The organism is Halorubrum sp. CGM4_25_10-8A, from assembly GCF_005435025.1.
In the GTDB taxonomy this organism is placed as follows: domain Archaea; phylum Halobacteriota; class Halobacteria; order Halobacteriales; family Haloferacaceae; genus Halorubrum; species Halorubrum ezzemoulense.
Genome location: NZ_SGTX01000001.1, coordinates 276,550 through 477,981, shown reverse-complemented (window position 1 = coordinate 477,981; position 201,432 = coordinate 276,550). Strand labels below are relative to the sequence as shown.

The 201,432-nt window shown below is 69.9% G+C and carries 194 protein-coding genes, 4 tRNA genes, 1 other RNA gene and 1 pseudogene (1 of these 200 only partly in view); 121 read left to right on the top strand and 79 right to left on the bottom strand.

Annotated elements, in window-relative coordinates:
* Positions 1–157: 157 nt before the first annotated feature.
* Positions 158–667, bottom strand: a complete 510-nt coding sequence (locus tag EXE52_RS02410) for a PUA domain-containing protein (protein WP_089307907.1) — start codon at positions 665–667, stop codon at positions 158–160.
* Positions 668–732: 65 nt separating this feature from the next.
* Positions 733–4,467, bottom strand: coding sequence for a MarR family transcriptional regulator (locus EXE52_RS02405; protein ID WP_089307906.1), 3,735 nt, complete (start codon positions 4,465–4,467; stop codon positions 733–735).
* A gap of 117 nt (positions 4,468–4,584) precedes the next feature.
* Between EXE52_RS02405 and EXE52_RS02400 the strand changes: the two genes are divergently transcribed.
* Positions 4,585–6,234 (top strand): aldehyde dehydrogenase family protein, encoded by a 1,650-nt coding sequence (locus tag EXE52_RS02400; RefSeq protein WP_241988189.1) that lies wholly within the window; start codon positions 4,585–4,587, stop codon positions 6,232–6,234.
* 77 nt (positions 6,235–6,311) lie between these two features.
* Here the strand turns inward: EXE52_RS02400 and EXE52_RS02395 are convergent, their stop codons facing one another.
* Positions 6,312–7,268: an HD domain-containing protein gene (locus EXE52_RS02395; protein ID WP_089307905.1), complete on the bottom strand. Its 957-nt coding sequence runs from the start codon at positions 7,266–7,268 to the stop codon at positions 6,312–6,314.
* 396 nt (positions 7,269–7,664) lie between these two features.
* Between EXE52_RS02395 and dapA the strand changes: the two genes are divergently transcribed.
* The 6 genes from dapA to EXE52_RS02365 are packed head-to-tail and all read left to right on the top strand — an operon-like array spanning position 7,665 to position 13,867.
* Positions 7,665–8,660: a 4-hydroxy-tetrahydrodipicolinate synthase gene (dapA, locus tag EXE52_RS02390; protein WP_086216650.1), complete on the top strand. Its 996-nt coding sequence runs from the start codon at positions 7,665–7,667 to the stop codon at positions 8,658–8,660.
* Positions 8,657–9,448, top strand: coding sequence for a 4-hydroxy-tetrahydrodipicolinate reductase (gene dapB / locus EXE52_RS02385; protein WP_086216649.1), 792 nt, complete (start codon positions 8,657–8,659; stop codon positions 9,446–9,448). Before dapA ends, dapB begins: the two co-directional genes overlap by 4 nt.
* A gap of 57 nt (positions 9,449–9,505) precedes the next feature.
* Positions 9,506–10,345, top strand: coding sequence for a 2,3,4,5-tetrahydropyridine-2,6-dicarboxylate N-succinyltransferase (locus EXE52_RS02380; protein WP_049931247.1), 840 nt, complete (start codon positions 9,506–9,508; stop codon positions 10,343–10,345).
* Positions 10,342–11,718: a diaminopimelate decarboxylase gene (lysA, locus tag EXE52_RS02375; RefSeq protein ID WP_089307904.1), complete on the top strand. Its 1,377-nt coding sequence runs from the start codon at positions 10,342–10,344 to the stop codon at positions 11,716–11,718. Before EXE52_RS02380 ends, lysA begins: the two co-directional genes overlap by 4 nt.
* Positions 11,715–12,629, top strand: coding sequence for a diaminopimelate epimerase (dapF, locus tag EXE52_RS02370; protein ID WP_089307903.1), 915 nt, complete (start codon positions 11,715–11,717; stop codon positions 12,627–12,629). Before lysA ends, dapF begins: the two co-directional genes overlap by 4 nt.
* Positions 12,626–13,867, top strand: a complete 1,242-nt coding sequence (locus tag EXE52_RS02365) for a M20/M25/M40 family metallo-hydrolase (RefSeq protein ID WP_089307902.1) — start codon at positions 12,626–12,628, stop codon at positions 13,865–13,867. Before dapF ends, EXE52_RS02365 begins: the two co-directional genes overlap by 4 nt.
* 15 nt (positions 13,868–13,882) lie before the next feature.
* Here the strand turns inward: EXE52_RS02365 and EXE52_RS02360 are convergent, their stop codons facing one another.
* The gene (locus tag EXE52_RS02360) at positions 13,883–14,380 is read right to left on the bottom strand and encodes an NYN domain-containing protein (RefSeq protein WP_049931242.1); all 498 of its coding nucleotides are present in this window, start codon (positions 14,378–14,380) and stop codon (positions 13,883–13,885) included.
* Between the two features lie 153 nt (positions 14,381–14,533).
* On the opposite strand from EXE52_RS02360, the gene EXE52_RS02355 reads away from it, so the two are divergent.
* The 18 genes from EXE52_RS02355 (at position 14,534) to EXE52_RS02270 (ending at position 31,702) form a co-directional block, all read left to right on the top strand.
* Complete coding sequence (locus tag EXE52_RS02355; RefSeq protein WP_049931240.1) at positions 14,534–15,637, top strand: AI-2E family transporter; 1,104 nt, start codon at positions 14,534–14,536, stop codon at positions 15,635–15,637.
* Positions 15,638–15,775: 138 nt separating this feature from the next.
* Positions 15,776–16,972 (top strand): cell division protein FtsZ, encoded by a 1,197-nt coding sequence (locus EXE52_RS02350; RefSeq protein ID WP_086220041.1) that lies wholly within the window; start codon positions 15,776–15,778, stop codon positions 16,970–16,972.
* Positions 16,973–17,068: 96 nt separating this feature from the next.
* Positions 17,069–17,803, top strand: coding sequence for a hypothetical protein (locus EXE52_RS02345; protein ID WP_049931235.1), 735 nt, complete (start codon positions 17,069–17,071; stop codon positions 17,801–17,803).
* 285 nt (positions 17,804–18,088) lie between these two features.
* Positions 18,089–19,255, top strand: a complete 1,167-nt coding sequence (locus EXE52_RS02340) for a 5-(carboxyamino)imidazole ribonucleotide synthase (RefSeq protein WP_049931233.1) — start codon at positions 18,089–18,091, stop codon at positions 19,253–19,255.
* A gap of 9 nt (positions 19,256–19,264) precedes the next feature.
* Complete coding sequence (locus EXE52_RS02335) at positions 19,265–19,768, top strand: NUDIX hydrolase (RefSeq protein WP_089307901.1); 504 nt, start codon at positions 19,265–19,267, stop codon at positions 19,766–19,768.
* 77 nt (positions 19,769–19,845) lie between these two features.
* Positions 19,846–20,454, top strand: coding sequence for a 5-(carboxyamino)imidazole ribonucleotide mutase (purE, locus tag EXE52_RS02330; protein WP_049931229.1), 609 nt, complete (start codon positions 19,846–19,848; stop codon positions 20,452–20,454).
* A gap of 393 nt (positions 20,455–20,847) precedes the next feature.
* Entirely contained in the window at positions 20,848–21,264 is a 417-nt protein-coding gene (locus EXE52_RS02325; RefSeq protein ID WP_004596397.1) for an NADH-quinone oxidoreductase subunit A, read from the top strand.
* Positions 21,264–21,962, top strand: a complete 699-nt coding sequence (locus EXE52_RS02320; RefSeq protein WP_006113007.1) for an NADH-quinone oxidoreductase subunit B — start codon at positions 21,264–21,266, stop codon at positions 21,960–21,962. Before EXE52_RS02325 ends, EXE52_RS02320 begins: the two co-directional genes overlap by 1 nt.
* Entirely contained in the window at positions 21,959–23,623 is a 1,665-nt protein-coding gene (locus EXE52_RS02315; RefSeq protein ID WP_049931227.1) for an NADH-quinone oxidoreductase subunit D, read from the top strand. Before EXE52_RS02320 ends, EXE52_RS02315 begins: the two co-directional genes overlap by 4 nt.
* Positions 23,623–24,696, top strand: a complete 1,074-nt coding sequence (locus EXE52_RS02310) for an NADH-quinone oxidoreductase subunit H (protein WP_049931226.1) — start codon at positions 23,623–23,625, stop codon at positions 24,694–24,696. Before EXE52_RS02315 ends, EXE52_RS02310 begins: the two co-directional genes overlap by 1 nt.
* 1 nt (position 24,697) lies before the next feature.
* The gene (locus EXE52_RS02305; protein ID WP_049931224.1) at positions 24,698–25,159 is read left to right on the top strand and encodes an NADH-quinone oxidoreductase subunit I; all 462 of its coding nucleotides are present in this window, start codon (positions 24,698–24,700) and stop codon (positions 25,157–25,159) included.
* Positions 25,160–25,208: 49 nt separating this feature from the next.
* Positions 25,209–25,475 carry an NADH-quinone oxidoreductase subunit J gene (locus tag EXE52_RS02300; RefSeq protein WP_049931222.1) on the top strand — a complete coding sequence of 89 codons (267 nt, stop codon included), beginning with the start codon at positions 25,209–25,211 and terminating at the stop codon, positions 25,473–25,475.
* Positions 25,472–25,831, top strand: coding sequence for a hypothetical protein (locus EXE52_RS02295; RefSeq protein WP_049931220.1), 360 nt, complete (start codon positions 25,472–25,474; stop codon positions 25,829–25,831). The genes EXE52_RS02300 and EXE52_RS02295 overlap by 4 nt, the downstream gene beginning before the upstream one ends.
* Entirely contained in the window at positions 25,828–26,148 is a 321-nt protein-coding gene (nuoK, locus tag EXE52_RS02290; protein ID WP_049931218.1) for an NADH-quinone oxidoreductase subunit NuoK, read from the top strand. The genes EXE52_RS02295 and nuoK overlap by 4 nt, the downstream gene beginning before the upstream one ends.
* 1 nt (position 26,149) lies before the next feature.
* The gene (nuoL, locus tag EXE52_RS02285) at positions 26,150–28,198 is read left to right on the top strand and encodes an NADH-quinone oxidoreductase subunit L (RefSeq protein WP_049931216.1); all 2,049 of its coding nucleotides are present in this window, start codon (positions 26,150–26,152) and stop codon (positions 28,196–28,198) included.
* A gap of 14 nt (positions 28,199–28,212) precedes the next feature.
* Positions 28,213–29,727: a NuoM family protein gene (locus EXE52_RS02280; protein ID WP_049931345.1), complete on the top strand. Its 1,515-nt coding sequence runs from the start codon at positions 28,213–28,215 to the stop codon at positions 29,725–29,727.
* Positions 29,720–31,222, top strand: a complete 1,503-nt coding sequence (locus tag EXE52_RS02275; protein WP_049931213.1) for an NADH-quinone oxidoreductase subunit N — start codon at positions 29,720–29,722, stop codon at positions 31,220–31,222. The genes EXE52_RS02280 and EXE52_RS02275 overlap by 8 nt, the downstream gene beginning before the upstream one ends.
* A 159-nt stretch (positions 31,223–31,381) precedes the next feature.
* Entirely contained in the window at positions 31,382–31,702 is a 321-nt protein-coding gene (locus EXE52_RS02270; RefSeq protein ID WP_089307900.1) for a hypothetical protein, read from the top strand.
* Here EXE52_RS02270 and EXE52_RS02265 read toward each other — a convergent pair whose 3' ends face one another.
* Genes EXE52_RS02265 through EXE52_RS02255 form a run of 3 tightly spaced genes read right to left on the bottom strand, consistent with a single transcriptional unit; the run spans position 31,703 to position 34,140 of the window.
* Positions 31,703–31,933 (bottom strand): H/ACA ribonucleoprotein complex subunit GAR1, encoded by a 231-nt coding sequence (locus EXE52_RS02265; protein ID WP_089307899.1) that lies wholly within the window; start codon positions 31,931–31,933, stop codon positions 31,703–31,705.
* A gap of 2 nt (positions 31,934–31,935) precedes the next feature.
* On the bottom strand, positions 31,936–32,214 hold the full coding sequence (gene srp19 / locus EXE52_RS02260; RefSeq protein WP_004596410.1) for a signal recognition particle subunit SRP19: 279 nt from the start codon (positions 32,212–32,214) through the stop codon (positions 31,936–31,938).
* A 54-nt stretch (positions 32,215–32,268) separates the two neighbouring features.
* Entirely contained in the window at positions 32,269–34,140 is a 1,872-nt protein-coding gene (locus EXE52_RS02255) for a PAS domain-containing sensor histidine kinase (RefSeq protein WP_089307898.1), read from the bottom strand.
* Positions 34,141–34,288: 148 nt separating this feature from the next.
* Here EXE52_RS02255 and alaS point away from each other — a divergent pair, with 148 nt between their 5' ends.
* From alaS to citZ, 5 genes are all read left to right on the top strand, one after another.
* Positions 34,289–37,069, top strand: coding sequence for an alanine--tRNA ligase (gene alaS / locus EXE52_RS02250; RefSeq protein WP_089307897.1), 2,781 nt, complete (start codon positions 34,289–34,291; stop codon positions 37,067–37,069).
* 19 nt (positions 37,070–37,088) lie between these two features.
* Positions 37,089–37,892: an alpha/beta fold hydrolase gene (locus tag EXE52_RS02245; protein ID WP_049931202.1), complete on the top strand. Its 804-nt coding sequence runs from the start codon at positions 37,089–37,091 to the stop codon at positions 37,890–37,892.
* Positions 37,893–37,990: 98 nt separating this feature from the next.
* Entirely contained in the window at positions 37,991–38,707 is a 717-nt protein-coding gene (locus EXE52_RS02240; protein ID WP_049931200.1) for a type 1 glutamine amidotransferase, read from the top strand.
* Between the two features lie 145 nt (positions 38,708–38,852).
* Complete coding sequence (locus tag EXE52_RS02235) at positions 38,853–40,739, top strand: PINc/VapC family ATPase (protein ID WP_089307896.1); 1,887 nt, start codon at positions 38,853–38,855, stop codon at positions 40,737–40,739.
* A 196-nt stretch (positions 40,740–40,935) separates the two neighbouring features.
* A complete protein-coding gene (gene citZ, locus EXE52_RS02230) occupies positions 40,936–42,078 on the top strand; it encodes a citrate synthase (RefSeq protein WP_089307895.1) in 1,143 nt (380 codons plus the stop codon).
* Positions 42,079–42,184: 106 nt separating this feature from the next.
* Here citZ and EXE52_RS02225 read toward each other — a convergent pair whose 3' ends face one another.
* The 3 genes from EXE52_RS02225 to EXE52_RS02215 form a co-directional block, all read right to left on the bottom strand.
* Positions 42,185–43,420 (bottom strand): digeranylgeranylglycerophospholipid reductase, encoded by a 1,236-nt coding sequence (locus EXE52_RS02225; protein ID WP_049931194.1) that lies wholly within the window; start codon positions 43,418–43,420, stop codon positions 42,185–42,187.
* Between the two features lie 193 nt (positions 43,421–43,613).
* Complete coding sequence (locus EXE52_RS02220) at positions 43,614–44,477, bottom strand: 2-oxoacid:ferredoxin oxidoreductase subunit beta (RefSeq protein ID WP_049931193.1); 864 nt, start codon at positions 44,475–44,477, stop codon at positions 43,614–43,616.
* Between the two features lie 3 nt (positions 44,478–44,480).
* Entirely contained in the window at positions 44,481–46,238 is a 1,758-nt protein-coding gene (locus tag EXE52_RS02215; protein ID WP_089307894.1) for a 2-oxoacid:acceptor oxidoreductase subunit alpha, read from the bottom strand.
* Positions 46,239–46,671: 433 nt separating this feature from the next.
* Here EXE52_RS02215 and EXE52_RS02210 point away from each other — a divergent pair, with 433 nt between their 5' ends.
* A complete protein-coding gene (locus EXE52_RS02210) occupies positions 46,672–47,316 on the top strand; it encodes an FAD-dependent oxidoreductase (RefSeq protein WP_089307893.1) in 645 nt (214 codons plus the stop codon).
* Positions 47,317–47,427: 111 nt separating this feature from the next.
* On the top strand, positions 47,428–48,453 hold the full coding sequence (locus EXE52_RS02205; RefSeq protein ID WP_089307892.1) for an aldo/keto reductase: 1,026 nt from the start codon (positions 47,428–47,430) through the stop codon (positions 48,451–48,453).
* A gap of 28 nt (positions 48,454–48,481) precedes the next feature.
* Here the strand turns inward: EXE52_RS02205 and EXE52_RS02200 are convergent, their stop codons facing one another.
* Complete coding sequence (locus tag EXE52_RS02200; protein WP_049931186.1) at positions 48,482–48,940, bottom strand: hypothetical protein; 459 nt, start codon at positions 48,938–48,940, stop codon at positions 48,482–48,484.
* A 118-nt stretch (positions 48,941–49,058) separates the two neighbouring features.
* Between EXE52_RS02200 and EXE52_RS02195 the strand changes: the two genes are divergently transcribed.
* A complete protein-coding gene (locus tag EXE52_RS02195) occupies positions 49,059–49,472 on the top strand; it encodes a hypothetical protein (RefSeq protein ID WP_086219636.1) in 414 nt (137 codons plus the stop codon).
* A gap of 107 nt (positions 49,473–49,579) precedes the next feature.
* An RNA gene (ffs, locus tag EXE52_RS02190) (signal recognition particle sRNA) lies at positions 49,580–49,891 on the top strand.
* Positions 49,892–50,282: 391 nt separating this feature from the next.
* Here ffs and EXE52_RS02185 read toward each other — a convergent pair.
* Positions 50,283–50,867, bottom strand: coding sequence for a GNAT family N-acetyltransferase (locus tag EXE52_RS02185; protein WP_049931183.1), 585 nt, complete (start codon positions 50,865–50,867; stop codon positions 50,283–50,285).
* A 98-nt stretch (positions 50,868–50,965) separates the two neighbouring features.
* Between EXE52_RS02185 and EXE52_RS02180 the strand changes: the two genes are divergently transcribed.
* The 7 genes from EXE52_RS02180 to EXE52_RS02150 all read left to right on the top strand — a co-directional run bounded on the left by EXE52_RS02180 (position 50,966) and on the right by EXE52_RS02150 (position 58,948).
* Positions 50,966–52,873 (top strand): RNA ligase family protein, encoded by a 1,908-nt coding sequence (locus tag EXE52_RS02180; RefSeq protein WP_089307891.1) that lies wholly within the window; start codon positions 50,966–50,968, stop codon positions 52,871–52,873.
* Between the two features lie 48 nt (positions 52,874–52,921).
* Positions 52,922–53,788, top strand: coding sequence for a hypothetical protein (locus EXE52_RS02175; protein WP_089307890.1), 867 nt, complete (start codon positions 52,922–52,924; stop codon positions 53,786–53,788).
* A 35-nt stretch (positions 53,789–53,823) separates the two neighbouring features.
* Positions 53,824–54,558 carry an MBL fold metallo-hydrolase gene (locus EXE52_RS02170; protein ID WP_089307889.1) on the top strand — a complete coding sequence of 245 codons (735 nt, stop codon included), beginning with the start codon at positions 53,824–53,826 and terminating at the stop codon, positions 54,556–54,558.
* Between the two features lie 109 nt (positions 54,559–54,667).
* A complete protein-coding gene (locus tag EXE52_RS02165; RefSeq protein ID WP_049931175.1) occupies positions 54,668–56,275 on the top strand; it encodes a hypothetical protein in 1,608 nt (535 codons plus the stop codon).
* Between the two features lie 87 nt (positions 56,276–56,362).
* Positions 56,363–56,767, top strand: coding sequence for a cytidine deaminase (gene cdd, locus EXE52_RS02160; RefSeq protein WP_049931171.1), 405 nt, complete (start codon positions 56,363–56,365; stop codon positions 56,765–56,767).
* Between the two features lie 97 nt (positions 56,768–56,864).
* A complete protein-coding gene (locus EXE52_RS02155; protein WP_089307888.1) occupies positions 56,865–57,683 on the top strand; it encodes a nucleoside phosphorylase in 819 nt (272 codons plus the stop codon).
* Positions 57,684–57,766: 83 nt separating this feature from the next.
* Positions 57,767–58,948 (top strand): NAD(P)/FAD-dependent oxidoreductase, encoded by a 1,182-nt coding sequence (locus EXE52_RS02150; protein WP_049931168.1) that lies wholly within the window; start codon positions 57,767–57,769, stop codon positions 58,946–58,948.
* Between the two features lie 125 nt (positions 58,949–59,073).
* Here EXE52_RS02150 and EXE52_RS02145 read toward each other — a convergent pair whose 3' ends face one another.
* Together EXE52_RS02145 and EXE52_RS02140 are read right to left on the bottom strand one after the other, a co-directional pair.
* Positions 59,074–59,607 (bottom strand): Rrf2 family transcriptional regulator, encoded by a 534-nt coding sequence (locus EXE52_RS02145; protein WP_049931162.1) that lies wholly within the window; start codon positions 59,605–59,607, stop codon positions 59,074–59,076.
* 107 nt (positions 59,608–59,714) lie between these two features.
* On the bottom strand, positions 59,715–59,933 hold the full coding sequence (locus EXE52_RS02140) for a hypothetical protein (protein ID WP_086220413.1): 219 nt from the start codon (positions 59,931–59,933) through the stop codon (positions 59,715–59,717).
* 146 nt (positions 59,934–60,079) lie between these two features.
* Between EXE52_RS02140 and rocF the strand changes: the two genes are divergently transcribed.
* Positions 60,080–60,988: an arginase gene (gene rocF / locus EXE52_RS02135; protein ID WP_049931159.1), complete on the top strand. Its 909-nt coding sequence runs from the start codon at positions 60,080–60,082 to the stop codon at positions 60,986–60,988.
* Between the two features lie 10 nt (positions 60,989–60,998).
* Here the strand turns inward: rocF and EXE52_RS02130 are convergent, their stop codons facing one another.
* A complete protein-coding gene (locus tag EXE52_RS02130) occupies positions 60,999–61,298 on the bottom strand; it encodes a hypothetical protein (RefSeq protein WP_049931157.1) in 300 nt (99 codons plus the stop codon).
* A 130-nt stretch (positions 61,299–61,428) separates the two neighbouring features.
* Between EXE52_RS02130 and EXE52_RS02125 the strand changes: the two genes are divergently transcribed.
* A complete protein-coding gene (locus tag EXE52_RS02125; protein WP_086216110.1) occupies positions 61,429–62,220 on the top strand; it encodes a PHP-associated domain-containing protein in 792 nt (263 codons plus the stop codon).
* A 49-nt stretch (positions 62,221–62,269) separates the two neighbouring features.
* On the opposite strand, the gene EXE52_RS02120 is transcribed toward EXE52_RS02125, so the two are convergent.
* On the bottom strand, positions 62,270–62,770 hold the full coding sequence (locus EXE52_RS02120) for a metal-dependent hydrolase (protein ID WP_049931154.1): 501 nt from the start codon (positions 62,768–62,770) through the stop codon (positions 62,270–62,272).
* A 153-nt stretch (positions 62,771–62,923) separates the two neighbouring features.
* On the opposite strand from EXE52_RS02120, the gene EXE52_RS02115 reads away from it, so the two are divergent.
* The 3 genes from EXE52_RS02115 (at position 62,924) to EXE52_RS02105 (ending at position 67,859) form a co-directional block, all read left to right on the top strand.
* Positions 62,924–64,045, top strand: a complete 1,122-nt coding sequence (locus EXE52_RS02115) for a pyridoxal phosphate-dependent aminotransferase (RefSeq protein WP_089308093.1) — start codon at positions 62,924–62,926, stop codon at positions 64,043–64,045.
* Between the two features lie 52 nt (positions 64,046–64,097).
* Entirely contained in the window at positions 64,098–67,250 is a 3,153-nt protein-coding gene (gene ileS / locus EXE52_RS02110; RefSeq protein WP_089307887.1) for an isoleucine--tRNA ligase, read from the top strand.
* Positions 67,251–67,385: 135 nt separating this feature from the next.
* Positions 67,386–67,859 carry an N-acetyltransferase gene (locus tag EXE52_RS02105; protein ID WP_089307886.1) on the top strand — a complete coding sequence of 158 codons (474 nt, stop codon included), beginning with the start codon at positions 67,386–67,388 and terminating at the stop codon, positions 67,857–67,859.
* Positions 67,860–67,898: 39 nt separating this feature from the next.
* Here the strand turns inward: EXE52_RS02105 and lrpA1 are convergent, their stop codons facing one another.
* The 3 genes from lrpA1 to EXE52_RS02090 form a co-directional block, all read right to left on the bottom strand.
* Positions 67,899–68,327, bottom strand: coding sequence for an HTH-type transcriptional regulator LrpA1 (lrpA1, locus tag EXE52_RS02100; RefSeq protein ID WP_049931146.1), 429 nt, complete (start codon positions 68,325–68,327; stop codon positions 67,899–67,901).
* An 82-nt stretch (positions 68,328–68,409) separates the two neighbouring features.
* Positions 68,410–69,348 (bottom strand): thiamine pyrophosphate-dependent enzyme, encoded by a 939-nt coding sequence (locus tag EXE52_RS02095; RefSeq protein WP_049931144.1) that lies wholly within the window; start codon positions 69,346–69,348, stop codon positions 68,410–68,412.
* A 3-nt stretch (positions 69,349–69,351) separates the two neighbouring features.
* Complete coding sequence (locus tag EXE52_RS02090) at positions 69,352–71,247, bottom strand: 2-oxoacid:acceptor oxidoreductase subunit alpha (RefSeq protein WP_049931142.1); 1,896 nt, start codon at positions 71,245–71,247, stop codon at positions 69,352–69,354.
* A 174-nt stretch (positions 71,248–71,421) separates the two neighbouring features.
* On the opposite strand from EXE52_RS02090, the gene dph5 reads away from it, so the two are divergent.
* The 3 genes from dph5 (at position 71,422) to EXE52_RS02075 (ending at position 73,171) form a co-directional block, all read left to right on the top strand.
* A complete protein-coding gene (dph5, locus tag EXE52_RS02085) occupies positions 71,422–72,219 on the top strand; it encodes a diphthine synthase (protein WP_089307885.1) in 798 nt (265 codons plus the stop codon).
* A 76-nt stretch (positions 72,220–72,295) separates the two neighbouring features.
* Complete coding sequence (locus EXE52_RS02080) at positions 72,296–72,682, top strand: CBS domain-containing protein (RefSeq protein ID WP_089307884.1); 387 nt, start codon at positions 72,296–72,298, stop codon at positions 72,680–72,682.
* Between the two features lie 114 nt (positions 72,683–72,796).
* Positions 72,797–73,171 (top strand): CBS domain-containing protein, encoded by a 375-nt coding sequence (locus EXE52_RS02075; RefSeq protein WP_086220484.1) that lies wholly within the window; start codon positions 72,797–72,799, stop codon positions 73,169–73,171.
* A gap of 53 nt (positions 73,172–73,224) precedes the next feature.
* Here the strand turns inward: EXE52_RS02075 and EXE52_RS02070 are convergent, their stop codons facing one another.
* The 9 genes from EXE52_RS02070 to EXE52_RS02030 all read right to left on the bottom strand — a co-directional run bounded on the left by EXE52_RS02070 (position 73,225) and on the right by EXE52_RS02030 (position 81,457).
* Complete coding sequence (locus tag EXE52_RS02070; protein ID WP_049931132.1) at positions 73,225–74,472, bottom strand: MgtC/SapB family protein; 1,248 nt, start codon at positions 74,470–74,472, stop codon at positions 73,225–73,227.
* 159 nt (positions 74,473–74,631) lie between these two features.
* Positions 74,632–75,594 (bottom strand): archaeosortase A, encoded by a 963-nt coding sequence (gene artA / locus EXE52_RS02065; RefSeq protein WP_089307883.1) that lies wholly within the window; start codon positions 75,592–75,594, stop codon positions 74,632–74,634.
* 121 nt (positions 75,595–75,715) lie between these two features.
* On the bottom strand, positions 75,716–76,168 hold the full coding sequence (locus EXE52_RS02060) for a transcription elongation factor Spt5 (protein WP_049931127.1): 453 nt from the start codon (positions 76,166–76,168) through the stop codon (positions 75,716–75,718).
* Positions 76,168–76,344 carry a protein translocase SEC61 complex subunit gamma gene (locus EXE52_RS02055; RefSeq protein WP_006628863.1) on the bottom strand — a complete coding sequence of 59 codons (177 nt, stop codon included), beginning with the start codon at positions 76,342–76,344 and terminating at the stop codon, positions 76,168–76,170. The genes EXE52_RS02060 and EXE52_RS02055 overlap by 1 nt, the downstream gene beginning before the upstream one ends.
* A gap of 61 nt (positions 76,345–76,405) precedes the next feature.
* Complete coding sequence (gene ftsZ, locus EXE52_RS02050; protein WP_004598343.1) at positions 76,406–77,566, bottom strand: cell division protein FtsZ; 1,161 nt, start codon at positions 77,564–77,566, stop codon at positions 76,406–76,408.
* A 145-nt stretch (positions 77,567–77,711) separates the two neighbouring features.
* Entirely contained in the window at positions 77,712–79,154 is a 1,443-nt protein-coding gene (locus EXE52_RS02045) for a D-aminoacyl-tRNA deacylase (protein WP_089307882.1), read from the bottom strand.
* 88 nt (positions 79,155–79,242) lie between these two features.
* A complete protein-coding gene (locus tag EXE52_RS02040; RefSeq protein ID WP_049931123.1) occupies positions 79,243–80,193 on the bottom strand; it encodes a calcium/sodium antiporter in 951 nt (316 codons plus the stop codon).
* Between the two features lie 110 nt (positions 80,194–80,303).
* Positions 80,304–80,498, bottom strand: a complete 195-nt coding sequence (locus EXE52_RS02035) for a hypothetical protein (RefSeq protein WP_049931121.1) — start codon at positions 80,496–80,498, stop codon at positions 80,304–80,306.
* 50 nt (positions 80,499–80,548) lie between these two features.
* Positions 80,549–81,457: a PhzF family phenazine biosynthesis protein gene (locus EXE52_RS02030; protein WP_089307881.1), complete on the bottom strand. Its 909-nt coding sequence runs from the start codon at positions 81,455–81,457 to the stop codon at positions 80,549–80,551.
* A gap of 247 nt (positions 81,458–81,704) precedes the next feature.
* Here EXE52_RS02030 and EXE52_RS02025 point away from each other — a divergent pair, with 247 nt between their 5' ends.
* Both EXE52_RS02025 and EXE52_RS02020 read left to right on the top strand, forming a co-directional pair.
* Complete coding sequence (locus EXE52_RS02025) at positions 81,705–83,051, top strand: alkaline phosphatase family protein (RefSeq protein ID WP_086216102.1); 1,347 nt, start codon at positions 81,705–81,707, stop codon at positions 83,049–83,051.
* Between the two features lie 108 nt (positions 83,052–83,159).
* Complete coding sequence (locus EXE52_RS02020; RefSeq protein ID WP_089307880.1) at positions 83,160–83,669, top strand: hypothetical protein; 510 nt, start codon at positions 83,160–83,162, stop codon at positions 83,667–83,669.
* A 59-nt stretch (positions 83,670–83,728) separates the two neighbouring features.
* Here the strand turns inward: EXE52_RS02020 and EXE52_RS02015 are convergent, their stop codons facing one another.
* Positions 83,729–84,469 (bottom strand): hypothetical protein, encoded by a 741-nt coding sequence (locus EXE52_RS02015; protein ID WP_049931344.1) that lies wholly within the window; start codon positions 84,467–84,469, stop codon positions 83,729–83,731.
* A gap of 140 nt (positions 84,470–84,609) precedes the next feature.
* On the opposite strand from EXE52_RS02015, the gene EXE52_RS02010 reads away from it, so the two are divergent.
* The 5 genes from EXE52_RS02010 (at position 84,610) to EXE52_RS18190 (ending at position 94,744) form a co-directional block, all read left to right on the top strand.
* Entirely contained in the window at positions 84,610–85,272 is a 663-nt protein-coding gene (locus tag EXE52_RS02010; RefSeq protein WP_089307879.1) for a DUF6517 family protein, read from the top strand.
* Between the two features lie 1,980 nt (positions 85,273–87,252).
* Positions 87,253–89,112 carry a hypothetical protein gene (locus EXE52_RS18385; protein ID WP_199239127.1) on the top strand — a complete coding sequence of 620 codons (1,860 nt, stop codon included), beginning with the start codon at positions 87,253–87,255 and terminating at the stop codon, positions 89,110–89,112.
* Positions 89,113–89,230: 118 nt separating this feature from the next.
* Entirely contained in the window at positions 89,231–89,398 is a 168-nt protein-coding gene (locus EXE52_RS18380) for an HEWD family protein (protein ID WP_167373064.1), read from the top strand.
* 231 nt (positions 89,399–89,629) lie between these two features.
* The gene (gene gltB, locus EXE52_RS02000) at positions 89,630–94,318 is read left to right on the top strand and encodes a glutamate synthase large subunit (RefSeq protein ID WP_089307878.1); all 4,689 of its coding nucleotides are present in this window, start codon (positions 89,630–89,632) and stop codon (positions 94,316–94,318) included.
* Between the two features lie 267 nt (positions 94,319–94,585).
* Positions 94,586–94,744, top strand: a complete 159-nt coding sequence (locus EXE52_RS18190; RefSeq protein WP_155120034.1) for a hypothetical protein — start codon at positions 94,586–94,588, stop codon at positions 94,742–94,744.
* A 105-nt stretch (positions 94,745–94,849) separates the two neighbouring features.
* Here the strand turns inward: EXE52_RS18190 and EXE52_RS01995 are convergent, their stop codons facing one another.
* The gene (locus EXE52_RS01995; RefSeq protein ID WP_137703404.1) at positions 94,850–96,937 is read right to left on the bottom strand and encodes an ABC transporter ATP-binding protein; all 2,088 of its coding nucleotides are present in this window, start codon (positions 96,935–96,937) and stop codon (positions 94,850–94,852) included.
* 429 nt (positions 96,938–97,366) lie between these two features.
* Between EXE52_RS01995 and EXE52_RS01990 the strand changes: the two genes are divergently transcribed.
* From EXE52_RS01990 to EXE52_RS18665, 4 genes and pseudogenes are all read left to right on the top strand, one after another.
* On the top strand, positions 97,367–97,915 hold the full coding sequence (locus EXE52_RS01990; protein ID WP_049931104.1) for an SRPBCC family protein: 549 nt from the start codon (positions 97,367–97,369) through the stop codon (positions 97,913–97,915).
* An 80-nt stretch (positions 97,916–97,995) separates the two neighbouring features.
* Positions 97,996–98,067 (top strand) — tRNA-Ala (locus tag EXE52_RS01985).
* 221 nt (positions 98,068–98,288) lie between these two features.
* A pseudogene (locus EXE52_RS18670) lies at positions 98,289–98,516 on the top strand (HNH endonuclease); the annotation flags it as partial.
* Positions 98,517–98,549: 33 nt separating this feature from the next.
* A complete protein-coding gene (locus tag EXE52_RS18665) occupies positions 98,550–98,987 on the top strand; it encodes a hypothetical protein (protein WP_241988192.1) in 438 nt (145 codons plus the stop codon).
* A 54-nt stretch (positions 98,988–99,041) separates the two neighbouring features.
* Here EXE52_RS18665 and EXE52_RS01975 read toward each other — a convergent pair whose 3' ends face one another.
* The 3 genes from EXE52_RS01975 to EXE52_RS01965 all read right to left on the bottom strand — a co-directional run bounded on the left by EXE52_RS01975 (position 99,042) and on the right by EXE52_RS01965 (position 101,418).
* Positions 99,042–99,317, bottom strand: coding sequence for a hypothetical protein (locus EXE52_RS01975; RefSeq protein WP_089307875.1), 276 nt, complete (start codon positions 99,315–99,317; stop codon positions 99,042–99,044).
* A complete protein-coding gene (locus EXE52_RS01970; RefSeq protein ID WP_089307874.1) occupies positions 99,314–99,505 on the bottom strand; it encodes a hypothetical protein in 192 nt (63 codons plus the stop codon). Before EXE52_RS01970 ends, EXE52_RS01975 begins: the two co-directional genes overlap by 4 nt.
* A gap of 392 nt (positions 99,506–99,897) precedes the next feature.
* Positions 99,898–101,418 carry a matrixin family metalloprotease gene (locus tag EXE52_RS01965; protein ID WP_089307873.1) on the bottom strand — a complete coding sequence of 507 codons (1,521 nt, stop codon included), beginning with the start codon at positions 101,416–101,418 and terminating at the stop codon, positions 99,898–99,900.
* 147 nt (positions 101,419–101,565) lie between these two features.
* Here EXE52_RS01965 and EXE52_RS01960 point away from each other — a divergent pair, with 147 nt between their 5' ends.
* Positions 101,566–102,099: a PAS domain-containing protein gene (locus tag EXE52_RS01960; RefSeq protein ID WP_089307872.1), complete on the top strand. Its 534-nt coding sequence runs from the start codon at positions 101,566–101,568 to the stop codon at positions 102,097–102,099.
* Positions 102,100–102,120: 21 nt separating this feature from the next.
* On the opposite strand, the gene EXE52_RS01955 is transcribed toward EXE52_RS01960, so the two are convergent.
* The 6 genes from EXE52_RS01955 to EXE52_RS01930 form a co-directional block, all read right to left on the bottom strand.
* A complete protein-coding gene (locus EXE52_RS01955; protein WP_089307871.1) occupies positions 102,121–103,719 on the bottom strand; it encodes an NAD(P)/FAD-dependent oxidoreductase in 1,599 nt (532 codons plus the stop codon).
* Between the two features lie 85 nt (positions 103,720–103,804).
* Positions 103,805–104,482, bottom strand: coding sequence for a metal-dependent hydrolase (locus tag EXE52_RS01950; protein WP_089307870.1), 678 nt, complete (start codon positions 104,480–104,482; stop codon positions 103,805–103,807).
* Positions 104,483–105,151 (bottom strand): hypothetical protein, encoded by a 669-nt coding sequence (locus EXE52_RS01945; RefSeq protein WP_089307869.1) that lies wholly within the window; start codon positions 105,149–105,151, stop codon positions 104,483–104,485.
* Between the two features lie 42 nt (positions 105,152–105,193).
* A complete protein-coding gene (locus EXE52_RS01940) occupies positions 105,194–105,490 on the bottom strand; it encodes a hypothetical protein (protein WP_089307868.1) in 297 nt (98 codons plus the stop codon).
* 29 nt (positions 105,491–105,519) lie between these two features.
* Entirely contained in the window at positions 105,520–105,699 is a 180-nt protein-coding gene (locus EXE52_RS01935) for a hypothetical protein (RefSeq protein WP_049931091.1), read from the bottom strand.
* 75 nt (positions 105,700–105,774) lie between these two features.
* Positions 105,775–106,128, bottom strand: coding sequence for a zinc ribbon domain-containing protein (locus EXE52_RS01930; RefSeq protein ID WP_049931089.1), 354 nt, complete (start codon positions 106,126–106,128; stop codon positions 105,775–105,777).
* A 90-nt stretch (positions 106,129–106,218) separates the two neighbouring features.
* Here EXE52_RS01930 and EXE52_RS01925 point away from each other — a divergent pair, with 90 nt between their 5' ends.
* Complete coding sequence (locus EXE52_RS01925) at positions 106,219–106,869, top strand: SDR family oxidoreductase (protein ID WP_086216223.1); 651 nt, start codon at positions 106,219–106,221, stop codon at positions 106,867–106,869.
* Positions 106,870–106,876: 7 nt separating this feature from the next.
* On the opposite strand, the gene purB is transcribed toward EXE52_RS01925, so the two are convergent.
* Positions 106,877–108,364: an adenylosuccinate lyase gene (gene purB / locus EXE52_RS01920; protein WP_049931086.1), complete on the bottom strand. Its 1,488-nt coding sequence runs from the start codon at positions 108,362–108,364 to the stop codon at positions 106,877–106,879.
* A gap of 167 nt (positions 108,365–108,531) precedes the next feature.
* Here purB and purH point away from each other — a divergent pair, with 167 nt between their 5' ends.
* Positions 108,532–110,136, top strand: a complete 1,605-nt coding sequence (purH, locus tag EXE52_RS01915; RefSeq protein ID WP_049931084.1) for a bifunctional phosphoribosylaminoimidazolecarboxamide formyltransferase/IMP cyclohydrolase — start codon at positions 108,532–108,534, stop codon at positions 110,134–110,136.
* Between the two features lie 3 nt (positions 110,137–110,139).
* On the opposite strand, the gene EXE52_RS01910 is transcribed toward purH, so the two are convergent.
* The gene (locus tag EXE52_RS01910; RefSeq protein WP_086220368.1) at positions 110,140–111,024 is read right to left on the bottom strand and encodes a substrate-binding domain-containing protein; all 885 of its coding nucleotides are present in this window, start codon (positions 111,022–111,024) and stop codon (positions 110,140–110,142) included.
* A 274-nt stretch (positions 111,025–111,298) separates the two neighbouring features.
* Between EXE52_RS01910 and EXE52_RS01905 the strand changes: the two genes are divergently transcribed.
* Positions 111,299–112,600, top strand: coding sequence for an MFS transporter (locus EXE52_RS01905; RefSeq protein WP_089307867.1), 1,302 nt, complete (start codon positions 111,299–111,301; stop codon positions 112,598–112,600).
* Between the two features lie 7 nt (positions 112,601–112,607).
* Here the strand turns inward: EXE52_RS01905 and EXE52_RS01900 are convergent, their stop codons facing one another.
* Positions 112,608–113,666, bottom strand: a complete 1,059-nt coding sequence (locus EXE52_RS01900; protein ID WP_089307866.1) for a M42 family metallopeptidase — start codon at positions 113,664–113,666, stop codon at positions 112,608–112,610.
* 174 nt (positions 113,667–113,840) lie between these two features.
* Between EXE52_RS01900 and EXE52_RS01895 the strand changes: the two genes are divergently transcribed.
* The 6 genes from EXE52_RS01895 to EXE52_RS01870 all read left to right on the top strand — a co-directional run bounded on the left by EXE52_RS01895 (position 113,841) and on the right by EXE52_RS01870 (position 118,841).
* Positions 113,841–114,098, top strand: coding sequence for an MTH865 family protein (locus EXE52_RS01895; protein WP_049931076.1), 258 nt, complete (start codon positions 113,841–113,843; stop codon positions 114,096–114,098).
* A gap of 115 nt (positions 114,099–114,213) precedes the next feature.
* The gene (locus EXE52_RS01890) at positions 114,214–114,993 is read left to right on the top strand and encodes a J domain-containing protein (protein ID WP_086220999.1); all 780 of its coding nucleotides are present in this window, start codon (positions 114,214–114,216) and stop codon (positions 114,991–114,993) included.
* Positions 114,990–115,772, top strand: coding sequence for a metallophosphoesterase (locus tag EXE52_RS01885; protein ID WP_089307865.1), 783 nt, complete (start codon positions 114,990–114,992; stop codon positions 115,770–115,772). Before EXE52_RS01890 ends, EXE52_RS01885 begins: the two co-directional genes overlap by 4 nt.
* 165 nt (positions 115,773–115,937) lie before the next feature.
* Positions 115,938–116,978: an NAD(P)-dependent alcohol dehydrogenase gene (locus tag EXE52_RS01880; RefSeq protein ID WP_049931071.1), complete on the top strand. Its 1,041-nt coding sequence runs from the start codon at positions 115,938–115,940 to the stop codon at positions 116,976–116,978.
* Between the two features lie 179 nt (positions 116,979–117,157).
* Positions 117,158–117,640, top strand: coding sequence for a hypothetical protein (locus tag EXE52_RS01875; RefSeq protein WP_089307864.1), 483 nt, complete (start codon positions 117,158–117,160; stop codon positions 117,638–117,640).
* 22 nt (positions 117,641–117,662) lie between these two features.
* Entirely contained in the window at positions 117,663–118,841 is a 1,179-nt protein-coding gene (locus EXE52_RS01870) for a thiamine pyrophosphate-dependent enzyme (protein WP_049931067.1), read from the top strand.
* 25 nt (positions 118,842–118,866) lie between these two features.
* Here the strand turns inward: EXE52_RS01870 and EXE52_RS01865 are convergent, their stop codons facing one another.
* On the bottom strand, positions 118,867–120,189 hold the full coding sequence (locus EXE52_RS01865; RefSeq protein ID WP_089307863.1) for an NAD(P)/FAD-dependent oxidoreductase: 1,323 nt from the start codon (positions 120,187–120,189) through the stop codon (positions 118,867–118,869).
* Between the two features lie 239 nt (positions 120,190–120,428).
* Between EXE52_RS01865 and EXE52_RS01860 the strand changes: the two genes are divergently transcribed.
* Complete coding sequence (locus tag EXE52_RS01860; protein ID WP_137703403.1) at positions 120,429–121,676, top strand: pyridoxal-phosphate dependent enzyme; 1,248 nt, start codon at positions 120,429–120,431, stop codon at positions 121,674–121,676.
* 32 nt (positions 121,677–121,708) lie between these two features.
* Here EXE52_RS01860 and EXE52_RS01855 read toward each other — a convergent pair whose 3' ends face one another.
* Positions 121,709–122,989, bottom strand: a complete 1,281-nt coding sequence (locus EXE52_RS01855; RefSeq protein ID WP_086216233.1) for a PGF-CTERM-anchored ABC transporter substrate-binding protein — start codon at positions 122,987–122,989, stop codon at positions 121,709–121,711.
* 62 nt (positions 122,990–123,051) lie between these two features.
* Here EXE52_RS01855 and btuC point away from each other — a divergent pair, with 62 nt between their 5' ends.
* The 6 genes from btuC (at position 123,052) to EXE52_RS01825 (ending at position 127,910) form a co-directional block, all read left to right on the top strand.
* Positions 123,052–124,218: a vitamin B12 ABC transporter permease BtuC gene (gene btuC, locus EXE52_RS01850; RefSeq protein WP_049932834.1), complete on the top strand. Its 1,167-nt coding sequence runs from the start codon at positions 123,052–123,054 to the stop codon at positions 124,216–124,218.
* A 122-nt stretch (positions 124,219–124,340) separates the two neighbouring features.
* Positions 124,341–125,513 carry an ATP-binding cassette domain-containing protein gene (locus EXE52_RS01845; protein WP_394338096.1) on the top strand — a complete coding sequence of 391 codons (1,173 nt, stop codon included), beginning with the start codon at positions 124,341–124,343 and terminating at the stop codon, positions 125,511–125,513.
* 75 nt (positions 125,514–125,588) lie between these two features.
* The gene (locus EXE52_RS01840) at positions 125,589–126,584 is read left to right on the top strand and encodes a class I SAM-dependent methyltransferase family protein (protein ID WP_089307860.1); all 996 of its coding nucleotides are present in this window, start codon (positions 125,589–125,591) and stop codon (positions 126,582–126,584) included.
* An 84-nt stretch (positions 126,585–126,668) separates the two neighbouring features.
* Positions 126,669–126,890: a hypothetical protein gene (locus tag EXE52_RS01835; protein ID WP_049932832.1), complete on the top strand. Its 222-nt coding sequence runs from the start codon at positions 126,669–126,671 to the stop codon at positions 126,888–126,890.
* Entirely contained in the window at positions 126,877–127,266 is a 390-nt protein-coding gene (locus EXE52_RS01830) for a peptide ABC transporter ATP-binding protein (RefSeq protein WP_086216236.1), read from the top strand. Before EXE52_RS01835 ends, EXE52_RS01830 begins: the two co-directional genes overlap by 14 nt.
* A 571-nt stretch (positions 127,267–127,837) precedes the next feature.
* A tRNA-Thr gene (locus EXE52_RS01825) sits at positions 127,838–127,910 on the top strand.
* 339 nt (positions 127,911–128,249) lie between these two features.
* Here the strand turns inward: EXE52_RS01825 and EXE52_RS01815 are convergent.
* The 3 genes from EXE52_RS01815 to proS all read right to left on the bottom strand — a co-directional run bounded on the left by EXE52_RS01815 (position 128,250) and on the right by proS (position 132,478).
* Complete coding sequence (locus tag EXE52_RS01815; RefSeq protein WP_089307859.1) at positions 128,250–129,473, bottom strand: hypothetical protein; 1,224 nt, start codon at positions 129,471–129,473, stop codon at positions 128,250–128,252.
* A gap of 108 nt (positions 129,474–129,581) precedes the next feature.
* Complete coding sequence (locus EXE52_RS01810; protein WP_089307858.1) at positions 129,582–130,850, bottom strand: hypothetical protein; 1,269 nt, start codon at positions 130,848–130,850, stop codon at positions 129,582–129,584.
* Positions 130,851–131,002: 152 nt separating this feature from the next.
* Positions 131,003–132,478, bottom strand: coding sequence for a proline--tRNA ligase (gene proS / locus EXE52_RS01805; protein ID WP_089307857.1), 1,476 nt, complete (start codon positions 132,476–132,478; stop codon positions 131,003–131,005).
* A 143-nt stretch (positions 132,479–132,621) separates the two neighbouring features.
* On the opposite strand from proS, the gene EXE52_RS01800 reads away from it, so the two are divergent.
* Positions 132,622–133,221, top strand: coding sequence for a CoA pyrophosphatase (locus EXE52_RS01800; protein ID WP_049932827.1), 600 nt, complete (start codon positions 132,622–132,624; stop codon positions 133,219–133,221).
* A gap of 31 nt (positions 133,222–133,252) precedes the next feature.
* Here EXE52_RS01800 and EXE52_RS01795 read toward each other — a convergent pair whose 3' ends face one another.
* Positions 133,253–133,768: a DUF371 domain-containing protein gene (locus EXE52_RS01795; RefSeq protein WP_049932826.1), complete on the bottom strand. Its 516-nt coding sequence runs from the start codon at positions 133,766–133,768 to the stop codon at positions 133,253–133,255.
* 72 nt (positions 133,769–133,840) lie between these two features.
* Complete coding sequence (locus tag EXE52_RS01790; protein ID WP_049932825.1) at positions 133,841–134,671, bottom strand: amidohydrolase family protein; 831 nt, start codon at positions 134,669–134,671, stop codon at positions 133,841–133,843.
* Between the two features lie 137 nt (positions 134,672–134,808).
* Between EXE52_RS01790 and EXE52_RS01785 the strand changes: the two genes are divergently transcribed.
* The gene (locus tag EXE52_RS01785; RefSeq protein WP_089307856.1) at positions 134,809–135,276 is read left to right on the top strand and encodes a GNAT family N-acetyltransferase; all 468 of its coding nucleotides are present in this window, start codon (positions 134,809–134,811) and stop codon (positions 135,274–135,276) included.
* 43 nt (positions 135,277–135,319) lie between these two features.
* On the opposite strand, the gene EXE52_RS01780 is transcribed toward EXE52_RS01785, so the two are convergent.
* Together EXE52_RS01780 and EXE52_RS01775 are read right to left on the bottom strand one after the other, a co-directional pair.
* Positions 135,320–136,507, bottom strand: a complete 1,188-nt coding sequence (locus EXE52_RS01780; RefSeq protein ID WP_089307855.1) for a redox-regulated ATPase YchF — start codon at positions 136,505–136,507, stop codon at positions 135,320–135,322.
* 315 nt (positions 136,508–136,822) lie between these two features.
* The gene (locus EXE52_RS01775; protein ID WP_049932822.1) at positions 136,823–137,932 is read right to left on the bottom strand and encodes a GTP-binding protein; all 1,110 of its coding nucleotides are present in this window, start codon (positions 137,930–137,932) and stop codon (positions 136,823–136,825) included.
* 190 nt (positions 137,933–138,122) lie between these two features.
* On the opposite strand from EXE52_RS01775, the gene EXE52_RS01770 reads away from it, so the two are divergent.
* From EXE52_RS01770 to EXE52_RS01760, 3 genes are all read left to right on the top strand, one after another.
* Positions 138,123–138,323, top strand: coding sequence for a hypothetical protein (locus EXE52_RS01770; protein ID WP_049932821.1), 201 nt, complete (start codon positions 138,123–138,125; stop codon positions 138,321–138,323).
* Between the two features lie 80 nt (positions 138,324–138,403).
* Entirely contained in the window at positions 138,404–139,564 is a 1,161-nt protein-coding gene (locus EXE52_RS01765) for a CapA family protein (protein ID WP_089307854.1), read from the top strand.
* Positions 139,565–139,695: 131 nt separating this feature from the next.
* Positions 139,696–140,718, top strand: coding sequence for an NADP-dependent oxidoreductase (locus EXE52_RS01760; protein ID WP_089307853.1), 1,023 nt, complete (start codon positions 139,696–139,698; stop codon positions 140,716–140,718).
* A 17-nt stretch (positions 140,719–140,735) separates the two neighbouring features.
* Here the strand turns inward: EXE52_RS01760 and EXE52_RS01755 are convergent, their stop codons facing one another.
* A complete protein-coding gene (locus EXE52_RS01755; protein ID WP_089307852.1) occupies positions 140,736–141,071 on the bottom strand; it encodes a hypothetical protein in 336 nt (111 codons plus the stop codon).
* Positions 141,072–141,186: 115 nt separating this feature from the next.
* Positions 141,187–141,981 carry a winged helix-turn-helix domain-containing protein gene (locus EXE52_RS01750; RefSeq protein ID WP_086216633.1) on the bottom strand — a complete coding sequence of 265 codons (795 nt, stop codon included), beginning with the start codon at positions 141,979–141,981 and terminating at the stop codon, positions 141,187–141,189.
* Between the two features lie 210 nt (positions 141,982–142,191).
* On the opposite strand from EXE52_RS01750, the gene EXE52_RS01745 reads away from it, so the two are divergent.
* Together EXE52_RS01745 and EXE52_RS01740 are read left to right on the top strand one after the other, a co-directional pair.
* On the top strand, positions 142,192–143,136 hold the full coding sequence (locus EXE52_RS01745; protein ID WP_089307851.1) for a DMT family transporter: 945 nt from the start codon (positions 142,192–142,194) through the stop codon (positions 143,134–143,136).
* Between the two features lie 83 nt (positions 143,137–143,219).
* Complete coding sequence (locus EXE52_RS01740; protein ID WP_094552747.1) at positions 143,220–144,110, top strand: hypothetical protein; 891 nt, start codon at positions 143,220–143,222, stop codon at positions 144,108–144,110.
* 173 nt (positions 144,111–144,283) lie between these two features.
* Here EXE52_RS01740 and EXE52_RS01735 read toward each other — a convergent pair.
* From EXE52_RS01735 to nth, 3 genes are all read right to left on the bottom strand, one after another.
* Positions 144,284–144,368, bottom strand: a tRNA-Leu gene (locus tag EXE52_RS01735).
* An 85-nt stretch (positions 144,369–144,453) separates the two neighbouring features.
* Positions 144,454–145,173, bottom strand: coding sequence for an SDR family NAD(P)-dependent oxidoreductase (locus EXE52_RS01730; RefSeq protein ID WP_089307849.1), 720 nt, complete (start codon positions 145,171–145,173; stop codon positions 144,454–144,456).
* A gap of 148 nt (positions 145,174–145,321) precedes the next feature.
* Positions 145,322–146,023: an endonuclease III gene (nth, locus tag EXE52_RS01725; protein ID WP_049932813.1), complete on the bottom strand. Its 702-nt coding sequence runs from the start codon at positions 146,021–146,023 to the stop codon at positions 145,322–145,324.
* Positions 146,024–146,182: 159 nt separating this feature from the next.
* On the opposite strand from nth, the gene EXE52_RS01720 reads away from it, so the two are divergent.
* The 3 genes from EXE52_RS01720 to EXE52_RS01710 all read left to right on the top strand — a co-directional run bounded on the left by EXE52_RS01720 (position 146,183) and on the right by EXE52_RS01710 (position 147,239).
* Positions 146,183–146,491, top strand: a complete 309-nt coding sequence (locus tag EXE52_RS01720; protein WP_049932812.1) for a cyclin — start codon at positions 146,183–146,185, stop codon at positions 146,489–146,491.
* A gap of 140 nt (positions 146,492–146,631) precedes the next feature.
* Positions 146,632–147,048, top strand: coding sequence for a DUF2178 domain-containing protein (locus EXE52_RS01715; protein ID WP_089307848.1), 417 nt, complete (start codon positions 146,632–146,634; stop codon positions 147,046–147,048).
* Positions 147,045–147,239, top strand: a complete 195-nt coding sequence (locus tag EXE52_RS01710) for a helix-turn-helix transcriptional regulator (protein WP_089307847.1) — start codon at positions 147,045–147,047, stop codon at positions 147,237–147,239. Before EXE52_RS01715 ends, EXE52_RS01710 begins: the two co-directional genes overlap by 4 nt.
* On the opposite strand, the gene EXE52_RS01705 is transcribed toward EXE52_RS01710, so the two are convergent.
* The 3 genes from EXE52_RS01705 to EXE52_RS01695 all read right to left on the bottom strand — a co-directional run bounded on the left by EXE52_RS01705 (position 147,240) and on the right by EXE52_RS01695 (position 149,121).
* Entirely contained in the window at positions 147,240–147,878 is a 639-nt protein-coding gene (locus EXE52_RS01705; RefSeq protein WP_049932809.1) for a fibrillarin-like rRNA/tRNA 2'-O-methyltransferase, read from the bottom strand.
* The gene (locus EXE52_RS01700) at positions 147,871–148,809 is read right to left on the bottom strand and encodes an NOP5/NOP56 family protein (RefSeq protein ID WP_089307846.1); all 939 of its coding nucleotides are present in this window, start codon (positions 148,807–148,809) and stop codon (positions 147,871–147,873) included. Before EXE52_RS01700 ends, EXE52_RS01705 begins: the two co-directional genes overlap by 8 nt.
* Before the next feature lie 87 nt (positions 148,810–148,896).
* The gene (locus EXE52_RS01695) at positions 148,897–149,121 is read right to left on the bottom strand and encodes a glycine zipper domain-containing protein (RefSeq protein WP_089307845.1); all 225 of its coding nucleotides are present in this window, start codon (positions 149,119–149,121) and stop codon (positions 148,897–148,899) included.
* A 188-nt stretch (positions 149,122–149,309) separates the two neighbouring features.
* Here EXE52_RS01695 and EXE52_RS01690 point away from each other — a divergent pair, with 188 nt between their 5' ends.
* Genes EXE52_RS01690 through EXE52_RS01680 form a run of 3 tightly spaced genes read left to right on the top strand, consistent with a single transcriptional unit; the run spans position 149,310 to position 152,352 of the window.
* The gene (locus tag EXE52_RS01690; protein ID WP_089307844.1) at positions 149,310–150,536 is read left to right on the top strand and encodes a PotD/PotF family extracellular solute-binding protein; all 1,227 of its coding nucleotides are present in this window, start codon (positions 149,310–149,312) and stop codon (positions 150,534–150,536) included.
* Positions 150,537–151,466 carry an ABC transporter permease gene (locus tag EXE52_RS01685; protein ID WP_049932805.1) on the top strand — a complete coding sequence of 310 codons (930 nt, stop codon included), beginning with the start codon at positions 150,537–150,539 and terminating at the stop codon, positions 151,464–151,466.
* 1 nt (position 151,467) lies between these two features.
* Entirely contained in the window at positions 151,468–152,352 is an 885-nt protein-coding gene (locus EXE52_RS01680) for an ABC transporter permease (RefSeq protein ID WP_089307843.1), read from the top strand.
* 88 nt (positions 152,353–152,440) lie between these two features.
* Here the strand turns inward: EXE52_RS01680 and EXE52_RS01675 are convergent, their stop codons facing one another.
* The 5 genes from EXE52_RS01675 to EXE52_RS01655 all read right to left on the bottom strand — a co-directional run bounded on the left by EXE52_RS01675 (position 152,441) and on the right by EXE52_RS01655 (position 156,777).
* Positions 152,441–153,493: an ABC transporter ATP-binding protein gene (locus tag EXE52_RS01675; protein WP_089307842.1), complete on the bottom strand. Its 1,053-nt coding sequence runs from the start codon at positions 153,491–153,493 to the stop codon at positions 152,441–152,443.
* A 97-nt stretch (positions 153,494–153,590) separates the two neighbouring features.
* Positions 153,591–154,373: a CBS domain-containing protein gene (locus EXE52_RS01670; RefSeq protein WP_049932802.1), complete on the bottom strand. Its 783-nt coding sequence runs from the start codon at positions 154,371–154,373 to the stop codon at positions 153,591–153,593.
* Between the two features lie 149 nt (positions 154,374–154,522).
* Entirely contained in the window at positions 154,523–154,888 is a 366-nt protein-coding gene (locus tag EXE52_RS01665; RefSeq protein ID WP_086216388.1) for a helix-turn-helix domain-containing protein, read from the bottom strand.
* A gap of 240 nt (positions 154,889–155,128) precedes the next feature.
* Entirely contained in the window at positions 155,129–156,061 is a 933-nt protein-coding gene (locus EXE52_RS01660; protein ID WP_137703402.1) for a sulfurtransferase, read from the bottom strand.
* A complete protein-coding gene (locus EXE52_RS01655) occupies positions 156,058–156,777 on the bottom strand; it encodes a helix-turn-helix domain-containing protein (RefSeq protein WP_049932800.1) in 720 nt (239 codons plus the stop codon). The genes EXE52_RS01660 and EXE52_RS01655 overlap by 4 nt, the downstream gene beginning before the upstream one ends.
* A 139-nt stretch (positions 156,778–156,916) precedes the next feature.
* Here EXE52_RS01655 and EXE52_RS01650 point away from each other — a divergent pair, with 139 nt between their 5' ends.
* Positions 156,917–157,156: a hypothetical protein gene (locus tag EXE52_RS01650; RefSeq protein ID WP_049932799.1), complete on the top strand. Its 240-nt coding sequence runs from the start codon at positions 156,917–156,919 to the stop codon at positions 157,154–157,156.
* Positions 157,157–157,178: 22 nt separating this feature from the next.
* Here EXE52_RS01650 and EXE52_RS01645 read toward each other — a convergent pair whose 3' ends face one another.
* Genes EXE52_RS01645 through EXE52_RS01635 form a run of 3 tightly spaced genes read right to left on the bottom strand, consistent with a single transcriptional unit; the run spans position 157,179 to position 159,847 of the window.
* Complete coding sequence (locus EXE52_RS01645) at positions 157,179–157,424, bottom strand: hypothetical protein (protein WP_049932798.1); 246 nt, start codon at positions 157,422–157,424, stop codon at positions 157,179–157,181.
* A gap of 1 nt (position 157,425) precedes the next feature.
* On the bottom strand, positions 157,426–158,430 hold the full coding sequence (locus EXE52_RS01640) for a cytochrome d ubiquinol oxidase subunit II (RefSeq protein WP_089307841.1): 1,005 nt from the start codon (positions 158,428–158,430) through the stop codon (positions 157,426–157,428).
* Positions 158,423–159,847 carry a cytochrome ubiquinol oxidase subunit I gene (locus tag EXE52_RS01635; protein WP_086216403.1) on the bottom strand — a complete coding sequence of 475 codons (1,425 nt, stop codon included), beginning with the start codon at positions 159,845–159,847 and terminating at the stop codon, positions 158,423–158,425. The genes EXE52_RS01640 and EXE52_RS01635 overlap by 8 nt, the downstream gene beginning before the upstream one ends.
* A 225-nt stretch (positions 159,848–160,072) precedes the next feature.
* Between EXE52_RS01635 and EXE52_RS01630 the strand changes: the two genes are divergently transcribed.
* Complete coding sequence (locus EXE52_RS01630; protein WP_049932795.1) at positions 160,073–160,252, top strand: hypothetical protein; 180 nt, start codon at positions 160,073–160,075, stop codon at positions 160,250–160,252.
* Positions 160,253–160,356: 104 nt separating this feature from the next.
* On the opposite strand, the gene EXE52_RS01625 is transcribed toward EXE52_RS01630, so the two are convergent.
* The 5 genes from EXE52_RS01625 to lonB all read right to left on the bottom strand — a co-directional run bounded on the left by EXE52_RS01625 (position 160,357) and on the right by lonB (position 166,347).
* Positions 160,357–160,575 carry a hypothetical protein gene (locus EXE52_RS01625; RefSeq protein ID WP_089307840.1) on the bottom strand — a complete coding sequence of 73 codons (219 nt, stop codon included), beginning with the start codon at positions 160,573–160,575 and terminating at the stop codon, positions 160,357–160,359.
* A complete protein-coding gene (gene feoB, locus EXE52_RS01620) occupies positions 160,572–162,473 on the bottom strand; it encodes a ferrous iron transport protein B (RefSeq protein ID WP_089307839.1) in 1,902 nt (633 codons plus the stop codon). Before feoB ends, EXE52_RS01625 begins: the two co-directional genes overlap by 4 nt.
* Complete coding sequence (locus EXE52_RS01615; RefSeq protein ID WP_049932791.1) at positions 162,470–162,712, bottom strand: FeoA domain-containing protein; 243 nt, start codon at positions 162,710–162,712, stop codon at positions 162,470–162,472. Before EXE52_RS01615 ends, feoB begins: the two co-directional genes overlap by 4 nt.
* Positions 162,713–162,845: 133 nt before the next feature.
* A complete protein-coding gene (locus tag EXE52_RS01610; protein WP_049932789.1) occupies positions 162,846–163,766 on the bottom strand; it encodes an NAD(P)/FAD-dependent oxidoreductase in 921 nt (306 codons plus the stop codon).
* 355 nt (positions 163,767–164,121) lie between these two features.
* Complete coding sequence (lonB, locus tag EXE52_RS01605; protein ID WP_049932787.1) at positions 164,122–166,347, bottom strand: ATP-dependent protease LonB; 2,226 nt, start codon at positions 166,345–166,347, stop codon at positions 164,122–164,124.
* A gap of 170 nt (positions 166,348–166,517) precedes the next feature.
* On the opposite strand from lonB, the gene EXE52_RS01600 reads away from it, so the two are divergent.
* Positions 166,518–167,048, top strand: a complete 531-nt coding sequence (locus EXE52_RS01600; RefSeq protein ID WP_086216397.1) for a nicotinamide-nucleotide adenylyltransferase — start codon at positions 166,518–166,520, stop codon at positions 167,046–167,048.
* A 162-nt stretch (positions 167,049–167,210) separates the two neighbouring features.
* Positions 167,211–168,104, top strand: a complete 894-nt coding sequence (locus EXE52_RS01595; RefSeq protein ID WP_049932785.1) for an S-adenosyl-l-methionine hydroxide adenosyltransferase family protein — start codon at positions 167,211–167,213, stop codon at positions 168,102–168,104.
* A 14-nt stretch (positions 168,105–168,118) separates the two neighbouring features.
* Here EXE52_RS01595 and EXE52_RS01590 read toward each other — a convergent pair whose 3' ends face one another.
* Positions 168,119–168,607: a DUF5793 family protein gene (locus EXE52_RS01590; RefSeq protein WP_049932784.1), complete on the bottom strand. Its 489-nt coding sequence runs from the start codon at positions 168,605–168,607 to the stop codon at positions 168,119–168,121.
* 194 nt (positions 168,608–168,801) lie between these two features.
* Here EXE52_RS01590 and EXE52_RS01585 point away from each other — a divergent pair, with 194 nt between their 5' ends.
* Genes EXE52_RS01585 through EXE52_RS01570 form a run of 4 tightly spaced genes read left to right on the top strand, consistent with a single transcriptional unit; the run spans position 168,802 to position 175,955 of the window.
* The gene (locus EXE52_RS01585) at positions 168,802–170,550 is read left to right on the top strand and encodes a type II/IV secretion system ATPase subunit (RefSeq protein ID WP_089307837.1); all 1,749 of its coding nucleotides are present in this window, start codon (positions 168,802–168,804) and stop codon (positions 170,548–170,550) included.
* A complete protein-coding gene (locus EXE52_RS01580) occupies positions 170,547–172,754 on the top strand; it encodes a type II secretion system F family protein (protein WP_049932780.1) in 2,208 nt (735 codons plus the stop codon). The genes EXE52_RS01585 and EXE52_RS01580 overlap by 4 nt, the downstream gene beginning before the upstream one ends.
* A 42-nt stretch (positions 172,755–172,796) precedes the next feature.
* The gene (locus EXE52_RS01575) at positions 172,797–173,447 is read left to right on the top strand and encodes a class I SAM-dependent methyltransferase (RefSeq protein WP_049932778.1); all 651 of its coding nucleotides are present in this window, start codon (positions 172,797–172,799) and stop codon (positions 173,445–173,447) included.
* 60 nt (positions 173,448–173,507) lie between these two features.
* Complete coding sequence (locus EXE52_RS01570) at positions 173,508–175,955, top strand: methyl-accepting chemotaxis protein (RefSeq protein ID WP_089307836.1); 2,448 nt, start codon at positions 173,508–173,510, stop codon at positions 175,953–175,955.
* A gap of 101 nt (positions 175,956–176,056) precedes the next feature.
* Here EXE52_RS01570 and EXE52_RS01565 read toward each other — a convergent pair whose 3' ends face one another.
* A complete protein-coding gene (locus EXE52_RS01565; protein ID WP_049897570.1) occupies positions 176,057–176,341 on the bottom strand; it encodes a hypothetical protein in 285 nt (94 codons plus the stop codon).
* A gap of 13 nt (positions 176,342–176,354) precedes the next feature.
* Positions 176,355–176,879, bottom strand: a complete 525-nt coding sequence (locus EXE52_RS01560; protein WP_049932775.1) for a DoxX family protein — start codon at positions 176,877–176,879, stop codon at positions 176,355–176,357.
* Positions 176,880–177,107: 228 nt separating this feature from the next.
* Between EXE52_RS01560 and EXE52_RS01555 the strand changes: the two genes are divergently transcribed.
* A tRNA-Gly gene (locus tag EXE52_RS01555) sits at positions 177,108–177,178 on the top strand.
* Positions 177,179–177,459: 281 nt separating this feature from the next.
* The gene (locus EXE52_RS01550) at positions 177,460–177,972 is read left to right on the top strand and encodes a GrpB family protein (protein WP_089307835.1); all 513 of its coding nucleotides are present in this window, start codon (positions 177,460–177,462) and stop codon (positions 177,970–177,972) included.
* 180 nt (positions 177,973–178,152) lie between these two features.
* Here the strand turns inward: EXE52_RS01550 and EXE52_RS01545 are convergent, their stop codons facing one another.
* A complete protein-coding gene (locus EXE52_RS01545) occupies positions 178,153–179,232 on the bottom strand; it encodes an NAD(P)/FAD-dependent oxidoreductase (RefSeq protein WP_049933490.1) in 1,080 nt (359 codons plus the stop codon).
* Between the two features lie 210 nt (positions 179,233–179,442).
* Here EXE52_RS01545 and EXE52_RS01540 point away from each other — a divergent pair, with 210 nt between their 5' ends.
* The gene (locus tag EXE52_RS01540; RefSeq protein ID WP_049933489.1) at positions 179,443–179,760 is read left to right on the top strand and encodes a hypothetical protein; all 318 of its coding nucleotides are present in this window, start codon (positions 179,443–179,445) and stop codon (positions 179,758–179,760) included.
* A gap of 143 nt (positions 179,761–179,903) precedes the next feature.
* Positions 179,904–182,123, top strand: a complete 2,220-nt coding sequence (locus EXE52_RS01535) for a prolyl oligopeptidase family protein (RefSeq protein WP_089307834.1) — start codon at positions 179,904–179,906, stop codon at positions 182,121–182,123.
* 1 nt (position 182,124) lies between these two features.
* Here EXE52_RS01535 and EXE52_RS01530 read toward each other — a convergent pair whose 3' ends face one another.
* A complete protein-coding gene (locus tag EXE52_RS01530) occupies positions 182,125–182,805 on the bottom strand; it encodes a metallophosphoesterase (protein WP_089307833.1) in 681 nt (226 codons plus the stop codon).
* A 637-nt stretch (positions 182,806–183,442) separates the two neighbouring features.
* On the opposite strand from EXE52_RS01530, the gene EXE52_RS01525 reads away from it, so the two are divergent.
* Positions 183,443–184,201, top strand: a complete 759-nt coding sequence (locus EXE52_RS01525) for a creatininase family protein (protein ID WP_086216466.1) — start codon at positions 183,443–183,445, stop codon at positions 184,199–184,201.
* Between the two features lie 208 nt (positions 184,202–184,409).
* Here the strand turns inward: EXE52_RS01525 and msrA are convergent, their stop codons facing one another.
* Positions 184,410–184,949, bottom strand: coding sequence for a peptide-methionine (S)-S-oxide reductase MsrA (gene msrA, locus EXE52_RS01520; protein WP_049930066.1), 540 nt, complete (start codon positions 184,947–184,949; stop codon positions 184,410–184,412).
* A 164-nt stretch (positions 184,950–185,113) separates the two neighbouring features.
* Here msrA and EXE52_RS01515 point away from each other — a divergent pair, with 164 nt between their 5' ends.
* The 17 genes from EXE52_RS01515 to EXE52_RS01435 all read left to right on the top strand — a co-directional run bounded on the left by EXE52_RS01515 (position 185,114) and on the right by EXE52_RS01435 (position 199,966).
* Positions 185,114–185,422, top strand: a complete 309-nt coding sequence (locus EXE52_RS01515; protein ID WP_089307832.1) for a hypothetical protein — start codon at positions 185,114–185,116, stop codon at positions 185,420–185,422.
* 108 nt (positions 185,423–185,530) lie between these two features.
* Positions 185,531–185,935, top strand: coding sequence for a 6,7-dimethyl-8-ribityllumazine synthase (ribH, locus tag EXE52_RS01510; RefSeq protein ID WP_049930063.1), 405 nt, complete (start codon positions 185,531–185,533; stop codon positions 185,933–185,935).
* A 27-nt stretch (positions 185,936–185,962) separates the two neighbouring features.
* Positions 185,963–187,117 (top strand): pyridoxal phosphate-dependent aminotransferase, encoded by a 1,155-nt coding sequence (locus EXE52_RS01505; protein WP_049930061.1) that lies wholly within the window; start codon positions 185,963–185,965, stop codon positions 187,115–187,117.
* Between the two features lie 198 nt (positions 187,118–187,315).
* Entirely contained in the window at positions 187,316–187,831 is a 516-nt protein-coding gene (locus tag EXE52_RS01500) for a universal stress protein (RefSeq protein WP_049930059.1), read from the top strand.
* 52 nt (positions 187,832–187,883) lie between these two features.
* Positions 187,884–188,327 (top strand): DUF5788 family protein, encoded by a 444-nt coding sequence (locus EXE52_RS01495; protein ID WP_089307831.1) that lies wholly within the window; start codon positions 187,884–187,886, stop codon positions 188,325–188,327.
* 70 nt (positions 188,328–188,397) lie between these two features.
* Positions 188,398–188,733: an Asp-tRNA(Asn)/Glu-tRNA(Gln) amidotransferase subunit GatC gene (gatC, locus tag EXE52_RS01490; RefSeq protein WP_089307830.1), complete on the top strand. Its 336-nt coding sequence runs from the start codon at positions 188,398–188,400 to the stop codon at positions 188,731–188,733.
* Positions 188,734–190,038 carry an Asp-tRNA(Asn)/Glu-tRNA(Gln) amidotransferase subunit GatA gene (gene gatA, locus EXE52_RS01485; RefSeq protein ID WP_089307829.1) on the top strand — a complete coding sequence of 435 codons (1,305 nt, stop codon included), beginning with the start codon at positions 188,734–188,736 and terminating at the stop codon, positions 190,036–190,038.
* A complete protein-coding gene (locus tag EXE52_RS01480) occupies positions 190,035–190,541 on the top strand; it encodes a DUF5797 family protein (RefSeq protein ID WP_089307828.1) in 507 nt (168 codons plus the stop codon). The genes gatA and EXE52_RS01480 overlap by 4 nt, the downstream gene beginning before the upstream one ends.
* 61 nt (positions 190,542–190,602) lie before the next feature.
* Positions 190,603–191,049 carry an SHOCT domain-containing protein gene (locus tag EXE52_RS01475; RefSeq protein ID WP_086216473.1) on the top strand — a complete coding sequence of 149 codons (447 nt, stop codon included), beginning with the start codon at positions 190,603–190,605 and terminating at the stop codon, positions 191,047–191,049.
* A gap of 79 nt (positions 191,050–191,128) precedes the next feature.
* Positions 191,129–191,374 (top strand): YhbY family RNA-binding protein, encoded by a 246-nt coding sequence (locus EXE52_RS01470; protein WP_049930052.1) that lies wholly within the window; start codon positions 191,129–191,131, stop codon positions 191,372–191,374.
* Entirely contained in the window at positions 191,374–192,267 is an 894-nt protein-coding gene (locus EXE52_RS01465; protein WP_049930051.1) for a mechanosensitive ion channel family protein, read from the top strand. The genes EXE52_RS01470 and EXE52_RS01465 overlap by 1 nt, the downstream gene beginning before the upstream one ends.
* Positions 192,268–192,426: 159 nt before the next feature.
* Positions 192,427–193,764 carry a Trk system potassium transporter TrkA gene (gene trkA, locus EXE52_RS01460; protein WP_049930049.1) on the top strand — a complete coding sequence of 446 codons (1,338 nt, stop codon included), beginning with the start codon at positions 192,427–192,429 and terminating at the stop codon, positions 193,762–193,764.
* 10 nt (positions 193,765–193,774) lie between these two features.
* Complete coding sequence (locus EXE52_RS01455; protein WP_089307827.1) at positions 193,775–195,277, top strand: TrkH family potassium uptake protein; 1,503 nt, start codon at positions 193,775–193,777, stop codon at positions 195,275–195,277.
* Between the two features lie 78 nt (positions 195,278–195,355).
* Positions 195,356–196,924, top strand: a complete 1,569-nt coding sequence (locus EXE52_RS01450) for a TrkH family potassium uptake protein (RefSeq protein WP_089307826.1) — start codon at positions 195,356–195,358, stop codon at positions 196,922–196,924.
* A gap of 114 nt (positions 196,925–197,038) precedes the next feature.
* Positions 197,039–197,479 carry a universal stress protein gene (locus EXE52_RS01445; RefSeq protein WP_049930046.1) on the top strand — a complete coding sequence of 147 codons (441 nt, stop codon included), beginning with the start codon at positions 197,039–197,041 and terminating at the stop codon, positions 197,477–197,479.
* Between the two features lie 92 nt (positions 197,480–197,571).
* A complete protein-coding gene (locus EXE52_RS01440) occupies positions 197,572–198,270 on the top strand; it encodes a TrkA family potassium uptake protein (RefSeq protein ID WP_342764947.1) in 699 nt (232 codons plus the stop codon).
* A 1-nt stretch (position 198,271) separates the two neighbouring features.
* Complete coding sequence (locus EXE52_RS01435) at positions 198,272–199,966, top strand: potassium transporter TrkG (RefSeq protein WP_089307825.1); 1,695 nt, start codon at positions 198,272–198,274, stop codon at positions 199,964–199,966.
* Between the two features lie 36 nt (positions 199,967–200,002).
* Here the strand turns inward: EXE52_RS01435 and EXE52_RS01430 are convergent, their stop codons facing one another.
* Positions 200,003–200,359 carry a hypothetical protein gene (locus EXE52_RS01430; protein ID WP_049930042.1) on the bottom strand — a complete coding sequence of 119 codons (357 nt, stop codon included), beginning with the start codon at positions 200,357–200,359 and terminating at the stop codon, positions 200,003–200,005.
* Positions 200,360–200,471: 112 nt separating this feature from the next.
* On the opposite strand from EXE52_RS01430, the gene EXE52_RS01425 reads away from it, so the two are divergent.
* Positions 200,472–201,432 carry the 5' portion of a methylmalonyl-CoA mutase gene (locus EXE52_RS01425; protein ID WP_089307824.1) on the top strand. 740 nt of this gene lie beyond the right edge of the window, so the window shows 961 of its 1,701 coding nt (coding positions 1–961); its start codon is at positions 200,472–200,474; its stop codon lies off the right edge, out of view.

Sequence of the window (201,432 nt, the reverse complement as noted above, 5' to 3'; positions counted from 1 at the left end):
CCCTTCGAGTCCCGCCCGACCGCGACCGCCCCGCACCTCGCGCCTCCCCAGCCTCGCGGTTCGCGCTCTCCGAGCGCTCACCGCGTCCCTCGCGCGTGCTGTCTCGCGGCCGCCGGTGGCGCGGCCGCTCGCAGGCACGCGCCGGCGTACACATCCGTCAGTCGCCGTCAGCGGGGTTCCCGTCGCGCGTCTTCACGGCGACGCCGGAGCCGAGCTGCTCGGCCTCCGCGCCGGAGAGTTCGGCGCGGCCGACCCCGAAGATCGCTCCGGTTTCGTCGACGACGAGCACCTCGTCGCCGGGGCGGATCCCGTCGTCGGCCGCGGTGACGAACTTCGCGAACGCGTTGCGCCCCTCGCGCACGAACGGCTCGCTCTCCTCGCCGACGACCATCCGGTGTCGCGGTTCGGGGAACGCGTCGGCGATCCGCTTCCCGCCGGCGAGCCCGAGCGTAAACCGGCCGTCGGTGCCGTACGAGACGAGTCGGTCGCCCTCGCTGCTGCCGGGGGTGTCGTCGACGTCGCCGTCGATCACCTGCCGCGGGCGGCCGCCGCTCGACCGGCGCACCGTGAGCGGGGCGTCCGGCGGGAACAGGGCCTCGCCCGCGTCGGCCCCGAACTGGTAGTCGGCCGCGGTCCGGAGGTCCGCGAGCGTGTCGGCGTCGGTCATGGCCGCCGTTCTCAGCGCGCGCTGAAAGCGGTTGCGACAGCGCCCGAAGCCGCCGGGCCGACCCCTCAGCCGAGCGCGGGGTACGACGCGGCGACCCCGTCGCCGTCGACGCGCCAGCGCTCGGCTATCTCCCGGTACGCCGCCGGGTCCGCGGCCGAATCCGGCGGGACCGCCTCCGGCGGCGCCTCGCGGAGCGCCGCCCGAAGCGCCTCGCGGTCGATCGGTTCCGGTCCGGCGTCGTTCCCCGCGAGCAGGTCGGCGAGCCGATCGCCCGCCGACGCGACCGCCCGCGCGTCCTCGACCCGCCGGCCGAGGTCGAGCGCCGCCGTCAGCCGACCCGCCGCCGCCTCGGCGTCGCCGCGCTCGGCCGCCGCCGCGCCCAGCGACGCGAGCGCCTTCGCCTCGGCCTGCGCGAACCCCCCCTCCCGGGCCGACTCGACCGCGGATTCAAGCGCCGTCGCCGCGGCGTCGGCGTCGCCGCGAGCCAGCGCCGCCCGCCCGCGGATCCGGTCCGTCTCGGCCAGCCGCTTGCGGCCCGCGTGGTCGTCGAGCAGCGCCGCGGCCCGTTCGACCCGCCGCTCGGCCGCGCCCGGATCGCCGCGGTCGACCGCCACCTCCGCGAGGATCGCGGTCACCATCGCGCGCCGGGCGTCGGCGTCGAGCGCGTCGAAGCGGTCCAAGGCAGTCCTCAGGAACCGCTCCGCCCGGTCGAAGTCGCGGGCGAGGTGCGCCGCGCTGCCGAGGTGGCTCAACGCGAGCGCCTCGCACATGTCGGAGCCGATCCGCTCGGCGATCGCCCGGGCCTCCGCCGCGCGAGCGACCGCCTCGCCGACGGTGCCGCGCTGCTCCGCGATCGCGGAGAGATTCAACTGCGAAATCGCCTCTCGATGTTCGTCCCCCGCCGTCCGGTAGCCGTCCAGCGCGCGGCGCGCGGTCCGCTCGGCGGCGTCGAGGTCCCCCCGCCGCCGCAGCGCGACCGCGAGGTTCGCCCGGACGTTCGCCTCGCCGTGGGTGTCGTCGTGGGCGCGGAACAGGTCGCCGGCGACCCGGTAGTGCTCGAGGACCGCGTCGGACCCGTCGAGGGCGTCGAGGGCGTTGCCGGCGTCCGTCATCGCCTTCGCCTTCGCGATCGGGTCGCCGGTCCGCGCGGCGATGGCGCACGCCCGCGACGCCGCCTCGTACGCGGCCTCGTAGTCGCCGTCGAAGTGCGCCGCCTGCGCCCGCCCGCGGACCGCCGACGCGAGCCCGGTCCGATCGCCCGCGGCGGCGAACAGCTCCTCGGCCCGCCGGAACCGCTCCCGCGCCGCGTCGTACTCGCCCCGCCGACGGGCGACGTCGCCGTACCCCCGCTGGCGCTCGGCCGCCCCCGCCTCGCCGGTCGGCCGCCACGCGTCCAGCGCCGCCGCGGCGCCGTCGAGGTCGCCGGCGTCGATGTACATCCGCGCGACCCACTCCGGCGGCCGGTCGCGCAGGTCGTCGGGGCACGCGTCCGGGAGGTCGATCCACGCGTAGCGGACGCGACCGTACAGCGCGGCGAGCCGCGGGTACCGCCGTCCGACGCCGTACACCGACCGGACGGTCGCCGCCGCCCACGCGCTCGGGTCGCGCTCGATCCGGTCTATTGCCGGCGCCTCCCCGCCGACGGCCCGCCGGACGCGGGACCGACGCGCCGGGTCGTCCGCGAGCGCGAGCAGCCGCGAGACGACCCGGCCCACGCGTCTGGCGACGACCGGCTCCGGCTCGCGGTCGACGAGCCGCTCCAAGAACAGCACCGACCACTCGTCGTGGACCGCGCGGTACTCCCCGTCGCCCGCCCGGACGAGGACCGTCCCCGCGAGGCGGTCGAGCGCCCGTCGGACCCCGTCGACGGTCGGCGACGGCTCGCCGTCGGTTCCGCCCCCGGTCGCCCCCTCGCGATCGTCGACGAGCGCGTACGCCAGCGTCCGGAGGTCGCTCGCGCCGGCGACGTTGAGGAGGTTCACCAGCACCGCGACGTCCGCGGTCGGCGGCGGGCGGTTCCTGACCTCGCGCACCGCCTCCGCGACCGCCCGCTCCAACCCCGACGCGGGCGCGGCGCCGCCCGCTTCATTCTCCGGCGACGCCTCGCCGGCGTTCCCGTCCGCCTCTTCCGACCGAACGGTCCCGCCTCGGACCGCGCGGACGAGGCGGTGGCCGAGCGCGAGCAGCTCCCCCACGCGCTCGTCGTCGTCGCCGCGCACGTCGTCAAGCAGCGAGCTCGGGTCGGCCGCCGGCGCGGTTCCGGTGCGGTCGGCGACGTGGCGGACGAACCGCTCCACCTCGCGCTCGTCGAGTCGGGGCATCCGAACGGTCTCGATCGCCCGCCGGTAGCGGAGGTCAGCGGGCGACAGCGGGAGCCCGTCGAGGTCGTCGTACGGCTCCTCGCGCGCGTCGAACAGGAACGACACGTCGCCGCAGTCGGCCAGTTGGCGGGCGACGGTGATCGCTTCCGCGGCCCCCGGGTCGACGGCGTCCTCGACGACGACGAGGTGGTGTCCGTCCCCCCCGGTGACGCGTTCGCGCAGGCGGTCCGTCGCGGTGAACGGGTCGCCCCCGTCGCTTGTCCGGTACGTCACCGGGCCGCGTCCCGACCGGTACCACTCGACCGCGACGCTCCGGCAGACGGTGCTCTTGCCGCTTCCCGGCGGCCCGACCAGGGCGTGGTCGGTCCCCCCGGCGAGCCCCTCGACGAGTGCCCCCGCGAGCTCGCGCCGCTCGCCGTCGCACGCGACGCTCCTCTCGAGGACGTGTCCCGCGTCGACCTCGGGGAACGACGCCGTGGCCCGCAGCGGGCCGCACGGGTTCGGATCGCCGGCGAGGCGGTCCTCGTCGACCGCGCGGAACCCCTGCGCCGAGAGCGATCCGGCCCCCTCGTCGTTCGGATACCCGCGCCCCAAGAGGCCGCCGTCGGACGAGCGGCGCGAGTCACGCGAGCCGTCGCCGCCGAGCCGGCCGCCTCCGGGCCGGTCGTCCTCGGACCGGCCGCCTCCGGTCCGCTTCCCCGCCGCGCGCCCGGTCGCCGCGAGCGCTTCGGTCGTGTCGCGGCCCCGCTCGATCAGCCCGCGCACCTCGGTCTCCGCCCACGCGACCGCCTCTGGCTCGGTCGACGCCGTCACGCCGTGGAGCGCGCCGTCGTCGAAGACGAGGAGCAGCGCGGTGTCGTCGGCCGCGACGACCCCCGCGTCGACGGCGTCGACGGCGGCGATCCGACAGTCGTCCCGGTTCGCGACGGTACCGAGGTCGTCCGCGAACCGCTCGGTCGCGTGGCGGTACACCCGATCCGCCAGCGCCAGATCGACGGAGCCGCCGCCGACGGCCGCGCGCCGGAGCCGCTCCGCCACCCGCGGGTAGGGGAACGCGGGCAGCGCGGCGGCGACCGAGTCGGCGTCGGCGAGCGCGTCGTCGAGGGCCTCCAGCGGTCGGTACGGGTCCGGCGCTGCGGCCCGGTGCGTCTCGGCCTTCCGGAGGACCGCGGGGTCGACGCCGACATCCGCGCCGAGGGGGTCGAGCACGTCGCCCGCGGCCGCGAGGTCGGCCGCGGCCGTCAGGAACTCGCGGTACTGTTCCGCGAGGAGGCGGCCCGAGAGCGTCGTCAGGTAGCCGTCGGTCTCGCCGGCGACGAGCCCGGCCGCCTCCAGCTCGTCTATCGCGCGGTTCACCGTCGACCGGGAGTGGCCGAGCGCGTCGACGAGCTCGTGCTTCCGCAGCGGCTCCGCGGCGAGCCGTTCGAGGAAGTCGAGGCGACGCTCGACGACGCCCGCGAGCTCCGACGGCTCGGTCATACGTCCCCCCGCACCGTCCCCACCGACATAACTGTTTCTTCGATGACGACTTGGCCCGCGCGGTGACACAGTGTTTCACGGGGTGAGAATAAGCCGGACACCGGCGCAGTGGTACCCATGAGTGGGGATCGGACGAGCGGGAGCGACGGCCCGGGCGTGGAGACGCCCGACGGGACGGAACCGACCGACCCCGCCGAGGCGTCGAAGGACGGGAGCGACGGCCCGGGCGCGGAGACGCCCGACGGGACGGAACCGACCGACCCCGCCGAGGCGTCGAAGGACGGGAGCGACGGACCGGCGACGCATGGACGCGACGGTCCGAGCGCGACCGGCCCGGAGGAAGCGAGGGCGGCGGCCGGCGGACCCGACGCGGCGGCCTCGGACTCGTCGCGGCGCGCAGAGCGAACCGTCGCCGCGGCGCGGACGGCGGCGAACGAACTGGCCGCGTGGGACCCCGACGACGCCGCCGCCCTCGTGCGGTCCGTCGGCGAGCGCTTGGCGGACGGAGAGACGATCAGCCGGCTCGCGCGGTCGGCGGCCAACGAGACGGGGCGGGGGCACCCGGGGACGAAGGCGGAGAAGGTCGCGACCGAGATCGACGCCGCCCGGCGGTCGGTCCGAGACGCGCCGACCGCCGGCGTGGTCGACCGCGACGGCGCGGCGGGGACGGTGACGGTCGCCGGGCCGCTCGGCGTCGTCGGCGCGGCGGTCCCCGCCACGCACCCGGTCGTGGTCCCCGCGGTCCTCTCGCTGTACGGGCTCGCCGCGCGGAACGCGGTCGTCCTCGCGCCGTCGCCGTCGGCGGTCGAGACGTGCGACGCGGTCGTCGAGACCGTCAGTCGCGCGCTCGCCGACGCCGGCGCGCCGACGGACGCGGTCTCGATGCTCCCGGCGCCGCCCTCGAAGCCCGAGACGGACGCGCTGTTCGAGCGCGCCGACTTCGTCGTCGCTGCCGGCTCCGAGACCACCGTCGCCGCGGGACAGCGCTGCGGGACGCCGAACGTCGCCGCGAGCGCCGACGGCGTCGTCGCCGTCGCCGACGGGTCGGTCCCGGCCCCGGCCGTGGCGGCGCGGGTCGCGGTCGGCGCGACGTACGACTTCGGGGCTCACCCCGCGGGCGACGCCGCGGTCGTCACCGTGTCGCCGGCGGTCGACCCGCTGTGCGCCGCCCTCGAAGACGAGGGGGGGTACGTCCTCGACGCGGCCGAGCGCGACCGCCTCCGCGCGCTCCTCGGCGACTCGGAGGGCGGCGAGAGCGAGGCACGCGCCGCAGGTTCGGACCCGCGCGGGAAGTCGCCGCGGCGGCTGGCGGCCGCGCTCGGCCTCCCGAACGCGGCGCGTCAGACCTCCTTCCTGATCGTGACGCCCGACAGCGCCGACGACCCGCTCGCGACGCTGCCCGGGATCCCCGCGATTGCGGTCCACGGCCGCGACGGGTTCGACGCCGCGCTCGGGCTCGCCGCCGACCTCGGGTCCCCTCACGCGGCGGCGGTCCACACCACTCAGCAGCGCCGCGCCCGCCGGGCCGCGGCGCGGCTCGCTCCCGGGCGCCTCGTCGTCAACCAGCCGGGGATCGCGGCGACGGGGGCGCGCTCGAACGGGTTCGAGGCGGCGCCCGTGCTGGGCGGCGGGGCCGCCGAGGGGAGCCAGCTGTGCGGCGGGCTCACGCCCGCCCGCCTCGCGCGGACGACGACCGTCGCGGCGACGAGCGTCGTCGACGGCGCGTCACACCGGAACGGCGCGGGCGACACGCTCCGCGGGCCCTGAAGCGGTCTCCGCACGGAGGATCTGAAGCGGTCTCCCCGCAGCCCGTGAAACGTTTCCCCGCGTGCTCCGCGGCCCCGTCAGAGCTCGATCTTGTCCACGATCGAGCCGTTGCCGTCCTGCCCGTCGCTGTGGGTGTTGATCGCAATCGTCTGGACCCGGTCTTCCAGCAGCGACCCCTCCATCTTCGCCTTCAGCAGCGAGTCGACCTGGTAGACGCCGGCGGCGTTGTTCATCCGGATCACGACCTGAACGGGCGTTTCGTCGCCCTGGCGCAGCGAGACGCGCTCGATCGCCTGCGAGGAGACGGTGTTGATCCCGCGGCCGCCCTCCTCGTAGGGGACACGCGAGCGCCCGCGTTCCATGTCGAGGCCGTCGGCGATCCGGACGACGCCCGCCTCCAGCGTGAGCGGCTGTTCCTCGGTGTGGTGACAGAGGATCGCGTGGAGCACCTCCGCCTTCACGCGGACCCGATCGGCGACGCCGTAGAAGGAGGGGAGGAGGTCGTCCAGCAGGTCCGCCGCCAGCGGGATCGAGTAGTAGGGGTGGTCGTGGCGGTGGACGACGTGGCCGATGTCATGGAGGGTCGCCGCGAGCGCGACGATCACCGGCTCGTCGGCCTCGTCGAGCCCCTGCTGGCGCGCGCCGTTGAACCCGACGCCGCCTGACTTGAGCAGGTCGTACAGCCGGAGGGCGCGGTCGCGCACGATCTCGACGTGTTTGGCGCCGTGGTCGTTGTACCCCTTCCGGGCGACCGGGTTGACGTTCTGCGCCTCCAGGTAGGTGAGGACCTCTTCGTCGGATTCGAGCCGGTCGAGGACCTCGTTGAGCCGCCCGTCCGGGAACGCGTGCTCGGCGTCCGGGTCGTACTCGTGACGCGTAGCGTCGGTGTCGGCGTCTATCTCCTCGCGCGCTGCGGGCGCGTCCTCCGCGGTCGGGTCGCGGGCGTCGTCGCCGTCGGTGGGCTCTGGGCCGTCGTCGGTGGGCTCTGGGCCGTCGTCGGTGGGCTCTGGGTCGTCGTCGGTGGGGTCGCTCATGCCTCTCTCAGAGTGTCCCGGCCGGGATAAATGTGCGAGACGCGCGGCCCCGCGGTGACGCTCGGCCCCGTAACGACGACCGGATCGGCCGTGTCCCCCGCCTCGCACGCTCCCGGACGCGGCGGCCGCCGAGGCGGGAACCGCGGAGAGCGGGCGGCCAACCGGCCGCGGCGGCAGTTTCGGCGCGAGGCACAACGTATAAGCGCGCGACCGGTCCATATACCGGTGTGACCCGATCCGCGTCCGCGTGCGGTCCGCAGTCGGCGTCAGCGACGCGGCTCTTCTCGAAAAAACGCGCGTGATCCGTCCGCCGGCGGGAGTGGCGACCCCGTCCCGGACGACCCCCGACCCGCGCGCACCGGCCCGCTTACCGATCCGGACCCACCGCAGCACCCCATGACAGACACGACCACCACGACACCCTACGCGACGCAGACGGACAGCCAGGCGACCGACGCGCCCTTCGAGGGCGTCTACCCGGCGATGACGACCCCGTTCACCGAGGACGACGCGGTCGACCACGACCAGCTCGCGGCGAACGCCCGGTACCTCGAACGCGCCGGCGTCGACGGCGTCGTCCCGGTCGGCTCGACGGGCGAGTCGGCGACGATGAGCCACGACGAACACGTCGCGGTGATCGAGACGGTCCGCGACGCGCTCGACGACATCCCCGTGATCGCGGGTACCGGCTCGAACAACACCGAGGAGGCGCTGTCGCTGTCGCGGCGCGCGGCCGACGCGGGCGCCGACGGCCTGCTGCTCATCTCGCCGTACTACAACATGCCCGAACCGCAGGGCTTCCTCGACCACTACCGGACCATCGCGGACGCGGTCGACCTCCCGCAGATCGTCTACAACGTCCCGAGCCGCACGGGCCGGTCGATCCCGGCCGATGTCACCGTCGAGCTGGCAGCACACCCGAACATCCGCGGCTACAAGGCGGCCTCCGGCGACCTCAACCTGATCAGCGAGGTGATCGAGCGGACCCGCGACGAGGCGTTCGCGGTGCTGTCGGGCGACGACGGGCTCACGCTCCCCGTCCTCTCGGTCGGCGGCACCGGGACGATCAGCGTGGTCGCCAACGTTGAACCCGAACGGACCTGCGCGATGGTCGGCGCCGCGCTCTCCGGCGACTACGACCGCGCGCGGACGCTCCACCACGAGCTGTCGCCGCTCGTCCGCGAGCTGTTCGCCGAGACGAACCCGATCCCGGTGAAGGAGGCGATGTACCTCCGCGGACGCGGCGCCCCCCGCGTCCGCTCGCCCCTCTCGCGGCTCTCCGAGGGACGCCGGGAGGCGCTCCGAGACCTGCTGGCCGCGTACGACGAGCGCGCGCCGGGGACGATCGACCCGACGGCCGTCGCTCCCGTCGGGACCGGGGGCGCCGAATGAGCGCCGACCCCCTGTCAATCGCCGTGACGGGCGCCGGCGGTCGCATGGGCCGCGAGGTGATCGAGGCCGCTGCCGCCCGGGAGGGCGTCACGGTCGCGGTCGCCGTCAACCGGACCGAGACCGACCCGGTCGCGGGCGTCGCGGTCGGGGACGCCGACCGCCTCGACGACCTGCTCGCGAGCGAGGCCCCGGACGCCCTCGTCGACTTCACCGGCCCCGACTCGGCGGTCGCGTACGCCGCGGCCTGCGCCGACGCCGGCGTCCCCCTCGTCACCGGGACGACCGGGTTCGGGGACGCGCAGATCGACGACATCCGCGCCGCGAGCGAAGCTGTGCCCGTCCTCAAGGCGTCGAACTTCGCGCGGGGCGTCGCGGCGCTCCGCCGGGCGGTCCGCGAGGCGGCCGCGGCGCTGCCGGGCTACGACGTCGAGCTGACCGAGACGCACCACAACGCGAAGCGCGACGCCCCCTCCGGCACCGCGAAGTCGATCCTCGACGACGTGGAGGGCGTTCGCGAGGACCTCGACGAGCGCGTCCACGGCCGCGAGGGCGACGCGCCGCGCGAGTCCGGAGAGATCGGCGTCCACGCCCGCCGTGCTGGGGACGTGACCGGCGAACACGAGGTCCTGCTGGCCGGGAACCGCGAGACGCTCGAACTCACGCACCGCGCCGGCGACCGCGGGGTGTTCGCCGAGGGCGCGCTCGACGCCGCCGAGTGGCTCGCCGAGCGCGACCCGGGCTGGTACGGGTTCGGCGACGTGCTGGACGCCGGGGCCGCCGATGAATAACGACGAGACATACTTACTTCGACGAGTAAATACCGCTACTCATCCATACACCATCCAATGAGCCTCGAAGCCGACGTTTCCGATCTGTGGGACCGCTATCAGGACGGGCTGACCGCTGCGGACGCGACCGACGAGGACGCGGCCGTCGTCGACGAGTTCCTCGCCGCCCTGGAGGCCGGCGAGGTCCGCGCCGCAGAGAAGAGCGGCGACGACGTGACCTCGTGGGAGGCCAACGAGTGGGTCAAGCGGGGGATCCTGCTCAACTTCGGCCTGCGCGAGACGGAGCCCCGCGAGTACGGCGGCGTCACCTACCACGACGTGCTCCCGCTGCGCGACACCGCCGACCTCGCCGAGCGGGGCACGCGGAACACGCCGGACGGGACCGCGATCCGCCGCGGGGCGTACCTCGGCAGCGACTGTATCATGATGAGCCCCTCGTTCGTCAACATGGGGGCGTACGTCGGCGACGGCACGCTCGTCGACTCCTGTGACACCGTCGGCTCCTGCGCGCAGCTCGGCGAGAACGTCAAGCTCGGCGCCAACACTCTGATCGGTGGCGTCCTCGAGCCCGTCGAGGACGCGCCCGTAATCATCGAGGACGGTGTCTCCCTCGGTGCGGGCTGTCGGGTCACCTCGGGGTTCCGCGTCGGCGAGAACACGGTCGTCGGCGAGAACACCCTGCTGACCCCCCGAATCCCCGTCTACGACCTCGTCGAGGAGGAGGTCATCTACGGGCACCTCCCGGCCGAGCGACGGGCGTTCACCCGGATGGTGGAGTCGTCCGTCGGCGACCATGACCTGTTCGAGGGCGGGGCGTACAAGCCCGCGGTCGTGGCGACGCACGTCGAGGAGGAGACGCTGGAGGCGACGCAGCGGGAGGACGCGCTCCGCGAATGAGCGACGCCGAGGCGGCCGCGGGAGCGACCGACGAGGCGGACGGCGACAACCCCCCGGTCCGCCGCGTGAGCGACTGGGACGCCGGGCGCCTCCGCGGACTAGCCGACGCCCACGGGACGGCCCTGTACGTCCAGGACCTCGACCGGGTCCGCGAGAACTGCGAGCGCCTGCTCGCGGCGTTCCCCGACGCGGACGTGCGGTACGCCGTCAAGGCGCACACGGGCCAGGCCGTCTTGGAGACCGTTCGCGACGCCGGCCTCGACGCCGAGTGCGCCTCGGCGGGCGAGGTCGACCGCGCGCTCGCGGCGGGCTTCGACGGCTCCCGGCTCCACTACACCGCGGTCAACCCCCCCGCTCGCGACCTCGACTACGTCGCCGGCGTCGCGGAGGCCGACCCGGACCTCACCGTCACGGTCGGCGCGGTCGACACCCTCGACCGACTCGCGGAGCGCGGGTACGACGGCCGGGTCTGCGTCCGCGTGAACCCCGGCGTCGGCGCGGGCCACCACGAGAAGGTCACCACCGGCGGGGCCGCGAAGTTCGGGGTCCCGTACGACCGCGCCGCAGAGGTGACGCGGGACGCGGCCGAGCGCTTCGACGCGGTCGGGGTCCACGCCCACGCGGGCTCCGGGATCGACCCGGACCAGCTCGACAGCCACCGCGAACTGGTCGCGCGCATGGGCGACCTGGCGCGCGAGCTGACCGACCCGGACGCCGAGGGGGCCGCTCCCCTCGACCTCGAGTACGTCGACGTCGGCGGCGGGTTCGGCGTCCCCTACGAGGAGGACGCCCCGGCGCTCGACCTGCGGGCCGTCGCCGACGCCACCCGGGAGGCGGTCGCGCCGCTCCCCGAGGGCCTCGACCTCGCGATAGAACCCGGGCGGTACGTCGTCGCCGACGCCGGCGTCCTCCTGGCGCGCGTGAACACGGTAAAGCCGACGCCGGACGAGACGGTCGTCGGCGTCGACGCGGGGATGACGGACCTGCTCCGTCCGGCGATGTACGACGCGTACCACCCGATCCGCAACTTGGGGAGCGGGCGGGGGCGCGAGGGAGGCGACGCGCCCCCCGTCGGAGAGCGGGAGGCAACCCCTGTCACGGTCGCCGGACCTATCTGTGAGACCGGCGATGCGTTCTGTGAGAACCGAGCGCTCGCCGAGCCGGTCCGCGGAGACCTCCTTGCGGTCGGCGTCGCGGGCGCCTACGGGTACGAGATGGCGAGCCAATACAACTCACGACCGCGGCCCGCGGAGGTCGCGCTCGACGACGGAACCGCGACGATCGCCCGCCGCAGGGAGACGCTCGGCGACCTGACGACGGTCGAACGCGAGATCCCGCGCGACCGAGCCGGCCGATCGGAGGGCGACCGATGAGCGCCCACGCCGTCCCGGTGGAGAAGTACCACGGCACCGGCAACGACTTCATCGTCGTCGACGCGGACGCCGAGGGCGTCGGCGACCGCGCGGCGTTCGCGCGCGCGCACTGCGACCGCGGGACGGGCGTCGAGGGAGACGGGGACCGCCGCGGCGCCGACGGCGTCCTCTTCCTTAGCGTCGCTGAGCGGTTCGACCCGACCCGCGTCGTGATGACGCTGGTCCAGCCGGACGGCTCCACGGCGACGATGTGCGGCAACGGCGCCCGCGTCGTCGCGCGGTGGGCCAACGACCGAACGGGTGACCGCGAGTTCATGATCGACACGCAGGCCGGGACCCGGCGGGCGACCGTGAACGCGGACGCGACCGCGGCCACCATCGAGATGGGCGAGCCGACGTTCGACCCGCGTCGCGTTCCGGCCGCCCGCGGGGGCGCCCTCGCGGACGAGCCCCTCGTCGACGAGCCGGTCGCGGGGCTGCCCGTCACCGCCGTCAACACCGGCGTGCCACACGCGGTCGCGTTCGTCGACGGCGGGCGCGACGACCCCGACGGCATCGACGCGGTCGACCTCGACGCGGTCGCGCCGCCGGTCCGTCACGCCGACGCCTTCCCCGAGGGCGCGAACGTGAACCTCGCGGCCGTCGTCGACGACGGGTCGGGCGACGGCCCCGCGGTGCTCGACCAGCGCACATTCGAGCGCGGCGTCGAGGGGGAGACGCGGTCCTGCGGCACCGGCGCGGTCGCGGTCGTCGCGGCCGCCCGCCGGCTCGGACTGATCGAGGGCGAGACCGCGGTGAGCCGCCCCCCGGGCGGCGAGCTGGAGATCGCGGTTCCGGACCGCGGCCACGCCACCCTGACCGGTCCGGTCGCCCACGAGTTCTCGGGGACGCTCCCCGCCGACCCGCGATGAGCGACCGGAGCGACGCCACCCCGGGCCGCGACGACGAGTTCGACCCGGTCTCGTTCCTCGAAGACGCGGTCCCGATCGCCTCCCACGAGTCGGTCGAAGCGATGCGCGAGCTCGTCGTCGAGACGCTCGCGGCTCGCGCGACCGACCCCGTCGTCGACGCCGACGGCTGCGTCCTCGCGGAGAAGCGATCCCCGGCGCCCGATTCGGGCCCGCACCTCGTGTTGAACACGCACCTCGACACGGTGACGCCGCACGTCCCGTTCGAGCGGGGCGAGGCGAGCGCGGACGAGCGTGGCGGCCCCGAGGCGAACGCCGCGGCCGGCGAAGCGGTGATCCGCGGGCGCGGCGCCTGCGACGCGAAGGGACCGCTTGCGGCGCTGTTGGCGGGCTTCCTCGCCGCCGACCCCGAGCGCGGCCGGATCACGCTGGCGCTCACGCCCGACGAGGAGGCGCTGTCACTCGGCGCGGCGGCGCTGACGGGCCGACTCCCGGGGACCGACGACCGACTCGACGGCGACCTGTTCCTCGTCGGCGAGCCGACCGGGCTCGACGCCTGTACCGCGGCCAAGGGCCGGTTTCAGGCGACCGTCGAGCTGTCCGGAACGGCTGCCCACGCCGCGGAGTTCGCGGGCGCGAACGCGGTCGCCGCCGCGGAGGACGCGCTCGCGGCGATCCGGACGTTCGACGCGGACGCAGCCGACCATCCGCAGCTCGGGTCGCCGAAGCTCACCCCGACCGTCATCGAGGGGGGTGCGGCGACGAACCAGGTGCCGGCGGACTGCGAGATCACGGTCGATCGGCGCAGCGTCCCGCCGGAGTCCGCCGAGGAGTTCCGTGAGTCGCTCGCGGCCGCGGTGCGGGCGTCGCTCGGCGACGGCGCTGGGGAGGACTCCAGCGACGTCGACACCGCGGTCGCGCTCACCGACCGCGAGTCGCCGTTCTTGGAGGCGTTCGCGACGGAACCAGACCACGAACTCGTCCGAACCGTCGCGGCCGCGGCGCGGGACGCGGGCGACGCCGTCGGTCTCCCGAGCGGGCGCGGCGGGGGCGTGCGCCCGTTCGGCGCGGCGACGGAGGCGTCGTACTTCGCGCCGGCGCCGACGGTCGTGTTCGGTCCGGGGGATCTTGCCGACGAAAGCGGGGCCGTCGCGCACGCCGAGCGGGAGTACGTCCGAGTGCGCGAGGTGGAGGCGGCGGCGGCGACGGTCGAGCGCGCGCTGTCGACGCTGCTCGGGTAGCCCTTCGGGTGGCTCCTACAACAGGAACTTCTCCTCGTCCTCCGCGAGGTCGACGAAGTCGTCGGCGGCCTCGATCAGCTCGTCGGCGGCGGAGTTGCCGAACCCCATCGCCTCCACCCGGACCCCCTCGTGACGGAGGTGCGAGCAGAGCCGGGCGAAGTCGCCGTCGCCGGTACAGAGGACGACGGTGTCGACGTGGCTCGCGAGCGAGACGGCGTCGAGGCTCATCCCGAGGTCCCAGTCGGCCTTCTTCGAGCCGTCCGCGAACGTCTTGATCTCCTTGATCTTCGTCTCGAAGCCGATGTCGCGGAGCGCCTCGAAGAAGCTCTCCTCCTCGGGGGAGTCGGCGCGGATCACGTACGCGATAGCGCGGACCAGCGACCGGTCCGCGACGGCCCCGTCGAGGAGGCCGGAGTAGTCGATGTTCCGCGAGTAGAAGCTCTGTGCCGAGTGATACAGGTTCTGTGAGTCCGCCAGCACCGCAACGCGCTGGTCCGGGTGAATGTCGGTCATGGGTCTCCATTCACCCCCCGCCGTTAGGGGTTTTGGGATCGGCGCGACCGCCACCCGCGGTCGGTCCCGTCGCGCACGACTCCCCGTGCGGTCCCGGCGGACGGGACCGTTACGACCACCATAGTTTATACCGAGCCCTGAAGACCGTGGCCCATGGACGAGAAGCGGTTCGTCGTCGCCCTCTTCGGCCTCGCGGTCGCGATCGTCGCCGGCTACGTGGCTTATCGGTTCGTCGCCCCGCTCACCGTCGCCGTCTTCCTCTACTACTCGACGCGGCGCTTCTACCACCGGCTCGAACGCTTCCGGCTCCCGTCTCGGGTGCGCGCGGTCGTGTCGCTGTCGCTCATCGGCGTCCCGCTCATCGGCCTGGTGAGCTACACGCTGGTGTTGCTAATCCTGGAGGCGCGGCGGTTCATCGAACAGTACCCCGTGGCGGACACCATCGGCGCGGAGAACTCGGTGATCGGGGACCTCGCGGAGCTGTCGAACCCGACGGCCGACGAACTGCTCACCGCGTACCGCTCCGGGCAGTTCGACCCGCTCATCGACCTCGTCTCCGAGCAGGCGTCGCTCCTAGCGAGCACGGTCTCCGGGCTCGCCCTGAACCTGCTCATCACCGTGGTCGTCACCTACTACCTGCTCATCGACGGCGACAAGTTCCACGACTGGCTGCTCAGCTTCGACGACGACGCGATCGTCCGCGAGTACCTCGAGACCGCCGACGCAGAACTGGAGGCGGTGCTGTACGGGAACCTCCTCAACGTGATCGCCATCGGGGTCATCGCGGTCGTCACCTACCTCGGGTACAACGCGGTCGCCCCCGCCGCGGTCGAGATCCCGTACCCGACGCTCGCGGGCGCGCTCACCGGCGTCGCCAGTCTGATCCCCGTGATCGGCATGAAGATCGTCTACATCCCGCTCGCGGCGGCGATGTCCGTCCCCGTCGCGCTCGACGGCGAGGTCTCGCTGCTCGTCTACGTCGCCGGGTTCCTCGCCGTCGCGGTCGTGGTCGTCGACACCGTCCCGGACATCGTCCTCCGACCGTACTTCAGCGGCGAGACGACGCACGTCGGGCTGCTCATGCTCGCGTACATCTTCGGCCCGGTCGTGTTCGGCTTCCACGGCCTGTTCCTCGCGCCGATCATCCTCGTGTTGGCGCTGACGTTCGCGGACACCGCGCTGTTGCGCCTGCTCGGCGTGGAGCCGGACCCGGGGTCCGAGGTCCCCGCCGGCCAGCGTCGGCTTGACGAATTCTGAGTCGTCGCGGGGCCCCGAATTCTGAGTCGTCGCGGGGCCCGGTGTGTCGAGCGCGCGGTCGTCGGACCACTCGGCCGTCTAACCCGTCGGCCGCGGCGAGCCGAAGTCATTTATCCCCGGTCGACGACCGGGGTACGTATGCGACTACACGTCATCGGCCTCGGCGGGGCCGGGGGGCGGATCGCCGACCGACTCGCCGCCGACCGCGGCGGCGATCCGTTCCTCGCGGGCGTTCACGCCTTCGACACGGACATCGACGCGCTCGGGGCGCTGGACGCCCTCGGCGAGGAGCGTCGGTACCGGTTCGGCGACGCCGCGGGCGGGGACGGGCTCGGCGGCGACCTCCACGCGGGCCGCCGGCTCGGCGACGCCCACGCGAGCGAACTCGGCAGGGCGCTGGACGACCAGCGGCCCTCCCTCGCGGAGGCGTTCCTGCTCGTCGTCGGCCTCGGCGGCGCGGCTGGCGCGGGCGCGGCCCCTGCGCTCGCCGAGGAGCTCTCCCGGCTCTACGACGCCCCCGTCTACGCCTTCGGATTCCTCCCGACGCCGGGCGAGACGGAGGAACCGGACGACGGCGGTCCCGCGAGCGCGTCGGACGGCCCCGCGGGCGCGCCCACCGACGGGGCCGTTGCTGCGGGACCGGGCGGCGACCCGGCGCCGCCGACGCTCCATCGGCCGCTGGCCGAGCGGAACGCCGCGCGGACGCTCGACGCGCTCTCGGACCGCTGCGCGGCGGTCTTCCCCTTCGACAACGCGGCGTGGATCCGATCTAGAGAGACGCTCGGGGACGCCCGCGGGCGACTGAACGAGGTCGCCGCCGAACGGATCGCGGCGCTGTTCGGCGCCGGCGAGACGCCGGACGGAACGGAGACGCCACAGCAGGTGCTCGACGCGAGCGACATCGCGCGCGCCGTGGGGAGCGACGGCGAGATCGCGGCGATCGGCCACGCGACGCAGGCGGTGGACCCGCCCGACTCGGGGTCCCGATTCGGGCTCGGGCTGTTCGGCTCCGATGAGCCCGCCGAGGTGGACACGAGCGCCGCGGTGTCGGCGATCGAGACGGTCATCCGGAAGGCGACCCGCGGGAAGAACACGATCGAGGTCGCCGGCGGGCGCGCCGACCGGACCCTCCTCGTAGTCGGCGGCCCGCCCGCGTGGCTCAACCGAGAGGCGATCGCCGACGGGCGGCGCTGGCTCGCCGACGAGACCGGCTCGGACGCGATACTGAGCGGCGACGCGCCGGTCGCCGACGGCGACGCCGTCTCGGCGGTCGTGATCCGCTCGGGGCTCGACGAGCCGGAGCGGATTCGAGCGATACGCGAGACGATCGAGTGACTGCGCCGCCGCTGATCGGCGGGGAAGCGTAGATAGACGACCGCGGACCGGACGCCGACCCGAACCGGTTAACCGAGTGGCGCGCCCAGTGAACCCGTGACGACGCAGGCAGACCTCGGAATCGACCTCGACGTGCGCGACGCCGCGGCCGTCGCGGAGCGCCGCGACGAGATAGTCGCCGCCGTGCGCGACCACGCGGGGCGGATCGCCTACCAGCTCGCGCGGCTCCAGGGCGGCGACTACGGGCGCGAAACGCTCTCGACGCCCGGCGGCGAGTGGACGGTGAAACACGAGGCTGGCGAGCTGGAGTTCCTCCTGTTCTCGCCGAAGTCGGGCTCGGACACGTACGTGATCTCGACGAAGCAGCCGCCGGAGCCGGCGGCGCTTTCGACCGCGCTCGACGACTACGCGGCGTTCGTTGCCGCGTGGAACGAGCACGTCGACTCGCTCTCGGGCGTCCTCGACGGCGTGAGCGCGGAGTTCCCAGAGCCGGCGACCACCGAGGGCGTGGTGGCCGAGCGCGACCGCGTCCTCGACGAGATCCGCGACACCTGCGCGGTGATCGCCGGGGAGATACACCGGTACGAGGGAGACGATTACGGGACGTTCACCGCGCGCGTCAAGGGCGACCGCTGGGAGCTGAAACACGACGAGGGGGCCGTCTCGTATCTCCGGATCGGGGGGTCCGGCGGGCTCTACCTCCTCTCGCAGTACGGCGCCCCCTCCGCGGCCGACGTCCGGGAGTACGCCGACCGGTTCCGCGGCTTCGTCGAGACGTACAACGAGTTCGTCGACGAACTCGAGAGCGACCTCGAACGGATCTCCGTCTGACTCGCCCTCCCAGCCCCTCGCTCGGCCTGTCGGTTCGTCCCGTCCGCCCCTCGTTCGGCTCGTCGGTTCGTCCCGTCCGCCCCTCGTTCGGCTCGTCGGTCCGTCCCGTCCGCCCCTCGTTCGGCTCGTCGGTCCGTCCCCTTCGGCCCCCGCTCAGCCTGTCGGTTCGTCCCGTCCGTCCTTCCGACGCACCGAGGCAGCTCTCTCGGCTTTGATCCGTATCTGTGTGTATTCGACGGGTCGATTGGCAATACTTATTCATCTCTGTTGGGTACCGACCCGCACATGTCGATCACTCTTCCGGGGCCGACGCTCGGCGTTGTCGGCGGCGGCCAGCTCGGCCGAATGCTGGCCGAGGCCGCCGCGCCGCTCGGCGTCGACCTCGTCGTGTTGGACCCGACGCCCGACTGTCCGGCGGCGCCCGTCGCGGCCGACCAGATCGTCGCGGACTTCGACGACGCGGACGCGATCGGCGAACTGGCGGCCCGCGTCGACGCCCTGACCTTCGAGATCGAGCTCACGGACCCGGCGGTCCTCGCGGCCGCGAGCGAGGACCACGACGTGCCGGTCCACCCCGACCCGGCCACGCTGGAGACGATTCAGGATAAGCTGGTCCAGAAGGAGGCGCTCGCCGACGCGGGGATCCCGGTCCCCGAGTTCGTCGCGGTCGCCACCGCCGAGGGGCTCGAACGCGTCGTCGAGGAGTTCGGCGGCGTCATGCTGAAGGCCCGCGAGGGCGGCTACGACGGCCGCGGGAACGTCCCGGTCGAGACGCCCGACGAGGCGGCCGCCGCGCTCGACCAGATTGGCGGCGCGGCGATGGCCGAGGAGTTTCTCGACTTCGAGCGTGAGATCGCCGTGATGGGCCTGAAAGGCGCCGACGGCGAGACGCGGACGTACCCGGTCACGGAGACGGTCCACCGCGAGGAGATCCTCCGCGAGAGCGTCAGTCCCGCCCGCGCCGACGACGCGGTCGTCGCCGAGGCGGAGTCGGTCGCCCGCGACGTACTGGCGGTCCTCGACGGCCGGGGCGTCTACGGGATCGAACTGTTCGAGACCCGCGAGGGGGAGGTGTTGGTCAACGAGATCGCGCCGCGCCCGCACAACTCCGGGCACTGGACGATCGAGGGCGCGCGCACCTCGCAGTTCGAGAACCACGTCCGCGCCGTGCTGGGGTGGCCGCTCGGCCCGACCGACCTCGTCGCGCCCGCGGTCACGGCGAACGTCCTCGGTGACGCAGAGGCGACCGGACCGGCGACGCTCCGGAACGTCGAGTCCGTCCTCTCCGCGCCCGACGCCGACCTCCACTGGTACGGCAAAGACGACGTGTACCCGCTCCGGAAGATGGGGCATCTGACCGTGACAGGCGGAAGCGACGACGGGGCCGACCGCGACGCGCTGCTCTCACACGCGCGAGAACTCCGGGACGGACTGACGTTCCGCGACGCGTAGCTCGCCCCGATGTCTGACAACGCTCCCGGCGGCGTCGCGCCAGGTGCCCCTCGCGAGTCGCAGTCGATCCGGCTCCCGGAAGAGCGGATCGAGGCCCTTCGGGAGTGGGCGGAGGCGGGAACCGGCTTGACCGCCGCCGCCCGCGTCCGCGACCCCGACGGTCGGATTGCGCTCGTGAAGACCTCGTGGTCGGACGGGTGGGTCCTTCCGGGCGGCGCGGTCGAACCCGACGAGTCGCCCCCGACCGCGGCGGCGCGGGAGGTCCGCGAGGAGACGGGACTCGACGCGGCGATCGACGACCCGGTCGTCGTCTTCGAGCAGTCGTACGTCGGCGCCGAGGGCGGTGCGGTCGCGTTCGAGGCCGAGTACGTCGTCTACGCGGCCCGCGCCGCGGGGCGTATTCCCGACGCCGCCGGTCTCGGTGTCTCTCCCGACGAGATCCGCGCCGCGCGGTGGTTCGAGGCTGTCCCGGCCGCCCTCCACGACGGCGCCCTGCTCCGCCCGTACCTCTGAACGCCGTCCGGGAGACGGAGCACACCGGCGTCGCCGCATCCGGGAGTTCCTTGTAGCCCTCCGCCGAACGTCCGATCATGACCATGGTAGACGACCTGATCGAGCGGCTCGAATCGGAGGCTGCGGCGGACGCCGACCCGTCGACCACCCCCGACGTGGGGATCATCATGGGCTCCGACTCGGACCTCCCCGTCATGGAGGGCGCCTACGAGGCGCTCGACGACCTCGGCTTCGCGGAGCAGACCGACTTCGGCGACGCGCCGGACGCGCGGTTCACCTACGAGAGCTACGTCGTCTCCGCGCACCGGACGCCGGAGCTGATGTACGCGTACGGGGAGACGGCGACGGCCCGCGGGCTGGACGTGATCGTCGCGGGCGCGGGCGGGAAGTCCGCGGACCTGCCGAACATGACCGCCTCGATCGCGTATCCGGTCCCCGTGATCGGCGTGCCGGTTCAAGAGAAGTCGGTCGACTCCGTGATCGGCATGCCGACCGGGGCCCCGATCGTCGCCGTCGACGCCGGGAAGTCGTACAACGCGGCGCTGTCGGCGGCGCAGGTGCTCGCGCGCGAACACGACGAGGTCGAAGAGCGACTGCTCGACCTCCACGACGGGCAGAAAGCGGGCGTCGCGGACGTTTCCGCTGACCTCCACGACCTCGGTATCGACGGGTTCCGCGACCGGTGAGGGGGCGTCCGTCCGCTCCGTGGCCGCCCACTCGCGTCTCCCTCGACCGCGACCGTGCCGTGCCTCACGCCTCCCCAGCCTCGCTGTTCGCGCTCTCCGAGCGCTCACCGCTCCCTCGCGCGTGCTGCCTCGCGGGCCTCCGTCCCGCTCGTAGGCACGCGCCACCGCGACCGCGCGTCGGTTTATAAAACCGGATGCCTCGTCTCCCACCGAATCGCCGTCCCCCTCCCCACTCGCACGCGGGTTCACGATCGAGGGGCGATCGAGGACTCTCGGTCGCTTCGGCGTCGCTTCGACCGCGAACGGCCGGTACCGGCCCGCACACGCGGGGACGCACAAGACTCAACGCTTATGAGGGGGCGGTCCAAACCCCAGCACGTTACGGAGACCTATATGAGCGATTGGATAGCGATTGGCGCCTTGGCGGTCGTCGGCCTGCTCATCCCGATAGCGATGATGACAGTGTCGGCGCTGCTCCGTCCGAGCGTGCCTGAGACCGGTAAAAGTACCACCTACGAGTCCGGCGAGACCCCGACGGGCGGAACCCGCATCCGGTTCAACATCCAGTACTACATGGTCGCGCTGTTGTTCGTCGTGTTCGACATCGAGACCGTGTTGCTGTTCCCGTGGGCTGTCATCTACCGCCCGGCCGTCCAGGCCGGCGTGCCGATGGCCGACCTACTGTGGCCGATGTTGGCCTTCGTCGGAATCCTCGCGGTCGGACTCGTCTGGGCGTGGCGGTCGGGGGCGATCAGCTGGGCCCGCAGCCCCCGCGCGACCAGCAGAAAAACGACGGAGGACATCAACTAATGAGCAGCGATCAACCGTTTATCACCGACGAATCGCAGGTCGTAACCGAGACGAGAGACGCCCGGATGACCGGGCAGGGGGACCGGTTCAACTCCCGGCTCCGCGAGGCGTTCGGCTCCTCGCCGTTCATCCTCACCAAGTTCGACAAGTTCCTGAACTGGTGTCGGGGCTCCTCGATGTTCATGCTGCAGTTCGGTATCGCCTGCTGTAGCATCGAGATGATGCACACCTACGCGGTGAAACACGACCTCGACCGCTTCGGGTCGGGCGTCCCCCGCGCCTCGCCGCGGCAGGCCGACGTGATGATCGTCCCCGGGACGATCGTCTCGAAGTTCGCTCCGCGGATGAAGCGCGTCTACGACCAGATGCCCGAGCCGAAGTTCGTCGTCGGCATGGGCTCGTGTACCATCTCCGGCGGCCCGTTCCAGGAGGGGTACAACGTGATCAAGGGCGCCGAGGAGGTCATCCCGATCGACATCCACGTCCCCGGCTGCCCGCCCCGCCCCGAGGCGCTCGTGTACGGCGTCGTGAAACTACAGGAGCGCGTCGCCAACGGCGAGGCCGCGCCCGTCACCGTCAAGCCGTACGAGCTGGAGGAGTTCTCGGACCTCGAACGCGACGAGCTCGTCGACAAGCTGGCCGACCAGATCGACGACGACGAACTCGTCATGCGGTACAACTTCGCTGATTCGCCATGAGCCTCGAACGACCAGACAGAGTCGACGACGACGCCGTCGAGCGCACCCCCGACGAGCTGGAGGCGCTGCTCGGCGACCTCGTCGTCGACCGCGACGACCATCTGAACGCGCCCGGGTTCGTCATCCGCCCGGACACCGTTCAGGAAACGCTTCGGACCCTGAAAGAGCAGGCGGGGTACGACCACCTCTCCGTGGTCTCCGCACAGGAGTACGAGAACCGCTACGAGTCCATCTACCACCTGAAGAAGTACGACGATCCGACCCAAGAGGTCAGCATCGTCGTGCCCGCCGACAAGGACGACCCCGTCTCCGAGTCGGCCGAGCCCGTCTTCCGCACGGCCGACTGGCACGAGCGGGAGGCGTACGACCTGATCGGGATCGAGTACGACGACCACCCCGACCTCCGTCGGATCCTGCTCCCCGAGACGTGGCAGGGCCACCCCCTGTCGATGGACTACGACAAGGACCGGCCGCAGATCGCCACGCTGCCGGAGCACGCGAACCCGCTGGAGGACCACCACAAGGACGCCGAGTCCGACACGATGTTCCTCAACATCGGGCCGCACCACCCCGCGACCCACGGCGTCCTCCACCTGAAGACGGTGCTCGACGGCGAGCAGGTCGCCGACGTTGAGCCAGACATCGGCTACCTCCACCGCAGCGAGGAGCAGATGGCGCAGTCCGGGACGTACCGCCACCAGATCATGCCGTACCCCGACCGCTGGGACTACATCTCGGCGGGCCTGCTCAACGAGTGGGCGTACGCCCGCGCGGCCGAGGACCTCGCGGACATCGAGGTGCCCGAGTACGCGCAGGTCATTCGGACGATGGGCGCGGAGATGTGCCGGATCGCCGCGCACATGCTCGCGCTCGCGACGTTCGCGCTCGACATCAACGGCGACTTCACGGCGACGTTCATGTACGCCATCAACGACCGCGAGCGCGTCCAGAACCTCCTGGAGGACCTGACGGGCCAGCGGCTGATGTTCAACTACTTCCGGCTCGGCGGGGTCGTCTGGGACCTGCCGGAACCGCGCGAGGAGTTCTTCTCGAAGACCCGGGACTTCCTCGACCAGCTCCCGGAGTCCGTCGAGGAGTACCACAACCTGATCACCTCGAACGAGGTGTTCCAGATGCGGACCATCGACACGGGCATCCTGCCGCCGGAGGTCGCGAAGAACTACGGCGCGACCGGCCCCGTCGCCCGCGGCTCGGGGGTCGACTACGACCTCCGCCGCGACGACCCGTACGGCTACTACGACGAGCTCGATTGGGACGTCGTCACCGAGGACGGCGGCGACAACTTCAGCCGCCTGCTCGTCCGGATGCGCGAGGTCGAGGAGTCCGCGAAGATCATCGAGCAGTGCGTCGACCTGCTCGAGGACTGGCCCGAAGACGAGCGCAACATCCAGGCGAACGTGCCGCGCACGCTGCGCCCGGACGACGACACGGAGATCTACCGCGCCGTCGAGGGCGCGAAGGGCGAACTCGGCATCTACATCCGCGCGGACGGCACGGACAAGCCGGCGCGGTTCAAGATCCGGTCGCCGTGCTTCTCGAACCTCCAGACGCTGCCGGAGATGGCGAACGGGGAGTACATCCCCGACGTGATCGCGGCCCTCGGTAGCCTCGACGTCGTTCTCGGGGAGGTGGACCGCTGATGGGTACGGCCCCCGCACAGCTGTTCCCCGAGTTCATCGTCGACACGCTCGGGCTCGACAGCGTCATCGGCGAGGTCGCGGCCTCGCTGGTCGCCGCCTTCGTCGTCGGGAACATCATTCTCGCGTTCACGGGCGTCGCGGGCCCGTGGGCGAAACGGAAGATCACGGCGGCGTTCACCGACCGGATCGCGGTCGACCGGATCGGCCCGTTCGGCCTGCTCATCATCCCGGCGGCCGCGATCCAGCTCCTCGCGAAGGAGCTGATCATCCCCGAGGGCGTCGACCGCCCTTCGTGGGACATCGCGCCGATCATCCTGCCGTCGTCGGCGCTGCTCGGCTTCTCCGTGATCCCGATGGGCCAGCTCGGTCCGATCAACCTCCACCTCGCGGACCCCGAGGTCGGGTTCGCGCTGGTGTTCGCGTTCGCGTCGATCGCCTCGGTCTCGCTGGTGATGGCCGGCTACGCGTCGAACAACAAGTACTCGCTCCTCGGCGGTCTCCGCGCCGTCGCGCAGAACCTCGCGTACGAGATCCCGCTCATCGTCACGGCGATGTCGGTCGTGATCTTCTCCGGCACGCTCCAGATGAGCGGCGTCGTCGGCGCGCAGACGGAGACGCTCGTGACGATCGCCGGCGTCTCGATCCCGTCGTGGTACGCCCTCGTGAACCCGTTCGCGTTCGTGCTGTTCCTCACGGCGAACATGGCGGAGATCGGGCGGAATCCGTTCGACATCCCCGAGGCGCCGACCGAGATCGTCGGCGGGTACCAGACGGAGTACTCCTCGGCGTACTTCGTCCTCTTCTACCTCGGCGAGTTCGTCCACATCTTCCTCGGCGGGGCGATCCTCGCCGTGACGTTCCTCGGCGGGGCCTCCGGGCCCGGTCCGGAGAGTATCAGCTTCATCTGGTTCGTGGTGAAGATCTGGGGCTTCTTCCTGTTCACGCAGTGGGCCCGCGCGGCGCTGCCCCGCGTCCGTATCGACCAGCTGATCGAAATCGGCTGGAAGGGAATGCTGGTGCTGTCGTTCGCGAACCTGGTGCTCACGGCCGTAATCGTGGGGGTGATCGCGTAACATGATTGGACTCATGAAATCCATGGCGACGACGATGAAGCACGCGCTGGACGGGAATACGTTCACGGTGGAATACCCGGAGGACGCGCCCGAAGTGAGCCCGCGGTTCCGCGGGGTCCACAAGTTCAGCCAGGAACGGTGTATCTGGTGTCGGCAGTGCGAGAACGTCTGTCCGAACGACACGATCCAGATCGTTCAGGACGACCAGCGCAACGGTGAGCAGTACAACCTCCACATCGGGCAGTGCATCTACTGCCGGCTCTGCGAGGAGGTCTGTCCCGTCGACGCGATCCTGTTGACGCAGAACTTCGAGTTCACCGCCGACACGAAAGACGACTTCGTGTTCAACAAAGAACAGCTCAAGAACGTCCCGTGGTACAAGGGGATCGACCCGCTGGAGTCCCGCAATCCCGATCGCGGCGCGTGGATCGGGGAGGGTGACGGCGAGGTCGACTACCAGTAGCGGGCACGTCTCGAAATCTTCAAAGGGGTTCTCATAGGAGACAAACACAATGGTTTATCCTACCATCGCGTTCGGGCTGTTCGCCGCGGTTACGCTGGCGTTCGCCCTCGGGGTCGTCCTGGCGCGCGACGTGTTCCACGCCGCGCTGCTGCTGGGCGGAGCCCTCACGAGCGTCGCGGTGCACTACGTGATGCTGCGGGCGGAGTTTATCGCCGCCATGCAGATCCTCGTCTACGTGGGCGGGGTTCTCATCTTGGTCACGTTCGCCGTGATGCTCACGCGATCTGATTCTGAAACGGAGGTGAGTAGCGCGTGAGCAACGACGAGAGCCGCGGGTCGCGGATCGCCCCCGCGGTCGCCGTGGGCGCCCTGTTCGCCGTGCTGGCCGCGACGATCAACGCGGCGACGTTCGGCTTCGAGGAGGTGGGCTTCCCGGCTGACGCTTCGATCGTCCACAACCTCGGGTACGCCCTGTTCAACCTCGGCGCGTACGACATCGCGACCATCCCCGCGGAGGGGTTCCTCGCGGCCTTCCTGATCGCCGCGGTCGCGCTCGACGTCGCGGTCGACGGCGCCGTCTACCTCGCGAAACGCGAGGAGGACGGGTCGGTTATCTCGGCGGTCGGACAGGCGTTCACGGACGGCGGACGCGACGGAGGTGACCGGCAGTGACCGCCGTCGCGTCCTCCATTCCGCCGTCGTGGTACCTGCTGCTGGCGGCGGCCGTCTTCTGCGTCGGTCTGTTCGGCGTGCTGACGCGCCGGAACGCGCTGTACTTCCTCATGAGCGTCGAGCTCATGATGAACGCGGCCAACATCAACTTCGTCGCGTTCGCGCTCTACTACGGCGACCTCACGGGGCAGGTGTTCGCGCTGTTCGTCATCGCGCTCGCCGCCGCCGAGGTCGCCATCGGCATCGGCATCATACTCGTGTTATACCGCAACTTCGGCACGACAGACGTGACTGTTCCCGCGGAGATGAGGTGGTAAGATGGTGAACGCATTCGCATACGTCCCGGCGATCGTGCTCCTCCCGTTCTTCTCGTTCCTGGTCGCGCTCGGCGCGGGCAGGTACCTCCCGAAGGGCGGCGCGTTCGGCGGTATCGCCGCGACCGCGGGCTCGTTCCTGCTGTCGATCTGGGTCGCGGCGACCGTCGCGGGCGGACGGGCGTACAACGAGACGCTGTACTACTGGGCGAGCGAGGGCGGTGCCGGCATCGGCCCGACGGACATCGAGCTCTCCTTCGGCGTCCTGATCGACCCGCTGTCGGCGCTCATGCTCGTCATCGTGACGCTCGTGGCGCTTCTCGTCCACGTGTTCTCGCTCGGCTACATGAACGACGAGGGCGAGACCGGCCTGCCGCGCTACTACGCCGGCCTCGGTCTGTTCACGGCCTCGATGCTCGGGTTCGTCGTCGCCGACAACCTCCTGATGGCGTTCATGTTCTTCGAGCTGGTCGGGCTCTGCTCGTACCTGCTCATCGGCTTCAACTTCCGGGAGCCGGGCCCGCCGTCGGCGGCGAAGAAGGCGTTCCTCGTCACCCGCTTCGGCGACTACTTCTTCCTCGTCGGCGTCGTCGCGGTGTTCGCCACCTTCGGCACGGCGCAGTTCGCCGGTCCGGAGTCGTTCCCGGCGCTCGCCGACGCGGCGCTCAACGGCTCCGGCTCGGTCGCGTGGACGCCCGGCGGCGTCGAACTCGGGACGTGGCTGACCGTCGTCGGCCTGCTCGTCTTGGGCGGCGTGGTCGGGAAGTCCGCGCAGTTCCCGCTTCACACGTGGCTCCCCGACGCGATGGAGGGCCCGACGCCCGTCTCGGCGCTGATCCACGCCGCGACGATGGTCGCGGCCGGCGTCTACCTCGTCGCGCGGATGTACGGGTTCTACGTGCTGACGCCGACGACGATGGCGGTCATCGCCTTCATCGGCGGCTTCACGGCGCTGTTCGCTGCGACGATGGGGCTCGTGAAAAACGAGCTGAAGCAGGTACTCGCGTACTCCACCATCTCCCAGTACGGGTACATGATGCTCGCGCTCGGCGCGGGCGGGTACGTGGCCGCGGTCTTCCATCTGACCACCCACGCGTTCTTCAAGGCGCTGCTGTTCCTCGGCGCCGGGTCGGTCATCATCGCGATGCACCACAACGAGGACATGTGGGACATGGGCGGGCTGAAGTCGAAGCTGCCCGTCACCTACTACACCTTCCTCGCCGGGTCGCTGGCGCTCGCGGGCATCTTCCCGTTCGCTGGCTTCTGGTCGAAAGACGAAATCCTCTACGAGGCGCTCGTCCACGGCCTCAACGACCCGCTGCTGCTCGGCGGCTACCTGATGGGGCTGCTCGCGGTGCCGGTCACCGCGTTCTACACCTTCCGGATGGTGTTCCTGACCTTCCACGGCGAGCCCCGCAGCGACACCGCGCGCGACCCCGTCCCGGTCCGCTGGAACGTGAAGGGGCCGCTGACGGTCCTCGGCTCGCTCGCGGTCGTCACCGGGTTCATCAACATGGTGCCGGTCCAGAAGGTCCTCGGCATCGAAGGGATCGACCTGCTTCACCTGTGGCTCGACAACCACTGGGGCGGCATCGAGGGCCTCTCCTCGCACCACTACGCCGACTTGGGTCCCTACAGCAGCGGCTACCTCGTCGGCGGTGAGACCGGGACCGTCCTCGTCGGCGCGGCCGTCTCGCTCGGCTTAGCGCTGCTCGGACTCGGACTCGCCTGGCGGCTCTACAACGTGCCGTCGCCCGCGGAACACACCGCCAAGCTCGGCGGCATCAAAGACGTGCTGTACAACAACTACTACCTCGACGAACTGCAGGTCTGGCTCGCGTATCGCACGGAAGACGTCGCGGGCGGCGCGAACGTCTTCGATCAGGGAATCATCGACGGCGTCGTGAACGGCGTCTCCTCGGTGAGCCTCACCGGCGGCGGTCGGATCCGTCAGCTCCAGTCGGGGATCGTCTCGCAGTACGCCGCCCTGCTCACCTTCGGACTCGTCGCGCTGTTGCTCGTGCTCGGCGCGACCGGGGGGTGGTTCCTGTGATACTCGAAGCGCTCATGGCGGCCGCCTTCGTCGGCGCGCTGACCGTGTTCCTCGCGCCCGACGAGTGGGCCGGCCGCTTGTCGTTCGCGATCAGCCTGATCCCGTTCGTCGGCAGCCTCTACCTGTGGTCCGGCTTCGAGGCCGGCGGCAACGCCCTGCTGGGCGGAGAGATAGCGTACGCGACGCAGATCGAGTGGCTCGAAGTCGGCGGCCGCAGCGTCTCGTGGTTCGTCGGCCTCGACGGGATCAGCCTCCCGCTGTTCGTGCTCACGACGTTCCTCGTCCCGCTGGCGATCGTCAGCGCGTGGACGCCCGTGGACTCGCGGCAGAGCCAGTTCTACGGGCTCATGCTGTTCATGGAGGCGAACCTGCTGGGCGTGTTCGCCGCGCTCGACTTCTTCCTGTGGTTCGTCTTCTGGGAGGCCGTGCTGGTCCCGATGTACTTCCTCATCGGGATCTGGGGCGGTCCGCGCCGCAAGTACGCCGCGATCAAGTTCTTCGTGTACACGAACGCGGCGTCGCTACTGATGTTCATCGGCTTCATGAGCCTCGTGTTCGCGCTCGGCGACTCGGTGTCGTCGTTCGCCTTACCCGAGATCGCGCAGGCGATCGCCGCGGGTGACTTGGGCACGTGGTTCGGCATCGCGCCGGACCGCCTCGCCCTGTTCGCGTTCCTCGCGATGTTCCTCGGGTTCGCGGTGAAGGTCCCGATCGTGCCGTTCCACACGTGGCTGCCGGACGCGCACGTTCAGGCGCCGACCCCCGCGTCGGTGCTGCTGGCGGGCGTCCTCCTGAAGATGGGGACGTACGCGCTGCTCCGGTTCAACTTCACGATGCTGCCCGACCAGGCGTCGATGCTCGCGGTTCCGATCGCGGCGATCGCCGTCATCAGCGTCATCTACGGCGCGATGCTGGCGCTCGCACAGAAGGACCTCAAGCGCATCGTCGCGTACTCGTCGGTCTCGTCGATGGGGTACGTCATCCTCGGGCTCATCGTGTTCACCGAGTACGGGGTCGGCGGCGCGACGTTCCAGATGGTCGCGCACGGCCTCATCTCGGGACTGATGTTCATGGCGGTCGGCGTCATCTACAACACGACCCACACGCGGATGATCGGCGACATGGGCGGCATGGCCGACCGGATGCCGGTCACCGTCGGGATCCTCGTCGCCGGCGCGTTCGGCTACATGGGGCTCCCGCTGATGGCCGGCTTCGCGGGCGAGTTCTTCATCTTCGTCGGCTCGCTGTCCGCCCCGTCGCTCCCGTACGCGCCGGTGTTCACGGCGCTCGCGATGTTCGGTATCGTCATCGTCGCCGGCTACCTGCTGTCGGCGATGCAGAGTACGCTGTTCGGTCCGTTCGAACTGGAGACCGACTACGACGTGGGGCCCGCGCCGTTCCACGACGTCGCCCCGCTCGCGGTGCTGCTGGTAGCGATCATCGTGCTCGGCGTTGCGCCCGACATCTTCTTCGAGATGATCCGCGACGCTGCCCTACCCGTGGTAGAGGGGGTGACGATCAATGGTTAACGGCCTGCCCGGCGTGACGGCGCTGCTGCCGGCGCTCCTGCTTGCCGTCACCGGTCTCGCGCTGCTCTTGGTCGACACGGTCCGGCCGGACGCGCGGTCGAACACGTCGATGGCGGTCGTCGGCGCGATCGGGTCCCTCGCCGCGCTCGCGGCGAGCGTCTGGCTCACCGCCAGCGGCGGTGTGAGCCCGGACGGCGGCGCGGTGTTGCTGTTCGCGGACGCGGTGAAGGTGGACACGCTGTCGCTGTTCTTCACCGCCATCTTCGCGTCGGTGACCGCGCTGGTGCTCGTCGCGGCCCACGACTACTTCCACGACCACGACAACCCAGCGGCGTTCTACTCGCTCGTGACGTTCGCCGCGACCGGCATGGCGCTTCTGGCGGTCGCGAACTCGCTCGCGGTCGTGTTCGTCGCCTTAGAGATGGTGTCGCTGCCCTCGTACGTGCTCGTCGCGTACCTCAAGCAGAACCGCGGGAGCGTCGAGGCGGGGCTGAAGTACTTCCTCGTCGGCGCGCTCTCGTCGGCTATCTTCCTGTTCGGCATCTCGCTCGTGTACGCCGCGACGGGCTCGCTGATCCTCGCCGACATCGCGTCGGCCTCGATCGACGGGCTGGCCGGCGTGCTCGGCGTCGGCGTCGTGATGATGATCGGCGGCGTCGCCTTCAAGACGGCCTCCGTCCCGTTCCACTTCTGGGCGCCGGAGGCGTACGAGGGCGCGCCCGCGCCGGTGAGCGCGTTCCTCTCGTCGGCCTCGAAGGCCGCCGGGTTCGTCGTCGCGTTCCGCGTGTTCACCGAGGCGTTCCCGCTGGAGATGGCGGCGTCGGCGAACGTCGACTGGATGCTCGCGTTCGCGATCCTCGCGGCCGTCACGATGACGCTCGGTAACTTCGCGGCCGCGGTCCAGGAGGAGGTCAAGCGGATGTTGGCCTACTCCTCGATCGGGCACGCCGGATACGCGCTCATCGGCGTCGCCGCGCTCACGGTCGACGGGCCCGCCAACGGCACCGTCATGGGCGCCGCGATGGCGCACCTGCTCGTCTACGGGTTCATGAACACCGGCGCGTTCCTCTTCGTCGCGATGGCGGAGCGGTGGGGCGTCGGCCGCACCTTCGCGGACTACGCGGGGCTCTGGCGGCGCGCGCCGGTCGCCTCCGTCGCGATGGCCGTGTTCATGTTCTCGCTGGCGGGGCTCCCGCCGTTCGCCGGGTTCTTCTCGAAGTACTTCCTGTTTCAGGCGGCCATCGACAACGGCTTCCTGTGGCTCGCCGGGCTCGGCGCGATAAACAGCGTCGTGTCGCTGTACTACTACAGCCGGGTCGTGAAGGCGCTGTTCCTGGACGACCCCGCGTCGCCGAGCGCGCTCGACGCGATCGACGTGCGGCCGACGGCGCTGTACGCCGCGGTCATCTTCGCGGCGGTCGCGACGGTGCTGCTCCTGCCCGGCTTCGGGCCCGTCATCGAGACGGCCGAAGCGGCGGCCTCCGCGCTGTTCTGACCGGCGGCTCCGCAGCGCTGAGCGGTCCGTTCCGCCGGTCGATTTCTGTTTCCGCTGTTCTCCGCGTCACCACTCACCGCGCCCCGGAGGGCGGTTTCGGTCGCCGAACCCCGCACCGCCGACCACAGATACTCATTCGTTCGCCCCGTTACTGTGTTCGTGTCCCGGAGCCACACCTATCGGTGTCTGAACTGCCTCGACGCCACCGTCACGCGCACCTTCGACACGTCGCACTTGTCCCGGACCTGTCCGGACTGCGGCTCGTTCGAGCGGTTCGCGAACGAGGCGGTGATCGAGCGGTTCGAGTCGCTGGAGGCGTCGCCGCCGGCGGAGTTCGACTGGGACCGACTGGAGCGGCGGGAGAAGCTGCTCGTCGCCGAGCGCCTCGCTCGCACGGACAAGACGCTCGCGGACTTCGACGTGACGGTCGACGAGGAGGCGGCGGAGGGACGAACGACACCCGAGCCGGGCGACGCGTAGCTACCGCGCGTACAACTTTTCGCCGAGGAGGTCGGCGAGTCCGACGCCGTCGCCGGGCGTGATCGCCACGTAGGGGCGGTCGATAGGACCGAACACGTCGACGACGCGGCCGACCGTCGAGAGCGACTCGTCGACGATGCTCGCGCCGATCCGGGGCGGATCGTTGCCGGCGTCGCCGCGGGCGATCGCGAGTCCGCCGGCCGTGCGGACGACGGTGCCGACGCGCCGCACGGTTACTCCCGGAGCACGCCGAGGTACGCGGCGATCGCCTGAACGAGGTCGTTTTTCGCGGTGTCTTCGGTGCCTTTGACGACGACGGAGCCCCGTGGCTCGAACTCCCGGGAATACGTCGCGTCGCGCTCGACGACCGCGTCGTAGCCCACCTGCTGGACGGCTTTCGCTATCTCGTCGACGGTCGGCGCTTCGACCGCCAGATCCGTCGGGACGCGGCGCCCCTCGGACCGCGACAGCTCGGCGTCGAAGTATGCGGGGTAGACGACGTTCTCGACCATACCGGATACCTTCGCGCGCGGCGTAAGGTCGTTTCGGACCGCCGCCGGGCGCGTTCAGGGGACCCGGAACTCGAAGCGCGCCCCGCCGTCCTCGGCGGCGAGCGCGTGCGCGCTCCAGCCGTGGGCCTCGGCGATGCGCTCGCTGATGGCGAGTCCCAGTCCCGTCCCCGACTCGTCGGTCGTGAACCCGCTCTCGAACACATTGTCGGCGTCGTCCGGGAGCCCGCTCCCGTCGTCTTCGACGTAGAAGCCGTCGGCCGCGGTCCCGTCGTCGCGACGCGTCAGCGCTCCGACGCGGACCGAGAGCGGCTCGTCGGGGGAGTCGCGGCCGTGGTCCGCGCTGTTCCGGTAGACGTTCTCAAGCAGCTCGCAGAGCCGCGTCCGGTTCGCGTCCAGCGTCGCGTCCGTCTCGACGTCGAGGGTCGCGTTCGCCATGTCGACGCACTCCCACGCCTCGCGCGCGACGTCCACCACCGAGACGGACTCGGTCTCTCCCACCGAGCGTCCCTCCCGGGCCAGCGACAGGAGGTCCGCGACGAGTTCGTCCATCCGCCCGAGCGCGTCCGCGGCCTTCTCTAGGGGCGCCGTGTCGTCCGTCTCGCGGGCGAGGTCGACGTACCCCTCCGCGACCGACAGCGGATTCCGGAGGTCGTGCGAGACGATGGACGCGAACTCGTCGAGTCGCTCGTTCTGCCGCCGGAGAGTCTCCTCGCGCTCCCGTCGGTCGGTGACGTCGGTGTAGATGGCGTATCCGGCCGCGTTGGCGGCGTCGAGGTGGATCGGAATGACGTGGAGGATGAAGTGACGCGGCCCCTCCGCGGTGGTCCGGGTCACCTCCCGGCGGACGTTCTCGCCGCACTGTAAGCGCTCGTTGAGGTCGTCGGCCTCCGACTCGGCGTCGGGGGGGACTATGTACTCGTCGATGGACTCGCCGAGCACGGTCTCGGCCTCGTAGCCGAACGTCGCCTCGAACGCGTCGTTCACCTGTCGGGCGATCGGCTCGCCGTCGACGTAGTCGTAGGCGACGGCGGGGTCCGGTACGTTCGTGAACAGCGCGAGCAGCCTGTCGCGTTCGGTCCGGAGCGCCTCCGTGACCCCGATCCGGTCGAGCGTCTCTTCGAGGTGGGAGGCGAGCAGCTCCGCCAGCCGGCGGTCGGCGTCGTCGAACGCGTCGCCGTCATCGACTCCGTCGGCAGCGAGCTGGAAGACGACATCGTCGCCCACGGGAACGGTGAGCAGCGTACCGAACTGGCCCTCTGGGTTCGGGTTCGGGGCGATCGACGCGTCGCCCGTCTGGACGGTCCTGCCGGCCACGCCGGCGCCGACGCGGACCCGGTTACAGTCCTCGACGGGCGTCCCGCTGGAGGCGACCACGGGCTCGACCCACTCGCCGTCCCGAACGGCGACGACGGCGTGATACTCCGGAAACACCTGCTCGGTGACGGCGATGGCCGCCCGGTACGCCTCGTCGACCGACCTGACGGCGGCGAGCTCCGCCATCCCGGCGTTGAGCTGTTCGATTCGCGACGGGGTCCGGGTCGGCTTCGCCCGGACGGTCGACCGTTGATCCCGGGCGAGCAGCCACGAGACCGTCTCCGAGAGCGCCTCGGGCGTTCCGGCGACCGCGTCGACGAGCGGGTCCGTCGCGGTCCGGCCCGTCGGATCGTCGACGTACGCGATCACGTACTCGACGGCCTCGGCCGAGCGGACCCGGTCGAGCCCCGCCTCGTCGGTGACGGCCGCCACGTCGACGTCCGCGAGGCGCTCCTCGTCGACGTCGGCGGGAGCTGTCGCGTGGGTCTCGACCGCGACCGGTCCGTCGTCGCCGCGGTTCTCTGGGTCGGCCCCCGACTCGACCTCGTCGGTGAGTCGGGGGTCGTCTGCGAGCACGAGAACGGACGCGCGCTCACCCAACGCAGGAGTCACAATTGTACGAATTAGTACACGCCGAGATCATAAAACTTCGTACCGATCTCCGCAGTCGGGCGGTTCCGGCCGTCCCGCGCTCCGCCCTCTTCGCCGGCGACGAGCGACCCCGGAACCCTTTTGGAGCAACACGGGCCACGTTCGTGTAATGAGCGATCTCGAAGCGGAGTACCGTCTCGACTACTTCGAGGAGGGGGGGTTCGAGCGCAAGGAGTGTCCCTCCTGTGGCGCGCACTTCTGGACCCGCGACGGCGACCGCGACCTGTGCGGCGAGCCGCCCTGCGAGGACTACAGCTTCATCGACGACCCGGGCTTCCCGGAGGCGCACTCGCTGTCGGAGATGCGCGAGGCGTTCCTCTCCTTCTTCGAAGACAACGGCCACGAGCGGATCGACCCGTACCCGGTCGCCGCGAACCGCTGGCGCGATGACGTGCTCCTGACGCAGGCGTCGATCTACGACTTCCAGCCGCTCGTCACCTCGGGACAGACGCCCCCGCCGGCGAACCCGCTGACCATCTCGCAGCCCTGTATCCGGATGCAGGACATCGACAACGTCGGCAAGACGGGCCGGCACACGATGGCGTTCGAGATGATGGCCCACCACGCGTTCAACACGCGCGAGGAGGTCGACGAGGACGAGTACGCCTACCACGGCGAGGTGTACTGGAAAGACGAGACGGTCCGGTACTGCGACGAGCTGTTCGAGAGCCTCGGCGCCGACCTCGAAGAGATCACTTACATCGAGGACCCGTGGGTCGGCGGCGGTAACGCCGGCCCCGCCATCGAGGTCATCTACAAGGGCGCCGAGCTGGCGACGCTCGTCTTCATGTGTATGGAGCGGGACCCCGACGGCGACTACGAGATGAAAGACGGGAACTCGTACTCGTTCATGGACACGTACATCGTCGACACCGGGTACGGGTTAGAGCGGTGGACGTGGATGAGCCAGGGGACCGCGACCGTGTACGAGGCCGTCTACCCCGACGCGATCGACTTCCTGAAAGACAACGCCGGTGTCGAGCACACCGAGGCCGAACGCGAGATCGTCCACCGCGCCGCCAAGCTCTCCGGCCGGCTCGACATCGACGACGTCGACGACGTGGAGGCCGCCCGCGGCGAGATCGCAGACCGGCTCAACGTGGACGTCGACCGACTGCGCGAGCTGGTGGAACCGCTCGAAGCGATCTACGCGATCGCCGACCACTCGCGGACGCTCGCGTACATGTTCGGCGACGAGATCGTCCCGTCGAACGTCGGCACGGGCTACCTTGCCCGGATGGTGCTCCGCCGGATGAAGCGCCTCGTCGACGAGGTCGGCGTCGACGCGCCGCTCGACGAGCTGGTCGACATGCAGGCCGAGCGGCTCGGCTACGAGAACCGCGACACGATCCGCGAGATCGTCCGCAGCGAGGAGCGGAAGTACGAGCGGACGCTGGAGCGCGGCGCCCGCAAGGTCGAACAGCTCGCCGACGAGTACGCCGGCACCGGTGAGCCGATCCCGACGGGGGAGCTACTGGAGCTGTACGACTCCCACGGGATCCAGCCCGACATGGTCGCCGACATCGCCGACGAGCGCGGCGCGACCGTCGACGTGCCCGACGACTTCTACGCGCTCGTCGCCGACCGACACGAGGAGGGCGACGCCGCGGGAGAGAGCGACGAGCGCGACGAGCGGCTCGCCGACCTCCCCGAGACGGAGAAGCTGTTCTACGACGACCAGGGACGCACGGAGTTCGAGGCGGTCGTCCTCGACGTGCTGGAGGCCGAGGGCGGGTACGACGTGGTGCTGGACCAGACGATGTTCTACCCCGAGGGCGGCGGTCAGCCGGCCGACCGCGGCCACCTCACGGTCGGAGAGACCACCGTCGACGTCGACGACGTTCAGGAGGTCGACGGGGTCGTGCTCCACCGCACGGACGCGGACCCCGGCAAAGGCGAGTTCGTCACGGGGCAGGTGGACGGCGACCGCCGCGACCGACTGCGCGCGCACCACACCGCGACGCACCTGATCGGTCACGCCGCCCGCGAGGTGCTCGGCGACCACGTCCGGCAGGCTGGCGCCCAGAAGGGAACCGACTCGGCGCGGCTCGACGTGCGCCACTTCGAGCGCATCGACCGCGAGGACGTGAAGGCGATCGAGCGCGTCGCGAACGAGTTGGTCCGCGACGACGTCCCCGTCCGCCAGGAGTGGCCCGACCGCAACGAGGCGGAGGCCGAGCACGGCTTCGACCTGTACCAGGGCGGCGTCCCGCCGGGAACGAACGTCCGGCTGATCCACGTCGGCGACGCCGACGTCCAGGCCTGCGCCGGCACGCACGTCGCCCGCACCGGCGAGATCGGCGCCGTGAAAGTGCTGAAGACGGAGCCGGTACAGGACGGCGTCGAGCGCATCGTCTTCGCGGCCGGGGCCGCGGCGGTGGAGGCGACCCAGCGCACCGAGGACGCGCTGTACGACGCGGCCGAGGTCCTGGACGTGGACCCGCTCGACGTGCCGGACACCGCCGAGCGCTTCTTCGAGGAGTGGAAGGCCCGCGGCAAGGAGATCGAGTCGCTCAAAGAGGAGCTCGCGGCCGCGCGGGCCGCCGGCGGCGCCGACGCCGAGGCGGTCGAGGTCGCCGGGACGACAGCGGTGATCCAGCGGCTCGACGGCGACGCCGACGAACTGCGCGCGACCGCGAACGCCCACGTCGACGACGGGAAAGTCGCGGTGATCGGCAGCGGCGCGGACGGCTCCGCGAGCTTCGTCGTCGGCGTCCCCGATTGCGTCGACGTGAACGCGGGGCAGGTCGTCTCGGAGCTCGCCGGGCGCGTCGGCGGCGGCGGCGGCGGGCCGCCGGACTTCGCGCAGGGCGGCGGCCCGGACGCGGACGCCTTAGACGACGCCCTCGACGCGGCGCCGGACGTGCTCCGCAGCCTTCAGGAGGCCTGAACGCGCCCAGTTCGCCACTATGCCGCACGCGACCAACGCCGGGACCGAGATCCGGTACGAGGTGGACGCCCCCGACACCGGCGACGGCGACGAGGCGGTGGTGTTCTGCGGCGACGTCGGGCTCGGCGCCTGGCAGTTCGGCTGGCAGCACGCGGCGCTCGCCGGTCCACACACCGTGATCACCCCGGAGACGCGCGGTGTCGGGCGGTCCGACGCCCCGCCCGGCCCGTACGCGGTCGGGGAGCTCGCGGCCGACGTGGACGCGGTGTGTGCCGCCGAGGGGATCCGAAACGCTCACCTCGTCGGCTACGGGCTCGGCGGGATGGTCGCGCTGACGGCCGCGGCGAGTTCCTCGCGGCCGGCGAGCGTCGCGCTCGTCGGGACGCCGCCCGCGGGGGACGCCTACAACCCCGACGGCGTCTGGGCCCCCCCGGCCGATCCGGCCGCGGTCGAGGGGTCGCTGAACGGCCTCCTCTCGCTCGACTTCCGTGAGGCCCACCCCGACGCGCTCTCGCGGATCGCGGAGTGGCGCCTCGCGGAGGACGCCGACCGCGAGACGTACGAGGCGCACCGCGCCGCGATCGAGGGGTTCGACCTCACCGGTCGCCTCCACGAGATCACCACGCCCGCGCTCGTCGTCCACGGCACCGACGACACGGTCTGTCCGGCCACGGCCGGGGAGACGCTCGCGGAGGGGCTCCCCCGCGGGGAGTTCCACGGGATCGACGGGGCGCGCCACCTCGTCGGAGTCGAGGCGTCGGCCGCGGTCAACGACCTCCTCGTCGGCTGGCTCGCCGAACACGCGGCCGGCCGGTTCGAGTAGGCGCGGCGTTCGGGGCCGCGCGACGCCCGCGTCCGCGTCGTCGGCCGGGGCGTCCGGCGTCGCAACCGTTTTGTGACTCTCGCCGAACCCTTCACCTGATGACTCGCCTCCGGTTCGCCCTGCTGAACGCCGCCCACGACGGTGCGAACACCCGGCGGAACTTCCGCAGAGAACTCGACGCCGACCTCGTCGAGTTCGACGCCGTCGCGGGAGACCTCCCCGATCACACCGAGTTCGACGGCGTCGTGGTGACCGGGTCGCGCTCGTCGGTCTACTGGGACGAGGCGTGGATCCCGCCGCTCGTCGACTACGTCGCCGAGGCCGCCGACGCCGGCGTCCCCGTCCTCGGCGTCTGTTACGGTCACCAGGTGCTCGCGGAGGCGCTCGGCGGCCGCGTCGCGGGCATGGACGGGTTCGAGATCGGCTACAACGAGATCCGCCGACCTCGCGACGACCCGCTGTTCGAGGGGATCGACGAGACGTTCACCGCCTTCACCACCCACGGCGACGCAGTCGTCGAACTCCCGCCGTCAGCGACGCTGCTCGCGGAGAACGACCGCGGCGTCCACGCGTTCCGCGACGGCCACTGCTGGGGGGTCCAGTTCCACCCGGAGTACGACATCGACACGGCCCGCGACGTGACCGACGGTAAGCGGGATCAGATCGGTGACGCCCGCGTGGACGGCGTCCTCGAGTCGATCACGCCCGACGCCTACGACGCCGCCTGCGAGGCGAAGCAACTGTTCGAGAACTTCACCGGTTACGCCGAGCGGTTGGCGGCCGAGCGGGCGGAGCGGGCGGCCGCGGACGACTGAGCGGGTCGACCGGTTCGACGGAGGCGCGACCGCCGCGCCGCTCGACCGGCACGACCGATGCGACGACTGACCGGCGCGATTCCACGCCGTCCGCCCGCGGCCCCCGGTCGAACACCCTTATACGGTTCCCGTCCCGAACTCGGGTATGAACGTAGTACCGGACACGAGCGCGGTCGTCGACGGCCGCGTGTCCGAACGCGTCGCGGACGGGACCTACGAGTCGGTCACCGTGTTCGTCCCGGAGGCGGTCGTCGGCGAGTTGGAGTCGCAGGCGAACGACGGGCTCGAATCCGGCTGGGACGGGCTCAGCGAACTCAAGCGGCTCGCGGACTACGCCGACGACGGGACGATCGAGCTGCGGTACGTCGGCGAGCGCGCGAGCGGCGACGCCCGCTCGAACGCACACGAGGGCGACGTGGACGCGCTGATCCGCGACCTCGCCGCCGACCACGACGCGACGCTCCTCTCCAGCGACGTGGTTCAGGCCGAGGTGGCCCGCGCGAAGGGGCTCGACGTCGAGTACGTCGAGCCCGTCGCCCGCGGCGTCGTCGACGAGCTGCCGATACAGGACTTTTTCACCGACGAGACGATGTCAGTCCACCTCAAGACGGGGACCGTCCCGAAGGCGAAACGCGGGGCGCTCGGCGAGATGCGCTACGTCGAGATCGCGGACGACCCCACCGACGAGGCGCAGCTGCGGGAGTGGGCGAACTCGATCGTCGACCTGGCCCGCCAGTCGAGCGAGGGGTTCATCGAGCTCTCTGACGACGGGATGAACATCGTCCAGTTCCGCAACTACCGGATCGCGGTGGCGCGCCCGCCGTTCGCCGACGGCGTCGAGATCACCGCCGTCCGCCCCATCGCGAAGACGGACCTCGACGACTACGAGTTCGCCGACGAGCTCCGCGACCGGTTCGCGGAGCGGAAACGCGGGGTCCTCATCTCGGGCTCGCCCGGCGCCGGGAAGTCGACGTTCGCGCAGGCGGTCGCGGAGTTCCTAAACGACAGCGACTACGCGGTGAAGACGATGGAGAAGCCCCGGGACCTCCAAGTCGGTCCCGAGATCACGCAGTACGGCGCGCTCGGCGGCGAGATGGAGAACACCGCCGACTCTCTCCTCCTCGTCCGGCCGGACTACACCATCTACGACGAGGTCCGGAAGACGAACGACTTCGAGGTGTTCTCCGACATGCGTATGGCTGGCGTCGGCATGGTCGGCGTCGTCCACGCCTCCCGCGCCATCGACGCGCTCCAGCGGCTCGTCGGCCGCGTCGAACTCGGGATGATCCCGCAGATCGTCGACACCGTCGTCTACATCGAGGCCGGTGAGGTCCACACGGTCTACGACGTGACGACGGAAGTGAAGGTGCCGGCGGGGCTCACCGCCGAGGACCTTGCCCGTCCGGTCATTCAGGTGTCGAACTTCGAGACCGGTCGGCCGGAGTACGAGATATACACGTTCAACCGGCAGGTCGTCACCGTCCCGCTCGACGAGGACGGCGGCGAGGCGGGGAGCGAGACGGGCGTCGGCCGCATCGCGAAAAAGGAGATCGAACGCGAGATCCGCTCGGTCGCGCACGGCCACGTCGAGGTGGAGCTGAACGGCGACGACGAGGCGGTCGTCTACGTCACCGAGGGCGACATCGGCACGGTGATCGGGAAGGGCGGCGGCCGCATCGCCGACATCGAGAACCGCCTCGGGATCGACATCGACGTCCGCACGCACGACGAGAAGCCCGGCGGGTCCGGCGGCGGTCCCGCCGGCGGCCCCGAGAACGGGCACGGCGACGGGCAGGTCGGCGCCGAGCGCGGGACGGTGGTCGCGCCGGAGATCACCTCGCGTCACGTCGTCATCGATGTCGACGACGAGGTCGGCGAGACGGTCGAAGTGCGCGCGGACGGCGAGTACCTCTTCACCGCCACGGTCGGGCGCGGCGGTGAGGTTCAGGTCTCGCGCGGCTCGGCCATCGCCGAGGAACTGGAGGACGCGATCGACCGGAACCGGACCGTGACGGTCGTCCCGGCGCGGTGAATCCCGCAACCGGCCGTTCGGGTCGGACGTAGCCGCCCGACGGCCGTCCGATCGCCCCGCTGGCTGGCGATCGCATCCACGCCAGACGTTTTCGCTCGCTGTCACGTCGTCGTTCGACGCGGCCACATACCACGATTGTCGTAACGTATCCCTCCTGAAAGATAACGCTTTTTTGACGGCCTAGATAACTCGGGGTATGGCTGATGAGTTAAAACGCGGGCTCGAGGGCGTCCTCGTCGCGGAGTCAGATCTGAGCTACGTCGACGGCGAGGTCGGGAAGCTCGTGTATCGCGGGTACGACATCGAAGACCTGGCGCGGGGCGCGAGCTACGAGGAGGTGCTGTACCTCCTGTGGCACGGCTCGCTCCCCACCGCCGCGGAGCTCGACGCGTTCGCCGCCGACCTCGCGGCGGAGCGCGAGGTTGACGACGACGTCATCGAGACGGTCCGCGCGCTCGCGGACGCCGGCGAGCGTCCGATGGCCGCGCTCCGGACCGCGACGTCGATGCTGTCGGCGTACGACCCGGACGACGAGGCCGACCCCGGTGAGGCCACGCTTCGTCAGGGACGACGGATCACGGCGAAGATCCCGACGGTCCTCGCCGCGTTCGAGCGCGTCCGTCAGGGCGAGGAGCCGGTCGCCCCCGACCCGGACCTCTCGCACGCCGGGAACTTCCTCTACATGCTGACCGGGACCGAGCCGGACAACGTGAGCGAGGAGACGTTCGACATGGCGCTCACGCTCCACGCCGACCACGGGCTCAACGCCTCCACGTTCACCGCGATGGTGATCGGGTCGACGATGGCGGACGTTTACTCCGGCGTCACCGGGGGTATCGGCGCGCTCTCCGGCCCGCTCCACGGCGGCGCGAACCAAGACGTGATGGAGGTGCTCCACGAGGTGGACGCCTCCTCGAAAGACCCCGTCCAGTGGGTGAAAGACGCCCGGGACGACGGACGGCGCGTCCCCGGCTTCGGGCACCGCGTCTACAAGGTGAAAGACCCCCGCGCGAACATCCTCGAGGAGAAGCTCCGCGACCTCGCCGAGTCGTCGGGCGACACCAAGTGGCTGGACTACACCACCGCCATCGAGGAGTACCTCACCGAACAGGGGCTCGTCGAGGAGGGGATCGCCCCGAACGTCGACTTCTACTCCGGCTCCGTCTACGACTCGCTCGGCATCCCCGTCGACATGTACACGCCCATCTTCGCGATGAGCCGCGTCGGCGGCTGGATCGCGCACGTCGCCGAGTATCAAGAGGACAACCGCCTCATCCGTCCGCGCGCCCGGTACACCGGTCCGGAAGACAGCAAGTTCGTTCCCCTCGACGAACGGTAACGGTCGCGCCCGCCGCCCACCCGCCTTCTCCGAACGGCTCTTCAAACGTCGCGGCGCGTCACCCGCTCGCAGAATATGTGCGTCCGCGACCGATCGGCCCGGCTCCTCAGATTCCGAACCGCTCGCGGGCGTACTTCGCGAGCAGCGGGACATCGTCGAGGTGAAGCAGCCGCGCCATCCCCGCCTTCTCGCCGCGGTTCGCCTTCGCCAAGATGTCGTCGTCCGTCTCTTGGAGATCGCGCATCAACCGGTCGTACCGCTCGTTGGGTGCGAGGTACAGCAACTCCGTGAGCGTCAGTCGCGACTCCGCGCGCGGCGCCACGTCTCGGTGCCAGAGCGTCTCGTACACCGCGAGGCTCTCCGCGTCGATGCGCCGCTCCGAGTCGGTGAGACAGCGGTCGACGGTCGCCGCGGCGGCGCGGGCCGACTTCATGCCCTTGTGGATCCCTTCTCCCCACAGCGGGTCGATGCTCGGCACGGTGTCGCCGACGGCGAGGAACCGGTCGGTGTACATCTGCTCCGGGCGCTGAATGTGCGCGGAGCCGCGGTGGACCGTCTCGTCGATCTGTTCCGCCTCGGCGAACCGCGGGTCGCGGTCGATCCAGTCGTCGAGGTACCCGTCGACGGTCTTCCCCGCCTCGGCGAACTCGCGGTGGCGGTCGTTCTGGATGTAACAGATGCCGACCTTCGCGGTGTCCTCGCCGGTCGCGAAGATCCACGAGTAGCCGCCGGGCGCGATGTTGTGGTCCAAGCGGAGCATCATCGCCCGCCGGAGGTCCGCGTAGTCCGGGTGGTTCATCTCGACGCCCTCCATCTCGTACTCGATACCGATGGCTTGGTTCTCGCGTTCGAGGTCGACCACGTCGAGCGCGCTGGCGATCGGTGCGGCCGGACCGGTAGCGTCGATCACGATGTCGGCGTACACCGCTTCGTCGCCGTTGTACCGCACCCCCTCGATGACGCCGTCGTCGTCGAGGATCGGCCGCGAGACCCGCGCGTCGAAGCGGTACTCCGCGCCGTTGTCGCGACCGTCGGCGACGAGGAACTGCTTGAACTCCGCGAACTCCAACACCGCGCCCGGCTGGTAGCTCTCATAGTACTCGTTGGGCGACTCCAGCACGACGTCGTCGGTGTACGACATCACGACGTCGTCGGGGATTCCGAAAGAGGACATCATCGACGGGAACGTGCCCGCCGTCGACTTGTTGCTCTGTCGCGGGAACTCGTCTTCCGACTCCGTCTCTAAGACGACGACGTCGTAGTCGCGCGTCGCCAGGTCACGGGCGCACTGCGCGCCCGCCGGACCGGCGCCGGCGATGGCGACGTCGTAGCGGTCAACCATACACGACGGTTACGGACCCACCTAATTAGGCTTGCTGAAACCCACCGGAAAATACGCGCGAACCCCCTCGTTCGCCCGGTTTTGGCCGTCGAGAGAGGTCGGAATTACCGGGGTCTCATCCGGCGGTCGGACGCAGACCCGGCCCCCGAAACGGGCGTCGGATCGGGTCCGCCCGCCGGGACCGCGGCGCGGTTCAGTAGAACTCGCGGACGAGGTCGGTCGCGCCCTCGGGGGCGCCGTCCGGAAGCACCGACATGTCCTCGTCGACGCCGTGCTGCTCGTGGTACGGCACCGACGACTCGTCCTTGTAGATGACGCCCTGGTGTTCCTTCTCGTTGTCGAGGATCACGTCCTTCGCCGCCTCGCGGTCGGTCGGGTCGTGGTCCGCCTCCTTCAGGTCAACCAGCGAGTCGCGGAAGTAGTCGTACGTGTCGACGTCGTTGAAGGTGACGCAGGGGGAGTAGACGTTGACGAAGCCGAACCCGTCGTGCTCGATGGCCTCCTGGATGATCTCTTGGTGGCGGAGCGCGTCCGAGGAGAACGACTGCGCGATGAACGTCGCGCCGGAGGCGAGCGCCAGCGCGTGGGGGTTCACCGGCGGCTGTTTGGGCCCGTCGGGGCTCGTCGACGTCTCGAAGTCCTCGCGGGAGGTCGGCGACGCTTGGCCCTTCGTCAGCCCGTAGATGCGGTTGTCCATCACGACGTACGTCATGTCGACGTTGCGCCGGACGGCGTGGACGAAGTGGCCCGCGCCGATGGAGTAGCCGTCGCCGTCGCCGCCGGCCACCATCACCTCGATGTCGGGCCGCGCCATCTTGACGCCGGTGCCGACGGGGAGCGCGCGCCCGTGAACCCCGTGGAGCGCGTAGCTGTGCATGTACGTGCCGATCTTGCCGGAACAGCCGATGCCGGCGACGACGAAGGTGTTGTCGGGGTCGTTGCCCGTCTCCGCGAGGGCCTTCATCATCCCGTTCATCGTCCCGAAGTCGCCGCACCCCGGGCACCACGTCGGCTGCTTGTCGGACTTGAAATCGGTGAATCGAATGTCTGAGCTCATTGGTTACGCCTCCACCCCCGCTTCGAGGGTCGACTTGATCTCCGCTGCGAGTTCGTCGGCCTTGAACCGCACGCCGTTGTACTTGTTCACGCGGTCGACGCGTTCGAGCACGTCGTGTTCGACGAGGTCCGCGAACTGGCCCTGCTCGTTACACTCGACGACGACCGTCGTCTCGGCGGCCGCCACGTCCTCCGCGAGGTCCGGCCGCGGGAAGATGTACGGGACCGAGAGGACCCGCACGTCCAGTCCGTCCTCGTCGAGGAACTCCACTGCCTCGGCGAGCGCGCCCTCGTTCGACCCCCACGTGATGACGAGGGTGTCCGCGTCCTCGTCACCGAACTCGCGCGGGCTCCAGTCCTCGCGCTCGCGGGCGGTCTCGACCTTGCGGTTGCGCTTGTCGACCTGCTCGACGCGCATCTCCGTGTCCTCTGTCCGGCGGCCCTGCTCGTCGTGTTCGAGGCCGGTGGACATGTGCGCGCCGTCGGCCGTACCGGGGAACGCCCGCGGCGAGACCCCGTCGTCGGTGATCTCGTGGGGCTGGAAGCCGCCCGACTCGCTCATGTGGTCGTCGATCGCCGTCTCGTCGACGACCTTGCCGCGGTCGATCTCCACCTCGTCCATGTCGAACGTCTCCGGGGAGAACGTCTGCTCGGTGACCGCCATCGAGAGGTCGGCGGTGAGGTAGACAGGGAGCTGGTACTTCTCGGCGAGGTTGAACGCCTCGACGGTCTTCCAGAAGCACTCCGAGATGGTGGTCGGCGCGAGGACGAACCGCGGCACCTCGCCGTGGCCGCCGTACAACATCTGGTTCAGGTCGCCCTGCTCCTGTTTCGTCGGCATCCCCGTCGAGGGGCCCGAGCGCATCACGTTACAGATGACGAGCGGCGTCTCCGAGGTGGCGATGAGCCCGAACGTCTCGGTCATCAGGTCGATCCCCGGCCCGGAGGTCGCGGTCATCGCGCGGGCGCCGCCGCGGGCCGCGCCCAGCGCCATGTTGATCGCGGAGAGTTCGTCTTCCGCCTGGACGACGTGGCCGCCGTACCGCTCGATGCGGCCAGTGAGGTACGTCATCACGTCGGTCGCGGGCGTGATCGGGTAGCCGGCGTAGAAGCGGCAGCCGGCCGCGATGGCGCCCATGCCGATCGCTTCGTCGCCGTTGAGGAGGACGTAGTCCTCGTCGGTGGTCTCCAGCGAGTAGTCGAACTCGTGGTCGTACTCGTCGGCGACGTACGACTGGCCCGCGCGGGCCGCCTCCTTGTTGTTGTCGACGAGCTTCTGGCCCTTGTCCTTGAACCGCTTCTCCAGCGCCGAGTCGAGGTTCTCGATGGGGAACTCGGCCACCTCGCAGGCCGCGCCGAGCGCGACGACGTTCCGCATAATCGCGCCGCCGGCCTCCTCGGCCAGGCTCTTCAGCGGCACGTCGAGGCCGATCATCCCCTCGGGGATCTCGACGTCCTGCATCGTCGTCCGTTCGCCGTCGTAGATGATCACCGACCCCTCGTGGAGCTCGTCGAGGTTCTCCTCGATCGTCCGGGGGGTCAACGCGATGAGCACGTCGAGTCGGTCAACGACGCTCTGTACCTTGTCGACGGAGGTTCGCACCTTGTAGGCGGTGTAGCCGCCTCGTATCCGAGATGCGAAGTCCTTCGACGTGAACACGTGTCGACCCGCGCGGGAAAGCGCCTGTGCGAAGATCTTCCCCGTCGAGTCGATGCCGTCGCCGGCCTCTCCGCCGACAGCCCAGTTGAAATCCGCAGCCATGTGCTATGGGCAAGGTTCCGGCGGACTCATCAAAAGGCTTCTGGAAGGAGCCACCGAGGTGTATCTGGACGTACGTCTTCGATATCGCGAATATTGTCAGCTTTGAGCCCTATATACCTTGTAATAACGCACATAATTGGACGTTCGTTCACCAAAATCATCACGATCGACCCTTCGCGTCGGACCCGTTTTCGACGTTTGACGAACTGCGTCGGCCCCGTGCGCGGCGGACTTGTTTACGACGAGGTAGGCCAAGGCGTCGGGTATCCTCGCATCTGGCGTCTATGTGTCGGGTCGTCCCCATGCCGAGGCGGTCGGCCCTGCGGGCCGGTCACCCCAGCGGCGGTCTGGGCCTCCCGTCCGAACCGGTTTCGACATGGGCAGGACCGACGGCGACGGGAAGGCGTTTGTGTCTGCCCCGCCGATCCGACGTATGGACACGACAGCGACGGTCGAGTCGGTGGAGCCGGTCGGCTCCGACACGTACGCCCTCCGCTTCCGCGCCCCCGAGGGGTTCGCGGCCGAACCCGGACAGTTCGTGAAGCTCGGCACCGAGATCGGCGGCGAGTCGGTCGCGCGGTTCTACACCCTCTCGTCGCCCCGCGTCGGCGAGACGTTCGAGGTCACGGTCGGTATCGACCCCGACGAGGGCGGCGAGTTCTCGGCGTTCCTCTCCGGCGCCGAGGCGGGCACCGAGATGACGCTCTCCGGCCCCTTCGGCGACCAGCACTACGACGGCGAGCCACGCGCGGTCGTGATCGCGGGCGGCCCCGGGGTCGGCCCCGCGGTCGCCATCGCTGAGCGCGCGCTCGACGAGGACGCCGAGGCCGCCGTCGTCTACCGCGACGACGACGTGGCCCACGCCGATCGGATCGACGCCCTCCGCGAGCGCGGCGCCGCGGTCAGGCTGCTCGACGGCGATGCCCCCCTGACCGACGCCGTCGCCGACGTCCTCACCGGCGCCGACGGCGGGACCGTGTTCGTCTACGGGTTCGCCGACCTCGTCGCCGACGCGGAGGCCGCCATCGAGGCGGCGGGCGGCGACGCGGACGCCGCGAAGGTCGAGAACTTCGGGTAGGCGCGGCCGCAGGCCGGGCCGTCCGCGCTCGCGTCGGCGCCTCGGCCGATCTTCGCGGCGTCGCCGGCCGGCGCCGCCACGCTTTACACACCTCCCCCGCGAGGACCGGGTATGGACTACCGACGGCTCGGGAACACCGGGCTCAGCGTCTCGGAGCTCTGCTTCGGCACGTGGCGGTTCGGGCGCGAGACGAACGGCGTCGTGGAGACGGGTCGCGAGGAGTCACACGAGCTCCTCGACGCGGCCGCGGACCGCGGGATCAACTTCATCGACACGGCCAACGTCTACGGGACGCCGAACGGGAAAAGCGAGACGTACATCGGCGAGTGGCTCGCGGAGCGGGACCGCGAGGACTACGTGATCGCCTCGAAGGTGTACTTCCCATTCGACGGGCGCGGCGAGCCCGGACCCAACGACTCCGGGCTCGGCCGGAAACACATCCGCGCGCAGATCGAGGGGACCCTCGACCGGCTCGGCACGGACTACCTCGATATCTACTACATCCACCGCTGGGACGAGGACACCCCCATCGAGGAGACGATGCGCGCGCTCGACGAGCTGGTCGCCGAGGGAAAGGTCCACCACCTCGGCGCGTCGACGATGGCGGCGTGGCAACTGACGAAGGCGCAGTGGACCGCCGACGCCAACGGGTACGCGGGCTTCGACGTGGTCCAGCCACTCCACCACGCGGGCTACTACGAGGACGTGAAGGAGTACCTCGACGTCTGTATCGACCAAGACCTTGCGGTCTGCCCGTACTCTCCGCTCGCGGGCGGGTTCCTCACCGGGAAGTACGAGCGCGCCGACCCGGACGACCCCGAGCAGGTGATCGCGCCCGACGGCTCCCGGGCGAGCTTCGACGACCGGTTCGAGCGCTTCTATCTCTCCGAGCGCGGCTGGAAGGTGCTCGACGCGGTCCGCGATGTGGCCGACGAGTGCGACGCGACGCCCGCGCAGGTCGCGCTTGCGTGGCTCTCCGGCTGGGACGAGTTTACCTGCGTCCCCATCGTCGGCGCGCGGACAGTCGATCAGCTCGACGAGAACGTCGCGGCGGCCGACCTCCACCTCTCCGACGAGCAGTGGGACCGGATCATGGACGCGCGCTACGACCCGGACGGGAACCGCTGGGGCCACTGAGCAGTCGCCTCCCGGCCACAAGCGGCCGCTACTCGTCGAAGTCCGGCAGGTCGTCCGGCGCCTCGAAGTCGGCCTCCCAGTCGATGTACTCCTCCTTGAGCGTCTCGCAGACGATCTGCCCGAGCTCCGTGAGCCCCGCGTTGATCGCGGAGACGGTCCCCCACGAGTCGAGGTCCGGGTGGAGGTCGCGCTCCTTCCAGTCCTCTGGCAGCCCCGGCGCGTGGTAGCCGACCCGGTCGGCGAAGTCGTCCCAGAAGAAGTCGAACCGGGAGACTAACTCGAGGTCGAGCGCGATCTGCCAGTCCGCCGCGTCCATGTCGCTGCCCGCGGCCCACTGGTCGAACGCCTCCTCCCACGCGCCCTCGCGGAGGAGCGCTTCGAGGTCGTCGCGGCGGTACTCGCCGCCAGCCACCTCGGCGTCCTCGTACTCGTTCGGGTCGACGGCGGCGAGTTCGGGAGGCTCCGGCAGGTCGACGTCGAGTGACATGGTCCGTAGTGGGTGCCGACGGGCCAAAACGCTACGGGAACGGAGCGCGGCGAGGCGGTCGCCCCCCGCGTCCGCTCCGATCCGGTCCTTTTACCGCGGTTCCGTTCCGAGGTCGGGTATGAACCTCCGCGCCGTCTCGCGTCGGGTCGGGATCGCCGCCGCGGTCGTCACCGTCGTCGCGCTCGTCGCGCCGTACGCGATCATCACGGGGCCGGAGTACGCGTCGCAGCTCGCGTCCTACTACGCCTCCGGGGCCGTCGGCTGGAGCGGGATCGCGCTGTTCGCGCTGCTCGCCGCGGTCGTTATCGCCTCGGTCGAGCAGGGGAACGTCGACCCGGGGACGCTCGCGGGCGTGGCAATCGTCCTCGGGCTCGCGACGACCGCGAGCGCGGCGACGTGGGCGCTCGCGGTCCAACCGACCGCCGTGTTCCGCGACCACCTCTGGCTGGTGTGGCACGCGCCCGCCGTCGTCGCGCTCTCCGTCCCGCTGCCGCTCTCCGCGGCGGTGTACGCCCGAGCGGTGTTATCGTAGCCGAGACGCCGGAACGCGCGGGACGCCTCTTTTCCGACGCGCGCTCGCCGCCCGCGTCGCCGTCGGCCGGCGAACGAAAGGCCCTTATGCCGCACCCGAATATCGTCGAACGGACTAGGTCGGGCGGTTAGGCCCCGCTCGTTACCCGTGAGGCAGTCTTCAGCGGGGACCGAACAGCGGGCACGTCCGGTCAGACCGGCACGGGCCCCGAGAGCCAACGTGGAAGCCTCGTCCGCCGGGGACAGCGGTCCGTGGCGCCCGCTCGCAGGAGCGGTCCGTCGCGGTTCGTCGGCGATATTGGGTCAGGCGCGGAAGCGAGCAGCCCACCGCCGGACGCCAGTCGCTCGTCGGGTCGCGGGGTGGAGGAGGCAATCGGGATACCCCGTGACGGAACGCCGGGCTACCCCGCCTGTCCGCCATTCATACGCTGCTTCCTTCGACGAGTGGTGATGCTGTGACGCTACGGTCGCCGGTGTGAGCGTCGACGCCGCGAGCGTTTACTTATACGTAAAATCACCCTCATCCGGGCTCCAGTTATACGCAACTGACGCCGCCACGCTGAGCAACCTCGAACACCCAGCCGCTCGGCTGTCTGACGATACCATTTATGAATTATCGATCGAAACGACCACCACCGAAGCCCCAGCCGCGAGCCCCGCCCCGCACAGCGACCGCGCCTCACACCTCCCCAGCCTCGTCGGTGGTCCTCCGCTCCGCTCCGGACCACCGACTCCCTCGCGCGTGCTCCTCGCGTCCGAAGGACGCTCGGAGGCACGCGCCACAGCGGCCACAAAAAACCAGTCTCGCGGCTCAGCGACCGGTGTCGTACTTGTACGTCGCCGAGTCGGGGTCGATCCCGAAGTCCTCCGCCGACTCCTCCGGCTCGTCGTCGCCCGTCGGCTCGGCGTCCTTGAACGCCCGCCGGAACCGGTCCGCCATCTCGAACGCGTCGACGGTCAGTTCGAGGCCGACGACCCCGCCGCCGAGGAACTCGCGCTTCTCGGTGAGGCGGTCCGAGAGGGCCGGCGGGAGGTCGTCGGTGTCGACGCGCTCGAAGCCGAACTGCGTCAGGTACTCCGGCTGGTCGGTGAGCACGTACACCGTCTCGAACCCGTCCGCGGCCGCGGTGTCGACGAGGCGCTCCACGACGTGCGCCCCGACGCCGCGGTCGCGCCACTCGGGGAGGACGCCGATGCCGGTGAGCTCGATCCGGTTTTCCTCGTCCTCGTCGCCGCGGTGGAGCCGGAGCCGACCGAACCCGGCCCGGTCGCCCGACTCCTCGTCGACCGCGATCACGTAGTCCCGCGACCGGAAGGCGACGTCGTCGAGCCCCAGCTGCTCGATCGCGTCCAACAACCACGCCTCGTCACGGTTTTTGGCGTCGCGGACGTACATAGACGGCTGTACGAGGGCGGAGGTGAAAAGCGGTTCCCCGGCCCGATCGTCCGCCGTCATCGCGTCGCTTTTGCCCGCCGGCCGCCGACCCGACGCGTATGGAATTCGCCGCGCTGGCTGAGCGGGCGGAACGGGTGGCCGCGCACGACGGCGACATCGAGACGACCCTCGCGGTCGCCGACCTGCTCGCGGACGCCGGCGACGGCGGCGCGAACCACGGGTCGACCGACGACCTCCCGGTCGTCGTCCGGTTCCTCCTCGGTCGTGTCTTCCCCGCCCACGACACCCGTACGCTCGACGTCGGGCCCGCGCTCTGCCGTGAGGCGATCGCCCGCGCCGCGGGCCCGAACGTCGACGCCGCCGACGTCGAGGACCGCCTCGCCGAGCGGGGCGAGATCGGTGCGGTCGCGGCCGCGTACGACTTCGGCGGCCAGCGGGGCCTCGCCGCGTTCGGCTCCGGTCGCGACGCGCTCACGGTGGCCGCGCTCGACGAGGAACTCCGCAACCTCGCGGCCGCGAGCGGCGACGGCAGCGAGTCGCGCAAACGCGACGCCCTGTTCGGGCTGTTCACCCGCTGTTCGCCGAGCGAGGCGGCTTTCCTCGCCCGCCTTGTCCTCGGCGAGATGCGGCTCGGCGTCGGCGAGGGAACCGTCCGGGACGCGATCGCGGAGGCGTTCCTGACCTCCGAGACGGCCCACGACGGCGACGAGTCCGGGGACGACGATGACGGCCCCGCCGACGGCGACGGTCCCGAACTCACCGCGCCCGACGACGCGGTCGCGGCCGTCGAGCGCGCGCTTCAGGTGACGAACGACTACGGGCGGGTCGCCGTCCGCGCCCGCGACGAGGGAATCGCGGGGCTCCGCGAGGAGTCGCTGCGCGTCGGCCGCCCGGTCCAGGCGATGCTCGCGCAGGCGGGCACCGCGACCGACGCGCTCGACGCGTTCGGCGAGGTCGCCGTCGAGACGAAGTTCGACGGGGCTCGCGTTCAGGTTCACTACGCGCCGCACGGAGCCGAGGCGGACGACGGCGTGCCGGACGGCGACGCGCCGGGCGGCGAGGGCACCGCGCTTGGTCCACGGCTCTACTCGCGGAACATGGACGACGTGACGGACGCGCTCCCCGAGATCGTCGAGTTCGTCGCCGACCGCGTCGACGCGCCCGTCATCCTCGACGGCGAGGTCGTCGCGGTCGACGACGACGGCGACCCGCTCCCGTTTCAGGAGGTGCTGCGGCGGTTCCGGCGAAAACACGACATCGACCGGATGCGCGAGGCGGTCTCCCTGCGGCTCCACGCGTTCGACTGCCTCCACGCCGACGGTGACGACTTACTCGAGGAACCCCTCACCGCGCGCCACGAGCGGCTCCACGAGTTCCTCCCGGACGCAGCCGCGGATCTCACCGTCGCCGCGGACACGGATTCGATCGCGGCCGAGGAGCGGGCCGCGCTCGACGCGGGCCACGAGGGCGTCATGCTGAAGAACCCCGACGCGGCGTACACTCCTGGCGACCGCGGGCGCGACTGGCTGAAGCGAAAGCCCGACGTGGAGACGCTCGACGCCGTCGTCGTCGGGGCCGAGTGGGGCGAGGGGCGCCGTGCGGAGCTGTTCGGCACGTTCCTGCTCGCGGTCCGCGAGGGGGACGAGTCCGCGGCGCAGAACGCCGGGAACGACGCGGCCGACCGCGACGCCGGCGGCCGCGACGCCGACGACCCCGCGCCACCGGGGTACGCCACGGTCGGCAAGGTGGCGACGGGGATCACCGACGAGGGGCTCGCGGACCTCACGGAGCGGTTGGAGCCGCACGTCGTCGACGAGACGGGGACGACGGTCTCGTTCGACCCCGAACTCGTGGTCGAGGTCGGCTACGAGGAGATCCAGACCTCGCCGACGTACTCCGCAGGCTACGCGCTCCGGTTCCCCCGCTTCGTCGGCGTCCGCGAAGACAAGGGGGTCGACGACGCCGACTCGCTCGCCCGCGTCCGTCGGTTCGCCGGCGACGGCTGACGTTCCGACACGCGAAACTCCTTGACGGTCCGGTTCGTAGTGTAACACATGCCAGGCCCGCTCGGCGACGCGACGCGGCGAGACCTCACCGACGCGGCCGTCGAGCGACTCGCGGCGGCGGGGTTCGAGGTCGACCGCCCGGAGACGGGCGCCGAGCCGCCGGCGGTCGCGACCCGCGGCGACGACCGGTTGGCGGTGGAGCCGCTCGCAGCGGACGACGCGACGCCGATCGTGATCGCCTCGCGGCTCGGCCACGCGCTCGACCGGGGCCGCCGCGCGCTGTTCGTCGCCCGCGACGCCGACACCGCGGCGGCCGTGCGCGACCTCCTCGCCGACCCGCCGCTGCTCGCCGAGCGGACCGACGGTCGACGAACCTTCCACCTCGGCCCGGACCGGGTCCCGGTCTCGGGCGGCGGCTACGCCTGCGTCCGCGCCGACGGCCTCGGCCATCCGACGTTCGGCTGGCGCGAGACGGACACGCCCCTCGGCCCGGTGACGGCCCGCTCGGACGTCGACGCCGCCGCGGTCGACGACGAAGGGCGACCCGTCGTCCCCCGGCTCCTCTGCGAGGTCGACGGCGAGGCGGTCGCCGTCCTCGCCGGCGTCGATAGCCTCCAGACCCCGCCGGACGAGGCGTTCCCGTTCGCGTACCGCCGCGATCCGGACGACAAGCGGTTCCGCGTCCGGCGGGGAGGCGACGGGACGGTCGTCGAGACGGTCAGCGGGTTCGCGGCGCTGCGCGAGGCCGGATACGTTCCGATTCCGATGCCGCTCGTTCCCGAGCACGCGCTGGGGCGGTCGATCGACGACGAGACGCTCACGGCGGCGTGGGACCTGCTCGTGATCGGTGAGGGCGAATCGGTCGACGACGGGGCGATCGGCGACACGGCCCTCGACGCCGACCGCGACCGATAGCCACCCTCAAGACGAGCGCGCCCGCAGACGGTAACATGACGGTCCGCTACGAGGAGTTCTCGGTGGAGTGGCTCGGCTACGCGACGGCGCGGCTGGAGACGGACGGGGGGCCGGTGGCCTACACCGACCCCGGCCGGTACGGCGTCCTCGACGACTACTGGGCGCGCGACGGCGACCTCGTCGTCGTCACCCACGACCACCACTACGACAGCGACGGGATCCGGTCTGTCGCGAGCGAGGACGCGACGCTCGTGATCTACGACGGGGTCGACCCCGCCGGCATCGACCGCGACGTGGAGCCGATCGACGCGCTCGCGGAAGAGTACGAGGTCGTCCGCGTCGGCGAGGAAGACCGCGTCGACGTCGAGACGCCCGCCGGCGAGGTACGGGTCTGGCCCGTCCCGGCACACAACGATCCGGAGGGGCCGAACGCGGACGCCGACGGCTCGGTCGCGCACCCGCCCGGGTTCGGCTGCGGCTTCCTCCTGTCGCTCGGCGGGCGCACCGTCTTCTGGCCCGGCGACTCGGACGCGCTCGACGGGTTCGCCGAGCTCGACGTCTCCGTCTTCCTCGCGAACATCGGCGGGGGCGGCATCGTCTCGGACCCCCGCGAGGCGGCGGACCTGGCCGAGGCGATGGACCCCGACCTCGTCGTCCCGATCCACTACGACACGTTCGACCTGCTGGAAGCCGACGGCGAGGCGTTCGCCGGGGACGTGGCGAGCCGGTCGATACCGGTCGCGCTCGACGCGCGCTCGGCGAACCAGTAGTCGGACCGGGCGGACGGAGACCCGAATCTGACGGACTGATTGCCGAACCGGACGGCGCGAACCTCTCGGCCGGTGGCCTTTTTACTCCGCCGCGTCCTTCCCCGGTCGCATGACCACCGAGTCCGCGCTGGCCGACGGGGTCCGGGAGGCGCTTTCGGTCGACGCCGAGGCGTTCGCCGAGCGCGCGGCCGAGGAGGCCGAGATCGTCAAACAGGAGCTACGCGACGGCTCCTTCGACAACCACCAGTCGATCGTCGGCTTCGAGTACGAGTTCTACGCGGTCGGCGACGGCCGGTGGAGCGAGGAGTCCCGGGCCGGCGAGTACGCGCTGATGCGCGTGCCGCGCCGCCTCTTGGAGCTGATGGGCTTCGAGAAGGAGCTGGGGCTCCACAACGCCGAGATGTCCACGAGCCCGCAGCCCCTCTCCGACCACGGGCTCCGCGCCCAGCTCGCCGAGGTCCGCGCCCGACTGGAGGCCGCAGAGAACACCGCGGGCGTCGAGGGGATGCGCCTCGTCTCCGACGGCCTCTGGACTATCCCGCCGGCGGGCGAGACCGCGGAGGGATACCTCACCGACAGCGTCGCTGTCGACGGCGTGGTGGTCGCGGTCAACATGAGCGACGCGGTCCGGTACCACGCGATGGCGAACTCGCGCCGAGACGACCTGAACGCCACCGACGCGAACGGGGGCGCCGCGACCGACGCCGAGGAAGAGCCGGTCGTCACCCTCGACGCGCCGGGCGTGTCGCTGGCGGCGGAGACGGTGATGCCCGAGAGCCTCATCACGTCGATCCAGCCCCACTATCAGGTGGCGCACGCCGAGACGCTGCCGCGGCACTTCCGGTACGCGCTTCGGATCGCCGGTCCCCTGCTGGCGCTCGGCGTCAACTCGCCGTTCTTCCCGCCGGCGCTGTACGACGACGGCTGGGACGGCGAGCGTGTCCTCGCCGAGGGGGCGACGGAGAACCGGGTCCACGTCTTCGAGTCCGTCCTCAACGCGCGGACCGACGCCGACAAGGTCCGGTTCCCCCGGGAGTTCCGCGACGTCGAGACAGCGGTCGACCGCATCGCGGCCGACGAGACGCTCATCCCGATGCCGGACCCGGGCGGCAGCGATCGCTTCGACGACGACTTCGCGACGTTCCGGACGAAACACGGCAGCTACTGGCGTTGGGTTCGCCCCGTCTTCGAGGGGGCGAGCCGCTCGGCCGCGAACGCCCGGATCGAGTTCCGGCCGATCCCCGGCCAGCCCACGGTCCGCGACTCCATCGCGTTTCAGGCGGCCTTCGCCGGGCTGATGCAGGCGCTCGCCCAGCACGAACACCCCGTCATCGGCCTCGAGTGGGAGACCGCGCGCGACAACTTCTACGCCGCCGTCGCCGACGGGCTCGACGCCGACATGGAGTGGATCGACCGCGACGGCCACCGGACGACCGACTCGGACGCGATGTACGCGGACCTCCTCGATCACGCGGAGGCCGGGCTCCGGACCGCCGGCTGCGCGGACGACGAGGCCGCGAAATGGATCGCGCCACTGCGGTGGCGCGTCGCGAACCGCACGACACCGGCGAGCTGGAAGCGGGACCGCGTCCGCGCCCGACTCGACGACGGCGACGACTTCGCGACCGCGGTGGTCGACACCCAGCGCGAGTACATCCGCCAGCAGGCCGACGCCCTCATCGACGGCGGCTTCTCGGCGTGGACGGACGGGGAGTGACCGCCCCGTGGACGCCCGGCGACGCGGGAGCCGGACGGCGCGACCGCGACACAGTACAGTTATCGGTCCGCCGCGTCACGCGGCCGTATGGACGAGCTGATCGCCGCGGCGCGCGAAGCCCTCGACGCCGCCCACGTCCCCTACTCCGAGTACCGCGTCGGCGCCGCGCTCCGGACCGCCGACGGCACCGTCTACACCGGCTGTAACATCGAGAACGCGAACTACTCCAACAGCCTCCACGCCGAGGAGGTTGCGCTCGCGGAGGCGGTGAAGAACGGGCACCGCGAGTTCGACCGGATCGCGGTCTCGTCGGGCGTCCGCGACGGGGTCACCCCCTGCGGGATGTGCCGGCAGACGCTCGCGGAGTTCGCGGCCGACGACCTCGTCGTCGCCTGCGACGAGGGCGACGACGCGGTCACGGAGTACACGCTCGGGGAACTGCTCCCGAACACGATCAACGAGGGCACGCTCGACGACGCGAGAGAGGACTGACGCGAGGGAGGACCGACGCGAGAGAGGACTAGATCGGCGGGAGACCCGTCCGGCCGAGACGGAACTACTTTTAAACGGCTCGCCGAAGGGCGGAGACATGACCGACGACAGCGAGGACCCCAACGACGAGGCCGGATACCACGTCGAGGCCGCGCCCGACGACGTCGCGGACGCGGTCCTCCTTCCCGGTAACCCCGAGCGCGTCGACAAGATCACCGCGCTGTGGGGCGACCACAAGGAGGTCGCGCGCCACCGCGAGTACCGCACCGCGACCGGCAGCTACGACGGCGCCCCGATCTCGGTCACCTCAACCGGGATCGGCTCCCCCTCGGCCGCCATCGCCGTCGAGGAGCTCGCGCGCGTCGGCGTCGACACGTTCATCCGCGTCGGCTCCTGCGGCGCGATCCAGCCGGAGATGGACGTCGGCGACCTCGTCATCACCACCGGCGGCGTCCGGCAGGAGGGGACGAGCGACGAGTACGTGCGCGAGGACTACCCGGCGAGCGCCGACGGCGAGGTGGTCTCCGCCCTGGTCGCGGCCGCCGAGCGGCTCGGTCACGACTACCACACGGGCGTCACGATGAGCGCCGACTCCTTCTACGCCGGACAGGGGCGACCCGGGTTCGAGGGGTTCGAGGCCGCCGGCTCCGACGAGCTCGTCGCGGAGCTTCAGGACGCGAACGTGAAGAACATCGAGATGGAGGCGTCGGCCATCCTCACGGTCGCGAACGTGTACGGGCTCCGCGCCGGCGCGGTCTGCTCGGTGTACGCCAACCGCGTGACCGGCGAGTTCCGGACCGAGGGCGAGTCGCGCGCGGCCGAGACCGCGAGCCTCGCGGTGAAGCTCCTCACGCGGATGGACGAGGTGAAACGCGAGGCGGGCGCGGACCGCTGGCACGCCGGCCTCTCGCTGTAGCGGGCGCTCCGGCCGTCACGCTGCTCGCTGCCGAGCGCGGGCGTTCCAAAGCGACTTTACCCACGGACCGCGGAGCGGCAGGCATGAGTACACAGGTCGTGGTCGTCGGCTCCGGGTACGCCGGCGCAGGGGCGGTGAAGGCGTTCGAAGACGAGGTCGGCGAGGGCGAGGCCGAGCTCACGTGGATCTCGGAACACGACTACCACCTCGTTCTCCACGAGGCCCACCGCGCGATCCGGAACCCCGCGGTCGAAGACAAGATCACGATCCCCGTCGACGAGATCAAATCCCCCGAGTCCGACTTCGTCCAGGGCCGGGTCGTCGACGTCGACACCGACGAGCGCGCCGTCGAGACCGACGACGGCACGACCGTCGACTACGACTACCTCCTCCTCGCGGTCGGCTCCACGACCGCCTTCTTCGGCATCGAGGGGCTGAAGGAGAACGCCCACCAGCTGAAGGGGCTCGACGACGCGAAGGCGATCCACGAGGACGTCCGCGAGGCGGCCGCCGACGCGACCCGCTCGGACCCGGCGCAGGTCGTCGTCGGCGGCGCCGGCCTCTCCGGCATCCAGACGGCCGGTGAGATCGCCGAGTACCGCGATAAGCACCGCGCCCCGCTCGAGATCAAACTGGTCGAGGGGCTCGACGAGGTGTTCCCCGGCAACGACCCGCAGATCCAGGGGGCGCTCCGCCAGCGGCTGGAGGACGCCGACATCGAGATCCTCACCGGCGACTTCATCTCGGAGGCCGACGAGGGGGCTGTCTACCTCGGTGGCGGCGAGGACGAGGAGCCGGAAGAGCTCGGCTACGACGTGCTGATCTGGACCGGCGGCATCACGGGCCAGCCCGAACTGGGCAACGTCGAGGTCGAGAAGGACGACCGCTCGAACCGCGTCCACGCCGGCTCCGACTTCAGCACCAGCGACGACCGCGTGTTCGCCATCGGCGACACCGCCCTCGTCGAGCAGGGCGACGACGACGTGGCCCCGCCGACCGCGCAGGCCGCCTGGCAGGCCGCGGAGGTCGCGGGCGCGAACCTCGCCCGCGCCGCCCGCGGCGCGCCGCTCCGCTCGTGGACCCACGAGGACAAGGGGACGGTCATCTCGGTCGGTGAGGAGGCCGTCGCTCACGACGTGATGGGGATGCCGATCAAGACGTTCGGCGGCACGCCCGCGAAGCTGCTGAAGAAGGGCATCGCCACGCGCTGGATCGCCAAGGTCTCCTCCGCGAGCCGCGGCGTCAGCGCGTTCGGCGACATGTGAGATCGGCCGACGCGCGGTAGCGACGCGACTCTCGGCTTTCGATCCTCGGCTCGGGTCGGCGACGACTCAAACGCTGTTCTCCGTCGAACGACCTCCACGGCGCAACGAAACAGCGGCTCTCGCAGTCAGTGTTCGGCCGGCTCGTCGGGGGCTCGCATATCGTCGATCCGCAAGATGAGAATGTTCGCGGTGTCGTCTTTCCCGTCGACCGTCCCGTCGATGACGAGCTTGGAGAGCGGCGTCGGCCCCACGGCGACGCTGTCGCCCTCGTGGAAGTCGCGGACCGAACCCTGAACGTGGATCTCGGCGCGGCACAGCTCGGGGTGGTGGACGCTGGAGAGGTCGATCCCGTCGACGTTGACCCCCTCGACCTCCTCGCTCTCGTGGTAGATCGGGACGTTCGCGGGCTCGTCCATGCGCTGGATGTCGAGCGCCTCGTACGCGTTCGAGGTGGGTTTGTAGCCGCCCTTCGGGCCGGGTACCCCCTCGACCAACTGGAGGGCCTTGAGGCTCTGCATCTGGTTCCGGATCGTCCCGGGGTTGCGGTCGACTTCCTCGGCGATCGCCTCGCCTTTCACGGCGTCCTCTCGTTCCCCGTACAGGTTGATGAGGGCCGAGAGGATGCTTTTCTGGCTCGAAGTGAGCTCGATCGATGACATGGTGCGGAATACACCGCGCCCCCGCTTAAATGCGGTGGAACCCATTTATAAACGATCGTGTGGAATCGTCTCGGCGGCCGGAGACCGTCGGTTCGGGCCGGTTCGGCTCACCCGCCGCGTAGCCGCTTCATCCGCACGTACGCGAGCGGGCTCGACAGCGCGACGACGACACCGACGCCGATCAGCGCGACGCCGAAGTCGACGGCGACGAACGAGACCGCGGCGCCGACGAGCCCGATCGCCGCGCCGGTGAACGCGACCGCGATGGTCGCGCCGATCGGCTCGATGTCGCCGGGGTCGACCGAGCGGGGATCGGGACTGCTCATGGGCGTCCGTGGCGGCCCGGGCGCAAAACGCTGTCCGATCCGGTCGGTCGGATTCGCTCGGACCGCGGTCGGGCGGATCCCGCCCCGTCGGCTCGACCCGGCCGCCGATCCCCACCATTCAAGCGCCGCGGCGTCGCGTAGCCGGTATGACCACGGTCAGGATCATCGGCGCGCCGACAGACTACGGGGCGAACCGACGCGGAGTCGACATGGGACCGTCGGCGATCCGGTACGGCGGGCTCGCCGACCAGCTCGCCGGCGCCGGCGTCGAGACCGTCGACGCGGGCGACCTCCACGTCCCCCGGGCCGAGGAGCGCGACCCGGACGCGGACGCGCCGAGCGAGGGGGAAGCGAAGTTCATCCGCGAGACGGAAGCGGTCTGCCGGCGGCTCGGCGACGAGGTCGCCGCGACGCTCGCCGACGGCGAGGTGCCGCTGGCGCTCGGCGGCGACCACTCCATCGCCATCGGGAGCCTCTCCGGGTCCGCGCGCGACGCGGACGTCGGCGCCGTGTGGTTCGACGCGCACGCGGACCTCAACACGCCCGCGACGACGCCCTCTGGCAACGTCCACGGGATGCCCCTGGCGGCGGCGCTCGGGATCGGCGAGTTCGCGGACACCGAGTGGGCGAACGCGCCGGGGCTCTCGCCGGAGAACGTCGCCTTGGTCGGGCTCCGCTCGGTCGACGGGGCGGAGGCGGAGCTGATCCGCGACCGCGGCTTCGCGGCGTACACGATGTCGGACATCGACGAGCGGGGGATCACGGCGGTCACGGAGGAGGCGCTCGAGGTCGCGTCCGCGGGCGTCGACGGGATCCACGTCAGCCTCGATCTGGACTGGCTCGACCCCAACGCCGCGCCCGGCGTCGGGACGCCCGTCCGCGGCGGCGTCACCTACCGCGAGGCGCACAGCGCGATGGAGATCGTCGACGAGACTGACGCGCTCCGGTCGATGGAGATCGTCGAGGTGAACCCGACCTTGGACCAGCACAACGAGACGGCTGAGCTCGCGACTGAGCTGGCGGCGAGCGCGTTCGGGAAGCGCGTCTTGTACTGAGAGGCCGGGGTCAGACGCCTCGGTCGAGCTGTTCGACGACCTGCTGGAGGTCCGCCTCGGACTCGACCTCGCCTTTGATCTCCTCGCGGCGGCGCACCGCGGCCGAGTCGGCGTCGTACGCGCGGACGAACTCGGCGCGGGTGTGCTCGTCGAACGCGTGCCGGATCGCGAAGTAGCCGTCGGGGACGATCGTGCCGCACACCTTACACTCGTGGCGCTGGTGGTCGTTCGTCTGGTGGACGATCGCCGCCTCCACGTCGTCGAAGGCGGCGTCGCAGTCGCCGATGCCGCACGTCCAGCGAGGGGCCATACCCGGACTCTCGCCCGAGGGGGATTAACGGTTTCCCAACTCGGCGCGGGCGCGCCGGGGGGTCGACGGGGGTCGGCACCGCGGGTTCACCCCCGCGGTCGCGGCACCGTCGTCGTCGAACGATACCCATTTGCGCGGGCGCGACGACCGTGCGACCGTGACCCGATCGAGAACGCGCGTCGACGCCCACGTCAAGATACTCGACGACGAGGTCGTCGCCCGGGCGAAGGCGCGCGACATCGACGCGCTCGTGTACGCGCCGCACTTCACGCGCCTCCCGACGATCAGCGAGCGTGCGGCCCGGTACACCGACGACGAGCTGACCGTCGTCCCCGCCCGCGAGGTGTTCACCGGCGACTGGGGGAACCGGCGGCACCTCCTCGTCCTCGGACTCTCCGATCCCGTCCCCGACTACATCACCTTCGAGGGAGCGATGGCCGAGTTCGAGCGGCAGGACGCGGCCGTCCTCGTCCCGCACCCCGGGTTCGCCACTATCTCGCTCACGCGACCCGAAGTCGACGCGCACGCCGCCCGGATCGACGCGGTCGAGACGTACAACACCAAGCTGCTCCCCCACCAGAACGCGCGCGCCCGCCGGACCGCGACGGAGACCGGCTGCGCCGGGTTCGGATCCTCGTACGCCCACCTCCCCGGCACGGTCGGCGAGGCGTGGACGGCCTTCGAGGGCGACCTCGACGACGCCGAGGCGGTCGCCGACGCCTTCCGCGAGCGACGCCCCCGAACGGTGATCCACCGCGGCGGACTGGGCCACCGGCTCCGCGGGCTCGTGGAGTTCGCGCACCTCGGCTACGAGAACACGTGGACGAAGCTCGACCGAATGTTCCTCTCCGGCAACGAGCCGACCCTCCCGTCGAACGTCGCATACGAGGGGCGATTCGACGACGTGAGCGTCTACGAATAGCGGCCGTGCGAGCGTCTCGGGGCGGCCCGGATCCCGATCGGCTTCCCGGTCAGAGCCCGAAGCCCGCCGCGGCCTCCGACGCCGCGGACAGGTCCAGGTCAAGGCTGACGACGTAGGTGTGAATCGCCCAGAACGCCGTCAGCTCGACCCCGGTGATGACCACCGTGACGAGGTCGGCGTACTTGCTGCTCGTCGTCACGCCGCTCGGCATTCCGAACTCACGGTCCGAGAACGGGTGGAACAGCGCGATGCCGCGTCGGCTGCCGACCACGTCGAGGACGTAGTGGGTCAACACGCCGATCCACACGTACTGGAGGTTGCCGAAGACGATCGGATACGCGAGGAACACCGCGAGCACGGGGAGGCTGTGGAGCGTCTTCCGGTGACGGCCGAAGGCGGTGTCCACGTCGGGGAACAGCGCCCCCAACACGACGGGGACGGTGATCTCGGCGACGGTCGTCGCGGTCGCCGCGTCGAGACCCGGTTCGACGATGAAGCCGAGCCCCAGGGCGAGCAGCAGGCCGTTGAGGACGTGGCCGCGTTTGTTCATGTCTCTGCGTGTGCGGGTCGGCAGGTCAAACCACCGGATCCGGGCGGCGTGCCCGGAGAGGATCGCACCGCCTCGCCGTCGACCGGGGTCCACTCACGGGCCGAAACGCTCCCGGGCCGAAAGAGCCACGACGGGCGCGTCCGACCCGACCGTATGGAGTACGAGGAGCCGAAGTTCTTCCACGTGATGCAGTACGCCACGGCCGCCGACGGCGACGTCATCGACATGGTGAGCGGCAACCCCGACTGGGAGCCGCCCGCCGCGCTCCGAGAGGCCCTCCGCGAGTACGCCGACCTCCCGCCCGCCGACTTCCAGTACCCGCCGAGCGACGGGCTCCGAGAGCTCCGCGGGGCGATCGCCGAGCGCCGGGGCGTCGACCCCGAGCGCGTGGTCGTCACCAACGGCACCGGCGAGGCGAACTACCTCGCGATGGCCCGGGCGCTGGACCGCGACGCTGGTGACGAGGCGCTCCTGATGGACCCGGTGTACCCGTACTACCCCGGGAAGACGCACCTGCTCGGCGGGGAGCCGACGCTCGTGCCCACGGCGCGCGACGGCGGGCTCGACGTCGACGCGATCCGCGAGGCGGCGAGCGAGGACACGGCACTCGTCGTCCTCAACACGCCGAACAACCCGACCGGCGCCGTCTACGACCTCGACGCGGTCCGCGAGGTCGTCGAAATCGCGGCGGCCGTCGACGCGCTCGTCGTCGTCGACGAGGTGTACGACCGGTTCGATCTCACCGGCTCGTTCGAGTCGGCGCTGACGCTGGACTCCGAGCGCGTCATCGTCACGAGCGGCTTCTCGAAGTCGATGGCCATCACGGGCTTCCGCGTCGGGTACGGGGTGTTCCCCGAGGCGCACGTCGGCGACGCGAAGACCCGACACATGCTCGTCAACGTCACCGGGGCGCGCCCCTCTCAGTACGCGGTGTACCACGCGCTCGAAGAGACGCCGTCCGACTACTACGCCGCGTCGCGCGACCTGCTCGCTGACCGCGTCGACGCGTTCGCCGCCGCCCTCGACGCGGCGGGCGCGGAGTACGGCCGCCCGGAGGGCGCCTTCTACGTCCTCGCGCGCTTTGACGGGTTCCCCGGCACGATGGCGAACGTCAAGCGCCTGATCGACGAGGCCGGCGTCGCCGGGATGCCGGGCGAGGCGTTCGGCACCGCCCGCGACGAGTGGATCCGGTTCGCGCTGGTGACGCCCCGAGCGACCGAGGCGGCCGAGCGGCTCGCGGACTACTTCGACGGCGGCCCCGCCGACGCGGGCTGAACCGTTCCCACGACTCCGCCGTATTCAAATACGCGCGCGCAGACCAACGCGTATGGAGCAGATCGACGACCAGTACGCGCCCGCGGACGTCGAGACCGCGGTCGACGAGTACTGGGACGACCACGACGCCTACGAGGCGGCGAAGGAGGCGCACGCCGACGATCCGCCGTTCTTCTTCGTGGACGGCCCGCCGTACACCTCCGGGCAGATGCACCTCGGGACCGCCTGGAACAAGACGCTGAAAGACGCCGTCATCCGGTACAAGCGGATGACCGGCCACCGCGTCACCGACCGCCCGGGATACGACATGCACGGGCTCCCGATCGAGGTGAAAGTCGAGGAGGAGCTCGGCTTCGAGAACAAGCGGGACATCGAGGAGTACGGCATGGAGCCGTTCATCGAGAAGTGTAAGGAGTTCGCCCTGGAGAACCGGGCGGCGATGGACGAGGACTTCAAATCCATCGGCGCGTGGATGGACTGGGACGACCCGTACGAGACCATCTCGCCGGAGTACATGGAGGCCGCCTGGTGGGCGTTCTCCGAGGTCGCCGACAACGGGCTCGTCGAGCAGGGGAAGCGGTCCATCTCGCAGTGCCCGCGCTGCGAGACCGGGCTCGCCAACAACGAGGTCGAGTACGAGGACGTCGAGGACCCCTCCATCTACGTGAAGTTCCCGCTCGCCGACCGCGAGGGGAGCCTCGTCATCTGGACGACGACGCCGTGGACCATCCCCGCGAACACCTTCGTCGCCGTCGACGAGGACCTCACCTACAACGCGGTCCGCGCGGAGAAGGACGGCGAGGAGGAGCTCCTCTACGTCGCCGCCGAGTGCGTCGAGGACGTGCTCGGGGAGGGCCGCTACGAGGAGTACGCGGTCGAGGCGGAGCTGACCGGCGACGAACTCGTCGGCTGGGCGTACGACCACCCGCTCGCCGACCACGTTGCCGACTACCCCGACTTCGAGGGCGCCGGACAGGTGTACGCGGCCGACTACGTGGAGGCCGACCGCACCGGCCTGGTCCACTCCGCGCCGGGCCACGGTGAAGAGGACTTCCACCGCGGCACCGAACTCGGGCTCGACATCCACTGTCCCGTCGGTCCGAACGGCGAGTTCGAGGCGGCGGCGGGCGAGTACGCCGGCCAGTTCGTGCGCGACGCGAACGACGACATCATCGAGGACCTCGTCGCCGACGGCCACATGCTCGCGCACGGCACCGTCGACCACAGCTACGGCCACTGCTGGCGCTGTGACACCGGGATCATCCAGCTGGTCACCGACCAGTGGTTCATCTCGATCACGGACGTGAAAGACGACCTCCTCGACAACATGGAGGAGTCGGAGTGGCACCCCGACTGGGCCCGGGACAACCGGTTCCGCGACTTCATCGAGGACGCGCCCGACTGGAACGTCTCGCGCCAGCGCTACTGGGGCGTCCCGATCCCGATCTGGGTCCCGGAGGACGCCGAGCCGGGGAACCTCGACGAGGACATGATCGTGGTCGGCACCCGCGAGGAGCTCGCCGACCGCGTCGAGGAGGATATCGATCCCGACTCGATCGACCTCCACCGCCCCGCCGTCGACGGCCTCACGATCGTCGAGGACGGGACGACCTACCGCCGCGTCGAAGACGTGTTCGACGTGTGGCTCGACTCCTCGGTCGCCTCGTGGGGCACGCTCGGCTACCCGAGCGACGAGACCGCCCACGAGGAGCTGTGGCCCGCTGACCTCATCATCGAGGCGCACGACCAGACCCGCGGCTGGTTCTGGTCGCAGCTCGGTATGGGGACGGCCGCGGTCGATCAGATCCCCTACGAGGAGGTGCTGATGCACGGCTTCGCCAACGACGAGGACGGCCGAAAGATGTCGAAGTCGGTCGGCAACATCGTCACGCCGGAGGAGGCCATCGAGCGCGCCGGCCGCGACCCGCTCCGCACCTACCTGCTCAGCCACGACCAGCAGGGCGTCGACCTCGCGTTCGAGTGGGACGGGCTCGGCGAGATCCAGGGCAAGCTCAACATCCTCTGGAACGTGTTCCGGTTCCCCCTCGAGTACATGGAGCTCGACGGCTACGACCCGGCCGACGCCGACCTCTCGGACGGCGACCTCGAACTCGTCGACGAGTGGGTGCTCTCCCGGCTCCAGTCCGTGGAGACGGAGGTCGCCGACGCGTGGGACGACTACCGCGTCAGCGACGCCGTCAACGCCGTCATCGAGTTCGTCACGCAGGACGTCTCGCGGTTCTACGTGAAGGCCGTCCGCGACCGCATGTGGGAGGAGACCGACTCCCCCTCGAAGCGCGGCGCGTACGCCACGCTCGCGACGGTCCTCGACGAGGTGATCCGGCTGCTCGCGCCGATCGCCCCGTACCTCACCGAGCGGATGTACCAGCGGCTCGACGGCGAGGCGACGACGGTCCACGCGCTGTCGTACCCCGAGCCGGACGCGGACCTGCGCGACGACGACCTCGAACGCGACGTGGCGGCCTTCCGCGACATCGAGGAGGCGGCCGCGAACGCGCGCCAGCAGGCTGGCCGCAAGCTCCGCTGGCCCGTGCCGCGCGTCGTCGTCGAGACCGACGACGAGACGGTTGCGGCCGCGGTCGACCGCCTCAAAGCGCTGATCGCTGACCGCGTCAACGCCCGCGACGTGGTCGTCACCGACGCCTTCGACGAACTGGTCGAGACCGCCGAGCCCCAGATGGCCGCCATCGGGCCGGCGTTCGGCGGGGACGCCCAGAAGGTGATGGAGGCGGTTCAGGGCGCGACCCGCGCCGAGGTCGAGGGCGGCGAGGTCGCGGTCGACGGCGAGCCCGTCGACCTCGACGACGAGATGGTCGAATACGTCGCGGAGCCGCCGGAGCACGTCTCCGGGGCCGACTTCGATGGCGGCACCGTCTACGTCGACACCTCGCTGACGCCCGACATCGAGTCCGAGGGGTACGCCCGCGACGTGATCCGCCGGGTCCAGGAGATGCGCAAGGAACTGGACCTCGACGTTGAGGCGCGGATTCGCGTCGGCGTCGCGGTCGACGACGACCGGGTCGCCGGCTTCGTGGACGAGCACGCCGACCTGATCGCCGGCGAGGTGCGCGCCGACGCGTGGCTCGACGACGCGAGCGACGCCGCCGACGCCGACGGCGGACTCGTCGAAGAGTGGGAGGTCGAAGGCGTCGCGGTCACGATCGGGGTCGAACCGGTCGCGTAACGGCCCCGACGGGCCGCGGCTTTCGCTTAACGCGTCGCGATCCTCGCCCGACGAGTCGGAGCTTTCGTCGACCGATACTGTGGGAACAATTCGCATCCCGAAACCTATAGGTGCGTTCTTTACTCACGGTCGAACATGGATGTCCGGGCGGCTCGCCCCGACGACGCGGAGGACCTGCGAACGGCGGTCTCACGAGCCCGCGAGGAGACGGTGTTCGACGACATCGGCGCGCCACTGCTCGACGTGTCCGCCGCCGGCGTCCGCGAGGCCGCCGCCGAGGCGGAGTGGTCGTTCCTGATGGAACACGACGAGGAGGGGCCCGTCGGGCTCGCCATCGCGCACCCGGATCCCGACGGGACGGAGGCCGAGCTACTGGCGCTGTGGGTTCACCCGAACCGCGCGGGCGAGGGCGTCGCGGCCGAGCTGCTCGCCCGCGTGGGGAGCGCGCTCGCCGACCGCGGGGTAAAAACGCTCCGCGCGACCGTCCCCTCGGACCGCCCCAGCGCCGAGGAGTTCTTCAGCGCGCACGGGTTCGCGGCTCGCGGGACCCGGCGGAGCCCGGCGGGCGACGAATCGATCGTCGTTGCGGACCCCGACGCGCTCACCTGAGAGGCGTCGACAGTCAAAACGAGCCGCTTCTCGGCCGACTCACTTCAGCCGCTCCTGGAGGAACGAGGGGTGGGCCGCGGTGACGCCGTCGACGCCGAGCAGCTTTTCCGAGATGACGTCGCCGAGCTCGTCGCCGTCGCCGGCGCGGACCTCCGCCATCAGCATGTGATCGCCCGAGGAGGTGTACAGCGCCTGAACCTCGTCGAGCGACTTCAGATCCCGCGTGGCCTCCACGTACCGCCCCGAGTCGACATCCATGCCGACCATGGCGATCGACTGCGAAGAGAGCTTCTTCGGGTCGACCTCCGCGGAGTAGCCGACGATCACGCCGCGCTCCTCGAGGCGGTCGATGTACTTCCGCACCGTCGGTTTCGAGACGTCGGCTCGCTCGGCGATCTCCCCGCAGGACGCCTGTGCGTCCTCTTCTAACACGGAAAGGATCCGTTCCTCTGTCGATACAGTACTCATATGAGTACGTTTGTCACCAATGAAAAAAGACCTTGCGAATCAAAAAACGAACTCGCCGCGTCGTGAACGGCCGCCGGTCGGCTCAGGCGTGTTTGTCGAGGAACATGTCGTGGGAGCGTTCCCACTCGTAGTCGTCGTCCCAGTAGCGCTCGGCGAGCGGCTCCTCGGGCATCTCGCCGATCGAGCGCTTCTCCTCTCCGTAGGAGGGGCGGTCCTCGTCGACGTAGAAGCGGCCGGTGAGCACCTCGCCCTCGTAGAGGGCTTCCTCGGTCGTCCGCATCATCTCCTGGGCCTCGACGCGGTCCGTCATGTCGAACTCGTAGTCGTCGGAGTCGTTAACGTCGATGTACGGGACGTACTGGCGCGCGTCCTTGTTCCACGTCGGGCACTGCGTGAGGAAGTCGACGTGCGCGAACCCGTCGTGTTCGATCGCCTCGGCGATGATCTCCTTCGCCTGGTTCGGGTTCACTGCCGCCGTGCGGGCGACGTAGGAGGCGCCGGCGTTCAGCGACATCGAGAGCGGTTTGATCGGCTCCTTGGCGCTCCCGTGAGGCTGCGTTTTCGACTTGTGGCCCTTCGGGCTCGTCGGGGAGGTCTGCCCCTTCGTGAGCCCGAAGATCTCGTTGTTGAACACGATGTACGTCATGTCGTGGTTCTCCCGGGCCGTGTGGATGAAGTGGTTCCCGCCGATCCCGTAGCCGTCGCCGTCGCCGCCGGCGGCGATCACTTCGAGGTCGGGGTTCGCGAGCTTCGCGGCGCGGGCCACGGGCAGCGAGCGCCCGTGGATCGTGTGGAACCCGTACGTGTCGAGGTAGCTGTTCAGCTTGCCCGAACAGCCGATCCCGGTACACAGCAGGGTCTCCTCGGGCGTGCGCCCGACCTCCGGCAGCGCCTGCTTGAGCGCCTTCAGGACGCTGAAGTCACCGCAGCCCGGACACCAAGTCGGCTGCGGCTCGACGCCGGGGGTGTACTCGTCGCGGTCGATCTCTCGCTCCTCTCCGATTGCTGAAAACGTGCTCATTGCTTAGTCACCTGCGGCTGGGACGAAGGTGGTCTGATGGCCGGGCGCGTCGCCGTCGCCCTCGACGATCGCGGTCTCGAACCCGTCGACGATCTCCGCCGGCTCGAACGGGTTCCCGTTGTACTTCAGCAGGCTCGACAGCTTCTCGCCGTACTGGCCCAGGTTCTTCTGGACGAGCCCGCGGAACTGTCCCGAGGCGGTCATCTCCACGACCAGCACCTCGTCGACGCTCTCGATGAACGCCCGGACCTGCTCGGTCGGGAACGGCAGCATGTCCGAGACGCCGTACGACTTCACCGAGACGCCGGCGTCGTTGAGGCGACCGACGGCTTCCTCGACGGTTCCCTGCTGGCTGCCGAACGTGAGGATGCCGTACTCGGCGTCCTCCGGGCCGGCGTACGACCCGGTGTCGACCGTGTCGAGGTCGTCGCGGATCGCCGCCAGCTTCTCGGCCCGCCGGTCGATCTGCGCGACCCGGTTGTCCGGGGACTCGCTGATGTGGCCGGTCGGGTCGTGCTCGTTGCCGGTCGCGAGGAAGCGACCGCCCTTCTGGCCGGGGATCGACCGCGGGGAGACGCCGTCGTCGACCTCGTGCTGGAAGCGGTGGAACTTCCCGTCGTCGCTGTGGGGCTGCTCCGACAGCGCGTCCTCCGAGAGCGTCTTCCCGAGGTCCGGGTTCGCCTCCCGGTCGAAGTGGCTCTTCGGGACGTTCGTCATCTCACCGCCGAGCTTCTGGTCGTACAGCAGGATCGTCGGGATCTGGTACCCGTAGGCGAGCCGGAAGGCGAGCCGGGACTGCTCGTACGCCTCCTCGACGGTGCCGGGCGCCAGCACGACGCGCTGTGAGTCCCCCTGCGAGGTGTAGAGGACGTGTTCGAGGTCGGACTGCTCCGGCTTCGTCGGCATCCCGGTCGAGGGACCGGCGCGCATGGCCTCGACGAGGACGACGGGTGTCTCCGTCATCTCCGCGAGCCCGAGCGGCTCGGACATCAGCGCGAACCCGCCACCGGAGGAGCCGGACATCGCCTTGACGCCGGCGTGGGACGCGCCGACCGCGAGCGCGGCCGCGGCGATCTCGTCTTCCACCTGCTCGGAGATCCCGCCGAGCTTCGGCAGGTTCTTCGTCATGATGGTGAACACCTCGGTCCACGGCGTCATCGGGTAGCCGGAGATGAACCGGCAGCCCTCGTCGATGGCGCCGTAGGAGATGGCGTCCGACCCGGACATGAGCAGTTGGGTCTCGTCGTGTTCGCCGGTCGGGACCGACACGTCCGGCGCGTCGACGTCGTACTCCTCTTGGACCTGTTCGTAGGCGGTCTCGAGGATCTCGAGGTTCGGGTCGAGGATCTTCTCCGGCATCGCGTCGCGCATCAGGTCCTCGACGTGGTCGAGTTCCATGCCGGTGATCGCGCAGGTCGCGCCGACGCCGGCGGTGTTGCGCATGACCTCGCGACCCATATCGCGGGCGAGTCCGCGGAGGTCGAGGGGGAATACGTGCCAGTCGTTCTCCTCGGCGCGCTCCTCGAAGTTCGGGATCTCGGAGGCGTCGAGCAGCCCCTCGTCGTAGATGATGACCCCGCCTTCGCGGAGCTCATCCAGGTTCTCCGAGAGGGGCTTGATCTCCTCGTTGCCGTAGACGGCGCCCTCGGACGGGTTCCGAGCGAACGAGTCGCCGAGCGCTAAGAGGAAGTTGTAGCCGTCGCCCCGGGAGTTCACGGGGTCCGCCGACGCGCGGACCTCCGTGTAGGTGTGGCCGCCGCGGATTCGCGACGGGTAGTGCCGATGCGTGAAGACGTTGAGCCCCGATCGCATCAAGGCCTTCGCGAAGTTCTGGCTGGTGGAAGCGATCCCGTCACCGGATCCCCCCGATATCCGCCAGATGAGTTCGTCGTCAGTCATAATGGTATGTGAGCCCGAGTGGGCCTCGTGGCCTGAACTTGTGTTGGTTCCCTCTTATGGCTTGCTATGGAATCCCAAGGGACAATCATGAAGGTCTATTAGGGTGTCAAATGTTCTCGCGCTGCCGAGCCGATTTTCCGCGTTCTTTTCATTCGCCGCGCGCCGACTCCGGGTATGCTCACGTTCATCGGGCTCGGTCTCTACGACGAGCGCTCCGTCACCGTCGAGGGGCGGGAGGCGCTCCGCGCGGCCGACAGGGTCTTCGCGGAGTTCTACACCAGCCGACTGGTCGGCGCCGACGTCGCTGACCTCGAGGCGCACCACGGCGTCGACGTCGAGGTGCGCGACCGCGCCGGCGTCGAGCAGGACCCGGAGCCGATACTCGCGGCGGCCGAGTCCGGCGACGCCGCGTTCTGTACCGCCGGCGACACGATGATCTCGACCACCCACACCGACCTCCGCCTCCGCGCCGAGGAGCGCGGGATCGACACGCGCGTGATCCACGGCGTGACCGCCCAGTCCGCGGCGTCGAGTCTCACCGGGCTCCAGAACTACCGGTTCGGCAAGGCGACGACGCTCCCGTTCCCGTACGCTCACGGCGGCGACGACGTCCCCGGGAGCGTGGTCGAGACGATCGAGGCGAACCGGGAGCGCGGGCTCCACACCGTCGTCTACCTCGACATCAAGGTGGGAACGGGCCCCGCCGGTCCGGACCCCGACCACGAGGAGTACATGACCGCGGACGTCGCCGCCGGACTGCTGGCCGAGGAGTGGGCGGACGAGCTCGCGGTCGTCGTCGCCCGCGCCGGCTCGCCGGACGCGGTCGTCGCGGCCGACCGTCTGAGCGCGCTCGCCGACCGCGAGTTCGGTGACCCGCTCCACCTGCTCGTGATCCCGGGTGACCTCCATCACGTCGAGGCGGACGCCCTCGTCGGTCTCGCCGGCGCCCCCGAGTCGCTCGTCGACGAGTGAGGCGTCCGCGGTCGCGAGGCGAACGCCCCCGAACCGACCGCACGTTTGATTATTATGTGGAGCGTTGGCACGCACCATGAATGACGTGCCGGTAGATCGACTCATGTCGACCGACCTGACGACTATCGAACGCGGGGCCGCGGCGGCCGACGCGGCGGAGCAGATGCGCGAGTCCGGGGGTAGCTCTCTCCTCGTCCTCGACTCCGACGGGGCCCTCGCCGGGCTGATCACCGCGACGGACTTCGTCGCCCTCGTCCGGGACAACGACCCGAAAGACCGGACGCCGGTCGAGGCGTTCATGACGGCCGACGTGGTCACGGTCGGCCGCGAAGACACCGTCGCGGAGCTGGCGGAGCCGACCGCGCACGGCTACACCCACCTCCCGGTGACCGACGGCGACGACAGACCGATCGGCATGGTCTCCACGACGGACCTCACGGCGTACCTCTCGCGGCGAGGCTGACGGGTCGGGCGCCGGGACGGCCCGAGGCCGCGTGACGGCGCCGCATCCGAGTCGAGATCGCGTCGCGTTGTGCGTTCCGGAAGAGTAATGAAACATGGTAACACACAGCGCGGTATGGATCTCGACGACAGGACCCGCGTCGCGGACGTGATGTCGACGCCCTTGGAGACGATCGGGGCGGACGCGCCGCTCCGGGAGGCCGCCCGGCGGATGCGCGACGAGAACATCAGTGCGCTCGTCGTGACGACGGGCGGAGGATGTATCCTCACGCAGAGCGACGTCGTCGGAGCGGTCGCCGACGGGAGCGACCCGGAGGCGACGACGGTCCGCGACGTGATGACCGAAGACGTCGAGACGGTGACGCCGGACCTCATGCTGGAGGAGGTCGCCGCGATGATGACCATGTACGGCGTGAAACACCTCCCGGTCGTCGACGACGACTACGTCGGGATGATGTCGTCGACGGACATCGCCGCACACATCTCCTGAGGCCGGTCCGACGGGCTGCCTGACCCACTTCGCCCACCGGACTCAGCGGGCCCTCACAACAGCAACAGCGGCGCCCCCGCGACCACGCCCACGGCGATCAACAGGAGGTTCCACAGGAACACCGGCCTGACCAGCTCGCGCGCGATGCTCGCCGCGAACGCCGTCTTCACCAGGATGCTGGCGGCCGTCCCGGCGACCACGCCCGCGACCGCGGTGTCGACGCCGATCTGTCCGGTCCCGAGCAGCGAGACCGCCGTGGTCGTCGAGGTCCCCGACGACACCAGCCCCGCGAGGAAGGAGGTGGCGACGAACCCGCCAGCGCCGAACGTCCGCTCGGCGACCGCGGAGGCGAGCAGCACGAGCAGGAAGAGCGCGCCGAACGTGAGCGCGTTCCCGAGGCTGAACGGCGAGGTGAGCTCCGCCTCCATCGTCGTCCGCCAGTCGCTCCGCCACACGGCGACGCCGATCCCCGCGACCGTGATCGCGCCGAGCGGCGCGCCGACGACGAGCGCCGCCTCGGGGACGAAGACGGCCACGACCGCGGCGTTCCGGAACGCCATGGCGGCGTTGGCGAGCAGGATCGACCCCACCGCGATCTCGCCGAGGTCGGCGCGCCCCTTCGCGCGCTTCGCCATCTCGGCGACGACCGCCGTCGAGTTGACGAGCCCGCCGAAGAACCCGGTCACCGCGTAGCCGCGCCCCTGATACCGCTTCACCAGCACGTAGTTGACGAAGCCGATGGCGCTGACCGCGACCACGAGCGACCAGACGAGCCGCGGCTGGACCGCGTTCCACGGGTCGATCGTCTCGGCGGGGAGGAGGGGGAAGACGACGAACGCGAGGATGGTGAACTCCACCGCGCTGCGCACCTCCTCGCGCGAGAGCCCCCACGCGAACTGGTGGAGCTCCCGTTTCAACACCAAGAGCAGCGACGAGAGCACCGCCACCGTCACCGACTCGATGAACAACTCCTCGGCGACGAGCACCCCGACCCCGTACGTGACGAGCAGCGACGCCGACGTGGTCAGCGAGAGCCCGTCGACCTCGGCCTCGACGAAGCTCCGGACCGCCAGTAACACCGCGCTGGCGACCACCAGCACGCCGCCGACGACGAGCAGCCCGGGCTCGTCGACGAGCGAGAACACCGCCGCCGCGAGGCTGACGAGCGCGAACGTCCGGATCCCCGCCGACTTCTGCGACCACTCGCGCTCCAGCCCGAGGAACATGCCGAGCGCGGTCGCTAACGCCAGCTTCGCGACGTTCGTCTCGAGGTAGACGAACGGGTCGACCCCGCCTATCACCGCCGCCCACCTCCGCGCGACCGCGCTCTCGGACCGGCGCCCGACGGTCCGTCTCGCGCCCTCGTAGTCATGACCGACCGTTCCGGCCCGCTACGTCTATAGCTTGCTATATAGTAATCTATAGTATCTCCAAAGCGGGGCCGTCGCGGACCCGCCGCCCTATCGGTTCGTCGGTTCGCGCGGCAGGTCGAGCGCCTCGGTCAGGTCGTGCTCCTCGCCGGTGATGAGGTAGAGCACGTCCTCCAAGATGACCGCGAGCTCGGGTAGCTCGCGCACCGCGAGGAAGGTGATCGCGATGAGCGCCACGACCGCCAGCAGCTGGCTCATGATCCGGTCGGAGATGAGGAACGACACCCGGTACGGGTCGGTCGCGCCGAACATCGTCATCACCAGGTCCGGGTACCAGTGCATGTACTGGTTGCCAGACACCACCGAAATGAACGTCGTCCGGAAGATGTTCAGGACGTAAATGAGCGGGATCGACACCGCGAGCGCGCGGAGCTTCCGCGCGAGCGGCGCCTCGACGGCGGCGACGAGGCCGCCGAAGATGGCCATACTCCCCAGCCCCGTACACGCCAGTACGATGTGGATGATGACGGTGTGGCCGTCGTCCAGCGTCCACGAGTACGCCGCCTCGTACCCCTCCCTGCTCGTCACCGCCTCCGGCGCGTACCCGATCAGGTCGATGAGCGCACCGGTCTGCGTCGCCACGACCTCGATGAGGATCCGGCGGGGCTCCGGGACCGCGACCCCGCCGACGGTGAACGCCGGGATCGTCTCGAACGGGAGGTAGATGAAGAGCATGATCGCGATGGCCCGCGTGAGCGTGAAAAGCGACGCGCGCCCGTCGTAGAGGAGATACCCCGCGTACACGCTGGCGGGGAAGCCGACGAGCGCAAGGATCGACTCGACGTAGCTCTGGTGTTCGAACGCGAAGTACGGCACCGTCGACAGCCAGAAGAGCCCGAACAGCGCCCACGTCCCGGCCGCGAGCGCGCGACCGGCGGCCAGCCCGCGCTCGTCGAGCAGCCACGCCGTCGCGAAGAGGATCGCGACGATCCACGCGAACGTGAACGTGTCGGGAATCACGCTCAACACCGCCGGCGCGCCGTGGCCGAACATATCGCTACGGTCCGTCGTCGTCGAATAAAGCCCTTGTCGTTGCGTGCGATCCCGGCGTCAGACGGTCGGGTCGGCTCGCGCTTCCTCGTCCGCCGCCGCGCCGATCGGCCGGCCGGAGGCCTTACCGTTCCTCGCTGTCGAGGACGCGGATCTGGTCGCCGCGGACCGTCACCGGAATCGGGACGGTCGCCTCGTACAGCTCGACGGTCACCTGGTCTTTCCCCTCGTCGATCCGCTGGACGCGCGCCTTCTCGCCCTTGAACGGACCGGCGATCAGCTCGACGATGTCGCCCTCGGCGATCCCCTCCACGTCCGGGGTCGGCGAGAGGAAGTGCTCGACCTCGGAGAAGGGGCTCTCGGCCGGGCCGTCGCCGCCCTGAATGACGCCGCGGGCGTGCGGGATCTCGTCGAGAATCCGGCCGAACGCGGCCCCGTCGGTCGCCTCGACCATCACGTAGCTCGTGAGCTGGTCGGGGGCGATGACGGCCTGGATCTCGGGCGTCTCCTTCTCGGCGAGCATGTCGGCGACGGTGCGTTCCTGGCTCGCCGTCGTCTTGACCGAGTAGATCGGCATTACGCGCCGACCCCCGGGAGGAGGCTCATGATCGCGAACATCAGGAAGCCGATGAACCCGATGAGCAGGATCCCGGCGCCGGCGATCTTCGACACCTGGAGGAACTCGTCGGTGCTCGGCGTGCTCGCCAGCTTCAGCACCCGAATGTAGCTGTTGAGGTCGTACGGAACGTCCATGTTACCAGCAAATTCGAGACGAGACGGTTTTTACCTTTTGATGCGGCTCGGGACGGGGCGACTACTCCACGTAGTCGATGTCCTCGACGTCGGCGGAAGCGGCGCCGCCCTCCGGCGGTTCGCCGTTGCTCCCGTAGATCTGCGGCGACTCGACGCCGGTGACGACGATCATGGTTCGCATCTCGCCTTCGAGCTCGTCGTCGACGGAGGTCCCCCAGATGATCCGGGCGTCGGGGTCGATCCGGTCGTATATCTCCTCGACGACGCCCTCCGCCTCCTCGATGGACATGTCGGTGCCGCCGGTGACGTTCACCAGCGCGGAGTTCGCGCCCGAGATGTCGACGTCGAGCAGCGGCGAGCGCAGCGCGGACTTCACCGAGTCTTGCGCCTTCGAGTCGGAGTCCGACTCGCCGAGGCCGATCATCGCGACGCCGCCCTTCTCCATGACCGTGCGAACGTCGGCGAAGTCGAGGTTGACGAGCCCGGGCATCGTGATGAGCTCCGTGATCCCCTTCACCGAGCGCATCAGCACCTCGTCGGACACCTTGAACGCCTGCCGGACGGGGAGCTTCCCGACCGCGTCGAGCAGGCGGTCGTTGGGGACGACGATGACCGTGTCGCTCACGTCGCGGAGGCGTTCGAGGCCGGCCTCGGCGTTCGTGCGTCGGACCTCGCCCTCGGCCGTGAACGGGGTCGTGACGATGGCGATGGTGAGCGCGCCAGACTCGCGGGCCGCCTTCGCGACCACCGGCGCCGAGCCGGTCCCGGTGCCGCCGCCGAGCCCGGCGGTGACGAACACCATGTCGGAGCCGTCGATGGCGTCTTGGATCTCCTCTTGGGACTCGATGGCGGCCTCCTCGCCCACCTGCGGGAGGGAGCCCGCGCCGCGCCCCTGCGTCTTCTGTTGGCCCATGAGGATCTTCGTGTCGGCCTCGATGTTGACGAGGTGCTGGACGTCTGTGTTGGCGGCGACCAGCTTCGCGCCGTGGATCCCCTCCTCAGTCATGCGGTTGACCGTGTTGCCGCCGGCGCCCCCGCAGCCGACGACCGTGATGTTCGTCTGGAGGTCTTGGAGGACGTCCTGCAGCTCGTCGTCGGTCATCGTCCCGGTCTGTGGCGGCGCGCCGGCGCTCCCTCCGGCGGCGCTCTCGCCGGCTCCCCCGGCGTCCTCTGCGGGGGCCTCTTCGGCTTCGTCGATGGCGTCCTCAACGATGGAGTCCATTATGTGGTGTCGTTGCGACCCGGACGTATTTATTTTTGCCCGATCGTCTGACGCAGGTCGGACGCCGAAATCTCCGGCGTTCGCGGCCGACCCGAGCGAGTACGGCTGACGCGGTCGATCCGCCGGCCGCACGGGCTTTTATAAATTATTTGAGGGCGTCGCCGTCGATCGGGAACCGCTCCGTCCGCGCTCGCGACACGTCGTCTGGTTCGACGGTCGCGCCGTCGACCTCGACCGCCTCCCCGTCGGCGAGCCGGCCGAACGCCGGCCCCTCCGGTACGCCTCGTTCGGCCGCCAGCGACGGGTCGAACGCGGTCTCGCGGGCGACCACCGCGTTCCGGTCGGCCGCCACCTCGACCGCGTCGTACCCGGTCTCCAACACCGCCGCCAACCCGTCCACGAGGTCCGCGTACCCCGGCGTCTCCGGAGTCGTCGCGAACGCGACCCGCCCCGCCGCGCGGGTGCCGCCCTGTTCCGTGTCGAACGCGACGGCGACGCGCTCGACCGCCTCCCGCGTCGCGGCGGCGTCGAGCCCCTGCGCCCGCGAGCATAGGTCCGCCGGAAGGTCGCGGACCCGGACCGCTGCCCCGTCGCCGCCGGTGTCGTCCGCCTCGGTCCCCGTCGTTTCGGGGACTTCGTCGGCGACCGCGCCGAACCGCAACCCCTCGTCGACCGGTCCGATCGCCGCCTCCAGCCGCTCGACGAGCGGGATCGGAGCATCGCCGACCTCGCGGACCCACGTCTCGCTCACGACCCGGTGACCGAGGTCCTCGACCACCGCGGCGAGGTCGGGGCGGTCACCGTCGATCACGGCCCGGTCGGCGCGGCTCCGCTCGAAGGCGGCGTCGATCACGTCGCAGTTCGCCTCGGGCGCGCCGAGGTCGGCGAGCGCCCAGTCGGCGCCGACGTGCCCAACCGCCCACTCGGTCTCGCGGACGATACGGGTGAACCGCGGCGCGTAGTGGCCGCCGCCGAAGCCGACGACGTGACGGGGGCGCGGCGCGGTCGCGGCGTCGGCGACGCCCTCGCCGACTACGTCCGCGCCGGTCCCGCGCAGGTCGAGGACTGCCCGCGCGACCGCCGCGGCCGCCTCGGGGTCCTCCCACTGCGGCTCGTCGGAGCCGAGTTCGACGAACAGCGACGGCACGGAGACGCCCGTCGGCCCGTGGTGGGTACACTCGATGCCGACCTCGTACCCCTCCGGGGCATGTCGCGCGAGCGCCTCGACGGCGCGCTTCTCCGCGCCCGGCGCGGCCCGTGCCAGCGACTCGGGGTCGCCCCCGTACTTCGCCTCGCCGAAGTTCCCGGTGACGTGCGCGGTCAGGAGTTCGCCCGTCTCCCCCGAGTGTCTGGAGACGAACGCGAGGAACTCGGGGTCGCAGTCGAACGCAGCGGCCGGGTCCGACAGGCGGATGTGGAGGTCGTCGAACTCGCGGAGCTCGAACCCCGCCGCCCGGTAGTACGTTGCGCCCCCGTCGGCGTCGGGGCGCGACTCGTCCTCGCGCGCCTCCCAGTCGCCGACCTCGAGCAGCCGCTCGCCGATGTGCGCCGAGGCGCTGTCGGCCCGGCTGACGACGATCGCTATCACGACGCCGACTCGGTCGCCCGCGACGGAATAGCCGTCGGTTCTGCTCCGACTCCGCGGGGGCGCGTCGACCGGGGTCCGGCCGTCCGCGCTACGGGAGCAACAGATAGACGAAGGCCCCGTATCCGACGGTGAGGACCGCGCCGTCGACGCGGGTGATCCGCTCGCTGTACGCCATGATGCCGACGATGACGGCCGTGAACGCGAGCAGCGCGGGGAACTCGAAGCCGCGAACGCCCGGGGCGACGCCGATGGGCGTCACGACGGCCACGATGCCGATGACGGCGAGGATGTTGTAGATGTTCGAGCCGACGACGTTGCCGACGCTGAACTCCGCCTCGCCGCGCACCGCGGCCACGACGCTGGCCGCCAGCTCCGGCAGCGACGTGCCGAGCGCCAGCACGGTGAGTCCGATGAAGATGTCCGAGAAGCCGGCGGCCGCCAGCAGCGACTCGCTGCCGTCGATCAGCCACCGCGAGCCGAGGACGAGCGCCGCGATCCCGGCGACGACCATCGCGATGTCGCGGGCCTTCGCGTCCGGCATCTCGTCCCGCTCGCTGTCGGTGATCGCCGACTGGTTCTCCCGGACGCGTCGCAGCACCGCGGCGGTGAACGCCACGAGCGTCCCGAGCAGCACGACGCCGTCGAGGAACCCGATCCGCCCGTCCCAACCGAGGCCGACCAACAGCAGCGCGGCCAGCACCATGAACGGGACGTCACGGCGAAACACCGTGTCGGAGACGTTGAGCGGGCGGATCAGCGCCGACACCCCCAACACGAGCCCGATGTTCGCGATGTTCGAGCCCACGATCGCGCCGAGTCCGATGTCCGTTGACACCGTGACGGCGCCGAGCAGGGAGACGAAAAGCTCCGGGGCCGTCGTCGCGAACGCCACGACGGTGACGCCGACCGTCGACGCCTTCAGCCCCACGGCGAGCGCGAGGTCCCTCGCCCCCGCGACGAGCAGTTCGGCGCCGGCGTACAGGAGGGCGACGCCGACGGCGATCAACAGCAGTTCGAGGAGTGGCGACCCGGGCAGCACGGCTCCCGGTTCGCAACGGCGTTTCAAAAGGGTCGTGATCCGCGACCGCCCGAGGTGGCGGCCGTTACCGTTTCGCTATGAGGCGGGTCTCGGCCGCCCCTTCGATCGGTTCAGGCGTGTCCCGCCCGGAACTCGCCGTGTTTCACGCCGATCGCGAACGCGAGCCCGCCGAAGACGAGCATCGACGGGACGACCATCATCAGGGTCGTCTGGAGGGGCATCATCTCCGCGCCGATGAGGCCGCCGGCGCCGACCGCGACGATCAGTACGAGGATCGCTGCCGCGCGTGGAAGGTCGAATTCCATGGTTTCGGTACGTCGCGAGCGATGCTAAACGTTCGGTCTCCGCGACGGGATCACGCCTCGATGATCTCGTCGTCCTCGCCGCCGGGGATCCGGATCTCACCGTCGAGCGCGACCGTCGCCCGACCGCCGACGCGGACGCCGTCCGCCTCTACTCGCACGCGCACGCGGCCCGGTCGGTCGAGGAAGTGGCCCTGCTCGAAGCGGAGCTCGTCCGGCTCGTCCCCGTCGAAGGCGTCGACGTGACGGAGGTATCCGCCGACCGCTCCGCTCGCGGTGCCCGTGACCGGGTCTTCGGAGATCCCCAGTGAGGGCACGAACGCCCGACCGTGGGCCGTCGAGTCGGCGTCGAGCGCGTCGAAGGAAAACGCGTACACGCCGGCGACGTCGAACTCCTCGGAGAGGCGCTCGACGGCCGCGTCGTCCGGGTCGGCCTCGCCGAGCCGCTCCAAGAAGTTCACTGGGACGACAAGGAACGGGAGGCCCGTGGACGCGACCGCGGCGGGGAGGTCCGCGCCGATGTCGCGCAGCGCGGCGGGGTCGACGCCGAGCGCGGCCGCGACCCGGTCGAGATCGACGTCGACGACCTCGACGCTCGGCGCCTGCTGTCGCATCCAGACGGTGCCGTCGTCGTCGACCGCGACGCTGAGGTCGCCGACGTTCGTGCGGAGCGTGCGCTCGCCGCCGTCGATCGCTCCCTCGGCGAACAGGGCGCCGTAGATCGCGATCGTGGCGTGCCCGCAGAGGTCGACCTCCGTGGTCGGCGAGAAGTACCGGAGCCGGTCGTCGGCCGCGCCGTCGGCCCCGGTCAGGAAGGCCGTCTCCGAGGCGCCGAGCTCGGCGGCGACGGCGGCCAGCTGTTCGTCGCTCAGCCCCTCTGCGTCGGGGACGACGCCGGCGGCGTTCCCGGCCAGCGGCTCCGCGGCGAACGCGTCGACGAGCAGCGCGCGTCGGGTCTCCATGTCGAACCCCTCCGAGGTCGCGAACAAAAAGCCTCCCGAGGCGCTCCGAGGCGGACGGGGTCCTTCCCGAGCGGAGCGGCGACGCCAGTGCGCGGTCGTCGCGGGTCCGGGGCCGTCGCGGACGCCCCGGTCGTTACCGACATGACGAACTCGACCCAACAAGCGCTTCGACTCCGAGGCCCGTCGGACCGCACTCCCCGGAGCGTCCGATGTCAATCCTTTTGCCCTCGACCGCAGATGAGTGTGTATGGGCCTCTTCGACCGGCTGCGAGGGAGCGACACGCCGCGCGTGGCGTTCATCGGGATCGACGGCCTCTCGTACCGGCTCGTCGCCGACAACCCGGAGACGTTCCCGACGCTGTCGGCGATCGCGGACGACGGTGAGGGGGGACAGATCGACAGCATCGTCCCGGCGGAGTCGAGCGCCTGCTGGCCGAGCCTCACGACGGGGACGAACCCCGGCGAGACCGGCGTGTACGGCTTTCAGGACCGAGAAGTCGGCTCCTACGACACGTACGTGCCGATGGGACGCGACGTGCAGCGCCCCCGGGTCTGGGACCGCGCGACCGACGCGGGACTCGACGCGACCGTCATGAACGTCCCCGTCACGTTCCCGCCGCAGCGGACCGTCCAGCGGATGGTCTCAGGCTACCTCTCCCCCGACCTCGACGCGGCCGCGCATCCTGACGAGTTCCGCGAGTACCTTGCCGACAGCGACTACCGCCTGTCCGTCAACGCGAAACTCGGACACAAGGCGGACAAGACCGCGTTCCTGGACCACGCCCGCGAGACACTCGACGCCCGCGCCGAGGCCTTCGAGCGGTACGTCGAGCGCGACGACTGGGACCTCTTCGTCGGCGTCTTCACCGCCCCCGACCGGGTCAACCACTTCCTGTGGGGCGACTACGAGGATGGCGGCCAGTACCGCGAGGACCTGCTCTCGTTCCACGCCGCCATGGACGAACACGTCGGCTCGATCCGCGAGGCGCTCCCCAGCGACGTCACGCTCGTTGTCGGCTCGACGCACGGGTTCAGGCGCCTGCGGTACGACGTGTACTGTAACGAGTGGCTCGAACGCGAGGGGTGGATCTCCTACGCGGACGACGACCCCGACTCGCTGGCCGACGTCGACGACGACGCCCGCGCGTACTCGCTCGTCCCCGGCCGCTTCTACCTCAACGTGGAGGGCCGCGAGCCGAACGGCGTCGTCCCCGAAGGCGAGTACGAGGCGACGCGCGCGGAGCTACGCGAGGCGCTGGAGTCGTGGACCGGCCCCGACGGGAATCCCGTCGCAGACCGCGTCGTCGACCGCGAGACGGTGTTCCGCGGCGACCATGCCGCCATCGCTCCCGACCTCGTCGTCCTCCCGAACGACGGGTTCGACCTCAAGTCCGGGTTCCGTCCCCACGACGGCGTCTTCGACCCCGACGGACCGCGGACGGGAATGCACGCCTTCGACGACGCCGCGCTGTTCGTCGACCACCCTGACGCGACGGTCGACGACGCCGACCTCCTCGACGTCGCCCCCACCCTCCTCCGACTGCTCGACATCGACTACGGCCGCACGGACTTCGACGGTGCCAGCCTCGTCTGAACGGCCCCGATGTCTTCCGCAGTCTCGTCTGAACGGCCCCGACGCCTTCCGCGACGGCCGCACGCCGTGGCCGACCGAATTGAAGTGACTCCACCCCCACCGACGGGTATGGAACGCACCCCCGACGGGACGCCCGTCGGCGTCGACGACCCCTACGCGGTCGCCGGCGTCTGCGACCACCTCACCGACGACGGCCGGTGCCGCTTCGCGCTGACCCGGGCGGGCGACGATCCCGAGTTCGCGGCCGCCCGACGCGCCGACAGCTACGACTGCCACGTCGGTGCCGACGGCGAGTGGCGCGCGTGCCCCCACTATCGGTCGACGACCGACGCGAAGACGTGTGTCCGGTGCGGGCTCGAAAACGTGCGCCTGGCTCACGACGACTCCCGCCCGCTCGTCGAGGAACACCACCTCTCGTACGGCAGCGACGACTCCCACGAGATCACGGTCGGCCTGTGCCGCTGGTGTCACGCCAAAGTCCACGAGTCGATCGCCCGCATCGACGACGACGCGAGCCCGGATCCAGAAGCGATCGCCGAACGCGAGCGGCGGCGAGAACGAGAGCGCTCGGCGTCGGCGTTCGAAACGGCCAGCGAGACGTACGATTTCGACGAGTGAGGAAGCCGCACGGCCGTAGAAACGGGGCTCCCACCTCGACCGCCCGTCCGAGACTCCAGTCAGGCGTCTTCGGCCGGTCGGATCAGATTCGCCAGCGCGACGAGCAGTCCGAGGAACCACCCGAGCGGAACTGAGATGCCGATCCACATCAGGACGTATCCCAGTCCCGGTAGCCCCCACTGCTCGCCGAAGGTCTCCAAGTCGAACGCGCCGCGGAGCGTCTCGTTGATCCCGCCCACCGAGAGGAACGTGTCGAGGATCCACCGCGCGAGCTCGTAGCTCGGCGGGAGGATCAGCTCCTCTAACGTCGGCGTGACGAGCGCCGCGACAACCGGCGGTAAGAACAGCGCCGTCATCGCGAACGGGTACGCGAGCAACACGCTGACGAACCGCCCGCCGAGCTTCGAGAAGCCGGCGGCGAAGGCGGCCGAGACGACGGCGACCGCGCTGGCGGCGCCGACCGCGATCACGGCGTCAAAGGGTAATTGAAGGTGCGTGATTACCGTGAGCGTCCCCCAGACGACGGCGGCGACGACGACCGCGCCGGCGACGCCGATCCGGGTGACCGCCGAGTCGAGCTTCGCCGCGTAGTAGCGCGTGGCGAACCCGACGAGCAGCAGTGGGTACGCGACCGCGACGAGCGGCGCACCTAGCACGGCCCAGAGGTAGTAGCCGACCGACTGCACGGCCGTCTCGGGCTTCCACTTCCCCAGGACCGCGCTCGGGTCGAGCTGTCGCGGGAAGACGACTTCCATCCACGTCTCGTGGAGGCGGACCACGTCCAAGAAGAGCGCTTCCACCAGCCCGGTTTGTCCTCGGCGTTCCATTTGCCTCACGTCGCGCGCGGCCCGACGTGAACTTTGTGCCTTCGGTTGCGGGGTTCTCGCGACCGATACCCGCGCCGATAGGCTTAAAGAACTGCGTAGACCTACCCGAACGCATGAAACGACGTGGGCTGCTCGCGGCGCTCGCAGCGTCGACTTCGGTCGCAATCGCCGGGTGCGCCGGCGAGGACGGGAGCTACGAGTTCGACGCCGAACCGGCGCGCATCCCGGAGAGCGCGTACGCCGAGGGGTTCTCCGGTGAGGATCCGGAGTCGTTCACCGTCGATCAGGAGTTCAACGCCGCGGGCGTGAACGCGGACGTGTCCGCGACGACGTGGATCGCCCGCTACACCAACCAGACGGTGGGATCAGCGCTGTTCGTGGCGAGTACCCCCAACGCTTCGATCGGCGGGCAGTCGGTCAATCCGCTCGTCCGGGCCGACGACGCGGAGCTCATCCGGCGGCTCCTCAGTCAGGTCGACCAGCAAGGGATCGGCGGCAACGGCACCGACATCCAAGCCGACGACATCGAGAAGCGCGGTGAGGAGACTCGGACGATCCTCGACGAGGAAACCTCCGTCTCGATCCTCGAAACCACCGTCAGCGCGGAGGTCAGTGGCGACGGCGGTCAGAGCGGCTCTGTCGAAGACATTCCCGTCCTCGTCTACATCGGCACCGTCCAGCACGACGACGACGTGATCGCGCTGGTGGGCGTCCATCCCGTCGAGATCGACCAGTCTGACCAACTCCTCTCGATGATGGAAGCGGTCGAGCACTGACCGCTTCTAACGACCGCTTCGCCTTCCCACCCACGTTCCACCCGTTTTCGAAACTCATCTCCGCACTCGTGGCGCCGCAGTCATGCGATTATTTTCTCGAGCGGAAGCTTTCACCTCCGTAAGTCATTTATAAACGATCGGCCGGAGTGAGAGATCCCGCGGGTACAAGACGCGCCTCGCGGTCGCCGGGTCGACTGTCGACCTCGGCCGTTCCGAGAGCTATCGCTTGGCATCCGCGGCCCGTTCGCCATGATCCGAACGCGATCGCTTCGATGGGTGTCGGTCGGAATTGTTGCCTGTCTGGTAATTGTTACTGTTGCGCTACTGTTCGGCGCAAATACCGTTACAGCCCAAAATTCTGATCAGGGCGTCTATTTAAATAAATCTGGCAGTCCAGATAGTCTTCGGGTAGGCAAATCCAGTCAAAACATTAGTAATATAAGCATTATATTAAATCAAGCAGACAGTGTTCAAAGTATCAAATTGTTTGTGAACCTGACTAGCGTTAAATCAAAAGGTGTTCGCACCTCTTCTGCTTCAATATCAATTAATAGCATTCAAAATGGATCTGTAACTAACACTTCCTACCTGAATTCTGACAATAGGTCATTTTTAACAGCAACTATTCGTCCCAATAAAACGGCTCACTCAATACAAATTGACTCTGCTCAAATATCTGGAATTGCCACAAATAACGCAAGTAAATCAGAGAAGCTAACATATAGTGTCGGCGTCACTAATAGTTCTACACATCCTTCTAGAGAAAAACGAAATGTGTCAAATACAAGTCCGTTCAAAATCATTGACGGTACTATTAACGTCCCAGATCAGGCGACTGGCTCACCACAGTTACATCGAAATACACCCACAACAATTGGAATAACAGTTGACAATCTTAGTGGGAATACAAATTCTACATTATTCATCACACGTGACGATGAGAATGAAGTGATTGGACAACGAGGTGTCTCTATAAATACTTTCAATCAGAAAGAATCGATTTCTGTGGATACAACACACCCTGGAGGTGATGTCAAGGCTTTTCTTGTTGCTAACTCCACTCTTGGTGATTCTGATTATAGCACTTTAGAACAATTACCCCCCAATATGACCTCTTCGGCATTGTCCACTGATAGTGGGCGCATTGTTACCGCAGATGTATATTTCCATAATCGATCATATAGCAGTCCACAGAGAAATAAAATTGTAGTTTCTTTCGCCAGAGTTTCTGATACAATTGATGAAAAGACCCCATTCTTTGTATCACTTCATCCAGTCAATTCAACTGGATATATTCTAAAAGATAATATAATAGCTAATTCGAAAGTCCTGACAGGATGGAATGACAATGTATCTCTCTATTTCAACACTACAACTTACAAGCGTGGTATTTTCCGCAGTAATCGTTATGCTGTTGCTATTCAACTAGCACGTGACTATAGTGGTGGTGACTGGATTTCTCCGAGGGATTCCGAGCTGCTTCGTAACTCTGATCTTAATGAGCAGTTTGTTTCCGACGGTGTTGCAGATGGCGGTGTTATTTCAATAACCACTGTTAGTACAAACGTCTCCTGCTCAGAAGGTATCCACATTAAACGTAACGAGTCGCTAAATAAACCAGTATATTCTGGCCAACCCATTTGTTATAGAAGTCCTTCAGACCCAAAAAGTGTCGAATTACACAAAATTAGTAAGGACAACACAACTCGTGTCGTTTCAGTAGGCACGCGGGTGAATAATTCATCCTACATTCAGTATAACACTTCACTGCTATCTTCAGGTACATATTATATTCACACGAATACTGGAAACACAAGAAAATTTGACATCATTGGGCGAGAGAAAAAAGACATCAGTTTGAATGATTCCCCCAGCCGAGTTGCTTATGCGGACTCTATCAAGACTTCTTTGTCTCATAGTGTCCCAGATTTAGAACTTGTTCTTGCCAATACGACAGGTAACAGTACAACAGCACTCGAAATGACAACTACTGATACGGGACCCACTCCCGTATCGGTCAACACGTATGCGTCGCCGAACTCTTCAGCGTTCGTCACGACGGGGTCCGGAGTTGACATCGAGTCGGTCACGGGCCATACTGACCCGCTCTCACCCGGAACGTATAATCTCACGCTGCGGTCGGAACACGGCACCGAGACCGCCACAGATACCGCCACGGTCACGGTCGGACCCCGCTCGACTGGCAACCTGACCGCGTACACGACGCGGGCGGCCTCGCCGGGCGACTTCGCGAACGCGACCGAGATACGCGAGGCGATCGCCGACGGAACGCTCGCACCCGCCGCGACTGCGACCGCGAACGACACGGTCGTGTACGGGGTGAATGCGTCCGGACTCACCGGCCTTCCTGCGGCCGCGAACGCGTCGCTGGAACGCGGGGAGGACCTTGCTCGTCTCGACGGCCTGTCGTTCGGAGTGGCACCGGCAGACGCGGACGACGCGAACGGTTCGACCGAGGGCGAGGCAGTGGGCCGGATGCCGAACGAATCCGCGGTCCACCTCGACCGAGACGGCCTGTTCCTCGTCGCCGACGGCGAGCACGCGTTCGGCACCGAGACACCGCCCGATCCGGGCGAGACGTTCGAGGGCACGTTCCGAGCCGACGACGATCGGTTGCGCGAGACCGCGGCGAACGACCGTCACCGCGTGACGACCAACCTGACCTACGGTGCTCTCGATCCGGCCGACTCCCTCGCGGAGAACGCGACGCCCGAGGGAACGGCCGGAACGAATCAATCGCTCAGTAGCAACGAGACGGCCGGAACGAATCAATCGATTAGTGGTAACGAAACGGCTGGAACGAACCGATCGCTCAGTGGTAACGAAACGGCTGGAACGAACCAATCGATTAGTGGTAACGAAACGGCTGGAACGAACCAATCGATTAGAGGCAACGAAACGGCTGGAACAAACCGATCGCTCAGTGGCAACGACACGGCCGGAACAAATCAATCGATTAGTGGCAACGAGACGGCCGGAACGAACCGATCGCCCAGTGGTAACGTAACGGTCGGAACGAACCAATCGCTCAGCGACAACGAGACCGCCGGAACAGATCAATCGCGTAGTGCCAACGCAACTGTCGAGACGGACCGAGCGTTCGGCGGCAACGGATCGACGGCCGTGAGCGCGCCGGGCGGCCCGACGGCGGCGAACCCGTCCGGGGCGACGGCGGGCACTAGCGCGTCTGGCGGCGGGCCGGCCAGCGGCGGCGGGTCGGCGGCCCCCGGTGGCGGGCCGGTCGCCGGGGGTGGTTCGACAGGTAGGGAGTCGGACGGGAGCGACGGTCCGGGTAGTGCCCCCGCTAACGCCGGAAGTGGTGCTGATCCCGCCGTTTCGTCGGACACTACTACTCCACCAGACTCCGCCGACGCCGCTGCCAGCAACCGTTCGGACCCCACGGGAGGGCCGACCGGCGTGGACGCGAATCGCTCGACGCGTCCCCCCGACGTAGGGACCTCGGTCGCTCCGGGTCGCACCGATATCCCGTCGTCTGCGGGGCCGTCCGAGGCCTTCGGTACCGGCGGCCTCACCGGAGGTGACGGACCCGGCCCTGCGGACCCCTCGGGCGGTGAGCAGTCGACCGCGAACCGCGCCGACGAGCGCGTGGATGCGCAGTCGACCGATTCGGCCGAGTCGTCGACGTCGTCCGAGGCGAGCGGTTCATCTTCCGACGCGGTCGCCCCGAGCGACCTCGGATACGACGACGCACCGATACGCTCGACCGCGTACGACCTCCCCGGGTTCGGTGCTGTCGCGTCGGCCGCGGCGATCGCGGGCGCGTCGCTGCTCGCTCGGCGCCGCGGCCGCAACTCGTGAACTGCGACGGGGCGGTCGCCACCTCGGAGTGGCCTCTTCACCCGCGCGGTTCACCGCTGGTCCTCGGCCGCCACCCATCGTCGATATGCTTTTGCTCGGCGGTGCCGTTCTCTCGCGCATGAGCGTGACCATCACACCGCCGGAGGAGCGCACCTGCGAACTGTGCGGGCGCGAAGAGCGGTGGGACGATGAGGCCGACGGGTGGCGGATCGCGGCGGAGCCCGGAAACGTCTACTGTATCCACGAGTGGGACATCAACGGCTCGTTCGTTCCCCTCGAAGAGTAGCTTCCGACTGGACGATCTGCCACTTCTGTCGCCCTAGCAAAGTCGCACGTATCATATAAATAGATATAATATTATTCCGGGAGCTAGCAACCGAGATACTTGATCGATTCTGGTCCGTGTTAATTGTTCACCACCCGTGATGAATAATTACCTTATATTCCCTAATGTGTGTACGATGGATCCTACCCCTATCAGGGTCATGCCTTTACCTGTTCATTCGAAGCGAGACGTATGACCAAGTCACGTAGTACCACCCGGGGCGTACGCGACTCGGAGCCCTCGGGTCAGGAGGGGGGACTCGCGGATCCGACGGACGACCGGTCGAACTGCGGGATCGGCGGCGTCGTCGACCTTGACGGCGCGCCCACGCACGAGACCGTCACGGACGCGGTCTCTCTGCTCGAAAACCTCGAACACCGCGGGACGACGGGTGCCGAGGAAAACACCGGCGACGGCGCGGGGATCATGGTCGCACGGCCGGACGCGTTATTCCGCGACGTCGTCGAGGCGGACCTCCCCGAAGAGTACGCGGTCGGCTCCGTGTTCATGCCCCCGGAGCCGAGCGTTCAGGCGGAGATCCACGACGTCATCGCCGAGGTGTGCGCCGTCTACGGGCTGGAGGTGCTCGCGTGGCGGTCGGTTCCGACTGACAACTCCGACCTCGGCGCGACGGCCCTCGACTCGGAGCCCGAGGTGTCGCAGGTGTTCGTCGCCCCCGTCGAGGGCGCGGGGCTCGCCCAGCGGTTCACCAGCGAGGAGGACCGGGCCGACGACGCCGATCCCGACCTGCTCGGCTTCGACCGCGCGCTGTACGCCGCCCGGCGCGAGATCGAGAACGCGGTGTCCGAGGTCGACGGCGCCGGCCGCTTCTACGTCTGCTCGCTCGACCGGCAACGCGTCGTCTACAAGGGGCTGTTGAAGGGGTCGCAGCTCGCCGACTACTACCCGGACCTGACCGACGAGCGGTTCGCGAGCCACGTCGCCTTAGTCCACGCGCGGTTCTCGACGAACACGCTGGGCGCGTGGCACCTTGCGCACCCGTACCGCAACATCGTCCACAACGGCGAGTTCAACACGATCCGCGGGAACGTCAACTGGATGCGGGCCCGCGAGACCGACCTCGACCACCCGGCGTTCGGGGCCGAGCTAGACACGATCAAGCCGGTGATCGACGACCCGAACCAGTCCGACACTGCGAGCGTCGACAACGCGCTCGAACTCCTCCTCCAGACCGACCGCGACCTCCCGCACGCGCTGCGGATGCTGATCCCCGAGGCGTTCCGCGACGACGACCTGATGAACGACGACCGCGCCGACTTCTACGACTACCACGCGTCGCTCGTCGAGCCGTGGGACGGGCCGGCTCTCGTCATCGGCTTCGACGGCGAGCAGGTCGCCGGCGTCCTAGACCGCAACGGTCTCCGCCCGTGCCGCTACGAGGTGACGACTGACGACCGCCTCGTCGTCGGCAGCGAGGTGGGCGCGCTCCCGACCGAGCCCGCCGACGTGCGCCGCCGCGGGCGGCTCCGGCCGGGTGAGATCTTCGTCGCCGACCCCGAGGCGGGCCGGATCGTCCCCGACGACGAGGTGTTCGAAGAGCTCACCGACGAGAAGTACGGCGAGTGGGTCGCGGACGGGCAGGTCGACCTCGACGCGCTTACCGACGAGGACGGCGCCGCGGCGGGGATCGACGCCGACTCCACCACCGAGGGCGACGGGGAAGAGTCGAGGCCGACCGTCCGCGCCCACCAGGCCGCGTTCGGCTACACGACCGACTCGCTGAACCACCTCGTCGAACCGATGGCGACCGAGGGGAAGGACCCGGTCGGCTCGATGGGCGACGACACGCCGCTGTCCGTGCTGGCAGATGTCGACCGCCCCCTGTTCACCTACTTCAAGCAGCTGTTTGCGCAGGTGTCGAACCCCCCGATCGACTACATCCGCGAGGAGCTCGTCACCTCGCTGGAGACCCGGATCGGGAACCAGCGCAACCTCCTCGCCGAGACGCCGGCCCACGCCGAGCAGATCGTCGCCGACACGCCGGTTCTGACGGACGCCGAGACCGCAGCGCTTCGCGACCTGCCCGGACCGGGCGAACGGACCCCCGGGGACGAGGGCGCGTCCGACGGCCCCGCGTTCGCCTCCGTCACCGTCGACGTCACCTACGACCGCGACGGCTCGCTCGTCGACGCCGTGAGCCGCGTCCGCGAGGACGCCGCGGCTGCCATCGAGGACGGGGCCGACGTGGTCGTCCTCTCCGACCGCGCCGTCGGGCCGGACCGGCTCGCGGTGCCGAGCCTGCTCGCGACCGGCGCGGTCCACCACCACCTCGTGCGCAAGGGGCTTCGCAACCGCGCGGGCGTCGTCGTCGAGTCCGGCGAGCCGCACGAGGTCCACCACCTCGCGACGCTCGTCGGCTACGGCGCCGACGCGGTTGACCCGTATCTCGCGTACGCCTCGATCGCCGACGTGGTCGCCGGCCCGGACGGCGCGGACGAGGACGAGGCGCTCGGGGCGTACCGGCACGCGCTGGAGGACGGGCTCCTCAAGACGATGGCGAAAATGGGCATCTCGACGATGGAGTCGTACCAGGGGGCCCAGATCTTCGAGGCGGTCGGGCTCGACTCCGACTTCGTCGCCGAGTACTTCGAGGGGACCGAGATCCGCACCGAGGGGATCGGGATCGAGCAGATCGAAGACGACCTCCGCACGCGCCACGCGATGGCTTTCGGCGCTGACCCCGAGCTGGAGACCGTCGGCGAGTACGAACACCGCTCCTCGGGCGTGAAACACGGCTGGAACCCCCAGACGGTCGGCACGCTCCAGCAGGCGGTCCGCGGGGGCGACTACGAGCAGTATCAGGAGTTCGCCGAACTGGTGAACGACCAGACTGAGGAGCTCCAGTCGCTGCGCGGCCTCCTTGAGTTCGACTCCGACCGCGACCCCGTGCCGGTCGAGCAGGTCGAGCCGGTCGAGTCGATCGTCGAGCGCTTCTCGACGGCCGCGATGAGCCTCGGGAGCCTCTCGCCGGAGGCCCACGAGAACAACGCCATCGCGATGAACCGCCTGGGCGCGAAATCAAACACGGGCGAGGGCGGCGAACCGCCGGAGCGGTTCGACACCGAGAAGGAGTGTACGGTCAAGCAGGTCGCCTCCGGTCGGTTCGGCGTCACCTCGGAGTACCTCGCGAACGCCGAGGAGCTCCAGATCAAGATGGCGCAGGGGTCGAAGCCGGGCGAGGGCGGCCACCTCCCCGGCGAGAAGGTGAACGAGATGATCGCACACGTCCGGTGTTCCACCCCCGGCGTCGGGCTCATCTCGCCGCCGCCCCAACACGACATCTACTCGATCGAGGACCTCAAGCAGCTCATCTTCGACCTGAAGGCCGCCAGTCCCGAGGCCGACGTCAACGTCAAGCTGGTCTCGGAGGCCGGCATCGGCACCATCGCGGCCGGCGTCGCGAAGGCGAACGCGGATGTCGTCCACGTCTCCGGCCACGACGGCGGGACGGGGGCGTCGCCGAAGACCTCGATCAAGAACGCCGGGCTCCCGTGGGAGCTCGGGCTCGCGGAGGCGAACCAGATGCTGCGCGCCACCGGCCTGCGCGACCGCATTCGCGTCTCGGCCGACGGCGGACTGCGGACCGGCCGCGACGTGGCGGTCGCGGCCGCCCTCGGCGCGGAGGAGTACATCTTCGGCACCGCCTCGCTCGTCACGTCGGGCTGCGTGATGGCCCGGCAGTGCCACGAGAACACCTGTCCGGTCGGCGTCGCGACCCAGCGCGAGGACCTCCGCCAGCGGTTCCCCGGCCAGCCGGACCACGTCATCAACTACATGACGTTCATCGCGCAGGAGCTGCGCGAGATCATGGCCGAGCAGGGGTACACCGAGCTGGCGGAGTTCATCGGTCGGCCCGGGCTGCTCGCCCAACGCGACACCGACCACGAGAAGGCGAAGCACCTCGACCTGTCGGCGGTCATCGCCGAGCCCGCCGGCGAGTCCCGCACGAAGGTCCGAGAGCAGGCGCACGGCGGCATCGACGACCTGCTCGACTGGGACCTCATCGACGAGGCCGCGCCCGCCATCGATGACGGTGCGCCGGTCGCGCTCACCCGCGACATCCGCAACGTCGACCGCGCGGTCGGCGCGACGCTCTCGAACCGCATCGTCTCCGAACACGGCGGCGAGGGGCTCCCGGACGACACGGTCTCGTGCCGCTTCGACGGCGAGGCGGGCCAGAGCTTCGGCGCGTTCCTCGCGCCGGGGATCACGCTGGAGCTGTCCGGCGCCGCCAACGACTACGTCGGCAAGGGGCTCTCCGGCGGCCGGATCGTGATCGACACGCCCGCGGAGGCGTCGTACGATCCGACCGAGAACGTCGTCGCGGGGAACGTCTGTCTGTACGGCGCCACGTCGGGCGAGATGTACGTCAACGGCGTCGCCGGCGAGCGGTTCGGGGTCCGCAACTCCGGCGTCAGAGCCGTCGTCGAGGGCGTCGGCGACCACGGCTGCGAGTACATGACCGGCGGCGTCGTCGCCGTCCTCGGCGACACCGGCCGCAACTTCGCGGCCGGGATGTCCGGCGGCATCGCGTACGTGTACGACCCCGACGACCGGTTCGCCGACCGGGTGAACCGCGGGATGGTGTCGGTCTCCGAGACGCTGGAGGGGTCCGACGAGCGGATGCTCCGCCGCCTCGTCGAGAACCACCGCGAGTACACCGACAGCGAGCGCGCGGCCGAACTGCTCGACGACTGGGAGGCCGCGCTCGACGACTTCGTCCGCGTCTTCCCCGACGCGTACGCCGAGGTCATCGCGGAGGGCAAGGGCGCCGACGTGCGCGAGGAGCCGCCCGCGCCCGCCGCCGCGGTGCCGGACGCCGACGCCGACGCGGCCGGGCAAATCTCCGGCGACGACTGATTCGCACCGCCTCTCACGGCATCGTCGAAGCCCGGGGTCGGCGATGGATTTCGACAGCTTGGAGGCGTACGGAACGCGTCTCTCGCACCGAGCGATTCCCAGGTCAGTCGCCACAGGATTATTATCGCCTTCGTTACTGGTCGGACCTGTGTCCGTGGACGAACACGGTCGCAACAGCACCGAGCCCTCACCGTCTCTCGATCCCGTCTCCCACCGGTTCAGCGTATGACCTCAAAATCGCGGGACCGGCCGGCCGGACTCGTACCGGTGGCCCTTCTCATCGCGCTCGCAGGTGAACTCCTCGGCGTGCTCCTCCTCGTCAAGACCGCCGTACCTACTCTCTTCCTCGCTGCGGCGAGTCTGCTCGCGCTCATAGCCGTTAATACGATCCGATCATCCGAACCGGACACGCACGAGCCGATCTGAAGCGACGAGACGAAGTGATCGACGGCGCCGGTTCAGGCCACTCGCCCGTCTCGACGGGACGCCGGTGAATATTTCACCGGCCACCGAGGCCGACCGGTCTCCCGATCAGTCGTCGAGCGACTCCGCGTCGACCTCGCTCTCCGTCGCCCGCTCGACCGCGCGGTCGACGTGGCGCTCGCGGGCGCGCTCGACGAACTCCTCCGGAAGCTCGTCTATCTCGCCGGCCTGAACGCCCCAGAGCTTCGCGTAGAGGCCGTCCGCGGCGAGCAGTTCGTCGTGGCTCCCCCGCTCGACGACCTCGCCGTCCTCCAACACCAGGGCGGTGTCGGCGTCGGTCACAGTCGAGAGCCGGTGCGCGATGACGAACGTGGTGCGGTCGGCCGCGAGGCGGTCGAGCGAGCGCTGGATCAGCATCTCCGTCTCGGTGTCGACTGCCGAGGTCGCCTCGTCGAGAATCAAGATCGCGGGGTCCTGAAGCACGACTCGGGCGATCGCGAGTCGCTGGCGCTGGCCGCCCGAGAGCTTCACGCCGCGCTCGCCGATCCGCGTCTCGTAGCCGTTCGGGAGTGAGGCGATGAACTCGTGGGCCTCCGCGGCCTTCGCGGCCTCGACGACCCGCTCTCGCACCTCGCTCTCCTCGGCGTCCGCTTCATCGATCCGCGTGAACCGCCCGTAGCGGATGTTCTCGGCGATGGTGCCGTCGAACAGCGTGGTGTCCTGCGCGACGTAGCCGACCGACGAGCGGAGGCTCTCGACGGTCACGTCGTACAGCCGGAGGAGGAGCTTGAGCAGCGTCGACTTCCCCGCGCCGGTCGGTCCGACCAGCGCGACGGTGTCGCCCGGATCGGCCGAGAAGGAAACGCCGCTGAGAACCTCCTCGTCGGCGTCCTCGGGGTCGACGAGGGCGTTCCCGGGGTACGCGAAGGAGACCTCGTCGTACTCGACGGCGCCCGCCACGCCGCCGTGGTCGGCCGCGGCGTCGGCCGCGTCGCCGGTCGCGTCGTCAACTGCGTCCTCCGTCGCGTCGTCGACCGTGCCGTCGACGCCGCGGCCGCGCTTACTTCCGCCGTCGCTCCGGGTCTGGCCGCCGAGTTCGATCGCGTCGTCGTCGTTCTCGATGCGGACCGGGATGTCGCGCAGGCCGAACACGCGCTCGCAGGAGGCCTTCGCGTTCTCGTACTGGTCGATGATGTTCGACACCTCCGCGAGCGGGGCGACGAACTGCTGGGTGAGGAGGACGAACGTGACGAACGTCCCGACGGTCAGCTCCGTCGAGAAGGGGCCCGGCGGGCCGTTCGCGAGCCAGAAGCCGCCGACCGCGAAGGTGGCGGCGAACGCCAGCCCGGCGAGCAGCTCCATCCCGGGGCGGTAGACGTAGTTGAGCCGGAGGATCGACATCGTGCGCCGGAAGTACGAGAAGGAGGCGTCCTCGACGCGCTCGCTCTCGTGGGCCTCCGTGTTGGAGGTCTTCACCAGCTCGACGCCCGAGAGCGCGTTCTCGAGGGCGGTGTTGAGGTCGCCGACGACCGAGCGCTGCGCGACGTACCGGGGTTCGACGGCGCGCATGAACCACAGCGTGAAGAGGAACATCAGCGGGATGGCGGCGAGGGTGATCACGGCCAGCTCGTAGTTGTAGTAGACGAGGACGGTCGCGATCCCGACCACCATCACGCCGAGGCGCGCGGAGTTCTGGAGGGCGTTGTCTAAGAACACCTCCAGGTTCGAGGCGTCATTGTTGAGGACGGACATGACCTCGCCGGTCTGCTTGTCGTCGAAGAAGGTCATGTCGAGCCGCTGCATCTGGTCGAAGGAGTCGGTGCGGACCGCGTGCATCACGCGGTGCGCGAAGTTGTTCGCCGCGATGCCGTAGACGTACGTGAACACGCCCGTCACGATGAACGACCCGAAGATGAGGATCACTGAGAGGCGGAACTGGGCGGCCTCCGCGGTCGGCAGCCACGCGTCGGGAACGATCGGGAGCGTGTAGGGGCCGGAGCCGGTGAAGACGGCGTCGATGGCGACGCCCAGCACCACCGGCGGGATCAGCCCCGCGACCCGGGCGACGACGTTGGCGACCATCCCGATCACGAGCCAGTGCGCCTCGGACGCCCCGTACTCGCGGAACAACCGCCCGAGCGGTCGGTCCACCCGGTCGCGGTACACTTCGAAGGCGTTGCGCTCGTCGGCAGCCATAGCCGTATGAGCGCCGGAAGCCCCATGTATCCGGCGGCTTCGGCGGCCCGTTCCGGGTTCCGACGACGCAAATCCTGGCCCCCGAGGAGGCGAACAAACCCGCGTGAATACAGCGGCGCGCACCTCCGAGCGCCCGAGGGGGGTGCGAGGAGCGCGACGAGGCCGGGGAGGTGTGTGGAGCGGTGCCGTGCGGGGCGGGGCTCGAAGGGGCAGCCGCGAGGACGAAGCACGGCGACGCAAGCACTGGAAGGGGCGAGCGAAGCGAGCGACTGAAGCGCACAGCGAGCCGCGCGAGTCCTCGCGGCTGGGGCTTCGACGGTGTTCGCCGTCACTCCGCAATCGGCCGCGACTGTGACGGGAATCACCCCAGAGCCGTCGGTCGGGTTCGGTCGCCGGACCGTTTAATAAGCGTCACGCGAACCCACGTACGTGGACGAACTCGTCGTGAGCACGGAGGTGTACGCCGACCCCGAAGACGTGTACGCGTTCCTGCTCGACTTCCCGCAGTACGCGAACTACTCCGAGTACCTCCGAGAGGTCGAAACGGTCACCGGCGACGGCGGCCCCGGCACCCGGTACGCGCTCACGTTCGCGTGGTGGAAGATCTCCTACACCGCCCGCTCCGAGGTGACCGGCGTCGAGCCGCCCGAGCGGATCGACTGGGAGATAACGAAGGATATCGACGCCGGTGGCTGCTGGCGGGTGACGCCGACGTCGACCGACGGGGGCGGAGCGGCCGCCGAGGAGACTGACGACGCGCCCTGCGAGGTCGCGCTCGAAGTCGAGTTCGACCCCGGCTCCGCCAGTCCGGACGCACTCGACCTGCCGCGGCTCGTCTCGTTCGACTGGGTGTTGAAGAAGGCGATCCCGCTGATCCGAAGCGAGGCCGAGCGCGTCGTCGAGCGCGCCGTCCGCGACTTGGAGGGATCGCGACGCGACGTGGACCTCGACGTGTACGTCGACTCCGACCGGATCTGAGCGTGGGCGGCGCGCGGTCCGGTCGGTCCGCGATTCGAAGCCCTTAAGATATTCACCGCGGAACGAACGAATGCGTTCGAGGGCTCGTAGATCAGTGGTAGATCATCCCCCTGGCACGGGGAAGGCCCGGGGTTCAAATCCCCGCGAGTCCATCCTTTTCCTCACTTCGTTCGCTTAGTCATTCCCTCGTGTGGTCCCACTCGCTCGCTGTGCTCGCTCGCGGGACCCCCGCGAGTCCGTATTTTTGCCCCGCGAGAAACGCTGCGAGCGACGTAGACCTGTAACGAGCGGTGACGTTTCCTGATTTGCCATTCTAAATATCAGCAAGTTTGAATAACATTCATACGGCGGATCAGAAAGATAAAACCGCTATATGGCGGCTTCGAGCTACCCTGATGATTGGGACGAGAGGCGCAGAAAAGTTTATTCACGTGACAATTATACCTGCCAACAATGTGGTGCCCGGGGTGGGTCCTCCGGAGATACTGAACTCCACGCGCATCACCTTACGCCACGATCTGAGGGTGGTTCTGATTCGTTAGATAATCTTCAGACGCTCTGCGTTAACTGTCATAATAGTCAACACAAGCACGACATCACACGGGATACAACTCAGAACGACCAACAGGATATAGTGAATAACTACTTGTCTCGTGTATACACAATTTTACCGTTTTTCTTCTTCGTTGTAATTAAGCACCTGATAGCTCCGCTCGCTGCTGGCTATGGTTATTTCTACATTTTGAGTGAAGCATCATCCATTGCGGGAAGTATACACTGGCTTCTCACACCTATTGTGCTGCTCGTACTCGGAACTACTGGTGGGATCCTCGGCCTTCGTTTCCAATCTATTGTCTTCAAGTCGTATCTCCTTGTGTTCGGGATCCTCGCTTGGTACGTTTCCGGCCAAGATCCGACATTCATTGAGAGATTAGGTAGGATTATGACAGACGCTCACTGGTTTGAAGCTCTTATCGCAATTCCCACGGTTCTGTTTGGTCTGTTCGGACCTTTGCTAATTACTCTCGGCACACGGATAACGGGGACTACAGAAAGCAATCGGATTAATTGAAAGCCGTGAGGACGGCGACGGTCTCCCGGACGGAGAAGTTTCGCGGCAGGTCGCTCATCGCTTGAACCACGAGGCGTCCGGTTCGGGCGCGTCGATGTCCGGCTCGCGGGCCTCTTTGGCCCGCCGCCAGCGAGTAGGCTTCAGCAGTTGGCCGCGGGCGACGACCCCGCGGCAGCACGCGCCGATTCGGTCGGGCCGCCGCACCGCGCTCGGCGGCCGGACGTGGAGGCACACCGTCATCGCGAGCGGGAGCCAGAGGAGCGCCGCGACCGCCGCGCCGAGCGCGACGCCGACGACGCCGAGCGCCGCCAACGCCGCCGTCCCCGTCACGAGTTCGGTGACCGCGTCGACGCCCTCCCGTACCCTTTCCGACCGCCCTCGGGCGGAACGTCGACGCCGAAGGCGGGCACGCGGTCGCCGTCGAGGTTCGCGTCCAAGAGCGCGCCGTACTGCGCCTGCCGCCGGCGGTCGTCGAGCAGCAGGCTCTCGTAGCGCGTTCCCGCCTCCTCGACGACCACGCCGTTGACGGGGCCGAGCGCGCGGTCCGGCAGCGTCGTCGCCTCGCCGTGGTACCCCGGCGCGAGGTGGCAGGGCCGCCCGCGGTCCGCGCGGTCAGGAGCCCGGGATAGGTCGCGGACTCGGACCGCTGGCCGTCGGGATCGGCGGCCGCGTCGGTCGCGTTCGAGGATCGCTCCGCCCCGATGTATCTCGTCGTGAGCCGTGCCGCGCGCTCCGGTACGGAAACGGGGTGGAAAGACGTTATCCCCGGTTCCCGTCCCTACTCCGCGACCGCCGCCTCCACGGCCCTGCTCTCCTCGTTCGTCAGGTCGTAGCAGTCGCAGAGGATCTGGTCGATGAGGCGGTCGGTCTCCTCGATCCCCGCGTCGAGAGCACACTCGCTCGCCCGACCCTACTCCGGCCACGCCTCCCGCTCCCGCCGGTCCGTCTCGCGAGAAAGCTCCGGCGGCACCTCCTCCAGCAGGGCCGGCGCGAACGACCACCCGACGTGCCACGCGACGACCTCCTCGTCTAGCTCCTCCAGCCGCACGTCCTGTTGCCCGTAGTACTCGCCGTCGACCGTACAGGAGCCGCCTCCGTCCGTGATACAGACCCCCCCGCGCTCGTCGTAGGTGATCTGGACGTGGGCGTCGCGCGCGCTGTCGACGAACTCCCACGCGAACCGGTCGCTCCCGACGATATCCTCGCGGCCCGCGAAGTAGTCGAGCGCCGCGGCCACCTCGTCCTCGACGGGCCCCGTGACCGCGCCGTCGTCGGCGCGCAAGTGGATCTTCAAGGGCCGATGCGTCGCAAGCGTGCTCGTCGCGTTCATCAGCCCGGCCGGCTCCTCGCCGTGTTCGAGCCCCTGAACGTGGCCGAGCTCGTGGATGATCGTCGCGTTCATGTCCGCGTCGGAGACTCGGGGATCGACGGTCGCGGTCATCGGCGTCCGCGGCTCGTCGACGAGCAGGTCCGCGCAGCCGAAGTACCGCGTGTCGTTGCCCTCGACGCCGCAGCGCTCCACGCGGTCGAACCGGAGAACGACGTCCGCCCGCGACTCGTCGCTCACCCGCTCGTAGGCGACGGGATAGCCGAGGTAGCGCTCGTCGTTCCGCTCCCAGTACCCCGTCGCGGCCGCCGCGACGCCGGAGACGTTCCGGTCGACCGCCGCGTCGTCGGCGTAGAGGCCCAGCGTCGTCTCCCCGTACGGGCTCGGGTGCGACAACGCGACCGCGCGCTCCCGCGTCCGGTTCGCGGTGGTCACGACCAGCGGGTGGGCGCCGCCGTCGCGTCGCACGTCCGCGAACGTGACAGACACTCGGCGCTCCGCGCCGCCGTCGAGCGCGACCGTCCGGTTCGCGCTCGCTCCCGCGCCGTACCGGATCCGGACCGTCTGGGTCCCGGCCCGGTCGCCGACGTTCCTCACCGTCGCCGCCACCGAGAGGTCTCCGCCGTACTCGACGCTGTCGGGGGCGTCGATCGCGGAGACCGCGAACGTCGCCGCGCGGGCCTCTCCGACGACGATCGAGCGGGTCGCCGTCGCCCCGCCGACGGTCACCGTCAGGTCGTACTCGCCCGGGTCGAGCGCCGCGGCGTCGACGCCGGCCGTCACCGTCAGCGTCCCGGTCGCCGGGACGGACCGGTTCTCGGCGACCAACGTCGCGTCACCGACCCGGACCGTCACCCGAACCGGGTCGAGTCCCGCGGCCGAACCCCCCTCGCCCGCGGATCCGCCGTCGCCCGCGAGCCCCTCCCACCGCGCGGTCGCCGCGACCGTCGCCCGCTCGTCGTGGCCGAGCGACTCCGGGGCGGAGACGGACTCGATCGACGGTGACGGGTCTCCGGGGGGGCCGGCCAGCTCCCCGCCGAGCCCGCCGCAGCCGGCGAGCGCGACGAGCAGCGCGACCGCGAGGACGGCGGTGGTCTCACGCATCAGTGATCACAGCCTCCGACCCGGACGCACATAACGTTCGTTCCACTCACCCGCCCCGCTCGGCGGTCGCGACCGGCGTCCGGTCGGTTCCGTGCTCCCCATCTCACGGAACGACACGCGCTTGTCCGTCCGCGCCTAACCGCACACGTGACGCTTCGAAGCGACGTGCTCGCGGCGATCGGCGCCGACCGCGGGGCCTTCCAGACACGCCTCTCTGCGCTGACCGACGAGTACGACCTCGACGGCGTGACGCTCCCGACGCACTCGGACGCCCCCGCCGAGCGGGAGCGCGAGGCGCTGTTCGTCGACCGCGTCCGCGCGCTCGACGACCTCCCCCTCGGCCTCACGCTCACCGGCCCGGCGTACCGCGACACGCCGATCGTCTACGTCAACCGCTGGTTCCGCGAGTGGACCGGCTACGGGCTCGACGAGCTCCGCGGTCGGAACCCCCGGCTGTTTCAGGATCCGGACGCCGCCGCCGACCCCCGCGCGGACTTCCGCGAGGCGCTGTCGACGTGGTCCGCGGTCACCGTCGAACTCCGCAACCGTCGCCGGGACGGTACTCCCTTCGCGAACCGCGTCACGCTGCGGCCGCTGTTCGGGGACGCGGGGACCGTCACGCACTGGGTCGCGGTCCAAGAGCCGGAGCCGATCGACGGGCCGGACGCGGGCGTCGAGTAAAATCGCCCCCGAACGCGCCCCTCACCGCAGCGTCGACGTGGGGACGACGGACGGGAGCACGCCCCCGCCGGTCGCGTCCTCGACGACCGCCTCGGCGGCGTGTTCGCCGCTGAGCAGGCACATCGGCATCCCGATGCCGGGGTTGGTGTACGCGCCGACGTAGTAGAGGCCGTCGACGCCGGGGGCGCGGTGGGCGGGGCGGAGCGGCCCCGTCTGTTCGAGGGTGTGCGACAGCGCCAGCGCCGTGCCACGGGGCGCGTTGAACCGCTGCCGGAAGTCGGAGACGCAGGCGGTCTCCTCGAAGACGATCCGGTCGCGGAAGTCGACGCCAGCGTGTTCGGCGAGGTCGTCGAACACCAGGTCGCGGAACCGCTCGCGCGTCTCGGGGTCGTCCTCCAACCCGGCCGCCAGCGGGACGAGCAGGAAGACGGCCTCGTGCCCGTCGGGCGCCGCCTCGGGGTCCGTCTTCGACGGGACGTGGACGTAGTATGCGGGGTCGTCGGGCCACGCCGGCTCGTCGAAGATGTCGTCGAAGTGCGGCCGCCAGTCGGTCGGGAACACCAGCGTGTGGTGGTCGAGGTCAACGTCGCCCTCGACGCCGATGTACGAGAGGTACGCGGAAGGCGCGTACGTCCGCGACTCCCAGTACGACTCGCGGTCGACCGTCCCGCTCGGGAGGAGGTCGCGCTCGACGTGCGGCGGCGGCGCGTTCGCCACGACGCGGTCGAAGCGCGCCGACCGCGCCGCCGCGGTGGACTCGCCCATCGCGCGTCGCTCCGTCTCCACGGTGAACGTCGGCGTCGCCGCCGGCACCGACGGCTCGATCGCGGTCACCGGCTCGTTCGTCCGGATCGTGACCCCGAGGTCGCGCGCGAGGTCGGCCATCGCGTCGACGACGCTCGCGATCCCGCCGGTCGGATGGTAGACGCCGAGGTTCATGTCGACGTGGCTCATCAGCGTGTAGATCGCGGGCGTGTTGTACGGCGACCCCCCGAGGAACACCAGCTTGTACTCCGCGATCTGGCGGAGCTTCTCGCTGTCGAAGTAGTCGCCGACGTAGTCGTCCATCTCGCGGAGCTTCGGCAGCGCCCGCCCGGACCGGAGCACGTCGGCGTCGACCATGTCGCGCAGCCGCGACCGGCTCGGGTAGACGAACCGGTCCATCCCGAGCTCGTACGCCTCCGCGGCGTCGGCGAGGTAGTCGTCGAGCACGTCGCCCGCGCCGGACTCGTACGACTCGAACAGCGCCTTCTGTCCCTCGCGGTCGGCCGGCATCGACGCGCGGTCGCCGTCCTTCCAGATCACCTCGTACAGCGGGTCGAGCTCGACCAGGTCGTAGTAGTCGTCCGTCGATCGCCCGAAGTGTTCGAAGAACCGGTCGAACACCTCCGGCATGAGGTACCACGACGGGCCGGTGTCGATACGGAACCCGTCGCGCTCGATCCGCCCGGCGTACCCGCCGGGGTGCTCGTTGCGCTCGAACACCGTCACATCCGCCCCGGCGTCGGCGAGGTACGAGGCCGTCGAGAGCCCGCCGAAGCCCGCGCCGACGACGGCGATCGACTCCCCGGCCAGCGGCTCGGTCGCCTCCGATAGGTCCGCGTCCGGTTGGGGTGTCATTACGTCTCGCTACGCGTCCGGGACCGTTTACCCTGCGGTCATACCATGTTAGGGGCGCCGCAGTCCCGCGGATCTCGCGGGGCCGTCAGGCGTCGTCCGCGACGCCGTCGCCTTGGAACCGCCGGGCGACGAGCGCGAACAGCCCGAGCCCGATCAGGTAGAGCCGCCACCCGCTGTTCGCGATCGGGAAGCGCCGGTCGACAGGCTCCTCGACGTCGACGTCCGGGTCGCGCGGCTGGACTGGGTTGTTGACGTGGACGGACTCGCTGGTGCCGCCCGCGCCCGCGTCGACGGTCCGCGACCCGCTTTCGGGGTCGACCCGCACGTCGACGAACGTCTGGACGAACCCGTCGGCCGTCGAGTAGACCGCCTTGCCGTCCAGCTGGAAGAACCGGTCGCGGAGCGGCCAAAACGCGTTCACCCCGTCGAGGTGGGTCCAGTCGATCGCGACGTGCGCGAACGCGTGGACGCACAGCGCGACCCACGCGACCGCGATCCACCGCGGCGAGAGCCGGTCCCGGAGCCACGACCGCTCCCGGACCCGCGTGTCGACGTACAGCGCCAGCGCCGCGACCGCGGGGAAGACGAAGTTGTGCCCGACCGTGCGGTGCGCGCCGGGCATGATCGGCCCGAGGAAGCTGTCCGCCTCCGGCAGGACAAGTACGACGAGCAGGACCGCGAGCGCACGCCGGTCGTAGTAGGCCCCGAGCAGTCCCGCCGCGAGCAGCAGCGCGAACCCGGCGTGGACGACTGTCGAGGGCATTCAGCGGCTCACCCCCGCGCCTTCGCCGCGGAACCGGAACCGGACGGCGAGCGTCGCGGCCGCGGCGGCGACGACGACTAACTGCCACCCCGCCTCGACGAACCGGAACTCGCGGTCGGCACCCGGATCGAACCCCGGTCGCCCGTCGGGGTTGATCCACGAGGAGACCGGGTCGGCGACCGCCCCGCCGACGCGCTCGATCGGCAGGATCCCCGCCCCCGTCGCGCCCGGGGTCAGGAACGTCTGGACGACCCCCTCCTGAGTCGAGAACACCAATCGACCGCGGACGAGGTAGCGCGCGTCCTCCAGCGGGTAGAGGAGCGCCGCGCCCTCGCCCGCGAACAGCGCCGCGCCGACCCCGGCGACGACGAACGACGCGAGCGCGACCCACGCGACCCGAACCGCTCGGGGGCCGCCCTGCTCGCGGAGGGTCGACGCCGAGCGCAGTTCCCCGTCCCAGTAGAGCAGTCCGCCGGCGAGAAGCGGCGCCCAGACGGCGTGGAGGAGGGCGTTCGTCGCGCCGGGGACGGCGAGGCTCGCGGCGGCGTCGAGGCCGGGGAGGACCGCGGCGACGACGACGACCGCGACCGCGCGCCGATCGAACGCGTCGCCCAGCAGCGCGGCCGCGAGCAGCGCCCCCACGGCCGCGCTCACGAGCGTCGGAGCCATGTCCGTCCTGACGCTCGGAGGCGAATAAGCGCTCCGGGCGGGTCAGTCGCGCCCGTCCCGACGGCCGTCGGCGTCGCCTCCCGTATCGCCCGCGTGCGGATCGGCGAGGTCATCGCCGAACTCGAAGTCGTCGGCGTCCGGCCCGTCCGCCTCGCTGTTCGCTCCCGCGTCGGCGGTCTCGCCCGCGTCGGCCTGTTCCCTGGCGTCGCGCACCGGGACATCGCGCTCGCGGTCGGCGGCGCCGCGCGTCTCCGTTCCCCGGTCGACCGTGACGCGGTCGCCGTCGCTCGCGGCGCCGGCGTCCGTCCCGGCCTCGACGCCGAGCAGCGCGACGGCCACCAGCCGGGCGCCGTCCGCGATCAGGTTCGTCAGGTGGAGACCGCGAGCAGGCCGACGATCCCGAGCGCGGTCGCGAGGGCGGCCTCGGGCGCGGCGTCGATCGTCCAGAGCACCGGGTCACCGTTCACCTCGCCGAACCGCCGGGCGTACGGGTACCGGGCGGGGGCGGCGACGACCGGGAGGGACGCGAGCGGTCGGACGGAGACCATACCGCGGCTGGTTGCGCTCCCGAGAAAAGTCGATCGCTCGGCGGGGGTTCGGGCCGTCCGTCGTCACCCCGCGGCCTACCCGAGGAAGAAGTCGATCGCGTTGCCCGACGACTGGCCCTTGTACAGCTCGGAGTAGCCGCAGTTCGCACAGGAGACGACCACGAAGCTCCGGTTCTGGACGTCGAACATCTTGGTGAGTCCCGTCCCGCTGGTGGCGATCTCGTCGGTCTCCGTCTCTGTGCCGCCGCACTTCGGGCAGCCGTCCTCGCCGCTCCCGCCGAGCGAGTCGCGGCGGTCGTCGGGCCCGGACCCGTCGCCGCGGCCGCCGGAGTCGTTTCGCCGGTTTTCGCGCTCGTCATCGGCCTCGTTCTCGATCAGTTCGTCGTCGCCGAATATCGAGTACGTCTCGTCGTCGGTTTCGGAGGGCATCGGGCCCGGATCCGCGAGCGAGCGGTAAACGCCTTGTGCCCTCACCCGCCGCAACCCAACGTATATGATTGCCGGCCGCCCCGATCAGGTATGACGCGAGTCGCCGTGATCGCGGGCGTCGGCCCGACAATCGGGGCCGCCGTCGCGCGGCGCTTCCACGACGACGGGTTCGCGGTCGCGCTGCTGGCGCGCTCCGAGGAGTACGTGCGCACGCTCGCTGCGGACCTCGGCGGGGACGCCGTCGCGATCCCGACCGACGTGACCGACGACGCTGCCGTTGAGGCGGCGCTCGAACGCGTTCGCGACGAGCTCGGTCCCGCGGAGGTGCTCGTCTTGAACGCGTCGGGCGGCGGCGGGAACCCGGTCGACGACGCGAGCGCCGACCGGCTCCGCGAACTCTTCGACGTGCGCGTCGCCGGGTCGATGGCGTGCGTCCGCGCGGCGCTGCCGGACCTCCGCGAGACCGAGGGGACCGTTCTCTTCAGCGGGACGACGTTCGCGGAGCCGCCCGTGACGGCGCAAGTCGAGTGGGGAGCGGTCGCGCCGGCCGCCCGGGGGCTCGCGCTCTCGCTGGACGCGGCCCTCGACGACGTGTCCGTCACGTACGTCCGGATCGGCTCCCCCGTCCGTCCCGACGCCGGACCGACAGCGATCGACGCGACAGCCCTCGCCGCGGAGTATCGCCGCCTCGTCGACCACGAGGGGATCGCGACGCGAGAGATCGACGTTCGCAAGCGCTGAAGCGTCGCTACTCGTTCGTCGACCCGCCCGCGTCGCCGACCCCGTCGACGAGCTCGTCGGCGAGCCCGGTGTAGCCGGCGGGCGTCAGCGCCGCCAGTTCCGCGCGGACCTCGTCGTCGACGTCGAGGTCCGCGAACAGCTCCCGGAAGTCGTCGAGCGTCACCGACCGGCCGCGCGAGAGCGCCTTCACGCGCTCGTAGGCCTCGGTGTCGCCCTCGCGGCGCAGGATCGTCTGGACGGCCTCGCCGATCACCTCGGGGGTCGCGTCGAGCTCCTCGCGCATGACGGTCTCGTTCGGCACGACCGTCGCGAGCCCGTCCGCGGCCTTCGAGTAGCCGATCAGGCAGTGCGCCAGCGCGGCGCCGACGTTGCGTTTGACCGTCGAGTCGGAGAGGTCGCGCTGAAGCCGCGAGCTCGTCACGTAGTCGGCGAGGAACGTCAGGTCCGAGTTCGCCACCGAGAGGTTCCCCTCGCTGTTCTCGAAGTCGATCGGGTTCACCTTGTGAGGCATCGTCGACGACCCCGTCTCGCCCTCGACGGCCTCCTGCCCGAGGTATCGGTCGGAGACGTAGAGCCACGCGTCGAGGTCCAGATCGAGGAGGACGTTGTTGACGCCCCGCAGCGCGTCGAACAGCGCAGCGAGGTCGTCGCAGGGGTTCACCTGCGTCGCGAGCGCGGTGTGTTCGAGGTCGAGGCCGCGCACGAACGACGCGGAGAACGCCCGCCAGTCAACCTCGGGGTAGGCGGCGCGGTGGGCCGCGTAGGTGCCCGAGGCGCCCGCGAGCTTCCCGGAGAGGTCCTCGTTCGCGACGACGATCCGGCCGAGCGCGCGGCCGAGCCGCGCGGCGTACACCGCCATCTCCTTGCCGAACGTGGTCGGCGTCGCCGGCTGGCCGTGGGTGCGCGCCAGCATCGGCGCGTCGCGGTACTCGTGTGCCAGCTCGACTAAGGCGTCGCGAACCTCGCGGACCGCGGGGACGATCACCTCGCTCACCGCGGGCTTGAGCAGGAGGCGCTGCGCGAGGTTGTTCACGTCCTCGCTGGTGAGCCCGAAGTGGATCCACGGGTACAGCGACTCCGCGTCGTCGAGCGGCGCGTCGGGGCCTTCCGCGATGTCCGCCAGCCGGACGCGGAGGAAGTACTCGACCGCCTTCACGTCGTGGTTGGTCGCGTCGTACCCCGCGGCCCCCTCGGTCTCGAGGGCCTTGACCAGCCGCGCGTCCTCGGCGTCGAACGCCCCGTACACCTCGCGGAGCGCCGCCGCGGTCGCCTCGTCGAAGGCGATCGGCGTCGCGTCGAGCGCGCCCAGCCCGAGCAGGTACTCGACCTCGACGCGGGTCCGGGCGCGCATCAGCGCGGCCTCGCTCGCGTACGGGGACAGCGGCGCCGTCCGGTCTGCGTAGCGGCCGTCGAGCGGCGAGACGGCCGCGAGCGGGTCCGCCCGGGACAGCCCCGCGATGGCGTCGTCCGCCGTCGGTTCGGAGTCGTCGGTCATGTCCGCGACTGCCCGCGGCGCCAGCAAAAGCGTGTCGATAGGGTGACGCACAGACGTGGATCCGAACCGCCGTCGGGTCGCACGAGACGCCCGTTCCGATCCGCAGATGTGGATACAACAGCGGTGCGGACCGCAATCGATATACCCCATCGGTCGGACGTTCGCGTATGAAGATCGCGGGACTCGCGAGCAACCGGGGACGGAACCTCAGACACATCGCCGACGCCGCGCCCGGCGGCGCGGAGCTGTCGGTCGTCCTGACGAACCGCGAGCAGGCGCCGGTGCTGGAGGCCGCGACCGAGCGCCGGATCCCGACCGAGGTCGTCGAACGCGAGGAAGGCGAATCGCGCGAGTCGCACGAGCGTCGGGTCGTCGAGCGCCTCTCCGACTACGACGTCGACCTCGTCTGCCTGGACGGCTACATGCGCGTGCTCACCGACGAGTTCCTCGACGCCGTCCCGACGACGCTGAACGTCCACCCCTCGCTGCTACCGTCGTTCCCCGGCACCGACGCCCACGAGCAGGTGTTGGACGCGGGCGTTCGGACGACCGGCTGTACGGTCCACGTCGTCACCGAGGAAGTCGACGCCGGGCCGGTCGTCACCCAGGAACCGATCCCGGTGTACGAGGACGACGACGCCGACTCGCTGAAGGCGCGCGTCCTCCGCGAGGCCGAGTTCGCGGCGTACCCGCGGGCGGTCCGCTGGTTCGCCGAGGACCGCGTGACCGTTGAGCGGGACGACGAGGGGAGCCCGGAGCGCGTCACGGTTGCGGGCGACGTGGGCGGCGACTTCCCGGAGCGACGCTTCGTCTCCGAGGAGCGCACCGCCACGCTGCGGTACGGCGAGAACCCCCACCAGGACGCCGCGCTGTACGTCGACGACGGCTGCGAGGAGGCGAGCGTCGTCGACGCCGCCCAGCTGAACCCCGGCGCGAAGGGAATGGGGTACAACAACTACAACGACGCCGACGCCGCGCTGAACCTCGTCAAGGAGTTCGACGAGCCCGCGGCCGCGGTGATCAAACACACCAACCCCGCGGGCTGCGCGGTCGGGTCGGACCTCGCGGACGCGTACGATCGCGCGCTTCGCACGGACGCGAAGTCCGCGTTCGGCGGCATCGTCGCGCTGAACCGCGAGTGCGACGCCGACACCGCCACGGCGGTCGCCGACTCGTTCAAGGAGGTCGTCGTCGCGCCCGGCTACACCGACAGCGCGCTCGACGTGCTCCGGGAGAAGAAGAACCTCCGCGTCCTCGACGTGGGTCCGCTCGGCGCGGGCGACGACCGCTTCTCGGAGCGGTTCACGGAGAAGCCGGTCGTCGGCGGCCGCCTCGTCCAGGAGCGCGACCGGCAGTCGCCGACCGCCGCCGACCTGGAGGTCGTCACCGAGCGCGAGCCGACCGACGAGCAGGTCGAGACGATGCTGTTCGCCTGGAAGACGCTGAAGCACGTGAAATCGAACGGGATCCTCTTCGCGACGGGCACCGAGACGGTGGGCGTCGGCATGGGGCAGGTGTCCCGAGTCGACGCCGTGACGCTCGCCGCGATGAAGGCCGAGAAGGACGCGGAGGGGAAGTCCGCCGATGGCGCCGTGATGGCCTCGGACGCGTTCTTCCCGTTCCCGGACGCGGTCGAGGAGGCGGCCGACGCGGGCATCGAGGCCGTCATCCAGCCCGGCGGCTCCGTCAACGACGAGGACGTGATCGCCGCCGCCGACGAGCGCGACATGGCGATGGCGTTCACCGGGTCGCGCTGCTTCCGGCACGATTAGGGGTCACCCCTCCCAGTCGCTCGGGACGTACTGCTCGAACTCGGGCTCGGGCGAGCGGGCGAGCGGACGGAACGCCCGCTCCCCGTCGACCCGGAACTCCTCGATCCGCGACTGTCCGGGGCCGGTGAGGTAGCCGACGTAGGACATGGCCCGCGCGTACGCCACGTCGTGCCGAGCGGGGTTGACCGGGATGACGGCGTACTCGTTCCGCAGCAGCGGCGGCGGGTCGTCGATTCCGGACTCGACGTGCCGCGCCAGGACGCCGTCGTCGCCGACGGCGAGGAAGGTGCCGCGGTCGACGAGGGTGTACGCGCCCGACTGCCGGGCGGTGGTCAGCGTCTCGCCCATCCCTTGACCGGTCTCGCGGTACCACTCGCCGCCGGGACTGAGCCCCGCCTCGTCCCAGATCCGGAGCTCGCGGATGTGCGTCCCCGACCGGTCGCCCCGCGACAGGAACGTCGCCTCCGTCTCGGCGATCGCCCGAAACGCCGCCAGCGGGTCGCTTCCGGCGGCACCCGCCGGGTCGTCGGGCGGGCCGACGAGCAGGAAGTCGTTGACCATCACCCTGCGCCGGTTGATCCCGTGTCCCTCGGCGATGAACTCGTCCTCCAGCGGCCGGGCGTGGACGAGCACCACGTCGCAGTCCCCGTCGCGGGCGGTGCGGAGCGACGCGCCGGTCCCGCGCACGACCGCTTCCACGGACGCTCCGAACCGGTCCGCGTACCCGCGGTTCAGCACGGGGAGCAGCCCGCTGTCGTACGCCGTGGTGGCGGTGGCGAGCGTCACCGAGCCGCGGCGGGCGGCGGGCTCCTCGGTCTGCTCCGCACAGCCCGCCAGCGAGGCGACACCGCCGAGACCGAGCGCCCGCACGTACTGTCGACGACGCATACGAATGTAGTCGAATTCGTCTACGCTTTCGTATTAAGCAACCGGACGTTGTTACGGTCTGAGAGCCTGCGCGCCCCGGGTCGGCACCGCGCGACCCCGTCGTTGTACCGTGTGCGACCCGCGATGCCGATCGGGTCGGGCGGGTGTCCCGGCGGAGAGGACACCCGCCGCGCCCGCCTTTCGTATCGAAGTGTTGAAACGATAACCCCACGCGGACCGCCGGATCTGCGCCGCTTTTCTCTCCCAGTCTCGTTATCTCCGGACGGAGACCACCGTGGCGCAGTTCGGCAACTCGGTACGGCTGCTCGGAGACCGCGAGTTCGCGGCGCTCGCCGGGACCGCGTTCGCCCGCAGTCAGGCGTACTCGACGATCCTCATCGCCCTCGCGCTGTACGCCGACCTGTTCGGGACCACGGGGTTCATCGAGGGCCTGTTCGGCACCGCGTTCGCCGTCGTCCAGCTCGTCATCGTCCTCCCCTTGGGCCGGTGGGTGGACACCGGCAACGCGAAGGGGTGGCTGCTCGGCGGCTTCCTAATCAACGTCGGCGTCTTCGTCGGCTTCGCGCTGGTCGACAGCTCCGTTCACATCATCCTCGTGCGGATGGTCCAGGGGCTCGGCGCGAGCGTCCTCTGGATCACGGGCGCGACGGTGATCGGCGAGATCAGCCCTGACGACGAGCAGGGTCGCTGGCTCGGCTCGTACAACCAGTTCGCCTCTTTCTCGTCGCTCGCGGGCGACCTGGTCGGCGGCTACCTCCTGTACGCCTACGGCTTCTCCGAGACGTACGTCGTGTTGACCGCCGTCACGCTCGCCGCGTTCGTGCTGGTGTTCGCGTTCCTGCGCGACAACCCCGGCGGCCGGAAGGACCCTGAGGACGCCGGCGGGGTCGAGACGTTCCGGTCGCTGCTCGGCCTCCCGATGCTGCGCGCGCTCGTCTTCTTCCGGTTCACGTTCAGCGTCGGCAAGATGGCGGTGATCATCTTCCTCCCGATCTACGCCCGGACGACGTTCGGCATCTCCGCGTTCGCCATCGGCTGGATCATGGCGGGCGGGAAGGCGACGAAGGCGCTCACGCAGGGGTTCGTCGGGGACCTCACCGACCGCTACGACCGCACCTACCTGTTCGTCGCGGTCGGCGCGCTCCTGTACGGGGTCGGCACGGCGATCATCCCCCTCGCGGCGTACTTCGACGGGACCGTCGCGCCGGTCACCGTCTCGTACCTCGGCGACTCCCAGACGCTCGGCGGGGCCTTCTTCGCGCTGTTCGCCGCCTACTCGCTGCTCGGGGTCGCCGACTCGATCCGGCTGCCGGCGAGCATGTCGCTGTTCGTCGACGAGGGCGAGGCGTACGACTCCGTCGCGAGCGCGATGAGCCTCCGTTCCGTCTCGTGGAAGGTCGGACAGGTCGTCGGGCCGGTGCTCGTCGGGACCACGATGGACTGGACGACCACCGAGACCGGGTTCCTGCTCGCGGCCGGCTTCATCGCGTTCGCGACCACCGGGTTCGCGTGGCAGGCGCGCGGGGCGCACCGCGCGGCCCGAGATCCGGGTCCGGCCGCGCCCGGCGACGACTAACTTCGCCTCAGAGCGTGTAGTCGTGATCGCCCGTCTCGGACTCCAAGAAGGCCGTCAGCAGGTCGACCGTCGCCTCCACGTCGCCGCCGTCGGCCGTCTCGGTGACGGTGTGGAGGTACCGCGTCGGGATCGATATCGCGCCCACGGGCTTCGCGCCCGCCGTGTTCTGGAACCCCGCGGTGTCGGTGCCGCCCGCGGGCAACACCTCGTGCTGGTGGTCGATCCCCTCGTCCTCGGCGACCTCCGTGAGTCGGCTGTGGACCTTCGGGCTGGCGATCACCGAGGAGTCTTTCAGCTTCACCGCTGTCCCCTCGCCGAGGTCGGTGACGGCGTCGGCCGGGTCGCCCACCTGCGGCACGTCGTTGGCGACGGTGACGTCGAGAGCGACGGCGAGGTCCGGGTCAATGTCGACGCCGAGCGCCTTCGCACCCCGGAGCCCGACCTCCTCCTGGACGGTCGCCGCGAAGTGGATCGTCACGGCCGGGTCGTCGATCCGGCGGGCGGCCTCCAGCATCGCGAACACGCAGATCCGGTCGTCGAGCGCCTTCCCGGTGACTCGGTCGCCCATACGCGTCGTGGTCTGGTCGAGGGTGACGAGGTCGCCGACGCTCACCGACTCCTCGACCGCCTCCGCGTCGCGACCGAGGTCGATGAACACGTCCTTCACCTCGTCGTCCTTCTCCCGCTGCTCCTCCGTGAGCGTGTGCGGCGGGACGGAGCCGATGACGCCCGTCAGGTCCTCGTCGCCGTGGACGGTGACGCGCTGTGCGCGCAGGACGCGGGCGTCGAACCCGCCGAGGGGGTCGACTTGGACGAACCCCTCGTCGGTGACGTGCCGGACCATGAAGCCGATCTCGTCCATGTGGGCCGCGACCGCGACCGAGTAATCCGAGTCGCCTTCGATCGTCCCGACGACGTTTCCCATCGCGTCGGTCCGGACGCGGTCGGCGCTGTCGGCGAACTCGCGGCGGACGATGTCGCGCACGTCGTCCTCGTAGCCCGGGACGCCGCGGGCCTCGGTCAGCTCTCGGAGCAGGTCGAAGTCGAAGTCGAACTCGCGCGCCATGCGCCCACCTGACGCGCCAGCGACAAAGGTCCGCAGGATCCGGCACGACCGTCGGCCTTCGGGACCGCTCCACCGGTCGACCCCGCCGCGTCGGCGAGCGCGCATCCGACAACCCTAAATACGTTTATCGTTGTTCCGCAACCCTTTTGCGGTCGCTCTCGGGATGTCGTGTGTATGAGCGACGTGAAAGCGGAACTCCGCGAACAGTTCATGGACGCCTTCGGCGGCGCAGACTTCCCCGTCGAGAACCAGATGGACCTCGTCCCGGCCCTCCCGGACGGTCCGGCGACGAAGTTCGAGGCCGGCGACGTGAGCTTCACCGCGATGGAGATGGCGGCGAAGCTCGGCAGCGAACAGGAGTTCCCCTACGACGACGCCGAGTCGCTCGTCGACGACATCATCGACGGGCTCGACGCGAAAGGGATGCTCTGAGTCGGTCGACCGCCTCACCGCGTTTCTCCTCGCGATCCGCCGCCGACTGTCACCGCCGAGCGTCGCCGCCGACCGGCGGCGGGAGGTTGATTACCGCGGAGCCGCTACGGCGGGTGTGTTCGCCGAGTTCACGAGCCTGGTGCCGCGGTGGGTCCTCTGGGGAGTCGGTCTCGGCGGGGTCGCCACCGCCGTGGTCGCCTTCGCGTTCTACCTCGGGGACCGGTTCGTCCCGGCACCCGCCGCGTCGACCGGCGGCCGCGGCGCCGCCGGCGACGACCGCCGCCGCCGCGAGATCCGGACGTACCTGAACGCCGCCGGCGAGCGCTTCGACGAGGACCACGCGTTCGACGGCGTGTCGGTCCCCTTCTACCTCCCGGACCGCGGGGTCGCGATCACCTTCGACGCGCACGACTACTTCCGGCTGGAGGGCGAGGGCGTCTACACCGTCCTCTGTGAACACGAGATGCCCGGCCGCGGGCTCGGTCGCCGGCTCCCGTTCGACGTGGACGAGCCCGACTGGGCGACCGACGACTCGTCCGGTTCGGACGGCGGCCGGTCCGGCGCCGGCGGCTTCGGCGGGCGATTCGGCGCCGACCGGGCCGCCGGGCGCTCGACCGCTCGCGGCCGCGCCGGCCGCGCGGACCCCGTCGGCGACGCGTTCGACGAGCTCGGCCTCGACCGCGACGCCGACGTCGACGCGGTGAAGGGCGCGTACCGCGAGCGCGTCAAGGAGACGCACCCGGACCAGGGCGGTGACGAGGAGTCGTTCCGCCGTGTCCGCGAGGCGTACGCGACCGCCCGCAACCACGCGGACGGCGGACCGAGCCCGGGCGGCGGCGACGCGGACCGCGACGCGGGCCGTCGCCGCGAGCGCTCGTCCGGGTACGGGCGGTGAGCGACCGCGCTCACGGGTCGGGGCCGACGTTCGCGGACCGCGCTGTCTACCTCCCGGGAGCCGACGCCCTCGTCGTCGCCGACCTCCACGTTGGCCGCGGCGAGGCGTCCGCCGTCTCGCTCCCGCTCGGCGAGCGCGCGGACCTCACCGACCGGCTCGGCACCCTCCTCGACCGGTTCGATCCCGGAACCGTGGCCGTCGCCGGCGACGTGGTCCACACCTTCGACCGAGTCACGGACAGGACCCTCGGCACACTGAACGCCCTCCGCGACGCATGCGAGACGCGCGGCGCCGCCCTCGAACTCGTCGCCGGCAACCACGACACCGCCCTGCCGAGCCGCTGGGACGGGCGGGCCCGCGAGGAGCTCGTTCTGAGCGAGAGCGGCGACCGGGACGCCGACGCCACGCACGTCGCGAGAACGGTCGTCTGTCACGGGCACGAGTCGCCCTCGACCGACGCCGACCGCTACGTGATCGGCCACGTCCACCCGACGATCGAGATCGAGGGCGACCGCCGGCCCTGCTTCCTCCGCGGCCCCGGAACGTACCGCGGGGGCGACCTCCTCGTGTTGCCCGCGTTCACCCGCCTCGCGCCGGGCGTGGCGGTCAACGACATGCGGACCGACGCGTTCGACTCCCCGCTCGTGACTGACGCGGACCGCCTCGCGCCGGTCGTGGTCGACTCCCCGTCGGAGGGCTCGGGCCGCGGTGCGGATGCGGGCGACGCGGGAGAGGCCCTCCGGTTCCCGCCGCTCGGCGAGTTCCGCCGGCTGTTGTGAGCGCTTCTGCCCCGCCGTGCGTACAGCACCGGACAAACACGGGAGCGCCTCGCCGAGGGTGTCACGGGTGAACCCCACCGCCGGCGACGTGGATCTCCTCGCTCTCTCGTCGGGCGAGAGACTATAACGAACGTTTATGATTCACGCGGTGCGAACCGTTCCCACATGGAAGCAGCCAGACTCCACGAGTACACCGACGACATGCGCGAGGGGCTCACCATCGACGAGGTCGACCGGCCGACGGCGACGGGGCCGGACGACGTCGTCGTCGAGGTCGAGGGCGCGGGCTGGTGCCAGACGGACAACCACATCATCGAGGGGATGTGGGCCGAGTACGTCCCGCAGGAACTGCCGCTGACGCTGGGCCACGAGAACGCGGGGACGGTCGTCGAAACGGGCGAGGACGTCGAGATCGTCTCCGCCGGCGACCCGGTGATCTGCCACCCGGTACAGACCTGCGGGACCTGTCGCCCCTGCCGGCTCGGCGAGACGATGCACTGCGAGAACAGCGCGTTCAACGGGCTGACTCACGACGGCGGCTTCGCCGAGTATCTCCACACCAGCGAACGAGCGGTCATCCCGCTGCCGAGCGGGGTCGAACCGATCGACATCGCGCCGCACGCGGACGCCGGCATCACCGCGTACCACGCGGCCAAGAAGGCGGTCGCGGAGCTGAACCCCGGCGACCACGCCGTCGTCATCGGCGTCGGCGGGCTCGGTCACATCGGGCTCCAGTGCCTGAACGCGATGAGCGCGGCAAAGATCACCGCCGTCGACCTGAAGGAGTCGGCGCTGAACCTGGCGAACAGTTACGGCGCGGACCACCTGGTGAACCCGAGCGAGGCCGACGTGGCGGCCGAGATAGCGGGGATCACCGACGGCACGGGCGCCGCGCAGGTGCTCGACTTCGTCGGCGAGGACGTGACGACCGCCTACGCGCCGGACATCACCGCCGGCGGCGGCGACCACCACGTCATCGGCTACGGCGGGCACGTCCACGAGCCGTCGCAGGCGCTGGTGAACGGCGAGTTCTCCTTCGTCGGCAACATCGTCGGGCGGTACGCGGAGCTTCAGGAGCTCGTCGCGCTCGTCGAGCAGGGAGATGTCGACCTCCACACCAGCCGGTACGACCTCGGCGAGATCAACGCGGTCGCCGAGAAGCTCGAACACCGCGAGATCGACGGCCGTGCCGTGATCACGCCCTGAAACCGGCTCCGACAGCCGGACCGCGTCGCGGCCCGCGGCCTGTTCTTCGTCCCGTGGGACGTCTCGGGACAGGCCCCGAGCGAAAGCGGGGCGTACCCGTTCGAGGTGACGACCACGGTCCGATGACCGGCGACCGGACAACGGGAAGACATTTAGCCCGGCGCCCGGGGAAATACGACATGAAAACTGCCCTCCCCGCCGATTCCCGCTTCACCGCCGCTCGGCGGTGGTCGCTCTACGCCGGCGTGTACGCGCTCGGCTGCGCCGCCCTCACTGCGTCGCTGCTCGCCGACGTGCTCGGCCTGTTCGCCGACGTGGTCGGTCTCCCGCCCGCGGCCGGGATGCCGCTCCTCGCGACCCCGGCGCTCGTCGTCGGGACGCTCGTCTGGTGGGCCCTCGTCGAGCGGCCGGACGCGCCCACGTATCTCCGTGGGGCCGCCTTCGGGCTGCTCACCGCGCTCCTCACCGGCGCGCTCTGGACGGCGTGGTTCGTGGTCATCTGGGGACTCGAGATGCTCGCCGCCGGGCCCGTGCGGCTGCTGGTCGGGTTCGTACTCGGCGCGGTCGCCGTCGCCGGCGTCCTCGTCGGGCTCCCGATCACGTACCTCCGGCGACGGAGCCGGCGGGCGTCGGAGGCCGCCGCGACCGCTAACTCCTTGTGACTGCGGCGCACACTCGTTGCGCATGGACGAGAACGGCGTCGACGACGCCGGCGACGGCGCGACCGATCCGCTCGCCGACGAAGACGTCTATCGCGTGCTCGGGCCGGACGGGAGTCCCCTGCCCGACGCGACGGTGCCGGACCTCTCTGACGAGCGGTTCCGCGCTATCTACCGCGATCTGGTCGTCACGCGTCGGTTCGACGAGCGCGCCGTCAGCCTCCAGCGACAGGGCCGGATCGGGACGTACGCGCCCTGCGCGGGCCAAGAGGGGTCGGCCGTCGGGTCGACGCACGCGCTCGCGGACCGCGACCTGATAAGCTACCAGTACCGGGAGCACGGCGCGGCCGTCGTCCGCGACCTCCTCTCCGAGTACCTCCCCTACTGGATGGGCCACGAGGCCGGGACGGAAGCGATCGCCGACGGCAACGTCTTCCCGCTGAACATCGGCATCGCGGCCCACCTCCCGCACGCGGTCGGGGCCGCGTGGGCGTTCGCCCACCGCGACGAGGACCGCGTCGTCGCCTGCCACTTCGGCGACGGCGCGACCAGCGAGGGCGACTTCCACGAGGCGATGAACTTCGCCGGCGTCTTCGACACGCCGACGGTATTCTGCTGTCACAACAACGGGTGGGCGATCTCGGTCCCGAGGGGGAGACAGACCGCGAGCGACACTTTCGCCGGGAAGGCGACCGCGTACGGTTTCGACGGCGTCCGCGCCGACGGCATGGACCCGCTCGCCAGCTACGCGGTCACGCGGGAGGCTGCCGAGCGTGCCCGACGCGGCGGTGACGGCGACGGCGGCGACGAGGTGGGCGGCAACGGCACCGCGGACGACCCGCGTCCGGTCCTCATCGAGTTCGTCGAGTACCGGTTCGGCGCCCACACGACCGCCGACGACCCGACGGCCTATCGCGACGCCGACGACGTTGACCCGTGGCGCGCGCTCGACCCGCTCGGCCGCATGGAGGCGTTCCTCCGCGAGACGGATCGCATCGACGACGAGGGCGTCGCGGCGATCCGCGAGGAGGCGGACGATGTCGTCGCCGCGGCGATCGACGCGGCGGAGTCGGTTGAGGCCGACCCCGCCGCGATGTTCGACCACGCGTTCGCCGGGCTCTCGCCCGAGACCCGCCGTCAGCGCGACGACCTGCTCGCGGCCGTCGCGGAACGCGGCGAGGAGGCGTTCCTGCGAGAGGAGTGAGGGGGCCGCGAGGCGACCGGGCCGGCTACAGGTGCCCGCCCGCCGCGTTCGCCGCCTTCCGGCCGCTCTCTAGGGCGCCTTGGATCGACGACCACTCCGTGTAGTCGCCGGCGAGGACGACCGGGCCCTCGGGGTCGTCCGGCCTCGGGAGGTCGGCGTGGACGCCCGGCGGCTGCGCGAACTGCGCGAACCGGATCCGGTGGACGTCGAGGGTCTCCAAGCCGCCAAAGTCGCGGTCGGGGAACCACGCGTCCAGCGCGTCCCGAACGTCGTCGCGGAGGTCGCGCTCGTCGCGGTCGAGCGACTCCTGCCCGAGGAACGTCGCCGCGAGGAGCGCGCGGTCGCCGGGCGCGTACTCGGGCGCGACCTCCGACATCGGGACCACCGCGTTCGGCGACTCGTCGGCTGCGTTGAGGAGGATCCGGCCGCCCGTCTCGAACGACTCGCCCGCGGGGAGCGCGAACCACCCGGTCACGTTCGGCACGCCCTCGGTCGGGACCGACTCGACGCCGGTGAGCCGCCGGGCCTCCGGCGGCGAGGTCGCGACGACGACCGCGTCCGTCTCGCGCGTCGTACCGTCCGCGAGTTCCACGGTCGCACCGTCCGCGTCGGCCGCTCCGGTTCGGAAGGGAATCCGGCCCCCTCCGGCGATCCGGACCGCCTCCACATCCCTGCCGGTCTCGATATCGACGCCCGCCTCGCGGGCGCGGTCGGCGAGCGCGGCGGGGAGCGCGGCCATCCCCTCGGCGGGGACACCGATCGACCCACGGCCCATCGCGCGGAACGTGTACTCGAAGACGTGCTTCGAGGTCGAGAGGCTCCGGTCTAAGGTGATCCCGCCGTAGAACGGCTCGACGAAGTTCTCGACGTAGTCGTCGGCGAACCCCCAGTCGCGGAGGTACTCGCGGATCGGGGCGTCGCGCCCGGCGAAGAACTCGCCCTCGTCGCGGTTTCCGAGGTCGTACCGCAGCGCGAGCGTCCGGAGCTTGTCGGAGAAGGAGACCTCGTCGTTCAAAAGCGAGGGAATCGCGGACAGCGGGTCGCGGAGGGGGTCGCCGAGCGTCGAGCGCGAGCCCGGCCGGCAGATCGTCGCACCGGGCGCGAACGTCCGCAGGTCGAGGTCGTCGAGCCCGTCGGCACCCAGTTCGCGCTCGACGGCGGGGTAGCTCGAGAAGAGGACTTGGAAGCCGTGGTCGACGGTGAACCCGTCGACCGTCTCCGTCCGCACGCGCCCACCGACCTCGGGGCGTCGCTCGTACAGCGTCACGTCCGCGCCCGCCTCCGCGAGTCGGGTCGCCGCGACGAGCCCCGCGAGCCCGCCGCCGACGACCGTGGCGTTTCCGTTCATATGTGCTGTATCGGGTCGCGGGTTTATAAGCGGCGGCGGGTCGAGGCGATTCGATTGGCGAAGCCACAGCCGCTCGGCCGCGTTGCTTCTGATAAATCGCTGATCGACACAGTCCACTCCGAAGCCCCGCCCGACGGCGACCGCACAGCGCCTCGCGCCACCGCGGTTCGGGGTCTCGTCGAGACGGTCATCCGCACCCGAGTGCGAAGCGATTAGTCGCCGCCGCCGCAAGGTTCGGTATGGCAGACTTCGAGACCACGCCGGCGTTTCGCGGGCTGGAGAGTCGGGCGTCGGGACGCGTCCACGAGACCGCCGACGCGGCGGCCATCGACGACGACGAGCGGGCGCGCGGACTCGACCCGGTCTACGACTACGACGCCGTCGACCCCGACGACCTCTTCGACCCGGCGGCCCGCGGCGCGAGCGGCGACGCGCGGACCGCGCCCGCGACCTCGCGCGGCCACTGGCGCTTCGACGCCCTGCTCCCGTTCCCGGCCGACGGCGCGCTCACCGCGGGGGAGGGCGGGACGCCGCTCGTGGCCACCGACCGGCTCGCGGACGAGCTCGACGTCGACGCGGTGTACGTCAAAGACGAGGGGCGCAACCCGACGGGGACCGTCCTCGACCGCGGCCTCTCGCTCGCGACGACCGCGGTGGCGGCCCGGGCCGCCGGCGGCGGCGACGTGGAGCCGCTCGTCTGCGCGAGCCCGGGGAACGCCGGGCAATCGATGGCGGCGTACGCGGGCCGGGCGGACCTGCGGTCGTACGCGTTCGTCCCCTCGCGGTGCGCCTTCTCGAACAAGTCGATGACGAACGTCCACGGCGGCGAGATGCGTGTCGTCGGCGGGCGCTTCCCCGACGCGGCCGACGCGGTCGACGAGCAGCTCGCGACCGACTACACCGACCTCAGCGAGTTCGCCACGCCGTACCGCCACGAGGGCGCGAAGACGATCGCGTTCGAGCTCGTCGCCGATCTCGGTGACACCCCCGACGTGGTCGTCGTCCCGACCGGATCCGGCGAGGTCGTCGCCGGCGTCAAGAAGGGGTTCGCCGAGCTGGCCCGGATCGGCGCGGTCGATGACACCCCGAAGGTCGTCGCCGCGCAGGCGTCCGGCTGCGCGCCGATCGCGGCCGCCGTCGAGCGCGGCCTCGACGAGCCCGAACCGTGGTCGACGCCCGACACAATCTGCGGCGAACTGGAGATTCCGGACCCCGCGGGCGGCGCCGCGGCAGTCGAGGCGGTCACCGAGAGCGGCGGGACCGCGGTCGGCGTCGACGACGACGACATCCTCGCGAGCGCGGTCGCCGTGGCGCAGAACGAGGTCGTCGAGATGGGCGCGACGGGCGGCGCGGCCCCCGCCGGCGCGTGGGCGCTCGCCGAGGAGGGCTTCTTCGACGGCGACGAGACCGTCGTGCTCCTCAACAGCGACGCCGGGCTGAAGACGCCCGACGTCCTCCGCAGCCACCTGATGGGACAAGGGATTTAGAAACGGAACCGGCGGTCAGCGACCGATTCGATTCAATCGCGCCGCGCGAGCAGGCCAGTGGCGAGCAGCGCGATCGCGGCCGCGACGACACCAAATCCGGGGACCTCCGCGCCCGTGTCGCCGTCGCTGCCGCCCGCGTCCGTCTCGTTTCCGTCCATGCCGTCGGTCGAGGAGTCGCCGCCGTCCGACGTATCATCGCTCCCGGACGAGTCGCCGTCGGAGGAGCCGTCGTCCGACGACTCGCCGCTCTCGGTGCCGTCCGTCGACTCGCTGCCCTCCTCCTGTAGCTCGACCACCGCGTTCGACAGCGTCGTCGTCGACCGGATCACGCTGCGCGGCGCGGGCTGGTTGAGGTAGTCCACGTTCATCACGACGTAGTTCTCCTCGACGCCAGCGGTCGTGCTGGCGTACGGCTCCTCCGCCAAGATCGCGGCCTCGGGGTCGGTGACCAGGATTAGCTCGGGGTCCGTCTGGAGGATCACCTCGTCGGAGAGCTGCGGGTACGCCTCGTACTCCGCGGCGACGTTGTCGGCGCCCCCGACGTTCATGATCGCGTCGATGAAGGTGTTGTTCGCGGCGACGTAGCCGCCGCCGAGCGGGTAGAGCGCGGCCGGGCGGTCGACGCCGGCGGTCCGGTTCTCCGCGGCGTCGACCGCGTCGTACATCTCCTCGTTCGTCTCGCTCGCGGCGTCGCACGCGCCGACGAGCCGACCGATCGTCTCCGTCTTCTCGGCGATGTCGTCGATCGAGGTCGCGGCCGGGAAGTGGTACACTTTGAGCCCCTGCTCGCGGAGCGGCCCCACGTCGGCGGCCGAGGAGTTCGGCGCCAGCACGAGGTCGGGCTCGGTGTCGACGACGCGCTCGACGCTCGCGCCGAACTCGGCCGAGACGTTCGCACGCTCCTCGGCGCCGTCGAGGTAGAGCGCGAACCGGCTCACGCCGACGACGCGGTCCTGTTCGCCGAGCTCCCACAGCGTCTGCGCGGCCGACGGGTTGAGCGTCGTGATCCGCTCGGGACGCTCCTCCAGCGTTATCGTGGTCCCGGTCGCGTCGGTCGCATTGAGCGGGAAGCCGCAGGCGCCGTCGGTCTGTGCGGGGGCGGCCCCCGCCCCGGCCGCGGACCCGACCGCCGGCTGTGTGCCCGCAGCCGATTGCGCGCCCGCAGCCGGTTGCGCGCCCCCGGTCAACTGCGCGCTCGCGCTCGGTCTGTCCGTCGCTATTGTCGGCTGTGCGCCCGCGGCGGTCCCGGCGACGCCGCCGATCAGGGCGGTCGCCACCAACGCGGCCATCGCAATTGCGAAGCTATTTCGCATCGAATTGAGGACCGGACTCGTCCAATAAGTATTTATCTACTACAAGTTGTGTTGGAGAACGCATGCGACCCTGGGCCCGCTCGGCGGCGTGGTCGGCGGCGATAGCCGCGCTGCTGGCAGTCGTCGTCGTCGTCAGCGCCGCGATCGGTCCCGTCCGTATCCCGCCTGAGACGGTGGTGAAGTCGGTGTTGAACGCGCTCGCGGTGCCCTCCGGAATCGAAGCGAGCGCGAGCGGTGTCGGCCCGTTGCCGGTCCCCGGCGTCGGTCCCCTCACGCTCCCCGGCGTCGACCTCGCGTTCGCGTCGCCGTTCGCGTTCCCCGTCGACTCCGTCCACCAGCGGATCGTCGTGGGCGTGCGGCTCCCGCGGATCCTGCTCGCCGCGCTCGTCGGCTTCGCGCTCGCGGCCGCCGGCACGGTGATGCAGGGGTTCTTCCGAAACCCGATGGCCGACCCGTCGATCATCGGCGTCTCGTCGGGCGCGGCGGTCGGCGCGGTGGCGTTCATCGTCTTCCCCGCCGCGCTCTCCGCGACCGTCGCGCTCCCGCTCGTCGGACCCGTCGAGGTCGCGCTCTCGCGGGGCGCGGGGACGAGCCTCTTCGCGTTCGTCGGCGCGCTGGTCGCCGCCTTCGGCGTGTACGCCATCGCGACCCGGAACGGCCGGACTCCCGTCGCTACCCTCCTGCTCGCCGGCGTCGCGGTCCAGACGTTCCTCGGCGCGGTCGTCTCCTACCTCCAGCTCCAAGCGGGGGAGTCGCTCCGGCAGATCGTCGCGTGGCTGATGGGCCACCTCTCGGGCGCGGCGTGGAGCGAGGTGGCCGTCACCGCCGCCGTCGTGCCGCCGCTGTTCCTCCTGCTGCTCGCGTACGCCCGCGACCTCAACGTCCTCCTGCTCGGCGAGGAGGAGGCACGGGGGCTGGGGATCGCGGTTGAGCGCACGAAGCGGGTGTTGCTCGCTGCCTCGGCGCTCGTCACGGCCGCCGGGGTCGCGTTCGCCGGCGTGATCGGGTTCGTCGGTCTCATCGTCCCCCACATGCTCCGGCTCGTCGTCGGGCCCGACCACCGGACGCTGCTCCCGACCGCGGCACTCGCGGGCGGCACGTTCCTCGTCGCGGCCGACACCGTCGCGCGCTCCGCGGCCGCGGAGTACCCGGTCGGGATCATCACCGCCGCGGTCGGCGCGCCATTCTTCGTCTACCTGCTCGTGACCCGGGAGGTGACGGAGCTGTGAGTGCGGATCCCACCGTCGACGCCGAGACGACGGGCGCGGCCGACGCGGCGGAGTCGGCCGCGGGCGGCGGCGACGGTTCCGAGGCCCTCCCCGACACGGCGCTCTCGTTCGGCGACGCGCCGCTGCTGTCGGCCGCGGACGTGGCCGTCTCGTTCGGCGACCTCGACGTCGTCTCCGGCGTCGACCTCCGGGTCGAGCCCGGCTCGCTCGTCGGCCTCGTCGGGCCCAACGGCGCCGGGAAGACCACCGTGCTGCGCGCGGTGACCGGCGCGGTCGAGCCGGACGCCGGGACCGTGCGCCTCGGCGGCGACCCGGCGTCGTCGCTGTCGGCCCGTGAGGTCGGTCGGCGCGTCGCGAGCGTCCCGCAGACGACGAACCTCTCGTTCGACTTCCGGGTGCGCCACGTCGTCGAGATGGGTCGGACGCCCCACCTCGGGCGCTTCGACGCGCACGGGACCGAGGACGACGCCGCGGTCGACGCCGCGATGGCGGCCGCCGACGTCGAGCGCTTCGCCGACCGGTCGATCACCGAGGTCTCGGGCGGCGAGCGCCAGCGCGTGCTGCTCGCGCGGGCGCTGGCGCAGGCGGCGCCGCTCCTCCTCCTCGACGAGCCGACCGCCAGCCTCGACGTACACCACGCGGTCGAGACGCTCGAACTGGTCCGCGAGTTCGTCGACGGCGGCGACCGGGGAGCGATCGCCGCGATCCACGACCTCGACGCCGCGGCCCGCTACTGCGACGAGGTGGTCGTCATCGCGAACGGCGGGGTTCAGGCCGCCGGGCCGCCGGAGTCGGTGCTATCGGCGTCCGCCGTCGGCGCGGCCTTCGACGCCGAGGCGTTCGTCGGTCGCAACCCGGCCACCGGGACGCCCGCGGTCACTGCGTTCCCGGAGAGCGACGCCGACCCGCGCAGCGTCCACGTGATCGGCTCGGGGCGGTCGGGCGCGCGCGTCGTCGCCCGGCTGGCCGCCGCGGGCCACGAGCCCTCCGTCGGCGTAGTCCCCGAGGGAGACACGGCCGCCGGCGCCGCCGCGGACGCGGGCGCGACAGCGGTGACGGCGCCCCCATTCGAGGACCCTTCCCCGGAGGCGCTCGCTGCGGCGCGCGACCTCGCGGCCGACGCCGACGCGACGCTCGTGGTCGCGGCGGACGGCGACGTCGCCCCGACAGCGAACGGCCCGAACGCCGAGGTCGCGGCGGCCGCGGACCGCGTCGTCGACGTCGCCGACGACGTCGACGACGCGGAGCTGCTCGACGCCGTCGCGGCCGCGAGCGGTGCCGAGCCGGCGGAGTGACTCCGGCCGCTCGGGTCCCCGCCGTCCGGCCCGCGAAGCGTCACCGTTTATTCGCTCGACCGCGTCCCTCCGACGATGAGCGTCCCCTGCGTCGCCGTCGCCCGCGAGCGCGGCGAGACCGTCCGGAGCCGGCTCGCCGACGCCGACGCCCTCGACGGCGACCACCAGATCGCCGTCGACGGCGAGACGATCTACATCCCCGTCGCGGACCGCGAACTAGTGCCCGCTGCGTTCGCCGACCGGATCGTCGAGCGCGACGCCGAGCGACGGGACCGCCCCACGACGCCCGCCGACATCCTGGGATACGAGCCCTCTATCGAGCGGCTCGGTGACATCGTCATCGTCGACGAGGACGACGACGAGCGCGCCCGCGAGATCGCCGACGCCGTCGCGGCCTCCGACGTGCCCTGCGAGACGGTCCTCAACCGCGCGTCGCCGATCGAGGGCGAGTTGCGGGTCCGCTCTTGGGACGTGCTGGTCGGCGACGACACGGAGACGGTCCACCGCGAGTACGGCCACGAGTTCGCGCTCGACGTCGCCGCGGTGTACTTCTCCCCGCGGCTCGCGACCGAGCGTCACCGCGTGGCCGAGCAGGTCGACCCCGGAGAGTCGGCGATCGATATGTTCGCCGGCGTGGGCCCGTACGCGGTCCCTATGGCGTCCCGCGGCGCCGACGTGGTCGCCTGCGATCTCAACGAGCGCGCGGTCGAGTACCTCCGCGAGAACGCCGCGCGCAACGGGGTCACCGACCGGGTGACCGCGATCAGCGGCGACGTGCGCGACCTCGCCGACTCCCACGCGGACACCGCCGAACGCCTCGTGATGAACCTCCCCCACTCCGCGGACGAGTTCTTGGACACCGCCGTCGCGCTCGCCGGCGACGACTGCGTGATCCACTACTACGACATCCAACACGAGGACGACCCGTTCGGCCAGGGGCGGCGCGCGATCGAGGCGGCCGCGGGCGACGACTACGCGGTCACCGTCGAGACCGAGCGGGTCGTCCGGTCGTACGCCCCCCACGAGCACAACGTCTGTCTCGACGCTCGCCTGACGCGCGACGCCGACTGATCCGGCCGCTCCGCGCGCCCGACGAACCGAGGCAGACACGTCAGGGAATATACTTATGAGTGTAACTATCTAACATGTCTTCGTATGAGCGACGCCGCAGACCCCGAAGAGCGAATCGACGAGACGACCACGTGGCCGGAGCTGGCGATGGGGCTCTACGACCGCTTGACCGGTCGAAACGCCGAGATACACTACCAGTTCGAGGACATGACCGTCGAGGTGCCGAGCGGGACGGGAGACGACGTCGAACACGCCGAGTGGCGCGTCGACGGCGGCGTCCGCGTCACGACCCGTGAGCGGGACTGAGTCTCACGCCGCCCTCGCAGTCGAGACCGACGACCTGACGCTCTCCGTCGACGGGGTCGATGTGTCGGTCCACGCTACCGAGCGGCGCCTGTTCCTCGAAGTAGAGAGCGTCGGTGACGCCCTCCGCGTCGCCCGCCGCCTCCCGGGCGACGCTGCCTCGGACCTCGCGGTCAGGGAACTGCGACTGGGGGACCTCACCGCCGAGGTCAGGGTCCGCGGACGAACGGTCGCGATCGCGGGCGCCGACGCGCGCCCCGGTCCGGTCTCACACCGCCTCGGCGTCGCGCCCGCCGAGGTGCGCCTCGCGGGGGTCGTCGGCGCCGGATACGGCGGCCTTTCCGCCGCGGTGCGCCGCGCGCGGCGGCTGTTCGCGTAGCGTCGAACGGGACGGAGAGCGGCGGCGCCGCTCGCGATCCGTCGTCGAGACAGCGAAAACGCCGCGCCGCCCCGAGGGGGGTCGGGGCGGAGCGGCCGGGGCCCGTCACATGACAAGCGGCCGCGGCGACGGTCGGCGGACCAGAGGCGATTTTGCGCTTGGCGCGTCGGTGACGCGTTTCACACGGTAGCCGCGGCGGAACGCTACTGGGGATGACGGCCGCGCCGAGTCGCGGTTGGGGAGACGACCGACGAGACCCTTGCCGCCCGGTACGGGCTCCGACCGGGCACGCACCGCCGAGGGATTCGATCCCCGCCGTCTCGGCACGCGGACGGTGTCAGCACATTCAAATTGAAGTCCGAACGAGTATTTAGTCTTTTTCCTTATACAATTGTATTGTGTTCTGGTTTCCTGTGTGTTTATAGATGTAATATGGGAACGATTGTGACGTTCGTCTTATTCGTATCGGGCGCGCGCGTCGCTTCCAGCGCGCGGCTCGGCTCCCGCCGCGTCCCCGTTGCGTCCCCGTTTCGGAACCCTTATTTTTCCGTCCGGGAATTGTGTGATGAGCGCCGGGGTAGCTCAGCTGGCAGAGCGATTCCTTCGTAAGGAATAGGTCGAGGGTTCAAATCCCTCCTCCGGCTCTTCTACCGAATCGTCTTCCGACCGAGAGCCGCGGCCGTGCGCGCCGTCGTCCTCCGTGATCGGCCTCTTTCTGATCGTTCCGTCACCGCTGTGCGATATCAGATTTATATTATCAAAAGAATATTAGGTGTGTGCCTATGTACCATGGAGCCGTATGCGCAGATATGCGACCAGAATACGAGCATCACGGCGAAGAAGTGTACGAGTGTTTCAAATGCGGTCGGCGAACGGACTCGCCGGGCGAGTGCGAGTGTGGCGGTGAACTGTGTCATATCGGCCGTTCCCGGGATCTGTAGCCGGATCTGTCACCGCCCGGTCTCGGCCCGTCGTCGATCCGATCAGTCGCTCCCGGCGGCGTCGTTCCCGTCGCCTCCGTCGGCGTCGCTTCCCCCGGCGTCGTCGCCAACCTCGCTCTCCGCGTCCTCGCCGCTCGCATCCCCGTCCGGCTCGAACTCCGGCAGCGAGAGGACGTTCTCCCGCCCCAGCCGGAAGCCGTCGAGGTCGCCCTCGTCGCGGAGCCCCGTCACCACCTGACTCGTCTTCGCGGCGGTCCAGTCCAGCTCCTCGGCCACCTGCTTCTGTTTCATCCGACCGCCCTGTGACTCGATGAGGCGAAGCACCTGCTCCTCGTTGCTCAACAGGTCGCTGTCGACGGTCGGCGCCGCGTCCGCCTCGTCGTCGCTCTCACCGGAGGTGTCCGCGTCGCCGTCTCCGCCGAGTCCCGACTTGCCGCTTGCGGCAGTCCCGTCACTCGCGGCAGTCTCGCTCCCGGCGGTCTCGCTTCCGACCGCCGTGTCGGTCGCGACGACTCCCTCTCCGCCGTCGTCCCCGGCGTTGCGCCGCCGATAGGCGGTTGTTCCGGCGACGACGAGCACGGCGAAGAGAGCGACGAGCCCGGCGGTCGGCACCCCCGAGAGCGGCCCGGCGGGTGCGACCGCGATCCGCGGTTGGCCGGCCGAGAAGTCGACCGGACCGTTCCAGACGACGGACTCCTCCCGGACCTCGCTCGGCTCCGGCGTCGTCTCTCCGAGGCGATACCCGTCCGGCCACGAGACGATGAGCGACGAGGAGCCGTCGAGGAACAGCCCGTCGACCGCGTCGCCGACGCGCAGCCGGTCGCCGTCGACGGCGGCGAAGTTCGTCCACTCGAACCGGTAGGTCAACACGCCGTACGCCTGCGGGAGTTCGCGCCGCTCGGCGGTGACGGTCGCGTTCGACACGGTCATGTTGCGCCCTGTCGCCGACTCGGCGGTCGCCGCGGTCGAGGCCATCCGGTCGCGGAACCGGGCCGTGTACGCGTCCGTGTCGTTCTCCACGTCGGCGCGAAGCTGCTCGAACGCCCGCTCCTCCTCGTCGGTGCCGAGCCGGATCCGGTACTCGACGGTCCATTGCGCGTCGCCGTCCGGTTGGACGGCGACCGCCATCGACACGTCGTCCGGTTCGACGTCCATCTGTGCGAAGCCGCCCTCGAACGGGACCGCGCCCGCGCCGCCGGCGGCGAGGGCGAGACCGACGGCCCCGAGGAGTGCGACGACGGCGAGGAGGACCGGCGCTCGCTTCACGTCCTACGCCACACGGAGAGCCGGTAAATTCCTTCCCATGCGGAACGGTTACGCGGTGCCGCCGCCAGCGGGGCGGCGGGTGTGTGCGGGTTCACGGCGCCACCGACTTCACGCATCGAGGCGAGACGGACTGCTGACGGTCGTCGGCGGGGCGCCCGCGCCGCCGCTCGAACTGTTTCCGTCGGGGCCGCCGCTCGGACCGTTTCCGTCGGAGGCGCCGCTCGAACTGCCTCCGTCAGAGCTATGCTTGCTCGAACTGCCTCCGTCAGGGGAGCCATCGCTTGAACTGTCTCCGTCGGAGGCGTCATCGCTTGAACCGTTTCCGTCGGAGGCGCCATCGCTTGAACCGTTTCCGTCGGAGGCGTCATCGCTCGGCCCGCTTTCACTCCCGGGTTCGCTCCCCGGGTCAGTCGGACCGCCGGTCGACGCGTTGCCGGCTCCGCCGCCGGTCGCGGTGCCGGATCCCGGGGGGTCGGACCGGTTCGGGCCGTCCGCGGCGACGGCTCCGGTCCCGTTCGCGCTCCCCGACGCCGGCGGTCCGACGGACCCGTTACCGGGCTCACCGCCCGGACCTTTCCCCGAACCGGCCCCGGGCGCTCCCATCGATCCGTTCCCCGAGCTCGCTCCCGGCGACCCGGCCGATCGATTTCCCGAATCCCCTCCGGGCCGCCCCATCCCGGGTGAGCCGGCGTCGACGGGCGGGCCGCGTGCGGTCCCGTTGCCCGGCGGGCCGCGCCGCCCGGGGGCGACCGGTCCGCCGACGTCTTTGCCCGCCACGCCGCGGGCGATGGCGGCGACCTCGGGGCCGCTGAGTTCGTTCGCGCGCTCGCGCAGCGTCGCCAGCCGCTCGTTGTCGACGCCCGTCTCGTTCCGGACGGCGGCGGGGAGTTCGGCGGCCGCGCTCGCGCTCCGGTTCAGCCCCCGCGAGAGCGTCTCGATCCGCGCGGTCGTCGTCGCCATCCGCGCGGCGTACGCGCCCTGACTCAGCTCCCCGGCCTCGCGGCGCTCGCGGAGCTCGTCCTGTCGCTGTTCCAGCTCCGCGAGGCGCTCCGCGGTCCGGTTCAGCCGCTCCGCGACGACGGCGGCGCGGCTCTCGTTGGTCTCGGACTCCCGGAGCGCGACCTCGAACGCTCGCGATTCGACCTCGCCCTCGATCTCCGCGCCCTGAACGCCGACGACGCCGGCGAGCCGCTCGCCGGGACTGAGGTCGCCCGTCGCGTTCGCGCCGCTCGCGCTCTCGGCGCCCGAGTCCGCACCGCTCCCGTTCCCCGGGTCGGTCTGTGCGGTCACCATGCCCGCCGGCGCGGCGGCGGCGGCTCCGACGATCAGGGCCGCGGCGACGGCCGCGACGACGAGACTCGCAATCCAGCGGTTCATTACCAGCGTCTACGCCCTCCGATCGTATATATCCGGAACTCCGTTAAGCCGGATCAACGCGGATTAATCGCCCGACGAGACCGGGACGGCTCGATTCCTCAAAAACGAGTGACAACTGCGGGTCGCCTCCGCGGAGGACGCGCCGTCGCGACTCAGTACGTCTTCGCGAAGTACGCCGTCCGCTCGGCGGCGTCGTCGCACATCGCGCACGTCTCCTCGTGGTCCCCGTCGGCGAGGGGGTCCTCGTCGTCGAACGGGACCATCACGATCTCGGCGGCCATCGGTTCCTTGATCGGCTCCTCGCAGGCCTCGTCGCCGCACCACGGCGCCTTCACGTAGCCGCCGTGCTGGCCGAGCGTGCCGAGGATCTCGGCGCGGTCGTCGGCCTCGCGCACGCCGTTGTCGAGGGTCTCCTCCGCGGTCGCGTACAGCTTGGCGTATATCTCGTCGAACTGGTCGCGGACGGTCTCGGCGACGGCCTCGCGGTCGACCTCGACGCTCTCGCCGTCGGGCCGGTGGACCAGCGTGAGCTCCTCGTCGTCGACCTCGTGGGGACCGATCTCGATCCGGAGAGGGATCCCGTTGAGCTCGTGTTCGTTGAACTTGAACCCGGGGTTGCGCTCGTCGCGGTCGTCGAGCTCGACCCGGATCCCGGCATCGTCGAGGTCGTCGGCCACGCCCTCGGCGTAGTCGAGGACGTCTTCTTTCGTGTCCTCCTGCCAGATGGGGACGACGACGACCTGCGTGGGCGCGACCGTGTGAGGCAAGACGAGCCCCTGCTCGTCGGAGTGGGTCATGATCAGCGCGCCCAGCGCGCGCCACGAGAGCCCCCACGAGGTGGTGTGGGCGACGCGCTCCTCCTCGTCCTCGTCCGAGTAGGTGATGTCGAACGCCTCGGCGAACGACTGCCCGAGGTGGTGGGAGGTGCCCGCCTGGACCGACTTCCCGTCGGGCATCAGCGCCTCGACGGTCGTCGTCGTGTCCGCGCCGGGGAACTTGTCGTGGTCCGGCTTCTGCCCCTTCAGGACGGGCATCGCCAGCAGGTCGTCGTAGACGGACTCGTACTGGTCGAGCCGGGTCATCGTCTCCGCCCACGCGTCCTCGCGGGTCGCGTGCGCCGTGTGGCCCTCCTGCCACAGGAACTCCTTCGTCCGGAAGAAGGGCTTCGTCTCTGTCGCCTCCCAGCGCACGACCGAGCACCACTGGTTCACGCGCAGCGGGAGGTCGCGGTGGCTCCGCACCCACTGGCTGATGTACGGCGTGATGATCGATTCGGAGGTGGGCCGGACCGCGAGCCGCTCCTCGAGCTCCTTGTTGCCCGCCTCGTCGACCCACGCCACCTCGGGATCGAACCCCTCGACGATGTCCTTCTCCCGTTCGAGGTACGACTCGGGGATGAACATCGGGAAGTAGGCGTTCTGGACGCCGGTGTCCTTGAACTTCGCGTCGAGGAACCCCTGGAGCCGCTCCCAGACCGCGTACGCCCGCGGACGGGTGACGATGAAGCCGCTCATCCCCTCCGGCCCGTAGTCGGCGAGGCCGGCCTTTCGTACGACCTCGGCGTACCACTCGCCCGTGTTGTGCGTCTTGGACTCGGTGATCCCGAGCTCTTGGTCGTCGTCGCTCATTACTCTCGAAAGCGGGTGTCGCGGGCTTAAAAGGTCCGAACCCGACCGCAGCGCCGCGTCCGCCCCGAACGTGTACCCCGGTCACGTCCCGCACAGATGGAATCCGGGGAAACGTTAACCGCCTCGCGTCGCCTACGTCGCCCATGGACCTGTCGGGGGTGCGCCGCCACGCGCCGCAGTCGCTCGCCGGGCGGCGCGAGGCGGCCGTGTTGGCGCCGGTGATCGCGCGCGACGGCGACGCCCACCTGCTGTTCACCAAGCGCGCCGCGCACCTCGGCGAGCACCCCGGACAGATGAGCTTCCCCGGGGGCGGCCGCGAGCCGATCGACCGGACGCTGACGGACACCGCGCTGCGCGAGGCCGACGAGGAGGTCGGGATGCGGTCGTCGGAGGTCGACGTGATCGGCCGGCTCGACGACACGCGCACCTCGTCGCAGTACGCGGTCCGGCCGTTCGTCGGCGTCGCACCCGACCGCGAGTACGTCCCGGATGAGTCGGAGGTCGCGGAGGTGGCGGTCCTCCCGGTCGACGCGCTCACCGACCCCGCGAACTACGAGTCGGAACGCCGCGTCGACCACCCGGAGTACGGCGACCACCGCGTCCACTACTTCCACGTCGGCGGCTACACCGTCTGGGGCGTGACGGGCCGGATGGTGGTACAGCTACTGGAGCGGACGACCGACTGGCGCGCGCCCGCCGAGCCCGACCGCGTGGTCGGGGCGGACGCCGAGCTCCCGATTTAGCCATTCGTGGACGACGGCGTGGCCGGCCGCGTCACTCGGCGGGCTCGACTTCGAGCCGCAGCGTGAGGTCGGCCCCGTCGGCCAGCGCGGCGACGAGGTCGCGGTCGAGGTCGGCGGCGGCGCCGTCGCCGTCGACGAGGATCGTCCGCTCGTCGTCCGTGTAGTCGCTCGTCCGACCGACCATCGAGCGGTCGTCGAGCAGCGCGAGGTCCGGGTCGCCTCGGCCGGTGATCGTCTGCTCGAACGTCTCGTCGCCCGCGTCGACGACGAGCGTCGCCTCGATCGTCGCGTCCGCGTCCCGACACGCCTCGCGGAACTCGGCCGAAAAGTCTCGGGGGGTCCGGTCGGCCTCGACGCCGACGATACAGTCGCCGGCGGGCGTGAGCCAGTCGTCGGTCGTGAGTTCGAACGTGCTCGCGTGCTCGGCGGAGACGTGCTCGTGGCCCGTCGCGCGGACGACTTCGACGCGGGTGTCGTCGACGTCGCGCTCGCCGTCGTCGAGGGCGTCGCCCGCGGCGGGCTCGCTCGGGGCGTCTGCGTCGCTCATGCTCGCCGGTCGGCCGCGGCGCGACAAGTGGCCGTCGCTTCGGCGGCGAAGGCGGAGCCCGGGACTCCCGCCTCAGACGTCGGCGCCCTCGGCGAGCGCCGGGACGAGCCGGGCGGGGTTCTTCGCCAGCACGCGACGCATCAGGTCCTCGGAGACGTCGAGCGTGAGCACCTCCATCACGCCGACGTTCGGGTGGACGTCGGGCGCCCCGGAGCCGAAGAGGACGCGGTCGGGGTGTTCTAAGACGCCGCGTTCGAGCACCTCTCGGTAGCGCACGGCGCTCGTGTCGACGTACACCCGGTCGTACTCGTCGAGCAGGTCCAGCGTCTCGTTCATCAGGTCGGCGTCCAGCGGGTAGCCGCCGAAGCTCCCCAGCACGACCGGCAGGTCGTAGTCCAGCAGCTCCGTCTCGACCGCCTCGGGCGGGAATTTCCGGCCGGCGTGGACGAAGAGTGGGAGGTCGGCGTCCTCCAGCCGCGTCAGCACGTCCTCGTTCGGCAGCCCGTCGACGTGGGGGGCCAGCGTGAAGCCGTGGAAGCGGTCGTCGTAGGAGTACTGCTCGACGTCGTCCGGCCGGGCGTGGTGGTCGCCGCGCTCGGCGCGGAGGTTCCGGACCACCGACACGGGCCCGGTCCCCGGGTCGCGGGGGCCGTTGAGCCGGGCGAACGCGACGAACGGGCGGTCGATCGACAGGCGCGCGACCGCGTTGTTCGCGCGGAGGTAGCTCCGCCCGGCGGCGCGCTGGCCGGGGCTCGCGACCGCGCGGACGATCCCGGCCTGGAGCATTTCCCGTTCCAGTCGCTCCGGCGAGATGTCCCGCCCGTGGGTGGCGACCGACGACTCGTCGGGGTCGAGGGTCGCGCGGGTGTCGACGATCCGGAAGTCGTGTTCGAGCCCGAGCATGGCCGCTCTCTACCCGTCCGTCTCGGGCGATCCGGATGTGCCTGTCGGTCGCACGGCGGCGGGCGACGGGGGCCGAGGCACGCGACGCCGTCGCACGCGGAGCCAAGGCTGAAGACTCCTCGCCACGCCGAGCCGACATGGAACTCGTCGAAGCCGACGAGGGTGACCTCGGCGCGCTCGCCGACAGGTGGTACGACCTCGCGACGGCGATGGAGGCGTACTCGTCGCTGAACGAGATACGCCACGAGGACGCCGGGGCGGTCGCGGACGACGGCTTCCGCGCGCACCTCGACGACCCGTCGGTGACCGACTACCTCGTCGCCGTCGACGGCGAGACGGTCGGGTTCACCACCCTCGAAACGGGCACCCGGCCCGCCCGAGAGCGGGGCCGGTACCTCGATATCGTGAACCTCGAAATCGACGCGGAACACCGGAACGAGGGGTACGGCACCGCGGTCGTCGAGCGGGTCGAGGAGTTGGCCCGCGAGGCGGACCGCGACTACCTCACCGTCTCCTGCGAGTGGGGCAACGACGGCGCGCGGCGCTTCTACCGGGACGCGGGCTTCGAGCCCAAGCAGGTGACGTACGCGCGGTCGGTGGAGTGAAGCGAGGGGGCGATGCGCCCACCGACGCCCGCCGCGGTCCCGATTAGGGTCCGGCGGTCGAGACGATCTTCACCACGTCGCCCTCGGTCAGCTCGTGGTCCTCGCCGATCCGGCGCGAAGCGCGCGCGTCGACCGCGTGGAGGTACCCTTCGCCGATGTCCGAGTGGACCGCGTACGCGAGGTCCCGCGGGGTCGACCCCGCGGGCAGGAGGAACGCGTCCGGGAGGACGTTGCCCGTGCCGTCCGTCCACTTGCCGGCGTCCTGGACTGGGTAGGCCGTGATCCGGTCGAGCAGGTCGTAGACGGCCGCGTTCAGCGCCGACTGAACGCCCGTTCCGTCGTGGGCCGTCATCGACTCGCGGAGGGCGTCGAGGCCGGCGCGCTGGTCGTCGGAGACGCCGCCGACGATCTCGAACGACTCGTCGCCCGGGTCGTAGTCGACGACGCCGGCGTCGACGGCGCGGCGCAGTGCCAGTTCTCCGTCGGCGGTCGCCGGGACCACGGGCTTGTCCGTCCCCTCGCGGATCCGCTCGACCGCGTCGTCGGGGGCCGCGTCGACCTTGTTCGCGACGACGACGATGGGCTTGGTGCGCCGGCGGACCGCCCGCGCGAGCGCCTCGCGGTCGTCGTCGGTCCACGCCTTCGGATCGTCGGGGTACTCCAAGCCGCGCAGCACCGCGGTCACGTCCCGCTCGGTCGCGCCGAAGCCGGTGAGCATGTCCGAGAGCGCGGCTTCGAGGTCGAAGTCCGGCGAGCGCGACTTCCGCTCGACGCTCTCCCAGTTGCGGTCGACGATGCCGGCGAGCCACAGGTCCATCTCCTCCTCGACGAAGTCCACGTCGTCGAGGGGGTCGTGGCTCCCGACCTCGACCGGTTCGCCTTCGGCGTTCGTGGCCCCCGAGGCGTCGACGACGTTCAGGACGACGTCCGCGTTCGTCAGTTCGTCGAGGAACTGGTTGCCGAGGCCCTTCCCCTCGTGCGCGCCGGGGACCAGTCCCGCCACGTCGAGCAGTTCGATCGGGACGTAGCGCTTCCCGTCGCGACAGTTCTCGTTCTCGCAGCGCTCGTCGCGGTCGAGACACGGGCAGCGCGTCCGGACGTGGGTCACCCCGCGGTTGGCGTCGATGGTCGTGAACGGGTAGTTCGCGACGTCGACGTCGGCCATCGTGGCGGCGGTGTAGAAGGTGGACTTGCCGGCGTTCGGCTTGCCCGCGAGCGCGACCGTGAGCATACCCGACGGTCGCGGCCCCGCGAAAAGCGCCTTTCGGTCGGGCGCGGAGACGTATCGAATATGAGCCGGTCCGATGGTGCGGTGGCGCGCGCCTCCGAGCGCCAATGGGGCGCGAGGAGCGCGTGCGAGGTCGCCGGCGCTACGCGCCGGCTGCCAGAGGGACCGACGGTCCCTCGCTGGTGTCGGGCGGCCGGAGCGAAGCGGCGGCCGGCCGACGCGGCTGGGGCTTTGGCGGCAGTCCCCGTCGACTCGCTGGCCGTGTCTCACGAAGGATAGAATTTCAAGCGGCTTTACTGCTGCCGTCAGGTCGAAAATCTACTTCCGCGCGACTATCCGCAGCACGTCCTCGTCCGCCAGCTCGTGGCTCTTCCCGACCTGCTGGTCGTCGTGCTTGGCGCTCTCGCCTGAGACGCGCGCGAACTTGAACCGCTCGTCGAGTTCGCCGCCCAGCTTCGTACAGGCGTCGCCGACAGTGTCGCCCTCGAAGAGGATGAGCGGCTCCTCGTAGTCCACGCCGCGCCCCGGCTTGTCCATATAAATCCGAATAACCCCGAGTTCCTCCCAGAGCCGCTCTTTGAGCCCGTCGAGGCCGAGCTCCTTCTCGGCCGAGATGAAGAGCACGTCGTCGGGGTCGAGGTCGCGGTCGCGGAGTTCCTCCTTCACGGTCGGCAGGTAGCTCTTTTCGATGAGGTCCGCCTTGTTGACGGTGACCATCGAGGGGAGGTACTCGCGGTTGTCCATCACGGCGTCGACGAGCTCGTCGATCGTGAGGTCGTGGGGGATGGTGACCTTCGCGTTGACGTAGCCGTACTCGCGGAGGACCTGCTTGATCGTCTCCTCGTCGAGGCTCACGTCGTCGCTCATCGTCACGCCGAGCCCGTCCTTGTGGGTCTTCCGGATGTTGATGTTCGGCGGGTCGGTGTCGAGGCGGATGTTCGTCGCGTACAGCTCCTCGCGCAGGCGGTCGTACTGCTCGATCTCGAAGACCGAGAGCATGAACACGACCAGGTCCGCGGTCCGGACGACCGAGAGGACCTCCTTCCCGCCGCCGCGGCCGCCCGCCGCGCCCTCGATCAGCCCCGGCACGTCGAGGATCTGGATGTTCGCGCCGCGGTACTGTAGCATGCCCGGATTGACGTCGAGGGTCGTGAACTCGTAGGAGCCGACCTCGCTGTCGGCGTTGGTGAGGGCGTTGATGAGGGTCGACTTGCCGACGCTCGGGAACCCGACCAAGGCCACCGTGGCGTCACCGTGCTTCTCGACCGCGTAGCCGTGGCCGCCGCCGGCGGAGGACTGGTTCTCCAGCTTCTCCTTTTTCTCCGCGAGCTTCGCCTTCAGGCGCCCGATGTGGGCCTCCGTGGCCTTGTTGTAGGGCGTGTTGGCGATCTCCTCGCGGAGGTCTTCGATTTCCTCCTCCAGTCCCATTACCCGTCTCTCGGCCGCTCGGCTCGTTAAAGGTGTTCCTTCGGATCGCCGGGCCGTCGTCGGGTCGCCGCCGCGAATCGAATCCCCCGACAGCGGTCCGCGAACGGGGGCGTCGCCGCCGAACGAGTGGTTGGCGCGCCGATACTTCGACACGGTTATATCGACGACGAATAATCACTCGGCACGCCGAATGCCAGATCCGTCGAGCCTCCGCGACAGTACGCAGATCGTCCTCCCGCGCCACGCGCTCGACGGCCACCGGGAGTGCCTCGAAGACCGGTTCACGGTCACCGTCGTCGAGACGGCGGAACGGTACCGGATCATCGGCAGCCCGGTCGAAATCAAGGCCGCGAGCGACTACCTCACGCGCAACGGCGTCGCCGTCGCGTGACGCGCTCCCGACGACGCCCCTCTCCCCTCCTTCTGCCCCGTCCGGAGCGTTGAAGTCGCCGCTCTCCGAGACCCCGGACGATGGTCACCCGTCGGACGGTCCTCGCCTCCGGCGTCGCCGGAATCAGCGCGGTCGCCGGCTGTGCGGGGGGCTCCTCCCCCGCGAACGCTGACGACCGCGGCGGAGCCGACGCGGGCGGCACCGACGGCGACGCCGGAAACGGAACCGCCGCCCGAATCGGCCTCGTCGGCGACCTGATGCTCGGACGGAGCGTCGCCAACCGCTGGGCGGATGCCGACGATCCGACGGCGGTTTGGGGGTCGACGCTCCCGCGACTCCGCGACCTCGACGCGCTCGTCGGCAACTTGGAGTGTTGCGTCTCCGACCGCGGCGGCCGCTGGCCGGACAAGACGTACTACTTCCGGTCGCCGCCGTCGTTCGCGGTGCCCGCGCTGGAGGCGGCGGGGGTGTCGTTCGTCTCGCTCGCCAACAACCACGTCCTCGACTACCGGGAGCCGGCCCTCCGCGACACTCGGCGGCACCTCGCCGACGCCGGAATCGCCCGTGCGGGCGCCGGCGAAAACGCCGCCGGGGCGCTCGCCCCAGCGACGTTCGAGGCGGGCGACCTCACCGTGGCCGCGTTCGGCCTCACCGACCAGTCCGCGGCGTTCGCGGCGACCGACGCCGACCCGGGTACGGCGTTCGCGCGGCTCGACCCCGGCGTGCGCGAGACGCGCGCTCTCGTCGGCGACGCACTCGACCGCGTCGCCGAGGCGGACCCGGACCTCGTCGTTGCCTCGCTCCACTGGGGCGCGAACTGGGAGACCGAACCGCGCGCGGTCCACGAGCGATTCGGGCGCTGGCTCGTCGAACTCGGCGTCGACGTCGTCCACGGCCACAGCGCGCACGTCCTCCAGGGCGTCGAGGTACACGATGGGTCTCCGATCGTCTACGACGCCGGCGACTTCGTCGACGACTACGTCAGCTATCGCGACCGGGAGGGGGTGTACAACAAGCGGAGCGCGCTCTTCGAACTCGTCGTCCGCGACGGGGACCTCGTCGCCCTCGACGTCGTCCCGACCAAAATCGCTGACGAGGCCGCGGCGCTGGCGGACGACGAGGTCGCCGAGTGGGTCCGAGAGACGGTCGCCGAGCGCTCCACGGCGTTCGGGACCGCGGTCGAGGGGCTCGGCGGCGAACTGCCCGACGGCCGCCTGCGGATCCCGCTGGGCGACGGGTAGCCGGCCCCTCTCCGGACCGCTGGACCGCTACATCACCGGACCGCCAATCGCCGCGCCTCCGACGGCTTCCGGATCCCCACGACGGCTGCTGGGGTCCAAACCCTATTCGGTCCGATACCCCAATGGGAGCCGTGACGAACACCAACCGCGAGTGGCTTCTCGCCGAGCGGCCGACCGGCGAGCCCGATCAGGACAGCTTCGAACTGCGCGAGACGGACGTTCCCTCGCCCGCACCGGGCGAACTGCTCGTCCGCGTCCGGTACCTCTCGGTCGACCCGTACATGCGCGGCCGGATGCGCGACGCCGAGTCGTATGCCGAGCCGTGGGACGTGGGCGACGCGCTCAGAGGCGGCGTCGTCGGCGAGGTGGTCGAGAGCGAGAGCGACGCGTACGAGGCGGGCGACCTCGTGACGGGCGAGGGGCGCTGGGCCGACTACGCGACGCTCGACGCCGACGACGTCGCCCCGGTCGACCCGGCGATCGCCGACCCCGAGGCGTACCTCGGCGTCCTCGGCATGCCCGGGCGGACCGCCTACTTCGGCCTCCTCGAAGTCGGCGAGCCGAAGCCCGGCGACACGGTCGTCGTCTCCGGGGCGGCGGGCGCGGTCGGCTCGGTCGTCGGACAGATCGCGAAGCGCAACGGCTGCCGCGTGGTCGGGTTCGCCGGCAGCAACGAGAAGACCGCGTGGCTCACCGACGACTTGGACTTCGACGCCGCGATCAACTATAAGACGACGGACGACTACCGCGCCGCGCTCGACGAGGCTGCGCCCGACGGGGTCGACGTCTACTTCGACAACGTCGGCGGACCGATCACCGACGCGGTGTTCACGAGACTGAACATCGACGCGCGGGTCGCGGTCTGCGGGCAGATCGCCCATTACAACGACGAGTCGGTCCCGACCGGACCACGGAAGCTCCCGCAGCTGATCCCGGTGCGAGCGAAGGTCGAGGGCCTGCTCGTCGGCGACTTCGCGACGCGGTTCGGCGAGGCGAGCGAGCGACTCGCCCGCTGGGTCGCGAGCGGCGACCTCGAACACCGCGAGAGCGTCGTGGACGGGCTGGGGAACGCCCCGGACGCGTTCCTCGGACTGTTCTCCGGCGACAACATCGGCAAGCAGGTCGTGCGGGTGTCGTCCCCGGACGACGAGTAGCGACCGCACCGAGGCCGTCAGAGCCGGTCGAGGGCCTCGTCCAGGTCGAACTGCTCCGTCGATTCGCTGAACTCCTTCTGTTCTCCGTCGCTCTCCGACGCCGGCGTCACGAGGCGCACGAGGTCGTGGTCTATCGAGTCCGCGGTCACGGTCGCGTCGAAGCGCTCGCGCTCGGTTGCCGGTCCCGAGAACGGTTCGACGCGCTCGACGCCGTCGACCGAACACGCCACGGCGCGACACACCGCCTCGCGGAGGCGGTCGGTCGTCCCCCACCCCGACGGCGGCACGCGCGGCAGCGCTCGGTCCCGGAACCGCCACGTCTCGATCGCCAACTCCGCGTCGTGAGGGGTCATTACCGCTGGTACGCGTACCGCGGACAAGTGGGTTTTGCCGGGTCGGACCGACGGTGTCGACGCGTGACCCGTCTCCCAAACCGCGACGGGGCCGCGGCCGTCCGGATCCGTGGACTCACTCCTCGAACGCCGTCGGGTCGAAGGGGTCGGACGCCTTCCAGTACCCCGAGAAAGCCTGGTCCGCCCACTCGCGCACCGCCGGATCGTCGGTGTGGAGCGACGCCCGGAGGATGCCCCCGTCGTCGCGGACGAGCAGGTACACGGTGTCATCGGCGACGGTGACCGCGACGGGGACCTCCTCGCGACGGACGCGGATCTCCGCGTCGTCGCTCTCCGCCAGCGTTCGAAGCCGCCTCCAGAGGACGTCGTCTGCCGCGAGCGCCTCGATGGCGCCGGCCGAGAGCACCGCCTCGAACGTCTGCTCGCCCGCGGCCACCCGGTCCCGGGCCGTCGCGAGGCTCTGTTCGTTGAGCGTGTGTGAGAACGCGCGCAGCGTCGTCGCCCCCGCCATCGCGTCGAGGACGCGCTGGAGCGGCGCGCTCGGTCGCGTCCGCGTCGGAACGGTCACGGTCGCGTCGGCGAGACGGCGGAGGTCGAACCCGAGTTCGGCCGTCGGCAGGTACGCGACCACGTCCCGCAGTTTGGCCTCCGTCTCGAGGAGGGCGACGAGCTCTTCGACGCCCTCGGCCACCAACTCCCCGGTCGCGGTGGCGACGTACTCTTCACCGTCGCGGCTGACCCACGACCGGTCGGCGAAGTCCTCGAGGATCCGACCGAGGGTCGCTTGCGACGCCCCCGTGGCGGTCGCGAGGTCCGCCCGCGTCTGCGGCGCCGACGCCAACAGCTGTAACACCTCGACGCGGTTCGTCGAGCGGGCGAGGAACTCGATCTCCTCGAGCGGGGCCTCCATACGCGATCAAGCGTCCACCGGAATAAACCGGCTTCGCTCACCGTTGAGATTTCACGCCGTGAGCGATCGGCACGACGTGTTGCGCGTTTCCCGTCGTGGAATATTTTCCGGATTTCGTTATAGGTCTCCGACTGTTACATCTGTTTGTGCCGAGAAGCTCGTTCCAATCCGATCGTTCGTTCGACAATTTAACCCGGGTGTCGCAGTAACGTGTTCACCAGACGCACCGGCGCCCTGCTCTTCGTCTCGGCCCTCCTCTTCGGTGGCACCTTCGTCGCGGCGAAGGCCGGGTTGGCACACCTCCCGCCGCTGTTCTTCGTCGCCGTCCGGTTCGACATCGGCGCAGTCGTCCTCGCGGCGTTCGCAGCGACGCGACTCTCGCGGGCGGAACTGCGCCCCCGAACCGTCGGCGACGTCGCCGGTATCGTCGCGACGGGCGTGCTTGTCATCGGGCTGACGAACGCCCTGCTGTTCGTCGGACAACAGTACGTGACGAGCGGCGTGGCCGCCGTCGTCTTCAGCCTGAATCCGATCCTGACGCCGGTGTTCGCCGCGGTCCTGCTCGGCGAGGACGGCCTCTCGGTCCGCGGGTTCGTCGGGATGGGCCTCGGACTGTTCGGCGTCGCCCTCGTCGCCGATCCCGACCCTTCGGCGCTGCTCGCCGGCGGCCTCGGCGTCCCGCTGCTCTTCGCGGCCGCCGTGACGAGCGCGCTCGGCGCCGTGCTGATCCGCCGGGCCGACGCGACGCTGTCAAGCACTGCCCGCACCGTCTGGGGAGTCCCTCTGGCGGCCGCCCTCTCGCACGCGCTAAGCATCGGCGCCGGGGAGTCCGTCTCCGGGCTGTCGGTGCCGCCCGTCGCGATCGCGGCGCTGCTGTACGTCGGCGTCTTCTCCGGGGCGATCGCGTACCTCGCGTACTTCGCGCTGATCGACGAGACCGACGCGACGCGCGCGAACCTCCTGTTCTACTTCGTCCCCGTCGTCTCCGCGGTGGGTGGCTGGGCGCTGCTCGGCGAGACGCTCTCGGTGCGGTCGCTCGTCGGATTCGGCGTCATCTTCGCCGGCTTCCTCCTCGTTAGCGGGCTCTCCGCGGGCCCGTCGCGGCTCCTCCGTCAGCTGGTCCCGGCGCGATTCGTCGACGACGGCCCGCTGTGAGCGGCGGCGGACCGTTGTAAACGGCGATAGCGGTTCACCGGAAACGACGGTACAGCTATCTCCTCGCGGAACGTATCAGTAGTGTGAACAAATTGCGACCGGTCGCCGTCGCCGTCGTCGCGGTCGCCGCCGCGTACGCGGTCTTCGCCGGGGTGCTGGTCGGGTCCGACGTGGCGTCGTACACCTCGGACGGCGTGACCGTCCCCGACCTCGCTTACGAGGATACGCTGGAGCGAGCCGACGCGGCCGGCTACGCGGTCGAACGCGTTGGATCGAGCGGGTTCCACCCGACCGGGATCGACGACCTCGACGCCGACCTCGGCCCGGAGTACGAGGCGTTCAGAGTCACGTACGACCACGCGTCGGCGGCCCGACTGTGGGCGACGTTCCACGCCGAGGAGGGGATCACCGTCGTGACGCTGTTCCCGGACGACGCCGACGGCGACCTCACCGTCGACGACCTGCCGCCCGAGGAGTGGCTCGTCGACCGGCTCGCGCTGCTGTTCGAGATGGACGAGGCGACCGCCGCGGCGTACGTCGAGGAGATCGAAACGGCGGTCAGCACGGGCGACCCGACCGAGCCCGGCGCGAGCACGCCGAGCGTCGAGGTCGACGAGCCGGTCGCCTTCCGGGCCGCCTACGACGACCTGACGGCGCGCGCGACGACCGTCAATGCGACCTCCACGCCCGGGTCGGGCTGGCACGAGCGCGTCTATCACGCTGGCGACGAGCGGCTCGGCAGCGCCGAGTTCGTCCTCTCCCGCGCGACCGTGACGCGCGAGGTCGACGGCTACACCTACCGCGTTCACGTCGACTACCACGGCGGCGTGGCGGTCGACGCGCAGACGCGCGCAACCCGGACGTTCGAGGAAGACGCCGTCCGCGCCGCCTTCCGAGAAATGTTCGTTGAGATGGGGGTCCCGCCCGAGACGGCCGACCACCTCCAGTTCTTGTATCGGGGAAGCGTGTGGTGAGCGCCGCCGCTTCGCTCGGTATCAAGTAAAAGTACGTCGGACTGCTCTCCTCGCGAAGTGCTCGGAGACGAATGCGCGGGACCGGATTCGAACCTCAGTCACTCCGCTTCTCTTCGTTCCCTGCTTCGAATTTTCGGAGCGATACGTCTCCTCGCGAAGTGCTCGGAGACGAATGCGCGGGACCGGATTCGAACCGGCGGACCCCTACGGGATAGCGTCCTAAGCGCTACGCCTTTGGCCTGGCTCGGCAACCCGCGCGCGGTAACTCGTAGACCGGCTACGTCAAAAATACCTGTCGTTACGGGTTCGAGGGATGCGACCGCCGCGGGAAGACGGCGACCGGTCAGAACGACGGCTCGTCCCGCGGGTGTCGCAGGTCGATCTCGTTCGCGTGAACCGTCCCCGGCGTCGTCGCAATATCGTGGATTCGCTCGGCGATCTGATTGGGGTCCATCCAACGGTCGTGGTCCGGATACCGATCGCGGAGCGACGGCTTGTCGATCCAGCCGTCGACGATCAGGTGAACCGCCTGTACGTCGGCCTCTCCGAGCCGCGGGTCGGCGGCGAGAGAGCGAACGAGCCCGCGGGTCCCGTGGCGCGCCGCCGCGTAGGCGACGTCCTCGGACGGGCGCCGAGACTGGCCGGAGCTGGTCACGACGACGGTTCCACCGCCTTCGTCGACCATGTCGTCGACCGCCTCGCGAAGGCACCGGAACGCGCCGCGCAGACGCGTGTCGATCACGTTGCGGAACCCGGCCGGATCCACGTCTACGATCCCGCCGCCGACGGACGGGGACCCGCTAGTGAACACCAAGCGGTCGACCGGCGAGAAGGCGTCTCGAACGGTTTCGAATGCCGACGCGACCGCCGTCGGGTCGGCGATGTCCGTCTCGACCGGGAGGGTACTGCCGGGCGTCTCCGCCTGAATCTCGTCGGCGGTCGACGAGAGGTAGTCGCTCGACCTAGCGAACAGCGCGACATCGTCGCCGTCGGCGGCGAACCGGCGGGCCACGGAGGATCCCAGCCCCGGACCGACTCCCGCGACGACGGTCGTGGGTGTCATACACACGCTTCGTCCGGGAGCCGCTAATGGTTTGTCTCGCGCACCGCGAGCAGCGTCCCGCGTCCGCGGGACGCCGCGGGGGCCAGCTATCGCGTCGACGCGGCTACCGACGCGACGCGGCCAAGCGACGGCGGGGCGGACCGCGGCCTCACTCGCAGAACTCGCAGTCGCAGTACGCCTCGCAGACGGGGTTGTCGCAGTCGGCGTTGCGGGCCGAGCAGTGTGCCCGGCCGTGCCGGATCAGGAGGACGTGGAGCGGGTAGATCAGCTCGTCGGGAACGCGTTCGTCCAACACGTCGTGGGCGCGCTCGTTCGACGCCGACTCCGGGACGAGCCCGAACCGCTTCGAGACGCGCTCGACGTGGGTGTCGACCGCCATCGTCGGCTTCCCGAAGTGGAAGTTCAACACGACGCTGGCGGTCTTCGGCCCGACGCCCTTGATCTCGGTGAGCCACGCCTTCGCCTCCTCGGTCGGCAGCGCGTCGAGGAACGCCAGCGAGTACGCCCCGCCTGTCTCCTCGCGGATCGCGGTCAGCGCGCGCTGGATGCGCGCGGCCTTCTGGTCCGGGAGGCCCGCGACGCGGATCGTTTCCCGCAGCTCCTCGTGGTCGGCGGCCTCGATCGCCGCGAAGTCGTCGTACCGGTCGAACAGCGCCTCCGACGCGCGCCGCGTGTTCTCGTCGGCGACGTTCTGCGAGAGGATCGTCGTCACCAGCTGGCGGACGCCCTCGCCCGGCTCGGCGGTGGGGTCCGCGCCGTGTTCGGCGACTCGGTCGACCGGCTCGTACAGCGCCACGAGGTCGTCGTGGAGCGCTCGGACCCGCATCTCGTCCCACGTCTGCGTCGACATACGCGCGCTACGTGTGCGGGCGACTTCAGGGCGGCGGCCGCGCTCGGGAGTGGCCGCCCCCGGTCCGGGGCACGCGATCGCCGTCGGCTCCGCGGAGCGGCGCCGGTACCGGTGCGGCGACCGCGGCCGTTTATGTTCCTCGCTCGACTACCCCGGGGCGTGTACCGGGCGAGCGACCGAGTCGACAACGAAGCGTGGATCGAACTGGTCGAGGAGGCGTGCGACTCGCTCGATTTGGACGCGGAGACGCGCTCGACCGCGGTCGACCTCTTCCTCTCGCGAGCGCCCGACGACGACCGGGGGAAGCGCGTCGCGGCCGCCGCCAGCCTCTACGCCGCCAGTCTGATCCGCGGCGAGGAGCGCTCGCAGTCCGCCGTCGCCGACGCGATGGACGTCTCGCGGCTCTCGGTTCAAAAGCGGTGGAAGCCGATCCTCGAAGACGCCGGCTTCTCGCCGCCGTCGTGGTGACCCCTCAAAAAGTACTCCTGACGTCGCTGTCGCGGAATGTCTGCGGACTGATCGCCAGCGACAGATTTATTTTCTAACGTAAAGTCCCCGTTACTGTAAAGCGAGCTTTACACTGACGCCCGCTCGCTTTACTTCCACCCATGAGCGAACACACGACCTCCGCGGCGACTCGGCCCTCCTCACGGAAACGCTACAAACGCATCGCGTACGGTCTGCTCGGCGCCAGTATCCTCGCCCTGTGGATCGGTATCGCGGTCGACCGCTTCGTCCTCGGCGTGGCCCTGTATTGGGCCGGCGGCCTCGGCATGGGGCTCGTCCAGCGGTTCAGCCCCGTCGAACTGTACGACGAGCGCGACGGCACCATCAGCCGCAAGGCCAGCCAGACAACGATGAACGTCTTCGCATACGTCTTCGTCCTCGGGACGCCCGGCGGACTCGCATTACAGGAGAGCGGCCTCGTCACGCTCCCGGGCGAGTTCTACGGCGCGACCTGGACCCTCTTCGGGGTCTTCGTCGTGTTCGGCGCGTCCCACCTCTACTACAAGCAGCGCACATGAGAAACGACATCCCTGACAAACGCGCCGAGACCGACGAGAGCCAGGCCGACCTCGCCGCCGCCGTCGGGGTCACCCGCCAGACGATCAACGCGATCGAACGCGAGCGCTACGACCCGTCGCTGGAGCTGGCGTTCGCGCTCGCGGATCACTTCGACTGCCGGATCGAGGACGTCTTCGAGCCGGACGACTGATCACTTCGGCGTCGCCACGACGCCGAGGTGGTCCTCGTGGAACCGGTCGAGCCGCCGCGTCTCGACGATCTCGTACGCCTCCCGGAGCCGGTCGAGCGCCCCCTCGAACACCGCCTCCGGCGCCGCGGTCACGTCCTCGCTGCGCGCCTTGATCGCGAGCAGCAGCCGCCCGTCGTCGGCGAGGAACCGAGCGTTGCGGGCGGCCACCTCGGCCTGCCCGCGCGTGGCCACGTCCTGAACGACGGCGTCGACGTCGCGCTCGACGACGTGCGCGTACGTCTCCGGCTTCCGCGCGTCCTTGAGCAGCGGGAACAGTCGGTCGCGCGGCGCGGCGGCGTCGAGCAGGTCCCGCGCCGGGCGCGGCGCGAACTCGACCGCGTAGGTGGGGCCCGCGAAGTCGGCGACGTGGCTCACCGTGGTGCCGCTCGCGGCGCCGAGGTAGAGGACGGTCTCGCCGCCAGTCAGGCCGGTCTCCAGCCCGAGTTCGAGCATCCCCCCGAGCTTCGACCGTTCTGGGTCCCACGCGCGCCAGCCGTCGGCGGTCGGCTCGCCGTACACCGGCTCGCCGCGGGTCGCCAACCGCTCCTCGCCGGCTATCTCACGCCGTTCGACGCCGTCGGGGAGGGTCGGCTCACTCATCGCCGGCCTCCGCGGCATCCGGCTCGTCGGTGTCCGCCCGCGCTCGGATCGTCGCCATCCGCTCGCGGAGGTCGGCGTGGAGCTGCGACCGCCGCTCTCCGGCGTAGTGGTCGGCGCGCGCCGCGAGCGTCAGCTTCCCGGCGAGTGCCCGCGCGGCCGAGCCGCGGTCAGCGGGTCGGGTGCCGCGGACGTACTCGTGCGTGTAGATGATCCCGTGCTTCGGGGACGGCGCCCGCCCCGAGAGGTGCGCGAACAGCGCGTCCTCGGCGCCGAGGACCTGGACCGTGCCGGACGGCTTCTTCGCGAGCGACTCTAACCCGCCGGCGAGCGCGATCAGCCGCGCGGCCAGCTCCGGGCCGGCCATCTCGGAGAGGTTTGGGGCGACGGCGGGCGCAGTCCGACCGATCGTCTCCGCGAGCTCGGCCCGCTCGTCGTCGAGTTCGGCGGCGCGCGCCGCGAGCGAGACGGCCCGCCGCTCGACTTCGCTCTCGGGTTCTCGCGCCGCGACCGCTCGCGCTCCCTCGATCCCCGGCTCGACCTCGTCGAAGAGGCTCCCCGCCCACTCGACGGCGCGCTCGGCGAGCTCGTTCGCGGTGCGCTCGGCGTCGTCCATGGCCCGGACCGCGTGGATCAGCTGCGCGTCGTCGGCGCGCTCCCGCTCGCGGACCGCCTCGCGGGTCGCGCGCGTCGCCGCGGCCTTGAGCCGGTCGTAGTACTCGTCGGCGCCGGCCGCGAACCCGGACTCGACGGCGCGTACGGCCCAGTCGGCGGGCGACGCGGCCGTCCCCTCGCGAACCCGCGCCGCGGCTCTCGGCGCGGCGTCGCTCTCGGTATCGGTATCTTCGGTCGCGCCCGACGGTAGCGCTTCGAACCAGCCCTCCGCGCCGTCGGACGCCGCGCTCGCGTCCGGTCCGGCGTCGGTATCGCTCATTGCCGGCGGCTACTCGCCCCGACGGTATAGACGTTCCCGATGCGACCCGCGGCCGCTCGCCCTACGGACCGCGCCACAGGGCCTCGCTCACGCCGCCGCGTCGGCCTCGTCGTCCTCGTCGGGGCGGAGCGCGCCGAAGACACCCTCCGAGTCTGACCGGAAGTCGGCGAGCGTCGCGCCCGCGAGCGCGCCGAGCGCGCCGCCGCTGGACGCCGCCTGTCTACTGATCAGTCCGCCGACCGCGGCGCCGACGGCCGCGCCGACCGCGGCGAGCGTCGCCCGTGAGAGTGCGCGTCGAATCCGTGATCCCATGCGCGGAACGTCTACATCAACTTACAAAAGCCTACGGACGAGTCTCCCACGCCCCCGGCGAGTCCGAGAGAAGACTCCGTTCGGACCCGGCTCGACCTCTGATCGACCGGTTCGAAACAGCAAAATCGCGGGTTAGCGAGGGGTTAACGGCGTAACACTTATTAACTGCCGATATATGTCATCGGAACATGACGTCAGAGCGTGACAACAGGTCTCACAGCACAAGCAACGGATCGACCTCGACCGGCCGGCGCGTGAGTCGGCGGGCCTACATCGCCGGCGCGGGCGCCGCCGGCGTGGCGGCCCTCGCCGGATGTAGCGGCGGCGACGGCGGCGACGGCGGCGACGGCGGCGACGGCGGCGACGGCGGCGACGGCGGGAGCATGGGCGGCGGCGGCACGACCACGATCAACATCATCACGTGGGAGGAGTACGCCGAGATGCAGGAGAACATCGAGTCCACGCTCGACGGGGTGGAGCTGAACATCACGCCCTCGACGTCGTCGACGGAGATGTTCTCGCAGTGGAGCGCGGGCCAGGACGAGCAGTTCGACATCGCCGTTCCGAACAACAACCTCGTCCCGCGGTTCATGGACGCCGACCTCGTCGCGCCGGTGAACAACGACGTGGTGAACAACTTCGGCTCGATGTACGACCGGTTCCAGTCGTTTGTCGACGACCAGTTCACGGAGAGCGGGAACGCGTATGGCGTGCCGATCCGCTTCGGCTGGTACGGCTACTCCTACGACTCCCGGAGCGTGCCGGACCACGAGCCGAGCTACGACATCTTGTTCGAGCCGGATTACGTCGACGCCGACCTCGACGGCGAGATCATCATGTACGACGAGGCGGCGAAGTCGATCCCGGCCGCGGCGCTGTACCTCGGCATGGACGACGCCATGTCCGGGGCGCGGATGACGTTTACCGAAGAGCAGCTCACGGAGATCCAGGAACTGCTCATCGAGCAGAAGCCGCGGCTCCAGGGGTACATCGCCCCCGACCCGACGTTCATCCAGGAGTTCCGCCAGGGCAACTTCCTCGTCGGGCACAGCGGGCGGAACGAGACCGTCCAGATGCGCAGCGAGGGCGACGACTGGGTCGAGTTCGTCGCCCCGAGAGAGGGCGCGCTGGCGTGGTACGAGACCGCGGTCGTCTCCGCCGCCTCCGACAACCAGGAGACCGCCTGGGAGGTCATCAACGAGTTCATCACGCCCCAGAACGGCGCGGCGCTCGCGGAGGCCGGCTTCTCGCCCAGCACGAACCCCAACGTGGCCGACGAGCTGACCGAGGAGCAGAACGAGCTGTACGGGCGGATCGACCCCTCGCGCCTCGAGGGGATGTACTCGCTCAAGGACATCGACTCGGACGTCGAGGAGGCGTACGTCTCCGCGTGGGAAGAGGTCAAGGCGGCATAGATGGCCGCAGACGAGCCGGACGAGAGCGCGCGGGCGAGGGCGGTGAGGCTGCTGAGCGGACCACGCAGTCGGCTCGGCGTCACGGTCGGTCCCAGCGCAGCGTGGATACTCACCCTGCTCGTCGCGCCGCTGGCGTTCATGGTCGCCGTGAGCTTCTTCGAGGTCAGCTCGTTGACGTACCAGATCGTCTACGAGCCGACGCTGAACAACTACCGCTCCCTGTTCGACGGCGGCGGCGCGATCTGGAACACCCCGTTCGTCACGGCGCTGTGGCTCTCGTACGTCATCGCCACCGTGACGACGCTTTTGTGTCTCACGCTCGCGTTCCCGCTGGCGTACCTGCTGGCACGGAGCGGCGGGCGGCTGTTCAAAGTCGTCATCTTCTTCGTCCTCCTGCCGTTCTTCACGATGTACCTCGTCCGGGCGTACTCGTGGGTCCTGATGTTCGGTCCGGGCGGCGTGATCAACAGCACGCTCATGAGCTGGGGGCTGATCGACGCCCCGCTCGGGATATTCAACTACGGTGTCCCGGCGATCATCGTCGGGCTCACCCACGCGTACTTCCCGTACATGCTTCTGACGCTGTACGCGAGCCTCGACGGCCTCGACTTCTCGATCATCGAGGCCGCCCGCGACCTTGGCGCGTCGCGGGTCGAGGTGCTCCGCGACCACGTGATCCCGCTCACGCTTCCGGGGATCATCGGCGGGAGCCTCTTCGTCTTCGTCCCGAGCGTCGGCGCGTTCATTACGCCGACGTTCCTCGGGCAGGGCAAGGTCCAGATGATCGGCATGCTCATCGAGAGCCGGGTCGCCGGGACCTACTCGATCGGGTACGCAAGCGCGGCGTCGATGTTCGTGCTCGTCTCGATCGTGGGCGCGATGATCCTCGCGTTCCGGTACGTGAGCATCGAGGAACTGGGGGGTGCCTGAGATGGCGACCGAGATGTCCGAGTCGACAGAGACGGCGGGGGCGACCGAGCGGCTTGTCGGGCACCAGACGGTCGAACGGCTCCTCGGCACCTCGCTGTACGTCGTCTCCGGCCTGTTGCTCCTCTTTTTGTGGGTGCCGCTCGCGATCATCATCTTCCTCGCGTTCGCGGAGAACGCCGTGACGATCTTCCCGTTCGAGGGCCTGACGCTCGACAACTTTCGGCTGGCGCTCCGTAGCGACTCAATGCGCGCCTCGCTCGCGGGCAGTTTCACCATCGCGACGGTGGCGGCATCGGTCGCGACGGTGCTCGGCGTGCTGGCCAGCTTCGCGCTGACCCGCTACCGGTTCCGCCTCCGAGAGGTGTACCGGACCTTCGGGATCATCCCGATGGTGATCCCCGGCATCATCCTCGGCGTGGCCCTCCGGATCTACTTCCAGAACCTCCTCGGTATCCTACCGGGGTTCGCCACGGTGGTGCTGGCCCACTCGCTGTACGGCCTCCCGTTCGTGCTCCTCATCGTCTCCGCCCGGCTGTACACCTTCGACGAGTCGCTAGAGGAGGCGGCCCGAGACCTCGGCGCGGACCCGCTGACCGTGTTCCGGGACGTGACGCTCCCGGTGATTGCCCCGGCCGTCGGAGCGGGGTTCCTGTTCGCGTGGATCCGGTCGTTCGAGGACTACATCCGCGCGCTGTTCCTCACCGGGCCCAACACGGACGTGCTGACGATCTGGATGTTCAGCCGGATCCGACAGCTCGACGCGCCGGAGCTCAACGCCGTCTCCGCGCTCATCGTCTTCGGGATCGCGATCGCGCTGGCGGTCGCGATGAACGTCGGCAACGTGACCGGTTACGTCGCCGGCACGGTCACGGAAGAGGAGGGGTGAGGCCCCGGGCGAGCGGACCCGGTTTCTCCCCCGCCTCGTCGACCTGCGTTCACACTGAAGCGGGGAATCGACGGTGTGAGTGGCCAGATCAAAACACCGTTGGCGCGCCGTCGACCACGTCGAGCCCGACGTCGGCGCCGGTGTCGACCGCCGACTCGCGGCCCTGGATCACCACCTGAAGCTCGCCCACGTCCCCGTGGGGGTCGACGAGGTAGTTCGTCTGGTCGCCCTGGAAGTACCGCTCGACGACGGTGCCGTGTAGGGCGCCGTCCCCGTTCGCGATGGTGAAGTCCTCCGGGCGGATCGAGACGGTGACCTCACCGGTCCGGTTCGGGGCCGGCACGCCGAACCCGCCCTCGCCGCCGATCTCCGCGACGGTCGTTCCGTCCCGCTCCGCGGTCCGCGCGTCGATGAGGTTCGTGTCGCCGATGAAGTCCGCGACGAACTCCGAGGCGGGCTCGCGGTAGATCTCCTCCGGCGGACCGATCTGCTCGATGTGGCCGTCGTTCATCACAGCGATCCGGTCGCTGAGCGTCATCGCGACCTCCTGGTCGTGGGTCACGTAGAAGAAGCCGCCCTGCGTCTGCTTGTGGATCCGGCGGAGTTCGACCTGCATCTGCTTCCGGAGCTTCCGGTCGAGGCTGGAGAGCGGCTCGTCGAGCAGCAGCACCGCTGGCTCGTTGACCAGCGCCCGGGCGAGCGCGACGCGCTGCTGTTGGCCGCCCGAGAGCTCTGTCGGGTTGCGGTCCTCGAACCCGTCGAGGTCGACGAGCCCGAGGTACTCAGAGACGCGCTCCGACCGCTCGCCGGCGTCGACGCCCGCCTTTGCGAGCCCGTAGCCCACGTTCTCTCCCACGCTCATGTGCGGGAAAAGCGAGAGCTGTTGGAACACGAGGTTCGTGTCGCGCGCCTCCGGGGGAACCGATCCCATCGACCGACCGTCGATCCGGACCTCGCCCTCGGTCGGGTGCTCGAAGCCGCAGATCATCCGGAGCGTCGTCGTCTTCCCGCAGCCCGACGGGCCGACGAGCGTGAAGAACTCGCCCTTTCGAACGGAGAAGTCGATGCCGCCGACCGCGGTGAGGTCGCCGAACCGCTTCGTCACCTCGTCGAGCTCGACCAATGTGTTCCCCGTTGTCATGTGCCACTCGTCCCGACAGCAGCTATATCAATCTATCGCCGGACGGGACCGCGAACGCCCTCGGAGCGGGGAACCCGAAGACATCCGGGTCGGCACCTCACTGAAGCCGCTTCGTCGTCTCCACGAGAGGGTGGCGCGCGTAGTCGACGATCTCGATGTCGTCGACGACGCGGAGGCCCTCCTTCTCGGCGGTCTTCGCCATCCCCAGGTCGACCGGCGTTCGCGGCACGATCACGTACGCGTCCATCGACTCGATGCCCGCTTCACGGGCGGCCATGGCCCGGTGATGCCCGTCGGCGAGGTAGAGCGTCCCGTCGTTGTCGATGACGACGAGCGGCTCCGCGAGCCCGTGTTCGAGCTCGTACTGCCGGCCCTCCAGCTCGTCGGCGTACACGCGGGCCTGCGTCGGCGTCAGGTCCGCGATCGCCACCTCGCGGCGCTCCTCGTCGAGGTCGACGCCGTGGATCTGCGAGAGGGTGCGCATCAGCTTCCCGACCTTGCCGGGCGTCGCGCGCTCGATCTGCGAGCGGACCACGTCCGTGTTCGAGATGATCCCGACGAGGTTGTCCGCGTCGTCGACGACCGGGAGCCGCTGGATCCCCGAGCGCAAGATCACGCGGGCGGCGTCGGTCACCTTCATATCGGGGTGCGCGACGATCAGGTCCTCCGTCATCACCGTGAACACGGGTGCGTCGTCCTCGGCGAGCAGCAGGTCCCCCGCCGCGACGAACCCCTCGACGGTGCGGCCCTGCGTGACGGGGAACCCGTTGTGCCCGTCGCTGTCGGCCATGCGGCGCGCGACGGTTGCCACCGTCTCGTCCGGGCTGACCGTCTCCACCTCCCGGGTCATGTACTCGCCGACCGTCGGTTTCCCGCTCATCGTCCGCCGTACACGCTCGCGGAATAAAAGAGGGCGGGGGTGACGGCGTCCCGAGCGGCTATCACTCTTCGCCCGACCGGCACTCGCCGTTCGGCCGTCCCTCCCCGCCCGATCGTCTCTCTGCCCGCCCGGCACTACCAGCCCGACCGTCACTCGCCGTCCGGCCGCCACGTCACCGTCTCGTCGGGGTTCCCGGCCGGGCGCTCGACTCGGGTCCCGAGCCGCCCGTCCTCGTCGACGGTGATCGTGACGCGGCGCACGTTGCGCTCGTACAGCCGATACCGACCCCTCTCGGCGTCGACCGCGACGTGTTCCGTCACCAGGTCCATGTCCTCGAGCGTGTCCAAGCGCCGGTACACCGTCGACATCGGGATGTCGCACTCCTCGACGAGCTCGGCGACCGAGGTTGGTTCGTCGAGCTCCGACAGGATCGTCCGGTTCGTTTCCTCGCTCAGCGCGTCGAGGAGCCGCCGGACGGAGCCGGACTCGCCCCGCTTCGACCCGGCGTCACTCATCGCCACCGACCGGCGATGCGGGTTCGCTTCGCCGGTCTCCGCCCCGGCCTCCTGTACGCTTCGCCCTCCGCTCGGCGTGAGAACCGCTCATTACCGACGTTTGCGCGCACAGCGGCTAATGTAACCGTTTGGCGCAGGACAACGACCGGTCTCGACGGCCGAGAGCGGCGGCTACCCCCGATTCGAAGGCAGTACCCAGCCGCCGCCGAGACAACAGCGGGCCGTCGTCGTCGGGAGTAGCTAGCCGCCGTCGGGCTCGCCCACTTCGATCGGGACGCCGATCATGTTCCCCCACTCGGTCCAGGAGCCGTCGTAGTGCCGCACGTGTTCGTAGCCGAGCAGCTCCTCGAGGACGAACCACGTCACCGACGACCGCTCCCCGATCCGGCAGTAGATGATGATGTCGTCCTCGGGGGTGATCCCCCGAGACTCGTACACGGCCGCCAGCTCCTCGGGCGACTTGAACAGGCCGTCGGGCCGGACGTTCTCCGCCCAGAACACGTTCGTCGCCCCGGGGATGTGGCCGCCCCGCATCGCCCCCTCGTTGCTGCCGGGGGGCTTCGTGATCTCCCCGCGGAACTCCTCGGGCAGGCGCACGTCGACGAACTTCGTGTCCGTGTCGAGCGCCGCCCGCACGTCCGTGCGCGCGGCCCGCACCGCCGGTCTGGCCGGCGCGTCGGGCGCGTCGCCGTACGCTACGGCTGGCGGGTCGACCGGGTCCGTCGTGGTTGGGTAGTCGTGTTCCGTCCAGTACTCTCGGCCGCCGTCCATGATCCGGACGTCCGGGTGGCCGTAGTAGGAGAGCTGCCAGTACAGGTGGGCCGCGAACCAGTTCCGGTTGTCGCCGTAGATGACGACGGTCGTCTCCTCGGTGATCCCGCTCGATTCGAGGAAGGCGGTCATCTCTTCCGGAGAGAGGATGTCGTGTACCTCCGTCGACCGGAGTTCGGTGCGCCAGTCGACGCCGACGGCGCCGGGCGCGTGTCCCTCCTCGTAGAACGAGGCGTTGACGTCGACCTCGAGCAGGCGCAGGTCGGGGTCGGCGGCGTCGAACCGGTCGAGGCGGGCGTCGACCCAGTCGGGGCTGACGAGCACGTCCGTCGGGTACCGCCCCGCTAGCGACGCGCTTGTGGGCTTCCGCTGATCGTCGTCGGGTGGGGTTTCTGCGGTCATGACTGTTGGTCGGCGAACCGTTTCGCCAGCTCCGCGGTCGCGCGTCGAAGCCGGTACGACACCGTCGAGCGCGGCTCGTCGAGCTCCGCCGCGAGCTCGTCGAGCGTCACGTCTCGCGGCGTCTCGAAGTACCCGCGTTCGACGGCGAGCAACAGGGTCTCGCGCTGCTCGGCCGGCACGTCGGGCCGGGAGAGCAGCTCGCTCTCCCAGTGGTCGACCTCGGTCAGGTGTTCGAAGGAGAACGACAGCCCGTCGCCGAGCTTCGCGGACAGCGTGTCGTACAACATTCCGATCTTCGAGTCGTCCTGGACCAGCACGCGCCAGCGGACCGTGTCGCCGGACAGCGTCTGCTCGAAGAGGACGCCCCCGTCGACGTACTTCGCCGTGATGAGCGGGACGGACTCGCAGTAGTCCACGTCAGAGACGTACGTGTACGCCACCCGCCGCCGCTGCTCTTCGGTCAACAGGCTCGTCGCGCGGGCCGAGCGACACGCCCGGCCGCTGATCGACTCGCGGTCGACCGACTCGTCTAAGAGCAGCTCGTCCACGGCGTCGAGGTCGGCCGCGTCGCCGGTCACCGACTCGAGCTTCCACAGCTCCGTGGGGTCCAGACACGAGTAGGTCGCCTCCGACTGGAGGGAGCCGCGGTCGATGAACAGGTCGACGTACTCGTCGGCGCCGGGCTCGTACGTTATCTCGAAGCTGAAGTCGTACATCTGGCGGTGACTGGTCCGGTCATGCGGTCTCGGTTCGCGGCGGTGACGGTGACCTCGCCGGCGTCGGGCCGCGTCCCGGCGGGAAGTTGTCCCTTGACAACGCGTGTGATATGGGCCCGACGCACTTACGTTGTCTCGTATGGAGCTTTCACCCTCGGGTCGCGAGACGCCGACCGCGCTCCGGAGCCGTCTCCTCATCCCGGCCCTCCTCGCGCTCGCCGCCGGGATCGGGGGATTCGCCCTCGGACTGACCCACGACGACACCGTCACCGCGCTGGGCGCGCTGCTCTTCCTCCCCAGCGCCGCGCTGCTGTTCGGCATCGTCGCCAAGCGCCACGGCGTCGGTCCGTTCAGGCGGTCGAGCCGTCGGTCGGACTGACGCTCGGCGCGGCGCACTCCGGTCACGTCGCCTCTCGCATGCGGGCGGCGACGAGCCGGTCGACGTTGAACATGAACACGGCGACCGCGGCGAGGACCGTCGCGAAGTAGACGACGAGCTGCGGCGGGCCGGACGCGGCGCCGCCCGCGACCGCCCCGCCGAACCCGACGACGAGGAGCTCCGCCCACGTGATGAGCACGCGCGAGAGCAGCAGCGTTCCGACCGACGACCGCCGGGTCGGCGCGTGCGCCTCCGAGCCGTCGCTCATCTCAGTACGCCTCCTCGGCCGTGATCGGGCCGCTGAACGCCGAGTACAGGACGGCGAAGTACACGGCGACCAGCGGTAACAGCAGGGCCGCGCCGATCGACATGAGGTTCAGCGGCAGCGTCGAGACGACGGCCTCCCCGACCGTCGCCCCGGTCGCCGGGTCGATGCGCGGGTACATGAGGACCGCGACGACCGCGGTCAGCCCGTACGTCAGTCCCGCGGCCGCCGCGAGCGCGGCGAGGTCCGCCCCGCGTCGAAGCGCGACGCCGTAGCCGACACCGAGCCCGACGGAGGCGGCGACCAGCGCGAGCACCGGGGGCGATAGCAGCGTGTCGACGCCGGCGGGGAGCCGAGTCGCCAGGGCGCCGAGGGTCGCGACGACCGCGAAGAGGTACGCCGCGACGGCCCCGACGCCGATCTCAGTCACCGTCTCGGGGAGCGCGTCTCGGGCCTTCAAGCGGAGGAACGCGGCGCCGGAAACGACGGTCAGCGCCGTGACGGCGACCCCGGTGACGACGCCGACGAACGTGAGCGACCGGGGGCTCCCGGCGAGCCAGTTCCCCGCGAACGCGCCGAGGAGGAACGGCGCGAGGACGCTGCCGGCGACGAACGACCGCCCCCACCACCGCTGCCACCGCGCGTCGTGGCGCTGTTCGTACATCTCCGGCGCCAGTCCCCGGAGAATGAGGGCGCCGAGGATGCCGAACATCAGCAGGTAGTGTCTGCTGAACAGCCCCGCGTACACCGACGGGAAGGCGGCGAACAGCGCGCCGCCGAAGACGACGAGCCACACCTCGTTCCCGTCCCAGAACGGCCCGATCGCCGACAGCACCGCCTCGCGCGCCTCGTCTTCGCGAAGCGTCGCGAAGATCGCGCCGGCGCCGAAGTCGAAGCCGTCGAGGAACAGGAACGTTCCGAGGATCGCGAACACGAGCGCGAACCACAGCTCCGGGAGCGGCAGGCCGAGCACCGGGCCCGCCGCGAGCGCGTCGACGGCGCTAGTCATCGCCGGGCACCTCCCCCGGCGCGGCGTCGCGCTCGGCGGTGGACCGCAGCTCGCGCACGCTCGGGGGCCCATCACGGATCACCCGCGCGACGACGTACGTGTACAGCGCGAGGATGCCGGCGTAGACGCCGACGAACCCGGCGAGCGTGACCATCGCTTCCGTCCCGGTGAGACCGGGAGAGACCCCCTCGCTCGTCTTCAACACGCCCTGGATCACCCAGGGCTGACGGCCGACCTCGGTGACGACCCACCCGAGTTCGACCGCGACGATGCCGAGCAGGCTGGACGCCATCAGCGCCTTGTGGAGCAGCCCGTCCTCGAACAGCTCGCCCGTGTACCACCGGTAGCCGCCCCAGAACGCGAGCAGGATGAACCAGAAGCCCATCCCGACCATCGCGCGGAACGACCAGAACACGACGGCGACCGGCGGCGCCTCCGTCTCGAACGTGTTCAGTCCGCGGATCTCCGCGGTCGCGTCGCCCCCGCTGGCGAGCCACGACGCCCCGCCCGGGATGCCGAGACCGAACAGCTCCTTCGCGCGGGGGTCCGTGAACTGGCTCAGGTCCGTCGGGATCGCGAAGATGTACTCCGGGACGTACGCCTCGGTGTCCCAGACCGCCTCCATGGCGGCGAACTTCTGCGGCTGCGTCTCGTAGACGTGCCGCGCGTACAGGTCGCCCTGAAGCACCTGTAGCGGGGCCGTGATCAGCAGCGCGACCAGCGCGATCTTGAGCGTCTTCTGCCAGAAGGCGATGTTCTCCGTCTGGTGTCCCCAGACGTGGTGTCGGTAGACGAAGTACGCGGAGACGCCCGCCATGAACAGCGCCACCGACTCGACGGCGGCGTTTTGCATGTGGACGTACATGTAGCCGAACCGGGGGGTCAGGTACGCCGCGAGCGGGTCGACGAGGTGGACTACCTCCTGCCCGTTCTCGGTCACGAGCTCGTAGCCGCGCGGCATCTGCATCCACGAGTTCGCGATGAGGATCCAGACGGCGGACAGCCACGTGCCGACCCCGACGGCGAGGCTGGACACCAGGTACAACCGGTCGGAGACGCGCTCGCGACCGAACACGAAGACGCCGAGGAACGTCGCCTCCAGCATGAACGCCATCATCCCCTCGACGGCGAGCGGGCCGCCGAACAGCTCGCCGGCGGTCGTCGAGAACGCCGCGAAGTTGGTCCCGAACTCGAACTCTAAGACGATCCCGGTGACCGTCCCGACGACGAACGAGACGGCGAATATCTTCGTCCAGAAGCGACGCAGCTGTTCGTACACCGGGTCGCCGCCCCGCACGTCCTTCCAGGTGAAGTATATCAGGAACGGGGCTAGTCCCATGCTCATCACTGGGAAGATGATGTGGACGATCGTCGTCAGGGCGAACTGGAATCGGCTTGCGAGTACTGGATCGATCATGTCGTGGTGGGTCCGGGTTGGAAAGTTCACTCCGGCGCGCGACGCGGCGGTCTCCTCGCGTAACACTGCGCATTCCTCGTCCATAACCCCGGAGTTGGCACAGGACAACCGGCCGCGGAGCGCCCGCCGCCGCCCTCTCGGCGGCGACGCGGCGGCTCGCCCGCTGGTCCGACGTTGTCCTGTGCCAAGCCATCGTTTTGGGTGGCGAGGCGACTGCGTTCACGCATGGAAACACGGCACGCCGTGCTGGCGCTCGTCGCGCTCGTCACGGTGGTGATGACCGTCAGAGCGGTCGTCGCCGGCCTCGACGGCGACTTCGGGACGGTCGGCCGGCAGGTCGGGGTCGGCGGGATCGTCCTCGCGTTCGGCGTGGCGCTGTACCGGAACTGGGAGTCGGTCGGCTGACCCGGACGCCCGCTCCGCGACGGCCCGGCCGAGCGTCCGGCGCGAGCGACGGGAACTTCTCAGAGCGCCCGACCGCGACCCGCGCCGTCTCGCACCGGCGTTCGTCAAGACTCGCTCGCGGGGTCGTCCCCGGAGGAGTCCCGGTCGCGATGGGGCTCGCCGGCGAGTCGCTCCGCGAGCCGTCGGCGGAGTCGCTCGAAGGGCGACGAACACGCGCCGCACTCGGCGCAGGAGACGCCCGAACATGACGCGGGCGCGCCGCAGCGCGGACACGAGAGCCCGTTCGCCGGATCGAACTCGTACTCGCAGCGGGGACAGATCACGCGATCACCTCCAAGGCGGCCGCGACGCCGCCGCCGACGGCGAACGCCGTAACCCAAGAGCCGACCCACACGAGGAGCGCGCTCCGCGCGTCGCGCTCCCTGAGGATCATCGCCATCGTGAGGATACACGGGACGAACAGGGTGACGACGACCAGTCCGACGAAGGTCTGTGACGCCGACAGCGTCAGGCCCGTCATCCCTGCGGCGGCGAAGTCGCGGCGGATCAGTCCCAACACGAGCACCTCGCCGAACGACGCGGGTAAGCCCAGCGCCGCGGTCAGCGGCCGGAACGCGCCGACTATCGCGTCGAGCGCGCCGAGGTACTCGAGCGTCGACACCGCCGCCGCGGTGACCCCGAACAGCGGGGCCGCCTCCCCGAGGAACGCGGCGGTCCGGTTCGCCGTCTTCCGGGCGACGTTCGTCGGGCGGGGGAGGCGTAGCCGCGGGAGCTGCTCGATCAGCGCGTCCTGTCGGCCGGGGAGCGTCCGGTCGAGAACGACGCCGGCGGCCCCGAGGACCCCGAGTAGTACCGCCACGTAGCCGCCCCACCAGACGACCCCGAGTTCCGCGAGCAACCCCGCGACGACGCCGATCTGCGCCGAGCAGGGGATCGCGAGGCCCAGCAGCGCCGTCGTGATGAGCCGCTCCCGGCGCGACCCGACCATTCGGGTGGAGACGACCGCCATCGTCACGCATCCCACGCCGACGATCAGCGGGACGACCGCGCGGCCGTTGAGCCCGATCCTGTCGAGCCCTCTGTCCGTCACCACGGCGAGTCGCGGCAGGACGCCGGCGTCTTCGAGCGTCCCGATCACGAGGTAGAACGCGACCACGAGCGGGAGCAGGACCCCGAGGGTGTACCGAACGGTGACCGTCAGCAGCCCTAGGTTATCGTTGACGAGCAGGAACTCGACGGGCGCGGCCCACCCGCGCGCCGGGAGCAGGTCCGCGACGGCCGCCTCGACCGCCGGCGTGTAGTATCGCCCGAAGACCACGGTCTCCGCGTAGCCGACGACGCGCTGCGCGACGAGCACCCCCATGACGTAGAACACCGCGAGGAGGAGCGCGAGCGCGATCGGGATCCCCGTCACCGGCCGCAGCAACAGGTCTCCGAGCCGTCCCCCGCGACTCCGTCCGGGAGCGGGACCCCGTTCGACCGCCTCGACGACCGACCGGACGCGCGTCCGGCGCTCGCGATACACCGCCTCCCGCTCTCCGAGGCCGGCGAGCGGCGCGTCGCCCCCGTCGGCCGCGAGGCCGCCGGCACCGACGCGGCGAGCCGTCGGTTCGTCGCCCTCGACGAGGAGTGTCTTCTCCGCCCGCCCGGCCTCGATCCCGTCGGGGAGCGCGTCGTAGTACGCGTCGACGGGCGTCGACTCGGGGGCGGTCGCTTCCGGGAGCCGATCGCGCAACTCGTCGACGCCGGCGCCGGTGACGGCGACGGTCGGGACGACGGGGACGCCGAGGGTCGCCTCCAGCGCGCCGACGTCGATCTCGACGCCGTCGGCCTCGACCTCGTCCATCATGTTCAGCGCGACGACGGTCGGCACGCCCATGTCCAACAGCTGTAGCGTCACGAACAGGTCACGGTCGAGCCGCGTGGCGTCAACGACGTTCACGACCGCGTCCGCCTCCAAGACGACCGCCCTCGTGGCCCGCTCCTCCTCAGAGAACGACGATATCCCGTGGACCCCGGGCGTATCGATCAGGCGGGTCGACCTGAGGGTCGCCGCGGTCGTTTCGACCGTGGTTCCGGGGTAGTTCGAGACGTCGGCGTACTCGGCCGTGAGCCGTCCGAACAGCACGCTCTTGCCCGCGTTGGGCGCGCCGACCAGCGCCGCGGACGCCTCGGCGTCGCCGGATGTGGGCCCGCGGTCCGCGTCCCCGCTCGCGGTCATCGCGGTGCGTCGTCGGGGGCCGATCGCTCGACGGTTATCTCCCGGGCCAGCGACCGCCCGAGCGCCACCTCCGTCCCGCGACGCCTGACGACGACCGGACCGTTGCGGATCCGGCGGCGACACTCGACGCGGCCGTCCAGCAGGCCGAGTCGCAGTAACCGAGCGCGGCGCTCGCCGTCCGGCACGTCGACCAGTTCCACCCACTCGCCCGACGGGATGTCGGCCAGCGCGACCACCATTTAGGCCTACCTAAAACGACGGGCGTGTTGTGCGGCACGGCACATTATGGAGTCTTATATAAACCGCTCTGGACCCGCGAGCCCGGACCCGCGCGCCGCCTTCGCGCTTCGCGCGCGTCAGCGGTCGGGCCGGTCAGGCCGGCTGCGAGTCCAGCTTCTTGTAATCGATGTAGTCCGCCCCGCGGAGCTCCTCGAGCAGGTTGATGGCCGCTCGGGCTCCCTCTCCGACGGAGGTCGCGATCTGTTGGTGGCCGCCGGTAACGTCGCCCGCGGCGTACACCCGGTCCACCGGCGTCGACTGCGCCTCGTCGGTGACGATGTCGTCTCCCTCGACGGGGACGCCGAGCATCTCCGCGAGGTCGGTGCCGCCGGCGGTGCCCAGCGCGACGAACAGCCCGTCGACCGGGATCTCGTCGCCCTCTCGGGTGACGACGGCTTCGAGGACCTCCTCGCCGGCGAGCCGATCGAGGTCGTCGGTGACCACCGGGATCCCCGCGTCGGCGACCCGGTCCCGCAAGCCGTCGTCCGCCTCGAACGCCGACCCGTTGGTGAGGATCCGGACGTCGTCGGTGTAGTCGAGCAGCATCAACGCCTCGGTCGCGGCGTAGTTGTCGTCGCCGACGACAGCGACGGGACTGTCGCGGTAAAAGTACGCGTCGCATTCGACGCAGTAGGAGACGCCGTGGCCCTCGTACGCCTCGACGCCCGCGATGGCCGGCCGTTCGTAGTCCGCGCCCGTCGCGATGATAACCCCGTCGACGACGTACTCGTCGACGGTCGTCTCGACGCGGTACCGGTCGCCGTCCGGCTCGATCCGAACGACCTCCTCCTCGACGATCTCGGCGTCGTACTTCCGCGCGTGCTCTCGCCCCAGATCGACGAGCTCCGGGCCCGTGACCCCGTCCGGGAACCCGTAGACGTTCTCCATCGTGTCCACGTCACGGGTGGTCCCGCCCCCGTCGTCGAACACGAGCGTTCGCCTGTCCGCCCGAGCGGTGTAGATGGCGGCGTTCAGTCCGGTCGGTCCCCCGCCGACGATCGCGATCCCTGACATCTGTATTGCGTAGTATGTACTATACTAACTTATTAATTCCGCCCGCTGATTCACTCGGAGTGGTCGGCGTCCCCTCCAAGATATCGACCGAAACGCGCTCCTGTGGCTATAGCCGGGTTGGAAGCGTATCGATCGCCGCGAAATACGTCTTGTCCCCGTCGGTGAATCGTTTGTTTGGCGCATCAGTATTGTGTATATTCTACAAAATACTGGCGGCGGAGACAACCTCGCTCGATAAGCAACCGAGACCGGACTCGGCGGGCGGCACTCGAACCGCGGGCGAAGACCGCGGTGCGGCGGCTCGCCGGAACGAAAGCGAGGACAGAAGAAATCGGACCGCGAGGCGTGGAGCCGCCTACTGCGGGCTCGGGTTGGACGGGCCGGAGACGTTGCCGTCCTTCAGCGCGGATCCCGTGATCGACTTCAGCCGGGAGACGAGCGAATCCTTCTCGGCCTCGCCTTCGAGGGCGATGTCGAGGACCTCGCTGATGTGCGAGACCGGGATGACCTCGATCATCTCCTCGTACTCGTCTTCGATCATCACGTCCTGCTCGTTGGCTGCGGGGATGATCACCCGGTCGCAGCCGGCTTTCGCGGCCGCCTCGATCTTGTGGGTGACCCCGCCGACGGGGAGCACGTCGCCGCGGACCGACAGCGAGCCGGTCATCGCGAGGCTCTGGTCCACGCCGACGTTCTCCAGCGCGGAGATGACAGCGGTCGCGACCGTGATGGACGCGGAGTCGCCGTCGACCCCCTGCTGGCCCGTCTGGATGAACTGGATGTGGATGTCCTTCTCCGAGATGTTCTCGTCGGAGAACTTCTTGATGATCGCCGAGACGTTCTGGACCGACTCCTCGGCCATCTCCTTTAGCTGGCCGGTGGCGATCACCTGCCCGCCGCCCTGGGTCGGCGTCACCTCGGCCATCACCGGGAGCATGATCCCGGAGTCTTCGCCCATCACCGCGAGGCCGTTGACGCGGCCGGCGACGTAGCCGTCGGAGACCTGGAGCTCGTAGTCCTTGCGGCGCTCGATGTAGTCGTCGGCGAGCTGCTGCTCGATGGAGCGCGAGCGCCCCTTCGCCTGAAGGACGTGTTCGCGGGTGGTCATCTCGGCGTCCTCGCCCCGGGCGATGTCGCCCGCGACGCGGACCATCCCGCCGAGGTTCCGCATCTTCAGCGTGAGGTGGCCCTTGCGGCCGGAACGGCGCTTGGCCTCGAGGATGATCTCCTCGACGGCCTCCGCCGAGAACTCGGGCAGGCGGCCGTCCTTCGCGACCTCCTGGGCGATGAACCGGACGTACTTCCGGCGCATCTCCGGGGTGTCCTCGATGGTGTCCTCCATGTACACCTCGTAACCGTACCCCTTGATCCGGGAGCGCAGCGCCGGGTGCATGTTCTCCATCGCGTCGAGGTTCCCGGCCGCGATCATGACGAAGTCGGTCGGGACGGGCTCGGTCTGGACCATCGCGCCCGAGGAGCGCTCGGACTGGCCCGTGATCGAGAACTCGCCCTCCTGGATCGCCGTCATGAGGTGCTGCTGGCTGCGGATGTCGAGCGTGTTGATCTCGTCGATGAACAGCACACCCTTGTTCGCCTTGTGGATGGCGCCCGCCTCGACGCGGTCGTGGCTGGGCGTCTCCATCCCGCCGGACTGGAACGGGTCGTGTCGCACGTCGCCGAGCAGCGCGCCGGCGTGCGCGCCGGTCGCGTCGCGGAACGGCGCGGTCTTCGTGTCGCCGTTGTTCACCAGCAGGTTCGGGATCATCGCATCCGAACCGCGGTTGAGGTAGCGGAAGACGAGGTACACCACGCCGGCCGCGATGATGCCGACGAGGATCTGGCCGACGATGATGAGCGCGTAGCCCAGCACGACGGCGATGATGATCCACATCAGGAGCGACCGCATCTGGTTGCGCTTGCGCGCCTCCTCGCGGTGCGCCTCGACGATCTGGTCGCCCTTACCGGCCGGCACCGTCCGGACCTTCGGCTTGTTGCCGTCCTCGGGGTTGTGGTACACCAGCACGTCCTGAAGCTCCTCTTTGGGGAGGAGCTCGGACATCGCCTTCGCGAGCATCGACTTCCCCGTCCCGGGGGAGCCGATCATCATCACGTGGCGCCGCTGCTTCGCCGCCTTGATGATCACGTCGCGGGCGTGTTCCTGCCCGATGACCTGGTCGACGAGCCGGTCCGGGATCTCCAGTTCGGCCGTCGTGTCTATCTTGAGCCCGCCGAGGAGGTCGTCCTCGTCGGGGTCCTCTTCGATCTCGGCGCCCTCGACCTCGACGGTGCTGCCGAGCTCGTCGATCCCGCCGTCGTCGGCCGGATCGGCGGCGTCGCCGTTCCGACCCTCGTCGAACCCGTCGTCGTCCACGATGACCCCGTCGTCCCAGGGGTCGTCGTCGGAGTCCGCGGCCGGGTCCTCGTCGACGCCGGACTCGTTCGCCGGGCCGTCGTCGGGCTCGGGGTCGCCGGGCGTGGCGTCCTCGCCGTTCCCCGCCGGACTCGAGTCGTCGACGCCGCCGTGGGGCGGTTCGTCGGGGTCGTCGGCCGTCGGGTCGTTCGTGTCCTTCTCGTTGCTCATAGAATCGGGTGTCGCTATCGAAAAGGACGGGTCGGTTACTGATATACTTTCTCCCCCCGGAGGGGTAGCCCCGGGGGCAGTAAACACCGCTTTCAAGCCGTATATCGACCGATCACGCCCCGCGAGCGTTCCCACGGGGTTTATAAATGACGCCGACGGTACGTAGACTCATGCGGGGGTTCTACATCGGCCGGTATCAGCCGTTCCACCACGGCCACCGGCACATGGTGGAAGAGATCGCGGCGGAGGTCGACGAGCTCGTCTTGGGGATCGGCTCCGCCGGCGACTCTCACACCACGCGGAACCCATTCACCGCCGGCGAGCGCGTGATGATGGTGACGAAGGCGGTCGAGGAGCTCGACGCCACCACCTACGTCGTCCCGATCGAGGACCTCGACCGGAACTCCGTGTGGGTGAGCCACGTCCAGAGCATGACCCCGCGCTTCGACGTGGCCTACTCGAACAACCCGCTCGTGGTCCGCCTGTTCGAGGAGGCGGGCGTCGAGGTGCGCCAGTCGCCGATGTTCCGCCGCGACGTGCTGGAGGGGACCGAACTCCGCGAGCGCATGATCCGCGGCCGGGAGTGGGCCGACCTCGTCCCCGACCCCGTCGTCGACGTGATCCGCGAAGTCGACGGCGTCGAGCGCATCCGCCGGATCGCGGAGACGGACTCGAACGGCGGCGAGCCGTCCGACCTGTAGCGCGGCGATCCGTGTAAAGAGGGCTGATCGCCTCGGACCGCCGATCGCTTCGAAGCCCCGACGCCGGCTCCGACGCTCCGGCCGCCTGCTCGTGGACAGATACGGAGACCGGCGACGACGACGCCCGTTCCATTTAACCCCGCGCCGCACGCGGGTTCCGGTATGATCACGCTCACCTCGGACTTTGGGTCGCCGTACCCCGCCGCGATGAAGGGAGTGATTCGCCGGCACACTGACGCCGAGCTGATCGATGTTGCGCACGATCTGCCGCGCGGGGACCCCCGGGCCGCCGCGTTCTGGCTCCGGTTCGTCCTCCCGGAGTTCCCGCCGGCGGTCCACTGCGCCGTCGTCGACCCCGGCGTCGGCACCGACCGGGACGCCCTCGTCGTCCGGGCCGGCGCGCACGTCATCGTCGCGCCCGACAACGGGCTCGCGATGCCGCCGGCCCGCGCGCTGGCGGCCGGCGAGTCGGATGTCGAGGTCTGGTCCATCGCGGTCGACGACCCCGCGAGCGAGACGTTCCACGGCCGCGACGTGTTCGCGCCGACCGCGGCCCGCGTCCGGACGGCGCTCGACGACGAACTGACGGCGTCGGACGGGGAGCCCGCGGTCGACGCGGTCGCCGAAGCGCTCGCGGGGATCGACGACCTCGCGCCCGCGAACGACCCCGTGGACGTCCGCTTTCCCGAGCCGTCGGTCGAACGCGACGCGGGCGAGGCCGAGAAGGACACCGACGCCGAGGACGGTACCGACGACGAGGCCGACACCGGCGACGTGGTCGCCGTTGACGGCGAAGTGCTCGCGATCGACCGGTTCGGCAACGTGATCACCAACGTCCCCGGCGAGCTTGTCCGCGGCCGGGACTGGGTCCGCGTGAACGGCGACCTCACGCCGGTCGCGGAGACGTTCGGCGCCGTTGACCCCGGCGAGCGCCTCGTCACGGTCGGGAGCCACGGCTACGCGGAGTGTGACGTGAACGACGGCCGGGGCGACGGCGCGTTCGACCTCCGACCGGGCGACGCGGTCCGGTTCGTTCCCGACAGCGTCAGCCTCTGAGTCCGAAAAACCGGTTACAGCTCGACGCCGGAGGGAATCAGGCTCTCGCTGCGGAGCAGGTTCCCCTCCTGGTCGTACACGAGGAAGGTGTCCTTGTCGTAGGCGACGAGGCGCTCGCCGTCGACGTCGATCTCGACGCGGTACCGCGCGTCGCCGTCGTCGGTCGCGTCGCGCGCGGCGTGGATGAACGGGAGTACGTCCGTCGCCGTCTCGTTGAGTTCGAGGATGAAGTCGCCCGTGTATCGGTTGGTGACGCCGACGACGCCCTCCGGCTCGTCCGCCTCGTCCAGCGGCTCGCGGAGCCGGAAGGCGACGTCGATCTGGTCGGCCGCGAGCAGGTCGTCGTCCGTCTCGACGATGATGTCCTCGCTTTCGCCCCCCGAGAGTCGCTCGCGGAGGAGATCCTCCGGACCGTGGAAGTCGATCCGCACCAGCGGGGGCGACTGGGAGCCGGCGTCGTTTCCGACGCCCTCGACGGTCAACTCGAAGTAGTCACGCCGCATTTCCTATCGGATGCTTTGCGGTCCGGCCGTATCAACGTAACGGGCGGAGCGGCGGCGCGGAACCGACGATGCTCGGGCGTCCGCGCCGGGACCGGATCGGCACTCGGTCGGGACCGCGGCGGCGGACCTCGATGTCGGTCCTGATAATCGTCGGGGGTAGTTTAACTTCCCCCCGCCTCTAGGGCACCGTATCCATGGCGAGCGAGGCCAGCGGGAGCGACCTCGGCGACCGGATCGAGGCCCTCCAGCGGCGGCTCTCCCGGACGTGGGAGCTGCTTCAGGGGTCGACGCTCGACGTCCGGCCGTTTCGCCCGGGCGAGGACGGCCCGCTCGCGTCGTTCGTCGTTCCGGAAGACGAGACCGAAGTCGACCGGTACTGGGTGAACGCGCCGTACGCGTACGTCGTGATCACCTACGACGACGCCGAGAGCGAACACCGCTACTACGCGGTCGAGCCCGAGCTCGACGCGTTCGAGCGCGAGCTCCTCGACCGCGTCGTCGACGACATCCGCGATCCGCTCCTCTACCGCGAGGGGAGCGGCAAGACCGACGAGGAGACGCTCAGGACCGAACTCGAGACGCTGCTGGAGGGGTACGGCGTCGAGGCCGAGATGGACACGTTCCACGCGCTGGTGTACTACCTCTACCGCGACTTCCGCGGCTTCGGGAAGGTCGACCCCCTGCTGAACGACCGCCACATCGAGGATGTCTCCTGTGACGGCTACGACCTCCCGATCTTCGTCTACCACGACGAGTACACCGACATCGAGACGAACGTCTCCTTCGGACAGGAGGCGCTCGACAGCTACGTGATCCGGCTCGCGCAGCAGTCCGGCCGCCACGTCTCGGTCGGCGACCCCATCGTCGAGACGACGCTCCCCGACGGCTCACGCGCGGAGCTGGCGCTCGGCGAGGAGGTGACCCCGCGCGGCTCGGCGTTCACGATCCGCCAGTACGCCGAGGACCCGTTCACCCCCGTCGACCTCGTGGAGTACGGCACGTTCTCCGTCGAGCAGATGGCGTACTTCTGGCTCTGTATCGAGCACAACAAGAGCCTCATCTTCGCGGGCGGCACCGCGTCCGGGAAGACCACCTCGATGAACGCGGTGTCGATGTTCGTCCCGCCGCGGGCGAAGGTGCTCACCATCGAGGACACCCGCGAGCTCTCGCTGTACCACGACAACTGGCTCTCGGCGGTCACCCGCGAGCGCCGGTACGAGGGGACCGACATCGACATGTACGACCTTCTGCGGTCGGCGCTGCGCCACCGCCCCGAGTACATCGTCGTCGGCGAGGTGCGCGGCGAGGAGGCGATCACGCTCTTCCAGGCGATGAACACCGGTCACACCACGTTCTCGACGATGCACGCCGACTCGATCGAGACCGTGATCAACCGGCTGGAGAACGAGCCGATCAACGTGCCGCGCGCGATGGTTCAGTCGCTCGACATGCTGTCGGTCCAGACGCTCACCCGCGCCGACGACGAGCGCGTCCGCCGCGCGAAGACGATCGGCGAGATCGGCGGTATCGACCAGCGCACCGGGGAGCTCGACTACTCCTCGGCGTTCGAGTGGCGGCCGGACTCCGACACGTTCCGGCGCAACGACTCGTCGCTGCTGGAGGAGATCGCCGACGACCGCGGCTGGTCCCGGTCGGAGCTGCTCCGCGAGGTCCGGCGCCGCGAGCGATTCCTCGAACTCCTCTCCGCGCTCGGCATCGACGACTACCGCACGTTCACCGCCCTCGTCAACGAGTACTACGCCGACGCCGACCGCGTGATGGAGAAGCTCGATGAGCGCGCCGCCGCGGCCGACGGCGTCGACCCCGACGAGTTCGCGGCCGAAGACGCCTCGCCGGGCGGCGGCACCGACCGCGGCCCCGACGCCTCCGACGGCGACGGCGCGCGCGCCGGAGACGCGGGATCCGACGCCACGGACCGATGATCGAGTACCTCCCCCTCGTCGCCGCGGTCGCGGTCTGTCTCGCGCTCGCGCTGCCGCTCGTCGACGACCGGGCCGACCTGTTCGTCACCCGCGTCGCCCTGTCGGCGTTCGGCGACTACGTCGGCGAGAACGAGGCGCGGCGGCAGGCTCAGCGCGACCGGATGCGCGCGGCCCACGTCGCCGGCACGACGCACCGCGTGTACGCCTCCCGGACCCTGTTGTACGCCGCGGTCCTCGGGGTCGCCGGCAGCGTCATCGGCGTGTACGCGGCCGGCGCGCTGCTCGCCGCGCTTGACGTCGGCGAGGCCGCGATCCGCGCGGCGCTCCCGGGGTCGGTCGAGTTCGTCGCGGTCGTCGCGCGGCTCGCCGACCTCGGGCTCGGTCGGCTGTTCGTCCTGCTCGCGGTCGTCTCCGCGACGGTTGGCTCCGGCCTCGCGCTCGGCGCCTACCTCGCTCGGTGGCAGTTGCTCGACCAGCGCGCCGCCGCGCGGGCGGCGGAGATCGACGCCACGCTGCCGCGGACGGTCGCGTTCATGTACGCGCTCTCGCGCTCCGGGATGGCGTTTCCCCGGGTGATGGACACGCTCGCGGAGAACGAGGAGGTGTACGGCGAGGCCGCCGCCGAGCTGTCGGTCGCGGTCCGCGACATGAACGCCTTCGGAACCGACGCGCTCACCGCGCTCCAGCGCATCTCCCGGCGGACGCCGAGCGACGACCTGGCCGACTTCTCGGAGAACCTCGCGTCCGTCCTCGGCACCGGGCAGTCGGTGTCGGAGTTCCTCAACGACCAGTACGAGCGCTATCAGGCGGAGGCGGAGGCGAAACAGGAGCAGTACCTCGAACTGCTCTCGACGTTCGCCGAGGCGTACGTGACGGCGCTGGTCGCGGGCCCGCTGTTTTTCATCACCATCCTCGTCGTCATCGGGCTCGTCTTACAGGACACCCTCCCGCTCCTCCGCGTCGTCGTCTACCTCGGCGTGCCGCTCGCCACCTTCGGCTTCGTCGTCTACGTCGACAGCGTGACGCAGGGCGTCGGCGGCACCGAGACCGTCGCGGAGTCGTCGCTCGCGGACCCGGACACCCCCTCGGTCACGGGCGTGCGCCACGCCACGGACGAGCCCGGCGACCGGGGCGACTCGCCGCGGTTCGACGGGGGAGCGGCCGCCGAGAGCGGCGCGGGCGGTTCCGGGGCGGACGGCGCCGGCGCGGGCGGTACCGGAGCGGACCGCTGGGCGGCGAGCCGGGAGCGGCTCCGCGTGTACGACCGCCTCCGGAGCGTGCGGCGGCTGGTCGCGTCGCCGGTCGAGACGGTGCTCGCCTCGCCGCGAACGGTGCTCCTCGCCGTCGTCCCGGCCGCGGTCGTCGGGCTGCTCGTCTTCGCGTTCCCGGTCACGCTCGGGACGCCCATGGAGATGATCGACCAAGTCGACGGCCCGCTCGTCGTCGCGACCGCCCTCGTCCTCGCGGCGTACGCGGTCGCCTACGAGTTCGGCAAGCGCCGCGTCCGCCGCGTCGAGTCCGCGGTGCCGGACTTCCTCGACCGGCTCGCCAGCGTCAACGAGGCGGGCACCGACGTGGTCGGCAGCGTCCGCCGCGTCGCCGACTCGAACCTGGAAGCCCTGACGGAGGACCTCCGCCGGACGCGCCGAGACATCGACTGGGGGGCGGACGTCTCCACGGCGCTGCGCCGGCTGGAGCGACGGGTCCGGTCGCCGATGACCTCCCGGGCGGTCGCGCTCGTCACCAACGCGATTCAGGCGAGCGGGGACGTGGGTCCCGTCCTCCGGATCGCGGCCGACGAATCGCGCGCGACGTGGGCGCTCCGGCGCGAACGCCGACAAGTGATGTTAACGTATCTCATCGTCATCTACATCTCCTTCCTCGTCTTCCTCGGGATCATCGCGGCGCTGTCGGTGTCGTTCATCCCGGCCATCGAGGCGGCGGGCGTCCCGGGGACGGGCGGCGGACTCCCCGACACCGGGAGCGGGGTCTCCGGCGGACCCGGCGGGATCACGGACGGGATCGGCGACATCGACGTGGCGGTCTACGAGCAGCTGTTCTTCCACGCCGCGTCGATCCAGGCGGTCTGCTCCGGGCTCGTCGCCGGACAGCTCGGAGAGGGGTCGGTCCGCGACGGCGTGAAACACGTCGTGGTGTTGCTCGCGCTCACGCTCGTCGCGTTCGCCGCGATCGGGGCGGTGTGAGGCGTCCGGTCGACATATCCCCGTCGCGGCCGAGAAGCCGGTATGGACCCGCAGCCGACCGGCGATCCGCAGTCGACGTACGACCGCATCGCGACCCACTTCTCGAAGACGCGACAGTACGCGTGGCCCGAGGTGGAGTCGTTCTTAGAGGGTCGGTCGGGGGGGCTCGCGCTCGACGTCGGCTGCGGCAACGGCCGCCACACGGAGGCGCTCGCGGCGCGCACCGAGACCGCGGTCGGCCTCGACCTCAGCCGCGGGCTGCTCGCCGAGGCGACGGCCCGCGCCCGCGACCGGGGGTTCGCCGACGCGACCGCGTTCGTCCACGGCGACGCGACGGCGCTCCCGGTCCGCGACGGCGCGGTCGACCTCGCCGTCTACGTCGCCACGCTCCACCACCTCTCGCCGCGGAGCGCCCGCGTCGAGAGCCTGAACGAGCTGGCGCGCGTCCTCGCGCCCGGCGGCGTCGCGCTCGTCAGCGCGTGGAGCACGGCCCACGACCGGTTCGACCGCGACGAGGGGTTCGACACGACCGTCGACTGGACGCTGCCGGGCGGCGAGACGGTGCCTCGGTACTATCACATCTACTCGCCCGCGGAGTTCGAGACGGATCTCGGCGAGAGCGCTCTCGAAACGCGTCGAACGGAGCTATCCAGCGGGAACTGTTACGCGGAAGTCGAGCCGGAACGCCCCTGATTATCACAGACAATATCGACGGGGGTGGATTAAAGGGTCCCTGCCGACCGCCTGCTGGTAATGGCCGACACCTTCCTCGAACGGGTCCTGCGTCGGGTCGCGCCCGACGCGGTGGCCCGGAGTTACCTCGCGAAGTTCCTCGTCGCCCTCGTCGTCGTCGTCCTCGCGATCGGCGCCGTCGGGGCCGTCACGTACGCGGAGACGACCGAGCAGCTCGAGTCGAGCGCCCAGAGCGACTACACGGCCGTCGCGGAGCTGAGCGCCACCGAAGCCGGCAGCTGGACCGCCGACCGGCGCGGGACCGTCGCGGAGGCCGCTGACAACGACATCTACAGCGAGGACTCGGCCGCCGTCGCGGCGTATCTCTCCTCGCATCTGTCTCGGGCGAGCGACGGCGTGCTTGCGTTCCACTACATCGACCCCGAGGACGGCGCGGTACTCGCGTCGACCGACGAGGCGGGCGGGAACGGTGACCGAGCGGAGACGCTCACGAGCCAGCAGTGGTTCGACGACGGGCTCCTACTCGGCGACACCGTCACCACGACGGCGACGTACGAGGTCGACGGCGAGCGCCGGGTCGCCTACGTGGCCGGGACGCCGAAACGAAAATACGTGGTCATGGAGGTCTCGCTCGGCTCGCTCGTCGGCGACTTCCGGCAACCGACGGACGGCACGTTCACCTCGATCGTCGAGACCGACGGCGAGATCGGCGCGAGCGATCGCGACGGCGTCGCGGGCGAGCGGTACGACGAACCGGTCCGGTCGCAGCTCTTCGACCGACAGAACCCGATCGGGTCCGTCCCGTCGGCGACGCTCGAACTCGCCGACGGCGAGCGGTACTTCGTCGCCTACGCCCCGGTTCCAACCGAGGCCTGGTACGTCGCGGTCCACGTCCCCCTCTCAGAGGCGTACGCGCTCTCGGGGATGATCGGGCGGAACCTGCTCCTCATCGTCGGCGTCGCGGTCGTCGGGCTCGGGCTCATCGGCGTGACGCTCGGCCGGGGGACCGTCGTCGAGCTGAACCAGCTCCGGGCCCGGGCGTCGGCGCTGGCCGACGGCGACCTCGACGTCGACTTCGACACGGCGCGGCGCGACGAGTTCGGCGACCTCGCCGGGGCGTTCGCGACCATGCGGGACTCCCTGCGCGAGCAGATCGAGTCGGCGGAGACGCAGCGCGAGCGCGCCGAGGCGGCGAAGGCGGAGAGCGAGGCGTTCGCCGACCGCCTGGAGTCGCGGGCGGGCGACTTCGGCGAGACATTGGCCTCCTGCGCCGACGGCGACCTCACGGCTCGGCTCGACGCAGAGCCGGACGACCCCGAGGCGCTCCGCGCGATCGCCGCGGAGTTCAACGACGCGATGGACGAGCTGGAGGCCGCGATCGCGGAGGTCGACGCGTTCGCGGTCGAAGTGGCCGACCGGAGCGACGCGGTCACCGACGGCACCGACGAGGCCGCCGCCGCCGGCCGGGAGACGAGCGACGCGGTCGACGAGATATCGGCCGGGGCGGAGCGGCAGAGCCGTCAGCTGGCCGAGGTCGCCGGCGAGATGGAGGACATGTCGGCGACCGTCGAGGAGGTCGCCGCCTCCGCGGACGAGGTCGCGACCACCTCCCGGCAGGCCGACGCGCTCACCGAGGAGGGGCGCGAGGCGGCCGCCGACGCCGTCGACGAGCTCCACGCGATCGAGTCCCGCTCGGAGTCCGCCGCGGAGACGGTCGAGCGGCTCGAGGCCGAGATGGCGGAGGTCGACGCGATCGTCGAGACGATCTCGGAGATCGCCGACCAGACGAACCTGCTCGCGCTCAACGCCTCGATCGAGGCCGCCCGCGCGGGCGAGGCCGGCTCCGGCTTCGCGGTCGTGGCCGAGGAGGTCAAGTCGCTCGCCGAGGAGACCCAGGCGTCCGCCGCGGAGGTGGAGTCGCTGATCGAGAGCCTCCGCGAGCGTACCGACGAGAGCGTCGACGAGATGGCCGCGATCCGCGAGGGCGTCGACGACGGGGTCGACGTCGTGGAAGACGCGGAGGACGCGCTCGCCGAGGTCGCCGACCGCGTGAGCGAGGCCGACAACGGCGTTCAGGAGATCTCCGGCGCGATGGACGCGCAGGCGCAGTCGGTCAACGAGGTGACCGGCGCGGTCGACGACCTTGCGGGCGTGAGCGAACAGACCACCGCCGAGGCGACCACCGTCGCCTCTGCCGCCGAGGAGCAGGCCGCCACGCTCGGCGAGGTGTCCGAACAGGCGCACGACCTCCACGAGCGCGCCAGCGACCTGCGGGAGATGACAGAGGGCTTCGAGGTCGACGCCGAGGCCGGGGACGACGTTGTCGGGGGCGCGGACGGCGATTCGGTCGGCGAACCCGCCGCCGGCAGATCGGGTGAGACGGGCGAGACGGCGTTCACGTTCGGCGCGGACGAGGAGCCGTCCGACGCCGCCCCCGCCAGCACCGACGGCGGCACCGCTCACGGAACTGGAGAGCTAGGCGAGCCGCACGCCGACGACTCGGCGTAGCCGGAGACGGCTCTCAGCGAACGTTAGAACGAAGGAAAGTGGTCGTCGTCGCCCGCGGCGACGAGCACTACCGGTGATGTCGCGGCCGGGTGCCTCGCTTCTCAGTCAGCCATCGTCTCGTGGCTGACGCCTCGGTCCTCGGGGAGCGGCGCCACGAACCGGTAGGCCGCGTACAGCCCGAGCACCACGAGGCCGGCCAGCACGAAGCCGGTCCGGATCTCCGGGCTGATCAGCGGCATCGCGGTCACCTCGCCCGCCTCGTTCGTTATCGGGGCCGGGGCGAACGGTTTGCCGGTGAACGTCTCGACTAGTCCGAGGACCACGATGCCGAACAGCATCAGTCCCGCGCTCAACGCCCGTGCCGCCTTGTCAATGGTGTCTGTCATAGTGAATCACCTCTTAACCGAGCAGGTACCGCAGCTTGGGGTTCTGCTTGACGAGCGCCGTCTGTTCGAGGAGCGCGTCGAGCCCGTAGTACCGACCGGCCGCGAGCACGATCACGGTCATGAACAGGAACAGGCCCATCAGGTCGCTGTTGACGACGCCGTGACCGAAGCCGGCGTTCCCGACCCAGAACAGGACCATGAAGATGACCCCGCCGAACGCGGCCAACCGGGTGAACGCCCCCGCGATCAGCGCGAGGCCGATGAGCGTCTCGAACAGCGGCACGCCGGGCTCGATGAGCCACGCGAGGTTGTTCCCCATCCAGACGGGGATGCCGCCCAGCGCGGTGCCGGTCATGCCCTTCATGTACGACGGCCCGTAGGTGAACGCGAACCCGTTCTCGATGATCTTGGTGACCCCGGCGTGGAAGAACCACCACCCGGTCACGACGCGCAGGAACGCGATCCAGTAGGTCGCCCACGGTCCCTCTAGGGCGAACTCGACCTCGCCGACCAGCGGATTGCTCGATTGGTATGACATCGGTGTCACCTCACGGATGTACGTTGGGTGGGTACACACATATGTACCGTACAGGGTTCTAAGCGGCTGAAAAGCGTTCTAGAGCGCTGGGACACGTCCGCAGTATCGTGGCTCTTTAAGTATACATACCCGGATCGGCGCCGGGAATCGCGTTCGAGCCCCGTCAGAACACGGAACGCTTATGAAAGTCGTTCCGCCTACGTGTAGATGCGTCATCGACCGACGCGAGCGCCGGTGGTCTAGTGGTAGGACCTGAGCCTTCCAAGCTCATGGCCCGGGTTCAAATCCCGGCCGGCGCATTTCTCGAACGAAGTGAGAGAAATCGCCGCCGGGTTTGAACCCTATCAGTCGCGCGCAGCGAACGGAGTGAGCGAGCACGTCCGATTTCGGTTCAAATCCCGGCCGGCGCACTCCCTTCGGTCGTGCGCCGGCCGTACCCCCGCTCGCTCGCGGGAGTCCCGGCCGGCGCATTTTCTGAATCACTTCGTCGCTTAACGGTCGATTCGTTCCGCTCAGCGACCCCCCGAACGAGGTAAGAGAACGCTGTAAAGGATTTATACTGCGAGGACGAGGCCCGAGTGTGGTCGGACTCGCACGGGGGACCGTCGAAGTCGTGCCGTATCGGGAGTCGTGGAGCGACGCGTACGACACGGAGGTGGCTCGGTTACGGAGCGCAGTCGGTGATCGCGTCCGTCAGTTCGAACACATCGGCAGTACCGCGGTCGAGGGGATGCCAGCCAAGCCGATACTCGACGTGCTCGCCGTAGTCGACGAATCGACGACCGCGAGCGACCTCGTCCCAGCGCTCGAAACGCACGGCTACGAACGACGCCCCGATGAGGTGGACGGGCGGGTGTTCCTCGCGAAGGGACCGCCAGAGAATCGTACGTGCTATCTGTCGATCGCCGAAGTCGGAAGCGCGTTCCACCACGAGAAGATCGCGTTCAGGGACGCGCTTCGGAGCGATCCGGAACTCGCCGAGCGGTACGCCTCGTTGAAACGACGGCTCGCGGCACGGTATCCCGAGAACCGACAGCGGTACACCGCCGAGAAGGGCGCGTTCGTGCGAGCCGTCCTCGATCGACGGGACTGACGCGGTCCGCGGTCGAGGTGCCGTCGGCGAGAGACGGGTTAGCGCCGCGTCACCGTCGACGGCCCCTGCCTTGGGGCCGGGGCCGGGAATCAGAGAGGTCGCCGTGTCGACGCGGGCCCGTTCTTGCCGTCGTCCGAGACGGGTCGCGTCGAGCGGACGGAGTCGCGACCTCGCGGCGCCTCAGTCGTCGTCTGCCGCGGGCTGCTCCGCGCCGGCCTCGGCGGTCGCCTCGTCTCGCGGCCCGCCCGCGTGCCCCTCGTGGGCGACGGCGGTCGCCATGAGGTGCGGCGGGATGGCGGGCACCTCGTCCTCGTCGACCGGACCGTCCTGCGCGATATCCTCCGTCGACCGCGGGAACTCGCGGAGCTCCTTGTGGACCGCGATACCGGCCTTCGCCCCCTGCCCCATCGCGACGGGCACTTGATTGTGGCCGGGCGTGATGTCGCCCACCGCGAAGACGCCGTCCTCGCTGGTGCGGCCGTGGTCGTCGACGTCGATCTCGCCGCCGTCGGTCAGGTCGCAGCCGAGCGCCTCGGCGAGCGCGGTGTTGTAGTCGGAGCCGTACATCGGGAACCCGCCCCGGTACTCGCGGCGGGTGCCGTCCTCGAACTCCATCGCTTCGAGCCAGCCGGAGTCGGGATCGTTCTCGACGCCCGAGATGTCGTCGTGAACGACCTCGACCGGGTGCGCCTCCAGCTGCGTCGCGGTCTCATCGCTCCACGTCGGCTCCGCGCCGCGCGTCAGGAGGTCCACGTCGTCGGTCATGTTCAGCATGATCATCGCGACGTGCGCGGCGGCCTCGCCGTGACCCATCACGTACACCGGCTCGTCGACGAACATGTAGGCGTCACAGTGGAGACACCAGTGGAGCCCCTTCGCGTTCCGCGGGAGCGGCGGCTCCGGGCGCTCGTCGGAGAAGCCCGTCGCGAGGACGACGCGGTCCGCGAGGATCTCGCTGTCGTTCGTGGACAGGCGGAACCGGTCGTCGTCGGTGCGCTCGACGTCGGTGACGAAGCCGCGCTCGAAGGTGCCGCCGTACGACTGTACCTGCTCGCGCCCGGTGGCGAGCAGCTCGTTCCCGGACACTTCCTCCGTGACGCCGATCACGTTGTGGGTGTCGGCCATCATCGCGGCGCGGCCGCCGCCGCGGTCGATCAGCACCGTCTCGTGCCCCAGGCGGGCACCGTACAGCGCGGTCGTCAGCCCCGCCGGCCCGCCGCCGACCACCGCGATCTCGTACTCGTCGTCGGACGAACTCATTATCCGTGATACGCGCTCCGCCGGTTTAAATGGCGCCGTGGTGTGCGCGCCCCGCGACCAGCCACCGCTGGCGCGACCGTCCCGCGCTACTCGAAGTGCGCGTCCCGCCGCCGCCGCCCGGAGCGACGCCGTCAGACCGCAGGACTCCGAGGCGGGACGAGGGGAAGGCGGTCCGGACGTTTATGAGGTCGTACCGCGTCTGGCCAGTCAGTGCCCTCTCGCCTCGCCATCGCCGTCGGCCTCCTGATCGTCGGGGCGGCCGCCGACGTCGGAACGACGTACGTCGCGCTCACCGGGAGCGAGTACGTCGAGGGGTCGCCGGTCGGCCGCCTGTTCATCTCCCGGTTCGGCCTCCTCGGCGGGATGCTCCTCACGAAGGCCGTCGGGATGGCGGTCATCGGCGTTCCGGTCGCGGTCGCCGGCGGGACGCGGCGGTTCGTCGCGACGCTGATGTGCGGCGGCGTCGGCGCGCTCTCGCTGGCGGTCGCCGCCCGAAACCTCCTGTTCGTCGCCGGACTGTGGCCGTGACTCCGCGATCGTGGGCGGGGTCGCTTCGTTGGGCGGAGTCGCCTCGCTGAGCCCGGTCGCCTCGCTGACCCCGAAGCGAGCCGACCGGCGGGCGCGGCCGCCGCGACCCCAGCCGTTTTGCGTCACCGGCCACAGGCGAACGTATGTCACGACAGTCCGCTCCGGCGCCGTCCCCGCCGGAGACCAGACGCGAGGTCGTCACGGAGACGCTCCACGGGATCGATGTCGACGACCCGTACCGGTGGCTCGAAGGCGACGACGCGGCGGTCAGCGAGTGGGCCGACGCCCAGAACGACCACGTCGACGCCGCGCTCGACGACGCCCTCCGCGACCGCCTCCGCCCGCGCTTCGCGGACCTCGTCGAGGTGGCCGACTACGGTCCGATCAGCGTTCGCGAGGGCCGGTACTTCGCAACGGTCCGCGAGCCCGGCGCGGACCACGCTCGGCTCGTCGTCCGCGACGCGCCGGACGGCACCGACCGCGTCCTCGTCGACCCGAACGCGTGGGCGGCGAACCGCGATGGCGACCGCCCGCCCCGGTCGATGGCGTGGTACGTCCCCTCCCACGACGGCGAGCGTGTCGCGGTCGGCGTCACCGACGGGGGCGACGAGAACTACGACGTGCGCGTCCTGTCGGTCCCCGATCCGAGCGACTCCAGAGTTGAGTCTCCGGAGGCCGAGGGATACGGCCCGGGCGTCGAGGAGATCGCGTCCCTCCCCGAGCGCGGCCGCGTCAACGCCGGGAGCCTCGCGTGGACGGCCGACGACGAGGGGCTCGTCTACGTCGCCACCGGCGGCGCGGCCGACGGCGCGCAGATGGACAAGGAGATCCGCCGGTTCCGGTTCGCGGACGGCCCCGACGCGGAGTCGGTCCTCCTCGAACACGACGACCAGCACGTCTGGCCGCGCGTGACCGTTGACCCGGACTCGGGACTGCTCGCGGTCGCTTTCTCCGAGATGGTGGGCGGCACCGAGTGGTACGTCCGAGTCGACGGCGACCTCCGGCCGGTCCTGACCGACACCGACGCCGAGACCTCCGTCCGGTTCCACGACGGAACGGCGTTCGTCTCGACGGACCACGGCGCACCCCGGCGACGGCTGCTCGCCTGCTCCGTCGACCGCTTCCGCGAGGGGGACCTCTCGTTCGAGGAGTGCCGCGAGGTCCTCCCCGGCGGCGAGGGGATCCTCCAGTCGGTCGTGCCGACCCCGGATCGCCTCCTCGTCCACCGCCAGCGGGACGCCCACTCGCGGCTCTCTGTCCACGACCGCGACGGGACGCACCTCCGAGACGTCTCGCTGCCGTCGTACTGCTCTGTCACGTGGGTCTCCGGGAACCGCGACGCGCCCGAGGCGTTCTTCGGCCTGACCGGCTTCGACCGCCCGCCGGCGGTTCGGAAACTCGACCTCGCCGACGAATCGCCGGGCGAAGGCGACGGGGTCGGCGAGGGCGGCGACGCGCCCGAACTCGCGTCGGCGGAGGTCGACTCGGTGGACCTCCCCGTTCCCGACGACCTCGTCGTCGAACAGCGGTTCGTCGACTCGACGGACGGCGCCGAGGTGCCGGTGTTCGTCTGCTACCGCGAGGAAGTGAACGTTGAGGGTCCCCGTCCGACCGTGCTGTACGGCTACGGCGGATTCCGCAACAGCATCACGCCCTCGTTCGGCCGGTTCCGGCTCCCGTTCCTCGCCGACGGCGGCGCGTTCGCGGCGGTGTGCGCCCGCGGCGGCTACGAGTACGGCGAGCCCTGGCACGAGGCCGGCATGCTGGAAGACAAACAGCACACCTTCGACGACTTCGTCGCGGCGGGCGAGGCGCTCTGCGAGTCGGGGCTCACCGACGCGGACCACCTCGCGGTCGCCGGCGGGTCGAACGGAGGGCTCTCGGTCGGCGCGGTGGTCACCCAGCGCCCGGATCTGTGGGCGGCCGCGCAGTGCGCGGTCCCGCTGCTGGACATGCTCCGGTTCCACCGGTTCCTGCTCGGCGAGTCGTGGACGACGGAGTACGGTCACCCCGAGGACCCGGAGGCGTTCGAGTATCTCAAGGAGTATTCGCCGTACCACAACGTCGATCCCGACGCGACCCACCCGCCCGTCTACTTCACCACGGCCGCGAGCGACACGCGCGTCCACCCCTCGCACGCCCGGAAGATGACCGCGCGGCTCCAGCACGAGGCCGAGGGCGGCCCCTTCCTCCTGCGGACCAAGTCAGAGACGGGCCACGGCGTCGGCAAGCCCGCCTCGATGGTCGTCGACGAGCAGACCGACTCGTGGGCGTTCCTCTACGAGCGGTTGGACGTGAAGGTCGGGAGCGACGATCGCGGCGTGGGCGGGGAGGCCGCCGGCGATCCCGCCGACGGCGCCTGACTCACTCCCCCTCGTAGAGGCGCTCGGCGGTCAGGTCCGGCAAATCGGCCTTGCGGACCGCCTCGGCGACGCTGTCGATGTCGTACTCCACGCGATGCGTCTCGACCGCGTCGGCCCCGTCGGCCGTCGTGTCGAGGACCGCGTAGCCCGCCCGCGGGTCGCCGTCGCGGGGCTGGCCGACGCTGCCCGGGTTACAGACGAAGCCGCCGGCCACCTCGCGGACCCCCTGAACGTGGGTGTGGCCGAGGACGATCCCGTCGTACTCCCCCATGTGCCGGTCGAGGGTCGGGAAGTCGTCCGGGTAGACGTAGGCGTCCTCGCGCTCTGCGGCGGGGTGGGAGTGGGCGAGCAGGTACCGGTCGCCCCCGAACGTCTCCGTGCGCGGGAGATCACCGATCCAGTCGCGCTGGTCGGCCGACAGCGACGCCTTCGCGCGTTCGAGCCCCGCCTCCGCCATCCGGTTGGCGCGGTAGCGCTCGGGGGTCTCGACGGTGCGGTCGTGGTTCCCGCGCACTGTCGCGGCCGCGACATCGCGCACGCGCTCGACGCAGTCGGCGGGCCACGGGTTGTAGCCGACCACGTCGCCCGCGCAGTAGATGCGGTCGACCGTCGGCATGTCGTCGAGGACCGTCTCCAGCGCGGGGAGGTTCGCGTGAACGTCCGAGATGAGACCGATCTTCATCGAGACGTGATTCGAATGGCGGGAGGGAATAGGTTGTGGCGAGAGGGGCCATAAGACGAGTGACCGGGGTGTGAGGTTTCGGGAGGCATTTCAATAGGTAGCCGCGGTGGCGCGTGCCTGCGAGCGGCCGCCGAAGGCGGCTGCGAGGAGCACGCGCGAGGGAGTCGGTGGTCCTCCGCTTCGCTTCGGACCACCGACAGGGCGAGAGCACCGCTCTCGCTTACAACCGGACGTCGTCCGGTGACGAGGCTGGGGAGCCGTGAGGTGCGGTGCGGTCGCGGTCGGATGGGACTCGAAGGGGCAGTCGCGAGGCCGCAGTAGGCGACGTAAGCACCGCAGCGAGCGGAGCGAGCGAGGAGCGCAACGAGCGTACTGCGGCCTCGCGACTGGGGCTTCGGTGGTGTTCTCCACCGATTCGCAAACGACCGTTTGGGTCTGTTGAAATCCTCAGCAGGTTATCTGTTCTTGGATTCGTACTGAATACAGAGCGCGAGTGTCGTACTAAGTTCCTCTCGGATTCGGTCAGGCCGGATCGCTCAGTACAGGGGACGTAGTTCGCGGCTATGCCCGGATCGATCTGAGTGCTCTCTTTCTGTGTGACAGGATTTTTAAACTATGCGGGAACATTATCATCTGTATGTCTTCTCGCGGGTCAATACTCCTTGAGGAGATGGTATGGCCAGAAGTCGAATCGGCGCTCGAAAACGGAACACGGACCGCGATTGTCGCCGTCGGTTCAATCGAACAGCACGGCCCTCATCTCCCGTTGAACATGGACACATTGGACGGTGACGAACTCTCGCGGCGGATTGCGGAGAAACTAGGGGACGCGATTGCTGCGCCGACGATTCGGCCTGGATGCTCGGGGCATCATATGGAGTTCCCGGGAACAATCACTGTCCCGCCCGAGACATTGATGGATGTGATCCGGGCATATTGTCGGTCGCTCGATGAACACGGCTTCGAACACATCGTCCTTGTCCCGACCCACGGTGGGAACTTCGGCCCAGTCAAAACTGTCGCACCCGATGTCGGCCGAGAAATCGAGGCCACCGTGATTCCCCTCGCTGACCTTGACGAGCATATGCAGTTACTGAATGATGGCCTCAGTGAGGCAGGAATCGACTACCATCAAGATGTGATTCACGCCGGCGCAGCCGAGACAGCGGTGGTGTTGGCGGTAAATGAGGACTTGGTCAAGATGGAGAACATCGAGCCCGGCCCCGAAGGAAAGATCTCTACCGCTCGCCTTCTCAGCGAGGGGTTCAAAACAATCACCCAAAACGGTGTGCTTGGCGATCCGGCTGAAGCAACCGCTGAAGCTGGCGAAACTATCATTCAGAACGTGGTGGATACCTACGTTGATCACATCGAGAACGAACGTCGTTCTGTGTAGATACTCGTCACCACCGAAGTTGAACGATTAATGGGCAAGCGAATTCTACCGGCTGATTCAGGATATAGACGGAGAAAGTAACATTGTTCAGGTGCTGACTACATCCTCCGTATCTCGCACGCCGATCCTATCAATAATTAAGGATTTCAACGGAGCCGGCTATTTATCAACGGATGAATGAGGCCTCGGAGGCGTTCCCTACCGGTCCCTACGCTTTGACCTTCTCGCGGAACCGCTCGCGGACCTTCTCAACCTTCGGCTGCGCGTGCATCGTACAGTAGGCGTCGGCCGGGTTCTTCTCGAAGTAGTCCTGGTGTTTCTCCTCGGCGCGGTAGAACGTCTCCAGCGGTTCGACCTCGGTCACGACCTCGTCGTCGTAGCCGCCCTCCTCGTCGAGGGCCGCCACGTACTCCTCCGCGAGCCGCCGCTGCTCGTCGTCGTGAGAGAGCACGATCGAGCGGTACTGGCTCCCAACGTCCGGGCCCTGTCGGTTCAGTTGCGTCGGGTCGTGGACCGTGAAGAACACTTCGAGGATGTCCTCGTAGGAGAGGGCGTCGGCGTCGTACTCGACCTGGACGACCTCCGCGTGGCCGGTGTTGCCGGTACACACCTCGCGGTAGGTCGGGTCGTCCGCGTGGCCGCCGGCGTAGCCGGAGGTGACGCTTTCGATCCCGTCGAGCTGCTTGAACGCCGCCTCGACGCACCAGAAGCAGCCGCCGCCGACCGTCGCGGTCTCGGTCTCTGTCATGGGACCCCGTTGGCGTCGCAGACGTATTAATGACCCGCGGCGTGCGGCGCGTGTGCCGGCTGGCGATCCACAGCTAACTCGAATCGCGGTCACGACGTGCCGGACCCCGTCCGAGGAATCAGCGAACCGAGGCACCAAGTTCTCCGAGCGGAGATGTCCCCTAGATGATCGAGTGGTTCGGTGGTGGCGAAAACGTTCTATCCATGCTCATCCCGCTGGTCGGGATCTGCGTCATCGTGGTTGCCGAACGAGTGACCGGGACCAACCGCGCCAAACGGTACGTCCTCCCGGCGTTCGTCCTCTGGTTCGGCCTCCGAGCCGTGATCGGACTCGAACAGGGACCGATCGTTTCGCTTCCCCCTCCGATCGGGCTCCTCCTCGCCGTCTCGCTTCTGGTCGGGTTCCTGTCGCTGCTGCTGTACGGGTTCTACGTCCTGTGGGCGGGACGGGACCCGATCGCCTCACGCGCGTGACCTCGTGTCCGGCGGTCGGGCTCCGACCGCCCCCGTCGCCGAACGCGTTCGCCCGGCAACCCTGCGGTCGAACGGTAGACCTTTGCCGTCGCCCGCTCCAGTCCCGGTATGGTCTCGCTGGGACTGGTGGTGGCGCGGTTCAACGACTCCGTCACGGAGCCGATGGCCGAGGCCGCCCGCGAGGCGGCGGCCGACCGCGACGCCGTCGTCGTCGACGAACTGAGCGTGCCGGGCGCGTACGACAGCCCGCTGGCCGCCGACCGCCTCGCGCGCCGCGAGGACGTCGACGCGGTCGCGGTCGTCGGCGCCATCGTCACCGGCGACACCGACCACGACCGGGTCATCGCGACCGCGACCGCCGAGAAGCTCACCGACGTGAGCCTCGACCGGGACACGCCGGTCACCTTCGGCGTGAGCGGCCCCGGGATGTCCGGCGCGGAGGCGCGCGAGCGGATCGACAAGGGCGCGGACGCGGCCGCGGCGGCGATCGACCTCGCCGAGGAACTCGACTGACACCCACGAGCCGACTACACACGACACATGAGCGACGCATACGACTTCTCGGAGCGGATCGGACGCGTAGAGCCCAGCGCGACGCTGGCGATATCGAACCTCGCGGCGGAGAAGGAGGCCGAAGGAGCCGACATCGTCGACCTCTCGGTCGGCGAGCCCGACTTCGACACCCCGGAGAACGTCGTCGAAGCGGGCAAGGACGCGCTCGACGCGGGCCACACGGGATACACCTCCTCGAACGGCGTGCCCGAACTCAAGGAGGCGATCGCGGCGAAGCTCCGCGGCACCGGGATCGACGCCGACGCGGACGAGGTGATCGTCACCCCCGGCGGCAAGCAGGCGCTGTACGAGACGTTCCAGACGCTGATCGACGAGGGCGACGAGGTCGTGCTCCTCGACCCCGCGTGGGTCTCCTACGAGGCGATGGCGAAGCTCGCCGGCGGCGACCTCTCTCGGGTCGACCTCGCGCCGCACGGGTTCCAGCTGGAGCCCGCGCTCGACGAGCTCGCCGAGACGGTCTCCGACGACACCGAACTCCTCGTCGTCAACTCCCCGTCCAATCCCACCGGCGCGGTGTTCTCCGAGGCCGCGATGGAGGGCGTTCGCGATCTCGCCGTCGAGCACGACGTCGCGGTCATCTCCGACGAGATATACGAGCGCATCGTCTACGACGCCGAGCACGTCTCGCTCGCGAGCCTCGACGGGATGGCCGACCGCACGGTGACGATCAACGGCTTCTCGAAGGCGTACTCGATGACCGGCTGGCGGCTCGGCTACCTCCACGCCACCGACGAGTTCGTCGGCGAGGCGGGGAAGCTCCACTCCCACTCCGTCTCCTGCGCGACGAACTTCGTCCAGCGCGCCGGGATCGAGGCCTTAGAGAACACCGAGGCGGCGGTTGAGGAGATGCGCGACGCCTTCGCCGACCGCCGCGACCTCCTCGTCGACCTGTTCGACGAGCACGGCGTCGACGTCGACGTCGGCGACGGCGCGTTCTACATGATGATCCCCGTCGACGACGACGATCAGGCGTGGTGCGAGGCGGCGATCGAGGAGGCCGCGGTCGCCTGCGTCCCCGGGAGCGCGTTCAACGCCCCGGGCTACGCGCGCATCTCCTACGCCGCGAGCGAAGAGCGCCTGCGCGAGGCGGTCGACCGCCTCGTCTCGAACGACCTGCTGTAGCGGGGGACGGTCTCCGGACCGGCGCGTCGCGGCCGGCGCACCGCCGCGCTCTCGGGAGCCCTCCCGGTCGACGCATCGCCTCGCTTTTCGTCAGTGCGTCGTCGCTGAATTCTCCAGCTGAGCGGCCGCATCCCCCAGTAGCGCGAATCTGCGGTGCGTTTTTACCGCTGCTCCGCGAAGTTTCAACTCGGTGGTACGATGTACGACAACATACTGTTCCCGACGGACGGAAGCGCCGGCTCGGAAGCGGCGGCGGCACACGTGAGCGAACTCGCGTCGGCGTTCGACGCGACGGTCCACGTGGTCCACGTCGTCGACACCCGCGAGGGCGGCCTCGGCGTGAGCGGGGCGTTCGTCCACGAAGACAGCCAGGCGATGAGCGGGGTCTCGCCGGAGACGGGCTACATCGGCAGACACGAGGACGTCGACGCCGACGAGGTCGAGGCCGAGCTCACCGCTCACGCGAGAGAGCTCGTCGGGGCCGCGGCGGAGTCACCGGACGACATCGACATGACGACGGCCGTCGAGATGGGGACCCCTCACTCGGCGATCCTCCAGTACGCCGACGACCACGACGCCGACCTCATCGTGATGGGGACCCACGGCCGCACCGGCGTCGAGCGCTACCTGCTGGGGAGCGTCACAGAGAAGGTCGTGCGGCTGGCGGACGCGCCCGTCGTGACGGTCCGGGCGGACGAATCGGACGGCGAGTGACGGTCGCTCCGTCACCGCAGCACATTTTCCCGGCGCCCCGCAACGGGACCGCATGGACGAGGCCGAGCGAGAGGCGATACTCGACCGGGTCACCAGCCAGAGCGCGACGGTCGGCGCGTCGGTCCCGGACGAGGTCACCATCGACGGCACCGCGGTCGACCTCTCCGAGTTCATCGTGGAGACGCGCGCCGTCGACACGGTCCCGCCGGAGGTCGAGCGCAAGGTGTCGTCGGTGAAGTCGACGCTCCGCGCCGAGCGCGAGCGTCGGATGGCCCGGCTGCGAGGCGAAGGCGCCGAAACCAACGCGGGCGACACCCCCGATGACCCCCCGCTCGACCGTGAGACCGCCGAACGGCTCGCGGACGAGATCGTCGGGATCGACCGGGCGCTGAACGCATTGGAGACGATCCGCCACCCCGACTTCGCCGACGAGCACCGCTCCGCGACGCTGGACGGCCACGAGCGCTGGCTCGCCTTCGTCGACGAGGTCCGGTGATCGCGGGCCTCGGCGGGCGTCCGATGCGACGTTCCGAAACCCTTACTCCCGGTCCGGGACACCTGCTCGTATGAGCGATACGTCCGAGTCGACGGATGACGCGGGGGAGTCCTCCGACGGGGGCGACGACGCCGCGGCCGCCGTCGACGCCGAGGAGGTCCGTCACGTCGCCGACCTGGCGCGCGTCCGGCTCGCCGACGACGAGGTCGACGAGTTCGCGGCGCAGTTCGGCGACATCTTAGAGTACTTCGAGGCGCTCGACGAGGTCCCCGAGACCGAACGCGAGGAGGACCTCGTCAACGTGATGCGCCCCGACGAGGTCCGCGACGGCCTCTCGCAGGAGGAGGCGCTCGCGAACGCCGAGGAGACGGAAGACGGCTTCTTCGTCGGCCCGAAGGTGTCGTAGATGGCGGCCGACATCAACGCCTTCGTGACGGAGGAGCGGATCGAGGGCGACGCGGACGCGGACGGTCCCCTCGCGGACGCGACCGTGGCGGTGAAGGACAATATCTCCACCGAGGGGGTCCGGACGACCTGCGGCTCGGAGATGCTCGCCGACTACGTCCCGCCCTACTCCGCGACCGTGGTCGACCGGCTGACCGACGCGGGCGCGACGGTCGTCGGGAAGACGAACATGGACGAGTTCGGGATGGGGACGACGACCGAGACCTCGGCGTTCGGCCCCACCCGGAACCCGGTCGACACCGACCGCGTCCCGGGCGGCTCCTCGGGCGGCTCCGCGGCCGCGGTCGCGGCGGGCGAGGCGGACATCGCGCTCGGCTCCGACACCGGCGGCTCGGTGCGCTGTCCGGCCGCGTTCTGCGGCGTCGTCGGGATCAAGCCGACGTACGGGCTCGTCTCCCGGTACGGGCTCATCGCGTACGCGAACTCGCTCGAACAGATCGGGCCGATCGCGGGCACCGTCGAGGAGGCCGCCGCAGCGCTCGATGTCATCGCCGGCGACGACCCCCACGACGGGACGACCCGCGACCTGCGCGAGGTCGAGGGCGCGGACCCGGACGCGAGCTACGCCGCGGCCGCGGACGGCGACGTGGCGGGGCTGACGATCGGCGTCCCCACGGAGCTGTTCGAGGGCGCCGACGAGCGCGTCGTCGAGACGGTCGAGGCCGCGATCGCGGACCTCGAAGCGCAGGGCGCGGAGACGACCGACATCTCCCTGCCGTCCGTCGAGCACGCGGTCCAGGCGTACTACGTGATCGCGATGGCGGAGGCGTCCTCGAACCTCGCGCGCTTCGACGGGGTCCGGTACGGCCACCGGAGCGACGCCGACGGCAACTGGAACGAGTCGTTCGCGGAGACGCGCGAGGAGGGGTTCGGGGCGGAGGTCAAGCGCCGGATCCTCCTCGGCACGTACGCGCTCTCGGCCGGGTACCACGACAAGTACTACGAGAAGGCGCAGGACGCCCGCGCGTGGGTCCGGCAGGACTTCGAGGCGGCGTTCGACGAGGTAGATGTCATCGCCTCGCCGACCATGCCGGTCCTCCCCTTCGAACTAGGCGAGAGCCTCGACGACCCGCTGCGGATGTACCTCGCCGACGCGAACACGACGCCGGCCAACCTCGCGAATCTCCCAGCGATCTCGGTCCCCGCCGGCGAGGCCGACGGGCTCCCGGTCGGGCTCCAGCTCGTCGGGCCGAAGTTCGGCGAGGAGACCATCGTCCGCGCCGCGAGCGCGGTTGAAGACAGATGAGCCTCACGGACGAGGAGCGGGACCGACTGGCGGACGTGGTCCGCCTCCAGCCGACGAAGAACGGCGAGCTCCAGGACGCCTGGGAGATGGAGAGCGGCAGCGAGGTCCACGGCTACCTCGAGAACCACCTGAAGGAGTACTACTACCGCGACGACGACAGCCTGATCCGCGCGACGGCGGAGGCGAACGACCTCGTCGACGTCGAGCCCGGGGTCGAGCCCGACGCGGTCGCGCGCGGCGCGGTCCCGGAGACGATCCGCGTCTCCGAGCTGGAGTCGCGGGTCACCGAGGTGCTCGCCGGACCGGACGAGCGGTCGCAGTCCGTCGTGAGCGTGCTCAACGCGCTCCGCGAGGCGTTCGACGCCGATCCCGAGGTGGACGCGGTGCGGCGGGCGCTCCGCAGTCTGGAGCGCAAGAACGTCGTCGAGGTGGTTTACCGCACCGTGCCGACGTTCCGGCTGGCGGTCGCGCGCGACGAGATCACGGTCGAGGTCGAGGAGTAGGCGCCCGTCGGCCGACCGAGTGCCGATACGATTTTGTACCGGCACGGAAACCGTCCTCCCAATGAGCGACGCCGCCACTCCCCGCGAGCGGTTTCGCCGCAACGCGAGCAGCATCGCCGCGACGGTGGTCACCGGCACGTGGCTCGGCGCCCTCCTGGCCGGGTTCGACTGGTGGCTCGGGTTCATGCTGTTCGGGTACATCGTGATCATTCCGGTCGTCTCGATGTTGTTCGACGAGGAAGCGGAGGACTCGCTCGCCGTCGAGCCCGAGGCCGAGTCGACCCCCGTCGAACGCGGAGAGACGGCGGAGCGCGGCGAGGCGGCCGGCGACACCACGGACGCCCTCGAACGCCTGCGGACCCGGTACGCGAACGGTGACCTCACCGACGAGCAGTTCGAGCGGAAGCTCGATCGCCTACTGGAGACCGAGACGCCGGAGGACGCCGCCGAGTGGGCGGAGCGGAACCGCGCCGCGGCTCCGGAACGCGAAGCCGAGCGGGAGCGGTGACGCGGGGCGCCGCGCCGCTCCGACGCGACCGGCGCGACCGAACCTCAAGCTTCAATGCGCGCGGCCGACTCGACCGCGTATGAGCGACCACGAACTGCGGAAGGAGGCGCACGACCTCGACGTGACCGTCTGGGTCGGGAAGAGCGGCGTCGACGCGGTCGTCGACGAGCTTGCCGACCAGCTCGACGACCGGAAGCTGGTGAAGGTGAAGTTCCTTCGGGCGGCCCGCGGCGGCACGTCGACCGACGAACTCGCCGACGAGCTCGCCGAGGCGGTCGGCGCCGACCTGATCGAGACGCGCGGCAACACGGCGGTGCTCCACTGATGGGCGCCCCCGCGGGCGCGTCCGGAGTCGTCGCGGTCGCGGGGACGCTGGAGCCGTACCTCGGTCCGCTGGCCGACATCGTCGTCGACGCCGCGATCTTCCTCGCCGTCGTCACCGCGACGTACGTCCTGTACAAGGCGGCCGTCAAGCCGCTCGTCCGCCGGGTGTTCGACCGACAGGGGCTCGACGAGCACGCCCGGCGCCCGCTCCAGAAGATCGTGGCGTTCCTCGTCCTGTTCGCCGGCGTCACGGTCGCGTTCGGCGCGGCGGGCTACCAGGGGTTCCTGCGCTCGCTCGCGACGATCGCGGCGGCGGCGACGCTCGCGATCGGCTTCGCGCTCCAGGACGTGATCAAGAACTTCGTCGCGGGCGTGTTCATCTACACGGACAAGCCGTTCCGCATCGGCGACTGGATCGAGTGGAACGGCAACTCGGGGGTCGTCGAGGACATCTCTTTCCGGGTCACCCGCGTGCGCACCTTCGACAACGAACTGCTTACGGTGCCGAACCACGCGCTGACGAGCGACGTGGTGAAGAACCCGGTCGCGAAGAAGACACTGCGGCTGAAGTTCGTCTTCGGGATCGACTACGAGGACGACGTGGAGAAGGCGACGGACATCATCGTCGAGGAGGCCGAGAGGAGCGACGCGATCCTCGAAGACCCCGCGCCGTCGGTCCGGCTGACCGAACTGGCCGACTCGTACGTCGGCCTCCAGTCGCGGATCTGGATCGACGACCCCTCGCGGGCGGACTTCGTAAAGGCGCGCGCCGACTACGTGAAGGCCGTCAAGGCGCGCTTCGACGAGGCGGGCATCTCGATCCCGTTCCCCCAGCGCACCGTCTCGGGACGCAACGAGTGGACGGATCCCTCGTCGTTCGGCGGAGACGATTGAAGCGGCGGCCGCGGCGGAGAACTCCCGCTCGGTGGAGCGGCGTCACCCGGCAGGGCGGCGCCTCGAACCGTCTGGCGGCGTCTTCCCCGTCGCTGGCGCGCTGAGTACGCCCGAGCACCGATAGTAACGAACTTCAAGGTCGGGTCTCTGGGTTGGTCCATGTACGTGGTCGTCATCGGGGCCGGCGAGGTCGGGACGAGCATCGCCGCGAGTCTCGCGTCGGACCACGAGGTCGTCGTCGTCGACGTCGATCCGGACCGGGCGGAACAGCTCAAGTACGAGCTCGACGTGCTCACCATCGCCGGGGACGGGACGTCCTCTGAGATCCAGTCGGCCGCCGACGTCGACCGCGCGGACATGGTCATCGCGTGTACCGACGACGACCAGACGAACCTCGTCGCGTGCGGGGCCGCGAAGACGCTCGGCGACGGGTTCACCATCGCCCGCGTGAAAAGCACCGAGTTCCTCCGCACCTGGCAGGGCAGCGAGGGCGCGTTCGGCGTCGACTTCATGGTGTGTACGGACCTGTTGACCGCGGAGAACATCGTCCGCGTCATCGGGCTCCCGGCGGCGATCGACGTCGACCCGTTCGCCGGCGGGCTCGTCCAGATGGCGGAGTTCGAGATCGGCGAGGGGAGCCCCGTCGCTGGACAGACCGTCTCGGAGGCCGACCGGTTCGAGTCGCTCACCTTCGTCGGGCTGTTCCGCGACGGCGAGATGACGATCCCCCGCGGCGACACGGACATCGTCGTCGGCGACCGCGCGGTGGTGGTCGGAAGCCCCGAGAGCGTTCAGTCGTTCGCGACCGACATCGCGCCCGAGGCGACGCCGGACGACGCCGACGAGATCGTCGTCGTCGGCGGCAGCGAGATCGGGTATCAGACCGCCCGGCTGCTGGAGGAGCGGGACTTCACGCCGCGGCTGATCGAGCGCGACGCCGACCGCGCGCGGTGGCTCGCCGAGAACCTCCCGGACACCGTCGTGATGGAACACGACCCCACCGACACCGAGTTCCTCTCCCGCGAACACGTCGACGAGGCCGATATCGTCGTCACGGCGCTCGGCTCCGACGAGAAGAACCTGCTCATCTCCGTGCTCGCCAAGCGCCTCGGCGTCGACCGCGTGATCGCCGTCGTCGACAGCCCCGACTACGTCACCGTCTTCGAGGAGATCGGCATCGACATCGCGATCAATCCCCGGACGGTCACCGCCGAGGAGATCACCCGGTTCACCTACGAGAGCGTCGCGGAGAACATCGCGGTGTTGGAAAACGACCAGGCGGAGGTCCTCGAACTCGAACTCACCGAGGGGTGCGGGCTCACGGGACGACCGATATCGGACATCGTCGCGGAGAGCGATGCGCGGTTCGTTATCGGCGCGATCACGCGCAACCACCAGCTGGTCACCCCGCGCGGGGACACCGTACTTCAGGCCGGTGACCACGTGATACTCCTCGTGGAGTCCGACTCGGTCGGACAGATCGCCTCGATGGCGTGACCGCCTCCACGTGAGTACCACGATCCGCGTCGGCTGGCGGGCGAGCGTGGGACTCACCGGCGACGTCCTCGCCGCCCTCCCGGTTCCGCTCGCGTTTCCGCTGCTGATAGCCCTCTACTACGGCGAGCCGCCCGTGCCGTTCCTCGCGGCGATCGCCGCCTCGCTCGCGCTCGGTGCGGCGTTCCGGTCGGTACGGGACCCCGAGGGAGACCTCGGCCCGCGGGAGGCGTTCCTCGCGGTGGCGCTGATCTGGTTCCTCGTCGCCGCCGTCGGCGCGATCCCCTTCGTCGTCGCGGGCGTCGGCACGGTCGCGCACCCGGTGAACGCGCTGTTCGAGTCGATGAGCGGACTCACCACGACGGGCGCGACGGTGCTGCGCGACTTCTCGCTCCACTCGCGGTCCGTCATGATGTGGCGGCAGGTGATCCAATGGCTCGGCGGCCTCGGAATCCTGATCCTGGCGACCGCGGTGCTCTCCGAGATCGGCGTCGGCGGGGCACAGCTGATGGAGTCGGAGTCACAGACGCAAGACGTCAACAAGCTCACGCCGAAGATATCGCGGACCGCACAGCTCATCTGGGGGATCTACTTCGGGCTCACCGGCCTCGCGATCGCGGTGTACTTCCTGCTCGGGCTCGCCGTCGACCCGCGGATGGACCTGTACAACGCGGTCGCGCACGCGTTCACGTCCGTCGCGACCGCCGGCTTCTCGCCGGAGCCGCTCTCGGTCGGCGCGTTCCACCCGCTGATCCAGTGGGCGGTCGTCCCGTTCATGGTGATCGGCTCGACCAGTTTCGTCCTCATCTACTTCGCCATCAACGGCGAGCCGATGCGCCTGCTGCGAAACGAGGAGTTTCACTTCTACCTCGGCGCGATGGCGACGTTCGCGTCGATCGTCGGGGGCGCGCTGTTCCTCGATCCGAGCGTCACCTTCGGCGCCGAGGCGACGATCCGCCACGCAGTGTTCAACGTCGCGTCCATCGTGACGACGACCGGGTACGCCAGCACCGACTACGTGCTGTGGGCGCCCGCTGCGAAGCACATGCTGTTCATGGGGATGTTCGTCGGCGGGATGGTCGGGTCGACCACCTGCTCGATCAAGTCGCTGCGTTGGCTGGTCGCGCTGAAGTCGTTCCGCCGGGACCTCTTCACCGCGATCCACCCGGAGTCCGTTCGCCCGGTCCGGATATCGGGGGAGCCGGTCGACGAGGGCGCGATCCGCGACATCTACGCGTACCTCCTCTTGAGCATCGTGATCTTCTTCCTGCTCGCCGTGGTCATCGTCGTCGACGCCGAGCGGGCGAACCTGCGCGTGACCGAGTTCGAGGCGCTCGGGGCCGCGGCGACCACGTTCCTCAATATCGGCCCGGCGTTCGGCGACGCGGGCCCGTACGGGACGTTCGCGACGTTCCCGCTGAGTACGCGGGCCGTGATGATCGTCCTGATGTGGATCGGCCGGATCGAGATCATCCCGGTCCTCGTGTTGTTCACGAAGGCGTTCTGGACCTCCTGAGTCAAGGCGGCTCTCCCGTCGTCCCCCCTTCGACAGTTTAATACAGCGAACGGGCGACCGCCATACCGTTCGAGTATCATGTCTTGGGGCGTCAACTGGAAGGCGAGTGTCGGGCTTCTCGGCGTCGGCATCAAGTACCTCGCCGTCACGCTGCTTGTTCCTCTGGTGGTGGCGCTCGTGTACGGCGAAGACATCTGGGTCTTTCTGGTCTCCATGGCGATCGTCGCGGGGCTCGGCTTCGCGGTCGAGCGAGTCGACCCCGACCCGGATCTCGGTCCCCGCGAGGCGCTGCTGTTCGTCTCGCTCGCGTGGATCGCGGCGGCGGTCATCGGCACTATCCCGTACCTGATAGCCGGCTACGGGACCGCGTCGACGATCGGTCTCCAGACCGGGTCCGTCGGCGCGTTCACGGAGTCGATCGCCAACGCGCTGTTCGAGTCGATGAGCGGGTTCACCACGACCGGTGCGACCGTCCTCGGTGAGATCAGCACCGACCGGCACTCGCACGCCGTGCTGATGTGGCGGCAGCTGACGCAGTGGCTCGGCGGGATGGGGATCATCGTCCTGATGATCGCGATCCTCCCCGAGGTCGCCGTCAACGGCGCCCAACTGATGGAGTCGGAGGCGCCCGGGCCGGAGCTACAGAAGCTCACCCCGAAGATAGCCGAGACCGCGCGGGCGCTCTGGCTCATCTACTTCGGGTTCACCGTGGTGTACATCGCGATCCTGTACGGGCTCCACCTCGCCGGGATGGCGCCGAAAATGAACCTGTTCAACGCGATCGCGCACGGGTTTACGACCCTCCCGACGGGCGGGTTCTCCCCGAAGGCCGACAGCGTCGCGGCGTTCTCGGCCGTCGTCCAGTGGGTCGTCATCCCCTTCATGCTCGTCGCCGGCGTCAACTTCGCGCTGTTCTGGCACGTGCTACGCGGCGAGGTCGAGACGATGGTGAAGAACGCGGAGTTCCGCGCGTACGCCGGGGCCGTCGCGGTCGTGACCGCCGTGCTCGCGGTGTTGCTGTTCCGCGGCGCGGCGCCGCCGATCGAGCTCGGCGGGGCGACCCAGGGGGTCGCCGAGAACTCGCTCCGGCAGGCGGCGTTCCAGATCGCGTCGCTGCTGAACTCGACGGGGTACGCCACCGCCGACTTCGCGCAGTGGAACGCCGACGCACAGATTCTCCTCATGTTCGCGATGTTCATCGGCGGTTCCGCCGGCTCGACCGGCGGCGGCGTCAAGATCGTACGGTGGCTGATCGTCGGAAAGGCGATCCGGCGCGAGCTGTTCACCTCCGCCCACCCCGACGTCGTCCGGCCGGTCCGCCTCAGCGGGAACGTCGTCGACGAGGACGCGATCCGCGGCATCATGGCGTTCACCATCCTGTACCTCGTCCTGTTCGGCGTCTCGGCGGTGTTCCTGTCCCTCGACGCGAGCCGGATCGGCGTCCAGCTGACGATGTTGGAGTCGACGAGCGCGTCGCTCGCGACGATCGGAAACATCGGCCCCGGGTTCGGTCGCCTCGGGCCGTTCGGAAGCTACCTGTTCTTCCCGGACACGTCGAAGCTGCTGATGATCTTCCTGATGTGGGTCGGTCGGCTGGAGATCGTCCCGGTGCTGGCCGTGTTCATCTCGGCCGTGGACGGTCGGTGAGGACCGTCTCGGACCCGAATGGGTCCCGATACGTCCCTAGCGAGGTGCCTGCTATCGGGCCAACCGAGGTTCGGAGTACGTATCTTCTTAACCGACCGGAGTATCGGTGTTCGTATGACGAGTACAGCCGATCCCGACGGGCAGAATCTCCTCGGCCACGTCCTCCTCCCGGTCGCGAACGAGGAGGACGCGCTGGCGACGGCGCGGGCGCTCGAACCGTACGACCCGGAGCGCGTGACCGCGCTCCACGTGGTCGAGAAGGGCGAGGGCGTCCCGGACAAGACGCCCGTCGAACAGTCGGAGGAACTCGCCGAGGAGTCGTACGCCGCGGTCCGGCGCGTGTTCCCGGACGCCGGCGACCACACCGCGTACGCTCGCGACATCGCCGGTGCGATCTTCGACGCCGTCGACGAGGTCGGCGCGAGCGCGATCGGCTATCGCTCTCGCGGCGGCAACCGCCTGTTCCGGTTCCTCTCGGGCGATGTCTCGCTCGAACTCGTGACTGAGTCGCACGTGCCCGTGGTCGCGCTTCCGCGCGGGGGAGCGGCCGACTGAGTCGGCCGCCTCCCGGTCCGCCGCGACCGCTCGTGCCGCGGCGTCCGATCGCTCCGTTGTGTCGGGGAACGGTAGGTTTTCGTCGATCCTTTTTGAACACGTGTCGTATGTACGTGATCGTCGTGGGCGCGGGCGACATCGGGACCCCGCTCGTCGACCTCGCGACCGACAGCGGCAACGAGGTCGTCGTCATCGAGCGTGACGAGGAACGGGCGGAGCGGGCGTCGCGGCAGTACGACTGCCTCGTCCTTAACGACGACGCGACCTCGAAGGAGACCCTCCAAGACGCCGGGGCCGAACGGGCCGACGCGCTCATATCGACGACGGATCAGGACGCGACGAACATCATGGTCTGTCTGCTGGCCCAGGAGCTGTCGGTCCCGAACATCGTCTCGGTCGTCCACAACCCCGAGCACATGAGCGTGTTCGAGCAGATCGGCGTCAACACGATGCAGAACCCCCAGAGCCTGATCGCGGAGTACCTCTACCGGGCGGTGAGCCGGCCGTCGGTCGTCGACTTCATGCACATCGGCGAGGAGGCGGAGGTGTTCGAGATCACCGTGGGAGGAGACGCCCCGATCGCCGGGAAGACGCTCCGCGAGGCGGACGAGGCGGACCTCATCGGCGGCCAGACGCTGATCGTCGCCGTCGAGCGCGACAGATCGGAGGCCCCGATAACGCCGCGCGGGGAGACCCGCATTCACGAAGGCGACATGCTCACCGTGTACTCCGGCGTCGGCGCGACCGCCGAGGTGACCGACGTGTTCGGGCACGCGGAGGATCGCGACTGAGATGCCCGACCGGAACGGCAACCGATTCCCAACCGATCTCGGCGTCATCGCCCGGGACATCGGCTCGCTCCTCCTGATGGAGGCCGGGCTGATGACCGTCACGGTGGTCGTCGCGCTCGGGTTCGGAGAGCTCCACGCGGCGCTCGGCTTCCTCCTCGCGGGCGGGGTGACGGCGCTCGTCGGCGGCGCCGCGAACAGGCGGTTCGCCGACGCCCCGGAGCCGAAAATGAAACACGGGATGGTGATCGCGGCCGGCGGCTGGCTCATGGTCGCCCTCTTCGGCGGCCTGCCGCTGTTCCTCACGGCGTGGACGACGCCAGCGGCCGCGATGGACGCGTTCGTTCCGACGGCCGCGGACACCGCCTCGTGGGAGCCGATCGGGGTCGGCGGGACGACGACCCTCTCCAGTCTCGCGTACTTCCGCGACCCGCTCCACGCCTTCTTCGAGAGCATGAGCGGGTGGACCGGGAGCGGGCTGACGATGGCCGTCCACGAGCCGTCGCTGCCGCGGGCGGTGCAGTGGTGGCGCTCGTTCATCCAGTGGGTCGGCGGGGTGGGCGTCATCGTCCTCACGGTCTCGATTCTCTCGCGTCCCGGCAGCGGGAGCTACGCCCTCTACCGCAGCGAGGCGCGCGAGCGGAAGATCCACCCGAGCGTCGTCTCGACGGTCCGGACGGTCTGGAAGCTCGTGGTGGCGTACACGCTGTTGGCCTTCGCGGCGCTGTTCGTCGCGATCCGGGCGAGCGAGAGCGCGTACGCCGAGTCGCTCTCGCTCGGCGAGACGGCGTGGCAGGCGCTCAACCACGCGATGACCGGGCTCACGACCGGCGGGTTCTCCGTCACGGACAACTCGATCGCGACGTACGGCTCCCCGCTAGTTGAGGCGACGCTGCTGCCGATCATGGTGCTCGGCGCGATCGCGTTCCCGGTCCACTACGTCGTGCTCAGCGACCGGAACGTGCGCGAACTGGCCGCAGACCTCCAGACGAGGTGGCTGTTCACGCTGCTGGGCGCGGGCGTCGTCGTGCTCTCGGTACAGAACGTCGCGTCCGCCGAGATAGCGTCGAGCGCGTTCTCGACGGGATCGTTCTTCCCGCTCTCCGCGTCTCCCCTCGACTGGGCGCAGCTCGACGCCGTTCGGGACTCGACGTTCCAGTGGATCAGCGCGCTCACGTGTACCGGCTTCCAGTCCGCACCGATCGGCCGCTGGGTCGCCGGCGCGAAGGTGTTGGTCGTCGGCGCGATGACGCTCGGCGGCGCGGCGGGGTCGACCGTCGGCGGTATCAAGATCGTCCGCGGGTACACGGTCGCCCGGGGCATCGTCTGGCAGTTCTCACGCGTGTTCCTCCCGAAGAACGCGGTCGTCACCGCGCGGCTGGGCGACCGAACGCTGGACCGCGAGGCGATGGAGCGCGAGTTCGGCGAGGCGGCCATCGTCACCCTGCTGTGGCTCCTCGCGCTCGTCGCCGGCAGCCTCGTCCTCGTCAACGTCGCCGGGCCGGAGTTCGGCTACGCCGACGCGCTGTTCGAGGTCGCGAGCGCGCAGGGGAACGTCGGCCTCTCGACGGGGATCACGGGGCCCTCGATGTCGCCGGCCGCCGAGGGGATGTTCGTCCTGAACATGTGGATCGGCCGGTTGGAGATTATCCCGGTGCTGGTGTTCGTCCGGGCCGGGATCTGGGGGCTGAACCCCTGACGGCCGACTCTCTCTCGACGTCGTAGCTCGTCTCGCTCACACCTCTCGCTCGTGAACCGTCCCCATGAACGACCAGTGTACCTTGCTGGTCCCGTCCGGATGCGGCTCCTCCGTGACGTGGTAGAGGTAGGGCCCGTGTGGGCAGTCGTCGCAGCCGTCGGCGCAGCGGAACTGCTTCACCACCTCGGTGTAGCCGTCGTGCTCGGTGACGCGGAGGATGTCGTCGTTGTCCTCCGGGTCGATCGGGAGTTCCGCCTCCCCGTGGAAGTGGAGCAGTTCCTGCGCGTGGACGATGGCCTTCCGGAGCTCTCCCGGCGTACACTCGCGCAGCTCCGCAACGAGCTTCGGCGGGAGTCCTTCGGGCGGCGTCGGGCGCTCGGCGGCATCTGTCATAGCCGGCACTTCGACTCGGTCCCATATAATGGATCCGTGGGGGGTCGGGAGGGCGCCGGGTCCTTCCAAAATATAATGAATATTTATACGCGACCGGCGGGTAACGGGCGGTATGTACGACGACGAGGAGCTCTCCCAGATCCGCGAGGCGAAGGCGTCGTGGGAGGCGGAAACGCTCGACCCGACGCTCGACCGCCACGGGGAGCGGAGCGAGCGGTTCGCGACCGTGTCGAACCGCGAGGTCGACCGCATCTACACGCCCGACGACGTCGCCGACCTCGACTACGAGGAGGACCTCGGCTTCCCGGGCGAGCCGCCGTACACCCGCGGGGTCTACCCGACGATGTACCGCGGGCGCACGTGGACGATGCGGCAGTTCGCGGGGTTCGGCACCGCGGAGGAGACGAACGAGCGGTTCCACTACCTGATAGACGAGGGGCAGACCGGGCTCTCGACCGCGTTCGACATGCCCTCGCTGATGGGGATCGACTCCGACGACAAGATGTCGCTCGGCGAGGTGGGCAAGGAGGGCGTCGCGGTCGACACGCTCCGCGACATGGAGGTGCTGTTCGACGGCATCGACCTCGCGGAGGTGTCCACCTCGTTTACTATCAACCCGAGCGCCCCGGTGATCTACGCGATGTACGTCGCGCTCGCCGACCAGCGCGGAGTCCCGCGCGAGAAGCTCCGGGGGACCCTCCAGAACGACATGCTCAAGGAGTTCATCGCGCAGAAGGAGTGGGTGGTCCCGCCGGCGCCGTCGCTCGAGCTGGTGACGGACACGATCGAGTTCGCCGTCGCGGAGACGCCGAAGTTCAAACCCATCTCGGTGTCGGGGTACCACATCCGCGAGGCGGGGTCGACCGCGGTCCAGGAGCTCGCCTTCACCCTCGCCGACGGCTTCGCCTACGTCGAGGCGTGCCTCGACCGCGGGCTCGACGTCGACGAGTTCGCCCCTCAGCTCTCCTTCTTCTTCAACTCGCACAACTCCCTCTTCGAGGAGGTCGCGAAGTTCCGCGCGGCGCGCCGGATCTACGCGACGGTGATGGATGAGTGGTACGGCGCCGAGGCCG

What these genes read in the sequence shown, in the direction of transcription:
- EXE52_RS01525 (WP_086216466.1), top strand. Translation starts at nt 183,443, where the DNA reads ATGTCTTCTCGCGGGTCAATACTCCTTGAGGAGATGGTATGGCCAGAA.
- EXE52_RS01545 (WP_049933490.1), bottom strand. Translation starts at nt 179,232, where the DNA reads ATGAGTTCGTCCGACGACGAGTACGAGATCGCGGTGGTCGGCGGCGGG.
- EXE52_RS01630 (WP_049932795.1), top strand. Translation starts at nt 160,073, where the DNA reads ATGGAAACACGGCACGCCGTGCTGGCGCTCGTCGCGCTCGTCACGGTG.
- EXE52_RS01600 (WP_086216397.1), top strand. Translation starts at nt 166,518, where the DNA reads ATGCGGGGGTTCTACATCGGCCGGTATCAGCCGTTCCACCACGGCCAC.
- EXE52_RS01770 (WP_049932821.1), top strand. Translation starts at nt 138,123, where the DNA reads ATGCCAGATCCGTCGAGCCTCCGCGACAGTACGCAGATCGTCCTCCCG.
- EXE52_RS02315 (WP_049931227.1), top strand. Translation starts at nt 21,959, where the DNA reads ATGAGCCTCGAACGACCAGACAGAGTCGACGACGACGCCGTCGAGCGC.
- EXE52_RS02225 (WP_049931194.1), bottom strand. Translation starts at nt 43,420, where the DNA reads ATGGTTGACCGCTACGACGTCGCCATCGCCGGCGCCGGTCCGGCGGGC.
- EXE52_RS01945 (WP_089307869.1), bottom strand. Translation starts at nt 105,151, where the DNA reads ATGGCTCCGACGCTCGTGAGCGCGGCCGTGGGGGCGCTGCTCGCGGCC.
- EXE52_RS01595 (WP_049932785.1), top strand. Translation starts at nt 167,211, where the DNA reads ATGATCACGCTCACCTCGGACTTTGGGTCGCCGTACCCCGCCGCGATG.
- EXE52_RS01610 (WP_049932789.1), bottom strand. Translation starts at nt 163,766, where the DNA reads ATGTCAGGGATCGCGATCGTCGGCGGGGGACCGACCGGACTGAACGCC.
- gatA (WP_089307829.1), top strand. Translation starts at nt 188,734, where the DNA reads ATGGCGGCCGACATCAACGCCTTCGTGACGGAGGAGCGGATCGAGGGC.
- EXE52_RS01755 (WP_089307852.1), bottom strand. Translation starts at nt 141,071, where the DNA reads ATGACCCCTCACGACGCGGAGTTGGCGATCGAGACGTGGCGGTTCCGG.
- EXE52_RS02275 (WP_049931213.1), top strand. Translation starts at nt 29,720, where the DNA reads ATGGTTAACGGCCTGCCCGGCGTGACGGCGCTGCTGCCGGCGCTCCTG.
- dapF (WP_089307903.1), top strand. Translation starts at nt 11,715, where the DNA reads ATGAGCGCCCACGCCGTCCCGGTGGAGAAGTACCACGGCACCGGCAAC.
- btuC (WP_049932834.1), top strand. Translation starts at nt 123,052, where the DNA reads ATGCGACCCTGGGCCCGCTCGGCGGCGTGGTCGGCGGCGATAGCCGCG.
- rocF (WP_049931159.1), top strand. Translation starts at nt 60,080, where the DNA reads ATGACCACGGTCAGGATCATCGGCGCGCCGACAGACTACGGGGCGAAC.
- EXE52_RS02245 (WP_049931202.1), top strand. Translation starts at nt 37,089, where the DNA reads ATGCCGCACGCGACCAACGCCGGGACCGAGATCCGGTACGAGGTGGAC.
- EXE52_RS02210 (WP_089307893.1), top strand. Translation starts at nt 46,672, where the DNA reads ATGGACACGACAGCGACGGTCGAGTCGGTGGAGCCGGTCGGCTCCGAC.
- EXE52_RS01950 (WP_089307870.1), bottom strand. Translation starts at nt 104,482, where the DNA reads ATGCCCTCGACAGTCGTCCACGCCGGGTTCGCGCTGCTGCTCGCGGCG.
- EXE52_RS02205 (WP_089307892.1), top strand. Translation starts at nt 47,428, where the DNA reads ATGGACTACCGACGGCTCGGGAACACCGGGCTCAGCGTCTCGGAGCTC.
- EXE52_RS02410 (WP_089307907.1), bottom strand. Translation starts at nt 667, where the DNA reads ATGACCGACGCCGACACGCTCGCGGACCTCCGGACCGCGGCCGACTAC.
- EXE52_RS01475 (WP_086216473.1), top strand. Translation starts at nt 190,603, where the DNA reads ATGAGCGACGCCGCCACTCCCCGCGAGCGGTTTCGCCGCAACGCGAGC.
- EXE52_RS01965 (WP_089307873.1), bottom strand. Translation starts at nt 101,418, where the DNA reads ATGCGTGAGACCACCGCCGTCCTCGCGGTCGCGCTGCTCGTCGCGCTC.
- EXE52_RS01580 (WP_049932780.1), top strand. Translation starts at nt 170,547, where the DNA reads ATGATCGAGTACCTCCCCCTCGTCGCCGCGGTCGCGGTCTGTCTCGCG.
- EXE52_RS01780 (WP_089307855.1), bottom strand. Translation starts at nt 136,507, where the DNA reads ATGCTCACGGTCGCGCTCGCGGGCAAGCCGAACGCCGGCAAGTCCACC.
- gltB (WP_089307878.1), top strand. Translation starts at nt 89,630, where the DNA reads ATGACCAAGTCACGTAGTACCACCCGGGGCGTACGCGACTCGGAGCCC.
- EXE52_RS01730 (WP_089307849.1), bottom strand. Translation starts at nt 145,173, where the DNA reads ATGACACCCACGACCGTCGTCGCGGGAGTCGGTCCGGGGCTGGGATCC.
- EXE52_RS01465 (WP_049930051.1), top strand. Translation starts at nt 191,374, where the DNA reads ATGGGCGCCCCCGCGGGCGCGTCCGGAGTCGTCGCGGTCGCGGGGACG.
- EXE52_RS01775 (WP_049932822.1), bottom strand. Translation starts at nt 137,932, where the DNA reads ATGGGACTGGAGGAGGAAATCGAAGACCTCCGCGAGGAGATCGCCAAC.
- EXE52_RS02400 (WP_241988189.1), top strand. Translation starts at nt 4,585, where the DNA reads ATGAGTGGGGATCGGACGAGCGGGAGCGACGGCCCGGGCGTGGAGACG.
- EXE52_RS01870 (WP_049931067.1), top strand. Translation starts at nt 117,663, where the DNA reads ATGGACGAGAACGGCGTCGACGACGCCGGCGACGGCGCGACCGATCCG.
- EXE52_RS02060 (WP_049931127.1), bottom strand. Translation starts at nt 76,168, where the DNA reads ATGCCGATCTACTCGGTCAAGACGACGGCGAGCCAGGAACGCACCGTC.
- EXE52_RS02075 (WP_086220484.1), top strand. Translation starts at nt 72,797, where the DNA reads ATGGATCTCGACGACAGGACCCGCGTCGCGGACGTGATGTCGACGCCC.
- dph5 (WP_089307885.1), top strand. Translation starts at nt 71,422, where the DNA reads ATGCTCACGTTCATCGGGCTCGGTCTCTACGACGAGCGCTCCGTCACC.
- EXE52_RS01470 (WP_049930052.1), top strand. Translation starts at nt 191,129, where the DNA reads ATGAGCGACCACGAACTGCGGAAGGAGGCGCACGACCTCGACGTGACC.
- EXE52_RS02185 (WP_049931183.1), bottom strand. Translation starts at nt 50,867, where the DNA reads ATGTACGTCCGCGACGCCAAAAACCGTGACGAGGCGTGGTTGTTGGAC.
- feoB (WP_089307839.1), bottom strand. Translation starts at nt 162,473, where the DNA reads ATGACCGCGAGCGGGGACGCGGACCGCGGGCCCACATCCGGCGACGCC.
- EXE52_RS01860 (WP_137703403.1), top strand. Translation starts at nt 120,429, where the DNA reads ATGGCAGACTTCGAGACCACGCCGGCGTTTCGCGGGCTGGAGAGTCGG.
- EXE52_RS02305 (WP_049931224.1), top strand. Translation starts at nt 24,698, where the DNA reads ATGATTGGACTCATGAAATCCATGGCGACGACGATGAAGCACGCGCTG.
- EXE52_RS02095 (WP_049931144.1), bottom strand. Translation starts at nt 69,348, where the DNA reads ATGAGCACGTTTTCAGCAATCGGAGAGGAGCGAGAGATCGACCGCGAC.
- EXE52_RS01895 (WP_049931076.1), top strand. Translation starts at nt 113,841, where the DNA reads ATGAGCGACGTGAAAGCGGAACTCCGCGAACAGTTCATGGACGCCTTC.
- EXE52_RS02325 (WP_004596397.1), top strand. Translation starts at nt 20,848, where the DNA reads ATGAGCGATTGGATAGCGATTGGCGCCTTGGCGGTCGTCGGCCTGCTC.
- EXE52_RS01530 (WP_089307833.1), bottom strand. Translation starts at nt 182,805, where the DNA reads ATGAAGATCGGTCTCATCTCGGACGTTCACGCGAACCTCCCCGCGCTG.
- EXE52_RS01495 (WP_089307831.1), top strand. Translation starts at nt 187,884, where the DNA reads ATGGACGAGGCCGAGCGAGAGGCGATACTCGACCGGGTCACCAGCCAG.
- EXE52_RS02035 (WP_049931121.1), bottom strand. Translation starts at nt 80,498, where the DNA reads ATGGAATTCGACCTTCCACGCGCGGCAGCGATCCTCGTACTGATCGTC.
- EXE52_RS01935 (WP_049931091.1), bottom strand. Translation starts at nt 105,699, where the DNA reads ATGGTCTCCGTCCGACCGCTCGCGTCCCTCCCGGTCGTCGCCGCCCCC.
- EXE52_RS01570 (WP_089307836.1), top strand. Translation starts at nt 173,508, where the DNA reads ATGGCCGACACCTTCCTCGAACGGGTCCTGCGTCGGGTCGCGCCCGAC.
- EXE52_RS01910 (WP_086220368.1), bottom strand. Translation starts at nt 111,024, where the DNA reads ATGCGTCGTCGACAGTACGTGCGGGCGCTCGGTCTCGGCGGTGTCGCC.
- EXE52_RS02180 (WP_089307891.1), top strand. Translation starts at nt 50,966, where the DNA reads ATGGAATTCGCCGCGCTGGCTGAGCGGGCGGAACGGGTGGCCGCGCAC.
- alaS (WP_089307897.1), top strand. Translation starts at nt 34,289, where the DNA reads ATGAGCGATCTCGAAGCGGAGTACCGTCTCGACTACTTCGAGGAGGGG.
- EXE52_RS01505 (WP_049930061.1), top strand. Translation starts at nt 185,963, where the DNA reads ATGAGCGACGCATACGACTTCTCGGAGCGGATCGGACGCGTAGAGCCC.
- ileS (WP_089307887.1), top strand. Translation starts at nt 64,098, where the DNA reads ATGGAGCAGATCGACGACCAGTACGCGCCCGCGGACGTCGAGACCGCG.
- EXE52_RS02300 (WP_049931222.1), top strand. Translation starts at nt 25,209, where the DNA reads ATGGTTTATCCTACCATCGCGTTCGGGCTGTTCGCCGCGGTTACGCTG.
- EXE52_RS18385 (WP_199239127.1), top strand. Translation starts at nt 87,253, where the DNA reads ATGACAACTACTGATACGGGACCCACTCCCGTATCGGTCAACACGTAT.
- EXE52_RS01840 (WP_089307860.1), top strand. Translation starts at nt 125,589, where the DNA reads ATGAGCGTCCCCTGCGTCGCCGTCGCCCGCGAGCGCGGCGAGACCGTC.
- EXE52_RS01640 (WP_089307841.1), bottom strand. Translation starts at nt 158,430, where the DNA reads ATGACTAGCGCCGTCGACGCGCTCGCGGCGGGCCCGGTGCTCGGCCTG.
- EXE52_RS01690 (WP_089307844.1), top strand. Translation starts at nt 149,310, where the DNA reads ATGACGTCAGAGCGTGACAACAGGTCTCACAGCACAAGCAACGGATCG.
- lonB (WP_049932787.1), bottom strand. Translation starts at nt 166,347, where the DNA reads ATGAGCAACGAGAAGGACACGAACGACCCGACGGCCGACGACCCCGAC.
- EXE52_RS01645 (WP_049932798.1), bottom strand. Translation starts at nt 157,424, where the DNA reads ATGAGCGACGGCTCGGAGGCGCACGCGCCGACCCGGCGGTCGTCGGTC.
- EXE52_RS01560 (WP_049932775.1), bottom strand. Translation starts at nt 176,879, where the DNA reads ATGTCATACCAATCGAGCAATCCGCTGGTCGGCGAGGTCGAGTTCGCC.
- EXE52_RS02165 (WP_049931175.1), top strand. Translation starts at nt 54,668, where the DNA reads ATGACCACCGAGTCCGCGCTGGCCGACGGGGTCCGGGAGGCGCTTTCG.
- EXE52_RS01515 (WP_089307832.1), top strand. Translation starts at nt 185,114, where the DNA reads ATGATCGAGTGGTTCGGTGGTGGCGAAAACGTTCTATCCATGCTCATC.
- EXE52_RS01955 (WP_089307871.1), bottom strand. Translation starts at nt 103,719, where the DNA reads ATGACACCCCAACCGGACGCGGACCTATCGGAGGCGACCGAGCCGCTG.
- EXE52_RS01865 (WP_089307863.1), bottom strand. Translation starts at nt 120,189, where the DNA reads ATGAACGGAAACGCCACGGTCGTCGGCGGCGGGCTCGCGGGGCTCGTC.
- EXE52_RS02320 (WP_006113007.1), top strand. Translation starts at nt 21,264, where the DNA reads ATGAGCAGCGATCAACCGTTTATCACCGACGAATCGCAGGTCGTAACC.
- EXE52_RS02380 (WP_049931247.1), top strand. Translation starts at nt 9,506, where the DNA reads ATGAGCCTCGAAGCCGACGTTTCCGATCTGTGGGACCGCTATCAGGAC.
- EXE52_RS02280 (WP_049931345.1), top strand. Translation starts at nt 28,213, where the DNA reads ATGGCGGCCGCCTTCGTCGGCGCGCTGACCGTGTTCCTCGCGCCCGAC.
- EXE52_RS01790 (WP_049932825.1), bottom strand. Translation starts at nt 134,671, where the DNA reads ATGCTCGGGCTCGAACACGACTTCCGGATCGTCGACACCCGCGCGACC.
- EXE52_RS02350 (WP_086220041.1), top strand. Translation starts at nt 15,776, where the DNA reads ATGCGACTACACGTCATCGGCCTCGGCGGGGCCGGGGGGCGGATCGCC.
- EXE52_RS02360 (WP_049931242.1), bottom strand. Translation starts at nt 14,380, where the DNA reads ATGACCGACATTCACCCGGACCAGCGCGTTGCGGTGCTGGCGGACTCA.
- cdd (WP_049931171.1), top strand. Translation starts at nt 56,363, where the DNA reads ATGGACGAGCTGATCGCCGCGGCGCGCGAAGCCCTCGACGCCGCCCAC.
- EXE52_RS02130 (WP_049931157.1), bottom strand. Translation starts at nt 61,298, where the DNA reads ATGGCCCCTCGCTGGACGTGCGGCATCGGCGACTGCGACGCCGCCTTC.
- EXE52_RS02175 (WP_089307890.1), top strand. Translation starts at nt 52,922, where the DNA reads ATGCCAGGCCCGCTCGGCGACGCGACGCGGCGAGACCTCACCGACGCG.
- artA (WP_089307883.1), bottom strand. Translation starts at nt 75,594, where the DNA reads ATGTTCGGCCACGGCGCGCCGGCGGTGTTGAGCGTGATTCCCGACACG.
- EXE52_RS01450 (WP_089307826.1), top strand. Translation starts at nt 195,356, where the DNA reads ATGTCTTGGGGCGTCAACTGGAAGGCGAGTGTCGGGCTTCTCGGCGTC.
- EXE52_RS02220 (WP_049931193.1), bottom strand. Translation starts at nt 44,477, where the DNA reads ATGAGCTCAGACATTCGATTCACCGATTTCAAGTCCGACAAGCAGCCG.
- EXE52_RS01435 (WP_089307825.1), top strand. Translation starts at nt 198,272, where the DNA reads ATGCCCGACCGGAACGGCAACCGATTCCCAACCGATCTCGGCGTCATC.
- EXE52_RS02355 (WP_049931240.1), top strand. Translation starts at nt 14,534, where the DNA reads ATGGACGAGAAGCGGTTCGTCGTCGCCCTCTTCGGCCTCGCGGTCGCG.
- EXE52_RS01875 (WP_089307864.1), top strand. Translation starts at nt 117,158, where the DNA reads ATGAAAACTGCCCTCCCCGCCGATTCCCGCTTCACCGCCGCTCGGCGG.
- nuoL (WP_049931216.1), top strand. Translation starts at nt 26,150, where the DNA reads ATGGTGAACGCATTCGCATACGTCCCGGCGATCGTGCTCCTCCCGTTC.
- dapA (WP_086216650.1), top strand. Translation starts at nt 7,665, where the DNA reads ATGACAGACACGACCACCACGACACCCTACGCGACGCAGACGGACAGC.
- EXE52_RS01635 (WP_086216403.1), bottom strand. Translation starts at nt 159,847, where the DNA reads ATGATCGATCCAGTACTCGCAAGCCGATTCCAGTTCGCCCTGACGACG.
- EXE52_RS01500 (WP_049930059.1), top strand. Translation starts at nt 187,316, where the DNA reads ATGTACGACAACATACTGTTCCCGACGGACGGAAGCGCCGGCTCGGAA.
- EXE52_RS01925 (WP_086216223.1), top strand. Translation starts at nt 106,219, where the DNA reads ATGACGCGAGTCGCCGTGATCGCGGGCGTCGGCCCGACAATCGGGGCC.
- EXE52_RS01765 (WP_089307854.1), top strand. Translation starts at nt 138,404, where the DNA reads ATGGTCACCCGTCGGACGGTCCTCGCCTCCGGCGTCGCCGGAATCAGC.
- EXE52_RS01650 (WP_049932799.1), top strand. Translation starts at nt 156,917, where the DNA reads ATGGAGCTTTCACCCTCGGGTCGCGAGACGCCGACCGCGCTCCGGAGC.
- EXE52_RS01670 (WP_049932802.1), bottom strand. Translation starts at nt 154,373, where the DNA reads ATGAGCGGGAAACCGACGGTCGGCGAGTACATGACCCGGGAGGTGGAG.
- EXE52_RS01660 (WP_137703402.1), bottom strand. Translation starts at nt 156,061, where the DNA reads ATGACCGCAGAAACCCCACCCGACGACGATCAGCGGAAGCCCACAAGC.
- EXE52_RS02020 (WP_089307880.1), top strand. Translation starts at nt 83,160, where the DNA reads ATGGAACGCACCCCCGACGGGACGCCCGTCGGCGTCGACGACCCCTAC.
- EXE52_RS02170 (WP_089307889.1), top strand. Translation starts at nt 53,824, where the DNA reads ATGACGGTCCGCTACGAGGAGTTCTCGGTGGAGTGGCTCGGCTACGCG.
- EXE52_RS02145 (WP_049931162.1), bottom strand. Translation starts at nt 59,607, where the DNA reads ATGTCATCGATCGAGCTCACTTCGAGCCAGAAAAGCATCCTCTCGGCC.
- EXE52_RS02200 (WP_049931186.1), bottom strand. Translation starts at nt 48,940, where the DNA reads ATGTCACTCGACGTCGACCTGCCGGAGCCTCCCGAACTCGCCGCCGTC.
- EXE52_RS01785 (WP_089307856.1), top strand. Translation starts at nt 134,809, where the DNA reads ATGGAACTCGTCGAAGCCGACGAGGGTGACCTCGGCGCGCTCGCCGAC.
- EXE52_RS02150 (WP_049931168.1), top strand. Translation starts at nt 57,767, where the DNA reads ATGAGTACACAGGTCGTGGTCGTCGGCTCCGGGTACGCCGGCGCAGGG.
- EXE52_RS01710 (WP_089307847.1), top strand. Translation starts at nt 147,045, where the DNA reads ATGAGAAACGACATCCCTGACAAACGCGCCGAGACCGACGAGAGCCAG.
- ribH (WP_049930063.1), top strand. Translation starts at nt 185,531, where the DNA reads ATGGTCTCGCTGGGACTGGTGGTGGCGCGGTTCAACGACTCCGTCACG.
- EXE52_RS02025 (WP_086216102.1), top strand. Translation starts at nt 81,705, where the DNA reads ATGGGCCTCTTCGACCGGCTGCGAGGGAGCGACACGCCGCGCGTGGCG.
- EXE52_RS01590 (WP_049932784.1), bottom strand. Translation starts at nt 168,607, where the DNA reads ATGCGGCGTGACTACTTCGAGTTGACCGTCGAGGGCGTCGGAAACGAC.
- EXE52_RS02195 (WP_086219636.1), top strand. Translation starts at nt 49,059, where the DNA reads ATGAACCTCCGCGCCGTCTCGCGTCGGGTCGGGATCGCCGCCGCGGTC.
- EXE52_RS01930 (WP_049931089.1), bottom strand. Translation starts at nt 106,128, where the DNA reads ATGCCCTCCGAAACCGACGACGAGACGTACTCGATATTCGGCGACGAC.
- EXE52_RS01800 (WP_049932827.1), top strand. Translation starts at nt 132,622, where the DNA reads ATGGACCTGTCGGGGGTGCGCCGCCACGCGCCGCAGTCGCTCGCCGGG.
- srp19 (WP_004596410.1), bottom strand. Translation starts at nt 32,214, where the DNA reads ATGGTCGAGAACGTCGTCTACCCCGCATACTTCGACGCCGAGCTGTCG.
- EXE52_RS02310 (WP_049931226.1), top strand. Translation starts at nt 23,623, where the DNA reads ATGGGTACGGCCCCCGCACAGCTGTTCCCCGAGTTCATCGTCGACACG.
- nth (WP_049932813.1), bottom strand. Translation starts at nt 146,023, where the DNA reads ATGTCGACGCAGACGTGGGACGAGATGCGGGTCCGAGCGCTCCACGAC.
- EXE52_RS01795 (WP_049932826.1), bottom strand. Translation starts at nt 133,768, where the DNA reads ATGAGCGACGCAGACGCCCCGAGCGAGCCCGCCGCGGGCGACGCCCTC.
- EXE52_RS01855 (WP_086216233.1), bottom strand. Translation starts at nt 122,989, where the DNA reads ATGCGAAATAGCTTCGCAATTGCGATGGCCGCGTTGGTGGCGACCGCC.
- EXE52_RS01810 (WP_089307858.1), bottom strand. Translation starts at nt 130,850, where the DNA reads ATGAACCGCTGGATTGCGAGTCTCGTCGTCGCGGCCGTCGCCGCGGCC.
- EXE52_RS02215 (WP_089307894.1), bottom strand. Translation starts at nt 46,238, where the DNA reads ATGGCTGCGGATTTCAACTGGGCTGTCGGCGGAGAGGCCGGCGACGGC.
- EXE52_RS02365 (WP_089307902.1), top strand. Translation starts at nt 12,626, where the DNA reads ATGAGCGACCGGAGCGACGCCACCCCGGGCCGCGACGACGAGTTCGAC.
- EXE52_RS18380 (WP_167373064.1), top strand. Translation starts at nt 89,231, where the DNA reads ATGAGCGTGACCATCACACCGCCGGAGGAGCGCACCTGCGAACTGTGC.
- EXE52_RS01565 (WP_049897570.1), bottom strand. Translation starts at nt 176,341, where the DNA reads ATGACAGACACCATTGACAAGGCGGCACGGGCGTTGAGCGCGGGACTG.
- EXE52_RS01900 (WP_089307866.1), bottom strand. Translation starts at nt 113,666, where the DNA reads ATGGCGCGCGAGTTCGACTTCGACTTCGACCTGCTCCGAGAGCTGACC.
- msrA (WP_049930066.1), bottom strand. Translation starts at nt 184,949, where the DNA reads ATGACAGAGACCGAGACCGCGACGGTCGGCGGCGGCTGCTTCTGGTGC.
- EXE52_RS01655 (WP_049932800.1), bottom strand. Translation starts at nt 156,777, where the DNA reads ATGTACGACTTCAGCTTCGAGATAACGTACGAGCCCGGCGCCGACGAG.
- proS (WP_089307857.1), bottom strand. Translation starts at nt 132,478, where the DNA reads ATGAGCGACGACGACCAAGAGCTCGGGATCACCGAGTCCAAGACGCAC.
- EXE52_RS01585 (WP_089307837.1), top strand. Translation starts at nt 168,802, where the DNA reads ATGGCGAGCGAGGCCAGCGGGAGCGACCTCGGCGACCGGATCGAGGCC.
- EXE52_RS01715 (WP_089307848.1), top strand. Translation starts at nt 146,632, where the DNA reads ATGAGCGAACACACGACCTCCGCGGCGACTCGGCCCTCCTCACGGAAA.
- dapB (WP_086216649.1), top strand. Translation starts at nt 8,657, where the DNA reads ATGAGCGCCGACCCCCTGTCAATCGCCGTGACGGGCGCCGGCGGTCGC.
- citZ (WP_089307895.1), top strand. Translation starts at nt 40,936, where the DNA reads ATGGCTGATGAGTTAAAACGCGGGCTCGAGGGCGTCCTCGTCGCGGAG.
- EXE52_RS02120 (WP_049931154.1), bottom strand. Translation starts at nt 62,770, where the DNA reads ATGAACAAACGCGGCCACGTCCTCAACGGCCTGCTGCTCGCCCTGGGG.
- EXE52_RS01430 (WP_049930042.1), bottom strand. Translation starts at nt 200,359, where the DNA reads ATGACAGATGCCGCCGAGCGCCCGACGCCGCCCGAAGGACTCCCGCCG.
- purB (WP_049931086.1), bottom strand. Translation starts at nt 108,364, where the DNA reads ATGACCGACGACTCCGAACCGACGGCGGACGACGCCATCGCGGGGCTG.
- EXE52_RS01995 (WP_137703404.1), bottom strand. Translation starts at nt 96,937, where the DNA reads ATGGCTGCCGACGAGCGCAACGCCTTCGAAGTGTACCGCGACCGGGTG.
- EXE52_RS01750 (WP_086216633.1), bottom strand. Translation starts at nt 141,981, where the DNA reads ATGGAGGCCCCGCTCGAGGAGATCGAGTTCCTCGCCCGCTCGACGAAC.
- EXE52_RS01705 (WP_049932809.1), bottom strand. Translation starts at nt 147,878, where the DNA reads ATGAGTGAGCCGACCCTCCCCGACGGCGTCGAACGGCGTGAGATAGCC.
- EXE52_RS02240 (WP_049931200.1), top strand. Translation starts at nt 37,991, where the DNA reads ATGACTCGCCTCCGGTTCGCCCTGCTGAACGCCGCCCACGACGGTGCG.
- EXE52_RS01685 (WP_049932805.1), top strand. Translation starts at nt 150,537, where the DNA reads ATGGCCGCAGACGAGCCGGACGAGAGCGCGCGGGCGAGGGCGGTGAGG.
- EXE52_RS01675 (WP_089307842.1), bottom strand. Translation starts at nt 153,493, where the DNA reads ATGACAACGGGGAACACATTGGTCGAGCTCGACGAGGTGACGAAGCGG.
- EXE52_RS02030 (WP_089307881.1), bottom strand. Translation starts at nt 81,457, where the DNA reads ATGGAGACCCGACGCGCGCTGCTCGTCGACGCGTTCGCCGCGGAGCCG.
- EXE52_RS01445 (WP_049930046.1), top strand. Translation starts at nt 197,039, where the DNA reads ATGACGAGTACAGCCGATCCCGACGGGCAGAATCTCCTCGGCCACGTC.
- EXE52_RS02080 (WP_089307884.1), top strand. Translation starts at nt 72,296, where the DNA reads ATGAATGACGTGCCGGTAGATCGACTCATGTCGACCGACCTGACGACT.
- EXE52_RS02115 (WP_089308093.1), top strand. Translation starts at nt 62,924, where the DNA reads ATGGAGTACGAGGAGCCGAAGTTCTTCCACGTGATGCAGTACGCCACG.
- lysA (WP_089307904.1), top strand. Translation starts at nt 10,342, where the DNA reads ATGAGCGACGCCGAGGCGGCCGCGGGAGCGACCGACGAGGCGGACGGC.
- EXE52_RS02235 (WP_089307896.1), top strand. Translation starts at nt 38,853, where the DNA reads ATGAACGTAGTACCGGACACGAGCGCGGTCGTCGACGGCCGCGTGTCC.
- EXE52_RS02155 (WP_089307888.1), top strand. Translation starts at nt 56,865, where the DNA reads ATGACCGACGACAGCGAGGACCCCAACGACGAGGCCGGATACCACGTC.
- EXE52_RS01835 (WP_049932832.1), top strand. Translation starts at nt 126,669, where the DNA reads ATGAGCGACGCCGCAGACCCCGAAGAGCGAATCGACGAGACGACCACG.
- EXE52_RS01480 (WP_089307828.1), top strand. Translation starts at nt 190,035, where the DNA reads ATGAGCCTCACGGACGAGGAGCGGGACCGACTGGCGGACGTGGTCCGC.
- EXE52_RS02105 (WP_089307886.1), top strand. Translation starts at nt 67,386, where the DNA reads ATGGATGTCCGGGCGGCTCGCCCCGACGACGCGGAGGACCTGCGAACG.
- EXE52_RS01575 (WP_049932778.1), top strand. Translation starts at nt 172,797, where the DNA reads ATGGACCCGCAGCCGACCGGCGATCCGCAGTCGACGTACGACCGCATC.
- EXE52_RS02340 (WP_049931233.1), top strand. Translation starts at nt 18,089, where the DNA reads ATGTCGATCACTCTTCCGGGGCCGACGCTCGGCGTTGTCGGCGGCGGC.
- EXE52_RS01615 (WP_049932791.1), bottom strand. Translation starts at nt 162,712, where the DNA reads ATGGTGGTCGCGCTGGCCGACATCCCGTCGGGCGAGTGGGTGGAACTG.
- purH (WP_049931084.1), top strand. Translation starts at nt 108,532, where the DNA reads ATGAAGATCGCGGGACTCGCGAGCAACCGGGGACGGAACCTCAGACAC.
- ftsZ (WP_004598343.1), bottom strand. Translation starts at nt 77,566, where the DNA reads ATGGACTCCATCGTTGAGGACGCCATCGACGAAGCCGAAGAGGCCCCC.
- EXE52_RS01700 (WP_089307846.1), bottom strand. Translation starts at nt 148,809, where the DNA reads ATGAGCGATACCGACGCCGGACCGGACGCGAGCGCGGCGTCCGACGGC.
- trkA (WP_049930049.1), top strand. Translation starts at nt 192,427, where the DNA reads ATGTACGTGGTCGTCATCGGGGCCGGCGAGGTCGGGACGAGCATCGCC.
- EXE52_RS02055 (WP_006628863.1), bottom strand. Translation starts at nt 76,344, where the DNA reads ATGGACGTTCCGTACGACCTCAACAGCTACATTCGGGTGCTGAAGCTG.
- EXE52_RS01665 (WP_086216388.1), bottom strand. Translation starts at nt 154,888, where the DNA reads ATGAGTGACGCCGGGTCGAAGCGGGGCGAGTCCGGCTCCGTCCGGCGG.
- EXE52_RS02090 (WP_049931142.1), bottom strand. Translation starts at nt 71,247, where the DNA reads ATGACTGACGACGAACTCATCTGGCGGATATCGGGGGGATCCGGTGAC.
- EXE52_RS02395 (WP_089307905.1), bottom strand. Translation starts at nt 7,268, where the DNA reads ATGAGCGACCCCACCGACGACGACCCAGAGCCCACCGACGACGGCCCA.
- EXE52_RS02405 (WP_089307906.1), bottom strand. Translation starts at nt 4,467, where the DNA reads ATGACCGAGCCGTCGGAGCTCGCGGGCGTCGTCGAGCGTCGCCTCGAC.
- EXE52_RS01880 (WP_049931071.1), top strand. Translation starts at nt 115,938, where the DNA reads ATGGAAGCAGCCAGACTCCACGAGTACACCGACGACATGCGCGAGGGG.
- EXE52_RS01680 (WP_089307843.1), top strand. Translation starts at nt 151,468, where the DNA reads ATGGCGACCGAGATGTCCGAGTCGACAGAGACGGCGGGGGCGACCGAG.
- purE (WP_049931229.1), top strand. Translation starts at nt 19,846, where the DNA reads ATGACCATGGTAGACGACCTGATCGAGCGGCTCGAATCGGAGGCTGCG.
- lrpA1 (WP_049931146.1), bottom strand. Translation starts at nt 68,327, where the DNA reads ATGAGTACTGTATCGACAGAGGAACGGATCCTTTCCGTGTTAGAAGAG.
- EXE52_RS01695 (WP_089307845.1), bottom strand. Translation starts at nt 149,121, where the DNA reads ATGGGATCACGGATTCGACGCGCACTCTCACGGGCGACGCTCGCCGCG.
- EXE52_RS02140 (WP_086220413.1), bottom strand. Translation starts at nt 59,933, where the DNA reads ATGAGCAGTCCCGATCCCCGCTCGGTCGACCCCGGCGACATCGAGCCG.
- gatC (WP_089307830.1), top strand. Translation starts at nt 188,398, where the DNA reads ATGAGCGATACGTCCGAGTCGACGGATGACGCGGGGGAGTCCTCCGAC.
- EXE52_RS02010 (WP_089307879.1), top strand. Translation starts at nt 84,610, where the DNA reads ATGAAACGACGTGGGCTGCTCGCGGCGCTCGCAGCGTCGACTTCGGTC.
- EXE52_RS01535 (WP_089307834.1), top strand. Translation starts at nt 179,904, where the DNA reads ATGTCACGACAGTCCGCTCCGGCGCCGTCCCCGCCGGAGACCAGACGC.
- EXE52_RS02335 (WP_089307901.1), top strand. Translation starts at nt 19,265, where the DNA reads ATGTCTGACAACGCTCCCGGCGGCGTCGCGCCAGGTGCCCCTCGCGAG.